This is a genomic window from Pseudoalteromonas sp. SR43-2, assembly GCF_014163885.1.
GTDB lineage: Bacteria > Pseudomonadota > Gammaproteobacteria > Enterobacterales > Alteromonadaceae > Pseudoalteromonas > Pseudoalteromonas distincta.
Genome location: NZ_JACJED010000004.1, coordinates 1 through 230,686, shown reverse-complemented (window position 1 = coordinate 230,686; position 230,686 = coordinate 1). Strand labels below are relative to the sequence as shown.

The following is a 230,686-nucleotide window of genomic DNA, read 5'->3' as shown; positions in this document are numbered from 1 at the left end:
GCTTACTGTGCTTAGCACTGTTTGTACAATACAGGTTATGGTTTGGTCATAATGGTTTACAAGACTACACACGACTAAAAGGTGCAGTAACGTCGCATCATCAAACCAACGAAAAACTCATTAAACGTAATAAAGTACTTAAAGCAGATATTGAAGACTTAAAGCTTGGCCAAGAAGGCATTGAAGAGCGTGCACGCAACGAATTGGGAATGATTAAACCGGACGAAACATTTATTCGTGTTTTACCGGGCAAACAATATGACAAATAAACAGACTATTGCAGCAATTGTACCTGCGGCGGGTGTTGGCAGTAGAATGCAGCACAATGCGCCTAAGCAATATATACAATTAGCCGGTAAGACCATTTTAGAACACACCTTAGCTAAACTTTCTCAATTACCTCAATTACGCACTATTGTTGTTGCCCTTAGCGACAGCGACCCCTATTTTGACGAACTCCCACTGCTTGATAATCGCATTGTGCGAGCCAGTGGCGGTAAAGAGCGAGCCGACTCGGTGCTTAATAGCTTGCTTTTTTTAGCGCCTAACCCACCAACATGGGTGTTGGTGCATGATGCCGCTCGTCCATTAGTTAATATTAGTGATATAGAACGTCTAATTGACGAATGCATAAACGCTGATGAAGGCGGTATTTTAGCCAGTAAAGTAAAAGACACCATAAAACGTGGCCACACTCATGCCCTACAAACTGTGCCACGAGACGATTTATGGCAAGCCCTTACCCCGCAGTTTTTTAAATATGACGAGCTTAAAAATGCACTGCAAAACGCATTAGCAAGCGGGGCTACTATTACCGATGAAGCCAGTGCAATTGAGTGGGCGGGTAAACCGGTTAAGCTTGTAGCAGGTCGCAGCGATAATATTAAAATAACCACGCCAGAGGATTTAGACCTGGCTGGGTTTTTATTACATAAACAACAAAACGAGAGTGGATTATGATACGAATTGGCCATGGTTTTGACGTACATAAATTTGGCGGCGAAGGCCCGCTAACTATTTGTGGTGAAAAAATTGATTACCCACAGGGCTTTTTAGCGCACTCAGATGGTGATGTTGCTATTCATGCATTATGCGATGCTATTTTAGGCTCACTTGCAATGGGTGATATTGGTAAGCACTTTCCAGATACGGCAAGCGAGTATGAAAATATCGATAGCCGTATTTTACTTCGCCATGTAGTGGGCTTAGCTAAGAAGCAAGGTTATGTACTTGGGAATGGCGATGTGACTATTGTTGCACAGGCACCAAAAATGTTGCCTCATATTGAAGCTATGCGCGCTAATTTAGCCAGCGATTTAAATTGCGACCTTAGCCAAATTAACGTTAAAGCCACTACCACCGAAAAGCTAGGCTTTGAAGGGCGCAAAGAAGGTATTTCGAGCCATGCAGTTGTTATTATGAGTAAAGAGCTTGCGAGTACAAAAAACGCATGAGCGATTTAAATTATTTATACGGTGCGCCGCTTTCTAAAGCTGATTTTAAAACTACTGCTGAAGACTTTATGGTTGATGAAGACTTAGGTATAGAATTTACCGGCAGTGGCGAACACGTGTGTTTGCAGGTGGTTAAAAAAGGCGAAAACACGCAATACGTTGCAAAGCTAATTGCACAGCGTGCGGGTGTTTCACCGCGAGACGTAAGCTATGCAGGCATGAAAGATCGCCACGGCGTGTGCTCGCAGTGGTTTAGTGTAAAAGTACCGATTAAAAAGCCTATCGATTTTAGCGACTTGAATAGCGAGAGTATTTTTATTGTGTCGCAACAGCGCCACGACCGTAAGTTACGTACGGGCTGCCACAAAGGTAATAAATTTACTATTTCGCTTCGTAACGTAACCAACCCTCTTGATATTCTATGCCGTATTAATGCCGTGCGCGCAGGTGTGCCAAATTACTTTGGCGAACAGCGCTTTGGGCATGGCGGTCATAACTTAGTTATGGCTGAAAAAATGTTTGCCGGTGAGCGTATTCGAGATAAAAAGTTGCGCGGTATTATTATTTCAGCAGCACGATCGCATGTATTTAATCAGTTAGTGAGCCTACGTGTAAAAGAGCATGGTTTAGCTAAAACAATGCACCGTGAAGTATTTATGCTCAGCGGCAGCAATGCATTTTTTGAAGATGCAATTAATGACGAAAACATAGAGCGATTAGCCACCGGCGATATTATGATGTCGGCACCTATGGTGGGAAAAAGCGAAAAAGGCTTAACCGAACAAGAAAAAATATGGCTTGAACCTTTCCAAACATGGTGTGATGGTTTAGGTGAATTAGGCCTTAAAAATGAGCGCCGAATGCTGCGCTTAATTCCACAAAACTTAACTGTTGAAACACTTGATGAAACCACACTAAAACTAAGCTTTGGTTTGCCAAAAGGGTGTTTTGCAACCGCATTATTACGTGAGCTGGTGGATTACACAGATGCTAGCCCTCGAGAGCGCAAAGAAAAGGATAATGGCATAAATGAAGATACTGTTAAGTAACGATGATGGCGTAAATGCCAAAGGCATTGCGGTTTTATATCAGGCGCTTATACAAATTGCAGATGTAACCCTTGTTGCACCTGATCGCAACTGTAGTGGCGCAAGTAATTCTTTAACACTTATGAACCCGCTACGAGCGACTACACTCGAAAATGGTTTTATGTCAGTTAATGGCACACCCACTGATTGTGTACATTTAGGTGTAAATCAGTTAGCTGATGAAAAGCCAGATCTAGTTGTTGCTGGTATTAACCATGGTGCCAATTTGGGTGATGACACGCTTTATTCCGGTACTGTTGCCGCTGCAACTGAAGGTCGCCATTTAGGTCTGCCTGCAATTGCGGTATCGCTTTGCTCACATAATGGCGATCATTTTGAAACAGCCGCTGCAGTTACCGTCAATATTATTAAAGGCTTGGCTTCGCATCCGCTGCCTAAAGATCAAATAATAAATATTAATGTACCAGATATTCCATTAAGTGAATTAAAAGGGGTGCAAGTAACACGTTTAGGTGCTCGTCATAAAGCCGAAACGATGACGAAACAAACCGATCCTTGGGGCCGTGATATTTATTGGTACGGATCGCTTGGCACCGAAAGCGATGCTGGTGAAGGCACCGACTTTTACGCAATCAATAATGGCTATGCCTCAGTTACGCCACTGAGTGTTGATATGACAGCTAAAGATAGCTTAAAGGTAGTAGGAGAATGGTTAGCCGATTTGGAGATTAATCGTGCTCGCTAATTATACCCGCAGTGCTAAAGCGCTATCTGACTTACTAAAGCGTGAAGGTGTTGAAGATACGCAAGTACTTAGTGCTATAGCTGATATTCCGCGCCATATTTTTATAGATGATGTGCTAAAACACAAAGCCTATGAAAATACAGCGCTACCTATTGGGCAAGGGCAAACAATTTCTCAGCCTTACATAGTAGCGCGCATGACAGAGCTACTTCGTTTAGCTGGTGTGCGCAATAAAGTGTTAGAAATAGGTACAGGATCTGGGTATCAAACTGCAATATTGGCCAAAACGTTTACAAAGGTTTACTCGGTAGAGCGTATTAAAACACTTCAGTGGCAGGCAAAAAGACGTTTGCAGCAACTCGATTTATATAATGTAACCATGAAGCATGGCGATGGTTGGCAAGGCTGGCAATCACAAGCACCGTTTGATGGTATTATAGTGACTGCTGCGGCCTCTAAAGTTCCGCAAGATTTACTTGCTCAGTTGGCCGATGGTGGCGTGTTATTAGCCCCAATTGGTGAGAGCGATCAAAAATTAGTAATGGTTATCCGCAAAGGCGATAATTATAAAGAGCATGTTATTGCTCCCGTTAGATTTGTGCCGTTAGTACCTGGCGATATTGAATAGGAATTCATTTTGAAGTTGTTTACCAAGTTATACGATATGGCCCTAGTGTGGGCAAAACACCGTCATGCGGAACGTTACTTAGCTGCTATGAGCTTTGCAGAATCAGTTTTTTTCCCGATACCACCCGATGTAATGCTTGCACCTATGTCACTTGCGCAACCAAACAAAGCATGGCGATTTGCAAGCTTTGCCACAATAGCATCGGTTATTGGTGGAGTGGTTGGTTACTTACTTGGTTTTTGGCTATTTGAACCCGTTGTAGAGCCATTGATTGCACAAATGCACTGGCAAGAAAAGTTTGATATAGCACTAAACTGGTTCAAGGATTACGGTGTTTGGGTTGTGTTTTTAGCCGGTTTTTCGCCTATACCATATAAAGTATTTACGATTGGCGCAGGTGTTTTACAAATGGCATTTTTGCCATTTTTAATAGCATCAGCCATTGGGCGCGGTGCGCGTTTCTTTTTAGTTTCAGCCTTAATGAAGTGGGGCGGAGCTCAAATGGAGCGAAAATTACGTCAGTATATTGAAATACTTGGTTGGGGATTAGTGGTATTAATTGCGCTAGCTTACTTTTTATTGCGTTAAGCGTTAAAAATATCAATTTTCTAATTTAGGGGAAAAATACAATGAATAAACAGTGTTTACTGTATGTAACTATATTTATTAGTATTTTCCTCTTTGGTTGCTCTTCTCGCCATGTTCCAGCACCTGTTAGTAGCTTAAATAATAATGTTAATGATTTAGGTCATACTGTTAACATTAATGGGGCTAGCTATAAAGTACAAAAAGGAGATACGCTCTACTCTATTGCCTTTAGTGCTGGGCAAGACTTTAGATTACTTGCAAAAAACAATTCAATTCCATCACCTTACACAATTTTCCCTGGGCAAAACATCTCCTTACTCCCTAAGCCCGAAAAAACAAAAAAGGACGGAAATTATACGAATTCGAGTAAAAAGTCTATAAAAAAACTACAAAAAAATAACATAATTTTAAAGAAAGAGCTTGATCCCCCAAAACAACGAGAGTATGTTCAGAAACAAGCCAGTAACAAAATTAGTAATACTAAACGCTTGTCGAGCAGTAAAGTTAAGTGGTTTTGGCCTGCAAAGGGCAAAATTACCAAACGCTTCTCTAATAAGGAAAACGGTTATAAAGGTTTACAGATTACTAATCGCAAAGGGGCTTCAGTCTTAGCTGCGGCACAAGGAACAGTGGTATACGCGGGTAACGCCCTTCGAGGTTATGGTAGTTTAATCATATTGAAACATAATGATGATTACCTAAGTGCTTATGCACATAACTCGAAATTACTTGTTAAAGAAAAGCAGAAAGTTAAGGCAGGACAAAAAATAGCAGAAATTGGTAATTCAGAATCTCCGGTCACCGCGCTTCGCTTTGAAATTCGCTACCGAGGGCAAGCTGTCAATCCTGCTAAATACCTACCCTAATTTTTAGGTATTGATAATTGCTCGGGAGAAGGCTTATGGCTAGCGCAGCAAAACTTGACAAACATACTACGACTGACGAAAAGTTCGATGACATCGATGTTGATGAAAGCACAGCTCTACTAGATAAAGTAGACGACGATGAAATCTTTGCTAAAGAAGAAGTAACTAAAAATCTTGACGCAACTCAACTTTATTTAGGCGAAATTGGTTTTTCTCCTTTGCTTAGTGCTGAAGAAGAAGTGTTTTTTTCTCGCAAATCACTTCGAGGGTGTGAAGCCTCACGTAAACGTATGATTGAAAGTAACTTACGTTTGGTTGTTAAAATAGCACGTCGTTACAATAATCGCGGCCTTGCTCTACTTGATTTAATTGAAGAGGGTAACTTAGGCTTAATTCGCGCAGTTGAAAAATTTGACCCTGAGCGTGGATTTAGATTCTCTACTTACGCTACATGGTGGATACGTCAAACAATTGAACGTGCCATTATGAACCAAACGCGTACCATTCGCTTACCTATTCATGTAGTTAAAGAGCTTAATGTGTATTTACGTACAGCGCGTGAGTTAACTCAAAAGCTTGACCATGAGCCAACAGCTGACGAAATTGCAGCTTGCCTAGATAGACCCGTTGAAGACGTTACTAAAATGCTACGTTTAAACGAAAGAATTGCATCAGTAGACATGCCTATTGGTGGCGAAAACGACAGTGTACTACTTGATATCATCCCTGATGAAAAAAGTGCTGGTCCTGAAGGCGAAGTACAAAATAATGATATTAATAAACATATTGTTGATTGGTTAGGTGAATTAAACCCTAAACAACGTGAAGTGTTAGCACGTCGATTTGGATTGCTTGGCTATGAGCCATCTACACTTGAAGATGTAGGTCGTGAAATAGGCTTAACACGTGAGCGTGTAAGACAAATTCAGGTAGAGGCATTACGTCGTCTAAAAGACATTTTGCAACAAGAAGGTTTAAGTACAGATAGCTTGTTTAACCAGTTTTCGTAACTAGTTAAATAGTTTAAGAGACTATGTGTGTTAAAAAGCCGAAGAATTTATTCTTCGGCTTTTTTTATGCTTGTAAATTAGGTGATATAAATTACAGCAATGCTTTTAGTTTATATAACAAATCGTGCGCTTGGCGTGGCGATAAATTATCAGGGTCGATTGCGCTTAACTGCTCTTCAACTTCTGAAGGTGTACTTTGTGTAATTTCGTTATTAAAAGTAAAGGCTTGTTGTTCTGTATTTGGTGCAGTGACGCTTTGATGATTTTCAAGCAACTTAAGTTTTTGCTTTGCTTGTGCAATCACAGCTTTTGGCACTCCAGCAAGAGCGGCTACTTGTAAACCAAAGCTTTTGCTTGCTGCACCGTCGAGAACTGTATGCATAAACGCAATAGTGTCGTTATGCTCTATTGCATCAAGGTGCACGTTTACAAGGCCCGTAGTTTGCTCAGCAAGTTCTGTTAATTCAAAGTAGTGCGTAGCAAACAATGTTTTAGCAGATATTTTTGATGCTAAATGATCGGCTGTTGCATACGCAAGAGAGAGTCCATCGTAAGTACTTGTACCGCGACCAATCTCATCCATTAATACTAAAGACTGCGCAGTTGCATTATTTAAAATCGTTGCTGTTTCGGTCATTTCTACCATGAAGGTTGAACGCCCTGATGCTAAATCATCGCTTGCACCAATACGTGTAAATATGCGGTCGATATTACCAATTTTAGCGCTGTCAGCGGGGACATAACTGCCAATGTGAGCCATTAGAACAATAAGTGCCGTTTGGCGCATATAGGTTGATTTACCGCCCATGTTTGGACCGGTAATAATTAGCATTTTACGTTGGCTGTTTAATTCAACAGGGTTAGCAATAAACGGTTCTTTCATTACTTGTTCAACAACAGGGTGACGACCTTGCTTAATGCTTATATTGTCGTTATCGCACAATTCTGGTTTTGCATAATTGAGTGCGAATGCACGCTCAGCTAAATTGTTTAAAACGTCTAAATCAGCCAATGCTGTTGCCATCATTTGCAACTGCTCAATATGTGGAGCAATAAATCTAAACAGCTCCTCGTATAGTTGTTTTTCAAGCGCGAGAGCTTTTGATTGGCTACCGAGTACTTTATCCTCGTGCTCTTTAAGCTCTGGAATAATGTAACGTTCGTTATTTTTAAGCGTTTGGCGACGAATGTAGTCGGCTGGCACTAAGTGCGCATTAGCTCTACTTACTTCAATAAAAAAGCCGTGTACGCGGTTATAACCGATTTTAAGCGTACTAATGCCCGTACGTTCGCGCTCTCGCAGTTCTAATTGCTCAAGTACGTCGGTTGCACCTTTGCTTAAGTTACGCCACTCATCAAGCTCACTATTGTAACCAGGGGCAATAACGCCACCGTCACGAATAAGTACCGGTGGGTTTTCTATCAAAGCTCGTTCTAATAACGCTTGTAAATCAGGTAGTTCAGGCGAGTGCTTGATGATACCTGCTATACGAGGATCGTTAGCGTCAGCTAACAAAGTATGCAGTGGTGCAAGTGCTTGTAGCGCACTGCGCAGGCGAGTTAAATCACGCGGGCGTGCAGTACATAAAGCTAGGCGTGCAATAACACGCTCTACATCACCAATCTCTTTTAATGATTCGTGTAATTCACCGCAAAGCTGCGCATCTAAAATAGCGCTAATTGCATTTAAACGTGAATTTAGCTCGTCTTTATTACGAATTGGTGTATGAATACGGCGCTTAAGTAAGCGAGAACCCATAGGTGTGGCTGTTTTATCAAGTACTTGAGCAAGTGTATTTTCAAACCCGCCCGATAAATTAACAGTTAATTCTAAATTTTTACGGGTAGCGGCATCTAAAATAACAGCGTGTTCGTTGTGCTCAAGCGTAATTGCACGAATATGTGGCAGTGCAATACGTTGTGTATCTTTTACGTATTGCATTAGGCAACCTGCAGCAACAAGCGCGCTATGGGCTTTATCAACACCAAAGCCAACTAAATCTTTAGTACCAAACTGATCGCATAATAAGTGCTGAGCCGTATCTAAATCGAATTCCCACTCTGGGCGACGGCGAGCACCTTTTATATGTTCAATTAAATGAACGTTTTCAAAGCTTTCGCTATAAAGAAGTTCGGCTGGTGATAGGCGCTGAATAGTTGAGCTAAAGGCTTCGTCGGTATTTACTTCGACAATATTAAAACGACCAGAGTTAATGTCTAAATAAGCAATCCCGTATAAGCCTTTTTTACTTTGCCAAACGCTGGTAAGGAGATTGTCTTGTCGTTCTTGTAAAAGCGCTTCATCAGAAATTGTACCGGGTGTAACTATACGCACTACTTTACGATCAACAGGGCCTTTACTGGTTGCAGGGTCTCCCACTTGTTCGCAGATAGCGACTGACTCACCCATTTGGACTAGACGTGCTAAGTAGTTTTCTACCGCATGGTAGGGTACGCCCGCCATAGGGATAGGATCACCGCCAGCTTTACCACGATGAGTTTGCGAAATATCGAGTAATTGAGCGGCGCGTTTAGCGTCATCAAAAAAAAGTTCGTAAAAATCGCCCATACGATAAAACAATAAAATATCGCGATGCTCTGATTTTATTTTTAGATACTGCTGCATCATAGGGGTTTGTTGTTTTATAGTGTGTGGTGCATAAAGATCAAACGACATGTATTTACCCAAAGGCTGAATATGGAATTACATCAAGAGATTAAAACACTTGCTGCGCAATTAGGCGCTATTTTAACGGATAAATGCTTATGGATCACTACTGCTGAGTCATGTACTGGTGGCGGAGTGAGTTATGCGCTTACCGATACACCTGGAAGTTCAGCTTATATCGACCGTGCATTTGTCACTTATAGTAACCAAGCAAAGCAAGATTTGCTCAATGTTAGTGCTAGTACATTAAATCAACACGGTGCTGTGAGCGAGCAAACAGTCCATGAAATGGCAGTAGGTGCTATTAAAGCAACAAACGCTAATATATCTATAGCTGTATCGGGCATTGCAGGGCCTGGCGGGGCAACAGAAGGTAAACCTGTTGGACTTGTATGGTTTGGCATACAAATTAATGACAAAGTACTGACCTTTAAACAAATATTTACTGGTGATAGGGCTCAAGTAAGACTGCAAGCTATTGTATTTGCATTAAAAAGTGTAATAGATGAGATAAAATGAAAAAATTAGCTTGATACTGTGATTTCATACAGTATACTTGTTCGCATTAGCTGGATTGGAGAACAAAATGAACGATAACAAACAAAAAGCGTTAGACGCAGCACTATCACAAATTGAACGTCAATTTGGTAAAGGCTCAATTATGAAATTGGGTGACAACAAAGCGTTAAACATTGAATCTGTATCTACAGGTTCACTAGGTATTGATATTGCCTTAGGCATAGGTGGCTTACCTATGGGACGTATTGTTGAAGTGTATGGTCCTGAGTCATCTGGTAAAACAACGCTTACTTTACAAGTTATCGCAGAAGCTCAAAAAGAAGGTAAAACATGTGCCTTTATTGATGCTGAGCATGCTCTAGATCCTGTATATGCACAAAAACTAGGTGTAAATATTGATGACCTTTTTGTATCTCAACCTGATACAGGTGAGCAAGCACTAGAAATTTGTGACATGTTAGTACGTTCAAGCGCAGTAGACGTTGTTATTATTGACTCGGTTGCTGCACTTACACCAAAAGCTGAGATTGAAGGCGACATGGGCGACTCGCACATGGGCTTGCAAGCACGTTTAATGTCACAAGCATTACGTAAGCTTACTGGTAATATTAAACGCTCTAACACGTTATGTATTTTCATTAACCAAATCCGTATGAAAATTGGTGTTATGTTTGGTAACCCAGAAACAACAACGGGTGGTAATGCACTTAAGTTTTACGCATCGGTACGTATTGATATTCGTCGTATTGGTTCGGTGAAAGAAGGTGATGAAGTTGTTGGTAACGAAACCCGCGTTAAAATTGTTAAAAACAAAGTAGCGCCGCCATTTAAACAAGCTGAATTTATCATCATGTATGGCGAAGGTATTTCTAAGCAAGGCGAGTTAATTGATTTAGGTGTTAAGCATAAAATTGTTGAAAAAGCAGGTGCTTGGTACAGTTATAGTGGCAACAAGGTTGGCCAAGGTAAATCTAACTCAATTAAGTTTTTGAAAGAAAACCCAGAAATTGCAGATGAGATCGAAGGTAAGTTACGCGAAATGCTTTTACTAAAAGCAACTATTGAACCTGAAGACGGTGAAGATAAGTTAGGCGACGATCCAGACCTTTAAACTGCACCCAAATGAGTTTTTAAGCTTGATTTGACCCGAGCTTTGAAAAGCGCTAATCAGTAATGATTAGCGCTTTTTTGTTATTAAAAACTTACATCAGGTTAGATAAAATAAAAACGACACATTAAAAATGTGTCGTTTTTTAATTCAATAGAAAAAAATCTAGAGTCTTTAATTAATCAAATATATTTATAATTGCCAGTTTACAGATAGGGCGTAGTTACGAGGTGCACCGTAGTAACCTTGTGCCCAGTACAGGCTGTGCAAATATTTTTCACCGGTGGTGTTATTTACGTTGAAAGTGACTCCTACGTTATCTGTAATTTCGTAAGTGGCCATTAAATCAAGTAACCCGTATGCATCTTGGTGAGTAGTGACGCTTGCAATACCATTTGCACCTTCGACTTGAACTCGGCTAGTTGAATCCTGCCAGCGATAGTTTGCACCAAATGATAAACCATCAACTAAAGGTACTTGGTAGGTTGCGGCCACTTTAAGTTGATTTTCAGGTGTGTAATCTTTAACTAAATCATCACCATCAATAGTTAGGTTACTAAAACTTACACTTGCGCTTAAATCATCAGTTATTCGACCACTTAGTTCAACTTCAAAGCCGTTGCTGTTAATACCATCTGCTGCATAATAACGCGTATCACTAGGTAGTGAGTCGGGTAAAGCTATGGCAAGCCCCTCCTGCTTTGCATCGAAGTAAGCAAAAGTTACGAAAATTTGGTCATCAAGTAACTGTGCTTTTATACCAACTTCACTGCTTTTACCTATTACGGGAGCTAATTGGTTGGCATTAATATCAAGCTCTTTTTGCGGTACAAATGTTTCTGTGTAGCTTGCATAAGCTGATAGAGACTCGTTAAAGTCGTACACCGTGCCAATATAAGGAATAACTTCAGAGTCGCTTCTTGTTTGTTCAACACCGTAAGCACTCCCTTTTGTTTTCCAATCGGTATAACGCACACCAGCGAGCACACTTAAAGGCTCACTTAATCTAATGCGAGTAGATATGTAAGCTGATTTTTGCTCGTTAGTAATATCACTACCATTTAAGCCATCAGCAAGTGTTGCCTCTGGTACTACACCATCCCACGTTTTAAGTGATGGCATAGCTGGAAAACCATTGCCTGTAGTGTAATCGTAAAGAGACTGCTCGTTGTAATCCATTTTAGCTTGGCTAACACCAAATGATAGGTCGTGCTCTTGGCCAAATAAATCAAACTTACCACTGGCATATAAATCAAATAAGTCATGCTTATCTTCGTAATCATAACGGCTAGCATAACCTGTTAAACCAAGTTCAGTATCTTTATCAGGGGTGCCGTATACGTAGAACAACTCTGAGTCTTGTTCGTTTTCGATGTGAGCATAACGTGCTCTAGCTACCCATGTTGCCGATAAGTTTTGTTCAAGTGTTACATATACTTGCTCAGCACTGTTATCCCAGTAAGACCAGTCAGCAGCGGTGCTGGTTGATTCGTCGTAATCGGTTGCTGTTCCGTCTGTATAATAAAGAGGTAGTGCACCCCACAGCGGGCTATCTGCGTCTTTTTGTTGGTTAACGTAGTTAACGCTTAATAATGTGTTGTCTGTTAATTTGCCTTCGTAGGCTAAGTAAACAATGGTTTTATCTGTTTCGTAGCGATCTAAATATGAGTCAGCTTTTTGCTTTGTAAATACAGCGCGTACAGCGTGGTCTTCATTTATTGGCGTAGATACATCTAAATCTAAACGTTTTTTATTCCATGAGCCATAAGATGCTGATGCATTTGCCTGTGTTGTATAAGTTGGCTTTTTTAAAACCATGTTTACAGTTGCAGAAGGATTACCAGCGCCAGTCATTAAACCATTAGCACCGCGAACTATCTCTACACGGTCATAAATTGATGTATCAAGACTACCTTGAATAGAGCCTGAGCTTTGTGGGATCCCTAAGCCATCAACTTGAAAGTTCGTAATTTCAAAACCACGGGCCTTAAAGTAAGTACGATCTGTTTCTATTTGCTCTACTGTTACGCCTGGCGTGCTTTCAAGTACTGAGTTTATGTCGTCTAGTGAAAAGTCGTCCATTAGTGCGCGTGAAACTACCGAGATTGATTGTGGTGTTTCTTTAATTGTTAAACCTAGTTTGGTAGCCGATTGCGCTTCTTCAGTAATGTAGTTTTTATGATGCTGACCATATACCGCAATTTTTTCGAGAGGTTCAGATTTTACATTTGCCTCATCAGCAAGTGCATAACCAGATAAAATTAAAGAAGTAGCAAAGCTTAGTTTAGATAAACGCAAAACTTGAGGGGACGACATAAGTTTTTCCAGTTAGTTCAAAAGAAGTGCGTAACTTAATCTAAATGATATCGATTTGCAATTGTATTTAATGTTTTTATCAATAATAATTCTATTTTTTTGGATTTTAGCGCCACATATGAAGATTTTAGGTACGAATTGATGAATTATATAGAACTCAATCTCGCTTATAAAAAAAGCGGCCTAGGCCGCTTTTTAAAGTAGTTAGCTTTTTAGCTATTAAAAAGAGTATTTAACAGAAAACTGTAAGCGGTCTAAATCGCCATCAACGCCGCTTTCAGTTTCACGCTCAGCATGCTTTAGCTCAGCACCAAAAGTTAGACGTTTAACCGGTGAGTATAGAATGTTAGCGCTATAGCTTTGGCTTGATTCAGTCGGATCACCAGAAATAGCTAATAAATCAGTGTCGTTATCAGCACTGAAGAATGAATATAAGAACGTTGAACGCCATTGGCTTGTCCACTTGTGCTGGTAAGCAACAAAACCAGAAGTCGAATCAATTGCATCTAGTTCATCGCCATTAAGTACTGCACCGTGAGCAACGTTTAAGCCTACGTAACGGCCTAAGCCTTTACCTTGAGTAAGCATAAATTTAAGGTTGTCTTCACCAAGGTTTATTTTACCTGATGCACTAATACCAAAAGAAGTTTCATCTGCATCAACACTGCCTACTTTATAAGTAAGTTGGCGAGCAAGCGCTGCAACCACAATGTTACCCCAATCGGCTTTGTGTGTGTAACGAGCTGTAAAGTCAGGCAATGATGCATCATCAGTTACTACCATACCGCTAGTAGTAGAAATTGTACTTTCTGGGTTTTCTAATGAAAACGACCATGCGCCAGTGGTGTATTTAATTTGCGATTGACGCACGAACACAGTGCCCTCAGCAGGGCCTACAAAATCAAGCGTTTCAGCAAGCGCCCCCACGTTTTGGAAGTTAGACCATGTTTGACCAAATAACCAACCATCGTAAGTCACAAAGGCATGGCGAATACGCGGGGCGTAAGAATTTGAAACTCGCTCATTACCGCCAGCAGCCGAGGCCAAAAAGTCAATTTCAATTTTAGTATTAACGGTTTTACCGTTATCCATAACAGTGGCTGTGCCAAAGTTAAAACGTGACTCACGAGCATGCATATCAAATACAGCATCTGAGCTGTTATCATCGCCAACTGTTAACGTACTTGGTACGTAAAAGTCACGACCTACGTTTGAGCCTGCAGGCGCACCCGCTGAATAATCACTCCACATAGAGTCGAGTTTAATGTATCCACCGTAAGTAAATTCCGTATCACCAATTTTTGCGGCAGTCGCTGCATAAGCAGTGCTTGATAGTGCACATAATACAGCGCTTGCTGCTAATGTTTTTAATGGGGTAAATTTCATTGTGGTGTCCTTTATAGGCTACTTGTTGTTTGTTGCTTTTTTTTTCATGTAAGGTTGTATTACTTGCTACTAGTATTACTTACGAATAAAAAAGGGTGTTAGTTTGGCTTCTCAATACACATATTGTTTTCATTCGTTAAATAAAGCTTTAACAAGTAATACCGCAAATATCTTTATTAAAGTGCACAAACACTTTTGAATATGTGCAATATTTACTCAATTACCTATTGGTCTATAAGACTAAGGTTTTAGAGTTGATTAGTTTGCATTTACTTACATTTAACGCGTTGTATTATTTATGTAAAAAAATTGAAAGCAGGTGGATTATAAACTACAAATGAGCAAATTGGAGTAGAGTACAACTAAGGTCTAATACTTAATAAAGTACTGCTGAGTAATCCTTGATAAAAGCTTAAGGCAAGTAATTTAAATGGAGACGAAGATGTCACAAAGTATCTATCCAGTTCCTGCGCATATTAAAGATGCGACTCTCATTGATAAAAATAAATATAATACGCTTTATAAGCAATCTATTGATGACCCAGAAAGTTTTTGGCGTGAGCATGGCAAACGCCTCGATTGGTCTACTCCTTACACTAAAGTTAAAAACACCTCTTTTGATAAAGGCCACATCAGTATTAAATGGTATGAAGATGGCTATTTAAATGCGTCTTACAACTGTATTGACCGCCACTTAAAAACGAAAGCAGACAAAATTGCGCTTATTTGGGAAGGTGATGATCCTTCTCAAAGTGAGAACATTACTTATCAAAAACTTCATGACGAAGTGGCTAAATTTGCCAATGGTTTAAAAAAACTGGGTGTACAAAAAGGTGACCGCGTAGCTATTTATATGCCAATGACCCCACAAGCGGTGTATGCAATGCAAGCTTGTGCACGTATCGGTGCTATTCATTCTGTTGTATTTGGTGGTTTTTCACCATCGGCTATTGCTGATCGTATTAGAGATTCTGGCGCTAAGGTTGTTATAACTTCTGATGAGGGACGCAGAGCAGGAAATTGTGTTCCATTAAAAGCAAATGTAGATGAAGCGGTAGCGCAAGAAACTGTAACCACAATTGAACACGTTATTGTGCACCAATTAACAGGCGGTGAAGTTGATTGGAATGACCATGATATTTGGTGGCACGATTTAGTTGCTGACTTACCAGCAAAGTGTGAGCCAGAGCCTATGAACGCTGAAGATCCTTTGTTTATATTGTATACATCAGGTTCTACTGGTCAGCCTAAAGGTGTTGTACATACTACAGGTGGCTACTTAGTTTACTCATCAATGACACATGAATACGTATTTGATTTAAAAGAAGATGATGTGTATTGGTGTAGTGCCGATGTAGGTTGGATCACAGGCCACAGTTACATTGCGTACGGGCCATTAGTAAACGGTTGTACTCAGGTTTTATTTGAAGGTGTCCCCACTTATCCAACTGCAGGGCGTATGGGCGAAGTAGTTGATAAACACGGCGTTACTATTTTATATACCGCCCCTACAGCAATTAGAGCACTAATGGCTAAAGGTGATGAGCCTACAGCTTCGTCACATCGCGATAGTTTACGTATTTTAGGTTCAGTAGGTGAGCCAATAAATCCAGAAGCGTGGACATGGTATTACGAGAGTATTGGTAAATCTAATTGCCCGATTGTTGATACATGGTGGCAAACAGAAACCGGTGGCATTATGATCACACCACTTCCGGGCGCTACTGATACAAAACCAGGTTCTGCAACACATCCATTTTTTGGTATTGCCCCTGCATTATTTGATGCTGAAGGTAATACACTCGAAGGTGCCGTAGATGGTAATTTAGTTATTTTAGATAGTTGGCCATCGCAAGCTCGAACTGTTTATGGCGACCATGAACGTTTTGAACAAACTTATTTTAGCGCCTACCCAGGAGTTTACTTTACAGGCGATGGTTGTCGTCGTGATGAAGATGGTTATTACTGGATCACAGGTCGTGTGGACGATGTACTTAATGTGTCTGGGCACCGCCTTGGTACTGCCGAAATTGAAAGTGCGTTAGTTGCGCATGAAGCGGTAGCAGAAGCTGCTGTTGTAGGTTACCCGCATGATATTAAAGGCCAAGGTATTTATGTTTACATTACGCCTAACGAAGGTATAACAGTAAGCGATGAATTAACTAAAGAGGTACGTAATTGGGTTCGTAAAGAGCTCAGCCCAATTGCATCTCCAGATATGATTCAATGGTCACCGGGTTTGCCAAAAACACGTTCAGGTAAGATTATGCGTCGTATTTTACGTAAAATCGCTGCAAATGAGCACCAACAACTCGGTGATACGTCAACGCTTGCCGATCCTTCAGTTGTCGATGAACTAATCGAGAACAGATTAAATCGTTAAATGTGCGTTAAAAACTTGATTACAAGTTGATTCTAAACGTAGTATATCGGCTGTCAGTAAAGGTTTTAAACCTAACTGGCAGCCGAATTTATTAGGAGTGAACCATGAGTCAGTTTTTAATAGCGGACGATCATCCGTTATTTCGTGAAGCACTAAAGGGCGCACTGAGCGCAAAATTTGAGGGTTTAGAGGTTTTTGAATCATCCGATTTTGACAGCACATTGCAAGTGTTAAGCGAGCAAGAGGATCTTGATATATTACTGCTAGACCTTCACATGCCAGGTAATGGTGATTTATATGGTCTTATTCGTATTCGAGAAGAATACCCAAGCTTACCTATTGCCGTTGTTTCGGGTAGTGAAGACGTGAATATCGTTTCTAAAGTAATGGGTTACGGTGCTATGGGTTTTATTCCTAAATCATCATCGTCTGATGATATTGCCAGTGCAATTAACCAAATACTTGAAGGCGATACATGGCTACCAAAAGAGCTAAAAAACAAAGTAGCTGAAATTGAAGGTGAAGATAGAGAAATAGCAGCGCAAGTTGCCTCATTAACGCCTCAACAATACCGAGTGCTGCAATATCTGCACGAAGGTTTACTTAATAAGCAAATTGCTTATGAACTACACATATCAGAAGCGACAGTAAAAGCACACATTACGGCCATATTTAGAAAACTCGGTGTGTACAATCGTACCCAAGCCGTTTTAATTGCCGCTAAATTAAAGCTCGAACCAATAGAGCAGGCATAATTTATATTTAAAAAGTTATTAGCTTATTTATGAGCAAAAAAATGCCAGCAACAATGCTGGCATTTTTTATATGTAGAATAATTAAGTAGTTGGAATAATGCTAAGAAAACACCACGGTTTTATTACCATTAATAAATAGCTTATGCTCTGAGGCAAGTTGAAGTGCTTTACAAAACACAGTCTTTTCAACATCTTTGCCCATTTTAGCCATCATTTCGGCGGTATTAGCATGTGTAACGCTGGTTACATCTTGCAAAATAATAGGACCTTCATCAAGCTCATTATTAACAAAGTGAGCGGTAGCACCAATAATTTTTACGCCGCGTTCAAATGCTTGATGATAAGGTTTAGCACCTATAAATGCAGGCAAAAATGAGTGATGAATATTAATTATTTTACCTTCAAATCGACCCACAAATTCTGGACTTAAAATACGCATGTATTTAGCAAGGCCAATAATGTCAGGATTGTAACTGGCAATTAAATCGCCTACCTTTTTATCATGCTCGCTACGGGTTAATCCTTCGTGCGATACAACATGAAATGGCACACCAAACCCCTTAGCTAGCGGCTCTAAATCAGCATAGTTAGCAATTACAGCGAGTACTTCAATATTAAGAGTTTGTTCAAATTGCTTTAACAGCATACCACCTAAACAATGAGCTTCTTTAGTTGCCAGTAAAACTACTTTAGTTTTTGCGCCGCAATGTAGCGCAAGTTTAGCGCCTTGTGGCAACAGTGCGCGTAGTTGATCTAAAAAGTCGCTTTGTGGCTCGCCTGTAAGCTCTGTACGCATAAAAAATCGCTGCGCGTCTTTATCTACAAATTCGTTGTTACGCGTAATGTTTAAATTATTTTTATGGCAAAGCCCTGTAATTTTAGCTATTAAGCCTACATCATCAGCACATTGGGTGGTTAGTATATAGCTCATTGTCCTCATTCTTACCCTGTAATTAATCCTTTCATTATTTGTGTTTTGGCACATAAAGCAAGGGCTTTGTGAACTAATCCAATATTAATCATGTTGTTGAGTGCAAAAGAGGTAATAAAGTTAAAAAGTATTGAATAGAGGTTAAAAAAAATGCCACCTAAGTTAACAAGGTGGCATTAATAAAAATTATCTAGGTTTGAGGTTAATTAACCCTTGGGCTCGGGAGATAAGTTTTCTTCTTGTCTTAAATACCCGGCAGCTTCTTCATCATCTTTCGCTATCGCTTGCTGAGTAGGTATAGCGCGCGTTTGTTGGTTTAGTTGATGTATTTGTGACGCATTACCTAAATCACGCTCACTGGTGATTGAGGCGATAGATTCGCGGTCTTTTAAGAATGCAATAACGTCTTTTTTGATTGCTTGTAATTGCCCTTCGTCTTTATGCATTTCCATAATATGGCGAGGATGTTCAAGGTTTTTCATACCTGTTGCAGCAAACGTAGTAGAGATAACACGAGAAACAATAATCCAAGGCGTTATGCTACTGCGTACTAAAGTATTTTCTGAGCGGGTGCTATCGTGAATACCAGTACCTGTTGATATTTTAGACTCAGTAAAAGTGCCTTCACATTTAAAGTACACAAGCAGTGACTCAAATTGCATTTCTGCAAAAAATAGATGCGCTGTGTTTGCAAGTAATTGCGCAAATGCTTTAATAAGTATGCCTATTAGCAATAAGTGAAAGCTTGTCATTAATAGCTCACTAAATTGAATAACATGTTGGTTATTAAATGCCTGTTTAAAACTATTAATATTTGCCGCATCAATGTAATGGTAAATATTAATAAACGAATACGCTAAAAATACAGTAAATGCTAACGCTACAATATAAAGTAAGTTACCGCTCACCAAAGCAAGTAATCTCGCGAGTGTAAAGTTTTTACCTAAGTCCATTGAGTGCAGTTTAGGCTGAATCTCTTGAATCATTTCACCTTTAAAACCGCCTTTACCTTCTATTTGTTCTTGAAGCTTAGGGTCTAATTCTCTGTAAACTCTGTTAGGTACTTCTTTATAACGACGATTAGCCATTACTAGGTTATCGAGGTTTATGAAAATCTCGTCTGGATGAACAGACTCTTGCCAGTTTTCACGTAGTTCAGATACTTCAGCTGAAGGGGTAACTGAATTTAAACGCGCTTTAATCATGATAAAAGCAAGCGCACAGCTTAGAGTTGCTAATATAATAATTGCAATTAAGTACATTCCAGCATGAAGACTAGGTAGTTGCTCAAGCCAGCTATCTATTTCTTGTTTACTAATGTGCTGCTCTTTCATCAACCATGACATAGAAAGACCAATAGCGATGGGTAAAATAAAAGATAAAGAAATAATTTTAGCAAGCGCACCAGTACCAAGTGCTTCAATATTCTTTTCTGCATTTCGAGAGATAGGTTTACCTGTAGAGCGCCAAGAAAAAAGCACGTAAAACATTAATATTGCACTATAAACAGGAAATGCTAATTCCCCAGCTTCACCGGTAAAGCCCGACAAAGATACAAATGCAACAAGGGCATAAGCAATAAGGGCGACAAAGGTGCTTACCCATGAGCCAAATAAGCGCTGAGCAACATTACGAATAGGATAAGGTAAAAATAAAAGCTTAGGGATTAAGCTGTGTAACAAGCGAGATAAAAAGCCATTAGGCTCTTTAAACGTACTGTTTTTACGACCAACCAGCATTTCTTCAAGAGAATTAGCTGTATAGGCCACTTCCTTTTTTTCCTCTTGGGCGGTCGATGTTTGCGATTTACTAAAGTTATAAGCTAAAGATGTAGGGTGGTTTCTGCCAACAAAATACTTGAGGGTTGCGTATATACCCGATGATAATGAGCGAATGCCAAGCGCTAATATTAACATGCCAAATATCATTAAAATCCAACCTGCGGTTGTATCTTCTTTCACAGAGCCCGCAGCAATAACAAGTAAACTAATACCAGCTATAGACTCAATGAGTCCTCTTAATGCTGTAACTTTACCTTCAAGTTTGAAGGGGTTTTTTAGTCCAAGATCAATCGATCCATAATCAAAAGCCATTGAATTCTCCATTTAAACAGCACCCCACTTGCGGGGGACAAAGTGTAATTAATCTGAACTTAGGATAATAAATCTATCTAAAGTAGTTACTTTTAGCGCTGAGTGCATCAAGTTTAATCGTAATAGACTCGCTGCTGGCGCGTAAGTTCGACCTACTTTTACAAAAACCTAAATAGAATTATTAATATATATTAAGTATTTATAATTGTTGTTGGTTTTTTATTATATATCAATAGTCTTGTTCAGTTTAAGGTTATTTTAAAGTGATACATTTTAAAGCTCGATGCATGCTTAAATATAACTGGAGGGTTAATGAAGCTAATTTATGTAGACGATAATTTACCAGGGATCACGCGTAAACTTAAACATAAAAGTTGGCTTTACTTTGATCCAATCGGTAAGCAAATAAAAGAGCAAAATGTGATTGATCGTTTGAATGGATTGGCATTTCCGCCTGCCTATAAAAACGCCTGGTTTTGCCCAGAAGAAAACGGACATATTTTAGCGACAGGGTTTGATAGTAAGGGGCGAAAGCAATACCGCTACCATCCTGAATTTAGGGCGCAACAAGAGGCTAAAAAATACCAAGCATGTGGAGTGTTCGGTAATAAACTCCCTTTGTTAAGAGCGCGTTTAGAAACAGACTTACAAGGCGATGAGCTTAATATTGAACGCACTTTAGCGGCAGTTGTAAGACTTATGGATTTAGGTGCGTTGAGGGTAGGTAACGAGCGTAACGTAAAGCAAAATAAAAGTTTTGGCGCTACAACACTACGCACACGCCATGCAAAACTCACGGGTAAAAATATCCAGCTAAAGTACCGTGCTAAATCAGGCAAGGAGCGTGAAGTAAACATAACCGATAGAGTGCTTAGCCATGTAATAAAAGACTTACAAGATTTACCCGGCCAGCATTTATTTCAGTATATAAATGAAGGTGAGCGCACAAATGTTACATCAAGTGAAATAAATCAATACATTCAGCAAATAATGGGTGAGGAATTTAGTGCAAAACACTTTAGAACTTGGCGAGCAAGCGTTATTGCATTCAAACAATTAGCTAAAGCTAAAGGGGCGCTTAGTTTAAAAAGCATGCTTGATAGCGTATCTGAGCAACTTGGTAATACTCCCGCTATAGCACGCAAATCTTATGTGCATCCCGATTTAATTACGCTGTGTAAAGAAGATGAAGATACTCAAACTGCGTGGAGAGAGTCCCTTTCATTACCACGAAAAACAAAGTACTTGAGTCGTTATGAACGTGGTTTTTTAGCTTTTTTAAAAGATTAATTGCCATAGCAACTTTACACACTTGAGCATATTAATTACATATTCTCTAGTTTAATTTATTAACGTTTAGAATAAGGTTTTTTAAAAAGTCATTAAATTTCAATTGTTTATTTTAAAACTTTAATTTGGCATTACCGTTGCACCTCCAGAGTACTACTTAGTGGTAAGTACAAAAGCATTTATCAACGATATTTAGCGAGGAGGTACACAGTGAAGGGGTCATTTTCAAATCAGGCGCATACTAAAGCAAAGGGTTTTACTTTAATAACTGCATTGTTTATTGGCATGAGCGGTTTATGCTCAGCACCAACACTCGCTGCCAATGAGCTTGAAAGTGTGATACTCGCTAACTCTTCACTAACTACTTATAACTCACAAAAGTACATGCAAGCTGATGACACCTACTACTTTGACCAATATTCAGCGCAGTTAATTGAACGTACAGAAAAAGCCATTAATTGGTATCAAGAAATAGTTAACAAAGGTGGTTTTACACACTTATATAACGATGAATTGCTTGAACTAGGCAGTAATAATAAACAGGTGAGCTTACTTGCACAGCGTTTATATCAAGAGCGTGACTTAAAAACTAATGTGTGCGACGAAGCTATATGCACGTTTGATAAAGATATAGAGCAAGCTGTTAAGCAATTTCAAAGCCGCCATGGTTTAAAAGTTGATGGCCGAGTGGGTAAGCGTACTTTTGCATCGCTTAATGTGCCCGCACAGCAAAAACTCGATAAATTAAAACTTAACTTTTATAGAATAACTAACTTTGCAGGCGCAAGTGATGAGCAGTATGTGTATGTAAATATTCCTGAATACAGCTTACGATTTGTAAAATCTGGCGATGTAAAATTAAAAAATAACGTAATTGTAGGTAAACCAAGTTGGGAAACACCTGCATTTAGCGACGAAATAGAAAAGTTTGTAGTTAATCCTGAATGGCGTATACCCACCTCAATTGCCACCAAAGAAATTGCTCCAAAGGTAGCCGAGGACCCTGACTATCTTGTAAAAAATAATATTGAAATTAGAAAAAACAGCTACCTAGACTCACAAACTGTTAATCCAAGCAATATTGATTGGGATTCTATTAAGCCGTACCAATTTGATCACTTTTTAGTAAAACGTGCTGGTGAAGAAAACCCCCTAGGGGAAGTTAAGTATTTATTCCCCAATGCCGAAGCAATTTATGTTCACGATACGCCAGCAAAGCACCGCTTTAGCCAAGCAAACCGAGCCTTATCGCATGGCTGTATAAGAATAGAAAAGCCTTTTTCGTTAGCGCGTGAAATTATTAAGTACGAAGGAGAAGCGCAAACACTCAATAATATGGACAGCGCACTTGCTCAAAACAGTACTCAGACGTTTTATTTAGATGAGCCTCTTCCTATTCATTTAGTTTATTGGACTGCATGGGTTGACGAAAATAAGCTGGTTAACTTTAGAGATGACATATATCAACGCGATAAAAAAGCACTATTAAAAAATGATGAACAGTCGGTGATTGCCGCTTTGTTAAAAAATAAATAATGAGAGGGTTTATGCAATTTATTCATTATATTTCTATCGCCATATTTACAATTATATTTAGCAATAGTGTATTTGCTGCCGCGCCTACAAAGCCTGCGCATCAGGTAGTTGATATAAAAAACAAAGCCAACTTTGAAGATGCAGAATTTAGCCTAAAAATTAACGATATAGTTATGCCATATTCGGTGTTTTCAGTATTTGTAATGCCCAAAGAGCAAGTTGAGTTTGAAGTGCTTTTTGCGCAATCAAAAAATGCTTACACGCTAATTAACACTCAGGGGAAATCTAAGCTTACAGACACCAACCGCTGGCAATGGCAAGCACCCAAAGAGCCCGGTCTAACAACGGTAATTATTGAGTCGCCCGATAAAAAACAGCGTATGAAAATCAACGTATTTGTAAAAGTACCGGCAGACAATGTTGAAGGAGGAAAGCTCAAGTATTACCACATTGGGCACTATCCTAAACCTTCACAGATTAAAGACGCTTCACACTACATAGTGCCCGATGGCTTTGTTAAGGTAACGCCTGAAAATGAAAACGTAAAAATATCACCTCACTTTTCACTAAAAGAATTTGTTAGTAAGCAGCGAAGTAAGCACCCAAAGTATTTATTTTTACAAAATAAGTTGTTACTTAAACTAGAAAAAATACGCAAAGAACTGATTTTAGAAGGTATACCGGTTAGTAATATGGTGGTTATGAGCGGTTATAGAACTCCGTACTACAACAAATCAATTGGCAATGTAAAACTTAGCCGACATGTATTTGGTGATGCTGCCGATATTTTTATAGATAACGATGGCAACTACCGTATGGATGATATTAATAATGACGGTAAGCATTCAATTGGTGACGCTAAAGCGATGGCCGATATAGTGGAGTCGTTAGCTAGACGTGACTCATTTAAAGGTTTACTAGGTGGTTTAGGTATTTATGGGCCTAAGTCGCACAGAGGCGCATTTATACATGTTGATACGCGTGGCTTTAAAGCGCGATGGGTGAGTGAGTAATGGCAACGGCTACCTCATTTAGCATAAAGCTAAACTAGCTAAGTCTAATTGTACAAAAGATTAGCTAAGCCAAGGTAGCTTGGTTTTTATAAGTCCTTTGTTTTATAACCATTTTATACCTTTACTGAGCTAGTCTTTTTTGCTTTAAACTGAGGCGCTTATATGAGCTATAAACATGGTGTGTATCAGCCGCTTTCCAATAATTAATTATTTTAATTTTGTACGAAAAGCTTTAAATATAAAGGCTGCATAAGCAGCCTTTATATTATGCTATTGCAGCATAAACGTTTCGTATTCTAAATTTTCAAATTGTTTAGAAAGCCAAAATAACCCAACAACAGAGGTAAAAATAGTTGAGAGAGCAAAGCCGTAACCATAAAATTGCGGCCCAAAAGCGATCGATAGCAAAGTTAAAACAACGTTTATTACCAAAAATAGCCCCGCTAAAAATAGGACGGTTGAGCGTTTATCTAAATAAAACAAAATATTTAAAATAGACAAAAATATAACTTGTACACCCACACCAACTACATCAATAAATAAAAGCGTTTTATAGTTTGGATCAATACCAATAAAGGTAAGTATTTGCTCGCCCCATAATAATAAGCAGGCAACGGTAATACCTTGAATTTTAAATATATCGTATAAACCGGCACGTGCAGTTTGGATCATATTGTCTTTTAAATAGTAAATCTCTTCTAACGATGAACCCTCTCTAATAGCTGTGTAAAAACGGTCGTATTCTTCTACAAAGTCGGTTTCCATTTTTACTAAAAATACTGCCATACCGGGAATAATAGACAAATAGGCTAAAAATATAGGTAAGTCGTAAATTGGGCTGGCTCGTAACGTGCCAATAATCTGAATTGATGTGCTTGGTGAATACCAAAAAATGATTTTATCAGCCCACACACCAATGTTATAAAACAGACCACAAAAGAATAGGCTGTAATACACTTTTTTATTGCTTAAAAAGTCAAAGCTTATAAGTTTTTCACCTGGGTAGCGGCGAATAATCATAAACAAAAAGCTAAAAAAGAGCAGAGCTTCGCCTGCAAAAAACGCAAAAAATAAGCCGTCTAACTGCCAGTCTCTTAATAAATATGCAAGCAATACCATAAAGGCGTAACCACTTAGCATAGTTATTAAAATTAACCGGTATTCTTTCATACCCGATAGAAAAATAGCGCCAAGCCACTGATTACATAAGCTTACAAAGGCACCTAAAATTATAATCTTAGTAACAACAGGTATAGGGAGCATAGGCCATACAGCCAAGCCTACCAATAGCGCGGCTATTGTTGTTATAAGTTGCGCACCAAGTAAATTAGGCAGTACCTTTGCCTCTTCTTTTTGAAAAAATAAATCGGCAATAAATCGAGTTAGTAATAACTGCAAACCACCCGTTAAAATAAGTGAGGCGGCCATCATGTAGGTAACAAGCGTTAAAAATTGAATAATAAGTACTTTAGGTAATACAATTCCTAAACTTAAAATACCAATAAGCATTAACGCTACAATAGAGAGCAGCCAAGGCCCTGAGCCTATTAAACCTGCGTAGCCGTATGCTTCAAAAACTGAGAGCAGGGTATTTTTTTTGAGAATTTTTCGTATCTCAAAACCTATTCCAGCCATGCTATTGTGTCCTTATAAAGTTTATCGTAACGGGCAAACATGTGGCTCTCGTCATAAAATTTTTGTACGCGGTCTAAACCACTTTTTTGATACTCAAGCCAAGCTTGCTCATTTGTTAGCATGTTTGATATTTGCTTTGCTGTTTCGCTCGGAGAAGCAATTGGGACAACTTCACCGGCTTTACCTAACGCTTTATCTTCATCGGTTCCGCCTTCGATTATTTCGCGGCACGAGCCAACATCACTAGCAAGTACAGGTACACCAGCCGCCATTGCTTCTAAAAGCACTAAAGGCTGCGCTTCAGAAATCGAGGTTAAAGCTACAATTCCGAGCTGAGGCAAAATTTTAGTAATATCTTGCATACCTAAAAACTTAACACTGTTTTGTAAATCAAGGCTGCCTACCAGTAGCTCACACTCTTTGTAGTATTGTGGGTCTTCTTCGAAAGGGCCGATGATCCAGCCTTCGACCTCTGGTAATATCGATTGCGCTTCTTTAATCGCACGTATAAAGGTTTTAATATCTTTTATAGGCACTACACGTCCAATTAACCCAACAACCGGTGGTATCTTTTTTGGGCGCTGATCAAGCGCTTCAATAAAGCGCACTGTTTTAATGCCATTAGGTACAACAAATGCTTTTTCTGGCGCTGCACCATCTTTTATTTGGCGTTGCCTGTTACCGTCGTATAGCGAAATGATCTTATCTGCTTCTTGGTATGTTGTTCGGCCAATTTGCTCAAAAAAGCTGATCCACATACGGCGAATAAAGCCCATCTCGGTATTTAAGTTTTTACCTAGGCTTTGTTCTGACTCTTTGATCCAACTGGCTTGAATAAGATCTATTTTTCTCTCTTTGGTGTAAATACCATGCTCGGTCAACAAAAAGGGAGTATTACTTATTACACTGGCGCCAGATCCTAAAATACCCGCATACCCGGTAGATATTGAGTGAATAAGTTTAACTTTAGGAAGCCCTCGTGCAATTTCGGCTATTTTAAATAGCGGTTTATATAAATTGCGATATGACCAAAAAAAGTCAATAAAAGAGGATTCATCACAAAAAGTTGAATAATAATTAGTGAGTACTTGCCATGACGATTCACTATATAAAAAGTCGGCTTCGTTAATACCGTCTTTTTTAGCTAAAGTTTCAAATGCAAACTTTAATAATTCAGTCGGGATTGGCTCGTTACAATCTCTAAAATATTTTTGTAGTTGCTGCCAAAAATCAAAGAGTTCTTTTTTATATTTAACCCCGTGCTTAGCTTTTATTTCAGAGGTATCATTTTGTACTAAGTAATGAACATGCAGCTTGGTAACGTTTTCAGGCAAGGTATATTGAATCTCGCCATAATGTTCTGGCGCTCCACCTATAAAAACAAGCTCAAAGTTATAATGAGGTAACCCTTCAATTATTTGATGAACCCAGCTAGATACGCCACCACGCACATAAGGGTAAGTACCTTCTAAAAGCAGTAAAATGTCTGCATTTTTGTTACTCATGCCAATACTCCTGTAAATGACGTAATTCACTGCCCTTAGGTTGTTCTGGGAGTTCTTTTAAGTAGCGTTTACAGTCGTCAAACTTGTTCATACAAAAGGCAACTTCGGCTTTATAAGGGAGAACATGACGCCTTGCCATGCCCGACTCAGTTGCTTTTAGTAAGTACTCATGGGCTATTTCGTATTTGTTTAAGGCTAAAGATATACGCCCTAAAAATATAAAGGTTGCAGGTGTTTTTACGTGCTCAATACTTTGCTGTGCAAGTGCTTCGGCTTTTTCTAAAACGTATTTACGAAGCGCACCTTGTGCTAAACCTAAGTAGCTAAGTTCCCAATAAAGTTCGGCTAGTTGTTTTTGTAAATTACTTAACTTTGGCTGCTTAGTCGTAATGGCTATTTCTTGCTGGTACAAACTGATTTTTTCGTTGAGTTTGGTTTCTTTACCATCAAGGGTTGAGTAGGCGAGTAGGCGAATATCATCTTCTAAATCTTTAAGTGCTAGCTTTAAAATAGGAATAGCTTGTGAGTCACTCATGTGACGAGCCGCCATTACGGCACTTAGACGTTTATTTGGTTCACTAGCATGCTTCAAAATTGCTTTAAGTCCGCCCATAGAATAGGTCGGGTTTGCTGATATTGCTCTGGCTTCAAAAGGAAGCTCAGGTATTTTATGCTCTTCAATTTCTATGTCATCGTTTTTGAGTGGTTTACACAGAGCAAACGTAAGCGCTACTACAACGCCTATAATTCCAAGTACAGGCAATGTAAACAATAATAAAAACATGAGTAGTAAAGAGCTATAAGGAGTCGTTTTGTATTTTTTAGGTATCAGGAAATAGCTAACAAAAGCAAAAAGAATGCTAGCAATAGCATGCAATAGTATAGCTAAAAACCAATCAGGTGTTTCCAGTACTTCTATTAGTGCAAAGTACTGACAAATACACCCTAAAATAGCCGCTACAATAATTATAATCATGAAAGTGAAACCAATCTCTTTATGTCATCTGAGCTTATTGGTAGTGCAAGTTGTTGCTCAATAACAATATCAAGCTCAGCTAAAGTGCTACCAGTGCGCTCTTTACACCAAGTGTTCATTCGGGCAATAAAGCCTGCTTTTTCAAGTTCATCAGCTAATGGCATTAATAACAGTAATATCTGATTTTCATCATCATATAAATAAATGTCTAAACCACGACGGGCTTCACTTAAATAACTCATAAGTTGAGTCGATTTATCAGTAATATTGTTGGCTTTTATTTTTAGTAGCTGCGATGGAATGTTGTATCGTTTTGCTTCTTTATTTGCGCGCTTAACTTGGCGAATAAAGTATGGAGACTCTTCATACGTCATTACTGGGTTTGTTATTTCGTGACGAAGTAAATCGCCTATATGCCCAGCCATTACAGCAAGTAATGTTAGAGTTGTATTTTTAAGCGCAAAAAATTGTATTCTTTCAACCAAAATAGCGCCGTAAATAGTATTGTTTACGTCGATAAGTGGGATTGCCATATGGTATTTACTTATACCCGATGATGCTTTTTCGTCTTTTACCGATACTAATTCTTTTTCTTCGATCATCGCTAATATAAGAGGATCGTTTTTAGCTATTTGACTCATTTTACCTATAGAGGCAAGTGGTGGCTCTAAAACACTGTCGTTTTCAACTTTATATAACCCCGCTCTTTCTAGCGAACCGTACTCAACAAATAAGTCGATTATTTTTTGCGCTGCGCTATCAAGCCTTCTTTCTTTTAATAACCCGATAGAGGTTTTTACTGCTTGTAGCGATTCACGTAAACTTAACGTATGGCCAGCTAGCATTTGCTCAATTCTATCGTGAGATGAATTAATTAAATGATACTGACGAGTAAATGTTTCAAGACGATCAGTTACGTACTCAAGTTGAATACTTTGCTGTTGATTAGTGCGCTCCCACACATCTCTAAATTCGCCAGTGATCATAATTACAATAATGTAGCCAATCATAGCGTTAATATTGAAGTCGCTTTGCGGTGATAAAATATTTGCTTGAAGTAAAAAAAGTTGGCCAACAAGCAAACATAAAATACTAATAAAGCCTTTTGAAAAGCCATAGCGTAAAGAAACTAAAAGTGGGCCAAGTACAGGCCACGAAAACCCTCCCTCAGTCCAAAATGGGTCCTGTGCGTTAAATAATACAGGCAGCCCTAAAGCAAGCGCGGTAAATATAAATACCTCAGCCCATATTTGTAGCTCAGGAACGTCTCTTGGTCTAAGGAAATGTGTTTTCACTCACTAACCTCTATATAAGAAATTAAATCGGCAATCACATCTTGTGCTGTTGCTGCAATGCTATCGCGGCCCCAGCCACTTTTAGCAATAGTACCTGTCCAAACTGGTGTGGTTTGTCCATTTACAGTGAGTGATAATGTAAGTGCAACAACAGGTTCGCCATCAAGCCCTGCTTTATAACGCCACTCTTCAATGCTGCCTGTTAGTACATAGTCAGCTTGTTGAGTGCTTAACCATTGCATAGCATTGTCTAAACGGTATTGATCATCCAGCGGTGGAAGCTCTTTGCTGTTTACGCGAGGTGCACGTATTAGAGTTGGTAATTTATTTTGTTGCCAAATGCTGGCTAAAATATCTTCAGCACGCTCACCGGCAAGCGGTGTTTGAGCATGATTAACAAGCGGCATTAGTGCCACTGTTTTTGAAGGGCTAAGCTCTATACCATCAGCAACTCTGCTGGTGGTACATGCTGATAATAGTAATACCAAACACGGTATAATTAAACGAAACATACTCTCTCCTAACATTAAAAATGTACGTAATAACCTAATTGTAATTGTGTATCTGAATTACCCACTTTATTACTACTTTGGTAACCCAGCTGTAATTTAAATAAATCATCGCCCAGTACAGACCAACCTGCGCCACTTGAAACTGATACATCTACTGTATCGTTAAGTGTTTGATAGCCAGTACTTATATCAAATAACCACGAAGGGCTTGCGCCTAAATAAGGAGGTTCTAATGAACCAGTTGAAGCAAATGAGGTCCCTAGTGCAAAACGTCTAAATGGTTGAAGGTCAACTCTTAGCGGTCTTCTGCTTGAATCTGTATTTATTAATGCATTAACACGTTCAAAGTCTTGCCATTGCGCACTAAAATAAGCGTTCCAAATTGGGCGGTCTTTTAAAATGCTGTATTGGTAACGAGCATTATATTCTTGGCCGTTTATTAGTGAGCTGCCATCGCTTCTTCGAGAAAAAGACATCGCTGCTGCTGATAGCTGTACGTTTTGTCTACCATCAATATTGTAATTAACATAGGCCGTGGCTTTATCTAGCTGAGCATAGCTAAGTAGTGCTTCTGATTGGCGGTTTTCAACATTATATTCAAGCTTTAAACCTACCTGTGTTCGTGAATCCCATTGATAACGAGAGTCTATGCTAAGACCTTGGCGGCTAACTAAGCTGCCTTGGTGCGAATCTATTTTTGCATCAAAATACCAACGACCAAATGTCATTTTATCTTCTATCGCAAACAGTAATCCGTTGTTATCAAGGTTTTGCTGATTACTTAAACTTAATTTCCATTGCCCATTAGTATAAGGAAAATAAACGTTTACATCGTACTGGCTACTGTTTAAACCAGCCTCTGGCGATAGGTTTATTTCAAGCGCTCTAAAATAGGATGCGCGTGCATTTCTGAGTAAACTCAATTGCGATTCATTTGCCTCGCCAGTGAGTTCTTCGTACCAACGTTGCATGGTGGCATAGGGTTGTTTTAAATAGAGTAGGGCGTTTAGCTCATCTAGTTTGCTTAGTGAACCTTCAGCTATAAGCTGTTTCGCTTTATTAAATTCGCCGTTGGTCATATAAAGTTGTAGTTTTTGCCATGGCTCTAATTTTTGTGCAGCTCGGCGTGCTAACCACCAGTTTGTTTGGGGTTCACCAATAGTGTCGGGGGCAAGTTCTTCCATTGTGTTTAATTGCATTAAATGAGGAACAGCCATCGCGCCCGCCCAGCGAAACATTAAGCCTCTGTAGGCATATTTATCTTTAGGTAAGTGTTGCAGTAAATAGTGATTAAGTTCAGCAGCATTTGCATAATATCCAAGTTGTTTCATTACATCGGCTAAGTTAACCAGTGTTGTTAAGTCACTTGGATCTGCAATGGCCAATTTACGCAAATAAAAGTAGGCACTGTTATATGACTTTTCGTGAATAGATAGGCTAGCTAAGAGCTGCGTCCACGCATAGGAAGTGTCGCTTTGAGAATAGCGCGTTAAAATGCGGCCAATCATTACAGTGTCATGCATTTGCAGCGCTAACCAACCTTGTGCAAGCACAACATCAGAGTCATATTCGCTTAATTTAGCAGCGCGGTTTAAAGTTGTATAAGCTGAATTTAAATCACTTTGGTTTTGATACCAATTAGAAAGAATTAACCAAGCAGGATAGAGAGCTTTATTATATCGTTGTTTATCAAGTTCAGCATGAATACGTGCAACTGATTTAGCATCATTTACTTGTGTGCTTAATAATGCAATTTGAATCAATTGACGGTCAGTTTGCGACTCACTTTTCCATAAATAATCAAGAAGCTCCTGAGGCCTACCTTCAAAGCGCAATTGTTGGTAGTGCAGCATGTCGCCTACGCTTAAAGGGCTTATTTGTTGTAACTGCTCTAATGCATATAGCTCATGAGCTTTGTCTTGGACTCGCATTGCCATGTCTACATTGGCACTCCAAAACTCATCGTCAGAACTTTCATGTTTGTTTTTTAGTACTTGCAGAGCTGTAGAAAAGCCATCTTCTAGCCAAAATGCGCGGGCAATCCAAAGTAAATCTTCTTCATTTTTAGGCCCTTTATATGTAGGCCACAAAGCTCTTAATGCTTTTAAATTACCAGTATCGTGAAGTACTTTTGCTTTCCAATATTGTGATAACGCACTTTTACCATTTATTTGCTCAAAGCGTTCAATATTATTTAACTCTTGCTTTGTGTTACCAATAAATTCGTTAGCTTGCATCCAATTAGCAAAGCCATTTCCTTTTAGATTTCTATTTTGGGCTTTATATTCGTATATATCATTAGCATCTTGGTATAAATATAAAGCGGTGGCATCGTTAATACTATCGGTAAGCATCGCAGCGGTTACGGCTTTGTTAGACATTAGCCATTTAAACTCTCGGAGTGCCTCTTTAGGCTTGTTTTGCCAGCGCTTTATCTTCCAATTTAATAAATGTAGCTCTTTGTCATCTGGGCTTTGTAGTAATAGCTTTGCAAGTAATTGCTCAGCCCCTTTTGCATTTCCATTTGCTAAACGCAGGTGCATTGCTTGTGTTAAGTACTCGCTGTTATTTGGATAGGTCTTTAATAAGCTTTCAATAGCTTGAGCTGCATCTTCTGTGTTGCCAGCCAAGTTTGCTAAATAAAGGGTGCGTTTAACATCGGCTTTGTCACCGTAGGTGCTCCACCATGCATAAGCTTGAATCGGATTATTTGCGCCAAGTGCAGTTTCAATCGCTTTAGCTGCAATGTCAGCATTTATATTTGTTTTATAAATAGCGAATGCTTTGTCAGGTTCCCCTGCGCTTAACCAGTAATCGGCTGCAAGGAGTGGCTGTTTATTTTTTTGATAATACTGAGCAACTTTTGCGTTTAACCCAACGGCTTTTGCAATTGTCAGTATTTGTTCGTTCCAATTTTTATGAGCTCCTATTTTTAATGATAGCTCTTCAAAGCGGTCGTCAACTTTAGCACCACTTGCTAGCCATAATGAGTAAAGCAACTTTATTTCAAGTGTTGCTTTGCGCTCGCCTCTAGGTAGCTTTTCAAGCTCGTTAGTGGCTTGTGAATACTCACTAAGCCCTATATGTAGCTCAACCAATTTAGCGCGAAGCTTTTCGTTGTCGGGCTCTGTATTGAGCGCTGCATTAAGGTAAGATTTCTCAAAGGTATAATCTTGTGAAAGTGCATCATCTTCAAAAAATAAGGTATGGGGAAATAACGCATAAAGTGCAAAACAACTTACAGCTAGTATCGCTAATATTGTTTTTATAGAAATTAACTGAGGGCGCTTTTTAGTATTCATTATAGAGCAGATCCGTTGCAGTTAAGGTAACCATAAAAGTCACCTGTAGGTATTTTAAAATGTGTTATTTTACCCCGATTAATACCTTTGAAGCGCTCACCCAAATTAGATACAAATTCGCAAGAACGTGCATTAATTAAATCAAGTGAAGCGGGCACCCATGCTTTAAAACTAACCGGTCCGTTAACTTGCCAGTTATCAATAACAACATTTGCAGATGCTAAATAAGGTTTTTCACTATTTTGGCTATGATCAAAGCTAAGGCGAGCTATGTTATTTATAATATGTATGTAGTCACCTTTTTCAGTTACACCAGATACTCCTTCACTTTGAGCTATGTTTGGCACATCAAAATCGCTAGGTATGCGCAGAGTACGAATGTACTTTGAGCTAAATAACCATTCATTATTACTGTTTTTAGCAAGTGCAGAAAAGTAAAAATCTTTTGCTACTTTTGCATAGTGGCTTAAATGCACCGGTGTATTTGGCCTTGCTAAAACATAATCAATGTTGTGTTTAAGAGCGTCTAAGCCCGCAAGAACTTCACCTGAATAAAAGTGATAATAAATAGTGTAAGGTTTTAACCTATATGGCTTTTCTGTTATTTCGAATGTTTCGGTTAAGCGTCTAAAGCCGTAATAAGGGCCATGCCATAAGTTTGTGTAAACATTTTCATTTAATATGGGGGCGTAAATTTGATACAGCAAATCTCTTTCAGGGCGACCGATAGGGGAGATGTGAGAAAGGCTTGGGTTATCAGCATTTACATCAGTATTACCGCCATTGACATTTAACACGCCAGCTTCACGAGCAAGTTCAAGTGCTTTTGGGCCAGGTGTTGCGTCCCCTGACCATAGCATCATTACTGTTTTTTTATTTTTAGGTGCGAGCTTGTCATTAATGTACTTTATCGAGTCGGTAATTTCTTTTTTAAGGCTAATTGTGTTGTAGCCAGGCACGTCTAGATGAAAACCGTAATCTGTGTCGTCTTCATCTATTTTTTTTCGCCCAGATAGTGCTGTCCAAAAATAGGGATGACTATAAGTGTGTGAAGCAACTTCTACGTAAGGCAGGTTAAAAATACTACGCGCAATGCCTTCGAGTTTGGCACTTTGTTTAGAATGAATACCGCCTTCTTCAATATCAGCTTGGATCACTGATGACGTTAACGGTAGTTTGTAGTGTTTAATTATTTCATCTCGAATTACTTCTGCTGAATAAGGCTTACCTGCGTAGTGGGCAATACTTGTAAATCCATCTCCATCGATATGCAAAGTAAGCATTCGCCTGCCGCTTTCGGTGGTTGTATCTGGCACTAATATAGGTGGTAACCCCATTGCTTGAGTAAGCAATGTACGCGGATCAATAACCCATTTGCTGCCTTCCATCGGAAATGTGTCAATTAACCAAGGAGCGGCCACGACTGCACCATATTTAGTTTTAGCCGCTTGTAAAATACTTATATTATTAGCAGACTTTATTGTTATTAGAGGAGTCGCATCAGTTGCTAATTTAAGTAAGTATGGTTTAACAATAGGGGGAGGTGTTGTTGACTCCCCTTTGAGCCAAGGTGCAAAGCTATCTTGTTTATATGGACCTTCAGGTAATGTGTTTAACGACTCAATACCTAAGCTTAATAATAATTTAGTTGATTGTGGTAACTCGCCTAAAATGAGTTCTGGTACAACACCTAAATTAGCTTCAAGCCAATTGTTTAGTGTTGGTGTGTAAAACGTATCGCTTGTGGTCCACGAGATAATACCTGCATGCAAGCTAGGATCAACCAAAGGTAAGTCGCGCTTTGCCATATCTATGTAGTCAGGTATATATCCCAAATACTCAATCATGGTCGCTAGTTTTAAATGTACGGTAGTGTAAATGAGTGGCTTTACGTTACTGTTGTACGGAATGAGGATGCGTCTTGGTACTGGTGATATAGTTGATGTACCCCATGTTTGTAAGTGCCCATCAGTTACCCAGGGAATAAAACCTGCCTGTTTTATTTTTTGCGCCATAGCAAGACGGTTGTCAGGCTGTGCATAATCAATAACTTGTACTTTAAAACCAAGCTTTTGTGCCGTTTTTAATTGTGCACTTAGCCAAGCTTGATCGTTCTCGGTGGTTAATTTGTAGCTATTATTGATTGGGTTGTAATGGCTATATAAACCTTCAGCCACTAAATCACTGGCTAAACCAGTAAGTCTAGGTAGTAACTCAAAGCCTCGGTTGAGGATAAGGTGTTTATTAAACGTGTCAGACAGACTCTTTATAATTGCGACTAAGCCATTTTGTTGATCTGATTTACTATGCTTGTCATCTAAAAGCTGATAGCTGTCTAGGGTATCTAAAAACAAGCCACTGAAGCCCCGTGCTTTTAAAGTAGCTGCGTTATTTTGCACATGTTGCTGCCAATGCGTAGATGTTAAATCGGCAATGTGACTATTCCAGTTAGGGTTAACTGCGAGTGAAGACTCACTTTCAATAAACGACTCACCCACACTTAAATAAGCGTAAACAGCAATGTTTCGTTTTTTAAACCAATTAAGTTCGTGCTCAGTCACAAGGTCAGGCTGAACGACAATGCGAGAATAAAAGGTCATTTCGGCTAATGGCATCGGCGCTGAGTAGTAAAAAGCGATACTATTATTTACAGGCGTTGCGAATGCGTGAGCCGACACTAAAAGTGCAAGGTATAAAATATACTTCATTAATAATTCATTTTTATTTGATTATAACTGTGACTCAAAGTGATGTGTTCCAATTTTTATCTAGTTGTTTGGTATTAGGAATATAGGACTATTATATGTTAATGGAAGTTTGATATCTATATATTCATTATTTATATGAACCTAAAACCAATATTAACATGGCTAATGACTTAACTCATTACATACGAAGCAATTGGGCCGCTCAATACGCTATCAAATTAATTTTAGATCAATACAGCCGTTAGAATTTTGAATATAACAAAAAGGGTGGTAAATAATATATTGATTAATACAAAGGTCGCAGTGTTTTTAGTGTTCAAATACCTCCCTTGTGACTATAATATCAGCACGCAGAGCATGGTATGAGTATACTCCCACCAAATTTTTTATTTACTATGTTTTAAACCCAATAAAACATAGTAAACAGTCGTAATATAACTTTGGCAATTGTCGTTATATATGCATTTATACACCCCGGAGAGAAAATGAGTAATTTAAGCTTGAAAAACAAATTGCTGTTACAAGCTATTTTACCGCTAATGCTACTTTTGATCAGCTTAATGCTGAGTTCTTATTATTTAGAGAATAAAAATCAGCAACAAAATTTTGAAGCATTTCAAACTAAGTTAATAAGTGACAAGCAAACGTTACTAAGTACCGAAATTGAAATTGCTAGCAAAATTGTTCGCTATCAATTAGCAAATGGCTCTGAGCAAGATGCTAAAAACGCTTTAAGAGGCTTAACATTTGGTCAAGGTGGTTACTTTTTTATATACGACACCAATGGCATTAGTGTTTTTCATGCATTACTAGGTGATGCTATTGAAGGGCAAAACAAAATAGGGATGACTGACCCTAACGGTAAAAAAATAATAGTGGGCTTATTAGAGCAAGCTAGAAAAGGCGGTGGCGCTTTTAACTATCATTTTCAAAAACCAAATACCACAGGCTTAGTTGAAAAGATGGGCTATGCAGCAATGATACCAGGCACAAACTGGATGATTGGTACTGGCGCATATATGGATGATATAGACGCAGAGCTACTTAAATACCAAACAGCAATGCAAGAGCACATGAATGATAAGGTAATGACCTTATTATTAATTGCTTTATTTTGGGTTGTTTTAACAATTATATGTGCGTTAGTTGCCGCAAACACAATGGTAAAACCAATACAGCGCATGGCGCAAAGCCTTGACGATATTGCAAAAGGTGAGGGCGATTTAACTAAGCGTCTAGACATTGATACTAATGATGAAATAGGTCAACTTGGCGAAGCATTTAATATGTTTGTAAGTAAGCTACATGGCATTATTGCTAATGTGGTTGATGTAACACACGACGTAAAAACAGCTTCTGGTGACATAAATACACAAACACGATTAATTGAAGACAAGTTACTTAATCACAATCATGAAACAGACCTTGTTGCAACGGCTATTACCGAAATGTCGGCTACTTCTCATGAGGTGGCTCAAAATACAAACCAAGTGGCAGAGTCAACTCAAGCGGCAACGCAAGAAGTTGCTAAAGCTCAAGAGTGTGTTGATATTTCACTCTGTGAGGTTTCAAACTTAATGGGCGAAATTAACTTAGCTGCTGAACAGGTTGATTCACTCAGTGAGCAATCTAAAAAGATTAATAGCGTACTAAGTGTAATTGGTGGAATTGCTGAGCAAACAAACTTACTTGCACTTAATGCTGCAATAGAAGCTGCGCGAGCAGGTGAGCAAGGCAGAGGGTTTGCAGTTGTTGCTGATGAAGTAAGAAGCCTAGCAAGTCGTACTCAAGTTAGCACATTAGAGATTAGTGAAATGTTGAGTGAGCTACATAACTTAGTATCAGATGCAGTTGCAGCAATGCAAGCAAGCCAAAGTAGTTGTAATCGCTCTGTTGAATCCTCTCGTGCTATTTCAGAAAGTTTAGGCGCGGTAACAAGCTCAGTTAGATCAATTAACGATATGAGTACGCAAATTGCGACAGCGGCGCTGGAGCAAAGTAGTGTTACAGAAGAAATAAACCGTAATGTATTTGCTATTCAAGAAATAGTTAATGAGCTAACTATTTCAAGTAAAACTACCTCTTCGGTAGGTCAGCATTTAGCTGGGCGTGGTGAAAGCTTAGGACACTTAGTTGGCCAGTTTAAGATTTAACAAAGCTCAAAGCCCTACACTAAAAGCCGCTAATAGCGGCTTTATTTTTGTAGGCGATTTTTTATAAAAATTATTGAATTTTTTGTATGCGTTAAGGTCTATCAGCATGCAAATATACTTATACAGTGGAATAACTATGCAAAACATGCCATCAATTAAACGTTGTACTCGAGAAGAGTTAGCGCCAGAGCAAGATTTGGGGCGTTTAGTCTCTTTTTTACGTTCGAGATTAGCCATTCATGTTGATGCCAAGTTACTTCCTATGGACTTAACTTCTGCGCAATATATTGTGGTTGTACTACTTGCGAGAGAGTCGGTTAATACGCTTGCAGGACTTTGCGAGTATATGGTTTATGATCGTGGCGCTATGAGCCGCTTACTAAACCGACTTGAAGAAAAAGGACTCATTATTAAAACGCAATGTGAGCTTGATAAGCGCTCAACTATTTTGTGTTTAAGTGAAAAAGGTAAAGCTCTTTGCCCTGAAATTATGCCTGTAGTGAACGAAGTCTATGCGCAAGCATTAAGTGGTTTTTCAGAGCCAGAAAAAAACCAAATAATCGACTTACTATTCAAAGCTATAAATAATCTTGATTCACTGCCAGACTCCCCCCAAAAGTAGATTATCAATAAAATAGCGATACTGTTTCAATAGAAAGTTAGCGTGCTAATTAGTTGATCTGATTGTGCGCAGAATCTAACTTTGATAATATAGTTGCCTAGGCAATTAAAGTTATCATCTTGTTAGGTTTGTTATGATTGAAAATAATTTGTTAGTACAATTACAACAGCAATTTCCAGAACATACTTTTATGCAACATCACTTAAGTGTTGTCCATAGGGGACGTTTTGCTAACGCGATTGTGTATCGATATAAAGATAATGAATTTGATTTAATCGTTAAAGATTTTAGCCAAAGCCCCTGGTTTATCCGCAAAACATTTGCACGAATGTCGGTAAATCAAGAGTATAAAGGGTTGAGCCGTTTAGCAGAGCTTGATGCAGTTGCTAACCGCTTTTGTAGATTGTCGCCGATAGCGGTTGCTTATAACTATATTGAAGGCACGCCACTGCGCGCTTTAATTCATGAAGACAAAACACTACCTGTTAACTTTTTTAGTGAGCTTGAGCGTCAAGTAGCAAAAATGCATCGCAAAGGCATCGTGCATTTAGACTTGCGTAATATGGGTAATATTTTATGTGGCGCAGACGGTAAACCTTACTTTATTGATTTTCAGTCCACTATTAGCTTTTCTCGTTTTCCACGTTGGTTGCAACGCTTTATGCGAGGATCTGACATGTCAGGCGTATATAAAGCATGGAATAAATTGGGTGAGCAGCCTCTGCCACAAAAAAAGCAAGACTATTTAGAGCGCTTTAATCACGTGCGTAAACGCTGGATTTTTAAAGGTTATCCAATACAGCGAGGCTATGCGTGGGGCGCTGCACTTATTACTCAATTTGTAGATTCTGACTTAGTACGAAATATTACTGATAGACTTTAATTTAAAGCATAAACCGTAATTTAAAAACACCTAATTCATTGTGTGATTTTGCCCATATTAGCCTAGCTAATATGGGATTTTTTTTTATTATAAGTAATCCCTTTAGTTTGCTTACTTGTTGTTTAATCCCTCAAAAATAATTCCTTTTACTGTTTTTTTAATTTTTTAAAATAAATATTAGTACTGCATTTAGTTTGCCCATACAATGCGCAAAAATAGCTTGCGCATGCTTAATAAGTTCACGTTTTTTCTGCAATTTTTTATTGTTCAAGTAGACTATAAATAATGTGCGCTTTTAAATTTTAAGGTTTTAAGATGATTGAGTATCCGGTAGACCAACTTCCACAGCTCATAAATGATTTATTGCAATGCGATACAACAGAACGCAAAAATAAATTATTAGCAGATGCGCAGTTAACGCTTTCAACAGAGCACCTGTCATTACTTTTTGAGGCGATACCAAAAGAACAACGACTTGAAATTTGGCAGTTGCTTGATGAAGACACGCAACACGAAATTTTTGTTAATTTAAGTGAAGATAGTTGTTTGTGGTTGCTACAAACGCTAGAAGACACTGAGGCTTTTAAACTTCTTGATGAAGTTAATGTAGAAGAGCTACTGGAACTTGAAGAAGTTATACCAGAGCGATTTGTTGAGTATGCAAAAAAGCAACTCGATGAAGCGCAAACCAAACAATATGATTTAGCGCAGCAATACCCGCCAGAGCAATTAGGTCACTGGTTAGGTTTTGACTTTTTAAAAGTATCGGAGAAGCTAACAGCCGGTGGTGCTAAAAAATTGCTACATAAAGGTTTACCGCAATACAGTGAAGTTATTTATTTAGTAAGCCGCAAGGGTAGTTTAATAGGTGAGGTTGCGGTAAATGATTTAATAAAAGCCAGCGACACCGATAATTTAATGACATTGGCAAATCATGACTTTTCATTGCTCCATGCTGATGATGATTTATATGAAGCGGCAGAGGTGGTGATCCACAGTGAAAAAATGGCACTGCCAGTGGTTAATGCTGATAACAAATTACTTGGGCGATTAACCATTGCCTCTGCTTATGAATTACGACAAGAAGTTGCTGATGAAGCAGCCGCTAAAGCCGGTGGTTTACGTGAAGACGAAGACCTGTTCGCAAGTGTGCGAAAAAGTGCTAAAAACCGTGGCATTTGGTTAGGTATTAATTTAGCTACTGCCTTTTTAGCGTCGTGGTTTATCGGTTTATTTGGCGCAACGATAGAACAAGTTGTAGCACTAGCTGTATTAATGCCAGTGGTCGCTTCTATGGGGGGAATTGCAGGTAGTCAAACATTAACCGTTATTGTGCGAGGTTTAGCGCTTGGACAAGTTACAGATTCAAACCGTAATGCGTTGCTTAAAAAAGAGCTGCGTGTTGGCGCTGTAAATGGCTTGGTATGGGCGTTTGTAATAGGCCTACTAACCTTTTTATGGTTTAACGACTTAATGCTTAGTATTACGATTACGGTAGCCATATTATTGAATTTAGTGGCCGCGTCACTAGCAGGTGTTGTTATTCCGTCTATTTTAGACAAAATGAAAATTGATCCTGCGTTATCTGGTTCGGTAATTTTAACTACCGTTACCGATATTGTTGGGTTTGTTACCTTTTTAGGTTTAGGCAGTTTATTGCTTTTATAAGCCTTATACCAATTCGCTTAATTAAGTGAATTGGGATTACTAACAGGAAAATACAATGACCTTTGAAGTCATGATTTGGTGTGCAATTGCTTTGTGTATTTCACAATCGGCAATATTTTCGGGCTTAAACTTAGCGTTTTTTTCACTAAGTAGGCTTCAGCTTGAAATGGAAAGTGCAAAAGGGAACGAGGCGGCCATAAAAGTAATGGCCCTTCGAAACGACTCTAACTTTTTATTGTCGACTATTTTGTGGGGTAACGTAGGTATTAACGTACTACTTACACTACTTTCTGATTCGGTATTAATGGGCGCAAGTTCGTTTTTATTTTCAACTATCGCAATTACTATTATTGGTGAAATAACACCGCAGGCTTATTTTTCGCGTAATGCGTTAAAAATGGCAAGCCTACTTTCGCCGTTAATTAAGTTTTATCAGATTCTGTTTTATATAGTTGCTAAGCCAACGGCTTTAATACTCGATGCATGGTTAGGCAAAGAGGGGATTACGTACTTTGCTGAAAGTGAGCTCAGAGGTATTATTCGCAAACACATAGAGGCTGAAGAAGCTGATGTTCAACATGTTGAGGGAATAGGCGCGCTTAACTTTTTTAGCTTAGATGAAATAAGCGTAACCAAAGAGGGTGAGGTAATTGATCCAGACTCTATTATTGCTTTGCCTACTAAGCTTGATTTACCTATCTTCCCAGACCTTACATTAACAACTGATAATGAGTTTTTACGCAAACTACATAAGTCAGGTTATAACTGGGTGATCATTACCAATGAAGACGGTTGGCCTTTATTAGTGGTAGATGCTGACGGTTTTTTAAGATCAGCGTTATTTGAGCCAGATACGTTTGACCCTTATCATTATTGTCACAGACCTATAATTGTTGCTGATGAAGCGATGCGTTTGAGTGAAGTGATTTTAAAAATACGAGCTAATCATTCTTTAGATAAATCGTTTGATGGGGCCATTGATCACGATGTGGTATTAGTGTGGAGCGACGTGAAACGCATTATTACCGGCGCTGATATATTTGGTCGGTTGCTCAAAGGTATGAGTGCACCAAAACTCGAACTGCATGAAAATACAGAGAATAAAAAGCCGCTATAAAGCGGCTTTTTTGTATTTAGTTGGATGGAGCTTTCTTTACGCCCAACCTTCGTAGCGCTTACGACGTGACAGCACTATCGTTAATATAATACCTAAAAACAGGCCTAAAAACGCAATAGCACCACCGTAAGTAAGTAGCTGGCGTTTCTCTTTTGAGCTAGCAGCTTCTTTTTGAGTGCGCTCTTGCTCTAGCGTTGTTTTAAGCTTAGTAATTTGAGCAGATAACTGCAGATTTTGATCTGTTAAAGTTTGATTTTGTTCTTGTAGCTGTGGAAGTTCTATTTGAGCTTGGCGTAGCTTTTCTTGCATAGTGCTCATTTCGCTACTTAGTGTTTCGTACTGTTGGTGTAAGCCAGCTGTTTTAGTAATAAACTTAGTTTCTATCCAGCCTTCGCGGTCTTTATCATCTTTTATTTTTATAAAGCCGTTTTCTTCATTTGATAACAAGGTTAACTTTGTTCCAGCATCTACAGAGCCGAGTAGTCGATAATTTTTACTCGCCCCAGAGCGCATAAAAGTGTATAGATTATCGATAATATAAGCGGTGTTTGCATTCGTTGAATTTGCAGGTTGTGCTTCTTGTGCATAACTCATGAATGTGGTGGCTGTTAAAAGTAGCCCTAATAAACAATGTTTTAGCATTTATCTACCTTGTTGATCTAACTGCGTCCGTTATGAACGTGATTTTTATTTCACATAAGTAGTTAGATAGTATGGATTAAATAGATCAATAGCAAGACTGATATTGTAACCCAGTACGGTAACGCAGGAGTAGTTATCGAGTCCATTAGGTTACAAACCTCACGCCGCGTTTAAATTGCTCCTAGATAGAACGAATTTTAATCCGCAAAGGTCATCAGGCCCTAAAATAAGGTTAAAAAATTTGCATTGTTAAGGCGCTTTGTTTATTTTGAGCACTTATTTATTTTAAAGGTAATCCGCAAACCGAATGGATACTGAGATAGAACTGAAATTTTTGGTATCAGATGCCGTTATTCCACTGATCCCCTCATTAATTACTCAATTTGCAAAAACGGTGAAGAATAAACCGTCTCGCAGCTTACAAAATGCATACTACGATACGCCAAGCAGAGAGCTTAGAGCGCTTGATATAGGCTTTAGAACGCGTTGTTCTGACAGCGAATGCGAGCAAACTATAAAGCTTGCAGGTGAAGTGGTAGGTGGTTTACACCAACGTCCAGAGTACAATTTACCAATTGAATCAAGTCGCCCTAATTTAATGGCATTTGATGCTGATATTTGGCCTCATGGCATGCAAATAAGCGCCATCTCAAAAAACCTTTATCCAATATTTAGTACTAACTTTATTCGTCGTACTTGGTTAATTGAAACCGAAAGTGGCGCTAAAATTGAAGTCGTACTCGATAAAGGTGAAATTGCGGCTTCGGGTAAAATTGAAATTATTAGCGAGCTAGAAATTGAGCTTGTTGAGGGCAGTCGTAATGAGCTGTTTGCATTTGCAGATATACTAGTTAGTCAAAACTGCATTCGCTTAGGTTTGTATTCTAAGGCCGCGCGTGGTTATCGACTTGCTGATGAAAAACCTTTAATGCCAAGCAAATCTATTGGTTTTGTACAATTACCAAAGTCGACTACTCAAGAGCGTGCTTTAGTTGAAGCCATGAACTTTGGCATTCGCTTTGTACAAAAGCACGAGCAGTGCTATTTCGATAAGCCAAGTTTAAAAACACTTAAACGCGTAACTGACGGCATTAGTTTAATCCGCCATACTTTTTGGTTATACGACGATATAGTATCTAAAGAAAGTACAGAGCATTTACGTACCGAACTTAAGTGGTTATTAAGTGAATTAGCGTGGGTAGAAAACGCGATTCAATTAAAAACGTACACGTCTAAACGCCATGCTTTTTATAAAAAAATTAATGCGGCGCCAGCACTTGCTCAAGTCATTGGAGACTTAAAAGAGTTACAGCCAAGCATTGACGATATAAATGCACTGTTTCACAGCGCACGTTATAATCGTTTATTACTGTCGTTAACTACCTGGTTAATCGATAAGCAATGGCGTAAAGACTGGGGGCAAGCAGAGCTTCAAGCGGCTGAGCAAAATGTATCGTCTATTGCCAATAGGCTTTTTAATAAAGACTGGAAAAACCTGCACGAGTTGCTCCCTAAAGAACAAACCCTCGATGTCGTTTCGTATTTAAACCTGCGAACTCAGCTTGAAAATAGCCTACTAAGCGGTAACTGTTTAGGATCGTTATTTGATAAAGAAGAACGCCTAGAGTTTAGATTGCCTTGGCTTGATATTTCTCATGGTATTTATGAATTAAGTACGCTTGAGTATTTAAAGCAATTATGTGCAGGGCAAGAAGACGAACAGCTTGCTAAAATCCAGTCATGGCTTGAACAAAAGTCTGAATACTTGGTGAGTGCCATGGAGCAAAGTCGCCTTGCTTCACTTGACATAGAACCTTATTGGCAAAAATAAATGATGCGCTTTTGTAATGAAATTCAGTTGCAAAAGTGTTTATTCGTTATTTTTTTATTAGTTAGTTTTAACACTTACGCTGAAATGCCCATATGGCATTTGTATAAAAACAAAAATGGCGTAAGTGTGTATTATCAAAGCCACAGTGATAATACCTTTGAAGTAAAAGCGCAGATGAGCGTGAAAGGCGTATCCACCAATGAGTTTTTAGAATTACTTAGTGATACCGATACCGCACCCCAATGGCTCGAAAATGTATCTCAGGTAAAGGTTATTAAGCACATAAGCCCATCAGAAAATTTGGTGTACAGTTATTTTAATTCTCCTTGGCCTATTAGAGATAGAGATAGCATTACTTATTCTTGTTATTCACAGTTAACTGCAAATACAAGCCAATTGCTTATTAGTGCTCGCCCTAATAAGCAGCCCAAAAATAATGGCGTTATAAGAATTACTACTTTAAATGCACGCTGGCTACTGAGCGAGGACAAAGGCCGCCTTGATATTGAGTACCAAGTATATGCTTTGCTTGATGGGGCAATACCTACTTGGCTAAGCAATAAGGTCGGATTGAAAAGTACTTACACCACATTTATAAACTTGCATCATATGCTCACAGATAAGAAATACACTCCAAAACTACCTGTAATCAAAGCAGGTCAATGCTAAATATCGAATATATAATAATTTAATGGTGTGTTGAGTAGTCTTTAACTACGCTTAAGCAATAATGACACGCTATTATTTGGAGAATTGATGAAGTATTTAGTGGCTATATTATGTTTGATACACAGCTCATTCTTATTAGCTCAAGAATATACCTTTGGTGTAGTGCCGCAATACGAGCCGCAAAAGCTAAATACTATTTGGCAACCTTTGTTAAAGCAAGTAAGTAAGCAAACAGGAGTAACAATAAAGCTAATTACAGTTGAGTCTATTCCTGTATTTGAAAAAGCCTTTGCTAATGGCGAGTACGACTTTGCATACATGAACCCATGGCATAGTGTTGTAGCATACGAAAAACAGGGATATTTACCACTAATAAAAGATGCAGGGCGAAAGCTGCAAGGTATTTTACTCGTAAACAAAGACAGTGATATTGATAATTTAAGCCAACTAGAGGGCGCTGAAATAGCATTCCCTGCACCTAACGCATTAGGTGCGTCATTATTAATGAGAGCTGATTTAGCATTGTTATACGGGCTAACAATAAAGCCTGTATATGTCCAAACTCATCCATCGGTATATTTAAATGTTGCACTGCACTCAACAATGGCGGGCGGTGGTGTAATGGGCACATTTAAACAACAACCAGAAAGCTTACAAAACAAACTCAAAATTCTTTATAAAACGCGTGAAATTAGTCGCCACCCAATTGTCGCCCACCCAAGGGTTGATGCTGCAATACAGTTAAAAGTGCAACAAGCTATTTTAGATATAGGGCAAAGCGCAGAGCATAAACATTTACTTGCAGGTATCCCAATTATTAAACCTAGTATTGCAACTTTAGCTGAGTATCAGCAGTTAACTCAGTGGGGGTTGCGCTCTTTTTATGTTGAAAATTAGAGGGTTTCGTAGCCTAAGGGCGCAAAGCTTTATTGTGGTATTGCTTTGTGGCTTGCTTATGGCCTGTCTTTTTATGTTTTACGCCTTACCTGAGCAAGCGCGTTGGGTAAACGATGGCCTTTCAAAGGCTGCTCAGCGTTCTTTAGCGCAGTTATCGACTTCTATAACGACTCCGTTGTTAACTAGGCAATATGCAGAGCTATATGAAGAGATAGACAGTCAACTTCAAACTCGCCCTAATTGGAAAAGTATTAAAATTGTTGATGTTGATTCAAAAAACCAATTGTATCCGCTTGATAATTGGGTTGGAGCAAATGAAAACGGCGACATGCTGTTATCTCAACAGGTGGTATTTTTAGACAAACCGCTGGCTAATATTAGCTTGGTTGTTAATTTTACGAATGAAATTAACGAATCTTCAAAACTTCATTACACCTTAATATATATACAATTTATTATTTTAGTTATCGTTTTTATAGGTTTAGCTTGGCTGGTGGATTACAGGGTTACATCGCCTTTGAGGACGCTAAAACTTGGGTTTTCACGTTTAGCCAAAGGCGACTTTGATTGCCATATAGATAAACAACAACAAAATGAAGTGGGCAGTGTAATAAATGCATTTAATAATATGGTTGATGAGGTTGCGAATAACCATCAAAAATTAAATGCATTACGCATTCAAGCTGAGTCTGCAAGTAAAGCAAAGTCAGATTTTATGGCCAGTATGAGCCACGAATTAAGAACTCCATTAAATGCGATTTTAGGCTTAGCCCAGCTGTATGGATATGATGAGAGTGCTAATAAAGTACAAAAAGAAAACGCGAAAAGCATTTATCAAGCTGGAGAGCATTTACTATTACTCATAGACGATGTGCTTGATTTAACGGCTATTGAGTCGGGTAATATGCAGTTTAGTTTTTCTTATGTGCCTATTAAAAGCATATTAGAAGAGTCAGTAGAGCTTGTCACTGAGCTTATTAAAGGGCAATCAATAACACTGCAAACTCACGGTTTTGAGTCCTTAGAAGGATTGAGTATTTATATTGATCAGCGCCGCTTTAAACAAGTGATGCTTAACTTGCTTTCAAATGCGATTAAATACAACAAACCAAATGGCAGCATTAATATTAATTGTCGGGTGTTAAGTAATAAACAATGCGAAATAGATGTAATAGATACCGGATGTGGATTTTCTCCAGATGACATTTCTCGCCTATTTAAACCTTTTGACCGCTTAGGAGCTGAAACCAGTAAAGTAAATGGGACCGGTATTGGTTTAGTGATAACTAAGCAGCTGGTAGAGCGTATGCAAGGGTCTTTGAGCGCGCAGAGCGAGCAGCACAAAGGTTCTTGTTTTACGCTAAACTTTAACAGTTTTAATCAAACTGACTTGCCAGCACAAGTGCAAGCCCCTCAAATAACACAGCAAAGCTTAAATGCGGTAACGCTTCCTACGCTTGAGATTTTAGTGGCAGAAGATCAAGTTACAAATCAGCAAGTGTTAAAACAGCAATTAACTATGCTTGGAATGTGCTCTACTTTTGTAAGTAACGGTGAGCAAGCTTGGGAGGCCATACAAAATAAACGCTTTGATATTTTACTAACCGACATTCAAATGCCCTTACTCGATGGGTTAGGGTTAGCCAAAAAAATACGCGAAAACACTCATTTTGATGAACTGATTATAATTGCAATTACAGCCAACATTACCAAAAACAACATAGATAATTGTTATGCTTGTGGAATGAATGGCTTTTTAACAAAGCCTATTGAGCTTGTTAAATTAAAGTCGTTATTGATGGAGCATTCTCAAACTATGGTCAATACACGTTCAGAAAAATCAGATGGTGAAAATATAGCTTCAGATAGTTTTGATCAACTAGATATCACATTATTAAAAGCAATGCTTGGTGATGATCCTAGCGTACATTGCATGGTATTTAATGCGTTTTTACAAACAGCAGGGGAGCAAATTAAATTAGCTAACGCTTATGCTAAGAGTAAAAACTATGTTGATTTAGCTTTTCAGGCTCATGCATTAAAGTCGTCTTCAAAGTCTGTGGGGGCTATTGAGTTGGCAAATATATGCCAGCAGATAGAAACGCAGGCAGAAAACGAAACAGTCAAAAATGAATATATACAGCAGCTGGAAGAGCGCTTTAACGCTGTAGTCACACAACTTAAAAGCTATTGTTTACGATATGAAAAACGCACATAAAAAATGGCTCTTAAAGAGCCATTTTTTGTTTTAGGTATTTTAGTATTTAGCCGCTTGCCCTTTTTTGGGTAAAGCGTGCTTTATAAAGTCACGTAAATCGTTATTAGAGCTTTCTAAATCAGCGTGGCGAAGGTACATCATGTGTCCGCTTCTGTAGCCTTTAAAGCTCAAACGGTCTTTCATTTTACCGCTTGGGTCTAATTGCCATAACGTATATTTAGCGTCAAAGTAATTGGTTGCGCCATCAAAGAATCCTGATTGGATCATCACGTTTAAGTAAGGGTTTTGTGCCATTGCTAAACGTAGGTTTTCGCCTGTATTATTACCGGTTCTATCCCATGGATGGACATTACCAAATAAGTTATATTTTACATCAGTTTTATAGTTTAACTCTTCACGTAAGTAGTGATTAATTGCAGGAGTGAAAGAGTGTAACCAAGAGGTAAGTTCAGCCCAGTAGTCTGGGGATTCACCTGCGTCGCGTTTATCTATTCCTAAATAACGAGAATCTAAGCGACCCACAGTTTGACCACGTTCACGTAGTAGCTCTTTCCAGAAAAACTGAGTTGGAATATCTAAGTTATTTTGCTCAACAAACTTTTCAGATAAGCCTGCGTAGTGCGCCATTTTTGTAATTATGCGTCGCTTTTCATCAGCATTAATAAAACCACCTTTAGCAAGCGCTGGGATTAACTCATTTACAGTAAACAGCTCAACTTCTGGTAATAGCTCGTCTAAGTCTTTAGCTTGTAAATCGGCTTTAAGTGCTTTGTGATACCAAGCAGTTGCAGCGAAGTAAGGTAGGCGGTTGGCAGCTTTTATTGGGCCATCGCGCTTAATACCAATATCGGTAGGTGATACGAGAACAACACCGTTTATGTACATCCACTGACTGTTTTGAAGCTCATGAGCGAGTCCAGACACACGCGTTGTACCGTAGCTTTCACCAATTAAAAATTTAGGCGAGCGCCAGCGCTGGGCTCTATTTACAAAAGTATTTAACCACTCAGCAAGGTATTTAATATCGGCATTAACACCAAAAAATAGCTCTTTTTGTTTTGCTTTAGAAGGCAGTTCGCCTTTTTCGTTTTCAAGTACGCGTGAGTAGCCAGTATTTACCGGGTTTACGTAAACAATATCGGCAATATCAAGTACAGAATATGGATTGTCTTTTACGCCATAAGGTTGAATTGGATAGCCTTCGTCATCAATTTTTAATACGCGAGGGCCAGTATAAGCAAGATGCATCCATACAGAAGCCGAACCCGGCCCGCCATTAAATGAAATAAGTAATGGGCGAGCTGTCCTGTCGTCAACTTTGTCACGTGTGTAGTAGGTGTATTGTAGTGTAGCAACCGCGTCGCCTTTATCATCCCATACAGGTTGTGTGCCTGTAGCTACGGTATAACTAAAACGCTGGCCATTAATTTTAGCCTTATGTTGGGTAACTACTTTGCTGTCTACATCAATACGACGTTGGTTATCGGCAAGCGTGCTTGTACTAATTATTAATGCAATAACTGTTATCGGTAAACTGATAATACGACTAAGCTTCATTAGGTGTCCTTATTATTGTTGATACATCATTAAAGATAAAAATGAGTTAAATAACAAAAGTATTGAGACTAGTGGCCGATAATACTGGTTAAGTAAGGTATTAATATATTGAAAGACGCGTATTAATCGCTTTTATAGTTATTTTGGATTTACTTTCTTTATTTAGTTAATTGCAAAATTCAGGTATATTGCGGCCTACTTGTATTGATTTTTTATACAGGCTATCACCAAAAAAATCTAACGGATTACGCTTTCAAGCACATAAGTGCACTCTACACCGGATGTTTATGACTAATGCTATTGCAGTAATTGCGTGGTATTTGTCGTTTTGTGGTAAAACTAATTAAAGGTAAAGAGAAGCTTTATGCAAAGAGTATTAGTGGTTGAAGACAGTAAAGTAGTGCAGCAGGTACTTCGCCACTTAACTGCACAATACCTTGATGTGGCAATCGATTTTGCTTGGTCTTTAGCTGAATGTGCCACTTACGTAGAAAAATACGACTACACGCTTGCGTTAGTTGATTTAACCTTGCCAGATGCTCCTCACGGTGAAGTCGCAAAATATACTTTATCTAAAAAGATTCCTACGGTTGTTTTAACCTCAAAAATAGATGAGTACAAGCGCCAACAAATGCTTGAATTAGGTGTAGTTGATTATGTTATTAAAGATAATCGCGACTCTTACCATTACGCCGTTAAACTCGTTGCGCAATTGCTAAGAAACCAAGGTTGTAAAGCATTAGTAGCAGATGATTCATTACTGAGCCGCTCGTTAATGAAGCAAATGCTTGAAAAGCAATTGTTTGATGTGACAGATGCCCACGATGGACAACAAGCACTCGAAATATTAAAAGCTAATCCTGATATAAAGCTACTTATGACCGACTACGCTATGCCTTCTATGGATGGCTTTGAACTTGTAAAAGCGGTACGTAACTTTAGAGGCCGAGACGACTTAGCAATTATTGGCTTGTCGGGCGCGGGGAAACATGGCCTATCAGCGCGATTTATTAAATATGGCGCCAATGACTTTTTAACAAAGCCATTTATGAATGAGGAGTTTCATTGTCGAGTACTTCAAACAATGGAGCAACTATCGTTAATTTCAGATATTAAAGAAAGCGCGCATAGGGATCATTTAACAGGGCTTCATAATCGACGCTATTTTTATCAATATGCAGAAAAGCTCCTTAAAAGTAAAAACCAGAAAAATACTCTCGCATTGTTAGATATCGATTTTTTCAAAAATATTAACGATACATTAGGCCATGAGGGTGGCGATCAGGCTTTAAAGCAGGTTGGTTCATTAATCCGTACTACGTTTTCAAAGTTTACAGTTGCACGGGTTGGTGGAGAAGAGTTTGCCATAATATTACCTGAGATAGAGCTTGAACGTGGTCGTGAATACCTTGAAGCATTTAGAAAAAAGCTGGCTAGTTACGATTTTTCTATCAGCGATAAATCAATTAAAATTACTACAAGTATAGGCTTGGCAGACTTTCAAGACACTAGCTTGACGCAGGCAATGCGTGTTGCTGACAAAGCATTATACGAAGCTAAAAACCAAGGTAGAAACTGCGTGGTATAGCTCTGTTATATAAAGCTAAGCATGCAATTAATATATTGCACGCACCAATGTAGATAACTTGTTAAATTAACGCACCTAATTGGTGCGTTTTTTTTGTTATTTAGTTTCTGTTTTTCACTAACTTATTGTTTTAAAAAATATAAAAATAGTGGCACAAAGGTTGGATTGTTTAACCCAACAGGATAACAATAAAGAGTCCGAGGGGGCCGCTATGAAAATGATTAGTGCAATCATAAAACCATTTAAATTAGACGACGTGCGTGAAGCACTCGCTGATTTAGGAATTGAGGGGATGACAGTAGTTGATGTTAAAGGTTTTGGACGTCAACGAGGTCATACTGAGTTATATCGTGGTGCAGAATACCAAGTAGATTTTATTCCTAAGATCAAACTTGAAATTGCAACTCGTACTGAAAATTGTCAACGCGTTGTTGAAGCAATCACTAAAATTGCATCAACAGGTAAAATCGGTGACGGGAAAATTTTCGTGTACGACTTAGATCAAATTGTTCGTATCCGTACTGGCGAACTTGACGAAGAAGCAATTTAAGGGGGGTCTCATGGAAAATACAATAATAGAACTAAAGTTTTCACTCGATACCTTCTATTTTTTAATATCAGGTATATTAGTAATGTGGATGGCAGCAGGTTTTGCCATGTTAGAAGCGGGCTTAGTTCGCTCTAAAAACACAGCTGAAATTTTAACTAAAAATGTCGCGCTGTATTCAATTGCATGTACGATGTTTTTATTAGTTGGCTACAACATTATGTATGTAGACAATGCCGAAGGTGGTTTTATTCCTTCAATAGGCGCTTTAATTGGCACACAAGCTGCTGATGCTGACCATTCTTTAGAATCTGACTTTTTCTTCCAAGTAGTATTTGTTGCAACGGCTATGTCGATTGTATCGGGTGCTGTTGCTGAGCGCATGAAGCTATGGGCTTTCCTTGGCTTTGCTGTAGTACTAACTGGTTTTATTTACCCTATTGAAGGTTACTGGACATGGGGTGGTGGTTTCTTATCTGAAATGGGCTTTGTAGATTTTGCAGGTTCTGCAATTGTACATGGCGCAGGTGCAGCTGCTGCACTAGCAGGTGTATTAATCCTAGGTGCTCGTAAAGGCAAATATGGTAAAAACGGTGAAATATACCCGATTCCAGGTTCAAACTTACCACTTGCTACACTAGGTACATTTATTTTATGGATGGGTTGGTTTGGCTTTAACGGGGGTTCTCAATTACTACTTTCGGATAAAGAAAACGCAACAGCGGTAGGTCAAATATTACTTAATACTAATGCAGCTGCTGCAATGGGTGCTATTGCTGCACTGTTTGTATGTAAGGTACTTTGGGGCAAATCAGATTTAACCATGGTATTAAACGGTGCATTAGCAGGTTTAGTTGTAATTACTGCTGACCCACTTTCACCTTCTCCATTAATGGCATGTTTACTAGGTTTACTTGGTGGCTCATTAGTTGTGTTTAGCATTATAGCACTTGATAAAGTTAAGATTGACGATCCAGTAGGTGCTATCTCTGTACACGGTGTGTGTGGTGCATTAGGTATTATGTTAGTACCGCTAACCAATGGTGATGCAAGCTTTGTTAATCAGTTAATTGGCCTACTTTGTATTCTTGCCTTTGTATTTGTAGCATCATTTATTGTTTGGACAGTGCTTAACAAAACAATGGGTATACGAGTAACTGAAGAGGAAGAGCTAAACGGTATGGATCAACACGATTGTGGTATTGAAGCCTACCCAGAGTTTGTTTCTGTTCGAAATAGCTAATAGTTTATTTAAATAATAGTGTGTTTACACAAAGCCCTACTTCGGTAGGGCTTTTTTTGTTTCAGGGAGGGTTAACTTTTCGGATGTTAGGGTATGCCCAATATGCTAAGCTCACACTCGTGAATAACCCTTGGAATAAATTACACTTAAATGGCCGACAATAAAAAAACACCTACCAGCAAACCCGCAGCTAAACGTGCTAGTAAATCGTCAAGCACGACAAAAAAAAGCACATCAAAGGGCAGTAAAAAAACAGTGAAGCCCACTGTAAAACGCTCTTTTATGAGAAAAACATGGTCAGTGTTCTGGAAATTCAGCTTGGCTGTTTTTATTGCAATGGCAATGTATTTCATTTATCTAGATTCAAAAACAACACGTATATTTGAAGGTAATAAATGGCAACTTCCAGCACAAGTGTATGCTCGTTCTATGGAGTTTTATCCGGGGCAATTTTTATCTAGCCAAGAAGTTGTGTTTGAGTTAGAGCGTTTACATTATTCATCTGTTAATAGATTAAGCAGAACAGGGCAGTTTGTTAAAACAGCAGATAGCATCAAGATCTATCGCCGTGATTTTGAATTTTATGATGGTCTTGAAGAATCACATATTATCGAGCTTCGTTTTGCAGGGCAAAAAGTTGCAACCATTAAGGATAAGTTCGGCAGGCGTTTAAACTCTGCTCGCCTAGAACCTGTGCAAATAGCGCGAATTGGCAACGACTCTAAACAAGATAGAGAATTTGTACCGCTAGATAAGTTCCCAGCCATGCTTAAAGATACGCTACTGGTAGTTGAAGACCGTGATTTTTATGATCACCATGGTGTATCAGTGTTTTCTATTTTACGTGCGCTTTATTCAAATATTAAAGCGGGACGCACCGTTCAAGGTGGCAGTACGCTTACTCAGCAATTAGCTAAAAATATATACCTCACGCGTGAGCGTTCTTTAGTACGAAAAATAAATGAGGCCTTTATTGCCCTTATTTTAGATTATCGCTATTCAAAAGATCAGATATTAGAAGCTTACTTAAATGAGGTATACCTAGGGCAGTCATACAACCAAGGTATCCATGGTATGGGGCTTGCTTCTGACTTTTACTTTTCAAAGCCTGTAGACGAGCTTGAGTACGATCAAATTGCTCTGCTGGTGGCAATGGTTAAAGGCCCATCTTATTACAACCCACGTCGTTATAAAGAGCGCACAATGGAGCGCAGGGACTTAGTGCTGCGTCTAATGGTCGAAAATAAGTTACTTAGCACAAAAGAGTACCGTGCATCGCTTAATCGCCCAATTGATATTGCGCCAATGAAAGCCAGTTTACAAAAATCATACCCAGGCTATTTAGAGCTAGTAAACAGAGAGTTAAATGAATTATTACCTGATCAGCAAACACTTGATGCAGGCGTAAGAGTATTTACTTATTTTGACTTGCAAAAGCAAACAGCAATGGAAGAGTCGATTGAAAAGAGTTTACCGTACTTGGAAAATCGCCCTAGAACTGAAAAACTAGAAGCAGCCATGATCTCTGTTAATGTAGAAAAAGGCGGTGTTTCTGCACTTATTGCTGGTCGCGATGTTCGATATTCAGGGTTTAACCGTGTTTTAGACACGAAACGTAATATAGGCTCGCTTGTAAAACCTGCCGTGTATTTAACCGCACTGCAATTGCCACATTATAATTTAGCTACTTTGCTTGATGACTCGCCAGTACAGGTCACAAATGAGCAAGGTAAAGTGTGGCAACCAGAAAATTTTGACCACCAATACCGTGGTGCAATTGCGCTTTATAAAGCATTTAGTAACAGTATAAATATCCCAGCGGTTAATTTAGGCCTCGATGTAGGTGTTGATAAAGTAGTAAATACATTGAAAGGTTTAGGCGCAACAGGGGCGATAGACGAATACCCATCGCTGCTTTTAGGGGCTGTTGAAATGTCGAGTTTTGAAGTGGCTCAGCTTTATACAACAATTGCTGCAGATGGCGAATATAAAAAGCTCACTGCAATTTCGGCATTAACTGACTCTGTTGGTAAAGTACTTTATAAGCATAAAGTAAATGCAGAGCCTCGTTTTGACAAGTCAGCAATGTATATGACTAAATATGCAATGAAGCGCGTAACGAAAGACGGCACTGCTAAACGCTTAAATTTACACTTTCCGTCAATCCAGCTCGCTGGTAAAACAGGGACCAGCAACGATTTACGTGATAGTTGGTTTGCAGGTTTTGATCAAAATACAGTGACTGTTGCGTGGCTTGGCCGAGATGACAACAAAAGCACGGGCTTAACAGGCAGTGTAGGCGCATTAGAAGCGTATATTCGTTACTTAAAGCCACTCAACCCACAAGCAATAGCTGATACTCGTCCACCATCAATACGCTGGGCATTTGTAAATGAGCAAACGGGTAAGCAGGCACCACCAGGATGTGGCAAGGTGATTCAGCTACCACTTAGAGCGAGTGAGTTTGAGCCAAGACCACAGTGTATACGTTAATTTAAGATTACTTTAAACAACAAAGCCGCTTATTTAGCGGCTTTGTTGTGAGTTGTAGTTAACGCTTAAGATTTAAAAAACTGCATTGATTTGGTTAAATCATTAGATAAGCGACTTAGCTGCTGTGCATCTTGCAGCGTTGATTGAGCTGATGTTAGCGTCTGATCTGCTAAATTACTTACCTCTTGTGAATCATTCAATGCTTGTGTTGTGGCATTAGATTGCTGTTTAACACGCTCTGCAATAACTTCACCCTGATGTTTAATATCACCCATGCTTTGTTCTGCACTTTGCAATACATCATTAGTTTGATTGGCTGCTTTTACTGATTGCTCCATTTTTTCAACACTTGAGCGCATTTTTTGCTGAGTGTCGTCAGATGCCTGTTGTAAGGAACTAATAATTTGGTGAATTTCTTGGGTTTGCGTTTGTGTACGCTGAGCAAGTGTTCTTACCTCATCGGCTACAACGGCAAATCCACGACCATGCTCGCCGGCTCGTGCGGCTTCAATAGCGGCATTAAGTGCAAGCAAGTTTGTTTGATCTGCTATCTCACTGATCCCTTTACTTACTTTGCTAATTTCTTGGCTATCTTGTGCTAGTTTATCGAGCGCTTGTTGGCTCTCTGCAAATTCAATTTGTAGGTCTTGCATATATTTAGCAAGCTCCATTGTATTATCTGAGCCTTGTTTCACATGAGCAGAAGCATCTTGCGCGGTAAGCGTAGCTTGATGCGCTGACTCTTCAACTGCAAGTGCATTTTGAGCCATATCGCTTAGTGCATTATAAATAGCGTTTACTCGAATTTGCTGTTTTGAAACATCATTGCTTGTTTGGCTACTCGCATGTGACAGCGATTTAGTTGCATCGCATAGCTCTTCTGTACTGGTTTTAACATCAAATAATAAGTGTGAAAATGCGTTAAGTAATGCGTTGTAACGCGATGCAATAATTCCCATTTCATCATTAGTGCTTGAATCGATAGTTGCATTTAAGTCGCCATTCGCGGCTCTATTCGCGGCATCAGCAAAGCGATTAATGGTATCAACAACCGCAAAATAAAAGCCTATCATTAAATAAAATGCAAATAATAAACTAATCAATGAAGCAGCTAAAACAAGATTTCGTGTCCACTGTTGAGTCTGTAGTTTTGCTTCAATAAGGCTCTCAAGTGTTGGAATGCTCTTACTAACAAGTTGATTAATACTGCTGTGAACGTTGTTTGTTAGCTTAGTGAACTCTGCTTGAGTTAATAAAATGTCATCTGGCTCAAGTAGTTTTTCATCTATCGCTTTTTTGAATGCACCCACAGCACTGTGTAAGTTAGTTAAAGGAGGCATGAGCGCTTTGTTTACTGATTTATCTGCATTGGTGGCTACATTGAGTATTTTATCGAGTTGTTTTTCGTATAAAGGAAGTGACTTACTAAAATTTGAAAGTGCTATAAACGTATCGGGCGTAAAACGATTACTAGCTAAAACAGTATTAGCGCTTTGCGCTGTTGAGTTTATTTGCATTATAAGTGCAGGAACTGGCGTGACTAAAGAGCGGTTTACATAAGCGCTTGCTAATTGATTGTCTAAGGCTAGATTTGATTGAATAGAAACAAGTTCAAGTACTTCATTTGCTTGAGTGTTTTTTATATCAAAGCCGAGTGAACGGGCTATTTTTATATTTTGATTTATATCACCTTGCATCAAGTTTGAAAGTATAGGTCTGTAGCCTTTTAGGCCTTGCTGCTGCATTTTTGAAACAGTAATACTGTCACTTAATAATGAGACTAAAAAAAACAAACTAAGAGCAAGAGGAACGAGTAAAATTCCAAACATTAAGCTGATTTTAGTTTTGTATTTTAAATTTGCCATTAGCTGGATAGCGGGAAAAGAAAATTGACGTAATCCTGACATAAGGCTCTCTTGTATTTTTGTAATTAGGGTAAAGGTGAATAGACCTTGTTATGCTTAATTATCATTCATTTATAATACTTTACAAATAAAAAAAGCCCTTTCGGGCTTTTTTCAATCTTTAGTCTTAATTACACACTTTAAAAACAAGCGCTTATAAAATATAAAAAGTAATTTTAACTTAAAGTTTAGCAAACGAGCGTTCTGCCGCCGCTATTGTGTCTTTTACTTCTTGCTCAGTATGCGCAGCACATACAAAACCAGCTTCAAATGCTGATGGAGCAAGGTAGACACCTTCTTCAAGCATAAGGTGGAAAAAACGTTTGAAGCGCTCTAGGTCACACTCAGTAGCTTGTTTGTAGGTCGTTACTTTTTCAGCATCAGTAAAAAAGAATCCATACATGCCGCCAGCATAGTTAGTTGTTAGCGCAATACCGGCTTTTTTAGCACCAGCTTCAAAGCCTTCACAAATTGCTTTTGAAATAGCTTCTAACTTATCGTGTAGACCTGGCTCACATAATAGCTCAAGTGATTTTAAACCTGCAGCCATCGCAATAGGGTTACCAGAAAGAGTACCCGCTTGGTAAACAGGTCCTACAGGCGCAATGTAATCCATTATTTCTGTTTTGCCACCAAATGCGCCAACAGGCATGCCGCCGCCAATTACTTTACCTAAACATGTAAGATCTGGTTTAATGTTGTAATAAGCTTGTGCACCGCCAAGTGCAACACGAAAGCCTGTCATTACTTCATCAAAAATAAGTACTGATTTATATTCGTCACACACATCACGCAAACCTTCTAAAAAGCCAGGCACTGGTGGAATACAGTTCATGTTACCGGCTACTGGCTCTACAATAATACAGGCAATTTCGTCTGCGTATTTTGCAAAAATAGCTTTTACTTCATCTAGGTTATTAAACGAAACTGTAAGTGTATGCTTGGCAAAGTCTTCAGGAATACCTGGAGAATTAGGCACACCCATTGTTAGCGCACCAGAGCCTGCCTTAACTAATAACGAGTCAGCGTGACCGTGGTAACAACCTTCAAATTTTAATATTTTATCGCGACCGGTAAAGCCACGTGCTAAACGAATTGCACTCATTGTTGCTTCAGTGCCTGAGCTAACCATGCGTACTTTTTCGATTGATGGAACTAGCTCTTTTACTTTTTCAGCCATTAATATTTCGGCTTCAGTTGGTGCGCCATAGCTAAGGCCATTTTCTACAGCTTCGTGTACGGCTTGTTTAATTGCAGGGTGGTTATGGCCCATGATCATAGGCCCCCAAGAGCCAACATAATCAATGTAACGATTACCGTCGGCATCAAATGTAAACGCGCCTTCTGCTTTTGTAATGAATAGTGGCGTACCGCCTACACCATTAAAAGCACGAACTGGTGAGTTTACGCCACCAGGAATAGAAGCTTGGGCGCGTTCAAATAAGTCTTGGCTAATTGTCATGAAAAATCCTATAAATTGTCACTTAAAAGGGGGTTAGCTGTCGCGTTTGCGGCTAAACCAAGGTACGTCTACTTCATACTTATCGACTTTGTTTTCTACGCCGAGTGTTAAAGCAAACAGTGCCATACGAATTAATACGCCGTTTTGTACCTGGCGAAATATTGCTAAATTGTCGTTACTGTTTAAGTCGTTATCAAGCTCGTTGGCTTCTAAGCGACTGTCACGTGGAAGAGGATGCATTAATACAGAGTTAGGCTTACAGTGAGCGCTGTAGATAGATTGGCTAATCCTAAAGCCGCCACGGTATTTATTTGCTTCTTCTTGCGAAGGAAAACGCTCTTCTTGAATACGTGTTTGGTAAACAATATCGGCTGCTAAATTGCCTTCCATCTTATTTACTAGCTCAATTTTATGGCCAGCATTTTCTACTGCATCTAAAATGCTTGTTGGCATTTGTAAGCCGTCAGGCGCGACCATCGAAAACTTTACATTTTTATAATGGCACAATAGTTTAGATAAGGAATGCACTGTGCGGCCATACTTTAAATCGCCCACAAGCGCTATATGCATACCATCAATATTTTGACCAAAACGATGTAATTCGCGCTCAATGGTTAATAAGTCAAGCAATGCTTGAGTAGGGTGCTCATTTGGGCCGTCGCCGCCATTAATAACCGGCACAGTACAGCCATCAGCAAATTCACTTACTGAGCCTGCATCAGGATGGCGCATAGCAACAGCGTCAGCATAAGCTGAAATAACGCGGGCGGTATCGTAAAGAGACTCACCCTTAGCAAGGGCTGAACTTTGCATACCTGTAGTTTCACGTACGCCACCGCCAAGTAAGTTAAAGGCGGTGCCAAAGCTAACTCGTGTACGAGTGCTTGGTTCAAAAAACAAATTAGCTAAAATAGCGCCTTCTAGCACCGTAGTTTGCTTTTGCTTTTTAGCATAAGGCTCCATTTTTTTTGCTACTGCAAAAATACGTTCAATGCAGTCTCTGTCTAGCTGATTTACAGACAGTATATGCTCACCTTGGAAACTTAACATGGGGTTATTCCTAATCAATCAAATGGGCGCGATAATCCATAAATGGAGCACGCAATCGCGCGTGTTAAAGCAAGTATTGTAAATTGCAGCGAAGTTTAACATGCGCCGCAAAGCTTATAAATTAGGTTTTATTACCGCAAGCGCCACTATGATGAGCAACGCAATAACTGGGAGCTCATTAAAAATACGGTAAAAGCGGTCTGTCTTAGTGTTGCGGTCATGTTTAAAGTCATTTAATAACTTAAAACAGTAGCCGTGGTATATATATAATATGATCACAAGCACTAGCTTATAGTGCAACCACATACTGTATCTAAACCAATCACGACCATATTCAACAATGGTCAATACACCAAATACAGCGGTTAATACAGCAAATGGGGTAACGAAAAAAAGTAGTCTGCGCTCCATAACTTTTAACATAGAGTTGCATGATCTTTCCTCGCTCATAGCGTGATATACAAATAATCGAGGCAAGTAAAAAATACCGGCAAACCACGCAATCATAAAAAATATGTGGAGTGTTTTATAAATCAATAATGCGCTCATAATAGTCCTTATTGTTTAAAGTAAGCTGTTACGAATGGTTAAAATATGATGAATTTGATCCCAGCGTAATAGCCCCATAATTTGTTGATTATCTAAAAGGTTATAAACGTAAAGCGCGCCACTTCTTTTATCTTTTAGGATATCGAAAGCATCGGCTAGGGTGGCCTGACTACTGATGCCCTGCAAGCTAATATAATTTATATTTATTGTTTCATTAGACATTAGCGTTAAATCGTATTCAGCGAGACGATAGCCATTTTCTTCGTCAAAAACAATTAACGGAGTTTGGCTATCCATGGCATCTAATGTGCTTTTTATTTGCACTTTGTCGTCAGAATAAAGCAATTTAAAGTCTTCATCCATATCATCCATTATCCCCACTTTTTGTAATGCTTCGGTAGCGGGAGATACATGGTACGGTAATCCCTGAAAATCTAGTTGCTGCAAAAATATGGAGCGATTTCCAAAAAACTGTAATGCTGTTACATAGGCCGTGGTGATCACAAGCATAGCTGGAACAATTATCTCAGGTGACGATGTAAGCTCCATGACCGTTGTTAAAGCAGCTAGTGGCGCATGCAACGTGGCGGCCATTAATCCGGCCATACCTAACACGCCATAAGTACCCGCTATATCAGTGCCAGGACTAATAAACTGAGCAAAAAAAGCCATTAGAGTACCAATTAATACGCCAAGTCCAATTACCGGACCAATTAAACCACCTGGTATACCCAAACCGATAGCAAACAATGTAGCAAGTAGTTTAGCGATTAAAATAGTTGTGAGTAGCTTTACGTCATCAGGAGATTCAACCGCGATAGTTATTGCGCTCATACCAGAGCCCATAGCATGAGGTACTGCGTAAGCTATTAAGCTGGCAATGCATCCTGCAATTAATAAACGAGGGAACATACTTAAAGGTTTAAATGTTTTAATAATTAGCATTAAGTTTTGATTAAAGCTAAATGCAATAGCACCCAGCGCCATGCCGCATAATATTAAATAAGGGTAATGCCAACCACTCAATGGCGCTATGGTAATGAGTGCAAGCTCTGAACCTTCACCAAAAACAAACTGTGTTGCCAGTGCACCAGTAACAGCGGCAAGCATGATAGGTACAAATATATGTACTTTATATTCACGAAGTACCACTTCCATTACAAAAATAACGGCTGCAAGTGGAGTATTAAACGACGCGGCTATACCTGCCGCTACTCCACAACCACTTAGAGTGCGCATGGCATTATGCGGTAAATGCAGCTTATCTGCCAAAATACTCGCCCCAGTTGCGCCCATATGCACGGAAGGCCCTTCTCGGCCAACTGAAAAACCGCTAATGAGAGCAAGTGCGCCACCAACAAATTGATTAACCGTATTGTATAAAGGCATTTGCCCGTAGTGACGTTTAATTCTGTGTATAACAAAGGGGATACCCAAGCGGTAATGTTTAAACCCAGTAAAGGCAGCAAACGTGGCTATTAGTAATGCAGCAACTAAAGGCATTAGTACACGTTCAAGTGTTGGTAGGGTAGTAAAGTCGTCAGGTGTTTCTAAAAATAAGCTTTGGAAAAACAGAATGGTTAAGCGAAATAAAATAATAAAAAATGCAGCAATTAATCCGGCAACTACGCCTAATAAGCATAATTGTACAGATGTTTTAGGTTTTGCCAGCCGACGCCTGAGTTGCTCAAGCCACATGCATAATTCCTCGCTGTATTTTTCAGCAGCATTTTAGCAAAAGAGTTTAGCTAAGTCCTTGTGATTTTGAAATTTTCGTAACTTATATTAACAATTTGCAGTGAAGATTAAGACCTATTGCTTATAACTAAAATATTTAATGAGTTTCTAGCGTATAAAGGTCGCTTTTAGTTTGCTTAAGTATTATTTTAGCTAGTTAATGTTTGGCCACTTTTCTACTAATTTATAGATATAACTTAGAGGAAAGAGTTGTTTTACTATACTTGATTAAAACACTCGGGTATTAGATAATCACGCCATTGCGATATTGAGGGTTTTAAAATGTCTGAAGAATTACCAATTAAGTTCAGCGATGCAGCTGCTGTTCGTGTTAAACAGTTAATCGACGAAGAAGAAAACCCAGACTTAAAACTGCGTGTTTATGTAACAGGCGGTGGTTGTTCTGGTTTTCAATATGGTTTTACTTTTGATGAAAAAGCGAATCCTGGCGATTTAGAAATTGTAAAAAATGGTGTAACACTCGTTATTGATCCAATGAGCATTCAATATTTGGTTGATGGTGAGGTTGATTACACTGAAGGATTAGAAGGCGCACGCTTTTTTGTATCTAATCCAAATGCAACAACAACTTGTGGTTGTGGTGCAAGCTTTAGCGTTTAACAGCCAAACGCTAAATAGAATAAAGCCGCTTTTGCGGCTTTTTTAATGCCTACAAATCAGTTGGTGCGTATTCGGTAATTTGCATTATCAATACAAAAAAGCCGAGCACAAAGGCTGAAAACGCTAAAATATACATAAAGCCTTTTTTACCTTGTTTAATTGGTACGCCGTTGTGGCGCAAAAAAAAGTACCAACCTAAACACAACACGATAGGTAATAAAAAAAGAAGTCTGAACATTACTTGGCCTTTTTAGTGCAAATTATTGCTTAATAATAAACGTGTAACATTAAAATGGAACAAATATGTTATAAATATTTTTAAGCTGTTTTATGAAGGTAATATTATTTTTTTAATATTTTCTGATAACTTAGGTCAAATATTCAGTGTTTATAAATGTTCGTTCAGGTTGATTTTGTACCGAGTATGTAATTAATTATTTAACCAAAGTGTTAATAGTATATAATGTATCCAAGAATGAGACGGGCAAAATTTCATTCTCAATAAAAACAAATCTTTACCATATTATTAGCGTAGTTTTTAGCTGTGTTGGTGGAGTGAGTAGCAACACATGCTTTATTAAGCAATAGCTTGCTATTGAAAGTATGACTGCTTACCTGCCTACGGCTATTGATGGAAACTACTGCTTTAATGGGTACGTCAAATCATCTAGTAGGAGATGTAAAATGATGGGCAAAACAGTTTCTTCTGAAGAAAATGCAAAGCTAACAAAGTGGCTTAAAACTAAGCGCCATGAAAAGGGTCATACAATGCGAAGCCTAGCACAAGTGCTTGGAACGCCTCATTCGTTTATCGGCAAGATTGAAAATCAAGAACGCCGCTTAGATGTAATTGAGTTTGTTCGCTATTGTACAGCTCTAGAAGTTGATCCACATGAAGCACTTAGCTTGCTAAAAGTAGATTAACTCAATAATTGCTTAGTACACTTTAAGGGGCACTTGATAGTGCTAAGCAATATGTTAATGCAGGGATGCATTAAATATTTTTGTGGTAATTCTTCTCAAGCTCATACAACTTATGCCTAATCAGATATAAAAATATCAACGAAGGTAAAACCATTAAGGCTGTTAAAATAAAGAACAGCGACCAATTTCCCATTAACCAATCATCAATTACTACACCACTGTAGCTTGAAAGCAATGTTCGTCCTAAATTCCCTAATGACGCCAGTAATGCATAGTGCGTTGCACTAAATGCTCTATCGCATAACATCGATATAAAGGCCACCATAGCGACCAACGACCACGCTTGCGTAAAGCCATCAATAACAATAGCAAAGGCATACAGCCTTAGGTCAGGGCCAACTAAAGCAATCCACGAGAAGGCTAAGTTTGAAGCAGCCATTGCAATACCACTTACAAATAAACCCTTAACAATGCCATATTTTTGATTAAATAAACTGCCAACAAAGGTAAATATGATTGTAAGTACCGCTGTACCTACCTTCGAAAATGTAGCTATATCGCTATTACTAAAACCAATTTCTTTATAAAACACAATCGACATGCGCCCTAAAAACGATTCGCCTATTTTAAATAAGAAAATAAACGCAAGTAATGCTAGTGCTGTTTTAACGCCATTTTTAGTAAAAAAAGCTCTAAAGGGATCAATAACGGTTACCGCAAGCCACGCAACAGTTTTTGTTAAAGGAGTTTGTTTTGTAGAGGACAGTTTTTCAAGGTACACACGCTCAAGTTCAGCATGTACTGCTTCGCGGTTAGTTTCGGGCTCTTTTGCAAACAGTGCTCCACTCATTAACAGCAGCATTACGGCAGCTAAAAAGTAATAAATTTGTGGCCAGTCGAGTGAGGGGATATCGGCCATGTAAAATGGAATGGCGCCTAAAAGTGCATAACCTGTCCACCAACCCGAAGTTGCCATTGCGGCTGCAGCGGTTGCTTTGTGTGATTCGCTTTCGCTTAGGGTGTCTATTCTAAAGGCATCAATAGCAATGTCTTGAGTAGCCGAAGCAATGGCGATTAATAAACAAATCGCAGCAACAATTGCCAAATTAGCTTTTAAATCAAGCCCTGCTAATAGCAAGGTGCCAATAAAAATAAAACTTTGGCAAAATAGTATCCAACTGCGACGTTGGCCTAGCCATTTATATAAAATAGGAAGTTTTGTACGGTCAATGAGTGGTGACCACAAAAAGTTTATGCTGTAAGCGCCAAATACAATGCCAAATAGGCCTATCATACTGCGACTTAGCCCTTCATCTTTTAGCCAAGCAGACATAACAGAGCCAATTAAAACCCACGGAAAACCGCTACTCATGCCAAATATGAAAATGTGGATTAAGCGTTTGTCTTTAAAGTAAGAAAAATATTCGCTAATAGAGAGAGATTTGCTCATAGGGCCTTCATTGGCTTTGATGCAGAGCAGCTAAGCTGCTCTTAAAAAATTATAGTGGGACTTGTTCAAGCACTTTAATGTTTAAGATGACAACAGGTTTTTTAGGTACGAAATCGTAGCCAATTTTTTCATTAAAACCGGTTTCAACAGTCATAATTTTATCAAGCGTGTCGTAACCATCCATTACGCTACCAAATACTGCAAAGCCCCAATCTTTCCCTGGATTTAAGTGATCGTTATTATCCATATTAAAAAAGAATTGGCGAGTTCCTGAGTGCGGTTGTCTATCTTGATATGCCATAGCAATGCTATACATATCGTTTTTTAAACCGTTACCGCTTTCATTAAAAATAGGGTCATTTTCATGTAGGCCATCATAGTCTTTATCGTAACCGCCACCTTGAATAACAAAGTCGCGATCATTTTCTACATCGCGCTCAATACGGTGAAAAACGCTGCCTTGATAACTTTTGTCTGACACGTAAGTTAAAAAATTATTGACTGTGATGGGCGCTTTAGAGCGATCCAGCTCAACCACGATGCTACCCATTGACGTTACAATTTCTACGCGTGGAAAAATGTTGTCCTTTTGCACAAAGCGGCCTTCTTGGGCTGCTAAGCTACTTACACTAAAGAATAGGCCTAAGCAGATTAAAAAAAGTCGTTTCATAGTTAACCTTCTAAAAATTCTATTAATTCAGGGTCAGATACAATGCGGGTAATAACTTGCTCAGTCAACTTATTGAGCTGACCTTCTATTTTTGCTTGCTCATGACTAAATGGGCCTTCTAAATTAGCACTACCTCTATACACTTTACTAAAGTTACTTGAGGCGCGAATAACACGCACGCCAAGTTCTATGTGGGCTTCGCTGGTATGGCTCACTAGCTTTTCGGTTACAACAGCTTGCAATGCATGAATATCTACTTCAAAGCGAACAGTTGCTAAGTTAGAAATACTGGCTCCATTGCGGCTAAGGGCGCTGTCTAACACACTTTTAATAGAGCTGGTAATGCCTTGGCTTGCAAAGGTTTTAGTTTTGTCTGACTCAATAAGTTTAAGTGTTGATGTATCGCCACGTAAATCAATTACACTAGTACTTAAGCTACTATTTATAGTGCTAATTTGACCATTTTTATAAACAGGGTTAAGTATTACTTGGCTAGGCTGATTCGCGCAGCCACCAAGTATCAGTAATACACAACACCCAATTATAATGTTTGTTAATTTCATTTATAGCATTCCACTATTTTTTGTTGCACTTAAAACGACAAACTTTTTGTTTGAACCTAGCAACTTACAGTTGCCAAACATACGGTTTAATTTATCATGATAATCTAAATGACGATTACCAATAATACGCAGCTCGCCGCCTTCTTTTAAAGTATCTTTTGCTTGTTTAAACATTTGCCAAGCAATATGGTCGGTAACGGCCTGAGCTTGGTGAAATGGAGGGTTACAAAGCACCATATCTACACTGTCTCTTTCAAAGCCTGTTAAACAGTCGTTTTCGATGAACTCGCAGTTATCAAACTTATCGCCTAGGTTAATTTCTACATTTAACCGAGCCGACTCTACTGCCATGTAAGACTCATCAACAAAAGTAACTGATGCATTAGGGCAACGAGCAAGCGTCATTAATCCAACAACTCCGTTACCACAGCCTAAATCAATAATGCTTTTAGCTTTTGGTGTTTCTGGTAAGTAGTTAAAAAAGAAGCGTGCACCAATATCTAACGAATCACGCGAAAACACATTTGCATGGTTTGTTATATTAAACTCAGTACCTTCAAGCTCCCACGTTACAGGGAAATCTGCTGCTTTATATCCGCCTTTAGCTGTACTTAATATAAGACGGGATTTTTTAACTGCTAGGCTAGTTTTTGTTTCACCAATAAATTGCTCAAATGATTTTATTGTTGAGTTATGAATTTCTTTTGTTTTACCTGCGGCAATTACTGGCGTACCAGGTGCAAGGACTTCACTGAGTTCACTTAACTGAAACTGTAAAAAACCTACATTACGAGGGATTTTAATAAGTACTAAATCAACATCCTGCGGTAATGCAGACAAACTATCTAATTGTGTAAAATCTGCTGTAGGCAGTTTGTTTTCTTGTAAGTTATAAGCCGCAGCTTGGTGGCTAATATAAGAATCGTTAACTGAACAAACCGTTAACTTATTAAAATAACAAGCAAGTGCACCAAAGCTATCGTTTAAAATAAGCAATGAGCGACAATCAGGGTGATGTTCGTTAACATAATTGATAAGGTACTCATCTGCCGAATCCCACGCTTGTAAGCTGCGGTTTTTTTGATCCAAAGGAAAGCGTTCAAGAGTAAAGGTTTTATCGCCTAGCTGGGCTTGCGTCGTCATAATGGTTCGTTGATCAGTAATCTAATGTAGGTAAATTCTAACATGCAACGGCAAAACGCCAACCCCCAACAGTTACCAAATGGCTTTTCTTATCAAAGTAGGGCACTTAGTGCACAAAAAAGCCTCGATCTATTTTATTATTTGCAAAAAAACCTACGTTGGCAGCAACCCGATGTAACTGTTTATGGTAAAACGGGGCCTATTCCACGGCTACAATGCTTCATGAGCGATTTAAATATTGAATACGGCTATTCAAGTAGTAAGCAAATAGTAGAGCCATGGGATGAATTGTTACTTAATATGAGAAGGCGTTTAGAGGCGCACTTAAATCAGCCTCTAAACTCATTACTCGTTAATTATTACCGAGATGGTAATGATACGATGGGCTGGCACAGTGATGATGAAATAGAGCTTGGTGATAAACCAACAATTGTGTGTGTCTCGCTAGGAGCTGATCGGGTTCTAAAGTTAAAGCACAAGGCGAGCAATAAAGTAACCGACTTAAAATTACAAAGTGGCAGCTGTTTAATAATGAATGGACATAGCCAGCGAGATTATCAACATGCAATACCTAAGCAAACAACGCTTGCACATCCTCGAATAAGTTTAACTTACCGATTTATTAAGCACATTAAACAAAAGCAATTTAGTTAGCCAAGCGCTGCGTTAAATTGTTATAGTAAGTATATAAATTAGCTAATTAAAACGGTCTTTTATGTCAATGCAGCAACAGATCCAAGAAAAAATAAGCAACGCTATTGCGTGTAAACATTTAAACGTAATTAACGAAAGCCATATGCACAGTGCGGGCACTGAATCACACTTTAAAGTAATAGTGGTTAGCGAAGGTTTTACAGGTAAACGTTTATTGCAGCGCCATCGTGAAATTAATGAAATTCTAAAAGATGAATTAGCAAATCATATTCATGCACTCGCAATTCATACATATACACCCGATGAGTATACAGAGCAGGGCGGCGAGGCACCTGATTCACCTAATTGTATGGGCGGCTCTAAATTAGCTTAAATAATTAATAGTGATTTGATAGTTACACTTGTGGTTAACTGATCAGATCAGTGTTTTTAGTATTAGCCTTTAAACTAGCGCTAATTTTTATTGTAAAAGATATAGGATGATCAATGGTCATTAAGCCTAAAATTCGTGGATTTATCTGCACAAACGCACATCCAGCTGGTTGTGCAGAGCATGTTCAAGAACAAATTAACTATGTAAAACAACAAGGCGCATTAAAAAATGCACCAAAAAATGTATTAGTTATTGGCGCATCAACAGGCTACGGCTTGGCTTCGCGCATTACAGCTGCGTTTGGTGGTGGTGCTAAAACATTAGGTATTTTCTTTGAAAAAGAAGGTACAGATCGCAAAACAGGTTCTGCTGGTTGGTACAATACCGCTGCTTTTCAAGATGCAGCAGACGAAGCAGGCCTTTGGTCTAAAAATATTAATGGCGATGCGTTTTCTAACGAAATTAAACAAAAAGCAATCGACACTATTAAAGCAGATTTGGGCAAAGTAGATTGTATTATTTACAGCTTAGCGTCTCCTCGTCGTACAGACCCAAATACGGGCGAAGTATACTCATCTACGCTTAAGCCAATTGGAAATGCCGTTACTACTAAAAACTTAAATACATCAAAGCGTGAAATTGATGAAATTACTGTTGAAGCTGCAAACCAAGACGATATCGACAACACCATTAAAGTAATGGGCGGTGAAGATTGGGAAATGTGGATTGACGCATTAAAAGAAGCGGATGTATTAGCCGATAACTTTAAAACGACTGCGTACACTTATATTGGTAAAGAGCTAACATGGCCAATATACGGACACGCTACTATTGGTAAGGCTAAAGAAGATTTAGACCGTGCAACTGCTGCTATTAAAGAATCAACAAAAGATTTAAATGGTGAGGCATATGTTTCATCACTTAATGCTGTGGTAACGCAAGCAAGTTCTGCTATTCCTATTATGCCGTTATATATCTCTGCTTTATTTAAAGTTATGAAAGCAGATGGCACATACGAAGGCACTATTGAGCAAATTCACGCTTTATTTAGTGAAAACTTGTATGGTGAATCACCTCGCTTTGACGACGGTGGACATTTATTCCAAAACTACAAAGAGCTAGAAGACGATGTACAAGCTCGCGTGCAAGCTGTTTGGGATAAAGTAGATACGAGCAACATTGATGAGCTAACAGATTATGTTGGTTACCATAATGAGTTTTTACGCTTATTTGGTTTTGGTATAGATAGTGTTGACTACGATCAAGATGTAGATTCAGTTAAGCCAATTGCCAATATGATTGACTAACAGAACTTAGGGCCTGTTTATCTTTCGAGGTTAAATTTGCAGCAGTCTGTTTGGTATTTAGGCAAGGCAGAGCCTATGTAGTGTGGTTATTCCCCATACATGGGCGATAACGTGGAATAAATGCCAAACATGCGTTGCCCAAAGGGTTCTGCCTAGGGGCTATTTACTCTTTGTTGCTCGGTTTTTACTTAGCCCACTAGGTTACAAACCTCACGCCGCGATTAAATAGCCCCTAGATTGAACAAATTTTAATCCTGAAAGGTCAACAGGCCCTAGTTATAAAAAGCCGCTATCGCGGCTTTTTTTGTATTATGCGATTTGTTGAATTTACGATGAAATCAGGAATGATAATTGCTTAGGCTACCACTTTGGTCTAGCTTGATTTTTATTTAATTCACTTAACAAAACTAAATAAGTGTTTCTGTCGTATAATTTTCATAAATACACTCGCATAGTCATCTAAAATGATGTTAAAATCTCGACAATATGTGATGAGTTTTACTACGTTGCTTGTTTGATATCTCTAGCAAGCTGCTCTTTTGTACCTTGATATAACTTGGAATAACTCAAATGGCGACGTGGTTGATACGATTTTTCAGTTTCTTTCCTTTAATGTAATGCAAGTGCGTATGATCAACATAAAAAAAGGTCTGGATTTACCCTTAGAGGGCGCGCCACAGCAAGTTATACATGACGGTTCTGCTGTCAAACGTGTAGCTGTGCTTGGCGAAGAGTTTATCGGTATGCGTCCAACCATGCATGTTCGTGTGGATGACCAAGTCAAAAAAGGCCAGGTACTTTTTGAAGATAAAAAGAACCCAGGCGTCCTATTTACTGCTCCAGCTTCTGGTACAGTAAAAGAAATAAATCGTGGTGCTAAACGTGTGCTGCAATCTGTTGTTATTGAAGTAGCAGGCAGTGAGCAAATCACCTTTGACTCTTTCAAAGCAGACGAGCTTCCGAGCTTAGAGCGCGAAAAAGCCAAAGAAGTACTTATCCAGTCTGGTCAATGGACAGCACTTCGTGTTCGCCCATTCAGCAAAGTAGCGGCTGTGGATGCAAATCCTAGTTCTATTTTTGTGACCGCAATCGACACAAACCCATTAGCTGCAGATCCTGCAGTAATTATTGCAGAAAATGCGCAAGCATTTGAAGCGGGTCTTGCAGTTGTTTCGCGTTTGACTGATGGCAAAGTATTTGTGTGTAAAAAAGCAGGCAGCCAAGTTCCTAGCTCATCTATAGCTCAAGTAGAAGTACATGAGTTTGGTGGTGTGCATCCGGCTGGCCTCGTTGGCACTCATATCCATCATCTTGATGCAGTTTCTGTTAGCAAACAAGTTTGGCATATTGGTTACCAAGACGTTATTGCGTATGGTCACTTATTCCTTACTGGTGAAATTTACACAAATCGTGTTATTTCGCTTGCAGGTCCTCGCGTTAAAAACCCACGTTTAGTGAAAACACAATTAGGTGCTTCATTGGATGATTTAGTGGCTGGTGAGTTAGAAGACGGAGATAACCGCGTTATTTCTGGTTCTGTTCTATCGGGTTCTATTTCAAACGGTGTTCATGCATTCTTAGGTCGTTACCACGTTCAAGTATCTGTTTTACTTGAAGGTCGCGAAAAAGAATTGTTTGGCTGGATTGCACCAGGTAGTGATAAATTCTCTGTAACGCGTACATTCCTTTCTCACCTTGCACCAAGTCGTTTATTTAAAATGACAACGTCAACAGGTGGTTCAAAACGTGCCATGGTACCAATTGGTAGCTACGAGCGCGTAATGCCGTTAGATATTTTGCCTACTCTATTATTACGTGACTTAATTGCACGTGATTTAGACAGTGCAATTTCATTGGGCGCGCTTGAACTTGATGAAGAAGATTTAGCGTTATGTACCTTCGTTTGTCCAGGCAAATACGAGTATGGTTCTATCCTACGCGATTGCTTAACTACGATCGAGAAGGAAGGCTAGAGAGATGGGTTTAAAAAAATATCTAGAAGATATCGAGCCGAATTTTGAAGCCGGTGGTAAATATGAAAAGTTTTATGCACTGTATGAAGCAGCTGCAACTATTTTTTATACACCAGGCTACGTAAATAAAGGCGCGACACACGTACGCGATAACATCGACCTAAAACGTATGATGATTTTAGTGTGGATGGCGACGTTCCCAGCTATGTTTTTTGGTATGTTCAATATCGGTCATCAGGCCGCTGGTGCTTTAGCACAAGGTTTTGAATTAGCAAACACGTGGCAAGTTGGTTTGTTCCAGTTATTCGGTGGTGAGTTAACCGCTGATGCAGGCTGGGGCGCTAAGATGTTCTATGGAGCATGTTTCTTCTTACCTATCTACGCTGTAACATTTGCAGTAGGTGGTTTCTGGGAAGTTATATTTGCTTCAGTGCGTAAGCATGAAATTAACGAAGGTTTCTTCGTTACTTCTGTATTATTTGCACTTATTTTGCCAGCAACTATTCCTTTATGGCAAGTTGCGTTAGGTATTACGTTTGGTGTAGTAATCGCTAAAGAAATCTTTGGTGGTACTGGCCGTAACTTCTTAAACCCTGCTTTAGCCGGTCGTGCATTTTTATTCTTTGCATACCCAGCTCAAATCTCAGGTGACACAGTATGGACAGCAGTAGATTCTTTCTCTGGTGCAACTATGCTAGGCCAAGCATTTGCTGGCACACTTGACTTTGCAAACATGGAATTATGGTGGAATGCGTTTTATGGTTTCATTCAAGGTTCTGTAGGTGAAACATCTACACTTGCATTATTAGTAGGTGGTTTGTTCTTAATTTACGTTCGTATCGCTTCTTGGCGCATCGTACTAGGTGTATTCCTAGGTATGGTAGCAACTGCATTTTTATTAAATGCTGTTGGCTCAGAAACTAACCCTGTATTTGCAATGCCTTGGTATTGGCATTTTGTACTTGGTGGCTTTGCGTTTGGTATGTTCTTTATGGCTACTGACCCTGTATCAGCTGCATTTACTGACAAAGGTAAATTAGCATATGGTCTATTAATTGGCTTTATGGTGGTTATGATACGTGTTGTGAATCCTGCTTTCCCAGAAGGCATGATGCTAGCAATCTTATTTGCTAACTTGTTCGCTCCACTGTTCGATCACTTTGTAGTGCAGGCTAATATTAAGCGGAGGTTGGCACGTAATGTCTAGTAATAACGAATCAATCGGCAAAACGTTATCAGTTGTTGTAGCACTATGTTTAGTGTGTGCAATCATTGTATCGTTTGCTTCTGTACAGCTTCGTCCTTTACAGCAAGCTAATAAAAACAAAGATATTCAAAGCAATATCTTAGCTGCTGCGGGCATCGACAAAGTTGAAAATGTTCTTGAAACATTTGATGCAAAAATCGAAGCGCGCGTTGTAAACATGACTACAGGTGAGTTTGTAGATACAGACCCAACAATCTTTGACTTTGAAAAAAGCAAATATGATGCAGCGCTAAGTGTTTCTCTTCAAGAGAAAGGCGTTAAAGATATTGCTGGTATTCAACGTGTGACTAAAGAGTCACCGGTGTATATCTCTAAAAAAGAAGATGGCTCAGTTGATGCAATCATTCTTCCTATCCAAGGCTACGGCTTATGGGGCTTAATGTACGGTTTTATCTCGCTTGAAAGCGATGGTGAAACAGTTAAGGGCATTATCTTTTACAAGCATAATGAAACCCCAGGTCTTGGTGGCGAAATCCAAAATCCACAGTGGACTGCTACATGGGAAGGTAAAGAACTTCCAATTCAAATTGTTAAAGGTACTGCGGGCAATGATGAGCATAAGATCGATGGTCTTTCAGGTGCTACATTAACGTCTAACGGTGTTGATCATGCAGTTGACTTTTGGACTGGCGAAAATGGCTTTGGCCCTTTCCTTGCGAAAGTACGTAAAGGAGCATTGAAATAATGGCTGATACTAAAGAAATGAAGGCGGTCCTATTTGGTCCGGTTTTAGCTAACAACCCAATCGCACTACAAGTACTTGGTATTTGTTCTGCGCTAGCGGTAACGTCTAGCTTAAAAAATGCGTTAATCATGTCAATTGCATTGACACTTGTAACTGCGTTTTCGAGCTTCTTTATCTCGCTTATTCGTAACCAGATCCCATCATCTGTACGTATCATCGTACAAATGACCATTATCGCATCATTGGTAATCGTTGTTGACCAAGTATTACAGGCATTTTCTTATGCTACTGCAAAAGAGCTTTCTGTATTCGTTGGTCTAATCATTACTAACTGTATCGTAATGGGTCGTGCTGAAGCATACGCGATGAAGTCGCCACCACTTATGTCATTCCTTGACGGTATTGGTAACGGCTTAGGTTACTCTGTAGTACTACTTACTGTTGGTTTCATTCGTGAGCTATTTGGTAAGGGTTCACTATTCGGTGTTGATATTATCCCATTAGTACAAGATGGCGGTTGGTATCAGCCTATGGGTCTATTGATCTTACCACCGAGTGCATTCTTCATCATTGGTTTATTCATATGGGTACTGCGTACTTATAAGAAAGACCAAGTAGAAGCTAAAGCGTAAGGGGCAAATAGTGGAACATTATATTAGTTTATTTGTAAAAGCCGTTTTTATTGAGAACTTAGCGTTGTCATTCTTCTTAGGCATGTGTACTTTTTTAGCGGTATCTAAAAAAGTTACTACATCAATTGGTCTAGGCATAGCGGTTATAGTTGTATTGGGTATTTCTGTACCTGTAAACAACTTGGTTTATCATGCGGTACTTGCACCTGGTTCACTAACTTGGTTAGGTTACCCAGATGCAGATCTTAGCTTTTTACGTTTCTTAACTTTCATTGGTGTTATTGCAGCACTTGTGCAAATTCTTGAAATGGCATTAGATAAGTTTTTCCCTGCACTATACAACGCGTTAGGTATCTTCTTACCACTTATCACAGTTAACTGTGCAATATTTGGTGCGGTATCATTCATGGTTGAGCGTAACTATAACTTCGGCGAGTCTGTTGTTTATGGTATTGGCGCTGGTGTTGGTTGGGCACTTGCAATTACATTACTTGCAGGTATCCGTGAGAAACTGAAATACTCAGACGTACCTGACGGCTTACGTGGTTTAGGTATTACCTTCATCACTGTTGGTTTAATGGGACTTGGCTTTATGTCATTCTCTGGTATTTCACTGTAAAGGTAGCGAGGATAAATCATGGATTATCAGATTTTCTTAGGCGTTGGTGTTTTTATCGCTATCGTTGTACTACTGGTTTTAGTCATCATTGGTGCTAAATCTCAGTTAGTTGCAAGTGGCGATATTATCATCGGCATTAATGGCGACCCAGATAAAGCCATTAAAACATCAGCAGGTAGTAAGCTTTTAGGCGCACTATCTGAGTCAGGTATATTTGTATCATCTGCTTGTGGTGGCGGTGGCTCTTGTGGTCAGTGTCGTGTACACATTAAAGAAGGTGGTGGTGATATTCTGCCAACTGAGCTTGATCACATATCTAAAGGTGAAGCCCGTGAAGGCTGTCGTTTAGCGTGTCAGGTAAATGTTAAAAATGACATGGAAATTGAGCTTGAAGAGTCAATTTTCGGTGTTAAGAAGTGGGATTGTGAAGTTATCTCTAATGATAACAAAGCAACGTTCATCAAAGAACTTAAGCTGCAAATTCCAGATGGCGAGTCAGTGCCGTTTCGTGCGGGTGGTTACATCCAAATCGAAGCTCCACCTCACCATGTTAAATATGCAGATTTCGATGTTCCTGAAGAGTATCGTGGCGACTGGAACCATTTTGGTTTCTTCGATCTGGAGTCAAAAGTAGACGAAGAAACGATTCGTGCTTACTCAATGGCTAACTACCCAGAAGAAGAAGGCATCATTATGCTTAACGTGCGTATTGCTGCTCCACCTCCAAGAAACCTTAGCTTGCCGTGTGGTAAAATGTCTTCGTACATTTGGTCACTTAAAGAAGGCGACAAGGTAACTATTTCGGGTCCATTTGGTGAGTTCTTTGCTAAAGACACTGATGCAGAAATGGTATTTGTTGGTGGTGGTGCTGGTATGGCGCCAATGCGTTCTCATATCTTTGACCAACTTAAACGTTTGAACTCAAAACGTAAGATGAGCTTTTGGTATGGTGCACGTTCTGAGCGTGAAATGTTCTACGTAGAAGATTTTGACGGCCTAGCCGCTGAAAATCCTAACTTCGTATGGCATACAGCACTTTCAGATCCACAGCCTGAAGATAACTGGGAAGGCTATACTGGCTTTATCCATAACGTGTTATTTGAGAACTATCTTAAAGATCACGAAGCGCCTGAAGATTGTGAGTACTACATGTGTGGTCCTCCAATGATGAATGCGGCAGTTATTACTATGCTTAAAGATTTAGGTGTTGAAGACGAAAATATCTTACTAGATGACTTCGGTGGCTAACACTAATACCAAAACAGTTTAGTTTTGGTTAAAATACCAGCCTCGTAGCACTTGTGTTACGAGGCTTTTTTTATTTTTTTAATTTTATCAATCTATTAAGTAGAGCTGTTATGAATCGAGTAAGTACTTCACAGGGCATAATGGCCTTTTTACTAATTACACTGACTTTATTATTGTCTGGGTGTGGTGAAAAGCCAGAGTTAAAAGAAACCTTTTTAGAAGGTAAGACTATGGGTACCACTTATCATATTAAATATTATGATGAGCAAGCCCAGCTATCGGCTTCACAACTACAGCTGCAAATAGACGCTGTTTTAAAAGATGTGAACCAATCTATGTCTACTTACATAGAAGACTCTGAAATAAATACATTTAACAGATTACCTGCAAATCAAGTCATGCCAATTAGCGAAGATTTTAGGGCTGTTATAAGCGAGTCTATTCGCTTAGGTGAATCGACTAAAACACTCGACGTAACAATGGGGCCTTTAATTGATTTATGGGGTTTTGGGCCTGATAAAAAACCAACTAATCGCCCAAGTGATGAAGAGCTTGCAAGTATGGTTGAAAAAATAGGCATTGATAAACTTATCTTAAATGAGCAAGGACTGGCTAAAACAGTTAATGGACTGGAGCTTTCTTTTTCGGCAACAGCTAAGGGCTATGGTATTGATAAAGTTGCCCAGTTATTAGAAAGCCACGACATTACTAATTACATGGTTGAGATTGGTGGTGAGCTGCGTATAGCGGGTGAAAAGCCAAATAATCAGGATTGGAAAATTGCGATTGAGCAACCAGATGCGCAACCTGGAGAGCGTAAGGTACACCGTGTTTTATCGCCAGGTACAAGTGGTATAGCGACATCGGGTGATTACCGTATTTTTTATAAAATGGATGGCGAGATCTATACCCACTTAATTGATCCAGCAACAGGTATGCCTATTAAGCACGACTTAGTGTCGGTAACTGTGCTTCATCCAAGCGCTATGACGGCAGATGGTTTAGCGACGGCACTTACTGTAATGGGGATGCAAAAAGCGCAAGCTTATGCTGAGCAACATGATTTACCGGTTTATTTAATAGGTAAATCAAAAGAGGGTTTAATTACCTACTCAAGCCCAGCATTTAAGCCTTATTTATAGTATGGTGCTGACTTGTTTATTTCCGTGTTATTTGGGTATATAATAGCAGTCGCTCAAAAATATTTGAGTTTAATTTATTGCTGATCAATAGGGGCTAAGCAATGTCACTTTTTCTTCTTACTTTTGGCTTACTAATTTTGATAGTTTCGGCTATGGCCGTTGGTATGATCGTGCAAAAAAAATCTATGGCAAGCAGCTGTGGTGGTTTAGGTTCGGTTGGTATTGATAAAGCCTGTGATTGCGATGATCCATGTGATAAACGCAAAAACCGTTTAGCAAAAGAGCAAGCTTGGAAAGAAAACCAAATTATTTAAGCCTGTCTTAAATATTAAAAAGCGCTTTATAGCGCTTTTTTTGTGCCTGTAAAACGCCTTCGCATCATAGCTTCCAAAGCAATCCAATCTAAATGTATTAGACAAAGGTATATAGTTTAGTTTTTTTCACCTATTAGGTTTATTTTTCTCGTTTGTCAAATTGGAGCTAACACTCTAAAGTTTAACCATAGACAAAGAGCAAGGCTCTCGTCATAAGCTTGAGGCATAAGTTAACCTCGCTTAAAAGAATCTTTATATTGTGTGTGAAGATGTTGTCAGTGTGAAAGGCAACTCAAGTTCGGTGGATTCACTTCCATAAAGAACAAGTTTGAGTTGTTTTTATTCCCTACAATTGCCACGCAGTGTAAACCAAAAATCTTTATATTGTGTGTGAAGATGTTGTCAGTGTGAAAGGCAACTCAAGTTCGGTGGTGACTGCATTTGAGTTGTTTTTATTTCCCTACAATTGCCACGTAATGTAAACCAAGAATCTTTATATTGTGTGTGAAGATGTTGTCAGTGTGAAAGGCAACTCAAATTCGGTGGTGACTGCATTTGAGTTGTTTTTATTTCCCTACAATGCCACGTAATGTATACCAAGAATCTTTATATTGTGTGTGAAGATGTTGTCAGTGTGAAAGGCAACTCAAATTCGGTGGTGACTGCATTTGAGTTGTTTTTATTTCCCTACAATTGCCACGTAATGTAAACCAAAAATCTTTATATTGTGTGTGAAGATGTTGTCAGTGTGAAAGGCAACTCAAGTTCGGTGGTGACTGCATTTGAGTTGTTTTTATTTCCCTACAACGCCACGTAATGTAAACCAAGAATCTTTATATTGTGTGTGAAGATGTTGTCAGTGTGAAAGGCGGCTCAAGTTCGGTGGTGACTGAATTTGGGCTGTTTTTATTTGTGCGACACAATTATTACTCCCTCCTAAAAACCTATAATCCTATTAAATATTTCTCTTTAAATCGTTTTTTATATGAACTAACCGAATGTTTTTTATCGTGTTATTTTTTATTAACAAAATAGCTTCGAAAGCTTAACTCAAATTAATTGATTTTTAGTTGAACAGAAAATTCTCTTTGTTATACTCAAGTTCGAACTTTCAGTAAGTTTTGAAAGTTTGGTTGATACGGATCAATTTTCGCTAGGTAAATATGTGCTAGCTGGATTTGATTGTATTTAGCACCTGGTTTTAGGGCTTACAACAGCAATGTTTTTTAGATTTTTCCATTGCAAACTGTATTACTCTAATTTTGTTATAGTCATTTTAGTAGGTTAATGTCTTTGAACACACTTTCTTTGTATCATACAACTACGGAACTTGCCTCTGGCGAGCCGCAAACGTGTGAGCGCTTGAATAAAGCAGGCAAGGGCGTGTGTGTAGCTATAACTTTATTAGTGTTTAATACTGTAATGTTGCTAAGCGGTGCATTAGAGGATGCCTTCAAGCTTGAAGCGCTATTAAGTGATGGGTTTATTGTAGAGCCACTGTTACTTAATCTTGCGCAATTTTTAGCTCATCCGATCATATCAAGTCAGTTACTTATTGGCCTTTGTTGGTTATTGTTCCATATTTGTCCAGCGCGTCGTGCTGGCATAATCCTCCGTAAAGCAGCCTTTGCTTTTAGCGAGGCTAAAGTTCTTCAGCCTGTGATCTCTTCACACGGTTGTCGTGCTCCACCTAGCTTTACAGGTTGCCTGTAACGCTGCATCTTGTTGCTGGTTTTAATTATTTGTTCTTGCTGTAAATAATTAAGGTTAGCTAAAACAAAGTAGCTCCGTGTTTTTTAAACACATTTCAGCCAACCACCACTCACCCAAGTTAACTTTTATTACGTTATATAAATGCGTTTAGAAAGCTGGGTTTGTTGCTAGGTCATTAATGGCATGAGCTTTAGGTTTTGAATAGCCCCCTTATTTTTATAATTTAATTCTAGTTAACTTGGGTTTTTATTGAAAAATCGTTGCTTTGGTTTTTATTTTAAGCAGCAAATTGAAACTCTAGGTTTGTAGGATACTCCCTTGTTAATTCGTAACCTTTGTAATATTGCTTTAGCTAGTACAGTGCTGGCGTTGTCAGGCTGTAAAGGCGGGATACTCGATCCAAAAGGGCAAATAGGCATTGATGAGAAAAATTTAATCATCATCGCAACCGTGCTTATGTTGCTTGTAGTCGTTCCCGTTATTGTGATGACTTTGTATTTCGCTTGGAAATATAGAGACACTCAAAACCAAGAAATTTATGCTCCAAAATGGGCTCATTCAAATAAAATTGAAGCCGTTGTTTGGGCTGTTCCTATTGTTATTGTAATCATTTTAGGTGTTATTACCTGGCAGTCTACCCAAGAGCTAGACCCTTACAAACCAATTGAAGGTAAAGGTAAGCATCTTACTGTTGAAGTGGTTTCGTTAAACTGGAAGTGGCTATTTATATATCCTGAGCAAGGTATTGCTACGGTTAATGAATTAGTGTTCCCAGCAAATGTACCTGTCGAATATAAAATCACTTCAGAGAGCACAATGAACTCCTTTTTTATTCCGCAATTGGGTAGTCAAATATACTCAATGGCTGGGATGGAAACCAAGCTTCACTTAATTGCAAATGAGCCAGGTACGTTTAAAGGCTTTTCTGCAAATTACAGCGGCGCAGGTTTCACTGGCATGAAATTTAATGCCATTGCTACACCTACCCAAGCTGGTTTTGATAAGTGGGTGAGTGATGTGAAAGCGAATTCAAGCGCTAACAACCTGACTCATGCAAACTATGTTGAGCTTGCAAAAGCAAGTGAAAATAACCCTGTAGCCTATTACGGAAAAGTTGATGACGGCTTATTTCATACCATTGTTATGAAGTATATGCAGGCGCATGGCGATATGAACAAAAAACACCATGCAATGGGCGAACATGGGCAAATGAGTAAAAAGCATCATGAAATGAATGAGCACTCAATGCCTTCATCTCACAGCCAAGGCGAGGAATAATAATGTCGTTATTAGGTAATCTTTCACTCGACGCAATTCCGTTTCATGAGCCAATTCTTGTGTTCACGATGTCGGTTATTGCGATAGCTGGGCTTATCATCGCCGGGCTTATTACAAAGTATAAAAAATGGGGCGTGCTTTGGCGCGACTGGATCACGTCTGTTGATCACAAACGCTTAGGCGTAATGTATATTCTTTTAGCACTAATAATGCTGTTTCGTGGTTTTTCTGATGCAATAATGATGCGTGCGCAGTTGGCACTTGCTACCAGTGGTGCGCCAGGTTATTTACCACCAGAACACTACGACCAAATATTTACTGCCCACGGCGTAATCATGATCATCTTTATGGCAATGCCATTTATGATTGGTCTAATGAACATTGTATTACCACTTCAAATTGGTGCTCGCGATGTTGCTTTTCCATTTTTAAATAATTTAAGTTTTTGGTTTACAGCCAGTGGTGCAATTTTAATTAACTTATCACTTGTGTTTGGTGAGTTTGCAAAAACAGGTTGGGTGGCATATCCGCCGCTTTCGGAGCTGACCTTTAGCCCTGGGGTGGGGGTCGATTATTATATTTGGGCCTTGCAAATATCCGGGCTCGGTACACTTCTAACAGCCGTAAACTTTTTAGCAACCGTGTTTAAAATGCGTGCACCAGGTATGACCCTAATGAAAATGCCAATTTTCACATGGGCATGTACATGGGCAAACATCTTAATTGCAGCATCATTCCCAATTTTAACTGCTGTACTTGCAATGCTAACGCTTGACCGTTATCTCGACTTCCACTTCTTTACCAATGAGTTGGGCGGTAACGCCATGATGTACATCAACCTGTTTTGGGCATGGGGTCATCCTGAGGTATACATACTAGTATTACCAGCATTTGGTATTTTTTCTGAAATTATTTCGACCTTTGCCGGTAAACGTTTGTTTGGTTACAAATCGATGGTTTACGCCAGTGGTGCAATCTCAATTTTAGGCTTTATTGTTTGGTTACATCACTTCTTTACTATGGGCTCGAGTGCTAACGTTAACGCGTTCTTTGGGGTAATGACCATGGTTATTGCCGTACCAACTGGGGTTAAGTTGTTTAACTGGTTATTTACTATTTACCGAGGTCGTTTACGTATAAGTGTACCGGTACTTTGGACTCTTGGCTTTATGGTTACCTTTACCGTAGGCGGTATGACCGGTGTATTACTTGCCATTCCTGGCGCTGATTATGTACTGCATAACAGCTTATTCTTAATAGCACATTTCCATAACACAATTATTGGTGGTGCTGTGTTTGGTTACCTGGCCGGTTTTGTATTTTGGTTCCCTAAAGCAATGGGCTTTAAACTTAATGAAAAATGGGGCAAAGCATCATTTTGGTGTTGGATTATTGGTTTCTTCGTAGCATTTATGCCGCTGTACGTACTTGGTTTCTTAGGTATGACACGTCGTTTAAACCACACTAACAACCCAGATTGGAACATGTGGTTATACATTGCCGCAGGCGGTGCTGTAATTATTATGTTTGGTATTATCAGCCAAGTAATTCAATTATATGTGAGCTTTAGAGACCGTGAAGCGCTTGACGATACAACAGGCGATCCGTGGAACGGCCACACACTTGAGTGGGCTACAAGTTCACCTCCGCAAATTTATAACTTTGCAACAATTCCACATATCGATGATATTGATGCATGGACCGATATGAAAGAAAAAGGTCAAGCATATCAAGATAAAGCAAACTACAGCCCTATTCATATGCCTAAAAACACATCAGCTGGCGTGTTAATGGCAGCAAGTTTAACAGTATTTTGTTTTGCAATGATTTGGCATATTTGGTGGTTAGCTGTTGTTGGACTAGTAGGCGGAATTGCCATATTTATCAAACGTTGTTACACCAGCGATGTTGATTACTATATACAACCTGATGAAATTGCACGCATTGAAGCTGCATATAATTCAAGTGGCGTTAAGGAGTTAAAAGCGTGAGTACACTTTCTGCAAATTTAGACTCTGTATCACACGATGATCATGCCCACGCGCATGATCACCACGATACTTCGGGTGATACCGTATTTGGTTTTTGGTTATACCTAATGACCGATTGCCTACTGTTTGCCTCGTTTTTTGCCACTTACGCTGTGTTATTTATGAACACAGCCGGTGGCGTATCGGGTAAAGATATTTTTGAACTCGACTTTGTAGCAGTAGAAACTGCAGCACTACTGATTAGTAGTATTACCTTTGGTTTTGCCATGATTGCCGCTCAAGGGCAAAAAAAGGCACTAACACTGACTTGGTTATTTGTTACGTTTTGTTTAGGTGCTGTGTTTATTGGTATGGAAGTATACGAATTTCATCACCTAATTGTGCATGGCAATGGTCCACAACAAAGTGCCTTTTTAACATCGTTTTTCTCATTAGTTGGCTTACATGGTTTACATGTAACAGCGGGTCTAATTTGGATGACCATAATGATGATTGAAGTTGCTAAACGCGGCTTAGGTAAAGCAACCGTAACGCGTTTAAGCTGCTTAAGCCTATTTTGGCACTTCTTAGACATTGTTTGGATTTGTGTATTTACCGTTGTTTATTTAATGGGAGCAATGTAATGAGCCACAGCGAAACGCATGCGTTAAAGCAAACGCAAAGTGATCATCATGATGAATCTCATGGCAGTGTTAAAACTTACTTAATTGGCTTTGTGCTATCGGTAATTTTAACTGCTATACCGTTTTACATGGTAATGGAAGGTGACTTCTCAAAAGCAACAACGCTTTGGAGCATTGTTACTTTAGCAATCGTACAAATTTGGGTGCATTTAAAATACTTTTTACACCTTAATTTTACCACCGAAGATGGCCGTGCAAGTACTTTCTCATTCCTATTCAGTGCTCTGATCATCGTAATGGTTGTTGGGTTATCTGTTTGGATCATTTATGAATCTAACGCAATGATGATGTACTAGGAGTTGAAGATGTTTCGTCGTTATTTATCAGTGACAAAGCCGGGTATTATTATGGGCAATTTGATCAGCGTAGCGGGCGGGTTTTTACTTGCTTCGCGCGGTGATATAGACCCATGGTTAATGATTGCCACATTAATTGGTTTGTCGCTAGTGGTTGCATCAGGTTGCGCTATCAATAATGTTATAGATAGAGACATAGATGTGGCCATGGCGCGTACTCGTACGCGGGTTACAGTAACGGGCGAAATGTCGGCCTTTGCTGCACTTAGTCACGGTATTTTATTGGGTGTTGTGGGCTTTGGTTTACTTATCGCCTACACCACTCAAGCCGCGGTATTTTTTGCAGCCTTTGGCTACGTAATTTATGTAGGGGTTTATAGCCTCTACATGAAACGCAACTCAGTATATGGCACTTTTGTAGGCAGCCTTTCTGGCGCTGTACCGCCAGTAGTAGGTTACTGCGCCGTAACAGGGCAGTTCGATATGGGCGCATTAATACTGCTAGTCATGTTTAGCTTGTGGCAAATGCCGCACTCTTACGCTATTGCTATTTTTCGCTTTAAAGATTATCAAGCTGCAGGTATTCCTGTATTACCAGTAGCGCAAGGTATCGACAAAGCAAAACGCCATATCGTACTTTACATTGCTGTATATGCCCTAGTTGTGATGTTACTGCCAATTACTGGCTACACAGGTGCTGCTTTTATGGCTGTTGCTTGTATTACCAGCTTTTGGTGGTTGCTAATGGCGCTGCGCGGTTATCGTCGTAATATTGATATGAGTAGCTGGGCACGTAAAGTGTTCGCATTTTCAATTATTAATATTACAGCGTTAAGTATTGCTATGGCTGTTGATTATCATAGCGTTGCTCCACAGCTGTTAACGCTGACCTAATTAAAATTTTTGACTATTCCAAAGTTAATCCAAAGGCTCGAAAGGGCCTTTTTTTATACCTAAATATTAAAATAATTGAACATCAGTATTCTCACCCTTTTACTTTCTAAAATCATCAGCATTGTAATAAAGAGGTTTAAGCGTGCCGCAGTTAATAAATTTATAGGTAAGCTCATTTTCAGCTGGGACACGTTTTGAGGTACGAAGCTTTTGCATACATGCGTTAACTAAATCAACAAAAATAAGATGGTTATAGCTCGGCGCTTGTTGAATTTTATGAATATAAATACGCTCAGTCCCGCCCAGATTAATCATGTCGTAATCTTGCCATTGCGATGATTCACTTAAATCTTTTAGCTCTCTGGCATACAGTTGCTTAGTCAGTTCAAGCTCTTTTTTTGAGTAAATTAAACTACCACCTTGTTGATAATCACCCTCGTAAATATCGGCAATAATCGTAATTTCTTCACCACGCATTAAATGTTGAATATTAAACGCTTGTGGCTTAACCGTGATTAGCTCAGCATTTCTAACAAAATTTAAGAGTGCGACATCTGGGTTTCCTATTTTATAAACAACTTGCACATCATTGGGTAAATTATAGGTGGATAAATTCATTGCAATAATAGATGAGCCTTGATTAACCAAAGCCATAGGATGCTCAGCATTGTAAGCGGGGTCTACCGGTGGAAGTTCTGCTTTTTCTTCTTCAGCTGCGGCAAAGCCACTTAAAGTGATTAGTAATAAAGTAAGTAGTAAGCGCATTATAATCTCAATTAATTTATGAGCTTAAATTGTAGTATAAAAATATATATTACATTGAGTTAATTACACTTAATACTTAACTGCAAAGGATTGTATAAAAGGCTCAAATGAGCCTTTTATACAATTTCAAGGTAATCTCAAAACGACATTAAAATAATCGCGACTAAATAAGCACTACTTAATTGCTTTTTTTACTTCTCGCCAATCTATTATTTTAAAGTTTTGAGGCTGCTGTGGCATACGGTTATAACCATCTTGTACAACTAAAATACCTTCAGGATAACCCGGAAGGGACTTAGCTGTTACTGTTAATCCGTCGGTTTCTGATGAGCCATCAATACCATTAACCAAATCACTTATTACACTAAACTTACCTGCAAACTCTAAGCTAGGTGTTTTTATGCCCGCAGTACCATTCTTTATTTTATACAATACGTAGCTGTTATCACCTTGGCTGGAAACAACTAAATAACGTGTTTTGTCGCTGTGGTAAATTTCCATACCTTCAACATCATCAACAAGTTGCTCATTTATACCTTGTAGCATAACCGGTGTACTGCCTGCCGTTGGCTCTGCACCTATAAACCAAATACCGGCATCTTCTTCGCCTACAAATAATTGTCCTAGTTCATCATCTGCACTACAGCCTTCTGGTTGGCTTGGTAGGTTAAACTCGCGAACAAGTTTGCCTGTTATTTTTTCGTTATTCTCACTGATTTTATATTGCTGATATAGCCCCGATTTATCATTTACAAATACATAGTTCCCCGTATTTGACGAGTACATACATAAGCCATAAATTTCATCAAGATTGGTAGGAATATCAGCAATGTACTTCACACTATTATTAGCTTGTACTGTAAATACACTAATACCGTTAAGCGTTCGGTTACTGGCAGTTATTAATGTATTGGTACTGTTTTTAATAGTGCTATTTTGTCGCAGGTCTACGTTATTTAAACGACCAACTTCAAGTGACTGTTCAAGCTTGCCATTTAGGCTGTATACCATTAGTCCACGGCGTTTATCGGTGCCTAAAATTAAGCTGTTTGCTGCATCTTTAGGGTTAACCCAAATTGCCGGATCGTCTGCTGCATCACCAAATGCTTGAACGGGGACCGTTTGTGCACTTGCCTTTATTTGAGTGATTGATTGAGTATTGGTTTTTAATGATTTTTTGATAGGTGTTACAGGTAATGTACTTTTAATATAAGCGCCTGTTTCATCGTTATACAGCACTGCCGTTGCCGCGTTGTTACTTGTGTAATTTACCGCTACCGATTCCAAGCTCAAGTCACCATTTAACATCCAGTTATTAAGCACTTTACTAATTGGATCATAAGCATACACAGTATTGTTTTTGGTACTAGTAAACCAGATAATACCATCTTGCGAAGCTGAAATAGCTCCTAGTTCACTGTGTAACTTTCCAAAGGGGGCGACTAAAGCAATCGGTTTTTTATCTGCTTGCGATTCCGCGTTCGCGTTTATTGCCCAAATGCCTACTTCGCTTTCACTTACATATAAGGTATTTGTTGTTGTACTTACAGCACAACCTGATGCCTCACTAACGCCAGAAAATTCACGTACATTTACGTTAACCGCTTTATTATTCGCTGTATCAAAAATAATAGTTTCGGTAATTAGCCCGCGTACATCAGGTACAAATGCCGATATTGATTCACTCGCTTTATTAGCAAATAAACACACCGTATCGGGTTGTGCTTGTGGTGGGTTAATGCGGGTTAGTTCAATTGTATTCCAGCCACTTTGAGTGTGCTCAAGCTTAAATATAACTACGTTATCTTGATTGTTATCAATAGTTGCAACCAAAAATGAGTGTGCTGTTAGCTTAGTGACAGCAAGCGCTTCAAAGTTACCTTTTTTTATAATGCGGCTTTGTTGCGTTTCACTTTCAACTAACACTAAGCCTTTGCTTTCGCTTGCTAGCAACCAATTGTTATTATTTAACCATGCCGCTTGTGAGCCTTGCATGTTATCTGTTGGACCAAATTCAGTACTATTAATGACTACTTTATCGGATGTGTTTTTTACTGCCGTATTTGTAGCCATGTTACTATTGCTACATGCACTTAATGTACTAAGCACTAAGCTACTTACAATTAAGCTAATAGATGTTTTTAATTTAAAGTTCATGTTGTAACCCTTTATTGGTCAAAGCGCTTTTTAGTGCTGTAACGCACTTCGCCTTTATAGTTAATAGCCGTTGCTTTTAGTGCTTCATTATTAATCGAAAAACTCAAAAATCCTGGTGTAGCTTCTGCAAAGCGCGTAAATTCACGTTGTTTTACATAACGCGCCTCGCTACCGCCGCCAGATACGAAATGGTCGAGTTTACTGCCATCTATTTGGTTATGTTGCAGGTCATGTTCGTGTCCCGCTATATATGCTTGCACACCATTTTGCTCAAATATGGGTTCGAGTAAATTACGCAAACCTTCAGTAAGTCCGTAACGTTTTCCACTGCTATAAAGTGGGTGATGACCAACCACTATTTTCCATCGAGCTTGGCTATTTGAGAGTTGGCTATTTAACCATGTTAATTGCGCTTGGCTGTTTTGCCCTTGAGTTGCTTTGTATTTTTCGCGTGTTTTGTATTCAGGATTTAAAGTATTAGTGTCTAAAAACACTATAAAGACCTGCTCTCCACCTTTTAAAGTAAAGGTTTTACTGTAATAGCGTGCAGGTAAATTCCAGCGCTGACTTTTTTTACTGTAATCAAGTTGCGCTTGCGCATTACCTAAATAATCATGATTACCCAGTACTACATACCAAGGCTCGAATGTATGTGGGCCATGGTAAATATCTTCATAGGCACTTTGCCAAAGCGGGTCGTTAACACTTGCTACCCCATTGGGATAAAAGTTATCGCCCGTTGAAATAGTAAAATCACCATCCGTTTGAAACATCGCTATTTCTAACTGGTGCGCTACGTCTTTTTGATAAAAGTGCCCGTTATGACCCCAATCACCAATAACCGTAAAATTTAAGCTCTTAGGCAGCGCAGTCAAGTTTGCAATTTTTTGTTGCTCGTATAATGCGTCGGTGTACGTTACGTTTGCCAATACGCTTTGTATACTGCATAGACCAAGTGTTATTAGCAGTAATGTTTTTTTTATCATTATTGTTCTCCCATGTTGGTAGCGCTAAATAAAGTGATTAGCGCTACCTCATAAACTTATTTAAAACGCGTAACGCAGCATAAGTTGATAAACCGGACCCGCTTCTTCAGATTCAATTTCGTACTCATCAAAGCTTCTACTAAATTGATCATCAACGGTATCAAATTTATTAAAGGTTTCGTCTTTACTTGCATCAAGTAGGTTTGAACCTACCAAGCGCAGTGTTACATCTTCCCAACGTTTTTCTATAAATACTTCAAAATCGGCACTGTAAGATGTAGTTATTTCTTCACCTACAATGCGTCCATAGGCATCACCTTGCTTGCGGTAAGTTGCGCCAAATGCAGCTTTAAGTTCGGGTAAGTCTTGAATAAACCCAACGTTATAAACGTAGTCTGATTGGTCGTTAAATTTGCGAGTCCCAAAAAAGTCGGTTACTTCACTATCAAGCCATGAGTAATTTAAAAATACACCCGTATTAGGCATGCTAAATGCGCCAAGTGGTGTCGATAAATCAAGCTCAACGCCTTTAACATTACCATCGCCTGTGTTGCGTGGCTGCAGTACAAACGTACCTTCGCCCTCAGAGCCTTCTTGTCCTGTATTTGCTATTTCTATTAGGTCATTTACTTTGCGATAAAATAAATTAATACCTACAACGCCACTTTTTCCTAAGCGATACTCGTAGCCTAAGTCCATACCCCAAGCTGATTCTGGTTTTAATTCAGGGTTCCCTAGTTGGTCGTTATCGCCAAGTTCTTTTTCGATAAGTGCCGGTGTTAAAAAATCAAACTCGGGGCGGCGTAAACTACGCGCAACAGAGGCGCTAACGCGTCCATTTTCACTGACGTTATAACGAAAATGTGCTGAGGGGAGGATAAAATCGTAATTGTTATCTTCGGTTACACCAATTGTTTTATCATTAATTTTAGAATCGGTAGACTCCCAGCGAACGCCTAGCTCCCAAGCAAATAAATCATCTTTGTGCTTAACAAGGGCAAATAAGTCAAAGCGATCTTCTTCTAAAGTATTTACACCACCAGTAACCGCTTCGTACTCGCTATTAAATGTAGCAAGCGTTAAAGGTGTTGCTGCGTATTGCTCCCAACTGGTAAGTGCAAGTTCTAATTCGTTTTGCGATTCTAAAATTTCACTGTCGCGTTTTTTATTTTGTAAAAATGCACCAAACTGAATTTCTTTGCTGTCACCCCAAGGTTGGCTGTGTTGCCACTGTAGAGTCCATTCTTTATCATCTATTTCACTTTTAGTTTGCTCTTCTTCAAATACCATCGGCAGCTCTGAGGTATCTAATTCGACTTCTTCCTCATAAACAGACTCTTCAAACCGAGCAAAGCCAAATTTAAACTTACTTGTGCCGCTTAGTAGTGGAAATTCATAAGCGGTATTGATGTTGTAATTAGTTTGGTCAATATATTTAACATTGGCATTATCTGTTTCTAAGTTACCGCCATTTACAATATCGTTATTGGTTGCAGTTGGGTTGTTGTATTCAAATGAACGCTCATCCTCAGTACGCTCTGTATCAACCCACATAGCGCTAATATTAAACTGACTATCGTCGTCAAAAACAATTTCGTAGCTGGAGTTAAGTGACGTGTCGTCACCATCGCGAGTGTCTGATTGGTCTTCGCGGTTATCAAATTCTTCTGTTTGAAAGTTTATATTGTTTTCAGGGCTATCGCCGTAGCGCAAACTAGTTTTTTGTTTTGGGTTATATCTGCCTTGTAAATTTGCACCAAGTAATAAGCGCCCACCAGCAAATTCAGTACCGTACACAGCAGCCAAACTTTCTTTAAATTCACCATCGTCATAAAGCAAGCCACCAGCACGCAAGTAACCGCCATCTAAACTGTAACCATCGCGCAATACAATATTTAATGTGCCCGCAATAGCATCGGCTGAGCGGTTAGCACTTGATGAGCGAATTATTTCAACGCGTTCAATTAACTCAGCCGGAATTCGGTCAACAAAAAATGAACGATCGGCACCAGCGCCAGGTACTTCTTCACCGTTTATAAGCACCTTTGTATAAGCAGGGCTTAACCCCCGCATACGTGCACCATCCGATTCAAGCACATCCGATAAAAATGTAACACTGGGTACTCGTTTTAATGCATCGCCTGCGGTCAATGGTTCAAAACGTTGAAAGTACTCTTGTGAATATTCTAAGGTTGGTGCGAGTTCGTCTGAGCGGTTTCTGTAGCCAATTTCACCGTATACAACAATTTTGTCAGAAACTTCGATATCTTTTTTTGTGGTTTCTTTTGCATTATCCTCTGCATAAGCCGTCAAATTACATAAGGCTAATGCGGCTACCAGTGCTTTTATTTTAAAGTCTTTCATTGTATTTGCTCTTGGTTATTGCTGGGTTGTTTCTTGGTATGGCGAGCAAGCTAAAGATATTTGATTACGTATATGTGACAGTGTTTAGTTTAAATACATGTATTTAGAGGTGTTTGAGCAATATGTAGAGCGTATTGAGCTTTTATCACTCCTCGTAAAGTCAGGTGTTATGTACCGTGCAGGGCTGTTTTTAAAGTAGGTATCATCTCGTTGTCATATAGCTGAGCTAATATGACCCTGCTAATAAAAACTTGTATGAACTAACTTTAAAACTCATTTATAAAGAGATACCGCACATGCGATTTAACCCCTTTATCAGCCACCGATTATTAATAAACGCTATTATTGCGATGTTTTTTAGCGCTGTATTTTTAAGTAGTTATTTAGGTGTATTAAAAACTTACGCCAGTATTCAGTGGCTCGATATTATGGGGGAGGGCGGTATTGTATTAATGACCCTTGTATGGATTGCCGCGTTATTAATTTCAAGACCGCCGAGTAAAGTAACCACTTACTTAGTGATAGGAGTTGGGTTATTTATGTTTTCGGCAACCCTCGATTTACTTGATGAATGGCTAATGCACCCCGCCCATCAATGGCTCAGTTGGATTGAATCTCTGCCAGCACCTTTAGGCATGTTGTTAACGAGTGTGGGTTTGTATTATTGGCATCAAGAGCAGTACGTATTAAATCGTCAGCTACGCCGCCGTGAAGCGCATTTACGTGAGCACGATAAGGTGTGTCCAATAACGGGCCTTTATAAGGCGCAGTACTTAGATTCAGCAATTAAAGAGCAACTTACGAGCAAACAACCACTCTGGCTTGGGGCTATTGATATTCGTGATTTTTCGCATTTTAATAGTGAGTTTGGCTTTAGTGAGGGCGACCGGTTACTGCGTGAAATTAGCGAGCTATTGTTAATGAATTGCCGACTAAGTGATGTAGTGTGCCGCTACGCCGGAGATTGCTTTATGGTACTAATGCCAGCCACTACAGAGCAGCAAGCTAAAGAGTTGATGGCACAAATTAAAGGAGCTCTAAAGCATTGTGCATTTAAAGTTGAAGCATCTAAAAAAGCAAAGTTTCAATATGTCACTACCGCCTTAATACAAGGTAATAAGCATAGCAGTACAGATAAACTAACAAGCCAACTGCATAGTCAATTACAACAAAAAAAGCATCAACAAAAAGTAGCGCACCGTGCACACGTTTGTTAGCCAAGACGATAAATATTTAAGCGCTCAAGGGCTTATTACGTCAGCTGTAGAGCTTGCTCAAAGCCGAAACATAAATTTACATAAGCTGCTACGCGGTACCGGTATTTTTGAACAAGACTTACTTAATTTTCAGCATACATTTAGTGTGTCTCAGCAGGTGCGTTTATTAGCTCAATTTAAGTTGTTGATGAAAAGTACTGACAGTGGTTTTTTACTCGGTAGCCAACTTATTAACGACACGCGAGCCGAAGCTCAGGCATTAATATATAGCGATAATTTAGCTCAAGTATTAAAGCAATTATCACTTTTAAGAATGCAATTAGCGCCTTTGCTGTTTAGTCAAACGTATATTAAAAACGATAATGTTTATATTTATATTCAGCCTGCACATGGGTTTGATGAAAGCCTTTACCACTATGTGCTAGAGATATACAGCACTGCATTTTATAGTTTACTTAAACGAGTGAGCGAAAGTTACCCGCATTGTCAGTTCGACTTTGCTTTTAAACGCCCTCGGCATATTCAAGAATACGAGCAAAATTTAGGGCTAAAGGTAAGTTTTGATAAGCCATGTACTCGCTGGGTATTAAATAAAACCATGTTAAGGGCTAAAAACCCGCATGCGAGTCAATTACGATTTATGCAAGCGCAGTCGCAGCTACATAATAAAAGCGTAGTTAGCATGACTTTTATTGAAGCCGTCTGCAGATACTTATACTCTCACCCAAGTGCTAATTTAGAGTGTACCGCAAAGCACTTTGCTATGAGCTCAGCTACATTTAAGCGCAGACTCAAACTCAATGGGGTACGCTTTTCAGCGTTAATAGATGAGCAAAATAAGCACAAAGCTATTTACCTACTTACTCTGTGCGCTAAACATAACGAACAAGTCGCTGAGCATTTAGCTTTTTACGATATACCTAACTTTCGGCGCGCCTTTAAGCGCTGGACAGGCTTAACACCTAATCAGTTAAAAGCGCAATAAGTTACTCAGTTGCCATGTCGATGGAGTGCAACAATGTTCGTGCCTTTAAATGTAGGTTTGGATCTTCTGGATTTGACGTATTAGTCAGCCAAATTACATTGCCTTCTTTATTTACAAACAATGTAGTAGGTGTGCCTCGTATACCTAATTGCTGTGCTATTGCATCGGCTTTTACAGCTGTTTTAAAAGTATAGCCTCTTTCGCTAAGTGCTTTAGCGGGAATGGCATCGTCATCTTCTTTAAAGCTCACGGCAATAACTTTTAAGCCCATATCATCAATTTTTTGAAGTGCTGGCTGCAGCTTTTTACAATACGGACACCACGTTGCCCAAAAGTGTAAAACGTAAGGTTGACCTAATAAATCTTGAGTGTTGAGTGGCGACCCATCAGCCATTTGTAAATTTAATGTAGGCAATTTAGGATATGTTGCTTCTGAGCTTGTATCTTGTGCGTAAGCTGTAAAGCTTAATAAAATTAGCGTGATGTTAATAAATAGCTGTTTCATAATATGCTCTTTTTTATTTTACATATTAAACAAGAACGATAATTTAACATTTTTCTTTCAAACTAAAAGCCAGCAGCTTGCTCAACAACAATAGCGTGGCGTTTAGCGAGGCGTAGGTGATCTCTATCGTAACCTCCACCTATCACAGTAGCTACAGGTGTATTGTGTTCAAGGCAGCGTTTTAATACTAAATGGTCACGTTTAGCTATGCCATCCCAGCTAATATCTAACTTACCCAAGCCATCACCTTGCCAAATATCAACGCCAGCATCGTAAAGTACTAAGCTTGGGTTTAGCTCTTTAAGTAAATAGCTTAGTGTTTCGTCAACTATGGCAAGGTATTCGTCGTCCTTCATATTATTTGCCAGGCCAATGTCTAAATCGCTAGCGGACTTTCTAAAGGGGAAGTTTTTTTCACAATGAATAGAGCAAGTATACGCATAGGGTTGGTGCTGTAACATTGCAGCTGTGCCATCACCTTGGTGCACGTCTAAATCAAAAATAAGTACGTTAGTTACCTCACCCGATTCAATTAAAGTTTGCGTGGTAAAGGCCAAATCGTTAACCATACAAAAACCTGAACCAAAGTCATTATGTGCGTGATGTGTACCACCAGCAAGATGACACGCTATACCGTGTTTAAGTGCTAAGCGGGCTGTCTGTAGCGTTCCTTGAGGGGCTGTAAATGTACGTGCCATAAGCTCTTTTGACCAAGGTAGACCAATGCGACGCATTGCTTTTTCATCTAAGCGGTTGTGCCATAAATCTTGGATATAATTATCGCAATGCACAAGCTCAAGCGGCTCTGGCGTGCCTAATATTGGCTCAACTAGGTTACTGCCGATTAAACCAAGCTCTGCAACATGTTGATATAAATGTGCAAATTTACTCATTACAAAGCGATGCTTAGGATCAAAGCTAAACGAGTAGTTAGGATGGTATACCAAAGGCAAATGAGGATTTAAGCGCATATTTACAAGCTTTATAAAGTTTGCGCTATGGTAATCAACTTAAGAGAATGAATCTATTGTGAGTCATTAATAAGTGACGTTAATTCGCGATGCAGTAGCTCATCATCGGCTAAGTTTAGCTCTATTAAACGCTTTAAATAAGTAATACTGTCTATATCAATGTGGTGGCATTTTAAACCAATATGATCGGCTTCAATATGGCAAATCACTACTTCCATTTTTATTTCTATATCGCTTTGAGGCAATGTAAAACGTAGTATTGCTTGCGTATTGTGGCTGCCAATAAATGCATCACAATTAGTGACCAACGCGCCATGTAACGATAGATCGAGTAATTTACACGGATACTGTTGGCTATCAAAACATAACAGAGCGTTAGTTGAAAATAGCACACGAGAAAACTGTCGACGATTTTGCATAACCTAATTTAGCCTTACTGTTTTTATAATAAATTAAGCATAGCGGGTAATTCTCTACATGCTAGCAAGATGTGCTCCTGTAATGCTGGTGGCATAAAAAAGCCCTGCAAAGTGCAGGGCTTAAGTTATACAAACATAAAATTAACCAATATTTTTAGCCAATTTTTTTGTATTTAATACGTTTAGGTTGAGTTGCCTCAGCGCCTAGGGTCTTTTTAAGCCACTCTTCATATTCAGTGTAGTTACCATCAAAGAAGTTAATTTGACCTTCGTCGCGGTAATCTAAAATATGTGTAGCAATACGGTCAAGGAACCAACGGTCATGCGAGATACACATTACACAACCTGGGAACTCTAAAATAGCGTTCTCCAGTGCACGTAGTGTTTCAACGTCCAAGTCATTGGTTGGCTCATCGAGTAGTAACACATTGCCGCCAGCTTTTAATAACTTAGCAAGGTGTAAACGGTTACGCTCACCACCTGATAGGTCTTTAACAAACTTTTGCTGATCGTTACCTTTAAAGTTAAAGCGACTTACATATGCTCGGCTTGGGAACTCAAAGTTACCAATTTTCAGTACGTCTTGTCCGTCTGATATTTCTTGGAAAACAGTTTTGCTTTCGTCCATACCGTCGCGGAACTGATCAACAGTAGCTAGGTGTACTGTTTCGCCAACGCTGATGTTACCGCTGTCTTGCGTTTGCTCACCGCTTATCATTTTAAACAGTGTTGATTTACCCGCGCCATTCGCGCCAATAATGCCCACAATGGCACCTTTTGGCATGCTAAAGCTTAAGTCATCAATTAAAACGCGATCGCCAAAACTCTTACGAAGATTAGTTACTTCAAGTACTTGGTCACCTAAACGCGGACCAGGTGGGATAAACATCTCGTTAGTTTCGTTACGTTTTTGGTAATCAGACTGCTGCATTTCAGTAAACTGAGCCATACGTGCTTTTGACTTAGCTTGACGACCTTTAGGGTTTGAACGAACCCATTCAAGTTCTTGCGCAATTGATTTTTGACGTGCTTTTTCAGATTTTTGTTCTTGCTGTAAGCGCGCATCTTTTTGTTCAAGCCAAGAAGAGTAGTTACCTTCCCATGGAATACCTTCACCACGGTCAAGCTCTAATATCCAGCCAGCTACATTATCAAGGAAGTAACGGTCATGCGTTACTGCCACAACAGTGCCTTCGTAATCGTGTAAGAAGCGCTCTAACCATGCAACCGACTCAGCATCTAAGTGGTTAGTAGGCTCATCAAGAATAAGCATGTCTGGTTTTTCAAGTAATAATCGACATATAGCAACACGACGACGCTCACCACCTGAAAGGTGCTCAATTTTAGCATCCCACTCTGGCAGGCGAAGTGCATCAGCTGCACGTTCTAAAACGTTGTCGATGTTATGACCATCGTGCGCCTGAATAACAGCTTCAAGCTCGCCTTGCTCTTTTGCAAGTGCGTCAAAGTCAGCGTCTTCCATGGCGTATTCGTTATACACTTCGTCAAGACGTTTAAGTGCGTGTTTAACTTCGCCAACAGCTTCTTCAACAGTTTCACGTACTGTTTTACTTTCGTCTAAAATAGGTTCTTGCGGTAAATAACCAATTTTAGTACCAGGCTGAGGATGTGCATCACCTTCAAAATCTTGGTCAACACCGGCCATAATACGCAGTAACGTAGATTTACCAGAACCGTTTAAACCAAGCACACCAATTTTAGCGCCAGGAAAAAAGTGCAACGAAATATCTTTTAAGATAGTGCGCTTAGGTGGCACAACCTTAGATACTCGACTCATCGAGAATATAAATTTATCAGGTAAAACCATGGAGGAAAGCCTTCAAATAATAATAAAAATTTCAATGTTGTATTGTAGTGGCTGACGGGTGAAACAGTCAACGAATGCTGTATAGAACAATACACTTACCTAAGCGGTACTTTGTTTTGATTGCTCGTTAAAAACACTACTATTACAGGATTTCTATTGTGTAAAATTCTGTAATCTATTGTTTTATATTGTTCAAATACATTCCATTTTTAACAAAAGTGGTACAGTATATTTACAAACTGTAAAGTATAAGCAAGTTATATAGGCAGGCCACACTTAGTTTGTTGTTCAACATCACATTATTAAATATTACAAAGGTTTAAAGGAATGAACATGAAAATAGTTACAAAGTTAGGGGCATTACTTTTAGGTTTATACTCATTTTCGAGCCAAGCAGACATACTCCATGTAAATGGTTATTACCAAGGAATAGGGATAGGGTCTACGCAAATTGATGTATACGAGAGTGATAGCATACAGTTTACAACGCTTTACGGCCGGTTTGGATATCAGTTTTCGCGTTACTTTGCATTAGAAGGGCGTATAGGGTTTGGGTTAAATGATGAGTCAACGCCTCTAAACGGAATTGTTTACACTCAGAACCCACAGGACGGCTCGCTGAGTTCAGAATTCATTAAGAGCGAAATCGATTCAAGCCTTGATTTGCAAACAAGTATATTTGTAAAAGCTAATTATCCAATTTCATCTCGAGCTGATATGTTTTTATTTGGTGGCTATGGTAGAAATAAATTAAGTTACAATGAAGGTGACTTAAAAAACCTTGCAGAATCAATAACTGGTACAGATACAAATTCTACGCTAATAACTGAGCAAAACTACGACGAAGGCGGCGTAACTTACGGAACTGGCGTTGACTTTAGGCTAACTCAACGCTGGCAAGTAAGTGCTGAATACCAATATTTTGATACAAATGAAGGCGATATTTACGCTCTTAATTTATCTGTAAATTATCGTTTTTAATTATAATAGCGCTACTGATTTTAGTAGCGCTATTTCAATTCACTAAAACAAAGTACTTCAATATAAATGCACTGCCCCTCATCTATAGCTTTTAGTAAGTATTAAAAAATCATGAATAAATTTCATTTGGACATCTATACATCTAGAGGTTGATATTTTTTACTTTCAGTTCATAATTAAGCCTCGGTTTTTATGAGCAGGAGTAAAGTATGCCAATTACAGTAAAAGACGAGTTGCCGGCAATTGCACGTTTACGTCAAGAAAACGTATTTGTAATGCCAAAAAGTCGTGCAAAAACGCAAGAAATACGCCCAATGCGTTTGGCTATTTTAAACTTAATGCCTAATAAAGTAGAAACCGAAGTTCAGTTTATTCGCTTACTTGCCAATTCGCCTTTGCAAGTAAACGTAGAGCTACTGCGCCTCGACACTCACCGTAGTAGCAGCAACTCAGAAGAGCACCTTGATACCTTTTACCGTTATTTTTCTGAGGTTAAAGACAACAATTACGATGCATTAATAGTAACCGGTGCGCCACTTGCACATTTAGAATACGACGATGTAGCGTATTGGGATGAGCTAAAAGTCATTATTGATTGGGCTGAGCAACACGTTACCTCTACGTTATTTTCGTGTTGGGCAGCGCATGCAGCGTTATATCATCGTTACAATTTAAAGCGTGATTTAAAAGACGATAAACTATGTGGCGTATTTACTCACCAGTGTTATTTTGATCACGGTGCACTGACTCGCGGATTTGACGATACCTTTTTGGTACCGCACTCACGCTACGGCCATATTGATATAAATAAGATAAACGCCTGTGAAGAACTCGTTGTACTGGCAGGTTCTGAGCGAGTAGGGGCTTACTTACTTAAAAACAAATCAGGTAGCCAAGTGTTTATAACCGGCCATCCAGAGTACGACGCCGACTCGCTAAAAGCAGAATACGAGCGCGATTGTAAAAAAAGCCCTAATGCACCAAAGCCCGAAAATTACTTTCCGGATGACGATGCAACCAAACAACCTTCAAAAACATGGCAAAGCCATGCTTTTTTACTTTTTTCGAACTGGTTAAATTACTACGTGTACCAAACCACACCGTATGATATTAATTTAGTTAGCCAAGACGTGAGGACTAACAACTATGCCGAATAACGCGCCTACAAATAATAAGCAAGCCGAAATAAGTGCCGCATTAAAAGAACGCATTTTAATTTTAGATGGCGCTATGGGCACCATGATCCAAGATCATAAGCTAGAAGAAGAAGACTATCGCGGAGAGCGTTTTAAAGACTGGCATGTATTAATTAAAGGCAATAACGATTTATTAAGCCTAACTAAGCCCGACTTAATCACTGATATTCATCGTGGTTTTTTATCAGCGGGCGCCGATATTATCGAAACCAACACGTTTAACTCGACCACTATTTCGATGGAAGATTACGACATGGCAAACCTAAGTCGTGAAATAAACCTAGAGTCGGCTAAATTAGCACGCGCAATTTGCGATGAATTTACGGCTAAAACGCCAGAAAAACCGCGCTATGTAGCGGGTGTTTTAGGGCCGACATCTAAAACGTGTTCAATTTCGCCAGACGTAAACGATCCGGGTTACCGAAACGTTACCTTTGATAAGCTAGTTACTGCGTATGTAGAGTCTACCCTTGCATTAATGGAAGGCGGCGCCGATTTAATACTAATCGAAACTATATTCGACACGCTTAATGCAAAAGCCGCTTCGTTTGGTGTAGAAGAAGCCTTTGAGCAAGCAGGGCGCACATTACCAGTTATGATCTCGGGCACTATTACTGACGCTTCTGGCCGTACGCTTTCTGGGCAAACAACCGAAGCATTTTATAACTCTATTCGCCATATTAAGCCTATTTCGATTGGTTTAAACTGCGCGCTTGGCCCTGATTTACTGCGCCAATATGTAGAAGAGCTTTCGCGCGTGTGCGAAACCTTTACATCGGTACACCCTAATGCGGGCTTGCCTAATGAGTTTGGTGAATACGACTTAGAAGCGCCTGAAATGGCAACCGAAATTATCGATTGGGGTAAATCGGGCTTTATTAATATTGTAGGTGGATGTTGTGGCACCACGCCTGCGCATATTCGTGCTTTTGCAAAAGGTTTAGCGGGCGTTAAACCACGCCAACTGCCAGAGCTTGAAGTACGCATGCGTTTATCAGGCCTTGAAGCCTGTAACTTAAATTAAGGAGCCAACATGACCCAACAAATAGCAGTATTTACTAATGTCGGCGAACGTACCAATGTAACCGGTTCTGCCATGTTTAAACGTTTAATCATGGAAGAAGACTTTGAAGCTGCGCTAACAGTGGCCCGCGAACAAGTAGAAAATGGTGCACAGGTTATTGATATAAACATGGACGAAGCCATGTTGGACTCAAAAGCCGCGATGGTTAAGTTTTTAAACTTAATAGCCTCAGAGCCTGATATTTCACGCGTACCCATTATGGTCGACTCCTCTAAATGGGAAGTAATAGAAGCAGGCCTAAAGTGTATTCAAGGTAAGGCCATTGTTAACTCTATATCGCTAAAAGAGGGCGAAGAGCCGTTTATTCGCCAAGCTAAAATAATAAAACGTTTTGGTGCAGCTGCCGTTGTAATGGCGTTTGATACTGACGGGCAAGCTGATACAGCAGACCGCAAATATGAAATATGTGCCCGCAGCTACAAAATATTAGTAGAAGATATTGGTTTTCCACCAGAAGATATTATATTCGACCCTAATATATTTGCCGTAGCCACCGGTATAGAAGAACACGATAACTACGCAGTAGAATTTATTGAAGGCACACGCCGCATTAAACAAAACTTACCGCACTGTAAAGTGTCGGGCGGGGTGTCTAATGTATCGTTTTCATTTAGAGGTAATAACCCAGTACGTGAAGCTATTCACTCGGTATTTTTATACCACGCAATAAAAGCGGGTATGGATATGGGGATTGTAAATGCAGGGCAACTCGCCGTTTACGACGACATACCAGAGGAGCTTCGTAAAGCCGTTGAAGACGTAATACTTAACACCGACCCAGGCGCAGGCGAGCGTTTAGTAGAGCTTGCACCAAAATACTCTGGTATGGCACAAGCTGAGCGAGTAGAAGATTTAGAATGGCGCACATGGCTTGTAGAAAAACGCCTTGAGCACGCGCTTGTAAAAGGCATTACTACCTTTATAGATGAAGATACCGAAGAGTGCCGCGCTGCTGCCGATAAACCTATTCACGTAATTGAAGGGCCGTTAATGGATGGCATGAACGTGGTAGGTGATTTATTTGGCGCAGGTAAAATGTTTTTACCACAAGTGGTTAAATCGGCGCGCGTAATGAAACGAGCCGTAGCCTACCTAGATCCATTTATTGAAGCCGAAAAAGAAGAAGGTTCAACCAATGGTAAAATAGTGATGGCGACAGTAAAAGGCGACGTACACGACATAGGTAAAAATATTGTAGGCGTGGTACTACAGTGTAATAACTACGAAGTTATTGATTTAGGCGTAATGGTACCTGCTGATAAAATACTGCAAACCGCCATCGACGAAAAAGCCGATATTATTGGTTTATCGGGCTTAATTACCCCATCGCTTGACGAAATGGTGCACGTAGCAAAAGAAATGAAACGCCGTGGTTTTGAACTGCCGCTACTTATTGGTGGTGCAACTACCTCTAAAGCGCACACAGCAGTAAAAATTGAGCCGCAATATGACAAAGGCGTTGTATATGTAAATAACGCAAGCCGTGCAGTTGGTGTGGTTTCAAACTTATTATCAAAAGACATTAAACCTGACTTTTTAGCTAAAACTAAAGCTGAATATGTAAAAGTACGCGAGCAACAAGCGCGTAAAAAACCACGCTCTAAGCCTGTTACAATCCAGCGCGCACGCGATAACGCAGCAAAGCTTGATTGGGATAACTACACACCACCAGTGCCTAAAAAGCTGGGCGTGACCGAGTTTAAAAATGTATCAATCGCGACTTTACGTAAATACATAGATTGGACGCCATACTTTATGACGTGGTCAATCGCCGGTAAATACCCGCGCATAATGAACGACGAAGTAGTAGGCGAGCAAGCACAAAGCTTATTTAAAGACGCTAACGATATGTTAGACGACCTTGAAAAAGCAGGCAGTTTGCAACCACTTGGTGTAATTGGTTTATTCCCGGCTAACCGCGTTGGGGACGACATAGAAATATACACAGACGAAACACGCAAAGAAGTATTAACTACTTCGTGCCATTTACGCCAGCAAACCGAAAAAACCGACTTTGCTAACTACTGCCTAGCTGACTACATAGCGCCCAAAGGCACACCAGACTATTTTGGTGCGTTTGCAGTAACAGGCGGTTTAGAAGAAGACGACTTAGCAAATGCGTTTGACGCACAGCAAGACGACTACAACAAAATAATGGTTAAAGCCGTTGCCGACAGGCTCGCCGAAGCGTTTGCCGAATACCTACACGAAAAAGTACGTAAAGAGTATTGGGGTTTTGCTCCAGACGAAAACCTTGGTAACGATGAGCTAATTCGCGAAAACTACCAAGGTATTCGCCCAGCGCCAGGTTACCCAGCGTGCCCTGAGCATACTGAGAAAAAGAAAATTTGGCAGTTGCTCGATACCGAAAAACGCATTGGTATGCAGCTCACCAGCTCATACGCCATGTGGCCAGGTGCTGCTGTTTCAGGTTGGTACTTCTCACACCCTGAGGCTAAATACTACGCAGTAGCCGCTGTGCAAAAGGATCAGGTAGAAGACTACGCTAAGCGAACCAATATGACGCTTGAAGAAGCTGAACGTTGGCTATCGCCTAACTTGGGGTATGATCCGGAGTAAATAGAACAGCTGTCCGTTAAAACAAAAGCGAGCTTAATTAAGCTCGCTTTTTTGTAAGACACTTAAAGTAGTAATGAAAGTCTGTTGGACTTTGCTGTAGTAGAGCAGTTAACATAATCAGATAGTTAAAAGGACTTTTAAATTTATGAATAAGCAAATACCAGCACCTCTTATATCAATTCTAGCTGATGCAATCTCTTCTCTGGAGACTCACGCTACGTTAGATTCTCTTTTTCTGTACTCTAACGCCCAGGCGAACCTCCCGAAGGCTCTAAATCTTCTAAAGCACAGACGTGGCTAAGAAGAATAAATAATGAATCAGATTGCCCTATATCAGTAGTTGGTAAATTAATTGAAAACTACATGGAAAATCCTGAATTTCAAACTGAATTTAATGAAATAATGTTTCGAAAAGTTGAGAATGCAGCTTATAAATATGTACAAAAGATAAGGCAGTGCCTTTCTAACTACAATTTTGAATATAGAATGGGCGGTTTCATTTTTGATGGTGCAAGTGCTCCCTCGCAATCGCAATCGCTATCAGCGTTAATAAAAAATAGAGATTTACCTGCAATTAATGCTGAGTTTGATCGAGCAATGGATAATATAACAAGTGATCCTCGAGAAGCTGTACTAGCTGCGTGCAATATATTAGAAGCTATTTGTAAAACATTTATAGAAGATGAAGGTTTAACAATGCCTGCTAAAAAAGATTTGCAGGGCGTTTGGAAAGTAATTAAGGATGAGCTAGGTTTTGATATTAGCCTTGTTCAAGATAAAGATTTAATACAAATATTAAGTGGACTGTTCTCAACAGTTAGCGGTATTGGTGCACTGCGCACACATGCTAGTGCTGCCCATGCTGAAGGTCGAACTAGGTATAATATTAAGCCTAGGCACGCTAGACTTGCTGTTCATTCTGCTCATACGGCTAGCATTTTCATAATTGAAAGTTGGGATGAGAAAAAGTGTAATTCTAATATGTGACCTGACTTTTCATAATAATTTTATCTGCTAGGTTTTGATAATCCCTAGCGTTGAAAGACAACATAAGTCAAAGGACGTTGAATGTCTGAATCCCAAACCCCCTTAGTTAACTTACGGCAAGAAATTCAAGACGGTTATATTTCTTTAGGCACAAAAAAATTAATAAAAGACGTACTTAAAGAGCTCAATATATATCACCCAGATTCATGGGATAAAAAATTTTGTGAAGATATGTTATCAAATACAAAGCAATTATCTTGTAAGCAAAAAGATCAGCTTATTAGGATACTAGATGATATTTTAATGAAAACTGAGCATCCAAGTTTTACGCCAAAGTTTGAGCTTTGATTAAAGGACTATAAATGAAGTTTTTAAACCACGTAGCGGTGTTCCTATCACTACTTTTCACATCTAACACATTTGCGCTTGAGCAAAAGTATCACGAGTTCGTTTTACCTGTTATTGCTGCTTTTAAAGCGCATGATAAAACTGCGATTGCAGCACTTATTCGCTACCCGCTAAAACGACGATATCCCATACCTGACATTAAAAATGAAGCCGAGTTTATTAACCGCTTTGATGAAGTATTTAATGATGAGCTAGCGGCAGTTATTGCCAGTTCAAACATTAAAACTGATTGGGAGAAAGTAGGTTGGCGCGGCATTATGCTAAATAACGGCGTTATGTGGGTTGATACTGACGGTAAAATTATTGCTGTAAATACACAAAATACTAAAGAGCAGACACTTGCTAAAAGCTTAATCGAACAAGGTAAGCAATCCTTGCACGCAAGTATTAATACCTTTGAAAAACCAGTACTCGATTGGAAAACGGCTAACTACCATATTCGTGTTGATGATTTAGGTGATAGAAATTACCGTTATGCGGTGTGGAGTAGTGATAAAAGGCCAAAGGACAAGCCTGATATGGTTTTATCTAACGGCGATGTAACGGTTAGTGGCACTGGCGGTAATCACCATTATACGTTTAAAAATGGACGTTATAGTTACATACTAAATGTAACCATTATTGGCTGTGATACATCACCACCAGGTTGGCTTGAAGTTTATAAAGACGATGAGAAATTGTTGTCTGAAGATGTTATAAGCACTCATTAATCGATTTTAATTAGTAAGTATGCGGCTAAGTGTTTTAGAAAAGTAGCTTAGCTGCAAGCTAAATATTATTGCGTTATTTCTTCTATGTCTTTGTAAAACTTTGTTAATCGCCTCTTTATTTCCGGTTTTTACTCTATATAATGCCGTGTTAATGGAACGTTACAGTTGTAGTGGCGTTATTAAATAAAGAAATACAAAGGATTATGGAATTGATTAAACTATCTTGCCTTACGTTGCTCATGATGAGCGCGTATTCAGTGAATGCCAATGCTCATGCACAACCTATAAAAAACACTCAAAAAAATACTTACGGTGATGCTGTTTTAATTAACGATCAAAAAATAAATTTTGATAAAGCTCATTTTGAAAGTTTATCTAAAAAGCCTCAACTCACGCCAATTATAAAAAATAATAGCCTTACTCAAGCGGCCTCAGACGAGCAAAGCATAGAGCTTAATAGCGTATTTCGTGAATTTTCATTAGGTAACTCAACAGGTCGCAAAGGCATGTACATTGCACCTTTGTCGGGTGTGGGTAGCAAGCACATTATATCCGCCCAAGAGAGCAATTTTAATATTATAGAGTATGTAAAAGGTGCGTATAAAGTAACAGCTCGCTACGACTTTGATGACTATATTGAAGATACCACACTAATTAAAGATACAGTGGCAGATACATATTACTTATATGTTTTAGATAATAACGCAGTACATAAAGTTAATTTAGTCACCCAAGAGATAGAGCTAAGCAAAGAATTTTATTACCCAAGAGCAGCAGATAAGTTTGATATAAACAGCGATGGCCAAGATGAGCTTTTTGTTTATCAAAGTAGTAAGCTTTTTGTTCTTAACTCGCTCGATTTATCTGAAATTGCGGTACTTGAAAACGTACCACAAAATTTTGTGACAGGCTCGTTTACTGAGACCAATGCAAAAGAAGTTTTATTTAGTGATGGTGCGGTTTATAGGTTTGAAAATTCAGAACTTGTACTGCATAAACAACTTAGTGTAAGTATTAATGGCGAGCATTTAATTACTGTTGATATTAATAACGACGGCTTAGATGAAGTGATTAATGGGCAAAGTTGGTACAGTATAGAAATGCTAAGCCCAAGCACTGAAAGCATTTTATGGACAGCCCAAAGCGACTTAGATATTGATAAAGTAATAGTTGCAGACATCGATAATGATGGTACCGATGATTTAGTTTACGGCGATGGTCAGTGGGGGAGCTTATACGCGCTTTCACTCACAACAGGTGTTGAGTTTTGGAGTATTAATAATCCAGAGCATGGTGTGTCGGGCATTGTTGTAGATGACCTTAACGGCGATGGCAAACAAAATATTGCTTGGGGCTCAGGTTATTCTTCATCAGGTGAAGATGGTTTTTATATTCACAACACGGATGATAAAGCCCAACAGTGGGCTAAAGGCATTAAGTACTACTCAAATAAAGCGTTAGCACTTGCTGATATTAATAATAACGGAAGCTTAGATATACTTTATTCCGAGCGTGACAGTAACGCTTTGCACATAGTAGATACACAAACTAATGAAAAAATACTTACAAATATAAGCGTTAATAACGATTGGGATAATAACAATTTAGTTACTACTGCTCAGCTGTTTGATGATGGTAAGAATTATATTATTACTGGCAGCTCTGCTATATACAATGCGAATGTACAGGTGTTTTCACCTGAAACGGGTGAAGAGCTATTTCAAACATATCTTGGCGGCGGAGACTACATTAGTACTTTAACAACGTTAGATATTAATAATGATGGCAAGTTAGAAATAATAGTAGGTAATGGCGCTGAGCATACAGGAAGTGAAGGTACCTTTTTTAAAGTATTAAATGGGCAAACTGGAGAGTTATTAAAAACATCGCCTCGCTTAGGATTTTATTGGGGCGGCATGAGTTCAATAGTAACTGGAAGCTTTCTTAATAACGAAAATATAGATGTGGTTAGTCTCGTTAGTGATTACCTCATTAGTTATGACTACTCTGAAAACACTATTTCTAAAGTTGCTTTAGAGCAAAGCTTTAACGGTTTGGTTAACACTGTTATTAATGGAGAAGAAACTTTAGTTGCCTCTACCTATAATGGCTCACTTTATAAAGTGGCTTTAAATGGGCAGACAACATTAATTAGTGAAGTGTGCCAAAACACTTTAAATAATATTGTGTCTGTAAGAGCTGGGTTTGTGCAGTATTCGTGTTCTGATCAGTTTGGTGAATATAACCTAGATAACAATGTGGTTTCATACACTGCTAAGCGTAAGAATAATGACAGTTGGTTAGCAACTTCTACGTATAATAATGTTGATTATACCTTGTTGGCAGGTCAGTCATTGGAGATGTTTTCTAATCAAGTTGCAGAGCTTTTAGCTAAGCCTGAAGCTGTAAGCTACTCTGATCATGTTTTAAAAAGCATACAAATAGATTTACCTGTATCAGATGATATTGATTATGTAGTTTTAAATAAGAGACCAACTCTGGGTAGGGTCGAGTTTACCGACAGACAGGCGGGTCTATTAACTTATATACCATCGGGCGCTGTAGGCATTGACGAGCTTAGTTACTACACAGTAAAAGATCGTTCACGTTCAGCGTTATCAAGCTTAACGTTAGAGCTAAAAAATACAGCACCTACAGCAAATAATATGACACTGCAAACTCATTGGAATACACCGCTTAACTTTAATTTAGAAGGTGTGGATGAAGACGCAGAGCCATTAGTATTTCAAATTAAAAATTCGCCTGCTCATGGGCAAATTCAGTTAATGGACTCTGCTTTAGGTAGCGTGACCTTTTCACCAAGTGGTGACTCGGTTGAGCCAGTATCAGTTAGCTTTACAGTGAAAGATTCTTTAGTTGAGTCAGAGCTTCATAATGTTGTTATTGAACTTACAAATACAGCCCCACAAGCTCAAAATGTAACATATAACACCTCTTATAAGAGTGAAGTGAATGGTCGCTTTTCAGCATTAGATAGCGACAACGATACACTTGAATTTGAAGTGGTAACCGAGCCAAACTCAGGAACTTTAACATTTGAGCCTGATACTGGATTGTTTAAACTAACTCCTACGAGCGAATCCGATCATGTAGTAACGTTTAGCTATGTAGCTAAAGATAAATTTGATAGTTCTGCAGTTCAAACTGTGACTATAAACGTTGAAGGTAAGCAAGCTGCTGCGCTAGCGACTCCTTCATCTGATTCAGGCTCTAGCTCAGGTGGCAGTATTTATTACTTACTTATGCTGCTATCAGTGGTTTTATTTGGTAGACGCCGTTTTAATTAATAGTCAAAAGCTTATTTACACTATCTAAAACCGCCAAATGGCGGTTTTTTATTTATTAATAGTCTTTTTAAACTTTTATTTAGGGCTGTTTATCTTTCGAGGTTTAACGTGCAATGCCCTAAGGGTTCTGCGTAGGGGCAATTTACGCTTTGGTGTTTACAAACCTCCCGCCGCGATTAAATCTCCCCTAGATTGAGTGAGTTTCAATCTAAAAGGTCAGCAGGGCCTAGTCATAATACTAATAATCAGACGTTAATAATTTCAATGTGGTTTAAACGTTCTAATAATTAGTGTTTTTATAAAACAGATCTAAGTGGTAGGCTAAAAGTAGTAAGTATAAAATAGTAAGTAATTAAAAATAGTTCTCGCGCAACAAGGAACCCTCCTGTAAAGCGCTTTGCCAAGGAGTTTAGTATGATCACGCTTACCATTAATGGTAATAAACATGAGTTTTCTGGCGATCCGTCAACGCCAGTATTATGGTATCTCCGAGATGAATTGAATTTAACTGGGCCTAAATTTGGCTGTGGTATGGCTCAGTGCGGTGCGTGTACCGTGCATATTGATGGGGTAGCTCAGCGCTCGTGTGTATTACCTGTAGCGGCAGCAGCAGGGCGTTCAATTACGACAATTGAAGGGTTAAGCGAGCAAGGCGACCATCCTGTACAACAAGCATGGATAGAGCATAAAGTACCGCAGTGTGGTTTTTGCCAGTGCGGCCAAATGATGCAAGCTGCAAGCTTATTAGCTGCAAACCCAACCCCTAACGATGATGAAATAGTAAGTAATATGTCGGGAAATATTTGCCGTTGTGGTACATACCCGCGTATTCATAAAGCAATTAAATCAGCTGCTAAAACAATGGCGAGTGTTCAGTATTTTGACCCAAATGAACAAGGGGAAGAAGTATGAGCCAAGATAACAAATATTTTGATTTAAACCGCCGTAAGTTTTTAAAAACTAGCGCAATAGGTGCATTGGTACTTGGTACTTATTTTGTAGGCAGTGCGCCAAGAGCATTTGCGGGTGTATTAGAGCAGCCATCTGAGCAAGCAAAGCGCGCAAACTTATTTATTGCACTGCGCCCAGACGGCATGGTTGAAATAACCTGCCATCGCTCTGAAATGGGTCAGCAAATTCGCACCGCGATTGCGCAAATAGTTGCCGATGAAATGGAAGCCGCGTGGGATAAGGTTATTGTTATTCAGGGTAAGGGCGACCCTAAATACGGCGATCAAAATACCGATGGCTCGCGCAGTATTCGCTACAACATGCAGCGCCTGCGTGAAATGGGCGCAAGTGTACGTTACATGATGCAGCACGCTGCCGCCAAGTATTGGGAAGTTGACCCGCAGACCTGTACTGCTAATCAACACGTTGTTACACACAGCTCAGGTAAATCGCTTACTTATAAAGATTTAATCGACTTAGCGCTTACAATAACGCCACCAGAAGCTGACAAACTAACACTTAAAACACGCAAAGAATGGCGCTACATTAATACTGGCATGGCGCACATAGATTTAGCCGATTTAGTAACAGGTAAAGCAATATTTGCAGCCGATGTACGCGAACCACAAGCGCTGGTGGCTATAATTGAACGCCCGCCAGTGGTAGGCGGTGTTGTTAAGTCGTTTGATGCCAGTGCTACAAAAGCGATAAACGGCGTTATAGATGTTATTGAAATTCCTGCACCAAAAGGCGCACCGCAGTTTCAGCCAAAAGGTGGAATTGCGATTATAGCTAAAAACACATGGGCTGCATGGCAAGGGCGTAAAGCATTAAAAGTCGTGTGGGATGATGGCAAAAATGGCGATTACAATTCAGAAGAATTTAAAAAGTCATTATTAAAAACAGTACAAACTCCACAGGCAAACATACGTGATAAAGGAGATGCCATGGGCGTGTTGGCTAAATCGAGCAATAAACTCGTAGCTGATTATTACGCGCCGCATCTTGCTCAAGCACCAATGGAGCCGCCGTGTGCAACAGCTATGTACAACAAAGATAGTGTTGATATATGGGCTGCTACGCAAAATCCACAAGCCGATATGAAAACAGTGGCTGCCATGCTTGGCATGGATGAGAGCAAAATTAATGTTCACGTTACCATGTTAGGAGGCGGCTTTGGGCGTAAGTCAAAACCTGACTTTTCAGCTGAAGCAGCTTACCTTTCAATGAAAGTAGGCAAGCCTATTCGTGTGCAATGGACGCGTGAAGACGACATACAACATGGTTTTTACCATGCGGTTTCGGCTCAGCACATTGAAGCATCGCTAGATAAAAATGGCGCAATAGAATCGTATTTACACCGCACCGCGTTTTCACCAATTACCTCTACCTTTTCAGAAGGGGCGACTACGCCAGGGAGCTTTGAACTGCGCTTAGGGTTTACCGATAACCCAATTAACACGCCTAATATGAAGCTAGAAAACGGTGATGCGCAAGCCAAAGTTCGAATTGGTTGGATGCGCTCTGTATCAAATATTTTTCATGCCTTTGCTATTCAGTCATTTATTGGCGAAGCAGCGCACAAAGCCGGTCGCGACCAAAAAGACTATTTACTAGACACCATAGGTCCGAGTCGTATTGTTGATGTAACAGAGCAAAATGCTACATACGATAATTACGGTGGCAATAAAGAGGTTTACCCTTTAGATATTGGCAGACTGCGCCATGTTATTGAAAAAGTGGCTGACATGAGTAAATGGGGGCGAGAGCTTCCTAAAGGGCGAGGTTTAGGCATAGCAGCACACAGAAGCTTTTTAACTTACGTAGCTACGGTAGTTGAAGTAGAAGTGTCGGATGCTGGCGATTTAAACGTAATTAAATCGTGGGTTGCCATTGACGCGGGTACGGTTGTAAACACTGACACCGTTAAAAACCAAACCCAAGGTGGCTCTATTTATGGGATTACAACTGCAATCAGCGATGGTATTACCTTTGATAAAGGCCGCGTGCAGCAAAGTAACTTTCATGATTATCGCGTACCGCGTATGAGCGACTCACCTCTTGAGATTGAAGTTGAAATTGTACAAAGCGATGCACCACCAGCAGGGGTAGGTGAGCCATCTACACCAGTTTATGCACCAGCATTATGTAATGCTATTTTTGCAGCGTGCGGAAAGCGTATTAGGCAGTTACCGATTGGTAACCAATTAAAAGCGTAGCTAAATAACCTACAGCTTAAACAAAAAAACCGCCAAATGGCGGTTTTTTTAGAAGTTAGCGATTAGTGAGTTTTTTCAAACTCATCAACTTCACGCTCTGCTTCTTCTTTAGATTTACCATACTGCTGCTGGATTTTACCCACTAGCTCTGTACGGCTACCTTCAATTTTATCTAAATCGTCGTTGGTAAGATCGCCCCATTTTTGTTGAGCCTTACCTTTAAGTTCGTTCCAATTACCTTTCATACGATCGCTGTTCATAAGTTTCTCCTTACTTAGATTTAATTAACGTTCAGTATAAAAGGAGCAAGGCGTGTACCAACAAGTTAAATTTTTATTTTTCATTTACAATCATGGTGTTATGTTTTTATTGAGGCAGTAATGATTAATGTTGTGAGCACATCCTTAAAAAATGTACAGAGCGGTCTGTAATTATTTCTGATTATGTAACCCTTAATTAAATCCTTTATAACCACATAGCTTTAGCGGCGCGTTTATTTTTGGTTTTTGTTACAATGCCTGCAAAGCAATTTAGGGTAAATAGCTGTGCTGCCGGTTCAAGACATATATCAACAACTCGTTACTAAATTACAAAGTAATCCTATTACGTTATTACAAGCGCCGCCTGGTGCGGGTAAATCGACGTGGTTGCCGCTGCAACTCATGCGTGACGGGCATTTTAAACGTATTGTAATGCTAGAGCCTCGCCGTTTAGCTGCTCGTAATATAGCCAGTTATTTAGCAAAGTGCCAAAACGAGAGTGTTGGGCAAAGTGTGGGCTTGCGGATTAGGGGCGAGAGTAAAGTAAGCGCTAATACGCGCCTCGAAATAGTCACCGAAGGCATGTTAACGCGCATGTTGCAAAACGACCCCGAATTAAGCGATATAGATTTACTGATATTTGATGAATTTCATGAGCGTTCAATTGCAGCAGATACCTCACTTGCCTTTGCGCTCGAGACCCAAAGTGCGCTGCGCGACGATTTAACTATTATGCTTATGTCGGCAACGCTTGATACAGAGCGTTACACTGCGTTTTTTGATTGCCCTGTAATTCAATCGAGCGGTCGCAGCTACCCAATAGACGAAGTATATATACCCATAAAAGATGAAAGTCGCTGGCTTGATGCAATTCCTAACATAATAAAACAAGCACTTAATGAGCAAACAGGTAGCGCATTGGTGTTTTTACCTGGGCAGTTTGAAATACTACGCGTGCAACAAGCACTGAGCGATTTACCCAGTAACTGCCAAGTTGCAACACTATTTGGCGAGCAAGATAAAGCCAATCAGCAAACTGCTATTGCTCCTGCACCAAACGGCATGCGCAAAGTAGTGCTTACCACCAATGTAGCCGAAACCAGTTTAACTATTGAAGGTATACGCATTGTAATTGACAGCGGCAAGCGCCGTGCAGCAACCTTTAATTTAAAAACAGGGGTTACAGAGCTCACAACACAAAGCATATCGCGCTCGTCTGCTGTGCAGCGTGCAGGGCGTGCAGGACGAATAGAGCCGGGCATTGTTTATCGAATTGGCTCAAAGCAAACCTTCGAGCGACGTAATAGCCATGACAATCCCGAAATACTCACATCAGACATAAGCCAACTTATGCTTGAGGCAAAGCAATGGGGAGCCAGTATTGATGAGCTAACCTTGCTCGATAAGCCCACTGAGCAACAATGCGAGCAAGCAAGTAACCTGCTTAACATGCTAGAAGCTATTGATAGCAAAGGTAAGCTCACACCGCTTGGCAGTAAAATGTTAGGTTTTGGTGCTGATATTCGTTTGGCGCATATGCTATTAAAAGCACAAATACTTGATGACCAACTCCATGGTATTTTTAGGCTCGCTATTTATTTAGTGGCATTACTTGAGAGCCGAGTAAATAGTGCAAACGAGTTGAGTTTAGCGCTGCATAGCCAACAGCAACGTCCGCATCCGGTATTTAAGCAACAGTTAAAATATTGGCAAAGCCGCTTAAAAGTAAAAGACGAAAACAGCGAATTAAATACGCATTATATAAGTTTGCTGGTGGCATTGGCATACCCCGATCGCATCGCTAAAAAACGTGGTAATGGTTATTTACTTGCCAATGGTGCTGGGGCTGAGTTAAATGTCGATTACTGGCACAACGACGATTACTTAGCCATAGCAACCATGGGCGGGCACAAAGGTGGGCGTATATTTGCAGCCACCGCACTTAACCCATTTGAGTTACAAGAATTTTTACCGCATTTATTTAGTGAACTTACTCGTTGTGAGTTTGATGAAAAATCAGCGCGCTTTATTCATCAAGATGAAGTAAAGCTCGGGGCTATAACGCTCAGCAGCCAGCCTAGTAAACAAAAACTAGATAAGAGCGAGCGTGCTAAAGCGTGGCTTAGCTTATTTACTAAACACGGTTTTGCATTATTTAACGAGCAACCTGATGCGCAACAATTGCTGATACGTATGAGCCTAGCAAGTAATTTAATGCCCGATAAATTCCCGCAAATAAACGAGCAACAACTTATTCAAAATGCAGCGCAGTGGCTAGGCGTGTTTTTAGAAGATATTAAAACGCTCACGCAGCTTAAAAAGTTTAACTACTTTGAAGCATTACAAAACTGTTTTGATTGGCAACAACAAACAGCTTTAAAAGCACTGTTACCACTGCGCTTAACGGTGCCAAGTGGCTCAAATATAAAAATAGAATACCAGCTTGATGGCCCCGCAAAGCTAAGCGTGCGTATGCAAGAAGTTTACGGCTTGACCAGTACGCCTATGCTTGCCAACGGTAAATTGCCATTGCTTATGGAGCTGCTATCGCCAGGTAAACGTTCATTGCAACTTACTCAAGATTTAGCCCACTTTTGGGCTAGCAGTTACCGCGATGTGCAAAAGGAAATGAAAGGCCGCTACCCTAAACATTTTTGGCCAGACGACCCAGCCAACAGCGTTGCAACAAATAGAGTAAAGAGCAAAATGTAGGTGTTAATTTACTTAAAACTGATTTTGTTTGATTATTGAACTTACTAAGGTAATGTACCTATAAAATATTTTTAACTACAGGGAATAGTCAATGAGGTTACTTTTAACGTTAGGTTTGGCTCTAGTAACTGCTTTTTCGGCTTATGCTGAAAAGCCACTCGACTTAAATGCATTTGCGCAGCAATACTATAAAACAATGACCGCAACACAAGCACCTAACGCAGGTGCTAAAGAGCTTGAGGCTTATCTTGCATTGTTAACCGATGATATTGGCAATCAGCACATCCCGTATCAACCGGATGACTCACGTATTCCTGATGGTAAAAAGCAGATGCGCAAAGGTGAGTTTTTATTTAGGTGCGCACACGTTGTTTGAAAGCACACTGCTTAATACATTTGTGTTTAATGATACAGGCTTTGCTATTCGTTATAAGAGTCATGCAAAGGGCATTCACCCGCAAAGTAAGCAGCCAATAGAATACACCTCCACAATGATGGAAGTAATAGAAGTTGAAAATGGTAAAGTGGCGATGATCCGCAAGTATCACGAATAACAAATAAGGATATATATGAAACATTTACTTATCGCACTATCAATATTAATGCTTAGTGCATGCGCTAGTACAAAAAGTGATTTTAGATTTGATGGTTCTACACCTGAGTCAACTCAGGCCGGAGTTCATAAAGTTTTAAAGACATTAAAATCTCAAGATTTAATGCGCTTTATAGGCGCCTTAATTGCAATTCAATTTTCTGATGTGCAAAGCGCAGAAGATGTTTTAGGCGACCCAACCATGATGAATGAAATGAATTATTTTATTATTGGTAAAAAAATTGATGGCTTAAATTATTATGAAGTACTGGATCTTGCGAGTTCATCTTCATCGAAAGTGGAAGTTTCGGTAGCGAAATAGTTTCAGCTTTTTGTACTACTTTAAATGTGTAATACCAATCCGCAATAATACTTAATCATTTTGCGGGGCTAAACGTATCGCTACCTGCGTTAAAAAATGCTCATTTAGAACAACTAAATAGCGAATTTTTTGCCTAGCTATCAACACGTTTTTCTGTCCTCAAAATAGACCACTTAATTAAGCGAATTGGTATGATTTTATGTCTATATTAAATATATTATTGAAAGTGCTAAAGTTTTAACGCTATAAAACTTAATAGTAAGCTTTGTTTATTCCTGCTCATGAATTTATACTACGCTTTAGTAAGAAGCTAATTATTTATAATTTAGATGCAGAAGTCTAAAACATAAAACGTAAGCTACTTTGACTTAATTCTACACGATTAGATAGAGACTATGACATTATGATTTTTTGTAATAATAGGTACTTTAATTTTAATGTGCTTTGTAACAAGTTTATTAGTTGGGTACCGCTATTTTTTTAGCCTGCCGACTATAAACACTAGTATTGAAGATTATCAAAATCGTGAATTACTGAGTCTTAAAATTGCGCTTGATAGAGAGTTTATATTTTTAGAAACACTCAATTATGACTACGCCGTATGGGATGACACCTATGATTATATGGCTGATTTTGACGCAGAATATGTAGATTCAAACTTTGTAGGGGATACCTTCTATTCTCTCAAAATTGATGGTGTGTTTATCTACGATGTAAACTTTAATATGGTTTACGGACAAGCGTATGATTATATGAAGCATAGGGAGTTTGATGCGCCTGATTTAGATTTACAGGTTAATAAATTAAACCGCGCAATTATTCCTAATCCAAAAGCTGCTAATGACGACAGTAGTTTAAGTCATTCTGGTTTTTTACAAACAGCGGGCGGCCCTATCATGTTTGCATCGCATGTAATAAAGCGAACAGATAAAACAGGTGAGCCTGTTGGTAGTATTGTTTTTATAAAAAAAGTAAGACCGTCGTTGATCAAATCCTTAGCGGAAATTGCACAAGTGGAGCTTAGCTATACACAAATAGCACACGGTAGTTCTTCAAACGATATTGCGACGCTTAAAGGGAGCCTCCAAGAAGAGGACATTGCCACTCATAGGAAGAGGGTGATTCTAGATGTAAATGGTAAGCCATTGCTTGCTTTGAACATTAAGCACCATCACCAAACACTGCCAGTTTTATTTGATCACTATTTAAAGCTTATTCTGTTTATGTTTTTTGCAATGTCATTATTAGGTTTTTATATTGTAAATCGTTATTTTATTGAACCGCTTATTAGTGGTGCGTCCGCTATTAATTCAATGTTGGTTAAAAACGATTTACAGCCTTTGAGGTTCACTAATCAATTTTTAGAAATGCGCGTTTTAATTAGCGGTTTTAATGCGTTAATTAAACAAGTAAAAGAGCAAAATTCTAAGCTCGAAAAGATAAGCAAAATTGATGGGTTAACCCAAATTTACAACAGGCGTGCCTTTGATGAAATTATAGCGGCTCAGTGGAAGCAGGCTCAACAGCAACAAAATGCCTTTGGAGTAATATTACTTGACGTAGATCACTTTAAAAATTATAACGATTTTTATGGTCACCAAGCCGGAGACAATGCTTTACAGCTCTTAGCTTGTAAATTACAACAAATTGCAAAGCAAAACACAGGAACAGTTGCGCGCTATGGCGGCGAAGAGTTCATATTATTCTTTAAAGAGCTTTCTTATGAAGAGTTTGTAAATATATCTCAGCAATTGCTTTTGGCGGTTCGGGAGTTAAATTTACCTCATGAAGCGTCGCCTGTACGTAAATATTTAACAATTAGTGCTGGGTGTGTATTTGCTACAAAAGAAACCTTAAGTGGTAATAATGTGTCTATCCAATCACTAATTAAAGAAGCCGACATAATGCTCTACGAAGCGAAAAACTCAGGTAGAGATAAAACATCAATCAAATCTATATAATTTAAGTCAATTATTAAAGATGCATCAGCTGTTTTTTATTATAAAACGCTTAAACCTCTTTCCCGCCATGGCTCTGTGCTAGGTCGTCAAGTTCGGCGCAAGTGTAATCAAAACCATTTTCGTCGTATTCGTATGTCACTTTTACACTATCGCCGCCATTAAAAAGTCGTGTTTTTACATCGTTAACCGGCCAGTCTTTGAGCTCGTGTAAAAATCTGTTAGCAACTTGTGATGATTCAAAACAATAGCGAATTTCTGTTTTCATAAATAATAAAGCTCTGGCTGTTTACCCCTGCAGCTAGCGCATTATTAATGGGGCGTTCATGATTCGGTTACAAAAAATAAAGAGTTAAATTGTAAATTTTGTGTTTCAATAAATGCATTAAACTCGGTACACACTAACGTACTTTAATTAACAAATGATGACGACTTTACATGCATTATAAATTTGCTCTTATCGCAAGCTCGGTTTTTATACTAAGCGCTTGCGGTGGTTCAGGCTCCGATGATACGCCAACCGTTAACGGAAATAAAATCCCCATTTTGTCAGTCGCTGATATTCCTAGTGAATTAAGTAAAGGCCAAACAATTGAGCTAACAGCAACAGCCAGTGATAAAGACGGCACTATTACATCTGTTGTGTGGCAACAAACGCAAGGGCCTGAACTAATTAGTGGGCCTTTAGAGGCAACAACTACTTCAGTAACACTGCTAAATGCGCAAAGTTATAAGCCTGTTGATTACGCTTTTTCGGTCACAGCAACCGATAACGAAGGGGCAAGCAGTGTAAAAACGCTAAGCTTTACTGCACGTAATAATATGGATGATATTAGCGCCGCACGGTTACTACACCAAGCAACAATGGGACCTAAGCTTAGTGAAATACAAAACGCACAAGGTTTAAGCGAGCAGCAATGGCTTGATAAGCAAGTAGCGCTACCTATTAATTATCACCGTGATTATTTAGTAAAGTTAAATGACGATGACGACTTTAAATACATAAGCCGCATAGACGCATGGTGGAAGGCAGTAATGCAAAGTGACGATCAACTCCGTCAACGTGTTGCATTTGCGTTAAGTGAAATATTAGTAGTGTCGGATGAAAACAGTGCCTTAAGAGGCCAACCTGAGGGCATGATCACTTATTACGATTTGCTACTAAAGCATGCCTTTGGTAATTATCGTGACTTACTCGAAGATGTCACGCTTTCGCCTATTATGGGAACTTACTTAAGCCATTTGGGTAACGAAAAAGCAGACGATGCACTTAATATTCGCCCAGATGAAAATTACGCACGTGAAGTAATGCAGTTATTTACTATTGGCCTTGAAGAGCTAAACCTAGATGGCAGCGCTAAGCTTGATGCACAAGGTAATACTATTGCCACTTACGGACAGGTCGAAATAGAGGGTTTTGCACGCGTATTTACTGGTTGGACGTTTGCCGATAGTGAAACATTTAAGCGTAAAAGTCGTGACTATATTAAACCAATGGAAGCATTTGACGAGTACCATTCTAGTAAACAAAAAACCTTACTAAATGGCGAGGTTATACCACAAGGTTACGCAGCAGAAGAGTCAATGCAAATAGCGCTCGATAATTTATTTAATCATCAAAATGTTGCGCCATTTATTACTAAGCAACTTATTCAGCGATTAATTACGTCAAATCCAACCCCCCAATACGTTGAACGAGTAGCTAATGTATTTATTGATAATGGCGCCGGTGTACGCGGCGATTTAGCGGCTGTAGTAAAGGCTATATATTTAGATGATGAAGCACGGCATTTTGGCTCAGTGCTTAACTATCAAGGTAAAATTAAAGAGCCTATTTTAAAAACCGTACAGTTTTGGCGAAATCTCGATGCTAAATCTTTGGCTGGTTACTATAAAACATGGAATTTAATAAATAGCTACGGGCAAGGACCCATGCAGTCGGCTTCGGTATTTAACTTTTTTAGGCCTGATTATCAAACCGCAGCTTTGCGAAATGAAGGTATTGTTGCGCCAGAGTTACAAATAGCAAACGATGCGACACTGATTGGCACCATGAACGCGCTTTACGCAAGTTTAGTGTGGAGTACCGCTGAAGCACACAGTGATTTAAATTCAAATGGTATTTATGTTTATATTCAAGACGACATGAATGTTTTAGAGAAAAACGGTGTTAGCGCGCTATTAACTCAGTACAACACGTTATATTTTGCAGGCGCAATGAGCAGTGGCACACGCCAAGCATTACTTGATTTAGATGCCTACTTTAATGAAGAGCAATACCGTGAACGGGTTTCGTATTTATTATATATGATTGCTATTTCACCTGAATTCAACGTGCAGTATTAGGAGCGCATAATGAGCATTAATAGAAGAGAGTTTCTGTCGTTATGTATGAAAGGCAGCGTATCGGCTGCCGCGTTAACGAGCCTGCAATTACAAGCATTAACTGGAGCGACTAATGCCGTTGAGTTAGGTGATTATAAAGCATTAGTGTGTGTGTATTTATATGGCGGGAATGATTCGTTAAATATGCTCGTTCCGCTTGAAGGCGAGCAACGGTATTTGTACGAGCAAAGCAGGCAAAACCTAGCGGTAGAGAGCCCACTTGAGTTAAGTATTAAAAGCCAGTTTGCCGGTGGAGTCGGTATTCATCCCTCACTTGAACCTATACAAAATGTGTTTGAATCTCAAAATTTAGCATTTATAGGCGGGGTAGGTACTTTACTCGCTCCCACAACATTGAATGGCTATAAAAATAAAACAATAGGTTTGCCTAAGCATTTGTTTTCGCATAACGATCAGCAAGCTGCGTGGATGTATGGTCGAGAAAAACAATCACTTAATAGCGGGTGGGGCGCACGACTTTTAGAGCGTTTAGAGTTACAAGATGAGTTTGCAGCTAATGTATCACTCGACGGTACTAATTTATGGCAAACGGGAAGTGCTAGCAATGCATTTGCGCTTAACAAAAGTGGCATTAGTAGTATTAACGCGTTTGGAGGGTATCAACCTCGTAGCGAGCACGTAACCGCTATTATGAACCGCTTACTAGGCAATACGAGCCATCCGTTAAGTACAGCTTATGCCAATGGCTTAACAAGTGCGATAAATAACACTCAAGCAATGAACAGCGCGTTAGAAAGCGCGCCTGCACTTATTACCCCATTTAGCGATAATAGCCTTAGTGAGCAATTTGCCGCAGTCGCTAAAACAATTAGCGTACAGGCAAAGTTGAGTACTCAACGCCAAGTGTTTTTTGTTTCTATGGGGGGGTATGATACCCACGACAACCAATTAACAACGCACCCAGCTTTATTAAATACGTTAGCTCAAGGGTTAAGTGAATTTGATAGTGCGATGAAAGAGCTTGATATGGCTGATAAAGTGACGACGTTTACTATGTCTGATTTTGGTCGCACGTTGACCTCAAATGGCGATGGTACTGACCATGGTTGGGCAGGAAACCAAATAGTAATGGGTGGCGCAGTAAAAGGCGGCAATATATATGGTGAGCTACTAACCCAACATTTGGATGGCCCACAAGATACCGGTGGCGGGCGTTTAATTCCAAGTGTTGCTAATGAGCAGTACTTTGCCACACTGGCTCAGTGGTTTGGTGTGCCAAGCTCTGAGCTTGTTGATATCTTTCCAAACTTGAGTAACTTTGATCACACAACATTGGACTTTTTTGTGTAATTAGTCGCTAATAGTAATCTAAAAGCACTTGTTAGTAGTATAAGCTACCGGTTGATAGTGCTTATCTGTTTTAATAATAAAAATCACACAATATAGGAATCATAAAATGAAAGTTTTAGTGAGCTTAGTTAGTCTAATCGCTTTTTTACTCGTCATACTGCCGGGGCCTTTGTATAAATATGGTATTGTAGAGCTAAAGGTTGCGTTTACGGGATTTAGATTTGGCGTTTACGCTGGTGGCGCTGCATTGGTGCTACTTATAATACAAGCGCTATTTATGCGTAAAACGTTAACGCTAAGCAGTGGTGTTATTGCGCTTGTGTTTTCGGTTGTGGCTATTGCTATGCCACTTAATATGATGAACAAAGCTAAAAGCGTACCGGCAATTCATGATATTTCAACAGATTTAGTTAACCCACCAAAATTTGTAGCAATTGCGCCACTTCGTGCTGAAGCACCAAATCCAGTAGAGTACGCGGGTGAAGAAACGGCAGTACAGCAACGCAAAGCATACCCTGAACTGGCAACGTTAAGCTTTGCACAATCTAAAGCCGATTTGATGGCAGCAAGCGAACAAGCAGTTAAAAATCTTGGCTTTGCAGTGGTAAGTGCAAATACGGCTACAGGTATTGTAGAAGCTACTGATACAACCACATGGTTTGGTTTTAAAGACGATGTGGTAATTCGTATTAAAGATGAAGGCAGCCAACGTTTTGTTGATATTCGTAGTAAATCGCGAGTAGGGCGTAGTGATTTAGGAAAAAATGCAGAGCGCATTCATTCAATTATTAATGAACTAAACAGCTTACTTGCAAAATAATTAAATTTAGCGCCCTAGTCCTAACGATTAAGCCCAAATACTGTTTGGGCTTTTTTTGTGCCTATTTTATATTGTCAGGTTCTATTCACAGGCTATGTACTATGCTGTTGATGATTTAAATTTTTAACCACTATGGAGTTATTATGAAAACAGTAGGATATGCAGCAAAAAGCCAAGGTTCTGAATTGACAGAGTTTTCTTTTGAGCGCCGCGATTTACGAAATAACGATGTAGAAATTGAAATTTTATACTGTGGTGTGTGCCATTCAGATTTACACGCCGTACGAAATGATTGGGGTGGCAGTGACTACCCATTAGTACCTGGGCACGAAATTGTTGGTAAAGTTGTTTCGGTAGGCAGCGACGTTAAAAAATATAAGCAAGGTGATACTGTTGGCGTGGGCTGCATGGTTGATTCATGCAAAAGTTGCGATCAATGTGATAACGACGAAGAACAATTTTGTCGAGAGGGTATGGTTGGCACTTATGCAGGTAAAGATAGAGAAACCGGCGAAATGACCCAAGGTGGGTATTCTAAACATGTTGTTGTACGAGAAGAGTTCGTACTTTCAATACCAGAGAGTTTAGAGCTTTCACGCGTTGCACCTCTATTATGTGCAGGTATTACTACGTATTCTCCACTTCATAAATGGGGCGTTAAAAAAGGCAGCCGTGTTGCAGTTGTTGGCCTCGGTGGGCTTGGCCACATGGCAGTTAAAAATGCCGTAGCGATGGGTGCAATTGTTACTGTTGTTGGGCGTAGTGAGTCGAAAAAAGAAGACGCCGTTAAATTGGGTGCCCAGCATTACTTAGTGTCATCTAATGATGACGAAATGAAAGACTCGCAGTCGGCTTTTGATGTAATTATTGATACAGTGCCTGTTAAGCATGACCTTTCAATCTACACGCCTTTATTAGACATAGACGGCGCACTAATCATCGTTGGACAGGTTGGCCCTGTAGAAGAGCTAAGCACGGTGCCGCTGTTAATGGGTCGCCGTCGTATTGCAGGGTCACTCATTGGTGGTATTGCAGAAACACAGCAAATGCTCGATTTTTGTGGTGAAAATAACGTGCTACCAGAGTGCGAAATGATCAACATTGACGAAATTAACACGGCATACGAGCGTATGGAAAAATCTGACGTACGATACCGCTTTGTTATTGATATGGCATCGTTAAACGCTTAATTTACTAGGGCCTGTTTATCTTTCGAGGTTGAATTTGCAGCAGACTGTTTGGTATTTAGGCAAGGCAGAGCCTATGTAGTGTGGTTATTCCCCATAAGTAGGCGATAACGCAGCATAAATGCCAAACATGCGCTGCCCTTTGGGTTCTTTCTAGGGGCAATTTACTCTTTGTTGCTCGGTTTTTACTTAGCCCACTAGGTTACAAACCTCACGCCGCGATTAAACCGCCCCTAGATTGAACAAATTTTAATCCTGAAAGGTCAACAGGCCCTAGGTAAATTAAAAATAAAAGAGCCGCTAATTAGCGGCTCTTTTTATGTTTTAAATTAACCAGGACTCAGTTAATTAGTAGCTTGCGCTGTTGGTTGCTGTTTGTTTAGTTGTAAGTAACTTAATAGCCACATACCCAAACCACCTAAAAACAATGCAGCTGCTACGTAACCTGTTTGATTAGGTGCAGCACCTTGCGCTATTGCAATTCCGCCAACCCAAGGACCTATAGCATTGGCAGTATTAAATGCGCACTGTACTAAGGCACCAATCATAGCGTGGCCTTCGGGCGCAACATCCATTAAAAGCGTTTGAATCAGCGTAGCCAAGCCCACACTGCAACCAATAAAGAAGATCACCGCGTAAAGAGCCCAAATATTATGGCTTGCCGTTACATATGCAAAGGCAAATACAATAGTACTTACAAGCGCAAGGCCAGTCGTTTTAATTGCTGATTTATCGGCAGCTTTACCCAGTACATAGTTACCGAGTGTACAACCGATACCAAACATTACCATTGCGATAGAAATAGTATACGGAGCTGTTTTTGTTACCACTAATATGGTGTCGGCAATATAAGTATAAATACAAAACACTCCGCCAAAGCCAATAATTACAATACCCAAAATGGACCAAACCAGTTTATTTTTAAGTACGCCAAACTCGTTTAGTAAGTTAGAAGGCTTAGCGTTATCGATACTAGGCACTACTTTATAAACAAAAACAAAAGCAATAAAGGCCAGTACTGCAGCGCCAGCTAAACAATAACGCCAACTTAAATTTTGACCTACAAGTGTAACTATAGGCACGCCAACAATAGTAGCCACAGTTAAACCCATAAACACCTTAGACATAAAGCTTGCACGCTTACCTTTTGGGGCAATATCTGATGCTAATAAAATAGCAGCACCAAAATATGCACCATGAGGTAAGCCACTTAAAAATCTAAATATTACAAGCTGCTCAAGCGACGTTGCCATCGCGCTTAACCCGTTTGAGATAAACATTAAGCTTATAAAAATGAGCAATGCTTTGCGCTTTCTCATATTAGCAGTGGTAAGCATTAAAATAGGCGCACCCACTACAACACCAATGGCGTAAGCACTAATTGCGTAACCACTTTGTGAGGGCGTTGAGCCAAATGTTTCGCTAATTAGTGGCAGCATAGGCATCATCGAAAACTCAGATAATCCTAAAATAAATGTGCCAAGTGCTAATACGAGTAAAATAGCGGTTCTGTTAAGTTGACTAGATGCCGACGTTACATCTGATGTCATAGATGATCCCTTAAGATTTAATTTTAAAAGTGAAACAGCGCAATAAATTCTGAATAGAAAATATTATATGTATGCTTAAATTTTGGTGTGAGAGGGTAGTCTGTGAAAGTGCTATTTTAAGTTAAAAAAAGTACAGAGTCATGCATAAATTAGTGTTTTTGTTAGGTTTTTAAAATGTTAATTAGAAGAAAATACTACTTAAAATTCATAAAATAAAAAAACTATTTATAAAGCATGCATCTATAAGGTGTTAAATATTCGCCGAAAGGTTATTTAGAGCTTATATTTACAGTACAGTTACATGTTGATATCACATTAATTTGCTAATGTTTTTACTAATTTACTCCTTAAGGTTTTTATATGTTTGGTATTTCTAAAAGAAACGCAAAAATTGAAGAAATGGAGCTTCAATTAATTCAAAAACAGTCTATCTTGTCGGCAATTAACAAGCATGTGGCTTATATAGAGTTTACACCTGAAGGAATAATATTAGACGCAAATCAGTTATTTCTAGCTACTGTAGGCTACAGCAAAGAGCAAATAATTGGCAAACATCATCGCATGTTTTGCGAACCTGAATATGCAAAGTCAGACGAATATAGCCAATTTTGGCAAGCATTAAAAACCGGAGATTCTAAATCAGGATCGTTTTTAAGATACAAAGCTAATGGCGATAAGCTTTGGCTTGAGGCAACTTACTTTCCTGTAGAAGAGCATGGCGTAGTCACTAAAGTGATTAAAATAGCCTCTGATATTACGACTAGTTATATACAACGAAAGGCACAAGAAGCGATAGCTACTGCACTCGATAAAGCATTGGCTACAATAGAGTTTACCCCACAAGGTAATATTTTAAGCGCAAATCAAAACTTTTTAGCAACAGTAGGCTACAGCTTAAAAGATATTGTAGGTAAACATCATAAAATGTTTTGTACTGAAGTGTTTTATGAGAAAAACCCACACTTTTGGAATGAATTAGCGCAGGGGCAGTTTAAGTCAGGAAAATTTAAACGTATTGCCGCCGACGGTTCAGAAATTTGGCTAGAAGCTACTTATAACCCAATATTAGATAGCAAAGGTAATGTAATTAAAATAATTAAGTTTGCATCAAATATTACTGATCGTATACACAATAATAATGCAGTGACTGAAGCCGCTGCAATCGCGTATGAATCGGCGGTAGCGACAGCGCAAACCGCTAAAAAAGGTTCTGAGATACTACAAAGTTCTGTTGCAAACTCAGGTGCCATTGTAAGCCAAGTTCTTAAGTCAGTTGATTTAATTAAAAATCTTAATGAACAATCAGCTGTAATAGGCTCCATTGTTTCTACAATTAGCAGCATTGCTGATCAAACTAATTTACTTGCACTCAATGCTGCTATTGAAGCTGCACGTGCTGGTGAATACGGTCGAGGTTTTGCTGTAGTAGCTGACGAAGTAAGGCAACTTGCAGCCAGTACGAGTAGTTCAACTAATGAAATAGCGACCGTTGTTAAAAATAACCAAGAGCTCACTAATGATATATCAAGGCAAATTACGTCGGTTTCAGACTCTTCAGAGCAAGGCCGAGAGCTTATTGCGAATGTATCTGAAGTTATTAAAGAGATTGAGCGAGGGGCTGATATTGTTTCTCAAACAGTCGCTGAGTTAAATACTTAATTTATTATATGACCTTTTAGATTAAACACGCCTAACAACATTCAAAATTGATAAAGTGCGACAATATGTCGCGCTTTTGCTTTTGCAGTTCACACTATAATTACGCCAATTATTACAGTGGCATAAATTAACAATGGTTTATAAAAGCAAAACTCAAAAAACTTACTTACTTTCCCCTGTCGCACTTTTTATTAGCTGTGTGCTATCTACTTTTGCATTTGCCGACGATACGTCTTTAGAAGTAATTGAAGTACACGGACATGCTCAAAATAAGCATTTAGCACTTGGTTCGTCAGAATCGTTATTAAGTGATTTAGGTGTCGACTTTTCAGCTGCGGGCGGCGTATCTAACCTCCCTATTTTAAATGGTTTAATGGGCGACAGAGTTAAAGTGTTAATTGATGGCGCAGATGTAACCGCTGCATGCGCTAATCATATGAACCCGCCACTTTCGTATATCTCGGCTAATCAAATTACGTCTTATAATGTGGTTGCAGGCGTGTCGCCAGTGAGTGCGGGCGGCGATAATATTGCTGGCGTAATAAACGTTAATTCTATTTCACCACAGTATAGCGATAGCAATGAATTAGGTTGGCACTCAGGTTATGTGTCAGCAAAGTACAGTAGCGTTGATAACGGACGTAAACTTGGCATTGGTGCACGTTTAGCAAGTGACACGCTTAGCCTTAATTATCAGGGGTCGTTTAGTGACGCAGATAGTTATGAAGACGGTAACGGCGATGTAGTATTAGATACATTGTATCGAGCACAAAATCATAGTTTAACCGCAGCTATGCGCGATGATAAACAGCAATTAGTGATAAAGCTAACACATCAAAAAATCCCATATCAGGGATTTGCAAATCAGTATATGGATATGACCGATAACACCAGTTACGATGCAATAGCTCAATACAAACGCTCTTTTGATAACAGTGAGTTTGAAGGGCAAGTTAATTGGCATAGCGTAAAGCACGAAATGGGTTTTTTCGGTGAAGAAAAAACAGGCATGATGCGAATGAAAACCGATGCACAAGATATAAGTACGCAGCTTAAATGGCGTATTGCGCTTGATAAAAACAGCAGTATTTTACTCGGCCAAGAATATTACAATTACAGCATTGATGATTGGTGGCCAGTTATTGAAGGCTCAACCATGATGGGACCAAACGATTACGTAAATATAAATAATGGCAAACGAGAGCGCATAGCAGCATTTGCTGAATATGAGAGCCAAATAAATACAAAACTGTGGCTAAACGCAGGTGTACGTATTGAAAGTGTTAATACCCAAGTAGGTGAGGTTCAGCCTTACAACGATGGTATGAGCATGATGGATATGGACGATATGAGCGACATGGATAGTATGGAAACTATGACCATGAGCGATATGTCTACAGATAACACTATTGCTGCACAGAACTTTAATGCTGGCGACAGAGATAAAACCGACACTATAGTTGATGCTAACTTTTTAATTAACTACCAAATAACAAATTATGATGAGCTGCAATTTAGTCTTGCCCGTAAAAACCGCGCACCTAATTTATACGAGCGATACAGCTGGGGTGTAAGTACCATGGCAACCACCATGATTGGTTGGTATGGCGATGGTAATGGCTATATTGGTAACCCTGATTTAGACGTTGAAACAGCGCATACTTTAAATGCTACTTATATTAAGCAGGCTAAAGATGACCGTTGGCGATTAAGCACCAATGTTTGGTGTACAGATGTGAATGATTATATTGATGCTGATATTGTAAGAAGCTTCAATAGTTATGACTTGGACAACACAGCGCGTAACATTTTGCAGTTTACTAATGTAGATGCCATTTTATATGGTGCAAAAATAGATTTAACAGCCAACATTTATGAATCTAAGCAATTAGGTAACTGGCAGTTACACGCTAATGTTACAAATACCAGAGGTAAGCGAGACGATACTAACCAGCCGCTTTATCAAATTAAACCACTGCAAACCCAGCTAGGTATTAGCCAGCAAATGGGTCGGTTTGAAAACGCATTAACTTGGCAGTGGGTAGATACTAAAACCCGTGTAGATAATAATCGTTTTGAAAACCAAACAGACAGCTACAGCTTGGTTAATTTAAGCTCTAAAGCCACATGGGATTCATTAACGCTAAGCGCAGAAGTGAGTAACGTGTTTGATGAGTACTACCAACTCCCACTAGGCGGCGTAAGTATTGCAGCACTTAAACAAGATAGCAGCAACGGGTTTGAACAACTTGCTGGGCAGGGTCGTTCATTTAATGTAAGCATTAGTTACGCGTTTTAACTAAATTAAATTTTAAAATAAAGTAAAAGCCATAACTGTGTTATGGCTTTTTTCATACGCTTTAATATGTAAGCCGTAAACTTATTTTTATGAAATATTTGTACGCAAAAAGCGTTCTATTAAGCACGCTTGTACTAATTTTACAGCGTTATTTTAAGGCAATGCAGTAAAAAGCAGTAGCTTGTTCATCACCCAATGATTAGGAAGTACAGTTTTTAAGCAATTTAAAAATAAAGTGATGGGTGCGCCAACAGCTATGGCCGGTTTAGCTTTGGGTATTGCCAGTATGGGATGGACATGGGAAAACGTTTTTAACTTAAACTCCCAAGGGCAATTTTTGGGAGCGGTATTAGCTGGCGTATTAGTTTTACTTTTGGCTGCTAAGTTTTTACTACACCCTCATTTATTAAAAGCCGATTTAGCACACCCAGTTGCAGGAAGTGTGATCCCTACATTTGCAATGGCTAATCTTGTTATTTCAAACTCAGTTGGGCAATTTTACTCATTAGCTGGCGACATTATGTGGGTTTTAGCTTTTGTGTTGCATCTCACATTTTTGGTGAGCTTTTTATACCAGCGAGTAAAAAAGTTTAACTTTGAGGATATGGCGCCCAGCTGGTTTGTGCCAACTGTGGGGATAATTATTGCAGATGTTACTTTTTCGGGAGATCCGACATTAGCGTGGTTAGCTCATAGTGCGTTAGTTATTGGTATATCAACGTACGCTATAATGCTGCCAATTATGTTTTATCGTTTTTTATTAGCATTAAAAAGTGACTACGAAATACAGCCAACACTCGCCATTTTAGCAGCGCCTGCCAGTTTAACATTAGCGGGGTATTTTCATATTGTAGCTAATCCGTCACTTATTATAGTGGGGGCATTATTTATATTATCGATAATAAAAACACTGATTGTTTACGTGTTATTTATAAAGTTATTAAGCAGACCTTTTACACCGAGCTACGCTGCTTTTACATTTCCAATGGTTATTGGGGCAACTGCATTATTTAAAATGGCTGATTGGATGCAAAGTATAAACCTCGCAATGCCATATGTAGATACAGTTAATTACTTAGCTACGTTTGAACTTATAGTTGCCACGGCAGTGGTATGTTATGTAAGTGGTCGGTACTTTTGCCACTTTAAATAATCAAAGCAACAGGTAACATAAAACTACTCTTGGATTACCTGTGGCTCATTACTTTCTTGTTCAGCTAGTTTTTCGCGCTCAGCTTTTGATACATAAGACGGTTTGTTGCTTTTATGCAATTTAGCGTTAGTGCGTTTATCTTTCTTTTGAAATTTAGTGACGATTTTTTTACGACGGTTCACAATTAAATACTCTCTTAATTTTAAGTCGCGCATTATACAGTCATCCTCATAAAAGCTGCTATATAAATATTTAACATGAACTCTGGGCAAGAGATTTACTTGGCCTATTGCAAGTAAGTTCAACGCAGTTAGCGCTGAAAATAGCTGCTTGAGATAGATTTATTATCCAGAGTTTCGGTTATTTACCTTAAGTTACCTATGTGCTGGCGTAAAGAGCTATAAGTAGGCACTTCATAGCGTTATAATTACCGCTCTTAGTTATTAATTAAATGGGAATTGTTTTGAAAAAGTTAGCTTTAGCCAGTATTGCTTTATTTGCATTTAGCGCACATGCGCAGTTAAATAAAAATATTGATAGCGTTGCCGATTACGCAGTAAATACCTACCAAAATGCTCAAATACACACACTAACTAACTTAGTGGCTTTTCCGACGGTTAATAAAAGCGACATTAGCACTCCTCAAAATCCCGATTTTATTGGCTTTAAAGCACTTTTAAAAATGAAAGCCGCAGAGCTTGGTTTTGACTATCAAGATTTAGGGTACACCGTATTAATTGGTATGGGCGAGCAAAGCGAAAAAGTAACGGTAGTAACCCACGGCGACGTGCAACCTGCTAATGCTAGCAAATGGAAACAAAGTCCTTTTATTATTGATACATCTGAACCGGGTAAATTAGTTGGTCGTGGTACTGAGGACGACAAAGGTGCAATAGCAACAGCGCTTTACGCCATGAAAGCAATTAAAGATAAAGGCATAACCCTTAATAACCGTATTGAGCTGATGATTTACCTTGCTGAGGAGTCTGATTGGGGTCCGCTTACTCAATTTATGAAAACGTATGAGCAACCCAAATATGCAGTAACGATTGATGCATCATACCCTGTAGTGGTTGCCGAGAAAGGCTGGAGCTTAATTGCACCTACTTTTAATGCAACATCACCACAAACGGGTTTATATGTAAAGGATGTAACTGGCGGTGCGTTTAGAAGCCAAATTCCAGAAGATGCAAGCTTAGTTTTGCACAATGCAGACGCGGCACTTATTAATACATTAAAAGCAAAAGCTAAAACATTAAATAAAGTTGAATTTAACTTTAGTGAAAAAAGTAATGGCTTAGCAATAAGCGTTAAAGGTATGTCGGCGCATTCATCTGAGCCGGAGTCGGGTATAAATGCTATTGCTTATTTAGCTGAGTTATTTAAAGGTGTGGAGCTTGAAAATAACAGTGACGGCGAGCTAATCGACTTTGTGAATCAGTTAATTGGTTTAGACATTCACGGTAAACAATTTGGCGAAATAGCTTACAAGCACGACTTTATGGGCCCAATGACAGTGGCACCAACAGTTATTGAGCGCGATGGTAATGCGCTAACACTTGCTGTAAATGCACGTCGTCCAATGGGTAAAGACGAAGCTGTATTACAAAAGCAAATTGATGATGCACTCGCTAATTGGCAAGCTACTAACTTTGTAACACTTGCTAACATAGAAACAATTATTGGCACACCTATGCTACTTGATGGCGCGCCACACGCGCAAAAGCTGCTTGATATTTTCAAGCATTTTACGGGCGACGAAAAAGCTGACTTTGTATCAATAGGTGGTGGCACTAACGCAAAGCTGTTTGATAATGCGGTATCGTTTGGCCCTTCAATGCCAGGTAAGCGATATACAGGTCACTCCGAGCATGAATTTATGACCATTGAGCAACTTGAACTGAATTTACGTATGTACACAGCAATGATGATAGAGCTAGGTAATATGTAGTTTAAGCCTTACTTAAATTCAATAAAGTTTAATAATAGGTGTTGAGTACTAATCAGCACCTATGTCCTTAAAATTTACCTCAGGCAAGTTTTCAAAGCTTGGTTTGGCAAATAAATACCCTTGCATAAGCTCAACACCTGCGTTTTTAAGCCACTTATATTCTTCTACTGTTTCAATGCCTTCAGCTAGTGCGGTTATGTTTAAATCGCGAAACATATTTAAGCAATGAGTTACTATTAGTTGGCGTTTTTTGTCGTTGTTAATATCGCGTATGAGCGCCATATCAAGCTTGATAATATCTGTTTGAAAGTCAGCCAATAGATTTAAACCAGAATAACCTGCACCAAAGTCATCAGTGGCGGTTTTAAATCCAAGAGACTGATAGTAATCAACAATGCGTTTAATGTGTGCGGTGTCTTCAATTTTTTCAACTTCAGTAAATTCAAACATAATATTTTGAATTGGGAAGTTATACTTTTTTGCAGCTTCTAGTGTGGTGCGTATACATCGCTCTGGTTTATAAATAGCATTAGGTAAAAAGTTAATGCTTAGCATTGATGTTATGCCCAGCTTTGCGGCTAGTTGAATGGCTTTAATACGACAAAGCTGATCAAATGCATAGCGGTTGTCTTCATTCACTTTTGAAATAATTGAATAAGCAGACTCGCCATTTAAACCTCTAACCAATGCTTCATAGCCATAAATTAGGCGAGTTTTACAGTTTATAATCGGTTGAAAAGCCATAGAAAAATCAAATTCAAGATCGTTGGCGTCAGCACAATTACTACATGTCACTTTTTCACAATCTTTTGATTTTTCGATCACTTAGTTCATCCTCTTATGTTTATTTTTAAAGTTAGTTGAGGGTAGATCCTAACACAAGCAGATTAAAGTATTAGTTTATATTTTTTTTAACGTAATAAGTGATTATTTATATGTGAGTAGTATGATGACTAATGTCATGCTATTTAATGACATTTGGCAGGGGTTTGTATTTCTTTTTTATATAGAAATAGATTTATACATTAACAGGAGGATAAACATGAATACATCAACAACAATATTTCAAAGTTTTAAACAGTATGCAGTTGCTTTAGTGTTTTTAGGATTAATTAATTTAATTACATCACCAAACACCTTATGGGTGATTTGGCCCGCGCTTGGCATGGGGATCGCTTTATTGTCTGAAATCTTAGGTATGAGCCGCTCTAAAAAGGTATCTTGATGATTAGTAAGCCAAGTAATAATTTACTTGGCTTTAATTTAATGTGTTCTACTTACAATAGCCTAAACCTGAATATTTAAAACGCTGATTGAAGTGTCGCATCTAGTGATATTTCGGTATTTAAGAGTTTTGAAATAGGGCAGCTCTTTTTGGTTTGCTCACATAAGGCTTGAAACTGCTCGTTTTGAATATCATCAATACGTGCTTTTACCTCAAGGGCAATATGCGTCACCGAAAAACCATCATCTACTTCATCAAGGCTTACAGTGGCTTTAGTATCAATTTTATCTGCGGTAAAGCCTGCATCACCTAATGCAAGTGAAAGCGCCATACTAAAACATGCACTATGCGCTGCACCTACTAATTCTTCAGGGTTTGAGCCTGCCTCATCCTCAAAGCGGGTATTAAAACCATAAGGTTGTTTATTAAGCGCGCCACTTTGAGTTGATATGCTACCTTTGCCTGTTTTAATGTCGCCAGACCATGTTGAACTTGCCGCTTTTTTAATCGTCATCATCTTCTCCTTGCTAGAGTGTAAGCTTTTCAGGCTAGCTAAGCGTTATTTACAAAATAAACTTATATAAAAGCCTCAAAAGCACTAATTACAGGTGATGCTGCAAAATAGGCGCCAGTTAATTGTTATCCCTGTTTATTTCGCTTACAGCGCTCTGAGCAGTAAATAACGTTATCCCAGTCGCGCTGCCATTTTTTACGCCACGTAAAAGGTTTATTACAAATAGGACACATTTTTTGAGGTAAGTTTAGTTTTTTGTGCGCCATGCTTACTTAGCCTTACTGTTATTTTTAGTATCCGTTTTACTTTTTGTTCGAGTAACTTTTTGAGTACCCCCAACGTGTTTTTTAAGAATCCTCCCTATGGCGCGTTTAACATCGGCTCGCTCACGGTATTGCCATAAGCGCTCGCGTGCTTCTTTTGAGGCGGCTGTTAAATCAAGCATGGGTTCAGGGTAATCATCCCCTAACTTAAAGTCGTTAAAGAGAGCTTCCATTGGAGTTTGCTCCCAAGGCTGATGTAAATATTCAATAGGGAGTTTTTCAAGCTCGGGGCACCACTTTTTAATAAACGAACCTGTTGGGTCTTGATCTTCTGATTGTTTAATTGGGTTGTAGTGCCTAATGGTGTTAATGCCTGTTACCGAGGCTTGCATTTGAATTTGCGGATAATGAATCCCTGGCTCAAAATCTAAAAAGTAATTAGCGAGCGGAAAGCTTGCTTGCTGCCAACTTATATTTAAATGATGCGTGACAAAGCTTACAAGCATGGCGCGCATTCTAAAGTTGATATAACCGGTGGCTTTTAAGCAGCGCATGCAAGCGTCAATAATGGGAATACCAGTTTGACCTTGCGCCCAGCGTTCAATATCGTTTTTCACACATTCATCATCACGATACGGAAATACGTGATAACCCGGATTTAGGGCTAAAAACTCCATGGAGCACTCGCTTTCAAACTTTTGCATAAAGTGGCAGTGCCAATGCAAGCGCGATACAAACGCAGCAAGCGGTCGCTTCCAGCCTCTTTTGTTAGGGTGTTTTGAATGATATTCATCAATGGCCATTTGATACACTTGCCTAAGGCTAATATTCCCCCACGCTAAATACGGCGAAAGTCGAGAGCAATGTGTTTGGCTTAAACTTGGGCTCGATATTCCTTTTTGATAACCTTTACCGCGCTCGGCAAAAAAGCTCTGCATTACAGTGCGCGCATGCAGTGGGCCACCTTGTTGAAAGCTGTCATGATCTTGAGTGTAAGCGCTTGGCAGCTCAGGCGCTTGATAGTTATTAAGGGAAATTGTTTTTATACTCTTCCAATTAGGAACAGCAATAGGTGCTTGCATTGTTTGCTGCCAGCGTTCGTTCCAATTATTACGATTTTTTTTGCCGCGAATTACCGCGCCTGTTTGCGACTCTTGCCAATTAATGTGGTTATGCTGGCACCATGCTTTTATTGCCTTATCGCGCTCAAAGGTGTTGTTTAAGCCTATTTCTTGATGGCTAAAAATATTAACTATTTCAAACTGCGTCTTTATCGACTCAAGTAAGTCGCTCATATTTAAATTAAATATATAAACACAGGCGTTAAAACGCGCTAGCTGATTATTTAACTCAACTATTGATTGATACACAAAGCGCCAGTGCCGCTCATTGTAGTGTGCATCTTCGAGTAGTAATGGCTCAAAGTTATAAAGTAACAGGGTCGGTAAGCCATTACTAAATGCATTTTTTAAGGGTTGATGATCGCTAAGACGTAAATCACGTTTAAACCACACGATGTTTATTTTTTCTTTCATACTGGCAATATTAAAACCGTGGCATTATAAATAATAAGACAAAACCAATACGTATTAAATGTAAAAGAAGACTAGTGTAAAAACGATTTTGATATAGGCAACTCATGTTAAGGTGATACTAAAATGAGTCGCCAATAAAAGAAGTATTATAAATAGGGAGAATTACCGTGATACTTAAGCAATTTTGGCACTTGCAGTCATGTGAGACTACACCTATTAAAGCTTCACCAATTGCAACTACTTCGATTGTCTTTTCATAAAACTTGCGGGGGTATCGCTTTGTATGACGATACCCTCAGTTAGGGTGAAATTAAAAACGCTTACCAATAGTAAGGCTAAAGACACGAGATAAGACAACGCGCGCATTAAATATAGTTGATTGATCTGCTACCGTTTCACCTGAGTGAAACTTCCCTCTGATAAGTTTCCTGAGTTATTTAGGTTTTTAACATCGACACGAAGATTTAAGGGTACTCGCCGAGATATCATGGAATGTAGGTAGGGCATCAAAGGCTCCAAACGTTGCTACTGTTTTGGCTCCGCATTTAGTAGCAAAGTCGATAGCCTTTGAAACGTTAGTAAAGTTATTTGCCCAGTCAGTAAATTCTGTTTTATTACTCACTAGCGAAGATATTTGATATAAAAAACCACCTACAAACGCATCGCCTGCAGCTGTGGTATCCACAACATATGCCTGAGGGCAAGGATAAGTACCACTAAATGAGCTAGATGAAAAAGTAATAGGCTCGCCACCATCGGTCATTAAAACTAAAGCTACGCCACTATCTACCCAACTTCTAATAGTGGTATCAATATGCTCTATTCCATAAAGCGAGATCAGCTCATCTTTACTCGCTTTAATAACATCAACTGTTTTAGCAACATCCTCAATAACAGATTTAGCTGTGAGTGGTTCATCCCAGAAGGCTGAACGAAAGTTAATGTCAAAGCATGTAACCGAGCCTGATTCTTTAAAGTGTTTTAGCGCATGTAAGGTTGTATTTAATACTAAAGGTTTTGCAAAAGAGCCTGAACAAAAACTCACAATTTTAGGTGTTGAAAATAAAGAGGGCTCTAAATCGGTTATTTGTAAATCGTAATGTGCTGCATCTTTATCGTAAAATTCAAATGTACGTTCACCGTTTTCATCCAACGATACGAACGCGAGTGCCGTCTTCCCTTTTTTTGAAAAGCCAACATAAGATGTGTTTACATTATACATTTTGAGTGCATTTATTAAAAAGCGACCAAATTTATCATTGCCTACTTTACCAAGCAAATAACTTGAACCACCAAGCTTTGCTACGGCTACAGCAACATTAGCAGGTGCGCCTCCGGCAAACTGTGTGAAGTCTAGTTCGCTATTTGATGCCTTATTGTGCATGCAGTCATGTGAGAGTATATCTATTAAAGCTTCACCAATTGCAACTACTTCCATTATATTTTCCTAAAAATTGCGAGGGTATCGCTTTGCATGACGATACCCTAGATTAGAGTAAAATTAAAAACGCTTACCAATAGTAAGGCTAAAGGTACGAGGTAAGACAACGCGCGCATTAAATGTAGTTGCTTGACCTGCTACCGTTTCACCTGCGCGAGGATCTCCCTCTGATAAGCCTTCTGAGTTATTTAGGTTTTTAACATCGGCACGAAGGTAATAACCGTCTTCGTTTTCAAGGGATAAACCAAGGTTTAACATGCCATACATAGGCAGTTCTGCTGTGTTGGCGTCGTCGGCATAACGTTTACCGCTCCAAGAGTAGCTACCATGAATAGCTGCCATACCCCACGAAAAATCTTCAAACTGATAGCTACTAGTTAATTGGCCAAAGTGCTTAGGCACACGTACAGGTAAGTTGCCGTTTATATCAATAGAGGCAGAGCTTCCATTAGCATCTAAGTATTGCGCCGCTGGTGTGTTTACAAATTCGGGTGATTGGTACGTTGCAGATACACCAATGCGCCAGTCTTGAGTGATTTGCAGGTTAAATTCGGCTTCTACACCTAAGGTTTCTGTGTTTCTAAAGGCTTGACGTTGCACTACTTGACCATTTTCAACAGTAGGTACATTAAAGAATAAATCATCCGCAGCGGCGAAGTAACCGGTTACAAATGCTGCGACATCACCTTCGTTATATTTAATGCCCACTTCGGCCATTACCGTTGAAGCTGGTTGTGTTTCGCGCCTCTCAGAGTTATTAAATTGATTAATTTCCTCTTGACTAGTTAGGTTGGTAATCGCCATGTATTTATCTACATCAGGCATACGAAAACCATCTGCATATCGAGTGAATACCGCTAAGTCGTCGTTAAATTTGTAGTTAGCTGCAACTGTCCATGCCATTTCGTTGTATTCAACATCAAAGTTTCGGTAAGTCCCATCACCAAAGGGCAGGGTAATATTCCCATTGACGGTATCAGTATCGCTGGCAAAACTGTCAATTGTGTAATTAGCTTGGTTTTGCGCTTCCCCATCTGCTTTGAGGGTTTCGTACCTTAGGCCCAGATTAAACGACACATCTTCAAGCTCGTATTCAAAGTCAGCAAAGGGCGCCAGGGTATTTTCACTATAAACAATATCGGCAAAACCATGTGATCCAGACTGAATACCTTTGTAAGTACCGCTGGCAATGTCAAGACCTTGTGCATCTGTAAATACAACATCTAAGCGCTGCGGCAGGGGCTCTACTGATTGCAGTGTATTAATTCGATAGTCGGTAACATGGCCATTAATATTAGAGAAGAATAAGCCAAAATTAGCATAAAGAGTCCCTTCGCCTACATCATCAAAGGTGTAGTTGAATCTGGTTTCGTTTTGAAAGTTATCGCCTTCAAAACGTCTATGCCAAAAGCCTGCGTTTATTCCGTATCCATTGGTGTTGTAGGTATTTACGTTGCTTGAATCAGCCAATACAAAGCCGTTTCCTGCATCGCGTATATCGTAACTTAGGTTACCATCAACCATGGCACCTGCAAGGACATCAGTATTTGCAGCATATATAGCTTGTGCTTTACTAGCTAACGATTCGGCGTTACCTACGTTAATGATGCCGGTAAAGGTTGTTAGCATATCGGTATAACGCATTTGATTTGAAAAGACTAAGTTTTCGTTGATTTCAATTTCGGTTGTATTGCCAAAGTAGGTCACATTAGCGTAGTTACCATCTGCAATATCCAAATCAATGTCGCCGCTTGGGGTGTTATTAAGAGTTAATAAACGCGCACCTGCTGAGTTACCGGTGGTGCCATCTCTGATATCCATCCCGCCTGGGATTGTTTTAGCATTGGTGGTTGAGCCTATTAATGGCTGAGGAATAAAAAAGAATGATCTATCGTTTTGTTTATTAAACTCAAAGCGGGTAAAGCCGCTGCCATCTTTAAAAAAGTGCTTAATATTGCCATTAAGCTCACCACCTTGGTTAGCTGTATATCCCGGATCGCGTGTGGAGTCATCCTTGCGATACCAAGCGCCAACAGCATAGGTTGTCTGATCGTCTATTGATCCGCTAACCCAACCTTGTCCACCTAGGCGGTTGTTGCTGTTGGTTTCAAAAAACACATCACCTTGGGTATCATCGGAGCCTTCACGAGAAATAAAATTAATAAACCCAGCTGGCGCGCTACCAACAAAAATTGACGAGGCACCACCACGAATAGCTTCAATGCTGCCAACAAAATTAGACAAACGGGTAAAGCGATCATTTTGAGTAAATAAAATATCTTGATTATAAAACACGGTCATACCATCACGAAGTAGTGCTGTAAACTCTGTTTGCGTTGATAACGGAAAGCCTCGTGGGGCTACGTTGTTACCGGTTTCTCCACCGGTGTCTTCGGCATGAAAACCAGGAATACTTCGCACTAATTCAGCAACACTGTGCGGAGCCAATTGCTCTAACTTTGCTTCGTTAAAGGTAGTTATTGCATTAGTTGATTCGATTTTCTCTTTTGGCCGAGATGTTCCCGTTACAATGATGCGCTCAAACCCTAAATCACTTTTTGCTTCTTGTTGCTCTTGTGACAAGACGCTAGGGGATATGGATAGACCTACAGCGACTGCAATTAGAGTCATTTTTGCTGATACTTTCATTTTTCTGTTCTCTCTTTGTTGTGTGTGTATACAAATTTGCGGTTTTATTAATCAAACATGTCAGTGTTATCAAATTTGTAAATAGAATGTAGAGAACTTAAAATAATAAATCAACTATTATTACTTATTATTTTTTGTACAGCTTTTTGATTGTTTAAGTGAATTTTTTACCTCTGATAAAAAATAAATAAGCAGCCAACGTTACCGATGGCTGCTTTTTAACTTTAAAGTATATTAGTGGTGTGAAAGGCTTGCGTGATCTTGAGAAAAGTTGATAAGTAACGGAAGGTTAGCGCAGCCTACTGATTGAGCCTTGGCGCCAATAGAGCCACTTTGTACTTCACAGCGATTAATACCGCGATGATCAGCCTGGCTCAATTTTAACTTTGTTGCCAAAACTATTTTTTCTCTGACATTGATAGGAATGGCGCCATCAATGACAATCGCCTCAAAATCAAAAATAGCTAAAGAACACAATGCCGCGTAGGCGAGACCATCTGCAACTTGGTCTATCCACTTATCGAGTACGGGGCCTAAGTCTCCCCAATACTCTTTTGAACTCCACAGTATGTCAGTATTGTAGCCATCACCTTTGAGCATTTTTTCGAGAATATACAGTGATGATTGCATAATAAGTTGTTGGGAGGTTAGTTGACCTTCACTATTAAGCATAGGCCTAGGTAATGAGCCTATAGCGCCGGCATTACCTTTTTTACCGGTAAATAAGGTTTCGTTTATAACAACTCCACCACCAATAAAAGTACCAATAAAAATATATAAAAAATCGCTAAAACGAGCAGGATTACCAAAGCTTAATTCAGCTGAACAAGCCGCGGTATCATCATTACATACATACACGGGAAGGTGTACAATTTGATTTATTTTTTCTTTAAAATCAAAAGACTTCCATTCATTCAATACTGCTTTTGGAGCGCCGGCTTCTTCTGTCCAGTTCCAAATTTCGTAAGGGGTTGCAACACCCACACCTAAGATACGCTTGGCTAATTCGTCACTTAAGCTCATTTTAAGTACGCTGATCCCTTTCTCTAAAAAGGTTAGCAAGCTCTGTACTGTGGGGTAAGCGCAGTTTTCGTGCAAAGTTGCGCGTATATTTCCTACTAAGTCAATCAAGGTTAAATCAAAACTGCGACGACCTACTTTTAAGCCAATTCCAAATGCACCATCTGGATTTAACGCAAATGGGATGGTTGGTTGGCCAACCTTGCCACGCTGAGGGTCTTTCCGTATTAATAACGATTCGGCTTCTAAACTATTGATAATTACTGTGACGGCCTGTGCTGAAAGCCCTGTTTTTTGTGCAATTTCAGCTTTTGGAGCACTACCGTGTTGGCGAATTAATGACATAATTCGGCGTTCATTATGAGCACGCAGGCCAGATTGGCTTCGGCCTTCTTGTAAAGAGAGTCGAGGGTTTTTAGATTTGATAATTATTCCTACCTAGTTGTTATTATCTTGAATAACCTGATTAATTGTACACCGAGTGTGTGTAATTGGCGACTATATTAGCTTTATTGCCGGGTTCATTTCTTATTATTAAATTTACGACAGAGTATAAATAAGTCACAGGAGGTTAATAAATAACTATAGTTGATTTATTGACGGAATGATATTTAACTGGTTAAATGCTTTACTTAACATTAACAACTGAGACACGGCAATGACCACACACACACACACACAAACACCTCTTGTCTCCAAGGAGATGGTGGTTCCCTTTATTTTACTTGTTCTGTGCTTTGCTGCATGGGGAGCTGCGGCAAACATGACTGATCCGCTAGTAAAAGTGTTTAGTAAAATTTTTACTATGTCGTCAGTGCAGTCTGCATTGGTACAATTTAGCTACTATGGAGCTTACTTTTGCTTAGCTATTCCGGCGGCATATATCAATAAACGCTTTTCGTATAAAACAGGTGTGTTAACCGGTTTAGGGATGGCTGCAATCGGAGCATTTTTGTTTTATCCCGCCAGCCAAGCAATGACTTATGGTTTTTTTTTAGTGGCTTTGTTTGTGTTAGCTGGAGGCTTATCTATTTTAGAGACATCAGCAAACCCTTATGTAATGGGAATGGGCACCCAACAAGGTGCAACTCGCAGGTTGAATTTGGCGCAATCATTTAACCCTGTCGGTACTAACATTGGTGTTTTTTTAGCCGCTACCCTTATTTTACCAAAGCTCAATACTGCAACCTCTGGTGAGCGCACAAATATGAATAGTGAGCAATTAACTAGCATTATAAGCGCAGAACTTGATGCAGTTATGGTGCCTTATGTTGGTATGGCTTGTGTGTTGGTTTTTATTTGGTTGGCAATTGCGTTTACTAAAACACCTAATTTTTGTAAGCAAAAAAAAGTCTCTAAGCATGTAGAATTTAGTGCAACGTTTAAGCGCTTGTTTAAAAATACCCATTACCGCTTTGGTGTTATCGCCCAGTTTTTTAATGTTGCGGCGCAAACTTGTGTATGGACATTTACCATCCAGTACGTAATGGAGGCACTCGATACAAATGAAGTTACCGGGGGAAGTATTTTACAATACAGTATGATCACCTTTTTAGTTTCTCGATTTGTAATGACCTGGCTTATGGGATTTATTCGTCCTGCCAAACTGTTAATGGCAACCTCTATTATTGCAATGCTGCTGTGTTTTTATATGGTGAAAATGCCAAATATAAGTGGCGTATGGGCGCTGGTAAGTATATCGGCTTGCTTATCATTAATGTTTCCAACTATTTACGCGATTTCACTACATGGGTTAGGCGATGATGCAAAACTAGGTGCTGCTGGTTTAGTAATGGCTATTTTAGGTGGAGCGATAGTTCCTGTATTCCAAGCTGTGTTTATTGATACATACAGTGTCGCGTTTTCTTATGTTGTGCCTGCGGGGTGTTTTATTATTGTTGCAGCTTATGCTGCATTTGATTTAAAAACAAAAGTCAGAGTATTCAATAATGTAGCGCCTTGCTAAATGGATTGGAAACCGAGCCTGAAGGCTCGGTTTTACTTTTTAACTTTTCTCATTTGTAAATCTTCTTTAACCCCAACCTTCATCAGATTAAGATATTAGGCATGTTGATATTCTTATTTAGTTGAAAAATATGTTTTTAGATCTCACCGAAAATACCAGCCAAAATGTTTACTCTTACTTAGTAGGCGGTATCAGCCCTAGGCCTATCGCATGGATAAGTACATTAAATAGCGAAGGTAGTGCAAATATTGCGCCTTATTCATTTTTTACTGTGGCTAGTTGCAAGCCAGCTGTTTTAAGTGTTACGCAAGTAAACCCTAGTGATAAAACGAATAAAGATACGCTCAGTAATCTAATGGCAACTAAAGAATGTGTGGTTAATATTGTCAGCCAAGAGCTAGTTGAAAAAATGAACCAAAGTTGTGCAAATTATCCTAGTGATATAAGCGAGTTTGATGCAGCTAACATTGCCCAAGCTCCAAGTAAGTTAGTTAACGCGCCAAGCGTTGCCGATTCAAAAGTACGGTTTGAATGTAAGTTACGCGAAGTTATTAGTATTTCAAATGAGCCTGGCGGTGGAAAAATGATGTTGCTGGATGTAGTGGGTATTTGTATAGACGATGAAGTGATGAGTGGTGGCTATATTGACCCTGAATTATTAAATGCAGTGGGCAAAATGGGCGGCGATTACTTTAGTACAACCAAAGATAAGTTTTTGCTTAAAAGGCCACAGTTGTAATTTTAATATAAATTCTTCCTTTGTTTGTGCACATTGTTTGCACTTTTACTTGTTAACTTTGTTTTATTAAACGTTAAAGTAAAGGTTCAAGCATTGAAAACACTTCTTAAAACAAAAGCCGTTAATGTAACTAAGTTATTTGCGTTAAGCGCGCTTTGCATCGCTTTAAGTGCATGTAATAGTGATTCAACAAGTACTGCAACAGACGGCGATACAGTCAGTAATAGTGCTCCAACGGTTGATGCTGGTATTGACCAAACTGTTAATGCGGGCGATACAGTTTATTTAAGTTCAGCGGTTGAAGATGACGGTGAAGTATCGGTTAGTTGGTCGCAAACATCAGGCACTACCGTTAGTTTATCTTCAAGTACTGCAACGTCTACAGAGTTTGTTGCTCCAGAGGTATTAACCGATGAAGCACTTGTGTTTGAAATTAGTGCAGATGACGGCACAAACGATGTCGTTGTAGATACAGTTATAGTTAATGTGATTGCTTCATCAGACTCAGATACAGTTGATAATAGTGCAAAACTTACCAGCTGGTTAATTAACAACGATACAACTTCTACATACATACAAAATAATGGTGCAGTGGTTGAAGATGTTCAATCGGTTGAGGTTGTTAGCGTTACTGAGGAAAATGCTGACGTTGAATACATGTACGTGCAAACTACTGACATTCCTAAATATGATGTAACGCTTACACAAGACCAAGTAGACGCGTTAAATAACCGCCCGCGTGCAGCTACCGATTTTTATAACGGTGTAACTTCTGCAGCAGTAGGGCAAACCATTTCTTTTGGTGAAGATATTGGCTATAACAGCAGCACTGAAAACTGCGATGACACAGGCGGTGCAGGTTATTGGCCTCCAGGACCAGGTTGCCCGACAGAACAAACAGTTGAAGCGTATTTTCCTATAACACCTACCGATTTATCTGACACTGAAACTTGTGAAACAGGTTTAGGTACAGTTGGTTTAATGGTTAATGGCACCAGTATATTTAACTGGGGCGATGGTATGAGCTACGGTAATAATATTTGGTATACATTAGCGCCCATTGCTGAGCAATACGATGTTGATGTGTGCGGCGGACATGCTGCTAACGGTGAATATCATCACCATTTTTACACTAGTTGCTTAGCTGATTTACTTGAAGATGATGGCGATGCGCATTCACCTATTTATGGGTTTGCAGCTGATGGCTATCCGCTTTATGGTCCTTATGAAAGTAACGGACAACTAGCATTAAGTGGCTGGGAAATGCGTGATTATGGCGCATCAGAAAGTGAAGGTGGTTGTGGTACTGAGGGCGAACGAAGCTGTACCTTAGTTGATCAATACGATGTTAGCCAAGGCACACAAACAAGTGATGCAGGTCCTGCTATTGGTGCAGAAGTAACGACGCTCTCTGGTAATACATTAAATGCCGACGATGGTTACTACTTTGAAGATTATTACTACGCACAAAAAACAGTAACCGGTGCTCAATTAGATGAGCATAACGGCCACGATACTAACGATGGCAAGGGTTATCACTACCATATAACACTAACGTTAGACAGCGATGGTAAATTACAGCCTTCTTTTCCTTATCAAATAGGGCCTCGTTTTAAAGGTCAATTAGCCGATAATTCAATTGGTCGCTGTGATACGGGCGAAACAATGGGTCCACCACCGGGAATGTAGGAGTAACTATGCGTTATTTTAAATACGCATTGATCCTAACTACTGCTGCGCTATTGAGCTTTAAGCTCTTTGCGCAGCAGGAAATGATGGATCATAGCCATATGCCCATAGCAGTGCCAAATGATATGCCAGTCCCGGCATTAAGCCTTAAGTTATTAAAAGATAGTATGTCGGGTTATAACTTAATTTTAGATACACAGCGTTATGATTTGTCTGTGCCGCCAGAGGGCACGATGAACATGCAACAAATGATGGGCGTGACAACAAACCAAGACACCGGTTTTTTACAAGGTCATGCTCATTTATACATTAATGGGGTTAAAATACAGCGAATTTACGGACAAGCGTTGCATTTACCTGCTAACTTATTTAAAACTGGTATAAATACCGTATCGGTTACTTTAAATAATCATGGTCATATGTATTGGACCGCTCAGGGCAAAAAAATAGTTGCTACGCTGTATGTTAACGATCAAACCAAAGAGTTTATAACATACCGATTTGAAAGCTTTCCTAGCAAGGTTGAAAACACGAATTAATGAAAATTCATAATAAACTTTTTTTAATACTATTTAGTTTTACCTTTAGTGTTATTGCAGGGCTAGTAGTACTTATACAATGGAGTATAGGGCAAGGCGTAATTGATTTTGTTAATGCAAAAGAAGTAAAAGCGCTTGAACCACTTGTTGTGCAACTTGCAAAGCAATACGAACAAAACCCCTCATGGGAACGTGTTGTCGGCAATGGCGAAAATTTTAGAAAACTTATTGAATCGCAGCTAGAAAATAGCCAGTTTTTACCTAGGCCACCAGAAGGTCCAGGCCCCAGAGGGGGAATGATGCGACGGCCGCCACCCGATCATATTCGTTTAGGGGGAGAGCGCCGCCTACCACCTGAAAATATTGCTCACTACGCTTTGCTTGACGAAAATAAGCAGCGAGTAGTGGGTAAATACCTTAGCGATTTAAAATATATAACAACCCCAATTATTGTTAGCGATAAAGTAGTGGGTTACTTAGCAGTTTCTAAAAGAGATAGCTTGGTTGATGGTTATGAGCTTGATTTTTTACAGCAGCAAACTAACTACTTATGGTTTATTGCTTTAGCTGCGGTATTGCTAACATTGCTAGTTACCTTTTTATTGTCTCGCCACTTAGTAAGCCCAGTAAAGCAAATTGCTAACGGTATGCATCGCTTAACGCAAGGTAATTACGAGACCAAACTTACGCTTGAACGAAAAGATGAGTTGGGCCAATTAAGCGAAGATTTTAATACGCTTGCATTTACACTCGCTAAAGATGAGCAAGTACGTAAGCGTTGGCTTGCTAATATTTCTCATGAGCTTAGGACGCCAATGAGCATTTTACTCGGTGAACTTGAAGCTATGCTACTTGGTATACGAGAACCGAACGCAAAAAATATAAGCTCGGCTAACGATGAAGCCCTGCATTTAAAACGCTTAATAGACGACTTGCATATGCTCAATAGCGCAGAGTTAGGAGGTATGCACTACACAATGCAACCTACTGATATGGCGTTATTATTAAATACTATTGAGCAAAAATATCAGGTTTTGCTTGAACAACATAATATAAAAATATACCTGCTAAATAGCGCTAAATACATAACTGTACAAGCAGATAAAACACGCCTTTTGCAGCTACTCGATAATATTTTAATGAACGCCGTACACTATGCACAATGTACAACTATTTCATTAACAGCTAAAAATATAAGTATTAAAGGGCAAACTTATTTAGAGCTTATAATTGAAGATAATGGTGTAGGTGTAGAGCAGTCGCATTTATCGCATTTGTTTGAGTATTTATATCGAGTAGATAGTTCGCGTAATCGCCAAGAGGGCGGTTCGGGCTTAGGTTTATCTATTTGCCAGCATATAGTTAAAGGTCATAAAGGTGAAATAGCTGCAGAAAAAGCCAGCTTAGGCGGCCTTGCTATTATTATTAGATTGCCAACTATTTAGTTTATAAAAATAAAGTTGAGGTTACCTACAGAGATGCCTATGAGTGAACAAATACTGATTGTGGAAGATGAAGTAAAGCTAGCTAACTTAATGAGTGACTTTTTAAGTAGCCATCACTTTATTACTCATCAAATACATCACGGGGATGAAGTATTACCTTGGCTTGAAATTAACAGGCCGAGTGTGATTTTGCTAGACATAATGTTACCAGGCCAAAGTGGTATTGAACTGTGTAAAGCAATTAGGCGCTTTTCAAACGTGCCTATTATTATGGTATCGGCAAAAGTAGAAGAAATAGATAGGCTGCTTGGGCTTGAATTAGGTGCAGATGATTATATTTGTAAGCCGTTTAGTTATGCTGAGCTGGTGGCACGCGTAAAAGCTATTTTAAGGCGATTAAATAACGCAAGTGACGTTACAGAGTCAACAATGAAGCTTGACGAAAGCAGCTATAGCGTAAAATATAAATCAAACAGTATAGAATTGACGAACTTTGAATTTCAGCTATTTAAACCTTTGTTTAATAACCCAAATCGTATTTATTCGCGCGATAGCTTAATGGACACTATGTACGCCGATCAGCGTATTGTGAGCCATCGTACTATTGATAGCCATATTAAAAAGTTGCGTAAAAAACTAGATGAAGTGACACAAACTGAAAGTGTTATTCAGTCTGTTTATGGGGTTGGCTACCGGTTTGTGCATCCACAGTAAGGTGGAATGAGCTATGACGATGAGTTACTCATCGTCGTCAGCATTTTTAATTCGCTCTAAACGGTCAAACTCTTCGTATTCTGCTGCTTGGATTTCATCAAGAATAGAATCTACATCAGCAAGTTCGTCGCTGTCTTCAAATTCACCTGTAAGCGTTGAATTAGGCGTTAAATTGGCCTCTTCAAATAGTGCCCACATTTCTTTAGCGTATTGAGTTTTTAGTATGCTTGGCGCAAATTCACCATAGTAGCGGCGTATGTTATTTACATCGCGTGCAAACATAGCTTGTGCACTGTTATTTGCTGAAGCGTTAACGGCTTGCGGTAAATCTATAATAACAGGGCCGTTATTATCTACAAGTACATTAAACTCAGATAAATCACCGTGTATTATACCAGCGCAAAGCATAAGCTTAATGTAATGTATCATGAGTTTATACTGCTCAATCGCTTGCTCTTCACTAAAAACGACATGTCCTAGTTGAGGGGCCACGTTACCATCTTTATCAGAGACGAGCTCCATAAGCAGCACGCCATCAATACAAAAGTAAGTATCAGGAACACGTACACCCACGCTAGCTAAACGAGATAACGCATCAACTTCGGCATTTTGCCAAATTTCTTCTTCTAATTGGCGGCCATAGCTCGAACGTTTACCCATAGCACGCGCTTGGCGCCCACCACGTACTTTTCGGCCTTCTTGATATTGTGCCGCTTTTTTAAAACTACGTTTAACCGCATCTTTATACACTTTCGCACAGCGAATATGTTCACCACAACGCACAATAAATACATCGGCTTCTTTACCGCTCATTAGTCGGCTTATTACTTCGTCAATAAGGCCATCATCAACAAGAGGTTGTAGGCGTTTAGGTATTTTCACAGATTGCCTGCTAAGTAGGGTTGGTTATTAATCATTATTTATGAAAGTGCTCTGTATTTGTTTGTTTAATTGGCTCAAGCAGTATATCAGCTTTGAGAATTAAGGGCAGTAACACTACTGCCAGAGAGTAATTAATCGTATTATTTTATTAGCTTATATATTGATTGCAAAGCAATCAACCAGAACTTTTTTTGGAGCATCAGTTTTTATTAAAATAATTTATTACTTCCTCATTATTTGCACATTGTTTGCGTTTTTAAAGCGTAAGCTTAGTTTAATTCTTAAATACGAGGTTATTACTATGAAGCATTTTTCAACTCTTGCCACTGTGGCAATATTATCTATTGCTTTTTCAGCTAATGTAGCTGCTCGAGGCGGTGACAATCCTCCTGAAAAACCTGACTTTTCAACTATTGATACTGATGGTGATGGCGTAATTAGCTTTGAAGAGTTTAGTGCTAAAAAACCGCCGCACGGTGATGCACTAACAATTTTTGATTCTATAGATGCCGATGGTAATGGCGAAATTACTGAACAAGAGCTTAGCGATCATAAGCCACCTCGCCGTGAACGTTGAAAGGATACTAAAATGATTAATAATATTGGCAGCAGCTCTGCGAGTTTTGTGCCGCAACAAAGTAGTCAAACCGCAAAATTAACAACAGAGCAAAGTGATTTTGTTAAAGAAACGCTTGCACAGTTTGATGCAGAAAACTTAACTAGCGACGATGCGCAAAGTATTCAAGCGGCATTTAAAGAACAAGGTATTGAACCAACAAAAGAGCTTGCTGATTTAATGGGCGAACTCGAGTTTGATGCTAAAAGCATTGGTGATGCAGGAAGAGCAGAGGGTCAAAGACCGCCGCCACCGCCACAAAACTCATTAGAGTCAGTCGATACAGACGAGGTAGTGAGCTACTTAGATGAGCTCTTAACTGAGTATTCAAACCAGTTGTCTGATGAAGATAAAGAATCAATCCTTGCATCAGTGCAAGAGAAGTTTGGTTTAAGTGAAGGCGATTCACTGCTAAATGTAACTGCTTAGGTGTTATAACTTAGAGTAAAGCTGACTGTTACTCGAAAGTCTTAAGTCCAAAGCCCAACGGTTAATTCTGTTGGGCTTTTTTTATTGGCTTAATTTAACCGTGTTTCTATTTTACTGGTGCCATCTTCTTCGGTAAATTTAAATACAAAATCTTTTTTACCGTCTTGGTTTATATCTACTAGAAGAATATCTTTATTATTTTTAGGCAGCGTTAGCTTTAATTTTTTGCGTTTATCATTTAGCAGTGAGTCTTGCTCTCCATAATAAATATACAGCGTTTTTTTACTGTATTTGTATACCGCATCAATATAGCTATCGCCGTTAATATCACCTAAATAGAGAGCCGGTTCTGATTCATCGCCATTCATCCCCACTTCCATTTCTAAATCAAGCTTAATACTCGATTTATTGGCAAATGAGCCGTCGGGTTGCTGCTTATAAAGATTCATTTCTACATCTACATCAGTACTGCCACCGCCTAATGCCATAGATGCGATAGTACCTAAGCCAATATCTAAGTCCATTTTTTGTAAATCAATTAAGCCATCATTATTAAAATCAGTTTTGAGCAATAACTCACTAGGGCCCTGTGTTTCAAATAAGGTAATGGGCGTATTACTAAAGCCTTTAGCACTCCCTAGGTACAAAGTATGTGCTATTTTTATATCTAACGAGTCCATACCTTGCGTAGGTTTAAACTGTCTAGTTGTAAAATCTAGGAATCCGTCGTTATTAATATCAATAATTTGCTTTATTTTACGAGTCTCGCCATTGCTTAGCTCGCCTAGCTCAATGTTAAAATCAATTGAGGTGAGCTTTTGCTCAAAGCCCTCTGAATTAGCAAGTAGTACATCTGCTCCAAAGTCATTTGAAAAAACCAGGTCGTTTAATCCGTCGTGGTTAAAATCGATAACCACAGGTTTATTGTTAATATTAACTTCTAGAGAAAGCCCTTTTCCTGAAAAGCGGCCTTCATACTTAGGCGTTTGTTTAAATTTGTTAGGCTTAAAGCTGCCATCTTTATTTTGAATGTATAAAGTACTGCTTGCTAACCCAGGGATAAAAATATCGCTTAGACCGTCATTGTTAGCATCGAAAACAAAGTCTACTTTTTCAAATTTATCTATTTTTAATTGATTAAGAACCGACTCATAATTAAACAACAATGTTGGTTTACCTGTTTGGGCTTTATATACGCCATCACTTGTTAGTACGAGTGCTTGTTTATCGGTGATGTTAGCAAGTGTTGCCACATCAAACCCGATGGCGTTTTTTGGTAAAGCAAGTTCACTACTAAGTGATGTAAGTAAATTGATGGCTTCTAATTGTTTTGATTCTTTATTATATGCAAATAAAATCTCTGAATCGGTTGATACTAATTCATCCGTTGTTTTTATTGCCATTGTTTGAGCTATAACGCTTATGGGGGTAAGTAAAGTGATGAGTGAATAGCAAAGTGGTTTTATCATGCAAATTCCTTTTTTATATTTAGTTGTATCGTTAAAGTTTTTATTATTTAAGCAGCGTCAGCGCATAATTTTGCCTACTATCCAGCGCTGGGGCTTTTTATACACATGTAAGTTGGATTATATTTAGCCTACGCTAATTACTATTTACTGGGTGTAAGCAATTGTAAGATTATGTTTTAGGAAGGGACTGTTGACCTTTAAGGATTGAAACTTGTTCAATCTAAGGACGATTTAATCGCGGCGCGAGGTTTGTAACCTAGTAACAAAGAGTCAATCACCTGCAAAGATAAGCAAGCCCTAATAAAAAAGGTAGCGCAAAACTAGTATGGTAGCTAAGCGCTTTTAGAAGGAGGGGGTTAACTACACAGCTTATTTTGCCCGTGCAGATAAGCGTCTACAGAATCTACTTCCATCGGTTTTGAAAAGTAATAACCTTGTAGGTGAGATACACCAATTTTAGTGAGTGTGTTTGCTTGCTCAATAGTTTCAACGCCTTCTGCAACAACAGTAAAATCTAAAGTAGAGGCCATTTGTACAATTGCATGAATAATACTTAACCCTCTTTTATCCATATTTTGAATAAAGCTTCTGTCTATTTTTACTATATCTACACCAATATCAAGCATGCTTGATAGTGATGAGTAGCCTGTACCAAAATCATCAATTGAAATACAAAAGCCTTGTTTTTGTAGTGCTTTAACTGCTGTCAAAAATGTGAGTTTATCCTCGGCAAATACTGACTCAGTAATTTCTATGTGTAGGTTTTTAGGTTCTACCTGGTGGCGATTTACTATTTTTAATACCTTAGATACAAAATCAGGATCTTGTAGCTGAATAACCGATACGTTTACGCTTATAGCAATTTGTGGTTGTAAGTGACTTAATTTTGTTGCTTGTATACATGCCTGTTCTATTACCCAAATACCTAACTCGGTTATTAAACCGTATTGCTCGGCAATAGCTATAAATTCATCAGGAAAAATATTTTCACCATCTAGTTGCCAGCGTAATAATGATTCAAAAGAGGTTACTTTTGAGGTTTTGCTATCAACAATTGGTTGAAATACTAGCCTTAAACTATTTTCTTCTATAGCACTGGCTAAGCGTTGACTCAAAAGATACTCCCTTTCTTGTATTAATTTGAGTGAATCGTTATAAATATTGATATTACCTTTCGCCATGCGTTTTTGGTGATACATTGCAGTATCAGCAGAGCGAATTAAAGTATTAAAATCACTCCCGTGCTCAGGATACATGGCAATACCAATAGTTGCAGATACCCATTTTTGATATTTATATGTTTCATGCTCGGCACCAATGCTTTGAAGTACTTTATCTGCAAACTCGATAAGCTCAGCTTGTTTTTGATACGTTGCTAAAATTAAAAACTCATCCCCGCCCCATCGGCATTTAAATAGCTGTTGATTGCATACATTACTAATTCTTCGTGCTATTTCTTTTAATACTTTATCGCCTACTTTATGACCCAACGAATCATTTATTTGTTTAAACCCATCTAAATCTACGAATAATAAAGCAAAGGGTTCTTGAGGGTTGTCTGCTAGTTGTCTGTTTGCATTTTTTAAAAATGCGGTTCGGTTTAATAGATTTGTAAGTGGATCGGTATTCGATAAACGGTAGATTTCTTCTGTGCGTTGCTCAACCTTGTTTTCCATTTCATTAAGCAGCTCTCTGTTTTGGTTTTTGAGCTTGATTGCGCTGTGTGTAAATGTGGCTGATTTGTACGATGAAGCCACCATAATAGCAGTAAATGCTAGGCCTAAAATACCGAGGACAGAGTTGTAGTTTTCGTTAGAAAAGGTTAATAAAAAAGAGTAGGGCGCCAGTAAAATAATGCTATAGAGTACAGCGGTTACTCGACTTCCTGAAAGCAGATTTGCAGAGCCTCCTGCAAAGGCAGATAAAATAGCAATCGTGGTTGTCGTCTCTATTGCTGATGAGGTGCTATGAAACCAAAGTGCATACCCACACCACGATAGCGCAGTTAAAATACACCCCGTTGAAAATCTTTTTGAATATGTGTCAGCATTAAATAGCGGGCTATCCTTTTTGGTTTTATAAAACCATATTACATCAATAGCGCGAGCTGCTAATAAGACAACCATAATGCTTAGCCAAATACTTTTTTCGTAGGATATTTTCTGGTTATTTAAATCAAAAGCAAACACTAATATAAAACTGACTACAGTCGAAATGGCAATGCCAGAGATGGCATTAGAGTATAAAATTTTAACGGTTTCTCTGCGTTCTTCACTATTTAGATTTTTATATGGCACTAAGTAAAACCTTATACAAAAGTCACTCCAACTAGCGATGGAGAAACGTTCAAGAAATACAGCAAATATTTCAGATGAACAAAAGCGTATTAAACATCGATTAGTTAGGCTCTAATCCTGAGTATAAGAATAAATATAGTTTATGAAAGCAAAAAAAAAAGCTAGCACAGTAAAAAGGCTCATAATAAATAATTATTATGAGCCTTAAAATTATTAAGCAGGTTAAAGTGTTAACGACTTTACTTGCTGTTTAGTAGATTTAGCCTTCGAAATCACTATCGTTATGGCGCTCTGCCATTTGATCTTCTTCAGGGCCCCATGTGCGATTTACGCGACGACCGCGCTTTACAGCAGGGCGATCAGCAACTTGTTTTGCCCAACGAACAACATGAGTGTATGAGGCAACATCTAAAAATTCAGCTGCATCGTATAAGTCGCCTAAAACAAGCGAGCCATACCAAGGCCAAATTGCAATATCGGCGATTGAGTATTCATCACCGGCCATGTATTCATTTTCGCTTAAATGACGATTTAACACGTCAAGTTGGCGTTTAGTTTCCATGGTAAAACGATCAATAGGGTATTGCATTTTACTTGGGGCGTAGCTATAAAAGTGACCAAAACCACCACCTAAGTATGGCGCTGAACCCATTTGCCAAAATAGCCAGTTACGACACTCTGTTTTAGCTTTTAAATCTTTAGGGATGAGTACATCAAATTTTTCAGCCAAATACTGTAAAATAGAACCTGATTCAAAGATGCGAGTAGGTGGAGTGGTTGAATGATCCATTAGCGCTGGGATTTTTGAGTTTGGATTAATATCAACAAAGTCAGATCCAAACTGATCGCCATCACCTATGTTTATTAAATATGCGTCATAGTCTGCATCGGTGCAACCAAGCTGTAAAAGCTCTTCAAACATGATTGTAGCTTTTTGGCCATTTGGCGTAGCAAGAGAATAAAGCTGAAATGCGTGCTCGCCAATAGGTAGAGTTTTGTCATGAGTCGCGCCTGCAATTGGGCGGTTAATGCTGGCAAATTTACCGCCACTTTCACTTTCCCACGTCCATACTTTTGGTGGCGTGTATTCGTTTTGATCACTCATAAATAACCTCAATGTTAAATGGAAATGTTTAATACTTACTCATAAATGTGGCCATAAAAAATTAATTAAAGGCCCTAAATATTTAATTTACCGACCTTTTAATTTATCGGCTTTTGCTAATCTATAACCTAAAAACAACCCGCTTAGCGCTCCAAATAAATGGCTTTCAAACGATACTTGATAGCGCTGAGGTAAAACACCCCATATAAAACCGCTATAGAGTATAGCCACTACAACTGCAATTATAATTGATTTTAATGAGCGTCTTACTAAGCCGTAGCATAGAATAAAGCCCCATAAACCATATATAACACCGCTTAAACCAACATGTATGTTACTGCGCCCAAATGCCCAAACTAAAAGTCCACCGACTAGAGCGGTAAAAATAAATACGTTATAAAAACGTTTTACGCTGTACTGGCAAATTAGCCAACTTAATACTACAAATGGGATCATGTTACTGGCAAAGTGCCACCAGCTACCATGTAAAAAAGGGGCGCATAGTATGCCAATTAATCCTTGGATACTGCGTGGATATATGCCTAAACCATTAAGGTTTATGCCAGGTAGACTATTGATCACTTGTAGTACAAAGCAAATAACAACAATACTAAATATTGCGAAACGGGTACTAGTTAGTAATGACAGTGTGGTTGGCTTGGTTGCCATATAATCGCCCTAATTGACTTTAAGAGTTGCCAGTATAGGAATTGTATTTGCTAATGAAAAGCAATTAAAAAAGCACAGCATAAAATGCTGTGCTTAATTTTAATTATTACTCACTATTAACCTAATTTAGTTAATAGTTTTTTTGCAGCTAGTTCAGAGCTTGCTGGGTTTTGGCCGGTAATTACTAAACCGTCTTCTAGTGCTAATACACCCCAGTCGTCAGTTTTTTGATAATCGCCACCTTTTTTGATTAGCTCGTCTTCAACTAAAAATGGCACGATATCGGTAAGTTGCACTGCAGCTTCTTCAGAGTTAGTAAAACCAGTTACTTTTTTACCCGCTACTAGTGCATTGCCATCGGCATCTTTAACATTTAAAAATGCAGCACTTGCATGACATACCGCAGCAACAGGTTTTTGCTCTTTTACAAAGCTTTCGATAAGAGAGATTGAATCTGTGTTGTCAACCAAGTCCCATAATGGGCCGTGGCCGCCTGGGTAAAATACAGCGTCAAAATCGCTAGATTTTACTTCACTCAACACTTTAGTGTTTGCCATTAATGTTTGCGCCGCGCTGTCTGCGTCGTAACGTTTAGTTGCATCTGTTTGAAAATCGGCAAGTGTACTTGTCGGATCAATGGGTGGTTGGCCGCCAGCTGGAGACGCTAATGTTACTTCAACGCCTGCATCAACGAAGGCGTAATAAGGGGCTGCAAATTCTTCTACCCAAAAACCTGTTTTTTCGCCAGTGTTACCAAGTTCTGCGTGAGATGTAAGAACCATAAGTACTTTTTTAGACATTGAATATATTCCTTCTGATGATTTGAATTAGTTTATCTTGCTTACCAATTACTATATGCACTAACACTGCTTTAAACAACGATGATAAATTTAACTTTATTGATTTAATTATTGATACAATAAAAAGGTTGAATTTAAAACACACTACGGAGCATTTATGAAAGTGTCGTTTGAGCAGTTAAAGAGCATGGTTGTATTTGCACAAATTGTAGAGCAGGGCAGCTTAACCGCTGCTGCCAAACAGCTAGGGCTTACGCGAGCAGTTGCAAGCTATCATTTAAAAAAATTAGAAACGCAGCTTGAAGTTACTTTACTAAATCGCTCAACCCGTACCATGGCGCTCACTGAAGCGGGCATTGCTTATTATGAGCGTTGTAGAATAATTACCGAACAAGCTAATGCGGCTAATCAGCAAATAGAAAATATAAAGAGCGAGCCACAAGGTTTACTTAAAATTAGTTGCCCAGTAAATGTGGGAATGCAGTTAATTGTGCCTGCAATAAATACGTTTAAGCGCCAATATCCTAAAATTCAGATAGACTTACAGCTTACTGACGATGTGGTTGATATTATTAAAAATGGGTTCGATTTTGCAATTAGGGGCGTGGCACTGAGTGACTCCAACTTGCAGGCAACCAAGCTGACTACAATGAGCACTTGTATTTGTGGCGCGCCGGAATACTTTGCACATTTTGGTAAGCCTAAAACGCCTTTAGAGTTAGCAGAGCACCAATGGGTGGTTTATCAATTGGGCAGTAAAACATTAACAATTCAAAAAGATGGCAAAAAACACGATATTACAATGCAAGGCGGCTTAAGCACCAATAATGCCGCTGCTCGTACTGCTTTTGTTGAAGCAGGGCATGGTATTGGGCGTATTCCGCTTTACGATGCGTGGCCAAAAGTGCAAGCTGGACTGCTTGAAATAATATTAGATGATTATAAAAGCAAAGATATTGAGCTTTACGGGGTATTTCCGCCAGGGGCTGCGGGCTCTAAAAAGCTACGATTGTTTATTGATTACTTAAAAGCATACTTTGTAAAACAGCATACCGCTTTAGGTATGCTGAAAAGTACTTAATGAGTAGTTTTTACAGCATTTATAAAGTTCGGCTAAATAATGCCACCGCTTGTTGATACATATTTATCGCAAGGGCTGCATCGTATCGCTCACCTTCATCACGCATAAAGGCATGCTGTGCGTTAACTTCCTGCCACTGGTAATTGATGCCCGTGCTTACACATTGTTGGTATATTTTAGCGCGGCCTTCCTGTGGCACATGCGGGTCTTGTTTACCCCATATAAAGTGAATTTCGCCTTGTATATCAGCCATACGCTCGAATGAGTTATTTCCAGGTTGCGCAGGTAACGTATTGCTGTGAATATCAGTTGCGTATAAACAAAAAGCCGCATTAATTTCAGGGTTTAGTGCCGCTCTGTAAGCTAAGTGACCGCCAATACATACGCCCATTGCGCCGACGGTGCCTGTGCAATAGCTTTGTAATCTAATGAAGTCGATCATAGTTTGTGTGTCACTGTCGTGGTGCTCAAGTGGCTTTGCCCATTTGTCGGCATTGCCTTTGTCTTTACCTGTATCATCATAAGCAAGCACAGTGCCTATAGGGTTTAATTCATGAAATACTTCAGGCACTAACACCACAAAACCATGGCTTGCTAAAATAGCTGCGCTGCGTGCAATAGGTGCAGTTTGCTGAAATATTTCAGAATAAAAAATGATAGCAGGAAACTGTCCTTGCGCTTGAGGGCGATATACAGTTGTTCGCATTAAACCTGTCGGTGTTGGCAAGTCAGCATTATGTTGTTGGATTATCATAAAAGCGCTCAGTAAAATAAAATTATGTATGCTGATATGGTAACTGAGCGCGATAAAATAAACGACTCTTGTAGTCAGTTTTTAAATACTTGCAGGCATTTTATTACAGCTGGCGTAGTAACTTACCGTAGCCGGCCAATCTGAAAAAATACCCATTACCCCCACGTCCTTTGCGAGTACGTCGACTACTGTCATCATGTCGCCATCGTTATCTATAACATCAGCAATTGATTGATAGTAATAACCTCCACCTTCATTAAGCGGGCCCGAGCGCTCAAGGCTCCATGCAATAAGCTTTAAACCTGCTGCTTTTGCGTCAATAGCGTATTGCGATGGCACAATATTGCTTTCGTTATCTATTGTTAGCATCATCCAAATTGGAGGAGCTAAAATTTTCACCCCATCAGCAACAAGTTCATCCATATCCGGTTGCCATGTTTGTGGGTTACTTGGATCAAATCCGGCTTCACTGTCACGTCCATCTAGGTATACGCTTTTATCTGCAAAGTCAGGGTTATTGTTAATCCAGTATTTTACGTCTTCAAGGTTAAATGATTGCGGATAAACTTTTGAGGCTGGCACACCCATTTGCGTGTACTCGTCTAGCATTTTTTGCGCATATTGTTCTTGTGTCATTCCATCAAATGGCATACTTACTTGTGGCGATTTTAGCTCTGGTGTCATTTTTACACCTAGCTCATTAAACAGTGCAATGCTTTGTTTATGGGTCATCAATGTGCCGTTGGTGGCATATAAATCAGTGCGCCAACTTGGTGTGCCATCCATGTAATCGGCAACGGTCGTTGCATTAGTGTTTGCACCATCCATTTTACCTTCAAGGGTTAAAAACTCCGCTAAGCTTATATCGCTGGTACAACATTTTGCAGAAGCGGCAATACCATTAGCAGGGTCGGCTGGTGTAAATGGCACACTGCATTTAGCTGCAAGTTCTGGAATGGCTAAAATATTAGTTGTGGTATGTAAATCGCATTGAGAGTGGCGACAAACAAGCTCTTTGTCGTTTGTAAATGTAACATCGCATTCAACAATGCCAGCGCCCATTCTCGCTGCCGCAATGTAGGCTTCTTTAGTGTGTTCTGGGTATTGCATTGATGCACCGCGATGACCAATAGAAAAATCGGTGCGGTAAAAAGGACCTTCGCTGCATGACTCTAATTTTGTTTTTAGTGTACTTTGCGCCATATCGTTAATTAAATAGTCAGGGCGAGTCCCTAGCTGAATATTTACTCCTTCAGCAACCTCTACAACAATGGGCGTAGGTACTTCAACAATTTCCACTTCGGTGTTGGTAACAACCACTTCTTTTTCTACTATTTCTACATCGTCGTCGCAGCCAGCAAGTGTGGCTAACAATATACAGCTTGTAAGTAAGGTAATACGTTTCATTGTTTATCCTTAAAAAGTAAAATTTGTACTACCTTAATGATTATTAATGACGATTTTGCTACAAGCTTATTAATTTACTTTTTTATTAAGCATTTGATTGACCAATAATGCACCTAACATTATAGCAGCCCCAATACTTAACCGAACTATATCGGCATCTCGGTTCCAGATCAGCACGTTAATTATAATTCCAGCTGGAATAAGCAAGTTATTCATAACTGCCAAAGCACCTACGTTGACAAGGGTTGCGCCTTTATTCCACATAAAGTAACCAAGTCCTGATGCAACCAACCCTAAATAAATTAGTATGCCCCACTGTGTGATAGTGGTTGGTAATTTGTTTGAGTTACCAAATAATGCATAGCAAATTGTGGCAATAATAAGTGCGCCTATAAAAAACCATCCAAATACGGCTTTGTCATCAAGCTGATTGTTATTCATTAAGCGTTTGTAGGTAACTTGGCCTACAGCAAAACTTATATTCGCCCCTTGAACGATTAATAAGCCGATTATGAAGTCGCTATTTAGGTTTTCGTAACGAATAGTAATTGCACCGATTACAGCAATAAGTGCGACTAAAAAAAAGCGTGGGTTAAAGCATCTGTTCAATCCATCATTTAGCAGGGTAATGTACAAAGGAGTCATTACAGTAAATAGCAGAACTTCGGGAACGGTTAAAAATAAAAATGAGTGGTAGTAAAAGCTATACATAACACCAAGTTGTATAGCGCCAATCAGCATAAGCTTTAAGGCTAAAGGTTTAGGCGTTTGTTTGAGCTTTAAAAAAGGTAAAAAAATCAGTGTTGCCAGTGCTATGCGTATTAATACGCTAAACCAAGCGTCAACTTGGCCTGCTAAATACACACCAATTAAACTAAACGAAAACGCCCAAAGCAAAGTGACTGCAAATAAGTACTGCATAACCATCATCTTTTAATAAATATTGAGCTAAGTTTATCTGTTATATGTGAGGGTATAAACAATAAAAGCCCGCAAGCGGGCTTTTATAAAAGTGAGCTCAATAAATTAAGTTATTTACTCAACTAAACCACGGCGCTTAAGTAATGCGTCGGTAGTTGGTTTTTGACCCCTAAACTCAATGTAACTTTGCATTAAGTCGCGGCTGTTACCTTTAGATAGGATTTCTTTACGGAACTTATCACCATTTTTACGTGTTAAGCCGCCGTTGTTTTCCATGTGTGCAAAGGCATCGGCTGCAAATACTTCAGTCCAAAGGTATGCGTAGTAACCCGCAGAGTAACCACCGGCAAATGTATGGCTAAAGTAGTTTGATTTATAACGCGGTGGTACAGGGTAGTAATCAATACCGTGTGCTTTTAGTGCATCGCTTTCAAACTTTTGAACATCAGTAATTTTTTTATCTGAGCCAAACGAGTGCCATTCCATATCAAGTAAAGCAGCTGCTAAATATTCAGTGGTACCAAAACCTTGGTTGAATTTTTGCGATGCAAGTACTTTATCAAGTAAAGCTTGTGGAATTGGCTCACCTGTTTTGTAGTGTTTGGCGTAGTTAGCAAGTACCGTAGGTTCAATCATCCAATCTTCATTCGCTTGCGACGGAAACTCAACAAAGTCACGCGCTGTAGCAGTACCTGCTAAGCTTGGGTATTTAACGTCAGAGAATAAACCGTGCGCCGCATGACCAAACTCATGGAACATAGTTGACACTTCGTCAAACGTCATTAACGTTGGCTCGCCTGCAGCAGGTTTTGGAATGTTTTGGGCGTTGTAAATTACAGGTTTAGTGCCTTTTAAGCCGCTTTGACTTACGTAAGCGCTCATCCATGCACCGCCACGCTTACCTTCACGTGCGTATGGGTCTAGGTAAAATAAACCGATGGCGCTGCCGTCAGCGTTGAATACTTCGTAGGCTGTAACATCTTCATGATAAACCGGTAAATCTTTACGCTCTTTAAATGTAATACCGTATAGCTTGTTCATTGCAAAGAATAAACCATCGTGAATTACAGAATCCATTTCAAAGTAAGGCTTAACAAGGGCAGGATCTAAGTCGTACTTTTCAGCACGCACTTTTTCTGCGTAAAAAGCCCAATCCCATGGTTTAAGCTCAAAGCTTTCACCTGAATCGTTAATTACTTTTTGAATAGCAGCTGCTTCAATTTTAGCTTTTTCAACTGCTTTTGGTGCTAAGTCATCTAAAATGCCATACACGTTGTCAGTTGTTTGTGCCATACGCGAAGTCATTACATACGATGCCCAATCTTTAAACCCTAGTAGCTCTGCTTTTTGAGCGCGTAGGTTTGTTTCTTCAATAATAATTGGGCCGTTAGTTTTTGCTGCACGGTTAGCAGAGGCTTTAAATATTTGCTCACGAAGGTCGCGGTTTTCAAGGCTTGATAAAATTGGCTGTTGAGTCGTATTTACTAGCGTGATCATGTAGCCGTCTTTACCTGCTTTTTTAGCAGCGGCCGCAAGGCCTGCAATTTCACCTTCAGAAAGGCCAGCAAGTTTAGATTTATCGGTAACTACAATGACATCTTCTTTAAACGATTTTAAAATGTTTTGAGAAAACGCAGTAGAAAGCTCTGCAAGTTGTGAGTTGATTTCACGCATTTTTGCTTTTTCAGCGTCATTTAATTTAGCGCCTGCTTTTACAAATTGCTTATAGTAAAAATCCACAAGGCGTTGATCTTCAGCATTAAGCGAGTCTTTGTTGTCGTAAATAGTTTGTACGCGCTTGAATAATGCACCATTTAAGTAAATGTCGTCAGAGTGAGCAGATAATACCGGCGCCATTTTTTTACTTATACGTTGGTATTCGTCATCAGAAATCAAACCTGAAAGGTTATAAAAAGCAGCTGATACACGGTTTAGTAGCTCGCCAGACATTTCCATTTCAACTAATGTATTTTTAAAAGTTGCAGGAGCTGGGTTGTTAGCAATAGCTTGTATTTGCGCAGTATGCTGAGCAATACCAGCATCAAAGCCGGCTTCGTAGTCTTTTGTACCAAACTTATCAAACTCAGGTGCCATGTATTGTAATGGACTTGGTTTGAATAAAACATTGTTTGCGTTCATGTCTTGCACTTGTGCTGCGCTCTCTTTTGCCATGTCTTGAGGTTCGTTAGAAGAACAAGCCGATAGGATTAGGGCACTAGCAATAGTAGTGGCGATCAGGGTTTTACGCATAATAACTCCATAAAAAGATTAGCCGAAATAGGCTTTGCGAGTCGAAAAACCTAGTTAACTTATCAAATTTGTGGGTTTATACAATAAAGTTTATCGGTATTAAGGGGGATTTGAACGCAAATTAGCTAATAATTAGTATTAAGGTGGGTAAAAGTAGCTCTAAAATTAAACGTTAAAGCTACTTAATTATACGATTGTGTGCTTGAGAGGGGGTTAGTTATAACCTAAAACAAATTTTTTCTCTGAGCCAAAGCTATTAGATTGCTGCCCAAACTCTTTATTAATAGTTGCTAGAGTTTGCTCTTGTTCGGCCAGCAAGCACAAAACTTTATTTCGGTAATCTAGGCTGCTTTCAAACAATTTTAAATCTACCTGCGGCTGCAAAGTAGCGAGTCTTTGATTTAGAGTAAGTTGTGTCATATGTGATCTCCAGTGCTTGTACACTATTTATATAGCACTCGGTGCAATAAAGAGTTAATAAATTGTTTATAAAATTCATATTGAACTTATTAACTTGGCGTTTTAGTTATATTATGACGTGCTAAGCTTAGCGAAAACTGAACCACACTTATTTTTAGTGAACAAATAATAATCAAAAAAAAGATATTGGGAACACTTATGACCCTCGAACAAATTAATCAATACTTAGCCTTTGTAATATTCACTTATAACGATGTGAATATTACGGTAGCAAAAGTAATTCAAGTGCCACTTATATTGTTTGCTATGTGGTTTGTAGTCACACGTATTGGCAAGCTTATTAAAAAAACATTACTCGCTAAAAAAATAAGCCAAGATGCAGTGCATTTGTTTACTCGAATTTACTTTATTTTAAGTATCGCAATTTTAATTTTTACATCGCTTGAAGTGCTCAGCATCCCGCTTACGGCATTTGCTTTTGTATCCGGTGCAATAGCCATTGGTGTAGGTTTTGGTGCACAAAATATTATTAATAACTTTATCAGCGGTTGGATATTGATGTGGGAGCGCCCAATTCGCATTGGTGACTTTTTAGAGGTAGGTAACGCAAAGGGCGTAGTTGAAACTATTAATACGCGTTCTACACGTATTCGCCGAAATGACGGCGTACATATGCTTATACCTAATTCTCAATTGCTCGAAAATACAGTAACAAACTGGACGCTGATAGATGGTAATGCACGCTCATCGGTCAGTGTCGGCGTTGCGTATGGTTCAGACGTTATACTGGTTAAAAAGCTTATCCAGCAAGTGCTTGATGATCATGATGCAATATTGGTTAATCCAAAGTCATCAGTGTTATTTGATGACTTTGCAGATAGCTCGCTTGTATTTAATGCTATTTTTTGGGTATGCGCCGAGTCTGAAACCATGCTTAGAAAAGTGCGCAGTGATATTCGTTTTAGTATTTATGCTGTATTTGAAGAGCATGATGTCGTGATTGCGTTTCCACAGCGCGATATTCATATAGATGGTGAAATTGCTTTTAAAAGGTCGTAGTTTTAATAAAAAAGTCGCTTGCGGGTGACTTTTTTTATGAGTAATCACAACGTTTCTATTTTGGGTTAATATGGAAGGTAATCCATTTTTCTTACTTTACTTCGCGATCTTCAATAAAGGACATATGTCCTCATTATTAGGTTTTTGCATCTAAATATTGATAAAAACACGCAATCTTGTAGTTAAATGTTGCAAAAAAGTTTCCATTTATGTTCATATTTATGCAGTAAAATTATTACACAATGGTATAATCTTAATCGTTCGTTCAGCCTTGTTACTCCGTTTTGTACTCTCGGTGATGAGGTCCGCGCGCCATATAGCAAGTCGCGAAAAATTGTACGAGCCCGCAATGAATACATTGCGCAACACAAAAAACCGTTGAACAAGAGTGCATACTAAAGGTTAATACCCGACATGAAATCATTAAAGAAATCTGCAATAGCGACAATTATTAACGCTGCACTACTATCTGCTGCTGGCACATCTATTTCAGCATTCGCCGCTGAAGAAGAAACGGCTAAAAAAAGCAATCAACTAGAAGTTATTCAAGTTACCGCCCGTAAACGCGTAGAAAATGCACAAGAAGTACCTGTAGCTGTATCTGCATTACAAGGTGATAACCTTGATGCATATAGCTCTGCAGGTATGGATATTCGCTTTTTAAATGCGAAAATTCCAAGTTTATCTATTGAGTCTTCATTTGGTCGTTCATTCCCACGCTTTTACGTTCGTGGTTTAGGTAATACCGATTTCGATTTGAATGCATCACAACCAGTATCACTTGTTGTTGATGAAGTAGTTCAAGAAAATGCAATTTTAAAAGGTTTCCCAGTATTTGATGTTGAACGCGTAGAAGTATTACGTGGTCCTCAAGGAACGCTATTTGGCCGTAACACGCCAGCTGGCCTTGTTAAGTTTGATACTGTTAAACCAAGCCAAGAATTTGATGGTTATGGCTCTGTTTCATACGGTAGCCGTGGTGCTGTAGATACAAGTGGTGCTGTAGGTGGTGCTTTAACTGACCGTTTATCTGCTCGTGTTTCATTATTATGGCAAGACAAAGACGATTACATTGATAACCAAGCTCCAGGCTTTGAAGCTAAAGATGAGCAAGGTGGTTACACTGAAAAAGCGGCACGCGTTCAGTTTTTATATGAAGGCGATGATTTTACTGCTTTATTAAACTATCACACACGTGACTTAGATGGCTCACCAATTGCATTTCGTGCAAATGTAATTAAAGCGGGTACTAATGAGCTAGTAGATAACTACGAAAATGATGTTGTTTATCAAGATGCGGCATCTCGCTCTACTCAACAAGTAGAATCGGAAGGTGCAAGCTTAAAGCTTGAGTGGGAACTTAAAAACCACACAATCACTTCTATTTCTGCATGGGAAAGTGCTGAAATATATTCGCGCGCTGATATTGACGGCGGTTACGGCGGCTTCTCAATAGATGACGTTCCAGTTGCTATGGGACCTGGTTTTATTCCTTTCTCTTCAGAAAGTGCTGATGGCATTCCAGATCACAACCAGTTGACACAAGAACTACGTTTATCTAGTAACTTTGATGGTGACTTAAATTATCAAGTAGGTGTATTTTACTTTGATGAAGAACTAACGATTGAAAACTTTAGTTATGACACTTCAAATAATGGTGTTTTAAATGGTTATGTTCGCCAACAACAAGACACAACTGCATGGGCTGTATTTGGTTCTGTAGATTATACTTTTTCAGATGATTTAAAAGTAACAGCGGGCCTTCGTTACTCTGATGATGATAAGGATTTTGTAGCTGATCGTACACTTAGCCCAATTGGCGGCGGTGCATTACTTGTAGAGCGTGATGTTAGTGACGACCATGTTAGCTGGGATTTATCTGCAAATTACAAAGTAAACGATGATGTTAACTGGTACGGCCGTGTAGCAAATAGCTTCCGCGCACCTAGTCTACAAGGTCGTATTTTATTTGGTGATGACGTAACAACAGCTGAATCAGAAACGGTAACATCGTACGAGACAGGTATTAAATCAGACGTGCTAGACGGCCAAGGTCGTGTAAATGCAACTGTGTTTTATTATACGATGGACGACCAACAGCTTACTGCTGTAGGCGGTGGTGCTAACTTTAACCGTTTAGTTAATGCTGATAAAACAACTGGCTATGGTTTTGAGTTAGATACGCAGTGGGTATTAAGCGATGAGTTTAATGCAACGTTTAACTTAAGCTACAATAAAACAGAAATTAAAGATAACGATTTAGCTGTGGCTGTTTGTGCACAATGTACGGTAACAGACCCGACTTTCCAAGTAGCAGGTGCGTTTGGTCCTGAAGATCGTGCAATACTTGATGGTAATAGCTTACCGCATGCTCCTGAGTGGATCTCTAACTTTACGCTTCGCTACACTAAAGAACTTGCCGATGGTAACTTCTTCGCAAGCGGTGATATTTCTTATCGCAGTAAAATCAACATGTTCCTTTACGAATCAGTAGAGTTTGAAGGTAAAGAGCTTATTGAAACAGGTCTTCGTACAGGTTACACATGGTCTGAAGGCGATTACGAATACGAAGTTGCTGCATTTGTTCGTAACTTATTTGACGAGCAACAAGTTATTGGCGCTGTAGATTTCAATAACAATACAGGTATTGTTAACGAAGAGCGTTATGTTGGTGCTGAATTTAAAGTTAACTTTTTCTAAAGATAACCTTAAATTATATTAATTTTTAAAAGCCTGCCTTGTGCAGGCTTTTATGTTTTTATAAAGCTGGTAAAGTAGCGTTAATTAATTTAAAGAGATAAAAAAATGGCTGGATTTTGGAATTACCGTGTAATTTTTTGTGAAGCAACGAAAGACGAAGCAGCGCAATATCAAATACACGAAGTAGAATATAACCTAAATGGTAAAGTAACTAACTGGTCAGAAACTGGCGCAGCCCCTTTTGGAACAACCTTAGATGAGTTGAAAGATGACTCCGAGCGTTTAAAAACTGCATTTGATAAACCAGTACTTAAAGTTGTACGTAAAACGCGTGGCTACGAGCTTGTTGATGTTGAAACGGGTGAGGAAGCAACGGGTGAGCCGCCAGCAGGCTTAACGCAATAACTGTATTTATATAAAAGGTGCTTAAGGCGCCTTTTTTATTGTCAAAATTTAGCACAAGTTAAATAAGGAATGAGGATGGCTTTAAAAGCAATATTATTTGATATGGATGGCACATTAGTTGATTCAGAAAGCATGCACTTTGTATGCTGGAGTAAATTACTTAAACCCTACGGTGTTAGTTATTTAGAAAATGATTTTTGTCAGCGCTTTTCGGGACGGCCCACTTTAGAAGCCGCAATCGAAATTAAGCAAGAGCATAACTTATCGGTAAGTGCACAGTTTTTAGCAGATGAAAAATACCGTTTATTTGGTGAATATGTAGTAACACATTTACCGCCACTGATGCCATTTACAGAGCAAACATTGAAAGCTGTAAAAGCGAGTGGCTTAAAAATGGCGATAGTAACAGGCAGTGCTAAAAGTGAAGCTATGCCAATACTGAAAGGCTTAGGGTTTTATGAGCTGTTTGATACGGTGGTTACAAAAGATGATGTAACTAATCCTAAACCTGCAGGGGATCCGTATTTACTGGCACTTGAGCAGATAAATATACAACCTGGCAATGCAATTGCTGTTGAGGATACTTACACAGGGGTAACAGCTGCTAATAATGCTTTGTTACGTGTTGTAGCCATTGCCAATAGCCATACTAAAGATCACGACTTTAGCCAAGCTACCTATCAAATGAGCAACTTAGATGAGTTTTGGCAATGGGCGCAATCTCAACTATAGTTTAAGCCAACTTTTACGTGCTTGGATGCGCCAATGCTTACTATTAAACACCTGCTTTTAATTGTTATTGTACTTTTTACGCAATGCATAAGTGCAGCACAACCGTCTGTTTTACTGGCTAAAGTATATGACGAAACGAAGCATTATGATGTAAGTAAATATTTAGTCAGTGAAAAATATGATGGCGTAAGAGCTATCTGGACCGGCACGCAGTTTGTCACTCGTAAGGGTAATATTATCAATGCGCCAAGTTGGTTTACAGCGCCATTGCCAAATGTATGGCTTGATGGTGAGCTGTGGACTAAACGTGAGCACTTTTCTGCGCTTAGCGGCATAGTCAGAACTAAAAAACCTAATAATCATGATTGGCAAACTATTACTTATAAAGTATTTGATATGCCAGATAAAAATCTCCCTTTTAGCACTCGCTATAAAAACTATAATGAGCTTATCACTAGCCTAAACTCGCCGCACATTAGTGCTGTAGTTCAATATAGCTTTACAAATAATGAGCAGCTTACAGAGTATTTTGAGAACATAACTAAGCAGGGTGGCGAGGGCGTAATGCTTCATTTGGCCAGCGCGAAGCACAGCAATGGAAGAAGTAATGCATTACTAAAATTAAAACCTTATTTAGATGCAGAAGCGGTTGTAATTGCACACTTACCAGGCAAAGGTAAATATCAAGGTATGTTAGGGGCATTAAGGGTAAAAACAGCGCAGGGGCAGGTATTTTCTATTGGTACTGGGTTTAATGATGCACAGCGCTCCATCCCACCGGAGATTGGTAGTACTGTAACGTACCGATTTCATGGCTTAACAAAAAATGGGTTACCGCGTTTTGCCAGTTTTTTACGGATCAGAGATAGTTTATAACATTTATAAATTTTACAAAGTGTGCTAAATTGCGCGGCCTTTTTGGTAATGTGTGGTGAAGTATGTTTGTAGGTTTTGATTACGGTAGTTCTAATTGTGCTATGGGTGTAATGAGCGAGGGTAATGTTCAATTAGTACCGCTAGAGCAAGGAAAACATTACTTACCATCTACACTTTACACTCATCACAGCGCGTTGGTTGTTGATTTTGTTGCTAAGCATTTACATGGCACAGCCCATGAGCATGACTTTTTAACGCAGCGCCAAGCATTATTAAATACCTTACCTCGTATTAAGTCAGACCTTGATTTACAACCTTCAGATGAAACCCTATTTATTGGTCGTGAAGCGATTAGCGAGTACGTGCAGTTTCCTGAAGAAGGCTATTTTGTTAAGTCTCCTAAATCATTTTTTGGTGCAACAGGTTTAAAGCAAGGTCAAATTAACTTTTTTGAAGATATCGCAACCGCGATGATCTTAAAAATTAAGCAACGCGCTGAGCTCTCTTTAGGTAAAACACTTACACAAACAGTAATTGGTCGCCCAGTAAACTTTCAAGCTGTGGGTGGCGAGCAATCAAATCAACAAGCGGTCGGTATTTTAGAGCGTGCTGCTAAACGTGCTGGTTTTAAAGACGTAGAGTTTTTATATGAGCCACTTGCTGCGGGTATCGACTACGAGAGTGATTTAACTCAGGATCAAAAAGTACTCGTTATTGATATTGGTGGTGGTACAAGTGACTGCTCATTTGTACAAATGGGCCCAAGCTTTAGAGGAAATAGTCAGCGCGATAGCGATTTTTTATCTCACAGTGGTAAACGTGTTGGCGGAAACGATTTAGATATTGCTTTGAGCTTTCATGGTTTAATGCCGTTATTGGGTTTAGGCAGTACGTTTAAATCAGGTCTACCTTTGCCTAATCAAGCGTTTTGGCAAGCGTGTAAAATTAACGATGTAAACTTACAAAGCCAATTTTATAGTGAAAGCCATACCCGAGAGCTAAACGCACAATTACGTGATGTAAGTGCACCTGAGCTTTATAAGCGCTTAATACATTTACAGCAAAACAAGCAAGGCCATCAGTTAGTGCAACAAGGTGAAGCGGCTAAAATAGCACTTTCGTCTGCTAGTGTGTTTGATTGTGATTTAAGCTTTTTAGATAGTGGGCTGAATAAAAATGTATCTGTAAGAGATTTAGCTGTTGCCGTTGAGAGTAGTATTAGCCAAATAGTTACTTTAGCAAAACAAGCAATCAGCGACGCTGCGACCACGCCAGACATTATTTACTTAACAGGCGGTAGTGCACAGTCACCATTGATTAAAGCGGCTTTAAGTGAGCACTTAGGCGATATAAAAATGGTTAACGGGGATCACTTTGGTAGTGTAACCGCTGGCCTGACTAAATGGGCCAGCATGCTTTATAAATAACCTAGATTACAATTGAGGTTTAAAGATCTATTTGTCGGGTTGCGAGGTATTTTTCGTAATCTGGCAATGTACGTTCAAGCTCTACGTCCATAAGCGGTGAGCTTAATAACATATCTGCACTTACCTCATTACACGCCACCGGAATATTCCAAACAGCGGCTAAACGCAGTAGTGCTTTAACATCAGGGTCATGAGGCTGTGATGCTAATGGGTCCCAAAAAAATATTAAAACATGTATCTCATGTTCTGCTATTTTAGCGCCAAGTTGTTGATCGCCGCCCATAGGACCACTTAAAAGCTGAACTACATCAAGCCCCGTAGTTTTTTGAATTAAATGCCCCGTAGTACCTGTGCCATATAAAGTGTGCTTACTTAGTATTTCTTTGTGCTTTTCACACCATAATTTTAGTGCTGCTTTTTTACCATCGTGTGCCACTAAAGCAATATTTTTTTGTGCGGGAAGAGATTGTGTTTTTTGTTCCATGCTAATTCTTTTTATTGGTGAACCTAAACTCGGAAGAATAAATCTCTTAACCAAAGTGCAGGTTAGTTAAAATAATAGATTGATAGCAAGGGCAATAAATACAATGCCAGTGATCCTATCAATCCAAAGTTGGCTATTTGGGTTATGTCTAAAAAACTGTGCAATTTTGTCGCCAAAATAAATATACGTGCAGTCAATCGGAAAAGCAAAAAGAGGGTAAAGTAAGCCAAAAAAAGCGAGCTGAAAAGTAGCCGATGAAAGCGTTGGATCTACAAATTGTGGAATAAATGCAATAAAGAATAATGCTACTTTAGGGTTTAATACTTCAGTCATCATGGCCTGAAACATGACATTACTTTTTTTACTGGTACTTATATGCGGTTTATCGGTTTGCTTGTCATCAGATGTCGGCTCTGGCTGCTTTAGCGTGCCTTTAATCATCATAAACCCTAAATAGCATAAGTATGCTGCGCCTGCATATTGCACTGCGGCATAGGCACTAGGGGAAGCTTTCAGTACTGCGCTTAGGCCTACAACAGCAAATAGCGTATGAACAACCCCACCTAATGCAAAACCAAAAGCACTTTGCATACCAGCACTTCGACCATTAGCAAATGTTTGCGCCATCAAAAATGCATTTGATGGCCCAGGCGCTACTGCCATTAAAAAGCTGGCTAATAAAAATGAGACTAGAAAGTCAGGATTGATCATTGAGTACTTTTAGCCGGGTGTAAACTATGTGCTTTTTTGCTCATTAAAATAAGCCAAAGCGGAACTAGCAATAATAAGTGAAAAGCAATCAACCACGGTGTGCTTAGCCCTAAATATTGGGTTAAAACGACAAGTATACTTGCGCCACTCATTTGCATAGCACCGAGTAATGCAGAGGCTGTGCCTGCTTGTTTAGGAAAGCTAGACAGAGACATTCCTGCAGCAGAGCCTAAACTTAAAGCAAACCCTAATGCAGCAATTAAGATAGGTAGCATAAGCGCAAATGCCGTTTCTATACCGCTAAGGGCTAGCATTAAAATGCCTGAGAAAACCAGTACACTCACACCGACACGCAAAGCACGTTGGCTATTTCGTTTAATGTACGTTGGTAAAATAAAACTTGCGACAATACTTATTACGGCATTTAACGTAAACCAAAAAGTAAAGTCGGCTACGGTGCCGCCTAAATGTGTAATAAGCCAGCCTGGTGCGAGCGTTACATACACTAATATGGCCGACATTGAGACCATACAAATTAGGCTATTAAACAAAAATACCGGTGTTTTAATAATCGGTGTAAAGCGACGTAAATCTAAAATATGCCCCTGATAATGACTATCAGCAGGACGAGTTTCTCTAAAAAAGAATAGGGTAACAATAAGGCCCAAAATAGCAAACGCGGTTAAAAACATAAAGTTCATACGCCAGCCAAACTGTACGGTAAGCCAAGCCCCTAAAATAGGTGCCATTGCCGGAATAAAGCACACAATCCCGTTAAGGTAGGTAATCATTTGTCCGCTTCGTTCACTACCATATTTATCACGCACTATCGCAAATGCGACAACAAATGTGGCACAGGCTCCAAATCCCTGAAAAGCACGTGCTATTAGTAATATCTCAAAAGAAGGCGAGTAGTATGCGAGTAATGCAGAGCTTGCATACAAACTAATGCCCACTACTGCCACTGGTTTTCGGCCAAATCTATCAGCCAAAGGGCCCGCAATTAATTGGCCTAAACCCACTGTAAGCATAAAAATAGCAACGGTTTGCTGTACTTGTTGTTCAGTAACTGCAAATTGTTCTGCAATAGTAGGGAAAGCAGGTAGGTAAATATCGATTGCCATAGGGCAAAATATAACGAGTAACGCTAAGATAAGTAACAAAGTCATATTAGGTTTAGCGGGCTGTGTTTGCATTGAGTCTCCTTTTGTCGAGTATTTTAGGTGGGCACTCATAAAAAAGAAAGGGCTTATGACCCCTGCATAGGTCGTAATTCTTACTTTTTGATTGGATTAAGCTAAAAAGCCAGCATAAATGCACTTTTTAAAACTGGTCTGATGTGTTAATTTAAAAAAAGTAACTGTTGATGGAAAATAATAATGAGTAATAAATCTGCACTTGTACAAACATGGCATAAATTTAAGCGCCTACCTTTTGGGAATTGGCTTTTTACTAAAGCTGTTTGCTTTAAAGCGCCATATTTTGGTTCGATGAAACCTTACGTACTCGATTTGAGAGAGGGCCATTGTAGTGCGGTGGTTAAAAACCGCCGAAGCGTTCATAATCATATTGGAACTATTCATGCTATTGCGCAGTGTAACTTAGCTGAATTGTGTGCAGGTGTAATGGTTGATGCAACAGTGCCAGTTAAAACGCATCGTTGGATCCCAAAAGGGATGACAGTTAGGTATTTGGCTAAAGTAGATACAGATGTACGAGCAGTCGCTGAAATTGATTTACCACATAAGTGGATTGATAAAGAAGACTTAGTAGTACCGGTTAAACTGTATAATACCCGCAATGAGCTTGTTTTCACTGCAGATATTACTATGTACATTACTGAGAAAAATTAATTTACGTAAAGCTAATTTGACTTAGCTTTTATCAGCGGCTTGTTTATTTACAAATGATAAGTCGCTGCCATCTTCTTTCAATAATGCTTTAACTTCTTTTGCGGGTTTTAGTTCTTTCGAAATTAGTTCCGGCTCTTCTTTTTCAAAGCGTTGCTTTAAACTGCCTTCAATTACTGCGCCTGCATCAATACTCAATGTATCGTGAAATACATCGCCATGAACATGAGCGCCACTTTGTACTTTTACTTCACTGGCATTAATTGACCCAATAACTTTACCTTTAACAATAACGCTTTTAGCTTCAACAATACCTTCAACAACTCCCGCTGAGCCAATAACTAAATGCTCCACTTTTATGTCACCATCAATACGGCCATCAAGCTGTACTTCACCTTGGCTAACTAAAGTGCCTGTAAGGCGTACGTCTTCAGAAATAATAGACGGTGTGTGATTCACTCTTTTTAAATTAGAGCTAACTGTTTTTTGTTTTTTTCTACCAAACACGAGAAAGCGCCTTTGTTATTTTTAGAGGATTGACTTGTTTACCATTAAGTAATACTTCGTAGTGTAAATGCGTGCCTGTGCTTCGGCCGGTGCTGCCCATTAGGCCGATTACATCATGTTTAGTGATTGATTGACCTTTCTTTACTTTAATTTTATTTAAGTGTCCAAATCGAGTCACTAAGCCATTTTTATGTTCAAGCTCAATAAAGTTACCATAACCACCATTACGACCGGCACGAAGCACTACAGCGTCTGCTGGAGCGAATATTTCGGTTTTATGCCAACCGGCTAAATCAATTCCTTTATGAAAGGCATGGTTACTATTCATGGGATCTTTTCTAAGGCCAAAATTACTCGATATATAGTATTTAGCTTTAGCTAAAGGCAGGGTATTTGGTAGCTCAGTTAAAAAGTTTTCTAAATTATTTAATATTAATAACTTATCAACGATGGCTAAAAAGTGGCTCGGAATTTTTGTTTCGTTAAATATATCAAGTGGCCCACCTTGCGCAGTTGTCTGGGCGCTTAATATTAGGTGTTGCTCAAGCGCAGACTCAATTCCTGCGCCTTTGACCATAGCTAAAATGGCTTGGTGACGTTCACTAATTTGGTTATCTAAATAGGTAAAGCTTTGCTCATACTGATTATTTAAGTTGGCCACTCTTGTTGCGAATGTGATTGGAGCGATTAACTGTGATTGTTTACCTTTTTGATTTTCATCGACTAATGGCTCATGAAATTCATTGCCATTTTCATTAATTGGTACATCAAGTTCTGTATCAAGCTTAATAACATCTTTGCTAATTGAAGCAGGAAGGGATTCTATCATGCTTTGCAGTAGCGCCTGCTTTTGTTCAAGTATTGCAAGTTGCTCTAGCTGCGTTGCTTGAAGGGCTTGTTGCTCACTGACTTTTTGTTGCCACAGCGTTTGCTCGGTTATTTGATTTTGTTCTATGTCAGATATTTTATTTGTTTGTGTATAAACACGAAAGCTTGAAATACTCAGCCAAATAAAAGTGGCTAAAATAAGCGATGCTACAAGAAGTTGAAACCAAGAGGCTAAAACAACATGCTTAACTTCGCCATTTTGACGAATAAGTAGTTGACGAGCAGGGAAAAATTTATGATAAAAAGACTTTATAAATACTGACATGGCATATAAACACTGGCTATTAACCGAATTAAGATAGCAATTTGAGTTAAAAAAGCTAGAAAAAAATTGTAACTGTTCAAAAATTAATAAAAAAGGGCTGCTTTTAGTAAGCAGCCCTTTTAATAAATTTTTTAATATGCGTATTATTTTGCCGGCAGTACAGTACTCTCTACAGAGCCAAAACCTATACGTGCATAGCCTTCTTTTTCACACCAGCCACGCATAATAACGTTATCGCCATCTTCTAAAAAGCTACGTTGTTCGCCATTACTTAGCGTGATTTTTTCTTTACCGCCACGAGAAAGCTCAAGTAATGAACCTGCTTCTTCATGCGTTGGACCCGACTGAGTGCCCGAACCTAGCATGTCACCTGGCATAAAGTTACAGCCATTTACTGTGTGATGAGTAACCATTTGTGCCACAGTCCAGTAAGAGTGCTTAAAGCTAGATGTTGATACGCGCGTTGGGTTATGGCCTTCGCTACGCATTTTTTGCGTTTGAATTTTAACATCCATTTGAATATCAAAAGCACCTTGGTCGCGATTTGCTTTTGATTCTAAATAGTCCATAGGCTGTGGATCGTTTTCATCACGTGTCCAGCTTGTTCTATAAGGCGCTAATGCTTCGGTTGTTACAATCCAAGGCGATACCGTTGAGGCAAAGTTTTTAGCTAAAAATGGACCAAGCGGTTGATATTCCCACGCTTGCAAGTCACGTGCTGACCAATCGTTAAATACACAAAAGCCAAATACGTGGTTTTCAGCATTTTCGATAGCGATTGCATCGCCCAGTGCATTGCCTTTACCTAAGTAAATACCGACTTCTAGTTCGTAATCAAGGCGCTTACACGGACCAAATGATGGTACTTCTGCATCTGGCGCTTTAGTTTGACCTTTAGGGCGATGAAATGTTTGACTCGATACGTCAATAGATGAAGATCGACCATGATAACCAATAGGTACCCATTTATAGTTAGGTAGTAATGGGTTATCAGGGCGAAATAAACTGCCCACAGCGGTAGCATGATAAATAGAAGTGTAAAAGTCGGTGTAATCACCGATACGACAAGGTAGTGAAAACTCTATATCAGACTGTGCAATTAATGTATCGCTAAGCGCTTGTAGGTGATCAGAGCCTGCTCGTAGTGCTTTTGAAAGGGCTAAACGAAGGGCTGACCAATACTGCTTCCCTAAACCCATAAATGTATTTAAGGTTGCTTCACTTGCTGCATCTGCGGCTGTTTTAGCGTCACCTGTTAAAACGTTTAATTTACTTAGTTTTGCTAAATCGATTACTTGGTCACCAATTGCAACACCACCACGAAAGGCCTCATCAGATCCTTTACGACGAAATTCTGCAAACGGTAAGTTTTGAATCGGGAAGTCGCAATTATCAACATTAGCTGATTCTACCCAGCTGGTTAAATTAATATCATGGGTTTCGTTAATTAGGCTCATTACATTTCCTTTGGATTTTACTGTATGGCGACAGGTATAGTTTATTTAATCATACTTGTACTTGGCGCCATACTTTTTAAATATTAAAACGACAAAAAGCAGCGAAGTTCGCTGCTTTTAATTTACTCAAATATCTTATAAAACGCCGCGACGCTCTTGGTCACGTTCGATTGATTCAAATAGTGCTTGGAAGTTACCTTCACCAAAGCCACCATCATCAACGCGTTGGATCATTTCTATAAAGATTGGACCAAATAAGTTTTTAGAGAAAATTTGTAATAAATAACAATTTTCACTTTGGCTATCTACGAGTATTTGATGCTGACGAATTTTTTCTTTATCTTCAGCAACCCAAGGTACACGGTCAAAAATAGTATCGTAGTACTCTGGGATTATATCGAGTGTGGCAATTGTTGATTTATCCAGCTTATCAAGAGAGCTTACTAAGTCATCTGTTAAAAATGCTAAATGTTGAACGCCTGGGCCGTTATACTCACCAAGGTATTCATCAATTTGGTTGTTATCGTTACCTTTACCTTCGTTTATTGGAATAGAGAAGGTGCCACAAGGTGATTTTAGTGCATAGGAGATAAGCGCTGTTTTTTGACCTTTAATGTCAAAGTAGCGTACTTCAGTAAAACCAAATACGTCTTTATAAAAGTTAGCCCATTTTTCCATGGTGCCTTTATAAACGTTATTGGTTAAATGATCGATTCGGATAAAGCCTTTATCTTCTACAACATTTTGCGTTTCTAAGTCTTCAAAATCACTCTCGTAAATAGTGCCTTTGTCGCCAAATTGCTCAATAAAGTAAATTAGGCTGTCACCAATCCCATAAATTGCAGGGTAAGGCATATTTTTATGCGTTGAGTCTGTCGCTGGTTTTGCACCACGTTCTACAGCTGTTTCAAATGCTTTTTGCGCATTCTCAACACGCCAACCCATTGAACAAATAGCAGGACCATGGCTTTTAGCAAATTCTGCAGAAAAACCTTCACGCTCGTTATTCAGTAAAAAGTGAATATCGTTTTGGTTGTAATAAACAATGTCTTTACCTTTGAATTTTTTAAGCTTAGAGAAGCCAAAATCAGTAAATACTTTATCCATATAATCAGCATCAGGTGTTGCGTACTCGGTAAATTCAATACCGACTAAACCTAAATAGTTATTTACTTCACTCATTATTATTACTCCCGCAATTAAGCACTGCGATTATGTGTTGTTGTCATATTGCAGTAGATAATCAACCAGATTTTTAATTTGGGGAAGAGGGGGGCACTATTTAGTATGTAGTGCATGTGTAAATTTTATAGGACGGTTATTATAAAGTTACGTGTTTGTAATACAGTTAAATAAGATGAAGTTATATGGCATAGGATTGAATAGTGGTTTTTATTATTAACGTGTTGTTTTTAAATAACAAAAAGGAGGGTTCACCTGCGTGAAACCTCCTTTTAGAATGAACGAGTAAAAGCTTAGTTGTATTTAATTATTTACACTTTTAGAGTTGCTACCAAAGAACTTGTTACGTTGCTCAATCCATTGGTTTGTTTTTATCGCTGGCGCAGCTTGATAGTGACGTTCAATCGTTTGATTTAACACTCGCGTCGGTTGCTCAAAAGACAGCTTTTGTTGTGCGCCGCCCATACTTTTAATTTCATTTCTGGTCATAGCACGTCCTGCATAGAGTAATGCATTTAAGTAACCAGGTCGGGTTTCGTAGTTGTTATCTGTAAATAACAGGATTGTTTTATCAAGTGCCCAACGACGGTTTATCTCGCCTTCCTCTTTGACACCTTCGAGTTCACCATCTACGTATATTTCAAATACGCCATTTGTTGGTGCGGCATAGAATACAAAGGCAATACGATGCCAATTACCTGGCTGAGTATCACCAAAGTATCCACTACTGCTGGTTGCTTCACCGTACCCACCGTCTGGGCTTGCAAATATATCTGCGTCATCTGTATCGTAGTTTTCGGTATCGGCTTGGATTATTGCGCGGTAAATGTCGTTTGTTTCCAATGGCCAGTTTATATCCATAACTATTGTGTAGTCCGACACTAATCCGTCATCTTTAAAATCACCATTTGCAGCTGTGTTTAACGTAATTAATAGGCCTTCTGTTGGAGAGTGACGAGTAAAAGCCATTACACCAGAAGGGCCATCAGTTAAATCGGCAATATTAAGATCTGTGGTTGTCTCATAGCGTGTATCTTCTGGGCCCCAACCATCATTTTCTGGGTCAAAGTAGCTTAAAACCGATGGACCTGAGTCTGGAATTAGTGGGTTTGTTGGATCGTCAAAGTTCCAAGTTGTTATATTTGCAACATTTTGGCAAGCATTAAGCTGTGTGTCTGTATCAAGGTGAAGACATTGAGTTGTTCTAAAGCGTGCGTACTGATCAAGTAGCCACCATGCTTCGGCAATTGGCTTTACATCATTAAAAGTAACACTGCTAAAAAATAAATCTGGATTAAGTGCCGCACCTTTAAATAAAGCGACATTATAATTTGTCGTTACTTGAATATCTTCTGGCTTTAACACAAACCAATCGGGTTGGCTGGCAATCATCGTGTTTAAATCATTGCCTGTAACGGTTACTTGATACAGTGAATTAAAGCCTGGTGTGTTTGAAGGCTGTCTTTCAACATAAAATGCTTTGTGAAAATCTTCTTGTGTAACAGTTCCTGGCGTCCATCTTTTTTGTACAAGTTCAGGGTTAAGCAGCGCTGCGTTAATTGAGCTTGAATGTTTAGTTGCAAGTGCTGTTATTTCTGCAACTTCAAAGCTACTTGGGTAGTTTTCTGAAATGGCAATTTCTGTATCAGCATCGGGTGCATATCTGCCCATTATTTCATCGATAGCGAGCTTGGTTTCTTCGTCAGGTTCTATAGATGTTCGCGTATCCACATGTTGATAATCGTAACGACTTAGTGTTTTATCGGCTGTATCAAATACTAAATTTAAGTCGGTGACTCCGCGTGCATAAAAGTCGGGCTGAATAACTAAAGCATTATTCTCAAGCTCTATAAAATCCTCACCACCATGAGTATGCCCGCCAAGTACTAAGTCTATGCCGGGTACATTGGTTGCTATCTCAACATCAGTTCCTTTGCCTAAATGGCTTAACATAACCATGTAATCAACATCCTCGCGGTATTGGCTTACAATACTTTGTGCGATTTGTTGCCATTGCCAACTCATTTTAAATTGTTTTATAAAGTCAGGAATAGGGTCATTTTCAATCGGCTCGTCAAGTTCATTCCATGGTACTGAAGTCATCCCAAACACACCCAATGTTATGCAGCCAACCTGTACTTTAGCAAAGTCGACACCGCCAAAGCTTTTATTTTGCTCTCCCTCAAAGCGGGTATTACTTGCAAGTACAATGGCATTATCGTCTTGTGAAAACTCAATTAGCCTTTCAGGGCCCCACGCATAGTCATGGTTCCCTAAAACACGTAAATCAAAAGCCATTAGCTTTACGGTTTCATCAGAGGCTAAGCCTTGTGATATTTGCTCTGCAACGGTCCCTTTTTCGTAATCATCGCCACCATCGGTGAATAATGTATGCGGTGATTCGCTTAGCGCTTTTTTATAATAGGCCTTAATGCGGCTAAAATATTGTTCTTGATACCCAAAGCGAGAATGCATGTCGGCAACGTGAACAAACCGCACAGATTGCTCTGTTGCATTAGCATCACAGGTTGGGCCAATATCAGAAAATGCAACAGTACGTTGCACTTCTATTGCATAGCTACCTAGTTGGTTTACTTGTGCGCTGACAAAGCCTTGAGATACCGTTGAATTAGTAATACTTGACCAAGAGTCTCCGCTTAAACGAGCAAGAGTTAATTGGCCGCCTAATACATAGTCGTCAGGTATTTTTATAGTGATTGTCATTGGACTAGAAAGTTGAACTGTACTTGGGGTAAGCGTATGTATATCTGAAATGATATTTTTTGCTTGATTACTCTCATCAAGGACTAATTTTTCGTAGGTTATGTCAGTATCGTTGGTCACGGCTTGCCCAGGGGCATTGATAGTAAAGTTACCTTCATCTAATGACGTTTGTAAGCCATTAGCGTTGGTAATAATTAAACCACTAGGCTCAGGCTCTACAGGATCATTTGGATTTACTGTTACTTCATCACCGCCACCACAGGCAGATAAAAAAATGAGGAGAAATGCTAGTCGAGCGGCACGTGATAACGTTAATAAATGCATATACTGCTATCCCTGAGTCTATTCAATAATCAATCAGGACATATTATCAGTTAACGAGAGTGGGGCAAAGTTGAATAAAAAAAATTCCCCCATAGGCGCTATGGAGGAATATATCGGTTATGTTGTTATATTTAAAGTAAACAACAATTAAGAGACTCTCTCTTCTAACCCTTGTTTTTCCCATACTTTAGCTTTAAAGGTCATTAGTACTAAAACAACACCAACACCAATGCTAAATAATGCAATTTGTAAGTATAAGTTAGGGATTTCTTCAACATTATTCGGATCGAAATTACCAGCAAGTAAACCTGCGATAATGTTACCGATTGAGTAAGTTAATACAAACACACCCATCATTTGACCTGTATAACGTTTAGGCGATAACTTACTTACCGCACTTAATGCTACAGGGCTTAAACAAAGCTCACCCACAGTATGTAAAAAGTAGGTAGTAACAAGCCAGTAAGGCGCTACTTTTAAGCCTTCAGCTGCGTAATGAGCCGCCATAAACATAACTAAAAAGCCTGATGCCATGATAATTAAGCCAATTGCACACTTAACGCTATAGCTAGGTGATACTAAGCTTTTAGATAAGTTAATCCAAAGCGCTGCAAAAAATGGCGATAAAGCAATAATAAACAGTGAGTTTAATGATTGAAACCACGTTGTAGGGATTTCAAAAGTACCAATAAGGCGATCAGTATAGTCGCGAGCAAATAAGTTTAATGATGAACCAGCTTGTTCAAAGCCAGACCAAAAACATGCTGATGCAATACAGACTAAAAATAGTGCCCACATTCTTTGTTTTTCGGCATCGGTTAAATTACCTGTAAAGTAAATAACACCAAAATAAACAAAAAAGATAATAGTAAATACAATAGCTACGTACCCTGCAACCACTGTTGGATTAATAACAATAGCGCCGGTCATTGCAGCCGTAGTAACTGCAGCAGCTGCAATTATAAATACAGCAATACCACCCCAAGCGCGTGAAGTGCCTTTAGGACCTAATGGATTAGCAGGTAGTGCGCCGTGCTCTGGTAAGTTATTAAGTGTGAGTTTGTACTGCACTAAACCAATAGCCATACCTACAGCTGCTGCACCAAATGCCCAGTGCCAGCCTACGTTCTCCATAAAGTAACCACATACGTAGTAACCTATTAAAGAACCCATGTTAATACCCATGTAATAAATAGCGTAACCGCCATCACGACGCTCATCAGCATCGCTATATAATTGGCCTACCATTGCACTGATATTTGGTTTTAGTAAACCAGTACCTGTTGCTACAAATATTAAGCCAATAAAGAAAGAATAATCATGTGGAATAGCCAAAATAATATGGCCAATCATAATAATTATGCCGCCATACCAAACTGCTTTTTGACCACCAAACAATCTATCAGCTAGCCAACCACCTGGTAAGCCTAAAAAGTATACTGCGCCTGTGTACAAACCATAGATTGCAGCAGCTGATGCAACAGTAAAGGCAAGGCCTTCTTCTTGTAAGCTTGCTGTCATGAATAATACGAGCATAGCTCGCATACCGTAATAACTCATTCGTTCCCACATTTCAGTGAAGAACAATGTCGAAAGTCCTTTAGGGTGGCCAAACCAACCACTATCTGGAGCTGAACTCATATTTACTTCCTAACTTTAAGAATTGTTGTAATGGCCTTATAATTTATTGCTTTAGCTATCTTAATATTTAGTCATACTAAAATGCTCGACCATCAGTTTATTATTTGTAGCTAAGATAATGATTTGCTATATGGTAGTAACACCAGAAGGTAAGAGACACACCCTTATCCTAGTTACAATTGGGCACAAGTATACATATACCTTAGTGCTAGGGGAAGTATTGCGCGGTGTATCACCTTATGCCAAGTTAGAACTCAGCATAAGGAACAATAGGGGTACCTGGGAACTCAAGTGTTCCGTACACAGGGTTAAAATAGTAACGTATGTAAAGTTGACCAAAGTTTGGTTCGTAAAAGTCAGAACGATCGATGGCTAAGTAGCCACCAAAAAACCAATTCGGCGTTATTCTATACTCAAAACTACCTTCAAGATTATATGAAACACCAGAACTTGTTTCACCTTCAAAAACAGGATCAACACCTGTTATTGACTCTCTATCATATGCAGCTATTTGCAAATCGCTATCGTTAGGGAAGAAATCAATAGATTGAGTTTTTGTTTGCGAGTAAGAAATACCTGTTTTTAATCGATAGACAAAATCATCGCCCCAACGCGCGTCATAAGTGAGTGGCACAGATAAGCCTACATAGTTTTGTGGACTGTAATAACCACCATGGCCCCATGTTTCTTCACTTAAATTATACTTGTATGCCCAATGTAATAAGCTAGCGCCTACGGTAAATTCACGCTCTTGATTGCTAATTACACGGTAATAAGTACCGCCCATCATACGGTAGCGTTGGTTGTCTTTTACATTTTGGCCTTTATAAAGGGTAAAGTCGGCGCTTGACCAAAAACCCCATTTTCCACCTAAGTCATGCGATACATTAGCAGTTAGACCTGTAGAGCGTACACCACCCCAAACTTCACCTGTATTTACATCTTTTAAGCCTGCATAAGAAAGTACTGAGCTCGTAACTGGGCGTTTTTCAAGTTCTAGGCTATATCCAAAGTCGCCAAAACTGTCTGCGTAATTTACGCCCCACACAAAGTCTTCAATTAAAAAGCCAAGTGGGGTAGTGCCTACATCTACACGCCAGTTTTCGTTTTGCCAACCAATACCTATATCTACACCATTTTCCTCTGGTGTCACTTCATCGACTGAACAAGTGAAAATACATAAAGCACCTTGTCCGTAGCGACTACCAGCGAACTGCTCATCAAAGCGAGTTGTTTGTGCGCTAATAGTAGTCGGGTCTACTTTAATAAACCCTTGGCCTTGCCAAAGTGGAAAGTAAGCTTCAATCGGGACTAAGCCTGCCCCAAGTGTTGCTTCACTTTCGGTACTTGTTTGCCCACTAAAGTTAACACCAATAGCAATGTAGGCTTGGTTTTTATTTTGCTCGTTTATTAGCTCACGTTTAGCACCGTTTACATACCATTCATCGCTTTCATTTATTTTTAAAAGCGCTCCGTAAAGCTCTTTTTCATTCAATGTACGATTAGGTGACAGGGTTTGTGCATACCAAAATTGTGCTTGTTCGGTTTCATTAAACTTACTGGCTACTTGAGCGCCTAAATAACGTAACTCTTGATCGTTTGGTGACTTTTCAATAAGTTGTTTAGCTAAATAAAGTGCATCCCCTGAGTAATTAAACTCATTAAGAGATGACATGATTTGGCGTTGTAAGTAACCATCTTGCGGCGTGGTTTGCGTAATCGCTTTTTGCGTAACTTCTTTTGCTTGAAAGTCGTCTCCAAGTTCTATGTATGCATTAGCAATAGCGAGAAGCGCTTGAGGCTCTATGGTTTGTTTGTTTTGAACTTTTTGTTGATACAAAATAACCGCTGCTTCGCGCTGTTCAAGTGCTAAGTTTGCATTAATAAGGGCAGTTGTTGTTGCTGGAGTATTTTTATATTTTTGATCCAGCTGGTTAAGCTTAGCGATTAAATCACTGCCATTATAATACTCGGTAATATAGCTATTTTGTAGCTGTACATATTGAGTTTTTTCGTTTTCAGTAGCGCTCTCTGGTAACGTGTAATTTTCAAACCATTGCTTCGTTTTATTTTCATCTCCTTGATCTAAAAGCCATTCACCATAAAGTGTATGCCAATAAGGAGAAAGCGAAGGCTCAGCTTTCAGTGCTTTGTTTATAAGTCTTATAGCGTGTTTTTTTTCGTCGATTCGATACCAGCTTCGCGATAACTCAGCCTGCATGGCAGGTGTTAAGCTTTGTGCTTCTAAGTTACTTAAATGATAGATTGCAGTGGCTTTATCTTTAGCGTCAAGGTGGCGCTCACTTTGTGTTAAAGACTCATTAAGTTGCAGCTGTTGTTCAAGCGCAATAATATCTTTATCTCTGGATTTAAATGGAATGTACTGCAATGTTTTAATAGCACCTTGATAATCATCAAGGGATCGTAAAAAAAGCGCGTGGCTATAACGAATTTGAGGATTTAGCGGAAACTGCCACAGCACATTATTAAATAAAGTACGGGCCTCTTCTGTGAGTCCTTTTTGTTGATATATAAAGGCTAAATCGTAATATAACCAAGGCTGCTCAGGCGCTATTTCAATTGCATCTTTTAATACTTTTTCGGCTAGCTCTAAGTCGCCTGACTGCGTTAATGCATCAGCTTTTGCGCGGTACTGACTGCTTAAAGAGACAGAATATGAATCTTTAACTAATTTTTTTTGATTAAACGATAAGCTGTTATAAAAAGAAGTTAAGGCTTGTTCATTTTGTTCTAATTCAGCTATTTCAAGCAGACCAATTAAAGCGCTCCTATTAAGTGGATCACTTTTTAAAACAATTTGATATGTAAGAGCAGCTTGTGAATATTGCCCTTGAGCAAATTGTAATAAACCTTTGTTATATATTACTGTATTAGTTTCTTGCCCTAAGGTAGCGGCTAAATCTAGCTTAAGTTTAGCAGTTTTAAACTCTTTATTATTAATAGCATTTTTAGCTTCGCGAATATAAAGCCAAAGCTTAGCTGTTTTTGCCAATTCTTGCAGTGTTTCACGCTCGGCGAACTCAGCTGTAAATTTTTGCGCACGAGTAAAATATTGATACGACTTTTGGTTTTCACCAAGACGTAAATAGAGTGTGCCAAGGCTTCGCATTATAGCGCCGTCTTGCGGACGACCTCTTAAGGCTTTTAAAAGCAGAGGCTCTGCGGCGGCAAGTTTATTTTTCTCAAGTAATCTATCGCCCCTAACCCAAAGCTGATAGGCAGGATCGGCAAGCAGTGTTTGGCGTTTTTTATAATCTTTTAGAAAATCTTGATATTGTAATTCGCCCTTACTACTAAAAGGGTAAAGCGTGAAATAGCGTTGATACTGCTTAACTGTATCATCTGTTAAGGGCATTTCTAGCAAAGCACTAAGCCAAATATATTCTACTTCATTAATAAAAGTAGGGCCTGCGCCATATTTACTTAAAATATCAATCGCTTTTTTATCTGTCAGATTACGCCTAAGTAAGTGGCGTGCATAAGCGACTTCTATTTGCGCGATACTTGGGTAGTATTGAGCTAATTTTTCATAGCCTTTTTTAACGCTTTCCCATTGGCCGCTGTCTTGCCCATACCAACTTAAATGCTCAAGCTCGTAATCTAATGTAGGGTAAACGTTTTTAAAAATATTATTATAGATTTCGCGAGCTTGTTTATAACGACCCGCACGAGCCAGTAATTTAGCTTCTTGAATTGAAGATTTATCTTTACCTTCAGTACGAGAAAGTACTTTTAGTTTTTCAACGCACGGGGTTTGTTTGGTAAGCCCATTATCTATTTTATTTAATAACTGGTTGGCTTTCGCAGATTCGCCATTGGCAAAATCATAACGCGCTACTGCGCACTGTGTTTCTATCCGGGCAGGGGCAATGGCGACTAGCTTTCGTAAGCTATCTTCAACTAGTTTTTTATTTTGCTGTGCTTCACCAATACTTATTTGGCTTAATAACCACTCAACAGATTGCGTATCAATATCGTTGGCTGTGTTAGCGCTCAATCCAGAGCTAAGCGCTAATGTGCAAGCGAGGGCAAACCTTAACGGCATTCAGTGCTCCATACCGGTTGTAGCGTCCCATCTGCAGTAATTGAAAAACGCTTATTTAAAGCACTTGTACCAAACAAGTTAAGCACGCTGTCGTAATAACGAGTCTGGGTAAATGATTTATCAATCATTAGTTTTTGCTGAATCGCCATTACCGTAGAGTTATCGTTATTAGTCGCCAGTAAAGGTAACAAAGCTGAATTAAAGCCTAAAGGGCCTCTTTTTTCAGATTTTCCAGATTTAGCAAAGGTATTTAAAGGCACGTAACCACGTTTATTAATTGTTTCTATAAAAGGGTTGAATTGCGCTAATAGCTCTTTTTTATAAGGTGCGTTGTCTGCCATCATACTTGCCCATAAATACACTCTAATAGCGTTATAACTGCCCAAGTCGCTCGTTTTTTTATCGTAGTAAAAGCCATTATTCGCATCAAACATTACCCAGTCAGGGCTAACACCTTGCTTTGCTGTATCTAAAATTAGCTTTGCTGAGCCTTCGTGTAATTGATGCCAAGGCGAGTGTGGGTAGAGCTTTTTAAACTGCTGGTAAATAAATAATGGTGAGTAGCTCGGGTTTAACTTAAAACGTTTATTATCAAATTCAAAACCTGTAGGAGCGGGTAGTAATGATAAACCTAGGCCCGAGATATAAGCGGTTTCTTCACGCATTATTCGCTGTGCAAGTACAGCTGCTAATATGCTGTAGCGGCGCTCATCCCAAAGAATAGCAGCTTGCGATAAGCTGTATGCTATCCATAAGTCTGAATCAGACGCAGGGTTTGAATCTAAAATTCCGCCAACATTTTGATTATTAACACCCCATTGCCATGCCGGTAAACGAGTGCTTAAATCACCTTCTGATAAATGTTCTTGCGTCCAATCAAGCACTAAGTCAAACATTGCTTTGTCATTTGCTACAACAGCAAAAAATAAGGCATAAGATTGGCCTTCAGAGGTTGTGACTTTTTGCTCACTCCCCAAATCAATAACGCGACCATCTTGGCTTATAAAGTTACTTTTAAACGTTTGCCATGCATCCCATGGTTGGCATTGCTCTATTTGTGCATTGGCATTAAAGGTAAATAATGCAATCACGGTAAAAAATACATTAATGAGTGACTTCATTACTTATCTCCTTCAGCTAATCGCTTGTATGTTAATGCTTGCAGTAATCGCCATATTATAAATGAGATCAACAGTAGTGTTAAAATAGACAATAGTGCCAGTACAAATGGGTGATCCGATAAATGGAACCAAATTAGGGTATGCACAGGAATGTGACCAACAAAATATTGCTCATCAGTTTTAATTGTTTTAATGCCTTGAGAATTTATGACCGCAGCACTGCCTTTAATTTGCGCAAGAGCTTCTGAACTCATTAACGCATCATCAAGTAGAGTAAAGGCTTTTTGTGATGTTGCACTAAGCGATACAATTGAACGCTCTGAATCAAACGGTGATTGAAAGCCAGTAATAACGGCCATATCACCACTACTTTTTATACTTACTTGGACTTTATCTGTTGTCTGCTCATCGTAAGCACCATTGTATATGGCTTGTTTTATAGCGCGCTGATTATTGTCAAGCAGGATATTGGTTTGCGCATCTTCATCTAAGTTATTAGCAATGCTATTAGGTTTTGCGATTACTAAGATGTCTTTATCATCTAAGTTGGCATCTTCGTTTAAATGAGCAACACTTATTCTATGAGCGGGGTAGCCTGTAATAGCACCAAAGTGGCCTGTTAAATTAAACAATACAGATAGTGCTTTAGGTGATGGAACTTCATCTATCAATACTAAAGTTTGTTGTAAGTCTGCGTATTTTGTAAATGGGAATCCGCTGTTTGCAAATACATTTAAATCAGGTAAAGCCATGTAATGATCAAACCCACTTACATCAATGTTAGAGTTTCCATCAATTACCCCGTACTCGCCACCAGGTGGAGCAACGGCACATTCGCCTTTTTTAAGTACTGCAAATCTAAAGTCAAAATTTAACTCATTTCGGCTGGCAAGATTAATACCGTCTAATGAAAAGTCTTCAGCGCTTTGCGTTGTGTCTGTATTAGCAATTAAAGGCAGCAACGTTTTAGCGGTAGTTAACGATGTGTCTTTTTTATCAAGTAAAAAACCACTTATAAATTCTTGGTTTATTAGCATGTTCAAACGTGAATTTAATGTTTCGCTCTCTGGGGTATTACGGTATTGCAAAGTAATAGGAATCCCTTTTTCACGCCAAGTAAATAAATCCGGTGCAAAACGAACATTTAATTTTATAGGGCCGTTGTTAAGACCCTCAGCTTGTAACTGAGTCGGGTAGTCAATAAGCTCGTCAAAGTGCACGGGACGATCGTTTCTGAGCCATCTCGGCGCATCATAAGCTTTACGCAGTGGGAGTTTGTTAATTGCTTCGATGCTTGCACTTCGGCCAGTCATAATTTTATGACCAAATACAAGACCAGTAACCGCTGTTTTTAAGTCTTTTTCGTCACGCCCCAAAATTAGCAGCATTTTATTGTATCTGTGAATCGGACTTGAAATTAGCTCGACGGTTGGCTTTTCAACATCTGGATAATCTTTTAAAAAATCAGGTTTTGAGTCATTAGTAATAAACACCACACTGTGCTGCTCTGGTGCTTTATTTAAAACTACGGGAAAGTTAGCGCCACGCCAGTCTGCTTGCGCGCCAAACCAACTAGATAAAGTGGCAGCAGCTTCTATTGCTTGTGTATTTGGTGTGCTTGCAAATACAAAAGGTAAGTTTAATTTGTTGTAATCTTTAGCATCAAAAAATGGCTCTGGTAAATATTCAAGGCGACTATCAATTGCTAACTGTTTTTGATCAAGCGTTATGTGGCTTGATTTGTTTATTTCAGTCCAAATTGAGCGGCTAAAGTAATCTTGGCATCGTAAATCGTAGTAACCAACTAGTTCAAAGCGGATTTGGTTGTAGTCTTGAATGTATTTAGCATTTAGGTCTAGGCTATGACTTACCGTATTTTTTACAACACTTAGTTGTTCGTTAATAGGTAATACTGTTACTAAGTTATCGTTAAAATAAACTTTTAAGTGCGATACATTAGCCAGCAATGAAGGGGAATTAGTATACGAAAAGTTAAGCTTTAAATTAGTGCTTAATTTATCAATTCTATTTGTGAAATCGACACGAGAGTTATTATTCACGCCGTCGAGTTTATAGTCGTTGAATCCTAACTTTTCAAAGCTAAGGCGTAAACTAGAAACCTGAGCACTCTCAGGGTAGCCATTTATAAACAGGGTTTTGTCGTGCATAGGCTCGATAGCGAGCACTTTATATGCGCTACTAATAAGTAACAATGTTAGAAATGTATTAAGTAACTTTTTAATCATAATTATTATGCACTATCGGTTTTTTTGGAGTAAATGAATTTATGTAAATGACAATATTAGTCATTAACTTAATAACAGGTTGTAACGCTCTTGGAGCATGAAATAATAAATTACTAAAGCCCCGTAAACTGGTTTTTTGTACTTCTTTGAAGCTATACGATGGACGGTCATGTCTAAAGTTATTTTGCCAATCTAGCCAAGCATCTGCTCTTGAGAAGGTACATTGTATAAAAGCCCTCTGTTTTTCGAGAGATAAATCTTTAAGTGTGAGGCCAATTTGTTTTTTGCGGGTATTACATACATACGTTGTAAACGAAAACTGCTTATTACCGCGACTCATTAATAATTCAATTTTATCGTTAACACGACATAAATGCGCGTGATCTGTCTCTATGCCTACACCGTTATCTGAATAATCCGTTATTTTTACTTTCAAAGTATGGCCATTTGCTAAACGAACGCCGGCAGGAAAGTTTGCCTTTATACGATGCGAGTGCCTCACTTGACGAGCTTCAGCTGCAACAGCAACCGCAGCACCTAAAATTATAATATTATAAAAAGCCCAACCCATACTTATTATAAGTACGCCAATCTGGCTTGGGTCACCTAAAAATAGACGTAATACGCCCACTAATATACCAAGTAAATTAATAAGTAAGAGAATTAGATACGGTTTAGAAATACCCCAATCGTAATGCTCTTCATCATTTAAACCACCTTTTTCGGTTACGTTAAACTTACCCTTATTAGGATTAAATAAAGCAACGGTGGTTGGTTTTAATATGTACCAAGCAAGTACTGACTCATACACTTCACCCCAAAAGGAGTAACGGTATTTACCTTGAATACGTGAGTTAGTCGCTTTTATTTGAATTAATGTCGGCACTACATAAATAAAAATAGCTAAAAATGGGGCATAAATTATGTATGCATTAAAATATATTAGCGCTAAAGGGGCTGTTAAAAATACAATACGAGGAATACCCGATAAAAAGTGCAGCATTGCGTTTATGTAGCATAATCGTTGAGGAATGCTTAAACCCTTACCCATTAATGGATTATCAAGTCTAAATATCTGCGCCATACCACGCGCCCAGCGAATGCGTTGACCTATATGCGCTGACAGGCTATCGGTTGCAAGACCTGCTGCCTGTGGAATATTTATATAAGCAGTTTTATAACCAGCGCGCTGCATACGAAGTGCCGTGTGAGCATCCTCCGTTACTGTTTCAAATGCAAAACCGCCAATATCATCAAGCGCAGCTCGTTTTAATACGGCGCAAGAGCCACAAAAGAAGGTCGCATCCCACATGTCGTTTCCGTCTTGAATAAGCCCATAAAACAACATGTTTTCGTTAGGAATTTGACTATGGTTGTTAAGGTTGCGCTCAAACGGATCTGCAGAGAAAAAGTGATGCGGTGTTTGCACTAAACACACTTTACTATCTTTTAAAAACTGTCCCATCGTCATTTGCAAAAATGAGCGAGCAGGGACATGGTCACAATCAAAAATTGCGATATATTCGCCATCGGTATAACGCATAGCGCTATTCATATTGCCGGCTTTAGCATGATTGTTATCCGAACGAGCTAAATAGCCTACTCCAATTTCCTCTGCAAATTCCTTAAACTCTGGGCGCTTACCATCATCTAATATATAAACATTTAGTTTATCTGCAGGCCAATCGATACTTAAAGCAGCCAGAGTAGTGGGCCTTACAACGCTTAATGGCTCATTATAAGTTGGAATATATACATCTACTGTTGGCCATAAGTCAGTGTTTTTTGGTAAAGGCACTGGTTTTCGCTCAAGCGGGTTAATTGTTTGGAAAAAACCTAAAATCAGTACAAGCCAGGCATACGTTTCAGCAAGTAATAAGCCACCACCTAGTGCAAGTGCAAGTGGATCATCCCAATTTAAAGTCTCAGTGTAACGCCACCACAAGTAACGAGAAGACGTGGTTACTGACAGAGTAATCATGACAATGGTTGCCATTTGGCCTTTTACTCGTTTAAGCGCATACGCAACTAGTAAAATAAAGCTTATAAAAACGGCTTGAGCTTCCAAGCTAAAAGGAATTGTAATAAATATTGCTAATAAAAATAGAATAAACGCGATAATAACGTATTTGACTAGTTTATTTTGCCATACACGCGCATCCGCCATGGTTTTAAACGCACTTTTTTTAGGGCCTTTTTTGTTTTTTGATAGTAAGCGCTTTAACAATCTACCTAGCTTTAAATCAAACCAACGTAATTGCCTTAAAAGGTAGCTAACACCATCATAAAAATAATTAACAGCATCATCTTTTACAGAACTAGATTTAAGCTGGTTTTTAAAAAACACTAAAAAAACACTTTGTATAATAAAGCGTAATATATTTGAGTAAATGTAGGTTCGGTAAGGCAACCTTAAATGAGGGTAGTAGTCATAAAGGGTATATTCAAAGCTGATTTTGTGCTTTTTAATATTTATAAACAGTGAGCTTAAAAGAGTAATAAAAGGCATTAAAAAAGCTTCAATAACATTTACTTTATGTTGATTAAAGTAGCTATGAAACTTAAATAAAATGTACCGGACTAACTTATCAGTAAATAAAATGCTCAGCAGCAAGTATAAAGTGCTGTGAATAGGGCGCTGATAAAATAATGTAATGCTCATTTTATAAGGTCGCTTTACTAACTAGCCAACCAGCTAGTGTTTCAAAGTCATCGTTTGCGACACTATATGGCGCACAATTAAGCGCTACATTTCTGTATGCGGTTGACTCTTTAATAACTTCGTCACTGTTGATAAAAAACGGAGCCATAAGGGGGAGCGTAGATTGCCAAAGAGAAAACAAGTCAAATTCTAGCGTAGATGCAGAATTATAGCGGTTAACTAAAAAGTAATGCTTCCAATCAGTATCTGAATTTTTGAGTGTTTGTAGGCGTCTATAAATTAAGCTGTGACAAATAGCGTCGCAATTAACCAGTTCAATTACAATATCGTTTTTCTCTAACGGATAGTGGGGAAGGTTAATATGTGCAGGGCAGTCAAAAATTACCCACGCTTCTTGGCTATAATTTAGGTTTTTGCATCTATTTACCATTTTAGTGATGTTATCGATGCTAGTATCAGTGCTGTCACCATATGGTAAAAATATAATGCCATCGTCATCTTGATGAAAATGCACAAGTGCATCTTCAAAGCTCGCTTCATTACTCCAGCCTTTGGTATATTTCCATGGCAAGCCAAAATGTAAACCTAGGTCACTTTTTGCATCTAGATCGATTGCAATAACGTCAACATCAGACTTTTTTAGCACGCACGCTAAATTTGCAACCACAGAGGTAGTGCCTAAACCGCCTTTGATACCTTTAACGAAAACTCTTTGCAACGGATGTTTTACCTATCTTTAATTGAACTAACTTATATGTTTAGTTCGTTGTTTATTTCTTTAAGTAATGCGTACTTATTAATTGTATTATTATTTTGCTGCTTGTTTACAATTTCTATGTAGTCATCACTCTTTCCACCAAAACGTAGTGCAAGGTTTTCTATGTCACTTGATGTTAACGTTTGTGAGTTTTTAGGCGTCAAGTTATTCATTATTACCTTTACAGTTACTTTAATTATTTTGATTAAAAGTGGACAATATTTGGCTATTATATATAGAATAACGGTTAAAACTAGTAAAAAAGTATTTTTTATAGGGCGTTTTAAGTGCATAACTTTAACATAACGGGATTAGAGCCTGCTGCAAAAGAGTTAAAATCGGCTTCAAGTTATGCTGTTTTAGCCCCTTTAGACAATTTTGTAATCGAATTGGCGTTACATTCAATTAACCAAAGCTTGGTTAATGATATATATATAGTTTCCCAAGAGGTTGAATCATTTTTTGATTCTTCTTTTTCTGCATCGTTAAATTATGCTTATAAGCATAATAGAGTACACCCTTTTTCGTTGGCCTCAGAAACGCAGAATCATTCTATAGAGAAAATTAATTCAGGTATTATAAAAGAAATAAGTGCTTATAAACGCCTAAACAAAGCGCTTATTTTTGTTCATTTTAATACAGCACAGTTAAGCAGTACTGACGAGAAAAGCTTAGAGCTGATGATGAGGCAGTACAACGATTTTGTTCGTAGTACGGGAGCTACATTATTATTTTTAATTTCGGGACCTGATATTGCAAATTATCGCTTTTTATTTAGACGATTAAACAATGTATTTGATGGGCTGGTATTTGTTGATAACGACTCTGCGGTTCGAGTACTTGAATATGATTATTGGCGTCACAGTAGGGGGGTTATTGCTGGTGAACATTACCAATTATTATTAAGTGGTAATCAGTTTGTTGTTCAAACTGGAACGCCAAGCGAAAGTAAAACACTTAAACACTCAGACTTTTCCGATGAAGACGATGTCTGGCTCGTGCAAAGTGCTGTGCCCGAAGGTACTAAGTTACCGATGCATTATAAAAGCGTAAAAGATAATAATGATTTATTTAATAAAGGCCCAAAAGTAGAAGCAGCCACCTTAATTTTTGCAGTTACGCGTTACACCGATTTGGCGCTATTGGGTAAGCAGTGTTTTGAACTTAGAAAAAACTGCGGACGATGGTTAAAGCTTGTTATTCAAAATGTTGATGGTGTTATTCGCCATCAAGATGAGTGCTTATTTTTAACCTTGGGTGTAAATCTGATTTTGTATAGCTTTTCAGAGCCTTCGCGTTTGCTTTCACAAGTGCAATCTATTCAAGGTTTTAAGTTTTCAAGGCCTTTACCTTCCTCAGTTGAGGATGTTTTAAAATACACTGAAAATACCTTTTCGAAAGGATATTTACCTTTCATCGAGTTTACGAAACAAGTAGAAATTCATAGTGACTCAGCCGTTAATTTAGGTGTTAGTGGTGTGCTAGTGAAACTTGAGCTACTACCAAGAATTGACCCTATTCATCCTTTGCATTTATTTCATATTAAGCGCGAAGGTGATGTATTTAGCATTGCAGATAATACAGTTTATTTATATTTGCATGCTTGTAGAGAAAATGACGTTGATAATGCAATTAAGCATTTGTTTAAATTAAAAACGAGTGATTTTTTTGTACAGCAAAATATAATTTCTGACCACTTTTACATTCAACAAGAATGTAAACAGTTAAGGCGATTTTATAAAAGTAAGAGTGTTGTAGATTTCTCGCAAAAACTTGCTGAGAATGATAGCTATAAATTTGCACCTGATATAGCAAATAGCGTTACTGAAAATATTAACACCCCAGAATTTTCTAGTAAAAGCCGCCCAGATGCTAAGCCTTTTATAATGAAACTAAGAGATAACTTATGAGTATGAATCAGCTTTTAATTACCGTGTTTCTTGCAATGGTGCTTGGCGCGGTGCTTTGTATGCTAGGCAAATACATTTTATCTCAAATAACAAAATATTATTATAAGCTTACTTTTAAACATGAAGTACTAGAGCCTTATACACCAAATACAGTAAAAAAGGATAAGCAGTGAAATTATCAGGTTTAGGGGTTTGGAACCTTTATTTTTTAGTTAAGTTTGCTCTGTTTTATTACGGTGCAATTGATTTTAACGTACTAACTAATGCCGCTTTTGCTGCATTGCTTGCGATTAAATTTAAACAGCCATTAATAGAGAAGGCAAAACATATACTAGGTGCTGTGTTTGCTGTGGTATTACTTTATCAAGACTCATGGTTGCCACCAATAAACAGGTTGACTAAACAAGCAGGTAACGTTCAAGATTTTAGTTTTGGTTACTTTATCGAGCTATTAACCCGAGTTATTAGCGTTGATATGTTGTTGGCTTTGTTCGTAATTAGTGTGTGTTTTTGGTATACATCGCAATGGATACGCTTTACAACCGTGACTATTGTTGGGCTGTTAGTTGTAGGGTGGCAAGGAGATAACTCACAATCACAATTCGTTAATAATGTGGCTAACCCTGAACCGGTTACTCAAAATCAAAGTAATCCTCAAACGCAAGTGATCACTCAGGCAGCGCAATCTCCCGATCAAAAGCTCGCTGATTTTTATCAACAACAAAGCTTACTAATGAGCCACTTTCCAAACCAAGTGAATGGTGAGCTGTTTGATGTAATTATTTTGAACATATGCTCAATGGCTGTTGCTGATTTAAATGCTATTGGTGTAAGTGTTACTGATATGTATAAAGACTTTGATGTGGTGTTTTCAGACTTTAACTCGGCTACGTCATACAGTGGACCCGCTGCGGTAAGACTGCTGCGCGCTAGTTGTGGCCAAACGAGTCAAACAGCATTATTTAAAGAGGCACCTGAACAATGCCACTTGTTTAAAAACCTAGAGAAACTAGGTTATCAAAATAATGTTGTGATGAATCACGACGGACATTTTGATGAGTTTAAAGGTTTAATAAATAAGTACGGTGGCCTAGATAGTACGCCATTTAATATCGATTCAATGCCAGTGGCGCTACGAGGTTTTGATAATAGTCCTATTTACTCAGATGAAGCTGTGCTGGATGGTTGGTTAGAGCAAGCTGAAGATTGTAAGCCATGTGCGATGTACTACAACACCACAAGTTTACATGATGGTAATCAGCTAGAGAATCAACCAAGGGTTAATAGTAAAGAGACATACCCAATCAGACATAAAAACTTGTTTGCTGATATTAACCAATTTGTAAAAAAATTAGAAAAACGCGGCCGCAACGTTATGTTAATGATAGTGCCTGAACACGGCGCTAATTTAAAAGGTGACAAAGTACAGTTTGCAGGTTTACGTGAAATCCCAAGCCCAGCAATTGTGTCGGTACCTGTAGCAATTAAATTTATAGGCCCAAACGTACAAAACTACTCGCAAATTGTGGTTGATGATTCAACAAGTTACTTTGCGCTTTCAGAGCTGGTAAGTAAGGCGCTGCAAACTGATGTATTTGGTGGGAATAATAGTGTTGCTAATTTGCTTGAAAACCTACCTACAACACCTAAGGTTGCTGAAAACGAAGGCACAATAATGATGTATGTTAACCAAAGACCATTTATACAATTAGATGGTGGTGATTGGTCTGCTTACCCACAAGGTAAGTAGTCACATAATAAGATTTAACAAATAGCACTGATATAGTTAAATATCAGTGCTACTTTTCTTCATTTAATTACATTTCAACTTATCGCTTTCGCTGTCTGTTTTGTCCAAAAATGTTTACAATAAGCTACCTTCTCAAAGCGACTTAGCGTATTATTCAGCTAATATAGTTTTTCCTTCTTTGAGGATGTATGCGTCTAGATATTCACTGTGCTGATCGAATTGGTATTGCTCAAGAAATCCTTAATATATTAGTTAACTACAGCGTTGATCTAAAAGGAATTGAAGTTGATTCTGTAAATTGTCGTATGTACGTAAGTTTTCCCGAAATAGAATTTGAACAATTTCAAAAAATTATGCCATCGATACGTTTAATCGACGGCGTACATGACGTGCGTACCACTGCGTTTTTACCATCAGAGCGTGAACACAACGAATTAAATACTTTGCTACGCGCATTGCCTGATGGCGTTATCTCTATTGATGCTAAAGGTTGGGTACGCTTATGCAACGATGCAGCATGTAAGGACTTACAGTTAATTGAAAAAGAAGTTATTGGTGCAAATATTAATAACTTACTTAAAGGCTTTAACTTTACACGTTGGCTAGAAGGTAAAGAAGTGCTCGGGCAAACCACACGCGTTGAAGTGGCGGGTGAGGATTTTATTGCAGACATTTTACCAATTGCAGTCCCTCAAGGTAGTGAAGGTGATGTGCTTGCGGGTGCGGTTATTAACATTAAATCGCAAAGCCGCTTAGGGCAGCAGGTCAGTGCATTTAGACGCTACGGTCAAGAAAGCTTTGCTACTATTCATAACTTTAGTACGGCAATGCGCCGAGTTGTGCGCGAAGCACGCAAAATGGCGCAACTAGAAGCCCCTATTTTGATTACTGGTGAAACCGGCACAGGTAAAGAGTTATTAGCTAGAGCGTGCCATTACGCATCTAATCGCTCTGTTAAGCCTTTTATTGCGCTGTCGTGTGCTTCACTTCCTGATGATGTTGCTGAGTCTGAATTATTTGGTTATGCCGGGTACGAAGAAAACGCAGCGCCAAAGCGTGGTGTATTAGAGCAAGCTGATGGTGGAACTGTATTTTTAGATGAAGTTGGCGAAATGTCGACTCAACTACAAACTAAGTTACTGCGTTTTTTACAAGATGGTACGTTTAGAAAAGTAGGCGATGAGAACGAAGTTAAAGTAAATGTACGTATTGTTGCCGCTACTCAAAAAGACTTACCTGCAATGGTACAAGAAGGGGTTTTTAGAGAAGACTTATATTACCGTATAAACGTGCTTACTTTAGAAATAGCGCCACTAAGAGATAGAAAAGCAGATGTAGGACCACTTGCAGAGCATTTTATTCAAAAATATGCGCAACAAAATGGTCATGCAATTCCTGTTTTATCACAAGAATGTTTAAGCTTTTTACAAGAGTACCCGTGGCCTGGAAATGTACGTCAGCTGGAAAATGCAATTTACCGTGCAGTGTCGTTACTAGATGATAGCGAGCTTCGCGTAGAGCATTTGCAGTTACCAACTTTTACTCATGATTTAGGGTATTTAGAGTCTGATTTTGAAGGCTCACTAGATCAAGCTGTTAAACGTTTTGAGGCGACTTTACTTCGCAAACTCTACCCCGCTTACCCAAGCTCACGTCAGTTAGCTAAGCGATTGGGCCTAAGTCACACCGCTGTAGCTAATAAGTTACGTGATTACGGGATTAATCGAAAAACAGTAAAAGTGTAATTGACTTAAAGAAATTAAAATATGGGGACTAATTTTTAGTGCCCATATTTTTTGTTACCCCATCAATTGCAATCGTCTCAATACCTTCTTCGTTAAAGTTCATTACGATACTGGCGTTATTACGAGTGAAAAAATAGCTACGGCCATTTAGCTCAATAACATAGTCACCTTTCACCGGATCGCTAAACTGCTGCTTTTTTAGAGTGACTGTATGTTCGCCAATTTGCCATTCAAACTCCTCAATAAACCCATTATTAAATTCTTGAACCCATACTTGGCTGTCATCTTTTGAAAGCGTGATGGCGACAGAATAAGAGCTAGGAATTTGCTCCATATTGTAACTTTTAGATCCAATAGTGAATTTCTCAGCTTTTTGCTGCCATTCAAAACCAAATTTAAATTCTTTAACTACACCGGTAGGGTAAGTTACTGAGCCTTTACCTGGTAACGAGAAATCGGCAAAAGCATTGTAGCTAGGGGCTAATAGGGCCAGTGCAGCGATAATTTTTAGTTTTGATTTCATTAGCTATCTTTTTTATTGTAATAATGATTTAAGATTAAAGTAGAATATTCGTCTTCGCAAGGGGCTATGCTACACTCGAATAAATTTAACTGGTAAGACCTTTTTTGTGAACTTATATATTCGACTTTTATTATTATTTTTCAAAATTAAACGCAATAAGCAATATCAAAATCTACTTGATACAGTAGATATTGATTACAAAGCTTTGCCGACTGATTGTGATATTAATTTACATTTAACAAACTCACGTTATCTTGCGATGATGGATTTATCTCGCACGTGGATGACGGAGCGTGTTGGCTTACTAAAGCAAATAATGAAGCGTCGTTGGTTTCCGATTGTTAACGCAACTGCTATTACTTATATCCGCGATATTAAACCTATGCAGCGATATACAATAAGTACTAAGTTAGTTGGCTGGGATCATAAATACTTTTATATTGAGCAAAAGTTTCACTCAGAGCGAGGCTTACATGCTATTGCTTATGTACGCGGTGTATTTAAAAGTAAAAAGGGTATTATAAGCATTGAAGAAATGCTTGAAGTTGCTGGTTTTGATGGGCAAACACCTATATTGCCAAGTGAAGTAATGCACTGGAAAGAAATGTTAGAGCAGAAAAAGTTAAGTAACCTGCCCTAATCTCTACAAATGAAAAAAAAGGCCTTTCGGCCTTTTAACACACATTGTAATTGGGCAACTATGTACTACTTTATATATGCTTTAAAAGCTGTACCTAACACCAAACATAGCCACAACAGGGTCTAGCTCAACAGTTGATGTAAGCGCTTTTGCACCATTAGCATAAACAGTGGCATCGGTATCAATATCCATAATTGATACCATTGCGTGTAAACCCCAGTTTTTATCAATTTTATAGTTAGCACCTACCTGAGCCATAAAGCCAAACGAATCATCTAACTTTACTTCTACATCGTCTGTTCCTAGTGTTGCTTTAAGTGCTTGAGAGGGTTGCTCATCAAAAAATGCAGTGTAGTTTATGCCTACGCCTATAAAAGGTCTTAGCGCATAGCTTGTATCTAAAAAGTGGTATTGTGCAACCAATGACGGTGGAAGTTGTTTTATATCTGCAATTTTATTGCCTGCTAAGCCGCCTGCGCCATTTACATCGTGTGAAAACGGTGTTGCTGCTATCAGTTCTAACACCCATTGATCGTTAAATGCATAATCTACGGTGATACCTAGTTGAGTATTTGAATCACCTTTAAGGCCTAGCGTAGGTGCTTCATTAATCGCTGAGCTACTGTTATCAGGGTTTACGTTAATAGCGCCAACATTTACGCTAAAGTTAGCGTGTGCAGCTGGAGAGATTGCTAATAAAGAGGTTAATAATGCGATGCTAATTTGAGTTTTCATGTTGTTCTCCAAGAACTACTATTTAATTAGCGCTATTATTACCGAGCAATAAATATGAAAACCTGTTCTAGATCAAAGTTTAAAAAGCATTTGAAGCTTATAAAATGTTTTATTGATTTAGATTAATTTTAGTGTCGTTATGCTTTTGTAAAGATTGACATATTTATTTAATTAACAGTCACATGAATATATTAAGGCAGGCACTGCCTTGCCATAATCTCGTGTTTAATCAGGGCCTTAAAAAACAAGAAAATATCTTTTTAGCAGGGCTCAAAAATAATTAAAACACCCGACACTTAAAAAAGTATTGGAAGACTTAAATGCGATTGAGTCGGTATTTATAATTAAATATAAACCGAGTACTTTATAAGGCATAAAATACTCGGTTCACTGACTTTACTTATCAATAGTTATTCCAAATAACGTTTAGCTTTGTTTTCTTTAACACTTTTAAGATCGACTAATACCAATCCATCAATACAATTATTAAAATCGGGATCAATGCTAAAGCTTAAAAATTGTACGCCGCCAGGATTGCAAAGCTCAGTGTATTGTTTAAATAAAGTAGGGACTTGAGCGCCCATATTAGCTAACACATGTTTTAACTCTACAAAATCTTCTTTAACATCGTTTCCATTAAAAAGGATATTGCATTGCGTTAGCTGTTGCTCAGTTAATTTGAGCTCATTATTGGGCGTAGCTAGTTCTATGCTGCTTTTATAATAATGTTGATAGTAATAAACGAGCATGGCTTTGGCTTGCTCAGGTAGGGCGTTGGACACGCTTACAGCCCCAAATAAATACCTATACTGTGGGTAGTTTTTTATAAAAGCACCAATACCGTACCATAAATAGTCGAGACTCTTACGTCCCCAATACTTAGGCTGTACAAAACTTCGACCAAGCTCAATTCCTTGTTTTAGATAGGGCGTCATAGCGTCGGTATAAGAAAATAAACTATCGGTATATAAACCTTCACGTCCATGTTTTTGTATTATCTGTTGTGCGCAGGCTAATCGATAAGCACCTACTAGCTCTAGTTGCATAGGGTCCCACAGTACAAGGTGTTGGTAATCCATATCGTATTTATCTATATCACGACGCTTACCGCTTCCTTCACCTACTGCTCTAAATGCTATTTCTCTGAGGCGTCCTAGCTCTCTAAAAATAGGTGAACTACCTACATATTGATATAGATGAATGTGCATGCCATCGTGTGTTTTACCCAGAAGCTGACATTGCTCAATTGCTCTTTTTAGTTCTTTTCTACACTCGGGAACAGCAATAGGTGTTTGTGTTTTTAGCGGCAGTGTTTTTTTAGTTGTAAGCCTATAAAGCTGTTTACGTATGAGGTTTACAATTTCTTTATCTTTAAGGTTTTCTATTAAGTAGGACTCAGGAGGGATAGAAGCACCAATCTCAAACTCTAAAGATTTTTTGCGCTGCTTAAACATTTCTGTCACTAATAGTAAACTTGCCAGAGGCTTATAAATCATTGATGTGCCGTAAAAAAGTGGACTATTTTTGGCTTTAATAAAAATAGGTAAAATGGGGCAGTTGGCTTTTTTTGCCATACGTAAAAAACCGCTATTCCATTTGCAATCCTTAATGCCGGTTGGTCCTAGGCGCGACACTTCCCCTGCAGGAAATATAAGTAAGGCACCTCCACCTTTTAAATGGTTTTGTATATTACTAAGCTCTTGCTTTTTACTCATACCAGATAAGTTATCAACAGGGAGTAAAAGAGAATGCATTGCGCTGACCGACATTAACATGCGGTTTGCGACTACTTTTAAATCTTGCCTTACTGTAGAGAGTACTTTGATAAGTGCTAAAGCATCTAGTGAACCAATAGGGTGGTTAGCAACAATAACAAGTTTACCCTCGTTAGGAATATGTTCTATCTGCTTAGGTTTATAGCGCGTATCAAAATTGAGTTCATCAAGTACTTGCTCAACAAATTCTAACCCTTGTAGGTGAGGGTAGGTATTACCAAAGGTGATAAACTCTTGCTCATGCAATAAGTAACCTAAGCCCTTTTTTACTAAACCTTTTACTTTTGGAGAGTTCTCTAGTTGTGGTAAGTTTGCTGCAATTACTTTATCAACACTTATCATATTAACCTCATATTCCGTTTGGTCTATTCGCTATACGTGTAAGATTAAAAAAAGGGTATGACAGTGACTTTGCAGTAGTGTGACTTTTTAAAGTACTAAATTATAAACTGTGAATTGCTAGGAGAATTTATGTCCGTATTGGTGGCTATAACGGGGCGCAACAACGAAAAGCTAATAACGAAGTTACAAGAGCGATTACCAAATACATTGATAGAGCAATGGCCTGATTGCAAAACCGCAAATAATGTGGATTTTGTACTTGCATGGAATGCTCCTGAGTCTCTGTGGCCGCAGCTGCCTAACTTAAAAGCTGTGTCGTCATTTGGTGCAGGCGTAGACAGTATCGATTTAACATTATTACCTGAACATGTCGAAGTAGTACGTATTGTGGACATGCAATTAGCTGAAGATATGGCGGAATATGTACTTACACATGTCTTAGCTCAAAAATTACGCTTAAAAGAGTATTACACTAAACAAACACAGCAAACATGGAAGCCAAAACGAGCTTTTAGTAATAAACATGTTGGTATACTTGGATTTGGCGAATTAGGTAAAGCATGTGCGCAAAAACTTGTAACTAATGGTTTTAAAGTAAGTGCCTGGGCGCAAAGTAATAAAAACACGACTAATGTCGAGGTTTATTATGGCGATGAAGGACTTAGCGATATGCTTTGTAAGATTGATTATCTCGTGTGCTTATTACCTCTTACGCAGGCAACGAAGGGTATTATTAATCACTCAATGCTCGCTAAGCTACCTTCACATGCTGTTGTTATTAATGTGGCACGTGGTGCTCATGTGGTTGAGCAAGATTTATTAAATGCATTAAATAACGATAGCTTACGCGCAGCTACTTTGGATGTTTTTGACCAAGAACCTTTAACGCAGAATCACCCTTACTGGGGAAACCCCAAAATAACACTTACACCACATTGTGCAGCGCTATCTGATTTAAATAGCGTTATAGACCAAATAGCCGATAATATTGAACGTTTGAATAAGGGCTTAGCACTCAATAATTCAGTGGATAGAACAAAAGGTTATTAGCTGATAGCTAATTAGTTTAAAAAACAGCTTGTTAACATTTGTAATTTTCATTAGTGTAAAAGATATTCTCACTAATAAAAATATAAAGAGGGTGTTATGAAATCCAGTCAAAGTGGGGCTAAATTAAGCCTCGTTGTTATTTCAATTATCGTGCTAGGTGTTTCAGCTTGGTTTAATCAGGCTAACGCTGAAGATAGTCCATCTAAAACACAAACCCAAAGTGAATTAACAACAGTAGATTAACCTAGCTTATTAGGTATTTTCGTCTTTCTTCTCGTTTCTCTCAACAGTACATGCTCAGCACCATTATTGTAGTGGTGCTTTAGTGGCGTTCAATACTGTCCTGATCCAACGTGTTTCTAATATTTTAAAAATTCGCAATAAAAAAGCCCAGCAATGCTGGGCTATTAAATATTCTAAGGAAAAGTTGTTAACTTTGGGTTACATTAAATTGCCCGAATGTATAAACTTTAAACAAGTAAAAAGTGTTGATCAACACTAAACTCATATTTGAAATAACGCTCGACGACATAAGATCTAGGCTAAATGATAAGAACAATAAACCACATGCACTAATGGCGGCAACGCGCAGCAGTGTTATCTGGTTAATAAAGAATGCACCTAAACCTAGTGCAAGTAGTGTAGTATTTAAAAGCCAATCTAGCTCGTTTAGCATGGTCGTTTCAATAGTTCAGTTGTTGAAAAAAGGAGCGCCATTATGTTGATCTTTTGCACACCTTTCAACCAAGTAATTTTAAATTTTCAGATTAGTTTTATTAATGCTAAAAGTAACTGCCAATTGCCGAAAACAAACCATTGTCAGCAATTACTTGATACTTTTGACAGCTCTGTGGTTTTTGTAAATCACTGCATAAATAAAGGGATTCACGGCTAGAATCATAGTTGGGGTGCAAGTTGGAATCAATTAAAGTAGCTCCGTAACCCAAAAGTCCAGGCCAGTATACACTCTCACTTACCATCCCTAATTTTTTATAGGTGAGCAAGGTTGGTTTTGGAAAAGCTAAAATTATTACAATAACAATGGCCAGAGATATAAATAGCCCCTTTTTTGACTTTGTTTTTTGGCTAGTGCCATTGTTTGTGTTTGTTTTTTCCTCTGCGGGTATAGAGCGCTGAGTAGGGCGTTGCGGCTTTCTTTTTTGCGCTGTTTTTTTTCTTGTTGGTGTTTTACCTAGCAACGACTGTTTATTTGGGGTTTTAGACATAAAGCAAATCTGGCCTTTTTTCCGTAGGTCTCTATAATTAAATGAGCAAATTTATATACTAAGCTAATTATTATGATAACTTAAAGTTAGCTTATAGCCTACGAGGAATAAAGATGAATACGCAGCTATCAATTTTAATTGTAGATGACGTTAGCACAGTGCGTAGTTTTTTGAGCCAAACGCTCATGCACTTAGGGATAGATAACGTAAAGGAAGCATCTACTGCCTCACAATGTATTAGTGAGTGCCAGGCTGCAAATTATAATATCATTTTTTTAGACATAGAGCTGCCGGACGGCGATGGCAAAGATTTGATTGCACAAATCAATGAATTAAGCCCTGAGACAAATGTTGTAATGGTATCTGCGCATTCAGGTATTGAAAATGTTAAGGATGCAATTGATAAAGGCGCTAAAGGATTTGTAGTGAAGCCGTTTACACCTAAAAAAATAGCGGCAATGCTTAAGAAGTTTTATCCAGACTTGGAAAATGTATGACACTAATCTGTTTAAATATTTATGTCGACTTTTATTAAAGTACGAGATTAAATCTTAGATAAAAAAAAACCGGCAAAAGCCGGTTTTTTATATTCTGTCAAAAACAAATTATAGAGCTTTAATCTTAGCTGCTATACGGCTCTTATGACGAGCTGCTTTGTTTTTGTGAATTAGACCCTTAGTTGCGTAACGGTCTAGGATAGGTGTAGCAACAGAAAAAGCTTGCTGTGCAGCTTCTTTATCGCCCGCTTCAATAGCAACAATTACTTTTTTGAAGTAAGTGCGCATCATTGAACGACGGCTTGCGTTGTGCTGACGGTTTTTTTCGCTTGTGATAGCGCGTTTTTTTGCAGACTTGATGTTAGCCAAGGTTTGCTCCTAACAATCTTAAAATAAAGCTTAAATTAAAGGCCGTGGAATATGCCTGTTTCTATCATGGATGTCAATTTAAATTTAACAATCCAAGAAAAACTGCACCATATAACGAGCATCAATTTGCCGCTTTAGCAGTTAATATAGACATTGTAACAAAGCACAGACCCCCAGCCTAGTGCTTTAAAGCGATTTATAAAAAAGACTGTGGCATAATCGCCTATCTTGAGGATTTTTGAGTAGGTTTAAGGTGTCAAAAGGTTTATTTCGCTCTGGTATGATTGTTAGTTGTATGACTATGATATCGCGTATTTTAGGGCTCGTTCGAGATGCTGTCGTTGCCAATTTATTAGGCGCAAGTGCAGCGGCTGATGTTTTTTTATTTGCTAACCGTATTCCTAATTTTTTACGCCGTTTATTTGCAGAAGGTGCCTTCGCACAAGCATTCGTACCTGTGCTAAGTGAAATTAAAGAACAGCAAGGCGACGACAAGGTCAGACTTTTTGTTGCACAAGCAGCAGGCACATTAGGAACCATTTTACTAATTGTCACTATTATAGGTGTTGTTGCTTCCCCTGTTATTGCAGCACTATTTGGTACCGGTTGGTTTATAGATTGGTGGCAAGGCGGACCTAATGCCGAAAAATTTGAACTTGCAAGTTCACTACTTAAACTTACATTCCCTTATTTATTTTTTGTAAGCTTAGTTGCACTTAGTGGTGCGGTTATGAATGTGTATAACCGTTTCGCTGTTGCTGCATTTACACCAGTTTTGCTTAATGTTTCTATTATTACGTGTGCAATTTTTTTACATGATAAATTTTCAGTAGGTGCTTATGCACTTGCCATAGGTGTATTTTTCGGTGGTGTAGTGCAGCTACTATTTCAACTACCGTTCTTGTATCGCGCTAAAATGTTGGCGCGTCCGCGCTGGGCATGGCAAGACGAAAACGTAAAAAAAGTACGAAAACTTATGCTACCGGCTTTGTTTGGTGTCTCTATTAGTCAAATTAATCTGTTGCTAGATACCATGATTGCGTCATTACTGATGACGGGTTCAATTGCGTGGCTTTATTATTCTGACCGCTTAATTGAATTTCCGTTGGGATTATTTGGTATTGGTATTGCGACAGTTATTTTACCGGCGCTTTCTAAACTACATAGCAGTAAAAAAAGTAGCGATTTTCAGCATACTCTCGATTGGGGAGTTCGTTTTGTTATATTTTTAGGCCTACCAGCAATGATAGGTTTAATGATCATCAGTCCACTTATTATTACCGTATTGTTCGACCACGGTGCATTTAAAGAAGACAGTATTGATCATGTCAAAGCTGTAAGCTTAGGCGTAGTCGCATATTCGGTCGGACTTGTAAGCTTTATGCTAATAAAAGTACTCGCTCCTGGTTTTTATGCTCGTCAAGATACAAAAACACCGGTGCGTATTGGTATTATTACCTTAGTACTTAATATGGTGTTTAACATTATGCTGGCTCCTTTCATTGGTTATTTAGGGTTGGCACTTGCTACTTCGTTATCGGCTAGCTGCAATGCATTTTTATTATACAGACAGCTTAAAAAAGAAAATGTATACCAGTTCTCATCAATGAGTATGCGTTTTACACTTAAATGTGTTGTTGCAAGTATTGTTATGGGAGCTGTCACATGGTTTGTGAGCAGTTACTATTATTGGGCTACATGGGCCTTTACGCAGCAAGTAATATTATTAGTAGCGCTAGTGGCTTTGGCTGGTATTAGCTACTTTGCAATGCTATTTGTGATGGGCGTTAGACTAAATACGATAAAAAGTGTAGCAATTACTGAATCAAACTAAAAAAAAGATTATAATCGGCAACTCTGCGGCTTTAATCATTTTTTAGCCGTAATTAATAGCTCGCTAAACAAGGCATTAGGTGGCATGGAGTTAATTAGAGGTATACACAATATTCGCCCACACCATTTTGGTTGTGTGTTAACTATTGGTAATTTTGACGGCGTTCATTTAGGCCACGCAGAAGTATTAAAAGGTTTACTTAGCGATGCTAAAGCGCATAGTTTGCCTAGCACTGTAATGCTGTTTGAACCCCAGCCACAAGAGTTTTTTGCTAAAAACAATGCCCCTGCACGGTTAACGCGCTTACGAGATAAGTTACGTTTATTGAGTGATTTAGGTATTGAGCGAGTTATTTGCATTAGCTTTAATCAGCAATTTGCAAACATGCATGCTGAGCAATTCGTTAATGAGATTTTGATTAAAAAGTTAGGTGTTAAAGCACTTACTGTTGGTGATGATTTTAAGTTTGGAAAGCAACGCCAAGGTAACTTTCACTTACTTACTAGCATGGGTGAGCAAGCGGGCATGGATGTAAAAAGCACCGCGAGCTTTCGTCAATTAAATGCTAGAGTAAGCAGCACTTTAATACGAGATGCTTTAGCATCCGGTGACTTAGCGAGTGCTAAAATAATGCTTGGTCACGATTATGCTATTTCTGGGCGTGTTATACATGGCTGGAAAAGAGGACGTGAACTCGGTTTTAGAACGGCAAATATAGCCCTAAAACGCCAAGTGTGTCCTGTCAACGGAGTGTTTGCAGTGCAAGCAACGATTGCAGGAAAACAGATTTTTGGAGTTGCAAATGTAGGTAATAAGCCGACATTTAATGGAACTCGTGCATTATTAGAAGTTCACCTTTTTGATTTTGCACAGGATATTTACGGACAATTTATGCATGTGGAGTTAATAGAAAAACTTCGCGATGAGAAAAAATTCGAGACATTAACACAATTAACGGCGCAAATAGCAACTGATGTTGCTGCCGCTAAGCAGTGTTTTGGTTTAAATCAGTTAGCCGATAGAGACGGAATGTAGGATAAATGAGCGACTATAAACATACTTTGAACTTACCGGAAACACCGTTTCCAATGCGTGGCAATTTGGCACAACGTGAACCAAAAATGCTTAAAGCATGGTATGAGGACGACCTTTATGGTCAAATTCGCAGCGCTAAGAAAGGTAAAAAAACCTTTATTTTGCATGACGGCCCTCCGTATGCAAATGGCGATATCCATTTAGGCCACTCAGTTAATAAGATATTAAAAGATATTATTGTTAAGTCTAAAACATTATCTGACTTTGATTCACCATTAGTTCCAGGTTGGGATTGTCATGGTTTACCAATCGAGTTAATGGTTGAGAAAAAAGTAGGCAAGCCGGGTGTAAAAGTTACTGCGAGTGAGTTTCGTGAAAAATGCCGTGCATACGCTAAAAAACAAGTTGAAGGTCAAAAAGTTGATTTTAAACGTTTAGGCGTATTTGCAGATTGGGATAAGCCATATTTAACAATGAACTTTGACTTTGAAGCGAATGCAATTCGTGTGCTTGGTCGAATTATTGAAAAAGGTCATTTGCATAAAGGCGCCAAGCCTGTGCATTGGTGTACAGACTGTGGCTCTGCATTAGCAGAAGCAGAAGTTGAATACCAAGATAAGCAGTCACCAGCAATCGATGTGCGTTTTACATTTGTTGATCAAGATGCTGTTGTTAGTGCCTTTGATCTAGCTGATGGTCATAAAGGTGAAGGCAGTGTTGGTACTGTTATTTGGACAACAACACCGTGGACGCTTCCTGCAAACCGCGCTGTGGCTGTGCATGCCGATTTAGAGTATGCGTTAGTACAGGTTGAAGATGAAGGCGTACAACAACGCCTAATTTTAGGTTCTGAGCTTGTTAAAGATGCTATGGACCGTTTTGGTTTTAATCACTTTCACGTACTAGGGTATGTAAAAGGTGCAGCGCTTGAAAACTTGCAAGTAGCCCATCCTTTTTATGATTTTAATGTACCAGTGATTGTTGCAGAACACGTAACTACTGATTCAGGTACTGGTGTTGTACATACCGCCCCAGGCCATGGTCAAGAAGATTTCGTGGCAGGCTTAAATTACAACCTTGAAGTGGCTAACCCTGTTGGTGCAAATGGTGTTTATTTACCAGATACCGAACTTTTTGCAGGTCAGCACGTATTTAAGGCGAATGCGAGCGTAATTGAAGTGTTAAAAGAGCGTGGTGCGCTTATGCATCACCATGCGCTTACGCATAGTTACCCACATTGCTGGCGTCATAAAACACCAATCATTTTCCGTGCTACACCACAATGGTTTGTAAGTATGGATCAGGCTAACTTACGTCAAGATTCTCTTGCTGAGATTAAAAACACGCAATGGTTACCAGAGTGGGGCGAAAGCCGTATTTCTAACATGGTTGAAAGCCGCCCAGATTGGTGTATTTCTCGCCAGCGTACTTGGGGCGTTCCTATTGCATTGTTCGTTGATAAAGACACCGGTGCACTTCACCCAAATACACAAGAGCTAATTGCTCAAGCAGCAGAGCTTGTTGAAAAGTCTGGTATACAAGCATGGTACGATTTAGAACCAGCTACTTTACTTGGTGAAGAAGACGCCAAGCAATACATGAAAGTGCAAGATACGCTAGATGTATGGTTTGACTCAGGTGTGTCACACGCTTGTGTAGTAGATGCACGTGAAGACTTGGTTGGTCCGGCTGACTTATACCTTGAAGGTTCTGATCAGCACCGTGGTTGGTTTATGTCATCAATGATGACATCTGTGGCTATTAATGGTCATGCGCCATACCGCCAAGTATTGACTCATGGTTTTACTGTTGATGAAAACGGCCGCAAAATGTCTAAGTCATTAGGTAATGTTATTTCACCACAAAATGTGATGAATAAACTAGGTGCTGACATTCTACGTTTGTGGGTGGCTTCTACCGATTACACGGCAGAAATGACTGTGTCGGATGAAATATTTAAACGCTCAGCCGATCGTTACCGCCGTATTCGTAACACCAGCCGTTACTTGCTTGCTAACCTAAATGGTTTTAACCCAGAAACAGATCAAGTAGCTGTTGATGATATGGTTGAGCTTGATAAGTGGATTGTTGGCCGCGCAGCTCAGTTGCAAGACGAGATTTTAGCCGCATACGACAGCTACCAAATGCTATTAGTAACTCAAAAGCTAATGAACTTCTGTACGGGTGAGCTTGGCTCGTTCTATTTAGATGTTATTAAAGATCGTCAATATACAGCTAAGAGTGATAGCCATGCACGTCGTTCATGTCAAACTGCGCTTTATCATATCGCAGAAGCAATGACGCGTTGGATGGCACCTATTATGAGCTTTACCGCACAAGAAATTTGGGAAGCGTTACCGGGTGAGCGTAGTTACTACGTATTTACATCAGTTTGGTACGATGGCTTACAAGCGCCAACAAATAGCCAATTTAGTAACGATGATTGGTTAGAGATTTTAACTGTACGTGACGAAGTAAACCGCTTATTAGAAGCTGCACGTAAAGAAGAAGTAATTGGTGCAACACTTCAAGCAACGGTGAATTTATTTACGGGTAAAGAGCTTGCCGCTAAATTAAACGCGCTTGGTGATGAACTGCGTTTTGTATTGTTAACATCAGCGGTGAATGTTACTGAAGTTGATAGCCAGCCTGCAGATACACAAGCTACCGAAATTGAAGGTTTGTTCATTAGCGTTGCTGCAACAGATGCTGCTAAATGTGAGCGTTGTTGGCATTACAGCGAAGATGTAGGTGTTGAGCCTGCTCATCCTGAAATTTGTGGTCGTTGTGTAAGTAATGTTGACGGCGAAGGTGAAAAGCGTCAATTCGCTTAGGAGTTATTCTTAGTGAGCAAACTAGCCCAAAAAAGTGGTTTAGTGTGGCTTTGGTTGAGTCTATTACTTTTAGTAATAGACTTTGCCAGTAAAACACTTGTTGTAGGGACTATGGCTTATCAAGAGTCTATAAACTTACTCCCTGTTTTTAGTATTACTTATGTACATAACTATGGTGCTGCTTATAGCTTTTTAAGTGAAGCGGGTGGTTGGCAGCGTTGGTTTTTAAGTGCAATTGCCGTTGCTATTAGTGCTTTGCTTGTATGGTGGCTAAAACGCTTACCTGCTACAAATAAAGTACTATGCGGTGCTTATGCATTGGTACTTGCTGGCGCTATTGGTAATTTATACGATCGTATTGCGTATGGTTATGTAATCGACTTTATTCACGTTTTTTATAAAGACTCACATTTTCCTGTATTCAATATTGCCGATTGCGCTATTTGTATTGGCGCAGCATTATTGTTATTTGACGCCTTCACCGGCGAGAGTCCAAAGGAGCATAAAGCATGAGCCAAGCTGTAATTGGTGAAAACTCGCAAGTTATTTTCCATTTTTCTATTAAATTAGAAGATGGCTCTGCCGCTGATTCTACCAAGGTGCACAACAAACCTGCTAAATTAACAATGGGTGATGGCAGCTTAACGGCAAACTTCGAAAAGTGTTTATTAGGGCTAACTGCAGGCGAAAGTAAAACGTTTGAATTAGAACCTGAAGATGCTTTTGGTCAGCCAAACCCAGATAATATTTACTACGTTGACCGTAGTAAGTTTGGTCCAGAAACACCAGCTAAGGTAGGTGCAATTATTGCGTTTACTCAACCTGATGGCACTGAGCTTCCTGGTTTAGTTCGCGAAGTGCAAGGTGAGTCGGTAACGATTGATTTTAATCACCCTTTATCTGGCCAGCGTTTAACCTTTGAAGTTGATATTATTGAGGTGGAAGGTTAATGGAAATATTACTAGCTAATCCTCGCGGCTTTTGCGCTGGTGTTGACCGTGCTATTAGTATTGTTGAGCGCGCTTTAGATATTTTTGAAAAGCCAATTTATGTTCGCCACGAAGTAGTACATAACCGCTATGTGGTTGATGGACTAAAAAGCCGTGGTGCGGTATTTGTTGAAGAGCTTGATCAAGTACCTGACGACAGTATTGTTATTTTTAGCGCACATGGCGTATCGCAAGCGGTTCGCAGCGAGGCTAAACGTCGTGATTTAAAAGTATTTGATGCAACGTGTCCGCTTGTAACTAAAGTGCATATGGAAGTTACACGTGCGAGTCGCAAAGGTATTGAGTGTATTTTAATTGGACATCATGGTCACCCTGAAGTAGAGGGAACAATGGGACAATATGATAACTCAGACGGTGGTATTTATCTTGTTGAAACCGTTGATGATGTTGTTGCGCTTAATGTAAAAAATGCTGAAAATCTTTTTTACTGTAGTCAAACGACTTTATCAGTTGATGATACTGCTGATGTTATTGATGCACTACGCAATAAGTTTCCATCAATTGACGGACCTCGTAAAGATGATATTTGTTATGCAACGCAAAATCGTCAGGATGCTGTTCGTGACTTAGCTGACAAAGTTGATGTGCTATTAGTTGTTGGCGCTAAAAACAGCTCTAACTCTAATCGCTTACGTGAACTTGCAGATAAAATGGGCACTGTTGCTTATTTAATTGATGATGCAACTGATGTGCAAGAGCAGTGGGTTTCAGGTTCTAAATCAGTGGGTGTAACTGCGGGTGCATCTGCGCCAGAAGTACTTGTACAACAAGTTATAAGCCGATTAAAAGATCTTGGTGGTACGCAGGTTGTTGAAAACCCAGGCGAAGAAGAGAATATCGTATTTGCTGTTCCTGTAGAGCTACGTTAATTTAAAATTTAGATTATAGGAGAGTCGTTATGAGCAAGTCACTAAAAGATGATGGTTTGCTTTTTTCGGCTCTTTTTAATGAGCGAGGCGTACTAGCTTCGCTTATTGTTTCTCAAGTTATTGCTATTGTTTTAGCCTTTGCACCCAATGTAGAAGGCGATATTTGGCTTCGACTTGGGATCATTAGTTTGTTTATGCATTTAATTGTTTTAGTCGGTACCTCTTCTTTATACTTTTGTCGTTTTTTTTTACAAAACCGTACTCAAGCTTTTCAGTTAGGTTTGTTTTTTATCTTTTTTTTATTATCTACGTGCATTTTTAGTATTTTATTTTCCCATTTTGCTTTTGATATAGATGATACAGATAACTTAATTTATTTCACACTTCGCAATTGCATTATAGTGGCTTTGCTGGCGGCTTTATTCGTCCAATTTTTATTAATTCATTTTGAAAAAGAGCAGCAAACTAAAGCGCTTTCTCGAGCTGAGCTTGATGCCTTGCAAGCTAGAATACGTCCTCATTTTTTATATAATAGTTTAAACACTGCTGCAGAGCTTACTCATCATGATGCCGATGCGGCAGAGCAGGCTATTTTAGCATTAGCCGCCTTATCGCAGGCTGCAATGCACTCAGGAAAAAATGTATCTCTTGACGATGAAATAACGCTGAGTAAGCAATATATAGCACTTGAAACATGGCGTTTCGGTAATCGCTTAAGAGTTAATTGGCAAATACCTAATGAACTACCTGCATTGAGCATTCCTTGTTTAATCCTGCAGCCATTAATTGAAAATGCAGTATGCCACGGCGTTGAAACAAGTGAGCATGGTGCAGAAATAAAAGTAGAGCTACATATAACTACCGGCTATATAACCATGATTGTTTCTAACCCTGTAACAATTTCTAATGCTCAAACTAGGCCTAATAACGGCATGGCGCTTGAAAATATCCGCCAGCGATTAAATATTTATTATAAAAATAAAGCGCAGCTAACAATTACTAATAAAAATGATGTGTTTAGGGTCAAGGTCGTGATCCCTAAGCTTATTGAGGGTAGTGTATGAACGTACTCATTGTAGATGATGAACCTCTTGCGAGATCGCGCTTAATTCGTTTGTTGGCTCATGATAAAAGTATAGTTGTACAAGGCGAGGCAAGTAATGGAAATGAAGCCCTAGTACTTGCTAAAAAGCAAACGCCGGATCTGATTTTTTTAGATGTTGATATGCCTGGTATGAATGGTTTGCAAGTTGCTAATGAGCTCAATAGTTTAACTCTACCTCCTGCTATTGTTTTTATAACTGCTCACCCTGAGCATGCCTTCGATGCTTTACAATTAAGCGCTGCAGGCTATTTAGTTAAACCTATTTCAGAGCAATCATTGCAAAAGGTGCTTAAGCAAGTTGGGCGCTTAAATAAAGTACATATTCAAAAACAACAAAATGCAAAAATCTCTTATCAGCTCGCTGGTACTCTACGCAGTGTTGATATAAATGATGTTTTGTATTTTAGTGCCGAAGAAAAGTATACCAAAATGATATTCTGTGGTGGAGAAGCTTTACTTGAACAAAGTCTAAAACAATTAGAGTTACAATATCCTACACATATTTTGCGAATTCATCGCAATACATTGGTTAATAAACAAAAAGTAATTGCTTTGCATTCAAAAGCGAATGGCAATCATATGATTGAGCTACAAGGGGGCAGTGAGCTATTGCCAGTGAGCCGCCGTGAGCTTAAATTAGTTAAAAATTCGCTTTAGGCTTACCTTGCAATTAACTCCCCCCTGATTTAAATACATTTGAGCTTTAATTATCAACGGTGTTATTGAATAAACAGATTTAATTAACCGTTTATCAACAAATATAACCGCTTGTCTTAGTCCTCATTGATTCCTCAAATAAATAACATAAACTTATAATCAGATAATTTTTATTTGGTTTTATTATGCAATCACCTCACATAAAAGTGCAAAGAGGCTTCACTCTGATTGAAGTGCTAATTGCATTTATTATTCTTAGTTTTGGCCTTCTAGGCGCAGTTGCTTTGCAAGCAAAAGCAAAGCAAGCAAGCTTTGATTCTATGCAGCGTGCTGCTGCAGTTGCACTTGGTAATGATATTGTGCAGCGTATCCGTGCTAACGATACCCCGCAAATAGCCGGACTGTACACACAGACATTTGATAGTGAAACTGCTACTACAACCTCGCAGGCGTGCTTTACAAACACTTGTAGCGCAGCGCAAGTTGCGGCGTTAGATCTTGAGCAGTGGAAAAGAGCTATAAGAGCTCGAGAAAATACGGGAACTTTAGATGGTGCTACCGTATGTATTGCACCTACCGCAGTTGCTGGTTCGGGTGGTAAAGCATTTAATTTAGAAGTAATTGTTTCGTGGCAAGGTCGACAAGAGTTCAATGCAAATGATGCTACTGGCGCTATAAAGTGTGGAACGGCTGACAAAAAGCGCCGCTTAGTTGTTTTAACTAGTTATATTTACCTTAGGAGCTAACATGAAGCAAAAAGGTTTTACACTTGTAGAAATGATGATTTCATTATTTATTGGTGGATTAATACTAGGTGGCGTTATGTTTACCTATATAGGAATGAAAGTAACCACTAAAGATACGATGACTATTGGTGAGCTTCAAGAATCAGGGCGCCTTGCAATTAACATTATGCAACGTGATATTGAACAAATTGGCTTTTGGGGAACTTATTATGACGATTCGTTCACCGCAATAAACACAGATACACTAGCAAACCCTGGAACAGACTGCTTTGAAGGATTAAATAATGGGAGTTTCCCTGATTTTGCTACAGCTAGTAATTTTAGAACTATTTACGCAAAGGTTGCAGGCGAATCAAAAGAGCTTAACTGTCTAAATAATCCGATTAAAAGCACTGACATTATTCAATTAAAATTTTTACAAGGCAAGAGTTTAACAGTTAATGCAGTAACTAATGAGACTCAGGCCGATGAAAACTACTTTGTAGCTGAGCAAGAGAAAGCTCAATTTTTCCGTGGAACGGTTAACGCTGCTTCTCTTAATGTTAATGCAACTGTTTGGCCTTATAGCCATCATGTTTATTATCTATCAGAACAAACTTATAAAGTTAATAATAAGAATTTAACTGTACCTGCATTAATGAGAAAGCGCCTTGTTGGTGGAAATATCAACACAGAAACTATTATGGAAGGTGTTGAGAATATGCGGTTTGTTTTTGGTCTTGATACTAACAGTGATAATCGCGTAGATACCTACCGAAGTATTCAAGATATGAAGCATACAGATTGGGAAAATCGTAAAGGTATTTTAACTGTTCAGGTTTTTTTATTAATACGCGCATTGCAGCCAGACCCAGGAGTTAAAATTAAAAACCAAACTTACACATTAGGTGAAGATGAAGACAAGCGTGAATTGAAATTTACCGATAGTTTCAGACGCACAGTGTTTACCACGACTATTCGATTAAATAATGTTGGATCAAATTTATGGCGTATTTAAAACAATTACAAAAAAAACAGCAAGGTGTAGTTCTAATTACAGCTTTAATAATGGTTATTGCAGTGACCGGTATTGCTGTGACACTTATGAGCAGTAGTAGTATTGATATTAAAATTACCAATGCAGCACAAGAGCGCGAAGTAGCCGAAAATGAACTCATTGGTGAAGTGCAACGCATGATCTCTGATGAGGCAAATCAAGGCGCTGATAATCATTTCTTCCTGACTCCCGATGAAGTAACTGCAATCGCGGATGGTGATGACAAAGGTATGGTGATTGCAAATCATGCAGATATGCAAAGCAAAATGACTAACCTGAACAAGGGGGAGCTAGATTTAGAATGCCCTCGACGCTTTAATTTTACAGCAGGTATATCGTGCAATATGTTACAGGTCGCCACTACGATAGAATATGGTTCTAAAAGTAAGCATGAACTAACTATTGTTACAGGTATAGCACAAGAAATGGCCAGCGTAAGCAAGGGGATTTAAGATGAAATTTAAATTAAACAAAGTGTTAGCCTCTTTGCTTGGCTTAACAATAAGTATGTCGGTATTTGCAGAGGATATTGAGCTTTATGTAAATCATGATGTAGAGACAGACGAAAATCCAAGAGTGTTAATGATATTTGATACTTCAGGAAGTATGGCTTGGGATGTTGTAGATGGAGGCAGGTGTTATCGTCGTTATCAAAATGGACAGTTCTATGAATCTGATTGTTTTAAAAGTCAGACTTACTTTAATTATACACAGCAGTGTTACAAGTCTGTAAATGGATATGCACAAGCTATTTGTGAAGATAGCCGATTATTAGTAGCAAAAAACGCCGTTAGCCAACTAGTTACTGATAATGATGATATTGATTTTGGTTTAATGAGATTTAGAGAAAGTTCAGGTGGCTATGTATTAGCAAGGCTTGGTTCTAACAAAAATACCTTACTTAATGAAATTGATGATTTGCCTGCAAGTGGAGCAACTCCCTTAACAGAAACCTTATGGGAGGCGTATAGATATATTACTGGGCAAAGTCTTTACTATGGTTATGGTATTAACAATAGAGATAAAGCAGCTGATGCTAATGGAACTTATAAGTCACCATTTAAAAAGGAGTCAGGAGATCCTCTTAGGTGCGATAACTCAATTAATATTATTTTGATGACTGATGGAGATCCCACTAACGATGATGGTCGTGATGATCAGATTAAAAGTGTACATAATAATTTATTTAATGATTCAATCCCTTTTGTGAGTGGTGATTATTCTAATAGCTATTTAGTTGCTCTATCAAAAATAATACATGGAACAAATAATACAAAAGTAGATTTATACTCTGAGACAAGCGATGTGCTAGATACGGGTAGAGTTTTTACCATTGGCTTTGGCACAGGAATGAGTGATGGCGGTATTGACTTACTAGAGAAAGCGGCATCGGTTGGTGGAGGGCAGTACTTAGAGGCGCGAACTTCAGAGGCTTTATCAGAGGCATTAAAAAATACGATTTCAAGAATCAGAGAAGTAAATGATAGTTTTTCATCACCTTCAGTTGCAAGTAATAATGTAGATCAAACTCGTAGTCGAGATGCTGTTTATTTTGCCATGTTTTACCCAGAAACAGGTGCTCGTTGGCGTGGAAACCTAAAAAAGCTGAAAGTATCAGGGAGTCAAATTGTTGACTCAAAAGGATTATCGGCACTTGATGAAAATGGCTTGATTGACGAAAATGCAGAAACATTTTGGTTGCCAAGCGGGGAGCCAGCTGATGGTAACTTAGTTGCACAAGGTGGTGTAAATCTTCATTTAACTACATTAGATTCAGATAGCCGTAATTTATACACTGACAATCAGGGAGCAATAGTAAATTTTAATACCTCAGTTGTCAGTGATATTCTTAATTTAGTCAATAATAATCCTCTGAGCTTATCGAGCGATGATATTAAATGGGCGATGGGTGTTGATGTTGATGATGATGATGCTGATGGGTCTAACGTTGACCAGCGTCAAGATATTTTTGGTGATCCTCTGCATTCTAAACCTGTCGCAATCGATTATGGTAATGATGATATTCGAGTTTTAATAGGAACAAATGCAGGCTTTTTGCATATGTTCAAGGATTCTGATGATAGCGTAAGTGAAAGTTGGGCATTTATACCGTCTGCTTTATACGACATTATTGAACCTCTACGTAAAAATCAGGCCGATACGAAAGTATATGGTATGGATGGCCCTATTAGTATTTATTTTGATAATAAAAACTTAAATAGTGATGGTTTAAACGACGGTATTATTGATGCGAGTGGCGACGATAGAGTGTGGGCTTTTGCAGGAATGCGTCGCGGTGGTAAAAATTATTACGGACTTGATATAACAAACCCAAACATACCAAAAAAATTATGGGACGCACCAATAGAGGGCGGAAAAGGCGATTTTAAAGAGCTTGCGCAAACATGGTCAAAGCCACAAATAGCCTATATTAAAGCATTTGGTGATAAGCCTTTATTAATTTTTGGTGCTGGATACGATACAAATAAAGATGCAGCTATTCGTAGTGAGGATAATATAGGGCGAGGTATCTATATTGTTGAAGCCGAAACAGGTAAAAGAGTATGGGCATTAACACCCGATATTAATGGCTTTAAAGGTAAGCATAGCATTGCTGCAGATGTTACCACGCTTGACTCGGATTATGATGGGTATATAGACCGAATTTATGCGGCAGATACTGGTGGAGATATTTGGCGTATAGATATGCCAGGCACTAGTACTAGCGAATTTAGTCACTTTAAATTAGCTGAACTTGGCAGTAATAAAGCAACTGAAGACCGACGCTTTTTTTACAAACCACTCGTTGCACGAACTATTTATAGTAAAGTAAGCGAGACAACAATTGATGGTAGTACTGTTATAACACGCTTAGATACGCCGTATGATGCAATAGTTATTGGTAGTGGTAACCGCTCAAAACCAACCGGTACCAATGAGAAAGATCAACTGTTTATGATCAGAGATGAAAATACAGTTACTAAATCGTATAAAACGAATGCACCAGATACTATTGTACCTGCTGATTTGATGCAAATGAATTCAGACCCATTTGGTAATGCTCTAGATGACGTTGATGATTTTGTTGACTTAGAAGTCGGCTTGGCTAAATTTAATGGCTGGAGATATGAGTTAGGAACGGGTGAAAAATCACTAGCTGCTGCTACAGTTGTTGGCGGTGTTGCTTATTTTACAAGTTTCACACCTGCATCAGATACATCGACTGAAAACCAATGTTCATTAAGTGGTGGTGGTGGTTCTTTATACGCTTTTCACTTACATTACGGTACTAAAGTGTATGACGACCTTAAATTTACAACCAGCTATGATGTACCAGATACACCTCAGTTATACTTTGGTGAAGGCGCTTCATGTGTAGATGGTAATGGCGATGGTAAATGTGATGACGACCCAACAGTTGACGTAATACAAGAAAGTCAGTTTTATTTAATTGGCCCTGGTATTAAAGGTGAAAATGCGGAAAATCCAATGAAACCTGTAGAAATAAAAGGTCCTGGTTTAACTGTTGTCGATGGTAAAGTTGTATTGGTTAATGACAATGCAGTAGGGTTTGGCTTCAAAACCCAACAAACATATATCTATAAACGTGAAGAAAATGACGAAGTTAATAATTAAGGAAATTAAATGAAGAAACAACATGGGTTTACCTTAATTGAGCTGATGATAGCGGTTGCAATTGTAGGCATACTTGCTTCAATTGCATTGCCCAATTATACAGAATATGTAAAGCGTGCTTCGCGCGCTGAAGCGGCTGCAGCATTGCTAGATGCTGCAAATAAGGAGGAGCAGTATTTTGTCGATAATAGGGAATATACAGAGACATTTACTGATTTAGGATTGCAAAGTAAGACCGAAAATGGTCACTTTGAGCTATCTATAAAGGTAGTCGATAGCAATACCTTCACTATTACAGCTAAGCCTATAGATGGTCCTGTAAAGGGGGATAATGACTGTAAAGAGCTTACAATTACTGACACAGGTCTTAAAGGTGCAAAAGGAAGTAAAGGTAACTCTGATATTGATTATTGTTGGGGTCGATAATAGCCTAGATTACTTCTTCTGACACTTATCAGTTGATTTGATGCGAATTCTACCCGTTTGGCTTACAGATAAAGCCAATCCTTCGAGATTGGCTTTATTGCTATTGGGACAATATATAAAAGTCCCATTTTGAAAACCATTTAAAGAACCATCTGGACGAAACGTAATGGCGTTGCGCGGATACTCTAAAGTATCAGCGTCATGAACATCCTCGAAAGTGCTTAAGAGTAACTCATCATCATCTAGAGTCGTTGATTTATCTTTGTCGATAAAGAGTGACATTTGACCATCCCACTCGTCCTTTGTACATTGACTGCCTTTTAGTGCGCAAAGTGTGACGTAAGTCCCATTTTCAATTGCGTAAAGGCGGCCATAATTTATATTTCGGTGTAGCAGATTCACATGGTTATCTAATCGGTTTTTAGCCAAGAAATCTGGATAAAACCACATCGACAATTGACTGATAATACTGACAACAGCCATCGATACCATTAATTCAAGAAGTGTCACTCCCTTGTTTTTTGATATTGATAATCTCATCCTTGAAGACCTGAGTTAATAAATGATTAACTGAGTCTAGTAAATGATACAAATATGACAAGATGAATTTGTATGTTTTTTAACCGCAAGTCTGAGCTGTATCACCAGTATAAAAAGAAGTACCAGATTGAGATACTGTTAAAGCTTTATTATTTTCACTGCCATTATTAGGACAAAATACAAAATCACCGGGTTTCGTTGTTATTCGACCACTGGTATTAAATCGTAATCTCCTATCATTACCAGTATATTTTATTTTGTCATTAAGGCTTATTTTTTCCATGACACGTAGTAAAGAGTCTGTAGAGCTGTTGTATTGACCACTATTATCACCATCAATGAATACAATGATAATTTTATTTCTGTCCCATCGATTACGACATTGCATTGTATCATTTTGATTTTTTACTTCACCATGCTGCGCGGCGCATATAACGACTATTTCATCTGTACTCGCTGCTTGAGAGCGTGCGTAGCTAATATTTCTTTTTAATTCCAACAAAAAATTCTCAGCTCTATTTTCTTCTAGCATATCGCTGCTATTCCAAATCGCAATTGATGCAATAATGCCAACGATAGCAACGGTTACCATGAGTTCTAAAAGGGTGAACCCGTTTTGTTTGTTTTTCATATTAATCTCATTTACTGCTAGTCATTTAAGTATAGCTATTTTTATATAATAAATTATACCATGATCGGTTGTTTTATCACCGTAATTCAATTGCTTTGTTTGCTATGAACACCATGATTGTCTAAAATCGAGGCAACTGGAGCTTTCAAAAGTAATCAATATGAAAAAAATAGAAGCAATTATTAAACCTTTTAAGTTAGATGATGTGCGTGAAGCGTTGTCTGATGTAGGTATTACGGGGATGACGGTAAGCGAAGTTAAAGGCTTTGGACGTCAAAAAGGTCACACAGAGCTATATCGTGGCGCAGAGTATATGGTCGATTTTTTACCTAAAGTAAAACTTGATATTGTATTGACTGATGAAGATGTAGACCGTGCAATTGAAGTTATTGTAAAAACGGCGCAAACAGGAAAAATCGGTGATGGTAAAATATTTATCACAGATGTTGAGCGTGTAATACGTATTCGTACTGCAGAGGAAGATGAAGAAGCGATTTAAGCTTGTTTTTCTATGTAGTAAAAAGGCGCTTAGTAAGCGCCTTTTTTATTTAGTGCTTTTATTTAGTTCTTTTATTTAGTTTTCGTGTTTGCTTTGCGTGTTCACTAAGCTCAGTTAAACCTAATTGGTCGTAACTTTTCTCCATCATTTCAAGCGCGGGATCTAAGTAACTGCTTTGTGAATAATGCTCAACAACAAACTTACCTCTATTAGCAGCAGCTAAATAAGCTTCACGTTCGTAATAGTAAGTTGCTACTTTTAATTCATAACGTGCCATACGGTTTAAAAGCCAAACTAAACGACGCTTAGCTTCAGGCGCGTAATCACTTTTAGGAAAACGTTTTACTAATGTAGATAAATCAGTAAATGCAACACGAGTACGGTTAGCATCACGGTCGGCTCTATCTACACCAAAGTACTCTTGGAACGCATTTTTATCTGCTTTAATGTTTACTAAACCACGCATGTAATACATGTAGTCTAAATCTTTATGATTTGGGTTTAAGCGAATAAAGCGGTCAATGGTTGCAAGTGCTTGTTCAGTATTACCTGATTGATAATGTGCATAGACTAAGTCCATTTGTACTTGCTTAGAGAATGGGCCAAATGGGTAGCGAGAGTCTATTGCACTCAAAAGTTCAATTGCACGAGCATATAAACCAGAATCTAGCGTTTCTTTTGCATCTTCATATAAAGCGTGTGCAGACTTATTCGGTACACGTTGAATGTCTTCTTGGTCTGGAGCAGACGAACAAGCGCCTAAACTAAGTACAGAAACTGAAAAAACAATGGCAAATGCACGTTTCCCTATTTTATTTATCATTTTATTTGTTACCTTCGATGTCTTCGGCTAGGCCAAGTCGGTAAAACCGAGTAAACTATGCGTATTATATTATGCTTTTATTAAAAGCGATTCTAACCCAGTCGAGCAAAGCTTGCACTGGTAAATTGGGTAAAGTTACTAATGTCAGAGCAAATTTCTCTTCAAGCCGACGTTCCAACCGAATTAGGTGGTAAACGTCTAGACCAAGTATTAGCACAATTGTTCCCTGATTATTCACGTTCTCGTATAAAAACGTGGATTTTGGATGATAAAATCACTGTAGACGGTGAAATTTTCAACACTCCACGCGAAAAACTACTAGGTGGTGAAGTTGTAAGTGTTGAAACAACAATTGAAGCACCACGCGAATACGAAGCACAAGATATCAAATTAAACATTGTTTATGAAGACGATGATATTTTGGTAATTAATAAACCAATGGGCCTAGTGGTTCATCCTGGTGCGGGTAACCCTAATGGAACAGTGCTAAACGCATTGCTACATTACTACCCTGAAATAATTAACGTGCCTCGCGCAGGTATTGTGCATCGTTTAGATAAAGACACGACCGGTTTAATGGTTGTAGCTAAAACGATTCAGGCCCAAACGCATTTGGTAAAAGCACTACAAAAGCGCGAAAATTTCACTCGTGAATATGAAGCACTGTGTAATGGCACCATGACTGCTGGTGGTATGGTTGAAAAAGCAATTGGCCGCCATCCTACGCAGCGTACGCATATGGCCGTACATGAAATGGGTAAGCCGGCAATTACACATTACCGTGTTGCTGAAAAATTCCGTGCTCATACTCGTTTACGTTTGCGTTTAGAAACAGGTCGTACTCACCAAATTCGTGTGCATATGGCACATTTAAATCATCCGCTAATTGGCGATCAATCTTATGGCGGCCGTCCGCGTCCACCTAAAGGTGCAACACCTGAGTTATTTGAGTTACTCCGTAGCTTTAGACGCCAAGCACTGCATGCTGTAAAATTAAGTATTGCGCACCCAATCACCGGTGAAATGATGACATGGCAAGCTCCTATCCCTGACGATATGGTTGCTATGACACATGCACTACGTGAAGATACTAAAGCTAATCCTGATATCGATAGATAATGCACTTATTGTCAGCGACATGGCAAAACCTTCATAAAGTAGGAACGTTAAGTACTACTTGTGGAGGTGGTGTTTCAAAAACCCCATTTAAAAGTTTTAATTTGGGATACCATGTTGGTGATAATAAAAGTGATGTATCAAAAAACCGCTCACTATTAACCAAACTCTTACCTAAACCTGCCGTGTGGCTAAATCAAGTTCATAGCTCTGATGTTGTTATTGTTGATGAATATTTTGACTCTAAAAAGTTACATAATGCTGATGCGCTTTATACTCAGTTATTAAACCAACCTTTGGCTATAATGACTGCCGATTGCTTACCTATTTTATTAGTGAGTGATGATGAGAATGAAGTTGCAGCTATACATGGTGGCTGGCGAGGGCTTGAGCAGGGAATTATTAAAAATACTTTAGAATGTTTTAGCTCAAAGTATGAAAATATAAATGCTTGGCTAGGGCCTGCAATTGGGCCAACTCAATTTGAGGTTGGGGCTGAAGTGCTTGAGTTATTTCAAAAAAGGTCTTCTTCATTTGTTCAAGCATTTACACCACAAGCTAATGGCAAATATCTTGCTGATATTTATGGCATTGCGCGTACTTTACTTACCCAGCAAGGCGTTAAAAATATTACAGGCGGCGACTATTGTACAGTCTCTCAAAGTGACTTATTTTTTTCTTACCGGCGAGATGGACAAACCGGACGCATGGCAAGTTTGATCTGGCGCAAGTAATTAGCACCTTTAGCTATTATATTTCTCTCTATACCTTGAACAAACACCTAAACATACCCATTAATTAAGCAATTAGATTATTTAATAGGTAACACCATGCGTTTAGATAGATTTACAAGTAAATTTCAATCTGCGCTTTCTGATGCGCAATCGCTAGCCCTTGGCCGCGATCATCAATTTATTGAACCCGTACATTTAATGTATTCATTACTGCAGCAAAGCGGCTCCAGTGTGCGCGCGTTATTTGCACAAACGGGGGTTAGCGCAGATGAACTTAACACCAAGCTTTCTCAAGAAATAGAAAAACTATTTAAAGTAGAAGGCGTAGGTGGCGACGTACAGCTATCAAATAATATGGCTTCACTTATTAACCTATGTGACAAGTATGCACAAAAACGCAAAGACAAATACATTTCAAGTGAATTGTTTGTACTGGCAGCATGCGACGATAAAGGTCCACTTGGCGATATATTCAGATCGTTAAATATTACCTCCACTAAAATTGAAACCGCAATTAAAGCGATTCGTGGTGGTCAAAAAGTTGATGACCCAAATGCCGAAGAAACACGCCAAGCGCTTGAAAAGTACACGATTGATCTAACTGAGCGAGCAGAGCAAGGTAAGCTTGACCCTGTTATTGGTCGTGATGACGAAATTCGCCGCACGATTCAAGTACTACAACGCCGTACTAAAAATAACCCTGTATTAATCGGTGAGCCAGGTGTTGGTAAAACAGCAATAGCAGAAGGTTTAGCACAGCGTATTATTAATGGTGAAGTACCTGAAGGATTAAAAAACAAGCGTGTTTTATCGCTTGATTTAGGAGCACTAGTTGCGGGCGCTAAATATCGCGGTGAATTTGAAGAGCGTTTAAAATCAGTGTTAAACGAATTGGCTAAAGAAGAAGGCCAAGTCATTTTATTTATTGATGAAATACACACTATTGTGGGTGCAGGCAAAAGTGATGGCGCAATGGATGCGGGTAATATGCTAAAACCTGCTTTAGCACGCGGTGAGTTACACTGTGTTGGCGCAACCACGCTTGATGAATACCGTAAATATATAGAGAAAGACGCAGCACTTGAGCGTCGATTCCAAAAGGTACTCATTGAAGAGCCGTCGGTTGAAGATACCATTGCAATATTGCGTGGCTTAAAAGAGCGATATGAGCTACATCATTCAGTAGAAATTACTGATCCCGCGATTGTTGCTGCGGCGCAGTTATCTCACCGTTACATTAGCGATCGTCAGTTACCAGATAAAGCAATTGATTTAATAGACGAAGCGGGTTCTTCAATTCGATTACAAATTGATTCAAAACCAGAGTCGTTAGACAAGCTTGAGCGTCGTATTATCCAATTAAAATTAGAAGATAATGCACTTGCTAAAGAAAAAGATGAGGCGAGTCAAAAGCGTCGCACCGAAATGCAAGAGTTGATCACCGACCTTGATGGGCAATATCGTGAGCTAGACGAAATTTGGAATGCTGAAAAAGCATCGCTTCAAGGTACACAAGTAATTAAAGCCGAGCTTGAACAAGCAAGATTAGATTTAGATGTAGCGCGAAGAGCAAGTGATTTACAGCGTATGTCAGAACTGCAATATGGGCGAATTCCAGAGCTTGAACGAAAACTTGATTTAGCCTCACAAGCCGAAATGCAAGAAATGACTCTGCTTAAAAACCAAGTAGGTGAGGATGAAATTGCTGAAATTTTATCTCGCTGGACAGGTATTCCTGTTGCAAGAATGCTACAAGGTGAGCGTGAAAAGCTGCTGCAAATGGAAGATAAGTTACACAGTAAAGTAATAGGGCAAGATGAAGCGGTCGTTGCTGTTGCTAACGCAATAAGACGCTCACGTGCAGGACTTGCAGATCCTAATCGCCCAATTGGTTCTTTCTTGTTTTTAGGTCCAACAGGTGTGGGTAAAACCGAGCTTACAAAAGCACTGGCTGGTTTTATGTTTGATACCGAAGATGCCATGGTGCGTATCGACATGTCTGAGTTTATGGAAAAGCACTCAGTTGCCCGCCTAGTGGGCGCACCTCCAGGTTATGTGGGTTATGAAGAGGGCGGTTATTTAACAGAAGCTGTTCGTCGTAAACCTTACTCAGTTATATTGCTTGATGAAATAGAAAAAGCACACCCAGATGTGTTTAACATTTTACTGCAAGTGTTAGATGATGGCCGATTAACTGACGGACAAGGTAGAACTGTTGATTTTAAAAATACTGTTATTATCATGACATCAAATTTAGGCTCAGATATTATCCAAGAACAAGCGGGTAATAATGACTATACGACCCTTAAAGCTAAAGTAATGGAAGTATTGATTAATGAGTTTAGACCTGAATTTATTAACCGTATTGACGAGACTGTTGTATTCCACCCGTTAGCAAACGAGCATATAAAAGAAATAGCCGATATTCAGTTAATGAAATTACGTGAGCGTTTAACAGAGATGGGGTATCTGCTTGAAATAAGCGATGCTGCACTTGAGCGAATTGCAGCAAGTGGGTTTGATCCTGTCTACGGTGCACGCCCGCTTAAGCGTGCTATTCAGCAAACGATTGAAAATCCGCTAGCACAAAAGCTACTTAATGGGGACTACATACCAGGTAGCGTGATTGTTATTGATGCAAATGACGACTCTTTGGTATTTACCAAACGCTGATTGTAAATAATTAAACTCTAAAGCCGCTAAAATAGCGGCTTTTTTATTTTTGTTAAACTTTAAAAGTTAGTAATAAATCGCTCACCTTACGTGAACCTTCAACAAGTTCAGCAGCACCTTTTGCCACATTAAAGCTTAAACTTAAGTTGTTATCACCGAAGCCTTTAATTTGCGAAACATTATTACTAATATCGTTACTAACCATTTGTTGCTCTTCTGCAGCGGATGATATTTGTATTGCCAAGTGAGATATTTCACTGATTTGGATAAAAATACCCTCTAACTCAACTTGGGTTTTATCGGTTGTCAAAACACAGTTATCGGCTTGTTCTTTAGTGCTTTGCATTACTTTGGACCAGCTAAATAAAGTGTCTTGTATTTCTTTAATAGAACTATGGATTTGCGTCGTAGCATTTTGAGTGCGTGACGAAAGAGTCCTTACCTCATCGGCGACTACTGCAAAGCCTCGACCATGTTCTCCTGCTCTAGCTGCTTCAATCGCTGCATTAAGAGCAAGTAAGTTAGTTTGATCGGCAATTCCCTCTATTTCACTCATTACCTTACCAATTTTATCTGCTTCAGAGGCTAAGCTGGTGGCTGTATTTGCTGCTTGTTCTACTTGAGAAGCTAAGTCAGATACCATTTTACTATTATCTGCAATGTGGTCTTTTATCTCTGAGCAACTTTGATGGGTGTTATTCACTTTATCAGCTGTTTGAGCTGTATTTACTGATATTTCACCAATGGTAGAGCTCATTTGGGTCATCGCTGATGCAATTTGCTCTAAACGCTCCCCTTGTGAAGAAATGCCTTCTTCGGTGAGTGTTGATTGTTTGTCTAAATCAGTCGCGATGCCATTAAAGCTTAATGTTGAGTCTTTCATACGACCAAGAACCGTGCGTAGTTTTGCGCTTAGCATTTGCTCTCTATAATCACTTACACTGTGCGGTGTGTAGCCGCTGTAAATATAGCGAGAGACTGAATCGGCTTTTGCTTTTTGTTCGCGTAATATTTTAGGGGTAACAATGAGTTCGTCATAATTTAGCACAATAACTAAGGCACAAATAAATAGGCTAATTGCAGCAATGGTGATTGATGCCGCAACAGCAATAAAAATCAGCCAAAATAACAAGCATATAAAAGTAATGCTTTGCCTTATTGCGGTGTGTTCTCGCAGTTTAAATAATGATTTGTTGGTATTTATTTTGTTGTAAAGTGTTTGTGCACGTTGCTTAAGTTGAGAGTTTGCTTTGGTTCTTACAGATTGATAACCAACAAGTCGGCCACGTTCAAAAATGGGGGTTACAAAGGCATCTACCCAGTAATAGCGGCCATCTTTACAGCGGTTTTTAACCATACCGCGCCACGAGTGTTCTTGTTTTAATGTTGCCCACATTTCTTTAAAGGCTGTTTTTGGCATATCAGGGTGACGAACAATATTATGATGCTGACCAATAAGCTCTTGTGCGCTATATCCTGCAACAGCACAAAACGCTTGATTGACGTATGTTATTACACCTTTAAGGTCAGTAGTAGAAACCAGCTCTTGTGATTCATCAAAGTATACTTCTTCATTTTTTAAGCTTTTATCATTGTGCATTGTGTTTATTATCATCCTTTATTGTTGCAGTCATTATATTGCTTACACACTACAAAGCAAAAAATAGCGTCTTTCCGTCTATGCTCATAAGACAAATGATTGTATTTATTGATCTAGATCAAGTTTAAATACCAGGCAGCTAAATTGAACTGATTTTGTATAAGTTCCGGTCTATTACTATAGGCTGATATTTTACTTATTTGATTTATAATTAAATACGTATTTAAAGCATTTGTATAATGCACATAGCAATGGCAATATTACGACTTAATATAATGATGTTGGTCATATTAAGCGCATGTATAAAGTGGGGAAATAATTATTAAATTTGAAAGTTATATAGTTCTTAGCAATTTATACCAGTTGCATTAAATAAGTGATCTATTATAGCGCTAAGAAAATAGCACAATAACAAGGCGAAAATTATGACATATAGTTGTTCTATATGAATAATTTTTAACGCAGTGAGGGCGTTATTTAACGCGATATAATGATCATATTTTCAATAAAATTGGTATTCATCTTGAGTCTAAGTAATTAGCCCCCATAACCTTATGATTAAGCCACGTGGCCCGAGGAAAGATTTTTTGACAACACATGATTTAGCTAACGCACTTGAAGCGTTATCAGTAGATGAGCACCAACATGCAGTTAAAGGCATTAAACGTGGCATAGAGCGAGAGTCACTAAGAATACAAGAGAATGGTGCTATATCACCTAAAGGCCATCCAAAAGGGGTGGGCAGTGCGTTAACTAATGGCCATATCACAACTGATTTTTCTGAATCTTTACTTGAATTTATTACTCCAGTTAGTGAGTCGTCAACGCAAACTCTTAAACAATTAAAAGACCTTCAAAAGTTCACTCTAGAAAAGATGGACGATGAACTGCTTTGGCCTATCAGTATGCCGTTCTTTATTGAGCATCAAGATGATATTGTTTTAGCTCAATTTGGTAGTTCTAATACAGGCAAAATGAAAACACTATACCGTGAAGGATTAAAAAATCGCTACGGTAGTATGATGCAAGCAATTGCAGGCGTTCACTTTAATATTTCATTTCCAGATACGCTTTGG

The 230,686-nt window shown here is 38.9% G+C and carries 191 protein-coding genes and 2 pseudogenes (1 of these 193 cut by a window edge); 114 read left to right on the top strand and 79 right to left on the bottom strand.

Translation table 11 applies throughout. The annotated features are described in order from the left end of the window. The 9 genes in view from ftsB to rpoS are tightly spaced (at most 41 nt apart) and all read left to right on the top strand, a layout consistent with a single transcriptional unit that may run on beyond the window. Positions 1 to 269: the 3' portion of a cell division protein FtsB gene (gene ftsB / locus H5120_RS05220; RefSeq protein WP_002958963.1), read on the top strand. The gene continues 19 nt to the left of window position 1, outside the view; the window shows 269 of its 288 coding nt (coding positions 20-288); the start codon falls outside the window, past its left edge; its stop codon occupies positions 267 to 269. Further along, positions 259 to 960, top strand: a complete 702-nt coding sequence (gene ispD, locus H5120_RS05215) for a 2-C-methyl-D-erythritol 4-phosphate cytidylyltransferase (protein ID WP_182673805.1) — start codon at positions 259 to 261, stop codon at positions 958 to 960. Before ftsB ends, ispD begins: the two co-directional genes overlap by 11 nt. Beyond that, positions 957 to 1,454 (top strand): 2-C-methyl-D-erythritol 2,4-cyclodiphosphate synthase, encoded by a 498-nt coding sequence (gene ispF / locus H5120_RS05210; RefSeq protein WP_182673804.1) that lies wholly within the window; start codon positions 957 to 959, stop codon positions 1,452 to 1,454. Before ispD ends, ispF begins: the two co-directional genes overlap by 4 nt. Further along, positions 1,451 to 2,503 (top strand): tRNA pseudouridine(13) synthase TruD, encoded by a 1,053-nt coding sequence (truD, locus tag H5120_RS05205; protein WP_182673803.1) that lies wholly within the window; start codon positions 1,451 to 1,453, stop codon positions 2,501 to 2,503. Before ispF ends, truD begins: the two co-directional genes overlap by 4 nt. Further along, the gene (surE, locus tag H5120_RS05200; protein WP_182673802.1) at positions 2,484 to 3,248 is read left to right on the top strand and encodes a 5'/3'-nucleotidase SurE; all 765 of its coding nucleotides are present in this window, start codon (positions 2,484 to 2,486) and stop codon (positions 3,246 to 3,248) included. Before truD ends, surE begins: the two co-directional genes overlap by 20 nt. Next, positions 3,238 to 3,876: a protein-L-isoaspartate(D-aspartate) O-methyltransferase gene (locus H5120_RS05195; protein WP_002958958.1), complete on the top strand. Its 639-nt coding sequence runs from the start codon at positions 3,238 to 3,240 to the stop codon at positions 3,874 to 3,876. Before surE ends, H5120_RS05195 begins: the two co-directional genes overlap by 11 nt. Before the next feature lie 9 nt (positions 3,877 to 3,885). Continuing rightward, on the top strand, positions 3,886 to 4,464 hold the full coding sequence (locus H5120_RS05190) for a YqaA family protein (protein ID WP_002958957.1): 579 nt from the start codon (positions 3,886 to 3,888) through the stop codon (positions 4,462 to 4,464). A 41-nt stretch (positions 4,465 to 4,505) separates the two neighbouring features. Continuing rightward, positions 4,506 to 5,330, top strand: coding sequence for a peptidoglycan DD-metalloendopeptidase family protein (locus H5120_RS05185; RefSeq protein WP_182673801.1), 825 nt, complete (start codon positions 4,506 to 4,508; stop codon positions 5,328 to 5,330). Positions 5,331 to 5,365: 35 nt separating this feature from the next. Then, complete coding sequence (gene rpoS, locus H5120_RS05180) at positions 5,366 to 6,340, top strand: RNA polymerase sigma factor RpoS (RefSeq protein ID WP_002958955.1); 975 nt, start codon at positions 5,366 to 5,368, stop codon at positions 6,338 to 6,340. 91 nt (positions 6,341 to 6,431) lie between these two features. On the opposite strand, the gene mutS is transcribed toward rpoS, so the two are convergent. Further along, positions 6,432 to 9,017: a DNA mismatch repair protein MutS gene (gene mutS / locus H5120_RS05175; RefSeq protein WP_182673800.1), complete on the bottom strand. Its 2,586-nt coding sequence runs from the start codon at positions 9,015 to 9,017 to the stop codon at positions 6,432 to 6,434. Positions 9,018 to 9,038: 21 nt separating this feature from the next. Between mutS and H5120_RS05170 the strand changes: the two genes are divergently transcribed. Continuing rightward, complete coding sequence (locus tag H5120_RS05170) at positions 9,039 to 9,527, top strand: CinA family protein (protein WP_182673799.1); 489 nt, start codon at positions 9,039 to 9,041, stop codon at positions 9,525 to 9,527. Between the two features lie 67 nt (positions 9,528 to 9,594). Further along, entirely contained in the window at positions 9,595 to 10,638 is a 1,044-nt protein-coding gene (gene recA / locus H5120_RS05165; protein ID WP_002958952.1) for a recombinase RecA, read from the top strand. Between the two features lie 189 nt (positions 10,639 to 10,827). On the opposite strand, the gene H5120_RS05160 is transcribed toward recA, so the two are convergent. Both H5120_RS05160 and H5120_RS05155 read right to left on the bottom strand, forming a co-directional pair. After that, positions 10,828 to 12,951 (bottom strand): TonB-dependent siderophore receptor, encoded by a 2,124-nt coding sequence (locus H5120_RS05160; RefSeq protein ID WP_182673798.1) that lies wholly within the window; start codon positions 12,949 to 12,951, stop codon positions 10,828 to 10,830. Positions 12,952 to 13,170: 219 nt separating this feature from the next. Further along, the gene (locus H5120_RS05155; RefSeq protein ID WP_182673797.1) at positions 13,171 to 14,337 is read right to left on the bottom strand and encodes a DcaP family trimeric outer membrane transporter; all 1,167 of its coding nucleotides are present in this window, start codon (positions 14,335 to 14,337) and stop codon (positions 13,171 to 13,173) included. 442 nt (positions 14,338 to 14,779) lie between these two features. Between H5120_RS05155 and acs the strand changes: the two genes are divergently transcribed. Together acs and H5120_RS05145 are read left to right on the top strand one after the other, a co-directional pair. Beyond that, positions 14,780 to 16,720, top strand: coding sequence for an acetate--CoA ligase (gene acs, locus H5120_RS05150; protein WP_182673796.1), 1,941 nt, complete (start codon positions 14,780 to 14,782; stop codon positions 16,718 to 16,720). 104 nt (positions 16,721 to 16,824) lie between these two features. Then, on the top strand, positions 16,825 to 17,475 hold the full coding sequence (locus H5120_RS05145; RefSeq protein ID WP_002958948.1) for a response regulator transcription factor: 651 nt from the start codon (positions 16,825 to 16,827) through the stop codon (positions 17,473 to 17,475). 100 nt (positions 17,476 to 17,575) lie between these two features. Here H5120_RS05145 and purU read toward each other — a convergent pair whose 3' ends face one another. Continuing rightward, positions 17,576 to 18,406, bottom strand: coding sequence for a formyltetrahydrofolate deformylase (gene purU, locus H5120_RS05140; protein ID WP_024597310.1), 831 nt, complete (start codon positions 18,404 to 18,406; stop codon positions 17,576 to 17,578). Positions 18,407 to 18,612: 206 nt separating this feature from the next. Next, a complete protein-coding gene (locus tag H5120_RS05135) occupies positions 18,613 to 20,499 on the bottom strand; it encodes a hypothetical protein (protein WP_182673795.1) in 1,887 nt (628 codons plus the stop codon). Between the two features lie 312 nt (positions 20,500 to 20,811). Here H5120_RS05135 and H5120_RS05130 point away from each other — a divergent pair, with 312 nt between their 5' ends. From H5120_RS05130 to H5120_RS05120, 3 genes are all read left to right on the top strand, one after another. After that, on the top strand, positions 20,812 to 21,789 hold the full coding sequence (locus H5120_RS05130) for a DNA topoisomerase IB (protein WP_002958945.1): 978 nt from the start codon (positions 20,812 to 20,814) through the stop codon (positions 21,787 to 21,789). A 210-nt stretch (positions 21,790 to 21,999) separates the two neighbouring features. Beyond that, the gene (locus H5120_RS05125; RefSeq protein WP_182673794.1) at positions 22,000 to 23,325 is read left to right on the top strand and encodes a murein L,D-transpeptidase; all 1,326 of its coding nucleotides are present in this window, start codon (positions 22,000 to 22,002) and stop codon (positions 23,323 to 23,325) included. An 11-nt stretch (positions 23,326 to 23,336) separates the two neighbouring features. Continuing rightward, entirely contained in the window at positions 23,337 to 24,338 is a 1,002-nt protein-coding gene (locus H5120_RS05120) for a D-Ala-D-Ala carboxypeptidase family metallohydrolase (RefSeq protein WP_182673793.1), read from the top strand. Between the two features lie 270 nt (positions 24,339 to 24,608). Here the strand turns inward: H5120_RS05120 and pelG are convergent, their stop codons facing one another. From pelG to H5120_RS05085, 7 genes are read right to left on the bottom strand one after another with little or no spacing between them, the layout of a single operon-like run. Beyond that, on the bottom strand, positions 24,609 to 25,973 hold the full coding sequence (pelG, locus tag H5120_RS05115) for an exopolysaccharide Pel transporter PelG (protein ID WP_182673792.1): 1,365 nt from the start codon (positions 25,971 to 25,973) through the stop codon (positions 24,609 to 24,611). After that, on the bottom strand, positions 25,961 to 27,478 hold the full coding sequence (gene pelF / locus H5120_RS05110) for a GT4 family glycosyltransferase PelF (RefSeq protein WP_182673791.1): 1,518 nt from the start codon (positions 27,476 to 27,478) through the stop codon (positions 25,961 to 25,963). Before pelF ends, pelG begins: the two co-directional genes overlap by 13 nt. Beyond that, positions 27,471 to 28,454: a HEAT repeat domain-containing protein gene (locus H5120_RS05105; protein ID WP_033020714.1), complete on the bottom strand. Its 984-nt coding sequence runs from the start codon at positions 28,452 to 28,454 to the stop codon at positions 27,471 to 27,473. The genes pelF and H5120_RS05105 overlap by 8 nt, the downstream gene beginning before the upstream one ends. Beyond that, on the bottom strand, positions 28,451 to 29,749 hold the full coding sequence (locus H5120_RS05100) for a PelD GGDEF domain-containing protein (protein WP_182673790.1): 1,299 nt from the start codon (positions 29,747 to 29,749) through the stop codon (positions 28,451 to 28,453). Before H5120_RS05100 ends, H5120_RS05105 begins: the two co-directional genes overlap by 4 nt. Further along, complete coding sequence (locus H5120_RS05095) at positions 29,746 to 30,261, bottom strand: protein PelC (RefSeq protein ID WP_182673789.1); 516 nt, start codon at positions 30,259 to 30,261, stop codon at positions 29,746 to 29,748. Before H5120_RS05095 ends, H5120_RS05100 begins: the two co-directional genes overlap by 4 nt. A gap of 14 nt (positions 30,262 to 30,275) precedes the next feature. Further along, a complete protein-coding gene (locus tag H5120_RS05090) occupies positions 30,276 to 33,563 on the bottom strand; it encodes a tetratricopeptide repeat protein (protein ID WP_182673788.1) in 3,288 nt (1,095 codons plus the stop codon). Continuing rightward, positions 33,563 to 36,271 (bottom strand): endo alpha-1,4 polygalactosaminidase, encoded by a 2,709-nt coding sequence (locus H5120_RS05085; RefSeq protein ID WP_182673787.1) that lies wholly within the window; start codon positions 36,269 to 36,271, stop codon positions 33,563 to 33,565. Before H5120_RS05085 ends, H5120_RS05090 begins: the two co-directional genes overlap by 1 nt. Positions 36,272 to 36,756: 485 nt before the next feature. Between H5120_RS05085 and H5120_RS05080 the strand changes: the two genes are divergently transcribed. The 5 genes from H5120_RS05080 to H5120_RS05060 all read left to right on the top strand — a co-directional run bounded on the left by H5120_RS05080 (position 36,757) and on the right by H5120_RS05060 (position 42,714). Then, positions 36,757 to 38,424 (top strand): methyl-accepting chemotaxis protein, encoded by a 1,668-nt coding sequence (locus H5120_RS05080; protein WP_182673786.1) that lies wholly within the window; start codon positions 36,757 to 36,759, stop codon positions 38,422 to 38,424. A 106-nt stretch (positions 38,425 to 38,530) separates the two neighbouring features. Then, positions 38,531 to 39,046 (top strand): MarR family winged helix-turn-helix transcriptional regulator, encoded by a 516-nt coding sequence (locus H5120_RS05075; protein ID WP_231388420.1) that lies wholly within the window; start codon positions 38,531 to 38,533, stop codon positions 39,044 to 39,046. Positions 39,047 to 39,179: 133 nt separating this feature from the next. Further along, positions 39,180 to 39,929, top strand: coding sequence for an RIO1 family regulatory kinase/ATPase (locus H5120_RS05070; protein ID WP_182670808.1), 750 nt, complete (start codon positions 39,180 to 39,182; stop codon positions 39,927 to 39,929). A gap of 315 nt (positions 39,930 to 40,244) precedes the next feature. After that, a complete protein-coding gene (locus tag H5120_RS05065; RefSeq protein ID WP_101164203.1) occupies positions 40,245 to 41,597 on the top strand; it encodes a magnesium transporter in 1,353 nt (450 codons plus the stop codon). A gap of 55 nt (positions 41,598 to 41,652) precedes the next feature. Continuing rightward, positions 41,653 to 42,714: a DUF21 domain-containing protein gene (locus H5120_RS05060; protein ID WP_024598984.1), complete on the top strand. Its 1,062-nt coding sequence runs from the start codon at positions 41,653 to 41,655 to the stop codon at positions 42,712 to 42,714. Between the two features lie 36 nt (positions 42,715 to 42,750). Here H5120_RS05060 and H5120_RS05055 read toward each other — a convergent pair whose 3' ends face one another. Then, positions 42,751 to 43,356: a TIGR04211 family SH3 domain-containing protein gene (locus H5120_RS05055; protein WP_182673785.1), complete on the bottom strand. Its 606-nt coding sequence runs from the start codon at positions 43,354 to 43,356 to the stop codon at positions 42,751 to 42,753. A 307-nt stretch (positions 43,357 to 43,663) separates the two neighbouring features. On the opposite strand from H5120_RS05055, the gene H5120_RS05050 reads away from it, so the two are divergent. The 4 genes from H5120_RS05050 (at position 43,664) to H5120_RS05035 (ending at position 48,971) form a co-directional block, all read left to right on the top strand. Then, positions 43,664 to 45,187: a CYTH and CHAD domain-containing protein gene (locus tag H5120_RS05050; RefSeq protein ID WP_182673784.1), complete on the top strand. Its 1,524-nt coding sequence runs from the start codon at positions 43,664 to 43,666 to the stop codon at positions 45,185 to 45,187. Continuing rightward, on the top strand, positions 45,188 to 45,856 hold the full coding sequence (locus H5120_RS05045; protein WP_182673783.1) for an START domain-containing protein: 669 nt from the start codon (positions 45,188 to 45,190) through the stop codon (positions 45,854 to 45,856). An 87-nt stretch (positions 45,857 to 45,943) separates the two neighbouring features. Continuing rightward, positions 45,944 to 46,753 (top strand): phosphate/phosphite/phosphonate ABC transporter substrate-binding protein, encoded by an 810-nt coding sequence (locus H5120_RS05040; RefSeq protein WP_182670812.1) that lies wholly within the window; start codon positions 45,944 to 45,946, stop codon positions 46,751 to 46,753. Continuing rightward, the gene (locus H5120_RS05035; RefSeq protein WP_182673782.1) at positions 46,740 to 48,971 is read left to right on the top strand and encodes an ATP-binding protein; all 2,232 of its coding nucleotides are present in this window, start codon (positions 46,740 to 46,742) and stop codon (positions 48,969 to 48,971) included. The genes H5120_RS05040 and H5120_RS05035 overlap by 14 nt, the downstream gene beginning before the upstream one ends. Positions 48,972 to 49,010: 39 nt before the next feature. On the opposite strand, the gene H5120_RS05030 is transcribed toward H5120_RS05035, so the two are convergent. Beyond that, a complete protein-coding gene (locus tag H5120_RS05030) occupies positions 49,011 to 50,528 on the bottom strand; it encodes a S10 family peptidase (protein ID WP_182673781.1) in 1,518 nt (505 codons plus the stop codon). Positions 50,529 to 50,892: 364 nt separating this feature from the next. On the opposite strand from H5120_RS05030, the gene H5120_RS05025 reads away from it, so the two are divergent. The 4 genes from H5120_RS05025 to mrcB all read left to right on the top strand — a co-directional run bounded on the left by H5120_RS05025 (position 50,893) and on the right by mrcB (position 56,399). Then, the gene (locus H5120_RS05025; protein WP_182670815.1) at positions 50,893 to 52,116 is read left to right on the top strand and encodes a diguanylate cyclase domain-containing protein; all 1,224 of its coding nucleotides are present in this window, start codon (positions 50,893 to 50,895) and stop codon (positions 52,114 to 52,116) included. A 211-nt stretch (positions 52,117 to 52,327) separates the two neighbouring features. After that, positions 52,328 to 52,666, top strand: a complete 339-nt coding sequence (locus H5120_RS05020) for a P-II family nitrogen regulator (RefSeq protein WP_004587162.1) — start codon at positions 52,328 to 52,330, stop codon at positions 52,664 to 52,666. Between the two features lie 10 nt (positions 52,667 to 52,676). Continuing rightward, entirely contained in the window at positions 52,677 to 53,906 is a 1,230-nt protein-coding gene (locus H5120_RS05015) for an ammonium transporter (RefSeq protein WP_149594178.1), read from the top strand. A 150-nt stretch (positions 53,907 to 54,056) separates the two neighbouring features. After that, positions 54,057 to 56,399 (top strand): penicillin-binding protein 1B, encoded by a 2,343-nt coding sequence (mrcB, locus tag H5120_RS05010; protein ID WP_024604976.1) that lies wholly within the window; start codon positions 54,057 to 54,059, stop codon positions 56,397 to 56,399. Between the two features lie 65 nt (positions 56,400 to 56,464). Here mrcB and H5120_RS05005 read toward each other — a convergent pair whose 3' ends face one another. The 5 genes from H5120_RS05005 to H5120_RS04985 form a co-directional block, all read right to left on the bottom strand. Then, positions 56,465 to 58,306, bottom strand: a complete 1,842-nt coding sequence (locus H5120_RS05005) for a methyl-accepting chemotaxis protein (protein WP_182673780.1) — start codon at positions 58,304 to 58,306, stop codon at positions 56,465 to 56,467. Between the two features lie 178 nt (positions 58,307 to 58,484). Next, entirely contained in the window at positions 58,485 to 59,765 is a 1,281-nt protein-coding gene (hemL, locus tag H5120_RS05000; protein WP_024598294.1) for a glutamate-1-semialdehyde 2,1-aminomutase, read from the bottom strand. A gap of 33 nt (positions 59,766 to 59,798) precedes the next feature. Then, positions 59,799 to 60,815, bottom strand: a complete 1,017-nt coding sequence (locus H5120_RS04995; protein WP_002958914.1) for an aspartate carbamoyltransferase — start codon at positions 60,813 to 60,815, stop codon at positions 59,799 to 59,801. 114 nt (positions 60,816 to 60,929) lie between these two features. Then, complete coding sequence (locus H5120_RS04990) at positions 60,930 to 61,364, bottom strand: CopD family protein (protein ID WP_182673779.1); 435 nt, start codon at positions 61,362 to 61,364, stop codon at positions 60,930 to 60,932. Positions 61,365 to 61,379: 15 nt separating this feature from the next. After that, positions 61,380 to 63,062 (bottom strand): chloride channel protein, encoded by a 1,683-nt coding sequence (locus H5120_RS04985; RefSeq protein WP_002958912.1) that lies wholly within the window; start codon positions 63,060 to 63,062, stop codon positions 61,380 to 61,382. 321 nt (positions 63,063 to 63,383) lie between these two features. Here H5120_RS04985 and erpA point away from each other — a divergent pair, with 321 nt between their 5' ends. After that, entirely contained in the window at positions 63,384 to 63,722 is a 339-nt protein-coding gene (erpA, locus tag H5120_RS04980) for an iron-sulfur cluster insertion protein ErpA (protein ID WP_002958911.1), read from the top strand. A gap of 49 nt (positions 63,723 to 63,771) precedes the next feature. Here erpA and H5120_RS04975 read toward each other — a convergent pair whose 3' ends face one another. Continuing rightward, positions 63,772 to 63,960 (bottom strand): hypothetical protein, encoded by a 189-nt coding sequence (locus H5120_RS04975; RefSeq protein WP_024596569.1) that lies wholly within the window; start codon positions 63,958 to 63,960, stop codon positions 63,772 to 63,774. A 446-nt stretch (positions 63,961 to 64,406) separates the two neighbouring features. Between H5120_RS04975 and H5120_RS04970 the strand changes: the two genes are divergently transcribed. Further along, positions 64,407 to 64,646 (top strand): helix-turn-helix domain-containing protein, encoded by a 240-nt coding sequence (locus tag H5120_RS04970; protein ID WP_002958908.1) that lies wholly within the window; start codon positions 64,407 to 64,409, stop codon positions 64,644 to 64,646. 70 nt (positions 64,647 to 64,716) lie between these two features. On the opposite strand, the gene H5120_RS04965 is transcribed toward H5120_RS04970, so the two are convergent. The 4 genes from H5120_RS04965 to H5120_RS04950 are packed head-to-tail and all read right to left on the bottom strand — an operon-like array spanning position 64,717 to position 68,472. Beyond that, positions 64,717 to 66,096, bottom strand: coding sequence for an AmpG family muropeptide MFS transporter (locus tag H5120_RS04965; RefSeq protein ID WP_182673778.1), 1,380 nt, complete (start codon positions 66,094 to 66,096; stop codon positions 64,717 to 64,719). Between the two features lie 49 nt (positions 66,097 to 66,145). Further along, positions 66,146 to 66,766 carry a peptidylprolyl isomerase gene (locus H5120_RS04960; RefSeq protein WP_002958906.1) on the bottom strand — a complete coding sequence of 207 codons (621 nt, stop codon included), beginning with the start codon at positions 66,764 to 66,766 and terminating at the stop codon, positions 66,146 to 66,148. Positions 66,767 to 66,768: 2 nt separating this feature from the next. Next, on the bottom strand, positions 66,769 to 67,329 hold the full coding sequence (locus H5120_RS04955) for a YajG family lipoprotein (protein WP_165744317.1): 561 nt from the start codon (positions 67,327 to 67,329) through the stop codon (positions 66,769 to 66,771). Beyond that, positions 67,330 to 68,472, bottom strand: coding sequence for a methyltransferase (locus tag H5120_RS04950; protein WP_024604970.1), 1,143 nt, complete (start codon positions 68,470 to 68,472; stop codon positions 67,330 to 67,332). 42 nt (positions 68,473 to 68,514) lie between these two features. On the opposite strand from H5120_RS04950, the gene H5120_RS04945 reads away from it, so the two are divergent. The 17 genes from H5120_RS04945 (at position 68,515) to cyoE (ending at position 85,541) form a co-directional block, all read left to right on the top strand. After that, on the top strand, positions 68,515 to 69,126 hold the full coding sequence (locus H5120_RS04945) for an alpha-ketoglutarate-dependent dioxygenase AlkB (protein WP_024604969.1): 612 nt from the start codon (positions 68,515 to 68,517) through the stop codon (positions 69,124 to 69,126). A gap of 61 nt (positions 69,127 to 69,187) precedes the next feature. Next, the gene (locus H5120_RS04940) at positions 69,188 to 69,499 is read left to right on the top strand and encodes a BolA family transcriptional regulator (RefSeq protein WP_024596564.1); all 312 of its coding nucleotides are present in this window, start codon (positions 69,188 to 69,190) and stop codon (positions 69,497 to 69,499) included. A 113-nt stretch (positions 69,500 to 69,612) separates the two neighbouring features. After that, positions 69,613 to 70,806 carry an enoyl-ACP reductase FabV gene (gene fabV, locus H5120_RS04935; protein ID WP_182673777.1) on the top strand — a complete coding sequence of 398 codons (1,194 nt, stop codon included), beginning with the start codon at positions 69,613 to 69,615 and terminating at the stop codon, positions 70,804 to 70,806. 629 nt (positions 70,807 to 71,435) lie between these two features. After that, entirely contained in the window at positions 71,436 to 72,779 is a 1,344-nt protein-coding gene (locus tag H5120_RS04930) for a Na(+)-translocating NADH-quinone reductase subunit A (RefSeq protein ID WP_024596562.1), read from the top strand. Positions 72,780 to 72,783: 4 nt separating this feature from the next. Next, positions 72,784 to 73,986 carry an NADH:ubiquinone reductase (Na(+)-transporting) subunit B gene (locus tag H5120_RS04925; RefSeq protein WP_002958899.1) on the top strand — a complete coding sequence of 401 codons (1,203 nt, stop codon included), beginning with the start codon at positions 72,784 to 72,786 and terminating at the stop codon, positions 73,984 to 73,986. Continuing rightward, the gene (locus H5120_RS04920; protein WP_002958898.1) at positions 73,979 to 74,731 is read left to right on the top strand and encodes a Na(+)-translocating NADH-quinone reductase subunit C; all 753 of its coding nucleotides are present in this window, start codon (positions 73,979 to 73,981) and stop codon (positions 74,729 to 74,731) included. The genes H5120_RS04925 and H5120_RS04920 overlap by 8 nt, the downstream gene beginning before the upstream one ends. Then, the gene (locus tag H5120_RS04915; RefSeq protein ID WP_002958897.1) at positions 74,731 to 75,363 is read left to right on the top strand and encodes an NADH:ubiquinone reductase (Na(+)-transporting) subunit D; all 633 of its coding nucleotides are present in this window, start codon (positions 74,731 to 74,733) and stop codon (positions 75,361 to 75,363) included. Before H5120_RS04920 ends, H5120_RS04915 begins: the two co-directional genes overlap by 1 nt. Positions 75,364 to 75,373: 10 nt before the next feature. Further along, positions 75,374 to 75,982, top strand: coding sequence for an NADH:ubiquinone reductase (Na(+)-transporting) subunit E (nqrE, locus tag H5120_RS04910; protein ID WP_002958896.1), 609 nt, complete (start codon positions 75,374 to 75,376; stop codon positions 75,980 to 75,982). An 18-nt stretch (positions 75,983 to 76,000) separates the two neighbouring features. Then, on the top strand, positions 76,001 to 77,230 hold the full coding sequence (gene nqrF / locus H5120_RS04905; protein ID WP_002958895.1) for an NADH:ubiquinone reductase (Na(+)-transporting) subunit F: 1,230 nt from the start codon (positions 76,001 to 76,003) through the stop codon (positions 77,228 to 77,230). A gap of 110 nt (positions 77,231 to 77,340) precedes the next feature. Further along, a complete protein-coding gene (locus tag H5120_RS04900; RefSeq protein ID WP_182673776.1) occupies positions 77,341 to 78,372 on the top strand; it encodes an FAD:protein FMN transferase in 1,032 nt (343 codons plus the stop codon). Positions 78,373 to 78,473: 101 nt separating this feature from the next. After that, positions 78,474 to 78,686: a (Na+)-NQR maturation NqrM gene (gene nqrM / locus H5120_RS04895; RefSeq protein ID WP_007376137.1), complete on the top strand. Its 213-nt coding sequence runs from the start codon at positions 78,474 to 78,476 to the stop codon at positions 78,684 to 78,686. A 1,293-nt stretch (positions 78,687 to 79,979) separates the two neighbouring features. Then, on the top strand, positions 79,980 to 80,399 hold the full coding sequence (locus H5120_RS04890; RefSeq protein ID WP_024603772.1) for a hypothetical protein: 420 nt from the start codon (positions 79,980 to 79,982) through the stop codon (positions 80,397 to 80,399). 318 nt (positions 80,400 to 80,717) lie between these two features. Next, the gene (gene cyoA / locus H5120_RS04885; RefSeq protein ID WP_182673775.1) at positions 80,718 to 81,677 is read left to right on the top strand and encodes a ubiquinol oxidase subunit II; all 960 of its coding nucleotides are present in this window, start codon (positions 80,718 to 80,720) and stop codon (positions 81,675 to 81,677) included. A 2-nt stretch (positions 81,678 to 81,679) separates the two neighbouring features. Further along, positions 81,680 to 83,668, top strand: coding sequence for a cytochrome o ubiquinol oxidase subunit I (cyoB, locus tag H5120_RS04880; protein ID WP_024596558.1), 1,989 nt, complete (start codon positions 81,680 to 81,682; stop codon positions 83,666 to 83,668). Continuing rightward, positions 83,665 to 84,291 (top strand): cytochrome o ubiquinol oxidase subunit III, encoded by a 627-nt coding sequence (cyoC, locus tag H5120_RS04875; RefSeq protein WP_002958100.1) that lies wholly within the window; start codon positions 83,665 to 83,667, stop codon positions 84,289 to 84,291. The genes cyoB and cyoC overlap by 4 nt, the downstream gene beginning before the upstream one ends. Then, positions 84,291 to 84,647, top strand: a complete 357-nt coding sequence (cyoD, locus tag H5120_RS04870) for a cytochrome o ubiquinol oxidase subunit IV (RefSeq protein WP_002958101.1) — start codon at positions 84,291 to 84,293, stop codon at positions 84,645 to 84,647. Before cyoC ends, cyoD begins: the two co-directional genes overlap by 1 nt. A gap of 9 nt (positions 84,648 to 84,656) precedes the next feature. Next, positions 84,657 to 85,541: a heme o synthase gene (gene cyoE, locus H5120_RS04865; RefSeq protein WP_002958102.1), complete on the top strand. Its 885-nt coding sequence runs from the start codon at positions 84,657 to 84,659 to the stop codon at positions 85,539 to 85,541. Positions 85,542 to 85,640: 99 nt separating this feature from the next. Here the strand turns inward: cyoE and H5120_RS04860 are convergent, their stop codons facing one another. The 4 genes from H5120_RS04860 to H5120_RS04845 form a co-directional block, all read right to left on the bottom strand. Beyond that, positions 85,641 to 86,306, bottom strand: a complete 666-nt coding sequence (locus tag H5120_RS04860) for a hypothetical protein (protein ID WP_182673774.1) — start codon at positions 86,304 to 86,306, stop codon at positions 85,641 to 85,643. Positions 86,307 to 86,480: 174 nt separating this feature from the next. Beyond that, entirely contained in the window at positions 86,481 to 88,463 is a 1,983-nt protein-coding gene (locus H5120_RS04855) for a phytase (protein ID WP_182673773.1), read from the bottom strand. An 11-nt stretch (positions 88,464 to 88,474) separates the two neighbouring features. After that, positions 88,475 to 89,449, bottom strand: a complete 975-nt coding sequence (locus H5120_RS04850) for a metallophosphoesterase (protein ID WP_182673772.1) — start codon at positions 89,447 to 89,449, stop codon at positions 88,475 to 88,477. A 60-nt stretch (positions 89,450 to 89,509) separates the two neighbouring features. Further along, a complete protein-coding gene (locus tag H5120_RS04845) occupies positions 89,510 to 91,813 on the bottom strand; it encodes a TonB-dependent siderophore receptor (protein ID WP_182673771.1) in 2,304 nt (767 codons plus the stop codon). A 296-nt stretch (positions 91,814 to 92,109) separates the two neighbouring features. Here H5120_RS04845 and H5120_RS04840 point away from each other — a divergent pair, with 296 nt between their 5' ends. Both H5120_RS04840 and H5120_RS04835 read left to right on the top strand, forming a co-directional pair. After that, positions 92,110 to 93,030, top strand: coding sequence for a GGDEF domain-containing protein (locus H5120_RS04840; protein ID WP_002958110.1), 921 nt, complete (start codon positions 92,110 to 92,112; stop codon positions 93,028 to 93,030). Continuing rightward, positions 93,014 to 94,015: an AraC family transcriptional regulator gene (locus tag H5120_RS04835; protein WP_149603056.1), complete on the top strand. Its 1,002-nt coding sequence runs from the start codon at positions 93,014 to 93,016 to the stop codon at positions 94,013 to 94,015. The genes H5120_RS04840 and H5120_RS04835 overlap by 17 nt, the downstream gene beginning before the upstream one ends. Position 94,016: 1 nt before the next feature. On the opposite strand, the gene H5120_RS04830 is transcribed toward H5120_RS04835, so the two are convergent. From H5120_RS04830 to ettA, 4 genes are all read right to left on the bottom strand, one after another. After that, positions 94,017 to 94,520, bottom strand: coding sequence for a TlpA disulfide reductase family protein (locus H5120_RS04830; RefSeq protein WP_182673770.1), 504 nt, complete (start codon positions 94,518 to 94,520; stop codon positions 94,017 to 94,019). 62 nt (positions 94,521 to 94,582) lie between these two features. After that, positions 94,583 to 95,491 (bottom strand): histone deacetylase, encoded by a 909-nt coding sequence (locus H5120_RS04825; RefSeq protein ID WP_182673769.1) that lies wholly within the window; start codon positions 95,489 to 95,491, stop codon positions 94,583 to 94,585. A 53-nt stretch (positions 95,492 to 95,544) separates the two neighbouring features. Next, positions 95,545 to 95,910, bottom strand: coding sequence for a PilZ domain-containing protein (locus H5120_RS04820; protein WP_182673768.1), 366 nt, complete (start codon positions 95,908 to 95,910; stop codon positions 95,545 to 95,547). 154 nt (positions 95,911 to 96,064) lie between these two features. Beyond that, on the bottom strand, positions 96,065 to 97,738 hold the full coding sequence (ettA, locus tag H5120_RS04815; protein WP_002958115.1) for an energy-dependent translational throttle protein EttA: 1,674 nt from the start codon (positions 97,736 to 97,738) through the stop codon (positions 96,065 to 96,067). Positions 97,739 to 98,071: 333 nt separating this feature from the next. Here ettA and H5120_RS04810 point away from each other — a divergent pair, with 333 nt between their 5' ends. The 10 genes from H5120_RS04810 to H5120_RS04765 all read left to right on the top strand — a co-directional run bounded on the left by H5120_RS04810 (position 98,072) and on the right by H5120_RS04765 (position 112,162). Beyond that, positions 98,072 to 98,719 carry a porin family protein gene (locus H5120_RS04810; RefSeq protein WP_182673767.1) on the top strand — a complete coding sequence of 216 codons (648 nt, stop codon included), beginning with the start codon at positions 98,072 to 98,074 and terminating at the stop codon, positions 98,717 to 98,719. 209 nt (positions 98,720 to 98,928) lie between these two features. Beyond that, positions 98,929 to 99,876 (top strand): homoserine O-succinyltransferase, encoded by a 948-nt coding sequence (metA, locus tag H5120_RS04805; RefSeq protein WP_002958117.1) that lies wholly within the window; start codon positions 98,929 to 98,931, stop codon positions 99,874 to 99,876. Further along, positions 99,866 to 100,939 carry a homocysteine S-methyltransferase family protein gene (locus H5120_RS04800; RefSeq protein WP_039486821.1) on the top strand — a complete coding sequence of 358 codons (1,074 nt, stop codon included), beginning with the start codon at positions 99,866 to 99,868 and terminating at the stop codon, positions 100,937 to 100,939. Before metA ends, H5120_RS04800 begins: the two co-directional genes overlap by 11 nt. Before the next feature lie 9 nt (positions 100,940 to 100,948). After that, entirely contained in the window at positions 100,949 to 103,579 is a 2,631-nt protein-coding gene (metH, locus tag H5120_RS04795; RefSeq protein WP_182673766.1) for a methionine synthase, read from the top strand. A gap of 363 nt (positions 103,580 to 103,942) precedes the next feature. Then, a complete protein-coding gene (locus H5120_RS04790) occupies positions 103,943 to 104,566 on the top strand; it encodes an abortive infection family protein (protein WP_259397818.1) in 624 nt (207 codons plus the stop codon). Positions 104,567 to 104,647: 81 nt separating this feature from the next. Next, the gene (locus H5120_RS04785) at positions 104,648 to 104,914 is read left to right on the top strand and encodes a hypothetical protein (RefSeq protein WP_002958125.1); all 267 of its coding nucleotides are present in this window, start codon (positions 104,648 to 104,650) and stop codon (positions 104,912 to 104,914) included. A 14-nt stretch (positions 104,915 to 104,928) separates the two neighbouring features. Then, positions 104,929 to 105,684 (top strand): hypothetical protein, encoded by a 756-nt coding sequence (locus H5120_RS04780; protein ID WP_182673765.1) that lies wholly within the window; start codon positions 104,929 to 104,931, stop codon positions 105,682 to 105,684. A 209-nt stretch (positions 105,685 to 105,893) separates the two neighbouring features. Further along, positions 105,894 to 108,992 (top strand): VCBS repeat-containing protein, encoded by a 3,099-nt coding sequence (locus tag H5120_RS04775; protein ID WP_182673764.1) that lies wholly within the window; start codon positions 105,894 to 105,896, stop codon positions 108,990 to 108,992. A 414-nt stretch (positions 108,993 to 109,406) separates the two neighbouring features. Beyond that, on the top strand, positions 109,407 to 109,904 hold the full coding sequence (locus H5120_RS04770) for a (2Fe-2S)-binding protein (protein WP_182673763.1): 498 nt from the start codon (positions 109,407 to 109,409) through the stop codon (positions 109,902 to 109,904). Then, on the top strand, positions 109,901 to 112,162 hold the full coding sequence (locus H5120_RS04765; protein WP_182673762.1) for a xanthine dehydrogenase family protein molybdopterin-binding subunit: 2,262 nt from the start codon (positions 109,901 to 109,903) through the stop codon (positions 112,160 to 112,162). The genes H5120_RS04770 and H5120_RS04765 overlap by 4 nt, the downstream gene beginning before the upstream one ends. 62 nt (positions 112,163 to 112,224) lie before the next feature. On the opposite strand, the gene H5120_RS04760 is transcribed toward H5120_RS04765, so the two are convergent. Next, a complete protein-coding gene (locus tag H5120_RS04760; RefSeq protein ID WP_008132353.1) occupies positions 112,225 to 112,422 on the bottom strand; it encodes a CsbD family protein in 198 nt (65 codons plus the stop codon). Positions 112,423 to 112,707: 285 nt separating this feature from the next. Between H5120_RS04760 and hrpB the strand changes: the two genes are divergently transcribed. The 4 genes and pseudogenes from hrpB (at position 112,708) to H5120_RS04740 (ending at position 118,009) form a co-directional block, all read left to right on the top strand. Beyond that, positions 112,708 to 115,134: an ATP-dependent helicase HrpB gene (gene hrpB / locus H5120_RS04755; RefSeq protein ID WP_182673761.1), complete on the top strand. Its 2,427-nt coding sequence runs from the start codon at positions 112,708 to 112,710 to the stop codon at positions 115,132 to 115,134. A 91-nt stretch (positions 115,135 to 115,225) separates the two neighbouring features. After that, positions 115,226 to 115,688, top strand: a pseudogene (locus H5120_RS04750) (nuclear transport factor 2 family protein). 15 nt (positions 115,689 to 115,703) lie between these two features. After that, positions 115,704 to 116,048, top strand: coding sequence for a hypothetical protein (locus tag H5120_RS04745; RefSeq protein WP_182673760.1), 345 nt, complete (start codon positions 115,704 to 115,706; stop codon positions 116,046 to 116,048). A gap of 437 nt (positions 116,049 to 116,485) precedes the next feature. Then, positions 116,486 to 118,009, top strand: coding sequence for a diguanylate cyclase domain-containing protein (locus tag H5120_RS04740; protein WP_182673759.1), 1,524 nt, complete (start codon positions 116,486 to 116,488; stop codon positions 118,007 to 118,009). Positions 118,010 to 118,058: 49 nt separating this feature from the next. Here H5120_RS04740 and H5120_RS04735 read toward each other — a convergent pair whose 3' ends face one another. Continuing rightward, complete coding sequence (locus tag H5120_RS04735) at positions 118,059 to 118,274, bottom strand: hypothetical protein (RefSeq protein WP_182673758.1); 216 nt, start codon at positions 118,272 to 118,274, stop codon at positions 118,059 to 118,061. A 170-nt stretch (positions 118,275 to 118,444) separates the two neighbouring features. Here H5120_RS04735 and H5120_RS04730 point away from each other — a divergent pair, with 170 nt between their 5' ends. From H5120_RS04730 to H5120_RS04715, 4 genes are all read left to right on the top strand, one after another. Next, complete coding sequence (locus H5120_RS04730; protein ID WP_182673757.1) at positions 118,445 to 120,352, top strand: DUF1800 family protein; 1,908 nt, start codon at positions 118,445 to 118,447, stop codon at positions 120,350 to 120,352. Between the two features lie 9 nt (positions 120,353 to 120,361). Beyond that, a complete protein-coding gene (locus tag H5120_RS04725; protein ID WP_182673756.1) occupies positions 120,362 to 121,702 on the top strand; it encodes a DUF1501 domain-containing protein in 1,341 nt (446 codons plus the stop codon). Positions 121,703 to 121,808: 106 nt separating this feature from the next. After that, positions 121,809 to 122,522 carry a DUF1499 domain-containing protein gene (locus tag H5120_RS04720; protein WP_182673755.1) on the top strand — a complete coding sequence of 238 codons (714 nt, stop codon included), beginning with the start codon at positions 121,809 to 121,811 and terminating at the stop codon, positions 122,520 to 122,522. Between the two features lie 143 nt (positions 122,523 to 122,665). Next, positions 122,666 to 123,712, top strand: a complete 1,047-nt coding sequence (locus tag H5120_RS04715) for an NAD(P)-dependent alcohol dehydrogenase (protein ID WP_182673754.1) — start codon at positions 122,666 to 122,668, stop codon at positions 123,710 to 123,712. Between the two features lie 341 nt (positions 123,713 to 124,053). On the opposite strand, the gene H5120_RS04710 is transcribed toward H5120_RS04715, so the two are convergent. Continuing rightward, entirely contained in the window at positions 124,054 to 125,259 is a 1,206-nt protein-coding gene (locus tag H5120_RS04710; RefSeq protein ID WP_182673753.1) for an MFS transporter, read from the bottom strand. Positions 125,260 to 125,619: 360 nt separating this feature from the next. Here H5120_RS04710 and H5120_RS04705 point away from each other — a divergent pair, with 360 nt between their 5' ends. The 3 genes from H5120_RS04705 (at position 125,620) to H5120_RS04695 (ending at position 130,370) form a co-directional block, all read left to right on the top strand. Beyond that, positions 125,620 to 126,918, top strand: coding sequence for a PAS domain-containing methyl-accepting chemotaxis protein (locus tag H5120_RS04705; protein ID WP_182673752.1), 1,299 nt, complete (start codon positions 125,620 to 125,622; stop codon positions 126,916 to 126,918). 133 nt (positions 126,919 to 127,051) lie between these two features. Beyond that, positions 127,052 to 129,217 (top strand): TonB-dependent receptor, encoded by a 2,166-nt coding sequence (locus H5120_RS04700; protein ID WP_182673751.1) that lies wholly within the window; start codon positions 127,052 to 127,054, stop codon positions 129,215 to 129,217. Positions 129,218 to 129,473: 256 nt separating this feature from the next. Then, positions 129,474 to 130,370, top strand: coding sequence for a TDT family transporter (locus H5120_RS04695; RefSeq protein ID WP_259397817.1), 897 nt, complete (start codon positions 129,474 to 129,476; stop codon positions 130,368 to 130,370). Between the two features lie 23 nt (positions 130,371 to 130,393). On the opposite strand, the gene H5120_RS04690 is transcribed toward H5120_RS04695, so the two are convergent. After that, positions 130,394 to 130,585 carry a DUF2986 domain-containing protein gene (locus H5120_RS04690; RefSeq protein ID WP_039487197.1) on the bottom strand — a complete coding sequence of 64 codons (192 nt, stop codon included), beginning with the start codon at positions 130,583 to 130,585 and terminating at the stop codon, positions 130,394 to 130,396. A gap of 248 nt (positions 130,586 to 130,833) precedes the next feature. Between H5120_RS04690 and H5120_RS04685 the strand changes: the two genes are divergently transcribed. Further along, entirely contained in the window at positions 130,834 to 132,321 is a 1,488-nt protein-coding gene (locus H5120_RS04685) for a dipeptidase (protein ID WP_182673750.1), read from the top strand. A gap of 48 nt (positions 132,322 to 132,369) precedes the next feature. On the opposite strand, the gene H5120_RS04680 is transcribed toward H5120_RS04685, so the two are convergent. Then, positions 132,370 to 133,146, bottom strand: a complete 777-nt coding sequence (locus H5120_RS04680; RefSeq protein WP_182673749.1) for an EAL domain-containing protein — start codon at positions 133,144 to 133,146, stop codon at positions 132,370 to 132,372. A gap of 217 nt (positions 133,147 to 133,363) precedes the next feature. Here H5120_RS04680 and H5120_RS04675 point away from each other — a divergent pair, with 217 nt between their 5' ends. Next, positions 133,364 to 133,546, top strand: a complete 183-nt coding sequence (locus tag H5120_RS04675; protein ID WP_182673748.1) for a 2TM domain-containing protein — start codon at positions 133,364 to 133,366, stop codon at positions 133,544 to 133,546. Positions 133,547 to 133,622: 76 nt separating this feature from the next. Here H5120_RS04675 and H5120_RS04670 read toward each other — a convergent pair whose 3' ends face one another. The 6 genes from H5120_RS04670 to H5120_RS04645 form a co-directional block, all read right to left on the bottom strand. Beyond that, a complete protein-coding gene (locus tag H5120_RS04670) occupies positions 133,623 to 134,060 on the bottom strand; it encodes an OsmC family protein (protein WP_182673830.1) in 438 nt (145 codons plus the stop codon). A 125-nt stretch (positions 134,061 to 134,185) separates the two neighbouring features. Continuing rightward, entirely contained in the window at positions 134,186 to 134,326 is a 141-nt protein-coding gene (locus tag H5120_RS04665) for a DUF2256 domain-containing protein (RefSeq protein ID WP_007376862.1), read from the bottom strand. Between the two features lie 2 nt (positions 134,327 to 134,328). After that, positions 134,329 to 135,858, bottom strand: coding sequence for a cryptochrome/deoxyribodipyrimidine photo-lyase family protein (locus tag H5120_RS04660; RefSeq protein ID WP_182673747.1), 1,530 nt, complete (start codon positions 135,856 to 135,858; stop codon positions 134,329 to 134,331). Between the two features lie 445 nt (positions 135,859 to 136,303). Beyond that, complete coding sequence (locus tag H5120_RS04655) at positions 136,304 to 137,296, bottom strand: carbohydrate kinase (RefSeq protein WP_182673746.1); 993 nt, start codon at positions 137,294 to 137,296, stop codon at positions 136,304 to 136,306. A gap of 63 nt (positions 137,297 to 137,359) precedes the next feature. Then, positions 137,360 to 139,948 (bottom strand): TonB-dependent receptor, encoded by a 2,589-nt coding sequence (locus H5120_RS04650; protein WP_182673745.1) that lies wholly within the window; start codon positions 139,946 to 139,948, stop codon positions 137,360 to 137,362. Positions 139,949 to 140,182: 234 nt separating this feature from the next. Further along, on the bottom strand, positions 140,183 to 141,340 hold the full coding sequence (locus tag H5120_RS04645) for an ROK family transcriptional regulator (protein WP_220487047.1): 1,158 nt from the start codon (positions 141,338 to 141,340) through the stop codon (positions 140,183 to 140,185). A gap of 286 nt (positions 141,341 to 141,626) precedes the next feature. On the opposite strand from H5120_RS04645, the gene fucP reads away from it, so the two are divergent. The 6 genes from fucP (at position 141,627) to H5120_RS04615 (ending at position 148,060) form a co-directional block, all read left to right on the top strand. After that, the gene (gene fucP / locus H5120_RS04640) at positions 141,627 to 142,934 is read left to right on the top strand and encodes an L-fucose:H+ symporter permease (RefSeq protein WP_029753314.1); all 1,308 of its coding nucleotides are present in this window, start codon (positions 141,627 to 141,629) and stop codon (positions 142,932 to 142,934) included. A 130-nt stretch (positions 142,935 to 143,064) separates the two neighbouring features. Then, positions 143,065 to 143,673: a flavin reductase family protein gene (locus tag H5120_RS04635; RefSeq protein ID WP_182673744.1), complete on the top strand. Its 609-nt coding sequence runs from the start codon at positions 143,065 to 143,067 to the stop codon at positions 143,671 to 143,673. A 33-nt stretch (positions 143,674 to 143,706) separates the two neighbouring features. After that, positions 143,707 to 145,362, top strand: a complete 1,656-nt coding sequence (locus H5120_RS04630; RefSeq protein WP_182673743.1) for a YHYH protein — start codon at positions 143,707 to 143,709, stop codon at positions 145,360 to 145,362. Between the two features lie 8 nt (positions 145,363 to 145,370). Then, positions 145,371 to 145,901: a hypothetical protein gene (locus H5120_RS04625; protein WP_182673742.1), complete on the top strand. Its 531-nt coding sequence runs from the start codon at positions 145,371 to 145,373 to the stop codon at positions 145,899 to 145,901. Continuing rightward, the gene (locus H5120_RS04620) at positions 145,901 to 147,346 is read left to right on the top strand and encodes an ATP-binding protein (protein ID WP_182673741.1); all 1,446 of its coding nucleotides are present in this window, start codon (positions 145,901 to 145,903) and stop codon (positions 147,344 to 147,346) included. The genes H5120_RS04625 and H5120_RS04620 overlap by 1 nt, the downstream gene beginning before the upstream one ends. Before the next feature lie 39 nt (positions 147,347 to 147,385). Continuing rightward, positions 147,386 to 148,060, top strand: a complete 675-nt coding sequence (locus H5120_RS04615) for a response regulator (protein WP_182673740.1) — start codon at positions 147,386 to 147,388, stop codon at positions 148,058 to 148,060. 24 nt (positions 148,061 to 148,084) lie between these two features. Here the strand turns inward: H5120_RS04615 and H5120_RS04610 are convergent, their stop codons facing one another. Further along, on the bottom strand, positions 148,085 to 148,942 hold the full coding sequence (locus H5120_RS04610) for a PA4780 family RIO1-like protein kinase (protein ID WP_182673739.1): 858 nt from the start codon (positions 148,940 to 148,942) through the stop codon (positions 148,085 to 148,087). Positions 148,943 to 149,243: 301 nt separating this feature from the next. Between H5120_RS04610 and H5120_RS04605 the strand changes: the two genes are divergently transcribed. After that, positions 149,244 to 149,519: an EF-hand domain-containing protein gene (locus H5120_RS04605; protein ID WP_182673738.1), complete on the top strand. Its 276-nt coding sequence runs from the start codon at positions 149,244 to 149,246 to the stop codon at positions 149,517 to 149,519. A 12-nt stretch (positions 149,520 to 149,531) separates the two neighbouring features. Beyond that, a complete protein-coding gene (locus H5120_RS04600) occupies positions 149,532 to 149,987 on the top strand; it encodes a hypothetical protein (RefSeq protein WP_182673737.1) in 456 nt (151 codons plus the stop codon). An 89-nt stretch (positions 149,988 to 150,076) separates the two neighbouring features. On the opposite strand, the gene H5120_RS04595 is transcribed toward H5120_RS04600, so the two are convergent. The 5 genes from H5120_RS04595 to H5120_RS04575 all read right to left on the bottom strand — a co-directional run bounded on the left by H5120_RS04595 (position 150,077) and on the right by H5120_RS04575 (position 156,327). Continuing rightward, a complete protein-coding gene (locus H5120_RS04595; protein WP_182673736.1) occupies positions 150,077 to 151,456 on the bottom strand; it encodes a VCBS repeat-containing protein in 1,380 nt (459 codons plus the stop codon). 356 nt (positions 151,457 to 151,812) lie between these two features. Further along, positions 151,813 to 153,753, bottom strand: coding sequence for an EAL domain-containing protein (locus tag H5120_RS04590; RefSeq protein ID WP_182673735.1), 1,941 nt, complete (start codon positions 153,751 to 153,753; stop codon positions 151,813 to 151,815). A gap of 259 nt (positions 153,754 to 154,012) precedes the next feature. Continuing rightward, complete coding sequence (gene yghU / locus H5120_RS04585; protein WP_138489477.1) at positions 154,013 to 154,858, bottom strand: glutathione-dependent disulfide-bond oxidoreductase; 846 nt, start codon at positions 154,856 to 154,858, stop codon at positions 154,013 to 154,015. 87 nt (positions 154,859 to 154,945) lie between these two features. After that, positions 154,946 to 155,527 (bottom strand): rhomboid family intramembrane serine protease, encoded by a 582-nt coding sequence (locus tag H5120_RS04580; protein WP_182670862.1) that lies wholly within the window; start codon positions 155,525 to 155,527, stop codon positions 154,946 to 154,948. Between the two features lie 116 nt (positions 155,528 to 155,643). After that, entirely contained in the window at positions 155,644 to 156,327 is a 684-nt protein-coding gene (locus H5120_RS04575) for a type 1 glutamine amidotransferase domain-containing protein (protein WP_024597040.1), read from the bottom strand. A 157-nt stretch (positions 156,328 to 156,484) separates the two neighbouring features. Here H5120_RS04575 and H5120_RS04570 point away from each other — a divergent pair, with 157 nt between their 5' ends. After that, positions 156,485 to 157,408, top strand: coding sequence for a LysR family transcriptional regulator (locus H5120_RS04570; protein WP_182670863.1), 924 nt, complete (start codon positions 156,485 to 156,487; stop codon positions 157,406 to 157,408). A gap of 19 nt (positions 157,409 to 157,427) precedes the next feature. Here the strand turns inward: H5120_RS04570 and H5120_RS04565 are convergent, their stop codons facing one another. From H5120_RS04565 to H5120_RS04545, 5 genes are all read right to left on the bottom strand, one after another. After that, a complete protein-coding gene (locus tag H5120_RS04565; protein WP_182673734.1) occupies positions 157,428 to 158,162 on the bottom strand; it encodes a dienelactone hydrolase family protein in 735 nt (244 codons plus the stop codon). 81 nt (positions 158,163 to 158,243) lie between these two features. Next, on the bottom strand, positions 158,244 to 159,569 hold the full coding sequence (locus H5120_RS04560) for a glycerophosphodiester phosphodiesterase family protein (protein WP_182673733.1): 1,326 nt from the start codon (positions 159,567 to 159,569) through the stop codon (positions 158,244 to 158,246). A gap of 69 nt (positions 159,570 to 159,638) precedes the next feature. Next, positions 159,639 to 160,490 carry a carboxylate/amino acid/amine transporter gene (locus H5120_RS04555; RefSeq protein WP_182673732.1) on the bottom strand — a complete coding sequence of 284 codons (852 nt, stop codon included), beginning with the start codon at positions 160,488 to 160,490 and terminating at the stop codon, positions 159,639 to 159,641. A gap of 114 nt (positions 160,491 to 160,604) precedes the next feature. Continuing rightward, positions 160,605 to 162,740: a M3 family metallopeptidase gene (locus H5120_RS04550; protein WP_024598247.1), complete on the bottom strand. Its 2,136-nt coding sequence runs from the start codon at positions 162,738 to 162,740 to the stop codon at positions 160,605 to 160,607. Between the two features lie 213 nt (positions 162,741 to 162,953). Beyond that, on the bottom strand, positions 162,954 to 163,160 hold the full coding sequence (locus H5120_RS04545) for a hypothetical protein (RefSeq protein ID WP_002958182.1): 207 nt from the start codon (positions 163,158 to 163,160) through the stop codon (positions 162,954 to 162,956). A gap of 198 nt (positions 163,161 to 163,358) precedes the next feature. Here H5120_RS04545 and H5120_RS04540 point away from each other — a divergent pair, with 198 nt between their 5' ends. The 6 genes from H5120_RS04540 to yegD all read left to right on the top strand — a co-directional run bounded on the left by H5120_RS04540 (position 163,359) and on the right by yegD (position 170,359). Further along, positions 163,359 to 164,219 carry a mechanosensitive ion channel family protein gene (locus tag H5120_RS04540; RefSeq protein WP_002958183.1) on the top strand — a complete coding sequence of 287 codons (861 nt, stop codon included), beginning with the start codon at positions 163,359 to 163,361 and terminating at the stop codon, positions 164,217 to 164,219. Positions 164,220 to 164,633: 414 nt separating this feature from the next. Next, entirely contained in the window at positions 164,634 to 166,919 is a 2,286-nt protein-coding gene (locus H5120_RS04535) for a TonB-dependent receptor (protein WP_182670867.1), read from the top strand. Positions 166,920 to 167,024: 105 nt separating this feature from the next. Then, the gene (locus tag H5120_RS04530) at positions 167,025 to 167,324 is read left to right on the top strand and encodes a hypothetical protein (protein ID WP_002958185.1); all 300 of its coding nucleotides are present in this window, start codon (positions 167,025 to 167,027) and stop codon (positions 167,322 to 167,324) included. 75 nt (positions 167,325 to 167,399) lie between these two features. After that, positions 167,400 to 168,056: an HAD family phosphatase gene (locus tag H5120_RS04525; protein ID WP_182673731.1), complete on the top strand. Its 657-nt coding sequence runs from the start codon at positions 167,400 to 167,402 to the stop codon at positions 168,054 to 168,056. A gap of 33 nt (positions 168,057 to 168,089) precedes the next feature. Further along, positions 168,090 to 168,932 (top strand): DNA ligase, encoded by an 843-nt coding sequence (locus H5120_RS04520; protein ID WP_182673730.1) that lies wholly within the window; start codon positions 168,090 to 168,092, stop codon positions 168,930 to 168,932. Positions 168,933 to 168,994: 62 nt separating this feature from the next. Beyond that, positions 168,995 to 170,359: a molecular chaperone gene (gene yegD, locus H5120_RS04515; RefSeq protein ID WP_024595669.1), complete on the top strand. Its 1,365-nt coding sequence runs from the start codon at positions 168,995 to 168,997 to the stop codon at positions 170,357 to 170,359. Between the two features lie 19 nt (positions 170,360 to 170,378). Here yegD and H5120_RS04510 read toward each other — a convergent pair whose 3' ends face one another. The 3 genes from H5120_RS04510 to H5120_RS04500 form a co-directional block, all read right to left on the bottom strand. Then, positions 170,379 to 170,843 carry a methylglyoxal synthase gene (locus tag H5120_RS04510; RefSeq protein WP_002958191.1) on the bottom strand — a complete coding sequence of 155 codons (465 nt, stop codon included), beginning with the start codon at positions 170,841 to 170,843 and terminating at the stop codon, positions 170,379 to 170,381. Between the two features lie 66 nt (positions 170,844 to 170,909). Then, positions 170,910 to 171,554: a LysE family translocator gene (locus H5120_RS04505; RefSeq protein WP_182673729.1), complete on the bottom strand. Its 645-nt coding sequence runs from the start codon at positions 171,552 to 171,554 to the stop codon at positions 170,910 to 170,912. Next, positions 171,551 to 172,750, bottom strand: coding sequence for a multidrug effflux MFS transporter (locus H5120_RS04500; protein WP_182673728.1), 1,200 nt, complete (start codon positions 172,748 to 172,750; stop codon positions 171,551 to 171,553). The genes H5120_RS04505 and H5120_RS04500 overlap by 4 nt, the downstream gene beginning before the upstream one ends. A gap of 183 nt (positions 172,751 to 172,933) precedes the next feature. Between H5120_RS04500 and H5120_RS04495 the strand changes: the two genes are divergently transcribed. Then, complete coding sequence (locus H5120_RS04495; protein WP_024595671.1) at positions 172,934 to 173,407, top strand: hotdog fold domain-containing protein; 474 nt, start codon at positions 172,934 to 172,936, stop codon at positions 173,405 to 173,407. 21 nt (positions 173,408 to 173,428) lie between these two features. Here H5120_RS04495 and H5120_RS04490 read toward each other — a convergent pair whose 3' ends face one another. The 12 genes from H5120_RS04490 to bcsR form a co-directional block, all read right to left on the bottom strand. Beyond that, positions 173,429 to 173,911: a polymer-forming cytoskeletal protein gene (locus H5120_RS04490; RefSeq protein ID WP_002958196.1), complete on the bottom strand. Its 483-nt coding sequence runs from the start codon at positions 173,909 to 173,911 to the stop codon at positions 173,429 to 173,431. Next, a complete protein-coding gene (locus H5120_RS04485) occupies positions 173,901 to 175,064 on the bottom strand; it encodes a M23 family metallopeptidase (protein ID WP_182670874.1) in 1,164 nt (387 codons plus the stop codon). The genes H5120_RS04490 and H5120_RS04485 overlap by 11 nt, the downstream gene beginning before the upstream one ends. Before the next feature lie 143 nt (positions 175,065 to 175,207). Continuing rightward, positions 175,208 to 176,521: a fumarylacetoacetase gene (fahA, locus tag H5120_RS04480; RefSeq protein WP_182673727.1), complete on the bottom strand. Its 1,314-nt coding sequence runs from the start codon at positions 176,519 to 176,521 to the stop codon at positions 175,208 to 175,210. 135 nt (positions 176,522 to 176,656) lie between these two features. Continuing rightward, the gene (gene hppD / locus H5120_RS04475; RefSeq protein ID WP_149594251.1) at positions 176,657 to 177,703 is read right to left on the bottom strand and encodes a 4-hydroxyphenylpyruvate dioxygenase; all 1,047 of its coding nucleotides are present in this window, start codon (positions 177,701 to 177,703) and stop codon (positions 176,657 to 176,659) included. Between the two features lie 303 nt (positions 177,704 to 178,006). Next, positions 178,007 to 180,751: a metallophosphoesterase gene (locus tag H5120_RS04470; protein WP_182670876.1), complete on the bottom strand. Its 2,745-nt coding sequence runs from the start codon at positions 180,749 to 180,751 to the stop codon at positions 178,007 to 178,009. Between the two features lie 147 nt (positions 180,752 to 180,898). Continuing rightward, positions 180,899 to 182,392: a peptide MFS transporter gene (locus H5120_RS04465; protein ID WP_182673726.1), complete on the bottom strand. Its 1,494-nt coding sequence runs from the start codon at positions 182,390 to 182,392 to the stop codon at positions 180,899 to 180,901. Positions 182,393 to 182,639: 247 nt separating this feature from the next. Next, complete coding sequence (locus tag H5120_RS04460; RefSeq protein WP_182673725.1) at positions 182,640 to 186,458, bottom strand: cellulose synthase subunit BcsC-related outer membrane protein; 3,819 nt, start codon at positions 186,456 to 186,458, stop codon at positions 182,640 to 182,642. Continuing rightward, entirely contained in the window at positions 186,449 to 187,579 is a 1,131-nt protein-coding gene (gene bcsZ / locus H5120_RS04455) for a cellulose synthase complex periplasmic endoglucanase BcsZ (RefSeq protein WP_182670878.1), read from the bottom strand. Before bcsZ ends, H5120_RS04460 begins: the two co-directional genes overlap by 10 nt. Continuing rightward, the gene (gene bcsB, locus H5120_RS04450) at positions 187,579 to 189,825 is read right to left on the bottom strand and encodes a cellulose biosynthesis cyclic di-GMP-binding regulatory protein BcsB (protein ID WP_182673724.1); all 2,247 of its coding nucleotides are present in this window, start codon (positions 189,823 to 189,825) and stop codon (positions 187,579 to 187,581) included. Before bcsB ends, bcsZ begins: the two co-directional genes overlap by 1 nt. Continuing rightward, entirely contained in the window at positions 189,818 to 192,487 is a 2,670-nt protein-coding gene (bcsA, locus tag H5120_RS04445; RefSeq protein WP_182673723.1) for a UDP-forming cellulose synthase catalytic subunit, read from the bottom strand. Before bcsA ends, bcsB begins: the two co-directional genes overlap by 8 nt. 1 nt (position 192,488) lies before the next feature. Further along, the gene (bcsQ, locus tag H5120_RS04440; RefSeq protein ID WP_182673722.1) at positions 192,489 to 193,205 is read right to left on the bottom strand and encodes a cellulose biosynthesis protein BcsQ; all 717 of its coding nucleotides are present in this window, start codon (positions 193,203 to 193,205) and stop codon (positions 192,489 to 192,491) included. 32 nt (positions 193,206 to 193,237) lie between these two features. Continuing rightward, complete coding sequence (gene bcsR, locus H5120_RS04435; RefSeq protein ID WP_182670882.1) at positions 193,238 to 193,417, bottom strand: BcsR/BcsP family cellulose biosynthesis protein; 180 nt, start codon at positions 193,415 to 193,417, stop codon at positions 193,238 to 193,240. Positions 193,418 to 193,531: 114 nt separating this feature from the next. On the opposite strand from bcsR, the gene bcsE reads away from it, so the two are divergent. The 3 genes from bcsE to tyrR all read left to right on the top strand — a co-directional run bounded on the left by bcsE (position 193,532) and on the right by tyrR (position 198,649). Then, positions 193,532 to 195,154 (top strand): cellulose biosynthesis protein BcsE, encoded by a 1,623-nt coding sequence (bcsE, locus tag H5120_RS04430; protein WP_182673721.1) that lies wholly within the window; start codon positions 193,532 to 193,534, stop codon positions 195,152 to 195,154. A 169-nt stretch (positions 195,155 to 195,323) separates the two neighbouring features. Then, complete coding sequence (bcsG, locus tag H5120_RS04425; protein ID WP_182673720.1) at positions 195,324 to 196,904, top strand: cellulose biosynthesis protein BcsG; 1,581 nt, start codon at positions 195,324 to 195,326, stop codon at positions 196,902 to 196,904. A 188-nt stretch (positions 196,905 to 197,092) separates the two neighbouring features. Next, positions 197,093 to 198,649 carry a transcriptional regulator TyrR gene (gene tyrR, locus H5120_RS04420; RefSeq protein WP_002958215.1) on the top strand — a complete coding sequence of 519 codons (1,557 nt, stop codon included), beginning with the start codon at positions 197,093 to 197,095 and terminating at the stop codon, positions 198,647 to 198,649. Positions 198,650 to 198,677: 28 nt separating this feature from the next. On the opposite strand, the gene H5120_RS04415 is transcribed toward tyrR, so the two are convergent. Beyond that, on the bottom strand, positions 198,678 to 199,172 hold the full coding sequence (locus H5120_RS04415) for a hypothetical protein (RefSeq protein ID WP_182673719.1): 495 nt from the start codon (positions 199,170 to 199,172) through the stop codon (positions 198,678 to 198,680). Between the two features lie 106 nt (positions 199,173 to 199,278). Here H5120_RS04415 and H5120_RS04410 point away from each other — a divergent pair, with 106 nt between their 5' ends. Further along, on the top strand, positions 199,279 to 199,812 hold the full coding sequence (locus H5120_RS04410; RefSeq protein ID WP_002958217.1) for a thioesterase family protein: 534 nt from the start codon (positions 199,279 to 199,281) through the stop codon (positions 199,810 to 199,812). Between the two features lie 81 nt (positions 199,813 to 199,893). Here the strand turns inward: H5120_RS04410 and H5120_RS04405 are convergent, their stop codons facing one another. Together H5120_RS04405 and H5120_RS04400 are read right to left on the bottom strand one after the other, a co-directional pair. Then, a complete protein-coding gene (locus H5120_RS04405) occupies positions 199,894 to 200,547 on the bottom strand; it encodes an OmpW family protein (protein WP_182673718.1) in 654 nt (217 codons plus the stop codon). 410 nt (positions 200,548 to 200,957) lie between these two features. Then, positions 200,958 to 202,664, bottom strand: a complete 1,707-nt coding sequence (locus tag H5120_RS04400; RefSeq protein WP_182673717.1) for a lysophospholipid acyltransferase family protein — start codon at positions 202,662 to 202,664, stop codon at positions 200,958 to 200,960. 129 nt (positions 202,665 to 202,793) lie between these two features. On the opposite strand from H5120_RS04400, the gene H5120_RS04395 reads away from it, so the two are divergent. After that, positions 202,794 to 203,714 (top strand): glyoxylate/hydroxypyruvate reductase A, encoded by a 921-nt coding sequence (locus H5120_RS04395; RefSeq protein ID WP_182673716.1) that lies wholly within the window; start codon positions 202,794 to 202,796, stop codon positions 203,712 to 203,714. A gap of 96 nt (positions 203,715 to 203,810) precedes the next feature. After that, on the top strand, positions 203,811 to 203,957 hold the full coding sequence (locus tag H5120_RS04390; RefSeq protein WP_182673715.1) for a hypothetical protein: 147 nt from the start codon (positions 203,811 to 203,813) through the stop codon (positions 203,955 to 203,957). A gap of 187 nt (positions 203,958 to 204,144) precedes the next feature. Here H5120_RS04390 and H5120_RS04385 read toward each other — a convergent pair whose 3' ends face one another. Together H5120_RS04385 and H5120_RS04380 are read right to left on the bottom strand one after the other, a co-directional pair. After that, complete coding sequence (locus H5120_RS04385) at positions 204,145 to 204,390, bottom strand: hypothetical protein (RefSeq protein ID WP_002958222.1); 246 nt, start codon at positions 204,388 to 204,390, stop codon at positions 204,145 to 204,147. 106 nt (positions 204,391 to 204,496) lie between these two features. Continuing rightward, positions 204,497 to 204,940 carry a hypothetical protein gene (locus H5120_RS04380; RefSeq protein WP_182670888.1) on the bottom strand — a complete coding sequence of 148 codons (444 nt, stop codon included), beginning with the start codon at positions 204,938 to 204,940 and terminating at the stop codon, positions 204,497 to 204,499. Between the two features lie 113 nt (positions 204,941 to 205,053). On the opposite strand from H5120_RS04380, the gene H5120_RS04375 reads away from it, so the two are divergent. Continuing rightward, positions 205,054 to 205,437 carry a response regulator gene (locus H5120_RS04375; RefSeq protein WP_002958224.1) on the top strand — a complete coding sequence of 128 codons (384 nt, stop codon included), beginning with the start codon at positions 205,054 to 205,056 and terminating at the stop codon, positions 205,435 to 205,437. 108 nt (positions 205,438 to 205,545) lie between these two features. Here H5120_RS04375 and rpsT read toward each other — a convergent pair whose 3' ends face one another. Then, positions 205,546 to 205,806 carry a 30S ribosomal protein S20 gene (rpsT, locus tag H5120_RS04370; protein WP_002958225.1) on the bottom strand — a complete coding sequence of 87 codons (261 nt, stop codon included), beginning with the start codon at positions 205,804 to 205,806 and terminating at the stop codon, positions 205,546 to 205,548. A 295-nt stretch (positions 205,807 to 206,101) separates the two neighbouring features. On the opposite strand from rpsT, the gene murJ reads away from it, so the two are divergent. The 13 genes from murJ to H5120_RS04305 all read left to right on the top strand — a co-directional run bounded on the left by murJ (position 206,102) and on the right by H5120_RS04305 (position 220,994). Beyond that, positions 206,102 to 207,640 carry a murein biosynthesis integral membrane protein MurJ gene (gene murJ / locus H5120_RS04365; RefSeq protein WP_404936089.1) on the top strand — a complete coding sequence of 513 codons (1,539 nt, stop codon included), beginning with the start codon at positions 206,102 to 206,104 and terminating at the stop codon, positions 207,638 to 207,640. Positions 207,641 to 207,724: 84 nt separating this feature from the next. Continuing rightward, a complete protein-coding gene (ribF, locus tag H5120_RS04360) occupies positions 207,725 to 208,675 on the top strand; it encodes a bifunctional riboflavin kinase/FAD synthetase (protein ID WP_182673714.1) in 951 nt (316 codons plus the stop codon). A 5-nt stretch (positions 208,676 to 208,680) separates the two neighbouring features. Then, positions 208,681 to 211,509 (top strand): isoleucine--tRNA ligase, encoded by a 2,829-nt coding sequence (gene ileS, locus H5120_RS04355; protein WP_182673713.1) that lies wholly within the window; start codon positions 208,681 to 208,683, stop codon positions 211,507 to 211,509. A 12-nt stretch (positions 211,510 to 211,521) separates the two neighbouring features. Beyond that, positions 211,522 to 212,022 (top strand): signal peptidase II, encoded by a 501-nt coding sequence (lspA, locus tag H5120_RS04350; RefSeq protein WP_002958230.1) that lies wholly within the window; start codon positions 211,522 to 211,524, stop codon positions 212,020 to 212,022. Continuing rightward, positions 212,019 to 212,459 (top strand): FKBP-type peptidyl-prolyl cis-trans isomerase, encoded by a 441-nt coding sequence (gene fkpB / locus H5120_RS04345; RefSeq protein ID WP_002958231.1) that lies wholly within the window; start codon positions 212,019 to 212,021, stop codon positions 212,457 to 212,459. Before lspA ends, fkpB begins: the two co-directional genes overlap by 4 nt. Then, on the top strand, positions 212,459 to 213,388 hold the full coding sequence (ispH, locus tag H5120_RS04340; RefSeq protein WP_002958232.1) for a 4-hydroxy-3-methylbut-2-enyl diphosphate reductase: 930 nt from the start codon (positions 212,459 to 212,461) through the stop codon (positions 213,386 to 213,388). The genes fkpB and ispH overlap by 1 nt, the downstream gene beginning before the upstream one ends. A 29-nt stretch (positions 213,389 to 213,417) precedes the next feature. Beyond that, the gene (locus H5120_RS04335; RefSeq protein ID WP_182673712.1) at positions 213,418 to 214,452 is read left to right on the top strand and encodes a sensor histidine kinase; all 1,035 of its coding nucleotides are present in this window, start codon (positions 213,418 to 213,420) and stop codon (positions 214,450 to 214,452) included. After that, positions 214,449 to 215,150, top strand: coding sequence for a LytTR family DNA-binding domain-containing protein (locus tag H5120_RS04330; RefSeq protein ID WP_182673711.1), 702 nt, complete (start codon positions 214,449 to 214,451; stop codon positions 215,148 to 215,150). The genes H5120_RS04335 and H5120_RS04330 overlap by 4 nt, the downstream gene beginning before the upstream one ends. Before the next feature lie 185 nt (positions 215,151 to 215,335). Then, positions 215,336 to 215,896: a type IV pilus modification protein PilV gene (gene pilV / locus H5120_RS04325; RefSeq protein ID WP_182670894.1), complete on the top strand. Its 561-nt coding sequence runs from the start codon at positions 215,336 to 215,338 to the stop codon at positions 215,894 to 215,896. Between the two features lies 1 nt (position 215,897). Then, positions 215,898 to 216,893 carry a PilW family protein gene (locus H5120_RS04320; protein WP_182670895.1) on the top strand — a complete coding sequence of 332 codons (996 nt, stop codon included), beginning with the start codon at positions 215,898 to 215,900 and terminating at the stop codon, positions 216,891 to 216,893. Continuing rightward, positions 216,881 to 217,384 (top strand): pilus assembly protein PilX, encoded by a 504-nt coding sequence (locus H5120_RS04315; RefSeq protein WP_182670896.1) that lies wholly within the window; start codon positions 216,881 to 216,883, stop codon positions 217,382 to 217,384. The genes H5120_RS04320 and H5120_RS04315 overlap by 13 nt, the downstream gene beginning before the upstream one ends. 1 nt (position 217,385) lies before the next feature. Next, positions 217,386 to 220,568 carry a pilus assembly protein gene (locus tag H5120_RS04310; RefSeq protein ID WP_182673710.1) on the top strand — a complete coding sequence of 1,061 codons (3,183 nt, stop codon included), beginning with the start codon at positions 217,386 to 217,388 and terminating at the stop codon, positions 220,566 to 220,568. Between the two features lie 9 nt (positions 220,569 to 220,577). After that, the gene (locus H5120_RS04305) at positions 220,578 to 220,994 is read left to right on the top strand and encodes a type IV pilin protein (RefSeq protein WP_182673709.1); all 417 of its coding nucleotides are present in this window, start codon (positions 220,578 to 220,580) and stop codon (positions 220,992 to 220,994) included. A 9-nt stretch (positions 220,995 to 221,003) separates the two neighbouring features. On the opposite strand, the gene H5120_RS04300 is transcribed toward H5120_RS04305, so the two are convergent. Both H5120_RS04300 and H5120_RS04295 read right to left on the bottom strand, forming a co-directional pair. Beyond that, positions 221,004 to 221,534: a GspH/FimT family pseudopilin gene (locus H5120_RS04300; protein WP_182673708.1), complete on the bottom strand. Its 531-nt coding sequence runs from the start codon at positions 221,532 to 221,534 to the stop codon at positions 221,004 to 221,006. Positions 221,535 to 221,613: 79 nt separating this feature from the next. Further along, a complete protein-coding gene (locus H5120_RS04295) occupies positions 221,614 to 222,165 on the bottom strand; it encodes a GspH/FimT family pseudopilin (RefSeq protein WP_182670900.1) in 552 nt (183 codons plus the stop codon). Positions 222,166 to 222,325: 160 nt separating this feature from the next. Here H5120_RS04295 and glnB point away from each other — a divergent pair, with 160 nt between their 5' ends. Continuing rightward, positions 222,326 to 222,664 (top strand): nitrogen regulatory protein P-II, encoded by a 339-nt coding sequence (gene glnB, locus H5120_RS04290; protein WP_182673707.1) that lies wholly within the window; start codon positions 222,326 to 222,328, stop codon positions 222,662 to 222,664. Between the two features lie 58 nt (positions 222,665 to 222,722). Here the strand turns inward: glnB and H5120_RS04285 are convergent, their stop codons facing one another. Beyond that, the gene (locus H5120_RS04285) at positions 222,723 to 223,487 is read right to left on the bottom strand and encodes an outer membrane protein assembly factor BamD (RefSeq protein WP_002962210.1); all 765 of its coding nucleotides are present in this window, start codon (positions 223,485 to 223,487) and stop codon (positions 222,723 to 222,725) included. A 141-nt stretch (positions 223,488 to 223,628) separates the two neighbouring features. On the opposite strand from H5120_RS04285, the gene rluD reads away from it, so the two are divergent. From rluD to clpB, 3 genes are all read left to right on the top strand, one after another. Next, a complete protein-coding gene (gene rluD, locus H5120_RS04280; RefSeq protein ID WP_149594281.1) occupies positions 223,629 to 224,606 on the top strand; it encodes a 23S rRNA pseudouridine(1911/1915/1917) synthase RluD in 978 nt (325 codons plus the stop codon). Beyond that, positions 224,606 to 225,337, top strand: a complete 732-nt coding sequence (pgeF, locus tag H5120_RS04275) for a peptidoglycan editing factor PgeF (RefSeq protein WP_182670901.1) — start codon at positions 224,606 to 224,608, stop codon at positions 225,335 to 225,337. Before rluD ends, pgeF begins: the two co-directional genes overlap by 1 nt. Before the next feature lie 96 nt (positions 225,338 to 225,433). Beyond that, the gene (gene clpB, locus H5120_RS04270) at positions 225,434 to 228,010 is read left to right on the top strand and encodes an ATP-dependent chaperone ClpB (protein ID WP_002962207.1); all 2,577 of its coding nucleotides are present in this window, start codon (positions 225,434 to 225,436) and stop codon (positions 228,008 to 228,010) included. Positions 228,011 to 228,062: 52 nt separating this feature from the next. Here clpB and H5120_RS04265 read toward each other — a convergent pair whose 3' ends face one another. Continuing rightward, entirely contained in the window at positions 228,063 to 229,610 is a 1,548-nt protein-coding gene (locus tag H5120_RS04265) for a PAS domain-containing methyl-accepting chemotaxis protein (RefSeq protein WP_182673706.1), read from the bottom strand. A gap of 587 nt (positions 229,611 to 230,197) precedes the next feature. Between H5120_RS04265 and H5120_RS04260 the strand changes: the two are divergent. After that, a pseudogene (locus H5120_RS04260) lies at positions 230,198 to 230,686 on the top strand (glutamate--cysteine ligase); the annotation flags it as partial.

Bases quoted from the DNA above. Each gene is read 5' to 3' on its own strand.
- ispD (WP_182673805.1), top strand. From the start codon at position 259: ATGACAAATAAACAGACTATTGCAGCAATTGTACCTGCGGCGGGTGTT.
- ispF (WP_182673804.1), top strand. From the start codon at position 957: ATGATACGAATTGGCCATGGTTTTGACGTACATAAATTTGGCGGCGAA.
- truD (WP_182673803.1), top strand. From the start codon at position 1,451: ATGAGCGATTTAAATTATTTATACGGTGCGCCGCTTTCTAAAGCTGAT.
- surE (WP_182673802.1), top strand. From the start codon at position 2,484: ATGAAGATACTGTTAAGTAACGATGATGGCGTAAATGCCAAAGGCATT.
- H5120_RS05185 (WP_182673801.1), top strand. From the start codon at position 4,506: ATGAATAAACAGTGTTTACTGTATGTAACTATATTTATTAGTATTTTC.
- rpoS (WP_002958955.1), top strand. From the start codon at position 5,366: ATGGCTAGCGCAGCAAAACTTGACAAACATACTACGACTGACGAAAAG.
- mutS (WP_182673800.1), bottom strand. From the start codon at position 9,017: ATGTCGTTTGATCTTTATGCACCACACACTATAAAACAACAAACCCCT.
- H5120_RS05170 (WP_182673799.1), top strand. From the start codon at position 9,039: ATGGAATTACATCAAGAGATTAAAACACTTGCTGCGCAATTAGGCGCT.
- recA (WP_002958952.1), top strand. From the start codon at position 9,595: ATGAACGATAACAAACAAAAAGCGTTAGACGCAGCACTATCACAAATT.
- H5120_RS05160 (WP_182673798.1), bottom strand. From the start codon at position 12,951: ATGTCGTCCCCTCAAGTTTTGCGTTTATCTAAACTAAGCTTTGCTACT.
- H5120_RS05155 (WP_182673797.1), bottom strand. From the start codon at position 14,337: ATGAAATTTACCCCATTAAAAACATTAGCAGCAAGCGCTGTATTATGT.
- acs (WP_182673796.1), top strand. From the start codon at position 14,780: ATGTCACAAAGTATCTATCCAGTTCCTGCGCATATTAAAGATGCGACT.
- H5120_RS05145 (WP_002958948.1), top strand. From the start codon at position 16,825: ATGAGTCAGTTTTTAATAGCGGACGATCATCCGTTATTTCGTGAAGCA.
- purU (WP_024597310.1), bottom strand. From the start codon at position 18,406: ATGAGCTATATACTAACCACCCAATGTGCTGATGATGTAGGCTTAATA.
- H5120_RS05135 (WP_182673795.1), bottom strand. From the start codon at position 20,499: ATGGCTTTTGATTATGGATCGATTGATCTTGGACTAAAAAACCCCTTC.
- H5120_RS05130 (WP_002958945.1), top strand. From the start codon at position 20,812: ATGAAGCTAATTTATGTAGACGATAATTTACCAGGGATCACGCGTAAA.
- H5120_RS05120 (WP_182673793.1), top strand. From the start codon at position 23,337: ATGCAATTTATTCATTATATTTCTATCGCCATATTTACAATTATATTT.
- pelG (WP_182673792.1), bottom strand. From the start codon at position 25,973: ATGGCTGGAATAGGTTTTGAGATACGAAAAATTCTCAAAAAAAATACC.
- pelF (WP_182673791.1), bottom strand. From the start codon at position 27,478: ATGAGTAACAAAAATGCAGACATTTTACTGCTTTTAGAAGGTACTTAC.
- H5120_RS05105 (WP_033020714.1), bottom strand. From the start codon at position 28,454: ATGATTATAATTATTGTAGCGGCTATTTTAGGGTGTATTTGTCAGTAC.
- H5120_RS05095 (WP_182673789.1), bottom strand. From the start codon at position 30,261: ATGTTTCGTTTAATTATACCGTGTTTGGTATTACTATTATCAGCATGT.
- H5120_RS05090 (WP_182673788.1), bottom strand. From the start codon at position 33,563: ATGAATACTAAAAAGCGCCCTCAGTTAATTTCTATAAAAACAATATTA.
- H5120_RS05085 (WP_182673787.1), bottom strand. From the start codon at position 36,271: ATGAAGTATATTTTATACCTTGCACTTTTAGTGTCGGCTCACGCATTC.
- H5120_RS05080 (WP_182673786.1), top strand. From the start codon at position 36,757: ATGAGTAATTTAAGCTTGAAAAACAAATTGCTGTTACAAGCTATTTTA.
- H5120_RS05075 (WP_231388420.1), top strand. From the start codon at position 38,531: ATGCAAATATACTTATACAGTGGAATAACTATGCAAAACATGCCATCA.
- H5120_RS05070 (WP_182670808.1), top strand. From the start codon at position 39,180: ATGATTGAAAATAATTTGTTAGTACAATTACAACAGCAATTTCCAGAA.
- H5120_RS05065 (WP_101164203.1), top strand. From the start codon at position 40,245: ATGATTGAGTATCCGGTAGACCAACTTCCACAGCTCATAAATGATTTA.
- H5120_RS05060 (WP_024598984.1), top strand. From the start codon at position 41,653: ATGACCTTTGAAGTCATGATTTGGTGTGCAATTGCTTTGTGTATTTCA.
- H5120_RS05055 (WP_182673785.1), bottom strand. From the start codon at position 43,356: ATGCTAAAACATTGTTTATTAGGGCTACTTTTAACAGCCACCACATTC.
- H5120_RS05050 (WP_182673784.1), top strand. From the start codon at position 43,664: ATGGATACTGAGATAGAACTGAAATTTTTGGTATCAGATGCCGTTATT.
- H5120_RS05045 (WP_182673783.1), top strand. From the start codon at position 45,188: ATGATGCGCTTTTGTAATGAAATTCAGTTGCAAAAGTGTTTATTCGTT.
- H5120_RS05040 (WP_182670812.1), top strand. From the start codon at position 45,944: ATGAAGTATTTAGTGGCTATATTATGTTTGATACACAGCTCATTCTTA.
- H5120_RS05035 (WP_182673782.1), top strand. From the start codon at position 46,740: ATGTTGAAAATTAGAGGGTTTCGTAGCCTAAGGGCGCAAAGCTTTATT.
- H5120_RS05030 (WP_182673781.1), bottom strand. From the start codon at position 50,528: ATGAAGCTTAGTCGTATTATCAGTTTACCGATAACAGTTATTGCATTA.
- H5120_RS05025 (WP_182670815.1), top strand. From the start codon at position 50,893: ATGCAAAGAGTATTAGTGGTTGAAGACAGTAAAGTAGTGCAGCAGGTA.
- H5120_RS05020 (WP_004587162.1), top strand. From the start codon at position 52,328: ATGAAAATGATTAGTGCAATCATAAAACCATTTAAATTAGACGACGTG.
- H5120_RS05015 (WP_149594178.1), top strand. From the start codon at position 52,677: ATGGAAAATACAATAATAGAACTAAAGTTTTCACTCGATACCTTCTAT.
- mrcB (WP_024604976.1), top strand. From the start codon at position 54,057: ATGGCCGACAATAAAAAAACACCTACCAGCAAACCCGCAGCTAAACGT.
- H5120_RS05005 (WP_182673780.1), bottom strand. From the start codon at position 58,306: ATGTCAGGATTACGTCAATTTTCTTTTCCCGCTATCCAGCTAATGGCA.
- hemL (WP_024598294.1), bottom strand. From the start codon at position 59,765: ATGACAATTAGCCAAGACTTATTTGAACGCGCCCAAGCTTCTATTCCT.
- H5120_RS04995 (WP_002958914.1), bottom strand. From the start codon at position 60,815: ATGTTAAGTTTCCAAGGTGAGCATATACTGTCTGTAAATCAGCTAGAC.
- H5120_RS04990 (WP_182673779.1), bottom strand. From the start codon at position 61,364: ATGAGCGCATTATTGATTTATAAAACACTCCACATATTTTTTATGATT.
- H5120_RS04985 (WP_002958912.1), bottom strand. From the start codon at position 63,062: ATGTGGCTTGAGCAACTCAGGCGTCGGCTGGCAAAACCTAAAACATCT.
- erpA (WP_002958911.1), top strand. From the start codon at position 63,384: ATGTCTGAAGAATTACCAATTAAGTTCAGCGATGCAGCTGCTGTTCGT.
- H5120_RS04975 (WP_024596569.1), bottom strand. From the start codon at position 63,960: ATGTTCAGACTTCTTTTTTTATTACCTATCGTGTTGTGTTTAGGTTGG.
- H5120_RS04970 (WP_002958908.1), top strand. From the start codon at position 64,407: ATGATGGGCAAAACAGTTTCTTCTGAAGAAAATGCAAAGCTAACAAAG.
- H5120_RS04965 (WP_182673778.1), bottom strand. From the start codon at position 66,096: ATGAGCAAATCTCTCTCTATTAGCGAATATTTTTCTTACTTTAAAGAC.
- H5120_RS04960 (WP_002958906.1), bottom strand. From the start codon at position 66,766: ATGAAACGACTTTTTTTAATCTGCTTAGGCCTATTCTTTAGTGTAAGT.
- H5120_RS04955 (WP_165744317.1), bottom strand. From the start codon at position 67,329: ATGAAATTAACAAACATTATAATTGGGTGTTGTGTATTACTGATACTT.
- H5120_RS04950 (WP_024604970.1), bottom strand. From the start codon at position 68,472: ATGACGACGCAAGCCCAGCTAGGCGATAAAACCTTTACTCTTGAACGC.
- H5120_RS04945 (WP_024604969.1), top strand. From the start codon at position 68,515: ATGCAACGGCAAAACGCCAACCCCCAACAGTTACCAAATGGCTTTTCT.
- H5120_RS04940 (WP_024596564.1), top strand. From the start codon at position 69,188: ATGTCAATGCAGCAACAGATCCAAGAAAAAATAAGCAACGCTATTGCG.
- fabV (WP_182673777.1), top strand. From the start codon at position 69,613: ATGGTCATTAAGCCTAAAATTCGTGGATTTATCTGCACAAACGCACAT.
- H5120_RS04930 (WP_024596562.1), top strand. From the start codon at position 71,436: ATGATCAACATAAAAAAAGGTCTGGATTTACCCTTAGAGGGCGCGCCA.
- H5120_RS04925 (WP_002958899.1), top strand. From the start codon at position 72,784: ATGGGTTTAAAAAAATATCTAGAAGATATCGAGCCGAATTTTGAAGCC.
- H5120_RS04920 (WP_002958898.1), top strand. From the start codon at position 73,979: ATGTCTAGTAATAACGAATCAATCGGCAAAACGTTATCAGTTGTTGTA.
- H5120_RS04915 (WP_002958897.1), top strand. From the start codon at position 74,731: ATGGCTGATACTAAAGAAATGAAGGCGGTCCTATTTGGTCCGGTTTTA.
- nqrF (WP_002958895.1), top strand. From the start codon at position 76,001: ATGGATTATCAGATTTTCTTAGGCGTTGGTGTTTTTATCGCTATCGTT.
- H5120_RS04900 (WP_182673776.1), top strand. From the start codon at position 77,341: ATGAATCGAGTAAGTACTTCACAGGGCATAATGGCCTTTTTACTAATT.
- nqrM (WP_007376137.1), top strand. From the start codon at position 78,474: ATGTCACTTTTTCTTCTTACTTTTGGCTTACTAATTTTGATAGTTTCG.
- cyoB (WP_024596558.1), top strand. From the start codon at position 81,680: ATGTCGTTATTAGGTAATCTTTCACTCGACGCAATTCCGTTTCATGAG.
- cyoD (WP_002958101.1), top strand. From the start codon at position 84,291: ATGAGCCACAGCGAAACGCATGCGTTAAAGCAAACGCAAAGTGATCAT.
- cyoE (WP_002958102.1), top strand. From the start codon at position 84,657: ATGTTTCGTCGTTATTTATCAGTGACAAAGCCGGGTATTATTATGGGC.
- H5120_RS04860 (WP_182673774.1), bottom strand. From the start codon at position 86,306: ATGCGCTTACTACTTACTTTATTACTAATCACTTTAAGTGGCTTTGCC.
- H5120_RS04855 (WP_182673773.1), bottom strand. From the start codon at position 88,463: ATGAACTTTAAATTAAAAACATCTATTAGCTTAATTGTAAGTAGCTTA.
- H5120_RS04850 (WP_182673772.1), bottom strand. From the start codon at position 89,449: ATGATAAAAAAAACATTACTGCTAATAACACTTGGTCTATGCAGTATA.
- H5120_RS04845 (WP_182673771.1), bottom strand. From the start codon at position 91,813: ATGAAAGACTTTAAAATAAAAGCACTGGTAGCCGCATTAGCCTTATGT.
- H5120_RS04840 (WP_002958110.1), top strand. From the start codon at position 92,110: ATGCGATTTAACCCCTTTATCAGCCACCGATTATTAATAAACGCTATT.
- H5120_RS04830 (WP_182673770.1), bottom strand. From the start codon at position 94,520: ATGAAACAGCTATTTATTAACATCACGCTAATTTTATTAAGCTTTACA.
- H5120_RS04825 (WP_182673769.1), bottom strand. From the start codon at position 95,491: ATGCGCTTAAATCCTCATTTGCCTTTGGTATACCATCCTAACTACTCG.
- H5120_RS04820 (WP_182673768.1), bottom strand. From the start codon at position 95,910: ATGCAAAATCGTCGACAGTTTTCTCGTGTGCTATTTTCAACTAACGCT.
- ettA (WP_002958115.1), bottom strand. From the start codon at position 97,738: ATGGTTTTACCTGATAAATTTATATTCTCGATGAGTCGAGTATCTAAG.
- H5120_RS04810 (WP_182673767.1), top strand. From the start codon at position 98,072: ATGAAAATAGTTACAAAGTTAGGGGCATTACTTTTAGGTTTATACTCA.
- metA (WP_002958117.1), top strand. From the start codon at position 98,929: ATGCCAATTACAGTAAAAGACGAGTTGCCGGCAATTGCACGTTTACGT.
- H5120_RS04800 (WP_039486821.1), top strand. From the start codon at position 99,866: ATGCCGAATAACGCGCCTACAAATAATAAGCAAGCCGAAATAAGTGCC.
- metH (WP_182673766.1), top strand. From the start codon at position 100,949: ATGACCCAACAAATAGCAGTATTTACTAATGTCGGCGAACGTACCAAT.
- H5120_RS04790 (WP_259397818.1), top strand. From the start codon at position 103,943: ATGGAAAATCCTGAATTTCAAACTGAATTTAATGAAATAATGTTTCGA.
- H5120_RS04785 (WP_002958125.1), top strand. From the start codon at position 104,648: ATGTCTGAATCCCAAACCCCCTTAGTTAACTTACGGCAAGAAATTCAA.
- H5120_RS04780 (WP_182673765.1), top strand. From the start codon at position 104,929: ATGAAGTTTTTAAACCACGTAGCGGTGTTCCTATCACTACTTTTCACA.
- H5120_RS04770 (WP_182673763.1), top strand. From the start codon at position 109,407: ATGATCACGCTTACCATTAATGGTAATAAACATGAGTTTTCTGGCGAT.
- H5120_RS04765 (WP_182673762.1), top strand. From the start codon at position 109,901: ATGAGCCAAGATAACAAATATTTTGATTTAAACCGCCGTAAGTTTTTA.
- H5120_RS04760 (WP_008132353.1), bottom strand. From the start codon at position 112,422: ATGAACAGCGATCGTATGAAAGGTAATTGGAACGAACTTAAAGGTAAG.
- H5120_RS04745 (WP_182673760.1), top strand. From the start codon at position 115,704: ATGAAACATTTACTTATCGCACTATCAATATTAATGCTTAGTGCATGC.
- H5120_RS04740 (WP_182673759.1), top strand. From the start codon at position 116,486: ATGTGCTTTGTAACAAGTTTATTAGTTGGGTACCGCTATTTTTTTAGC.
- H5120_RS04735 (WP_182673758.1), bottom strand. From the start codon at position 118,274: ATGAAAACAGAAATTCGCTATTGTTTTGAATCATCACAAGTTGCTAAC.
- H5120_RS04730 (WP_182673757.1), top strand. From the start codon at position 118,445: ATGCATTATAAATTTGCTCTTATCGCAAGCTCGGTTTTTATACTAAGC.
- H5120_RS04725 (WP_182673756.1), top strand. From the start codon at position 120,362: ATGAGCATTAATAGAAGAGAGTTTCTGTCGTTATGTATGAAAGGCAGC.
- H5120_RS04720 (WP_182673755.1), top strand. From the start codon at position 121,809: ATGAAAGTTTTAGTGAGCTTAGTTAGTCTAATCGCTTTTTTACTCGTC.
- H5120_RS04715 (WP_182673754.1), top strand. From the start codon at position 122,666: ATGAAAACAGTAGGATATGCAGCAAAAAGCCAAGGTTCTGAATTGACA.
- H5120_RS04710 (WP_182673753.1), bottom strand. From the start codon at position 125,259: ATGACATCAGATGTAACGTCGGCATCTAGTCAACTTAACAGAACCGCT.
- H5120_RS04705 (WP_182673752.1), top strand. From the start codon at position 125,620: ATGTTTGGTATTTCTAAAAGAAACGCAAAAATTGAAGAAATGGAGCTT.
- H5120_RS04700 (WP_182673751.1), top strand. From the start codon at position 127,052: ATGGTTTATAAAAGCAAAACTCAAAAAACTTACTTACTTTCCCCTGTC.
- H5120_RS04695 (WP_259397817.1), top strand. From the start codon at position 129,474: ATGGCCGGTTTAGCTTTGGGTATTGCCAGTATGGGATGGACATGGGAA.
- H5120_RS04690 (WP_039487197.1), bottom strand. From the start codon at position 130,585: ATGCGCGACTTAAAATTAAGAGAGTATTTAATTGTGAACCGTCGTAAA.
- H5120_RS04675 (WP_182673748.1), top strand. From the start codon at position 133,364: ATGAATACATCAACAACAATATTTCAAAGTTTTAAACAGTATGCAGTT.
- H5120_RS04670 (WP_182673830.1), bottom strand. From the start codon at position 134,060: ATGACGATTAAAAAAGCGGCAAGTTCAACATGGTCTGGCGACATTAAA.
- H5120_RS04665 (WP_007376862.1), bottom strand. From the start codon at position 134,326: ATGGCGCACAAAAAACTAAACTTACCTCAAAAAATGTGTCCTATTTGT.
- H5120_RS04660 (WP_182673747.1), bottom strand. From the start codon at position 135,858: ATGAAAGAAAAAATAAACATCGTGTGGTTTAAACGTGATTTACGTCTT.
- H5120_RS04655 (WP_182673746.1), bottom strand. From the start codon at position 137,296: ATGGAAGTAGTTGCAATTGGTGAAGCTTTAATAGATATACTCTCACAT.
- H5120_RS04650 (WP_182673745.1), bottom strand. From the start codon at position 139,948: ATGAAAGTATCAGCAAAAATGACTCTAATTGCAGTCGCTGTAGGTCTA.
- fucP (WP_029753314.1), top strand. From the start codon at position 141,627: ATGACCACACACACACACACACAAACACCTCTTGTCTCCAAGGAGATG.
- H5120_RS04635 (WP_182673744.1), top strand. From the start codon at position 143,065: ATGTTTTTAGATCTCACCGAAAATACCAGCCAAAATGTTTACTCTTAC.
- H5120_RS04625 (WP_182673742.1), top strand. From the start codon at position 145,371: ATGCGTTATTTTAAATACGCATTGATCCTAACTACTGCTGCGCTATTG.
- H5120_RS04620 (WP_182673741.1), top strand. From the start codon at position 145,901: ATGAAAATTCATAATAAACTTTTTTTAATACTATTTAGTTTTACCTTT.
- H5120_RS04615 (WP_182673740.1), top strand. From the start codon at position 147,386: ATGAGTGAACAAATACTGATTGTGGAAGATGAAGTAAAGCTAGCTAAC.
- H5120_RS04605 (WP_182673738.1), top strand. From the start codon at position 149,244: ATGAAGCATTTTTCAACTCTTGCCACTGTGGCAATATTATCTATTGCT.
- H5120_RS04600 (WP_182673737.1), top strand. From the start codon at position 149,532: ATGATTAATAATATTGGCAGCAGCTCTGCGAGTTTTGTGCCGCAACAA.
- H5120_RS04595 (WP_182673736.1), bottom strand. From the start codon at position 151,456: ATGATAAAACCACTTTGCTATTCACTCATCACTTTACTTACCCCCATA.
- yghU (WP_138489477.1), bottom strand. From the start codon at position 154,858: ATGAGTGATCAAAACGAATACACGCCACCAAAAGTATGGACGTGGGAA.
- H5120_RS04580 (WP_182670862.1), bottom strand. From the start codon at position 155,527: ATGGCAACCAAGCCAACCACACTGTCATTACTAACTAGTACCCGTTTC.
- H5120_RS04575 (WP_024597040.1), bottom strand. From the start codon at position 156,327: ATGTCTAAAAAAGTACTTATGGTTCTTACATCTCACGCAGAACTTGGT.
- H5120_RS04570 (WP_182670863.1), top strand. From the start codon at position 156,485: ATGAAAGTGTCGTTTGAGCAGTTAAAGAGCATGGTTGTATTTGCACAA.
- H5120_RS04565 (WP_182673734.1), bottom strand. From the start codon at position 158,162: ATGATAATCCAACAACATAATGCTGACTTGCCAACACCGACAGGTTTA.
- H5120_RS04560 (WP_182673733.1), bottom strand. From the start codon at position 159,569: ATGAAACGTATTACCTTACTTACAAGCTGTATATTGTTAGCCACACTT.
- H5120_RS04555 (WP_182673732.1), bottom strand. From the start codon at position 160,490: ATGCAGTACTTATTTGCAGTCACTTTGCTTTGGGCGTTTTCGTTTAGT.
- H5120_RS04550 (WP_024598247.1), bottom strand. From the start codon at position 162,740: ATGCGTAAAACCCTGATCGCCACTACTATTGCTAGTGCCCTAATCCTA.
- H5120_RS04545 (WP_002958182.1), bottom strand. From the start codon at position 163,160: ATGACACAACTTACTCTAAATCAAAGACTCGCTACTTTGCAGCCGCAG.
- H5120_RS04540 (WP_002958183.1), top strand. From the start codon at position 163,359: ATGACCCTCGAACAAATTAATCAATACTTAGCCTTTGTAATATTCACT.
- H5120_RS04535 (WP_182670867.1), top strand. From the start codon at position 164,634: ATGAAATCATTAAAGAAATCTGCAATAGCGACAATTATTAACGCTGCA.
- H5120_RS04530 (WP_002958185.1), top strand. From the start codon at position 167,025: ATGGCTGGATTTTGGAATTACCGTGTAATTTTTTGTGAAGCAACGAAA.
- H5120_RS04525 (WP_182673731.1), top strand. From the start codon at position 167,400: ATGGCTTTAAAAGCAATATTATTTGATATGGATGGCACATTAGTTGAT.
- H5120_RS04520 (WP_182673730.1), top strand. From the start codon at position 168,090: ATGCTTACTATTAAACACCTGCTTTTAATTGTTATTGTACTTTTTACG.
- yegD (WP_024595669.1), top strand. From the start codon at position 168,995: ATGTTTGTAGGTTTTGATTACGGTAGTTCTAATTGTGCTATGGGTGTA.
- H5120_RS04510 (WP_002958191.1), bottom strand. From the start codon at position 170,843: ATGGAACAAAAAACACAATCTCTTCCCGCACAAAAAAATATTGCTTTA.
- H5120_RS04505 (WP_182673729.1), bottom strand. From the start codon at position 171,554: ATGATCAATCCTGACTTTCTAGTCTCATTTTTATTAGCCAGCTTTTTA.
- H5120_RS04500 (WP_182673728.1), bottom strand. From the start codon at position 172,750: ATGCAAACACAGCCCGCTAAACCTAATATGACTTTGTTACTTATCTTA.
- H5120_RS04495 (WP_024595671.1), top strand. From the start codon at position 172,934: ATGAGTAATAAATCTGCACTTGTACAAACATGGCATAAATTTAAGCGC.
- H5120_RS04485 (WP_182670874.1), bottom strand. From the start codon at position 175,064: ATGTCAGTATTTATAAAGTCTTTTTATCATAAATTTTTCCCTGCTCGT.
- fahA (WP_182673727.1), bottom strand. From the start codon at position 176,521: ATGAGCCTAATTAACGAAACCCATGATATTAATTTAACCAGCTGGGTA.
- hppD (WP_149594251.1), bottom strand. From the start codon at position 177,703: ATGAGTGAAGTAAATAACTATTTAGGTTTAGTCGGTATTGAATTTACC.
- H5120_RS04470 (WP_182670876.1), bottom strand. From the start codon at position 180,751: ATGCATTTATTAACGTTATCACGTGCCGCTCGACTAGCATTTCTCCTC.
- H5120_RS04465 (WP_182673726.1), bottom strand. From the start codon at position 182,392: ATGAGTTCAGCTCCAGATAGTGGTTGGTTTGGCCACCCTAAAGGACTT.
- H5120_RS04460 (WP_182673725.1), bottom strand. From the start codon at position 186,458: ATGCCGTTAAGGTTTGCCCTCGCTTGCACATTAGCGCTTAGCTCTGGA.
- bcsZ (WP_182670878.1), bottom strand. From the start codon at position 187,579: ATGAAGTCACTCATTAATGTATTTTTTACCGTGATTGCATTATTTACC.
- bcsB (WP_182673724.1), bottom strand. From the start codon at position 189,825: ATGATTAAAAAGTTACTTAATACATTTCTAACATTGTTACTTATTAGT.
- bcsA (WP_182673723.1), bottom strand. From the start codon at position 192,487: ATGAGCATTACATTATTTTATCAGCGCCCTATTCACAGCACTTTATAC.
- bcsR (WP_182670882.1), bottom strand. From the start codon at position 193,417: ATGAATAACTTGACGCCTAAAAACTCACAAACGTTAACATCAAGTGAC.
- tyrR (WP_002958215.1), top strand. From the start codon at position 197,093: ATGCGTCTAGATATTCACTGTGCTGATCGAATTGGTATTGCTCAAGAA.
- H5120_RS04415 (WP_182673719.1), bottom strand. From the start codon at position 199,172: ATGAAATCAAAACTAAAAATTATCGCTGCACTGGCCCTATTAGCCCCT.
- H5120_RS04405 (WP_182673718.1), bottom strand. From the start codon at position 200,547: ATGAAAACTCAAATTAGCATCGCATTATTAACCTCTTTATTAGCAATC.
- H5120_RS04400 (WP_182673717.1), bottom strand. From the start codon at position 202,664: ATGATAAGTGTTGATAAAGTAATTGCAGCAAACTTACCACAACTAGAG.
- H5120_RS04395 (WP_182673716.1), top strand. From the start codon at position 202,794: ATGTCCGTATTGGTGGCTATAACGGGGCGCAACAACGAAAAGCTAATA.
- H5120_RS04390 (WP_182673715.1), top strand. From the start codon at position 203,811: ATGAAATCCAGTCAAAGTGGGGCTAAATTAAGCCTCGTTGTTATTTCA.
- H5120_RS04385 (WP_002958222.1), bottom strand. From the start codon at position 204,390: ATGCTAAACGAGCTAGATTGGCTTTTAAATACTACACTACTTGCACTA.
- H5120_RS04380 (WP_182670888.1), bottom strand. From the start codon at position 204,940: ATGTCTAAAACCCCAAATAAACAGTCGTTGCTAGGTAAAACACCAACA.
- H5120_RS04375 (WP_002958224.1), top strand. From the start codon at position 205,054: ATGAATACGCAGCTATCAATTTTAATTGTAGATGACGTTAGCACAGTG.
- murJ (WP_404936089.1), top strand. From the start codon at position 206,102: ATGACTATGATATCGCGTATTTTAGGGCTCGTTCGAGATGCTGTCGTT.
- ribF (WP_182673714.1), top strand. From the start codon at position 207,725: ATGGAGTTAATTAGAGGTATACACAATATTCGCCCACACCATTTTGGT.
- ileS (WP_182673713.1), top strand. From the start codon at position 208,681: ATGAGCGACTATAAACATACTTTGAACTTACCGGAAACACCGTTTCCA.
- fkpB (WP_002958231.1), top strand. From the start codon at position 212,019: ATGAGCCAAGCTGTAATTGGTGAAAACTCGCAAGTTATTTTCCATTTT.
- ispH (WP_002958232.1), top strand. From the start codon at position 212,459: ATGGAAATATTACTAGCTAATCCTCGCGGCTTTTGCGCTGGTGTTGAC.
- H5120_RS04335 (WP_182673712.1), top strand. From the start codon at position 213,418: ATGAGCAAGTCACTAAAAGATGATGGTTTGCTTTTTTCGGCTCTTTTT.
- H5120_RS04330 (WP_182673711.1), top strand. From the start codon at position 214,449: ATGAACGTACTCATTGTAGATGATGAACCTCTTGCGAGATCGCGCTTA.
- pilV (WP_182670894.1), top strand. From the start codon at position 215,336: ATGCAATCACCTCACATAAAAGTGCAAAGAGGCTTCACTCTGATTGAA.
- H5120_RS04320 (WP_182670895.1), top strand. From the start codon at position 215,898: ATGAAGCAAAAAGGTTTTACACTTGTAGAAATGATGATTTCATTATTT.
- H5120_RS04315 (WP_182670896.1), top strand. From the start codon at position 216,881: ATGGCGTATTTAAAACAATTACAAAAAAAACAGCAAGGTGTAGTTCTA.
- H5120_RS04310 (WP_182673710.1), top strand. From the start codon at position 217,386: ATGAAATTTAAATTAAACAAAGTGTTAGCCTCTTTGCTTGGCTTAACA.
- H5120_RS04305 (WP_182673709.1), top strand. From the start codon at position 220,578: ATGAAGAAACAACATGGGTTTACCTTAATTGAGCTGATGATAGCGGTT.
- H5120_RS04300 (WP_182673708.1), bottom strand. From the start codon at position 221,534: ATGAGATTATCAATATCAAAAAACAAGGGAGTGACACTTCTTGAATTA.
- H5120_RS04295 (WP_182670900.1), bottom strand. From the start codon at position 222,165: ATGAAAAACAAACAAAACGGGTTCACCCTTTTAGAACTCATGGTAACC.
- glnB (WP_182673707.1), top strand. From the start codon at position 222,326: ATGAAAAAAATAGAAGCAATTATTAAACCTTTTAAGTTAGATGATGTG.
- H5120_RS04285 (WP_002962210.1), bottom strand. From the start codon at position 223,487: ATGATAAATAAAATAGGGAAACGTGCATTTGCCATTGTTTTTTCAGTT.
- rluD (WP_149594281.1), top strand. From the start codon at position 223,629: ATGTCAGAGCAAATTTCTCTTCAAGCCGACGTTCCAACCGAATTAGGT.
- pgeF (WP_182670901.1), top strand. From the start codon at position 224,606: ATGCACTTATTGTCAGCGACATGGCAAAACCTTCATAAAGTAGGAACG.
- clpB (WP_002962207.1), top strand. From the start codon at position 225,434: ATGCGTTTAGATAGATTTACAAGTAAATTTCAATCTGCGCTTTCTGAT.
- H5120_RS04265 (WP_182673706.1), bottom strand. From the start codon at position 229,610: ATGCACAATGATAAAAGCTTAAAAAATGAAGAAGTATACTTTGATGAA.